Origin of the sequence: Pseudomonas sp. D2002 (assembly GCF_013385735.1) — a bacterium.
Lineage (GTDB): Bacteria > Pseudomonadota > Gammaproteobacteria > Pseudomonadales > Pseudomonadaceae > Aquipseudomonas.
In genome coordinates, this window is sequence record NZ_JACAPL010000002.1 from 260815 (window position 1) to 427159 (window position 166345).

A 166345-nucleotide genomic window follows, 5' to 3' on the forward strand; every position below is an offset into this window, starting at 1 on the left:
GAAGTACTGATCACCGTGAAAGTGCCGGTAGTGGTGCTGCTGGAGATTCGCGGCTACAAGCACTTCGTGGTGATGCAGCGTGCCGACAAGGACTGGGTGTACATCGGTGACCCCGTGCTGGGTAACAAGCGCTATGCCAAAGACGATTTCATCAAAGGCTGGAATGGCATCGTGTTCGCGGTTATCGGCGAGGGCTACGACAAGACCAACGCCTTGCTCACCCCGCCCGCCCCACTGACCGCCAAGAACCAGCTGAACGAGTTCAGCCCGGTACGCGACAGTGAATTGATGGACTTCGGTTTCATCCAGAGCGACTTCTTCTAGAAGCGCAATAAGGAGCAGGACGCTCCAGGAGCAAACGATGAACACTCTCCACTGGCTGACGGTCATGTGCCTGGCAGCCGCAGCACCGGCTTACGCCTCCTCGGCGTTCAAGCCGATCGAACTCAAGGACTCGGAAATGGCTGACCTGCGTGGGCGCTATGTGATGCCCGGGCGGATTGTCAGCTTCGGCATCGTGATGAGCAGCACCTGGACCAACGCCGCCGGTGCGAGCGTCACCGGCACCGCGAATATGCAGGTCAACTCGTCCACCATCACCCCACAGTTCTACGTGCAGATTACCGGCAACGACGGCAGCGGCGTGATCAAGCAGCCTGAAGGCACTGGCACGGTGGTGGGTGGCGCCGGCCTGGGCAGCGGCCAGGGCGTCGTGCAAAGCGTACGCGCCGCCGGTGATGGCAACACCGCCAGCAACGGCGTCGATATTAACGTTAACAAAAACGGCCTGGCACCTGCCAACTACGTGCAATCCGGGCAGGCCTTGATGGCCGGCCAGCCGATTACCGGAGGCACCGCAGCGGGCCAAGTCACGGTCACGGCCAACAATGGCGGGCTGCAAATGGCCCTCCAGGCCAATAACAACCAAGGCAATGTGGTGCAGCAAATCGGCGGTGGCAACGTGCTGCAAGGCACCGTTATTCAGGGCAACAGTAACTTCGTGAACAACTTGACCCAGCTCAATGTGGTGTTGGGCAACAACGGTTTAAACAACATCACGCAGAACCTCAACCTGGATCAACTCAAAGGCCTACGCCCTGCCGGATATTGAACTACGCTGTGCCTCGACACTTACGCATTAGAAAGGGACGGCTTATTTCATGCATCGATCGTTATCGTTACGTGCCGTGGTTTGCTTGAGTACGCTCCTGCCCGCATCCATGTTGTATGCCGCGCCGGATGCCGATATCGAAACGTTGAAGCAGGAACTGCTGGAGCTCAAGCAACGTTATGAAGTGCAGCAAAAAGCACTGGCCGTATTGGAGCAACGCGTACGCCAAGTAGAAGACCAACCTGCCACACCCGCGCCAAAACGCTTGGCCAAATCCCCTGCCGACTTCCAGAAAGGCGGCACCACGGTGGCCGGCAATACCCGTGGCGTCGGCGCCGCTGCAGCCTCCGGCGGCGCAGCGGGTGGCAGTTCATACGGGCAGAGCCTCAAGGACGACTCCGCCCCGGCGCAAAGCGTGAGCAACTTGTACAACGAGGCCAGCGGCTTTTTCGGCAACGGCAAGTTCAGCTTTGAAACCGGCATCACCTATGCGCGCTATGACGCTCGCCAGTTGTCGCTTAACGGTTTTCTGGCGCTGGACTCGATTTTCCTCGGCAATATCAACCTGGACCGAATCAAGTCGGACAGCTGGACCCTGGACCTCACCGGCCGCTACAACCTGGATAACCGTTGGCAGTTCGACTTGAACGTGCCGGTGGTGTACCGCGAATCGACATACCAGTCGGGAGGCGCCGGCGGCAGCTCCAACGCCACATCGGAAGGTACGGTCACCCGTGACCCAACCATCGGCGATGTCAACTTCGGCATTGCGTACAAGTTTCTCGACGAGAGCGCCAACCTGCCGGATGCGGTGGTGTCGGTTCGCGTCAAGGCCCCCACCGGCCAAGACCCTTACGGCATCAAGCTGATCCAGCAACCCGGCAACGATAACCTCGCCGTGCCGGAAAGCCTGCCTACGGGTAACGGTGTGTGGTCGGTGACGCCGGGTATTTCCCTGGTCAAGACCTTCGACCCGGCCGTACTGTTCGGTTCGCTGTCCTATACCCACAACTTCGAGGACTCGTTCAGCGACATCAGCCCCAACGTCAACCAGAAAATCCCCGGCAAAATCAGCCTGGGCGACAGCTTCCAACTCGGTGTGGGCGTAGCTTTTGCCCTCAACGAGAAGATGAGTATGTCGTTTTCCGTGTCTGACCTGGTGCAACGTAAAAGCAAGGTCAAGCAGAGTGGCCAGGATTGGCAGTCGGTGGTGTCCAGCGATGCCAACGCCGGTTACTTCAACGTGGGCATGACGATTGCGGCGTCGGAGAACCTGACGATTGTGCCGAACCTGTCGATTGGGATGACGGATGATGCGCCGGACTTTACGTTTAGTCTGAAGTTTCCGTATTACTTCTAGGGACGGCGGGACGCGGAGCGTCCCTGGCTACATTCCTTTGCTGCGCGTGGGAACGATCATCCCACGCAGAGTGTAGGAACGATCAGCCCCGCAACGATAAGGGTCGTTGCGGGGCTTTTCGGTTTACCCGCCCTAGCGGATCTGGTGTTTGTGCAGCAACCGGTAGAACGTCGGCCGGGAAACCCCCAACACGCGGGCGGCGACACTCAGGTTGTCGCTGTGCCGGTTGAGCACATCGCACAGCGCCTGTCGTTCGGCGCGGTGCTTGTAATCTTCCAGTGTAGCCATCGGCGGCGCGATTGCCTGCTCGCCTTGCAGTCCCAGATCAACGGCTTCAATCTGCCGCCCTTCAGCCAGCACCAGGCCACGCCGCACGCGGTTGGCCAGCTCACGCACATTGCCCGGCCACGGGTGTTGCCCCATGGCCACCAGTGCATCTTCGCTGAAACTGCGCGGGCGCCGGCCGGTTTCCTGGCTGTAGAAACGCGAAAAATGATTGGCCAGCATTGCCACATCGCCATGGCGCTCGCGCAGCGGCGCGGTAATCACCTGCAAAACGTTGAGTCGGTAATACAGGTCTTCGCGAAAGGTGCCCTTGGCCACTGCGGCCTCCAGGTCGACGTGAGTCGCCGCCAGCACGCGCACATCCACCGGGATGGGCTGGCTACCGCCGACGCGCTCGATCTGTTTTTCCTGCAGAAAGCGCAGCAGGTTGGCTTGCAGCTCCATGGGCAAGTCGCCGATTTCATCGAGAAACAGCGTGCCGCCATGGGCCGCCTCGATACGCCCGACTTTGCGCTGGTGCGCGCCGGTAAATGCACCTTTCTCATGGCCAAACAGTTCGGACTGGATCAAGTGTTCCGGAATGGCGCCGCAGTTGATCGCCACAAACGGCTTGGCATGGCGCTGGGATTGGCGATGCAGGGTCTTGGCCACCAGTTCTTTACCGGTGCCGCTGTCGCCGCGAATCAGTACCGGTGATTCCGTGGGCGCGAGCTTGGCCAGCAATTTGCGCAGTTCACGGATCGGCCGGCTATCGCCAAGCAACTCATGTTCGGGCTCGTCGACCAGCGCGTAGCCTTTGCCCCGCAGGCGTGCCATGCCGAACGCACGCCCGAGGGTGACTTGCACGCGCGCCACGTCAAAGGGCAGCGTGTGGAAGTCGAAAAACCACTCACACACAAAATCCCCGACATTTTGCAGGCGCAGCACATCCTGGCTGAGCACGGCGATCCATTCAGTGCCGCTGCGGCTGATCAACTCCTTGACCGCTTCGGGGCGTTCAAGGTGCTCGGGCTGCAAGCGCAGCAAGCCCACATCACAGGAACGATCACCTACGGCGCCCAGCGCACAGCTGTCCACTTCCCACCCGGCCGTGCGCAAGCCGGGTAATAGCGCGTGGCAATCCTCACAGGGATCGACCACGAGCAGGCGACGTTGGACAGGTGTAACAACCATGACTATTCCTTGGCGCCAGAATTATTAAAGTTATTTAGAAACAATGGTTTGTGATGTCTGGCGCTAACACTAGCAAGGTATTGACGCGCGCCTTGTACCGTTTCGCTATAAGTGTTGGCAAAAAGCCACTTCTGCAGTGTTTGGGGTTAAAAACTGAAGACGCATTAACCCCCTCATTCAGCGACCAAAACAGCCGCTTACATGACGTTAATCAGGAAAAGTTGAAATTTCTTGCTCTAACATGTGACCCGTACCCCGCCATCGTGCATCAGTACAAGTAACTCACCGTTTGGCCCGCCCAACCAACGGCACACACTTGATGGGCATTTTAGAGAGAAGACCCACATGAACGCCCCGCTCCGCATCAACGAAGCTCTTTTGATCGCAGACCGTGCTTTCCAACCCTTTCAATGCGTGGCCTGGCACGATGGCAATGGCGCCCTCAGCCTGAGCGTCATCGACCGTACCAATACCCGTATCGGCAGTAAACAGCTGTCTTCGAGCGCCTATACCGACCCTGCGCAACTGGAAGACTTGCTGTTGCAGGCGCGCGCCGAACTCGACAAAGATGGCCATCAGTTGCAGTCGTGGGCAATGCCGAAGTAAGTCGCCCAAGTAAGTCGCCCAAGAAACTTCCGATCATTGCCTGCCAGTAGCAACAATGATCGGAAGTTGGGTGTTAGAGCGTTGGCACTTTAAGTTGGCGTTATTATTTCGCCGCGAGAATAAACCGCTCAATGGCTTGCGCAGCGCCATCCTCGACATTGCTGCCGGTGACGACACTGGCTTGGCGCTTGACCACTTCTTCCGCCTGGCCCATGGCAATCGAAAAACCTGCCACGTGAAACATCGCCGGGTCGTTGCCGCCATCGCCGATGGCCAGCGTTTGCTCAAGCGGCACGCCAAGGTGCGCGGCCAGGGCCTTCAAGGCGTCACCCTTGTTGGCGAGCATGGCCGTCACGTCGAGGTACACCGGCTGTGAGCGCGACACATGCGCCAACCCTTCAACTTTGGGCTGCAGCTGCGCTTCCAGCGCTTTGAGCAACGGCGCGTTGTTACTGGCGGCAACGATCTTGTCGACCCGATCCAGGTAGGGCTCGAAACTCTCCACCACTATCGGCCCGTAACCCAAGCCGGCCGCCTCCCGCGCGACCATCGGGCCAGGCGGGTCACGGCGCAGCCAATCGCCGTCGGCGAACAGCCAGACTTCGACGTCCGGCTCTGCGCTGAACAGCGCCAGCGCCACCAAGGCCGCTTCTGCCGGCAAATGATGCGCCAGCAGGATGCTGCCATCGGGGTTGACCAACGTACCGCCATTAAAGCCCGCCACCGGCACATCGATGCCGAACGTCTCGACCATCTGCATCATGGCCTTGGGCGGGCGCCCGCTGGCCAGGCTGAAGAACACCCCGGCATCGCGCAACGCGCGCACCGTGTCGATGGTGCGCTGACTGGGGGTGTGGTCGGGGCGCAGCAGCGTGCCGTCCATATCACTCAATACAAACCGGATGGGATGGATCGTGGCGTCACTCATCCGAGGCTGTGCCAGGTGCGGCCGTCACGGGCCAGCAAGGCATCGGCCGCTGCCGGGCCATCTTCGCCAGCCTTGTAGGCCTGGATGCCGTCGTCCTCTTTCCAGGCATCCAGGAATGGCTGTACCGCACGCCAGCCGTTTTCGATGTTGTCGGCGCGCTGGAACAGGGTCTGGTCACCGGTCATGCAGTCGTAGATCAGGGTTTCGTAACCCGTCGACGGCTGCATCTCGAAGAAGTCCTTATAGTCAAACCCCAGCTCGATATTGGCCATCTCCAGGGTCGGCCCAGGCTTTTTGGCCAGCAGGTCGAACCACATGCCCTCATTCGGCTGGATCTGGATCTTGAGGTAAGTGGGCTTGAGCTCATCCACGTCGGTATCGCGGAACTGCGCGTAGGGCGCGTGCTTGAAGCAAATCACGATTTCGGTGTCGCGAATGCTCATGCGCTTGCCGGTACGCAGGTAGAACGGCACGCCAACCCAGCGCCAGTTGTCGATCATCACCTTAAGGGCAACGAACGTCTCGGTGCTGCTGTCGGGCGCGACATTGGCTTCTTCGCGGTAACCGGGCAGCTGCTTGCCGGCGATTTCACCGGCAGTGTACTGGCCGCGCACCGAGTTGGCCCGCGCATCTTCCAATGACCAGGGCCGGATGGCACCGACAACCTTGGCTTTCTCGCCCCGCACCGCATCGGCGCCAAACGCCGCCGGCGGTTCCATGGCCACCATCGCCAGCAACTGGAACAGGTGGTTGGGCACCATGTCGCGCAGGGTGCCGGTTTTTTCGAAGAAATTGCCCCGGGTTTCCACACCGACGGTTTCAGCCGCGGTGATTTGCACGTGGTCGATGTAATGGTTGTTCCAGAACGCTTCGAACAGCACGTTGGAGAAACGGCTGATGAGGATGTTCTGCACCGTTTCCTTGCCCAGGTAATGGTCGATGCGGTAAATCTGCTTCTCGCTCATCACCTTGAGCAGGCTCGCGTTCAGGGCTTCGGCAGTGGCCAGGTCGGAGCCGAAGGGCTTCTCGATCACCACACGGCGAAAGCCATCATCGGTTTCATTGAGCAAACCGGCGCTGCCCAGGCGCTGCACCACTTCACTGAAGAAGCGCGGTGCAGTGGCCAAGTAGAACACCGCGTTGGCGGTGCCGCTGTCGGCGATTTTCTTGCCGATGTCCGCGTAGGTGCTGTCGTCGAGGAAGTCGCCCTCGACGTAGCTGATGCCTTTGGCCAACTGCGCCCACAACTCGGGGTCCAAGGCGTTATCGGCATTGCCCTTGACCTTGCTGGCGGCCTCGGTGCGAATGAAATCCTCGAGCTTCTTGGCAAAGTCGGCGTCACTGATGGCGTTGTGATCAACGCCGACAATGCGCAGGCCGTCGCCCAGCAGCCCATCACGGCTCAGGTTGTACAGCGCCGGCATGAGCAGGCGCTTGACCAGGTCGCCATGGGCGCCAAACAGAAACAGCGTGGTCGGTGGAGCGGGTTCGGCCTTGGGTTTCTTGCCGTTGACGGTCATTTTTTGGAAGTCTCCACATGGCCGCCAAAGCCGAAGCGCATGGCAGAAAGCATTTTGTCACCGTAGGTGCTCTGCTGGCGGGAACGGAAACGCGCGAACAACGAGGTAGACAGCACCGGCACCGGCACTGCTTGCTCCATGGCCGCTTCGATGGTCCAGCGGCCTTCGCCACTGTCGGCCACGGAGCCCGAATAACCGTCGAGTTTCGGGTCGGTGGCCAAGGCGTCGGCGGTCAGGTCCAGCAACCACGACGAAACCACGCTGCCACGGCGCCAGACTTCGGCGATGTCGGCGACGTTGAGATCAAAGCGCTGATCTTCCGGCAGGTTGTCCGAGTTCTTGGTTTTGAGGATGTCAAAACCTTCGGCAAAGGCCTGCATCATCCCGTACTCGATGCCGTTGTGAATCATCTTCACAAAATGCCCGGAACCGGCTGGGCCCGCGTGAATGTAGCCATGTTCGGCTCGTGAATCAGCCGAGGCGGAACGGTCCTTGGTGCGCGGGATCGTGCCCAGGCCTGGGGCCAGGCTGGCGAAAATCGGGTCGAGGCGTTGCACGGTCTCGGCGTCGCCACCGATCATCATGCAATAACCGCGCTCCAGGCCCCAGACGCCGCCGGAGGTGCCGACGTCGACATAGTGCAGGCCTTTTTCCGACAGCGCCTTGGCACGGCGCACGTCGTCTTTATAGTTGGTGTTGCCGCCGTCGATGATCACGTCACCGTCTTCCAGCAATTCGCTCAGTTCATTGATGGTGTTTTCAGTCGGGTCGCCTGCAGGCAACATGACCCAAACGGCGCGCGGCTTTTGCAGGCCGGCCACCAGGGCTTTCAAGTCGGCAACGCCGGTGGCGCCCTCTTCGCTCAAGCCTTTGACGAATGCTTCGTTACGGTCGTATACAACGGTGGTATGCCCATTGAGCATCAGGCGCCGCGCAATGTTACCGCCCATGCGGCCTAGTCCGATAATCCCCAGTTGCATGTGCTGATGCTCCTAACTGCTAAATAAATGTGTGACATAGTTTATAGCGCAATGAGGCTAATGAGGGTTAGTCCAGAGCGGATCCGTGTAGTTTCATGACAAAAAGTTGGCCAGCGTTTCAGCATCACCGCGCAAAAAGTCACACGACCATCAAAAATAAAAAAGTTCCCTTGATTCAAAAAAGAATTCAGAATTGCTTCCGACTGGTGTCGAGCCCCTCCCCTAACGCGTTCCGACATCGCGATCTACCGGCTATTTGCGAGGCAAGCAATGAGCACAGCACAGATGACCCGCCCGCCACAGACCCTCTACGTCAGCGTCCGTCGCGATGAATTGCGCCAGTTGAAAGACGAACGCGATCAGTTGCAGCAGGAAGTCCTGCGCTTGCGTTCCTACCTTCAGGCCCAGATCAACCAGGCGTCCGGCACCCAGCCCGCGCTTTGCTGAACGTGAGCTGAACGAACCGTTCAGGAATAACTCACGAAGTTTTCACACCCTCCTCCCGATACTCCCGCCGAATAGGGCCGCCCACCTGGGGTAGCCCTCGTGTTGCGCGCACTTCTGCGCGGTGACTGGCAATTATCGGGTTGGAGCGCTGGATGGCGATGTTCAAACGCAGCACGAAGTCTGCGAAAGGCTTTGATTGGGCCGGCCTTGGCTGGCTGTTCCTGTTTTTCTGGTATTTCTCGGGTATCACCCAACTCCTGATCCAACTGACCGGCACCTCCGGGTTCAGTGGTTTTCGCCAAGCCTTCTTCCTTAGCGCCTTCTGGTTGGCGCCGATGCTGCTGTTCCCGCGCCAGACCCGCATGCTCGCCGCATTGATCGGCGTGGTGCTGTGGGCCTGTTCCATGGCCAGCCTTGGTTACTTCTTCATCTATCAGCAGGAGTTTTCGCAAAGCGTCATCTTCATCATGTTCGAGTCGAACATCTCTGAAGCCGGCGAATACGCGACCCAATACTTCGCCTGGTGGATCGTGCTGGCGTTCATCGCCCATACCGCCTTTGCAGTGTTCCTGTGGACCCGCCTGCGCCCGGTCTACCTGCCGCGCGGCCAGGCGATCCTGGCGGCGACTGCGATTGTACTGGCGGTGGTCGGCTACCCGCTGGTCAAGCAGATTGCAACCAACCCGACCATGGAACTGGCCATCGACGGCTTCGAATCGCGTGTCGAGCCCGCCGTGCCATGGCAGATGATCGTTGCCTACCGCCGTTACACCGAACAACTCAACAGCATGCAAGGCATGCTGACCAGTGCCAGCCAGATCCCGCCCTTGAAGAACCTCAAGGACACCATGGCCGGCCAGCCCTCCACGCTGGTGCTGGTGATCGGCGAGTCCACCAACCGCCAGCGCATGAGCCTCTACGGCTACCCGCGTAACACCACGCCGGAACTGGACAAGCTGCGCGACCAGCTGGCGGTGTTCGACAACGTCATTACCCCGCGCCCCTACACCATTGAAGCGCTGCAACAGGTGCTGACCTTCGCCGACGAAGAGAACCCGGACCTGTACCTCAAGACGCCGTCGATTGTGAGCGTGATGAAACAGGCCGGCTACAAGACCTACTGGATCACCAACCAGCAGACCATGACCAAGCGCAACACCATGCTCACGACCTTTTCCGAACAGGCTGACGAGCAGGTGTACCTCAATAACAACCGCAACCAGAATGCCCGCCAATATGATGGCGACGTACTGGAGCCTTTCGCCAAGGCCATGGCTGACCCTGCTGAACGCAAATTCATCGTGGTGCACCTGCTGGGCACGCACATGAGCTACCAGTATCGCTACCCGCCGACCTTCGACAAATTCACCGATCGCCAGGGCGTACCGCCCGGCATCAGCGATGAACAGCTGCCGGTCTACAACAGCTACGACAACGCGGTGCTGTACAACGACTTCGTGGTGTCGAGCCTGATCAAGGACTACGCCAAGACCGACCCGAACGGCTTCCTGCTGTACCTCTCGGACCACGGCGAGGACGTGTACGACTCGGCCGGCCACAGCACCCTGGGGCGTAACGAAGGCAAGCCCACTGCGCCGATGTACACCATTCCGTTCATGGCGTACGCCTCGCCGAAGTGGCGGGAAACCCACGACTGGAGCTTCGCCAGCAGCCTGCAGCGCCCTTCCAGCAGCTCGCAATTGATCCACACCTGGGCCGACCTCGCCGGGTTGAGCTTCGATGAATGGGACCGCAGCAAGAGCCTGGTCAATGCCAGCTTCAAGCCGCGTCCGCTGATGATTGGCGACCCTTATATCGGCCAGAAAAAAGGCCTGATCGATTTCAGCATGCTCAAGCCGAAGAAGCCGGATGCCGCTGAAGTGGTCATCAAGTAGCCAAGGCCTTGTAACAGAAAGATAACAATCATTCTCGTTTAAACCTAAAGTTCCACGTCTCCTTTCGTCTTTGAGCCATGGCCTTCCCTTTCCGGGGTGGCTTCAAAGACGACAAGGAGTCTGCCGCGATGCTCGCGCCGTTTACCCGTTCCATGACCCTCACCCTTGGCCTGTTCGGTGCTGTTCTGAGCACGGACCTACTGGCCGAAACCGACCCCGAACACCCGCCGACCAACACGCTGGAGCTGGGCGCCACCAGCATCACCGCCGAAGGCCTGGGCGCCACCACCGAGCACACCGGCGCCTACACCACCGGCGCGATGAGCACGGCGACCAAGCTCAACTTGTCCATCAAGGAAACCCCTCAGTCGGTCTCGGTGATCACCCGTCAGCAGATGGATGATTTCAACCTCAACACCCTGACCGAGGTGCTGCGCCAGACAACCGGTGTCAACGTCCAGCACTATGACTCCGACCGCGTCTACTACTCCTCCCGTGGCTACGCCATCACCAATTACCAGATTGACGGGATGCTCAATACCTTCGGGTATATGAAGTCGGACGCTGACACCATCATCTACGACCACATTGAGGTCGTACGTGGCGCCACGGGCTTGACCACCGGCGCAGGTGACCCTTCGGCCACCGTCAACATGGTACGCAAGCGCCCAACCGCGCAATGGCAGGCAAAAACCGGCGTGAGCGGTGGCAGCCACGACAACTACTACAGCTACGTGGACGTGGGCGGCCCGCTGGCCTTTGACGGCCGCTTGCGCGGGCGCAGCGTGCTGGCCTACCGCGATAGCAAGTCGTTCCGTGACAACTACGGGCTGCAGCGCACCGTCGGCTACGGCATTCTGGAAGGCGATCTTTCAGACGACACCGTGCTGGCCGTAGGCTTTGATTACCAGGACAAACACGTGCAAGGCACGTCCTGGGGCACCGTGCCCTACTGGAACAGCCAGGGCGGCAAGGCCGGGCTGTCGCGCTCCACCAACATGGCGGCAGACTGGAGCTCCTGGCCGCTGACGGACAAAACCACCTTCGCGACGCTGGACCATCGGCTGGCGGGTGACTGGCATCTGAAGGCGGCGTATACCCATCGCCAAAGCGATACGGATGGCAAGGTCTACTACGGCGGCGCTGGCTTTCCCAATGATGATCGCAGCGGCATGAAAGCCTGGAACAGCCATATGCTCGGTACGTCCAGAATGGAGGCGATCGACCTCAACCTCGCCGGCACTTATCCGCTGCTAGGCCGCGAGCACAAGCTGATGGTGGGTTATGGCGAAGCCGCACAACGCGACACCTCACCGTTCATGCGCCAGGGCAAGACGCCCGCCGGGTACAACGACATCGACGACTGGAAACACATGGGCGGGATCGCCAAGTTTCCTGACACGGTCACGTCGCTCAAGGGCGAGCACAGCTCTAAAAAACAGAAGGCGGGTTACCTGGCCACTCAACTGAACCTGACGGATCGCCTGCACGCGGTGCTGGGCAGCCGCTATGGCAGTTGGGAGTACGAAAAAGCCGAACCTGACTATGACGCCAATGACCAGTTGAAGAACAGCGGCAAGACGCGTCAGACCCACAATGACATGTGGACGCCTTATGCGGGGCTGCTCTATGACCTGACGCCGGAGTACACGGTCTACGCCAGTTACACCGATATTTTCAGGCCACAGGATTCCGTCGACGTGGGTAAGAAGTATCTGGAGCCCGTTGTGGGCAGCAACTATGAAGTGGGGCTCAAAGGCAGCCTGCTGCAGGAGCGCTTGAATGTGGCCGCGGCTTACTTCTGGAGCACCCAGGACAACGTCGCAGAACTGGACGACTCGGTACCGCCGAACCCAACCACGGGGGAGGAATACTACAAATCCGGCGGCAAGGGTAACAAGGTCAATGGCTTCGAACTCGAGGTTGCCGGTGAAGTCCTGCCCGACTGGAATGTGACCGCAGGCTATACCTACACCCACTCGTTGAATGGCTCGGGCAAACGTAACAATACCCAACAACCACTCAACCTGCTGAAGCTCTCCAGCGCCTACCGGCTGCCGGGCCAATGGCGCAACCTCACGGTGGGTGGCGCGGTGAATTGGCAGAGCGACATGTATGACTTCAGCAACCGGCCTACGGGCGCGCGGGATGACAAGGGCAACCTGATCACTACGCGGGCAAAGATTACCCAACAGGCCTACACCGTGGTCAACCTGATGTCGCGCTACCAGTTCGACGAACATGTTTCGGCATCGGTTAACGTGAACAATCTATTTGATAAAAAATATTACGAACGTGTCGGCTTTTATAATGGCGTGTATTGGGGAGACCCGCGCTCCATCACGCTTGCCTTGGACTGGCAGCTGTAAGCCCTGCCCCGGAAGTTAACAAAAACGTTAACTTCCGGGCGGTTCCACGTTAATTCCCACTTAATAAGACGCCGCCATAGTCGCCCCATGAACCGGATCAAGGAGTGATCGGACACCTTTCACTCTTAATGGGAATACTGCCATGAAACTCTCCACCTTGATGCTCGCCAGCCTGATGACCGTGACCTCCGTTGCCGCCTTTGCAGAAGGCGGTTCAGAGCGCTCCAAGCAGTTCTACAACGACTTCACCTTCATGCAGCAAAAGACACACGGCACGAATGACAAAACAGCGATTGCCGATGGCAAGACTGTAAAGCCTCGCACTACCGAACAACCGGATGCCGAGCAAAAACCGAACAGCTGATTTAATACTTAGTTAATCCGCATTACCCTGTGCCATCCCGCTCCGTTGGTAAAGGTTAACTTGGCGCCATTTAATGGCGCCTTTTTTTGCCCTGCGTTTAATCAGAGCCACTATTAAAGCGGTTTACTCCAGAACAACATGCGCCCGTGAGCCGGGTCAAAGATCGAATCATCAAAACCGAACTTGCGATACGCCGCTTGAGCCACGTCATTGCCTTCAAGCACCTCCAGGGTGATCTTGCAGCAACCTCGCTGGCGCGCGATTTCCTCAACCTTTTGCAACATTTTCTGACTCAACCCCAGGCCACGAAACGGGTTCATCACCACCACGTCGTGAACGTTGACCAGCGGGCGGCAGGCAAACGTCGAGAACCCTTCAAAGCAGTTAACCAAACCTGCCGGCTCGCCACCGACAAACGCCAGTACGCTGAACGCGTGGGGGCGCTTGGCCAACTCGGCCGGCAATTGCTGCAACAGGTCGGCAGGCAAGGTATGACCGCCGCCCATCGGGTCTTCGGCGTAATGGTTAAGCACCAGGCCAATCGCCTCGGCATGCACGGGGTTGGTGTAGCTGGCTTGCAGCACCAGGATGTCAGGGGTGTCCATTTCCTTCCTCAATCACGACAACAAGGGAACAGGCTCCCTTTGAGAGGACGATTGTAAGCGCGGAGTCGGCTCTGGATGAAGGAGATTAACTACAAATGCCTGCCTGAAAGCACGAAGGTTGGGCGCATCAACAAGCGCCTTCAGCCTGGGATTTGTCCTATGCGCCGAAACGCTGAAGTTGCATCTCCTGTAACCGGCTCAGGGTGCGGCGAAATGCAAACTCCAGATAGCCTTCGGTGTAGAGATGTTCCAGCGCCACACGGGCCTCGATAAACAACGGCACTTTGCGGTCGTAGCACTCATCCACCAGCGCGATAAAGCGCCGCACACTGTCATCGTGCACCGACAATTGCGGCAGTTCGCGATCACCGGCCACCACGCGCTGGGCAGCATCTTCAGTGCCCCGAGCGATGCGCGCCGGGCGCTTCTGCGCACTCAGGTTGGGAACCTCACCCAGCAGGATCGCGCTGAAGCGATCACACAACAGCATAAAGTCCATGGCGGCCAGCGGCTGCTCGCACAGATCGCAGTAGCGACACCAAAGCACCGTATCGCTGGACAGCACCGCCGCAATCGAGCGATGGCCGACACTGACCGGCCCGCTGCTCACCGCCTGCCCTTCGCTCAGCTGCTTGAACACCGTGGCGAGTGCCTCCGGCTGATTCACCCAATAACGCTGCAAGCTCGCGCCGGGATGCAAACGGTGATCTTCCTCACCGTCTACCGCCACCACCTGCATATGCTGCTTGATCGCCGCGATGCCCGGCAGGAAGCGTTCGCGGTTGAAGCCATCGGCATACAGCTGGTCAGGAGGCTGGTTCGAGGTGCACACCATCACCACGCCTTCTTCGAACATCACCTGGAACAGGCGGCCGAGAATGATCGCATCACCAATGTCACTCACGAACAGCTCGTCGAAACACAGCACCCGCACTTCCTGGCTGAGCTCACGGGCCAAGGCCTGCAACGGGTCGTGGATGCCGCTGAGCTGGAACAAACGCTGGTGCACCCAGCCCATGAAGTGATGAAAATGCTGACGCCGCGCGGGCACCCGCAGGGTCTGGTAGAACTGGTCCATCAACCAGGTTTTACCGCGGCCCACCGGCCCCCAGAGGTAAACCCCGGTGATCGGTGAATGGCCTTGGTGCAAGGCTTCGTGGCAGTGCTGCAAGGCGTCAACCGCCCGGCGCTGGGCGTCGTCGACGACGAAACCTGGCTGGGCGATGGCATGTTGGTACGCGGCGAGAGGCGAGTCGAAAGTCATGCGTGCCAGTATGACTTACAGGGAGATATCCAGCCGCGAAATCTTGCCCTGCTCGTTCAGGCGAAAGGTGTAGCGCAGCTCAAGCGGGCTACCGGGGAAATTGCCGGACACCCCATTGCTGACCAACACCTTGCCGGTGCGATGCTGCACATTCAGCACCTCGACCCGCGGCTGATAACGGCGCCCGGTGTCTTCCATCCAACGCGCAATGGCGGCTATACCGACTTGATGCTCGCCTTCATCGAACACGTTGGCATCGTCAGCAAAACAATGGGCGATGGCCGAGGTATCGCGGGTATTGGTCGCAGCGATATAGGCGACGATGGCCGGGGCCAACTCAGGCAGGCTCGACATGGCACAGCTCCTTTTTAGTAATGTGTAGCGCCATGCTAAGCCAGGGACGTGTCAGTTTTTGTCAGGAGTAAAGGGCCCGGATTCATTCTGCTCCATCAGCTTGCGCCAAGCCCGCAGCCAGTCGCTGCGCCGCCCTGGATAACGGTCGCCCTGGGCATTCGCGGCGGCCACACGGTCGGTGCGAAAGGTGCGATAGGCACCGCGCAATTCGCACCACGCCACAATCACCCGCACTTCATTCAGAAAGCCCAGCGCCAAGGGCCAGATCAGCCGCTGGCTTTGGGTCTGGCTGGCGTCTGCGTAGTCGATATGCAGCTTGGCCTGGTTGCGAATGGCCTCGCGAAACACGTTGAGCGGCACGCGGTTTTCCGGGTAGCCAAACCCCGGTGGGCCCGGCAACAGCGTTGGGTTACGCAGGGCTTCCTGCGCGGTGGGATCGAGCACGTCGGCAATCTTTGCCAAGGCATTGGCTGCGGCGCGGCTGAGCACGTCATCGCCACGCTGATCCACGTAGCGCAAGCCGAGCACGATGGCCTCGGTTTCCTCGGCGTTAAGCATCAACGGCGGCAGAAACAAGCCACTGCGCAACACATACCCAACCCCCGCCTCGCCGAAAATCGGCGCGCCCAACGCAGTCAATTCAGCAATATCGCGGTACAGCGTGCGCTCCGACACCTCCAACTGCGCGGCCAGCACGGCGGCCGTCACCGGGCGCTTTTTGCCCCGCAGGGCCTGGAGCAAAGTCAGTAGACGAGTGGTACGCGACACGTTGATCCCGCCGAAAAGGAAAAAGTGCCGCAGCTTAGCAGAGCCCCCTGTCAGAAAACGTCAGCAGTAAAAAACCCGCTTGACCGAAAACATTACAAGCATCATATTATTTACATGTTACTGAACATTTAATAAAACCAAACGGTCAGGAGTTTTCCTATGCGCAATAAAGTCTTTGGCCGCCGCAGCGGTCTGCAAGTCTCTGAACTGGCCTTGGGCACCGGAAATTTCGGTACGGGCTGGGGCCATGGCGCCGAGCGCGAAGAAGCCAAGCAGATCTTTGATGGCTACCTGGAAGCCGGTGGCAACTTCCTCGATACCGCCAACGGCTACCAGTTTGGCCAGGCGGAAAAACTGCTGGGCGAATTTATCGCCACTGAGCGCGACAACCTGGTCGTCGCCAGCAAATACAGCCTGCGCACTCAGCCGTCCGATGCCGGTACGATCAAGCTCGGCAACAATCGCAAGAACCTGGTGCGCGCCGTCGAAGAAAGCCTCAAGCGCTTGAACACCGACCGCATCGACCTGCTCTGGGCGCACATGAGCGACAACGTCACGCCCATGGAAGAGATTCTGCGCGGCTTCGATGACCTGGTCCGCGCCGGCAAAATCCACTATGCCGGCCTCTCCAACTTCCCGGCCTGGCGGATTGCCCGCGCTGACCTGCTGGCCGAAGTACGCAGCTTCGCGCCGATTATTGGCGTCCAGGTCGAATACAGCCTGGTCGAACGCAGCGCCGAACGCGAACTACTGCCAATGGCAGAAGCACTCGGCCTGGGCGCTACGTTGTGGTCGCCCCTGGGCGGTGGCTTCCTCACCGGCAAGTACCGCGAAAGCCTCGACGACAACCGCGCCAACAAGCTGGGCATGCTGATCCACTCGGAAACCAGCGCGCGCGAAACCGCCGTGCTCGACACCCTGCTGGCAGTCGCGGCTGAACTCGACGCCAGCCCAACCCACGTCGCCATCGCGTGGATAAGGGCAAAGGCCCGCCGTTCGACCACCGCACTGATCCCGATCCTCGGCTCACGCACCCGCGCGCAGTTTGACGCCACATTGGGCGCATTGGACGTGGAGTTGTCGGCCGAGCACGTTGCGCGCCTGGACACCGCCAGCGCCATACCGTTGGGCGTGCCGCACGGGATCATCGCAGAGCGTTTCCCCATCGATAACGGCTTGGACAGCCCTCGCCCTCCGGTTATTTGAGACGAAAAAAAACGGCCTGAACAGGCCGTTTTTTTTAAACGCAGAACTTACGCAAGGCTCTTGCTGACCACCTCGAACACATCACTCGACAGCTCGCCGGATGCACGAATGCGCTCCAGCTCCGCCTTCATCAGCGCCTGGCGCGCGCTGTCGTATTTACGCCAGCGGGTCAGTGGCGCCAATTGGCGCGAGGCGATCTGCGGGTTGAAGCCGTTCAACTGGATCACCAGGTCGGCGAGGAAACGGTAGCCCGAGCCATCGGCGGCATGGAAGTTGATCAGGTTCTGCCCGGCAAACGCGCCGATCAGCGCCCGCACCTTGTTCGGGTTCTTGATGTTGAACGCCGGGTGTTCCATCAACGCTTTAACCCGTGCCAGCCCGCCCGGCAAAGTGCTGCCGGCCTGAACGCTGAACCATTGGTCCATGACCAGCGGGTTGTCTTTGAAGTTCTCGGCAAACACCGCCAGCGCCTGGGCCTTCTCCGCCTCGAACGGCGAATTCACCAGCACCGCCAGCGCGGTCAGGCGTTCGGTCATGTTGTCGCTGGTGTCGAACTGGTCCAGCGTTGCCGCCAGCACTTCAGGCTTGCCGCTGAGCATCAGATAAGACAGCGCGATGTTCTGCAAGGCGCGACGCGCAAAGTGCTCGGCCGCCGCCACGTAAGGGGTTTGCTTGGACAGCTCGCGGTTGGCCTGGTAACGCAGCCACAGCGATTCGTACAGGTTGTCGGCCAGCTGCTTGCGGGCGAATTCGCGGGCAGCGTGGATGGCATCCACATCCGCCACTTCACTGATTTCCGTCAGGTAGGCTTCGCTTGGCAACGAGAGCATTTCGGCGACCATCGCCTGGTCCAGGCTTTCATCACTGAGCACCGTGCGCAGCGCGTCGATCAGGCGCTGATCGAGCTTCAACGGCTGACCGGCTTGATGCTGACCAATCAACTCCTGCAACACCTGCACCGACAACTGCTGGCCGGCATCCCAACGGTTGAACCCGTCGCTGTCGTGCTGCATCAGGAACATCAGTTGGTCGCGGTTGTACGGGAAGCTCAACTTCACCGGCGCCGAGAAGCCGCGCAGCAGCGAAGGCAACGGCTTTTCAGCGATATCGACGAAGGTGAACGTCTGCTCGGCTTCGGTCACCGAGATCACCCGCGAGGTGGCGCCCGCTGCTGCCTCACCGGCCAGGCGCAAGGCAATGCCGGCGCCCTTCGCGTCCAGCAGGCCCAATTCCACCGGAATCACGAATGGCAGCTTCTCAACCTTGTCCGGGGTTTGCGGGCAGCTCTGGCGGAAGGTCAGGCTGTAGGTCTTGGCGGCGGCGTCGTAGGACTCGCTCACCGCCAGGCGTGGCGTGCCGGCCTGGCTGTACCAGCGCTTGAACTGGGTCAGGTCGGCGCCGTTGGCGTCTTCCATGGCCTTGATGAAATCGTCGCAAGTCACGGCCTGGCCGTCGTGACGCTCGAAATACAGGTCGCTGCCTTTACGGAAGCCTTCGGCGCCGAGCAAGGTGTGGATCATGCCGACCACTTCCGAGCCCTTTTCGTACACGGTCAGGGTGTAGAAGTTGGAGATCTCGATGAAGCTGTCCGGGCGCACCGCGTGGGCCATGGGACCGGCGTCTTCGGCGAACTGGTGCGTGCGCAGGTAGGCCACGTCCTGGATGCGCTTGACGGTGGCCGAGTTCATGTCGGCGGAGAAGCCGGAATCACGGAACACGGTGAAGCCTTCCTTCAGCGACAGCTGGAACCAGTCGCGGCAGGTCACGCGGTTGCCCGACCAGTTGTGGAAGTATTCGTGGGCGACGATGGCCTCGACGCGCTGGTGCGCGGCGTCGGTGGCGGTTTCGGCGCGGGCCAGCACGGCGCTGGAGTTGAAGATATTGAGGCCCTTGTTCTCCATGGCGCCCATGTTGAAGTCATTCACCGCGACGATCATGAAGATGTCGAGGTCATACTCGCGGCCGTAGGTCTCTTCGTCCCAGCGCATGGACTTTTTCAGGCTGTTCATGGCGTGCTGGCACTTGTCGATGTTTTCCGGCTCGACGTAGATGCGCAGCGCCACGGTGCGCTCGGTCATGGTGGTGAAGGTGTCTTCAACGCACCACAAATCACCGGCCACCAGCGCAAACAGGTAAGCGGGTTTCTTGAACGGGTCTTCCCAGGTCGCCCAGTGGCGGCCGTCTTCGCCGGGGCCGCTGGCAATCGGGTTGCCGTTGGACAGCAGCACCGGGTAGCTGTGTTGCTCGGCGATCACCGTGGTGGTGAAGGTGCTCATCACGTCCGGGCGGTCGAGGTAATAGGTGATCTTGCGGAAACCCTCGGCCTCGCACTGGGTGCAGAACATGCCGCTGGATTTGTACAACCCTTCCAGCGCGGTGTTGGTTTCCGGGTGGATGCGCACGCTGGTGTCGACCGTGAAGGTCTCACGGGTCGGGTGCAGGGTCAGGTGGCTGTCGGTCAACTGGTAGTCGGCTTCGCTCAGTTCGCGGTCGCCCAGGTTGACGGTCAGCAGTTCAAGCTGCTGGCCATCAAGCACCAGCGGCGGCAGGCCGGGGCCACGCTCAGGGTTGCGGCGCATCACCAGTTGCGCGTGGACCAGGCTGTGGTCCTCGAACAACTCGAAGGTCAGGTGCGTCTCTTCGATCAGGTAGTCCGGCGCCTGATAGTCCTTCAGGTAAATCATCTTCGGTTGTTCGGTGCGCATGGGTGGCATCCTTCTACTGATGCACGGCGAGCTGATAGGCCGTGTACTTACGAATGTTGATAACGCCGGTGTCGAAGATCAGGTATTGGCCCTTGATCCCCAGCAGCGTGCCTTCGGCAATCGGGTTCTTGTCCAGGTTGAAGCTGACGATCTTGGCGGGATACTGCTCCACCGGGTAGCGGATTTCGAGCGGTTCGAGGTCGGTTACCGGTTGGATGGCCTGTAGGCCAAAGCGTTCCTGCAAACTCAGCAGGCCCTCGGCGCAGGAGGCGAACAGCGCATCACGCACCTGCTTGAGGTCCACCGATTGCGCGTCACCCTTGAGCAACGCGCGCCAGTTGGTCTTGTCGGCCACCTGGCTGCGGAACAGGTCTTCGACGAAGCCGGATTGCTGGCGGGTGGCGACGCGCATGATCGGCAACGCCTGGCTGGCACCCTGGTCCAACCAACGAGTCGGCAACTGGGTGGCACGGGTGATGCCGACCTTGATGCCCGACGAATTGGCCAGGTACACCACGTGGTCGGTCATGCAGAACTGCTCGCCCCAACCCGGATCACGGCAAGTGCCGGCGTCGTAATGGCAACGCTCGGGGCTCATGATGCACAGGTCACACTGGGCCAGTTTGGTCATGCACGGGTAGCAGTAACCCTGGCTGAAACTGGTCTTGGTCTTGCGGCCGCAATGGCTGCAATGGATGGCACCGAGGAACTCCAGGCGCACGTGAGTACCGATCAACGGGTTGACCGGCACCTCGGTATCGCCTAGACGAAACGCGTATTGAACAGTCGGCTCACCGAGTTGCGCCGACATTTTGCTGACTGCACCGCGACCAATTTCAATCAATGGATCGCATCCGACTTGAACAGGATATTCGGCACCGGTGCCGATTTGGACGCGCATTCCTGCGGGCCCATGTAGCCGGTGCGCTGCTCTTCCGGCAGGTTCTGGATTTCCCAGGCAATCACCGCTTGCAGCGACAGCTCGCGCTGCTCGGCGGTGAGCTTGCGGCCATCGGACCACTTGCCGATTTCCACGGCGAGCTTGAGGCTCTCGTAGATGTCCGGGGTGATGTTTTCGATCATTTCAGCAAAAGACGACATGTACACAACCTCTTGATAACGGTCGCTGGTTCAGCGAATACACTTATGACAATTGACGACCGGGCTCGATACCGGCGCGTCAGAATTCCTTGGACAACTTGACCTGCACCAGCTCCTTGTCCAGCAAGCGCTTGAAGATCTGCGGCGCCGCAAAGGTATAGGCGGCGAACGCCAGCCACGCCCAATCAATCATCTGGGCCACTTGCGGGTAACCCTGGGTCGCCAGGGTGATAACCACCACACGATAGACCACGAACATAAACAGCAGCAGGACAATCGCGCGGGTGGCGCTGCGTTCGTTCATCCAGCTGTTGAAGCGCCACCAGGCACCGAGAAACACATTGCTGCGGGCCTTTACCGCCGTCAGCAGGTGCAGCGCCGCGACATTCGTGGCGTTTTCCTGCAAGGCCCAGATCGCATGGTCGCGGGCACCATTGATATCGCCCTCGCGCAGCAGCAAATGCCCCAGCACCACCACCGCACCGGCATTGCTCGGATCGGCCTGCAACGCCTGGCGCGCGAACTGATACGCCTGGTCCCAATGGCCGCTGGCACGGTGGAATTGCGCCATCGCAACCAGGTTGGAGGCGTCGTCGGGGGCCAGTTCCAGGGCTTTCTCCAACGGCTCGCGGCTCTGCGCCAGGCGGCCGGTCAATTGATACAGCTCGGCCAGGCAGCGGTAATTGATCGGGTTGAGCGGTTCCATATCCAGCAGTTGGGTCAGATGCTCCTGGGCCAGGCTGAATTTGCGCAGGGCAATCGCCACCTGGGCGGCCGCGTAGTGGGCCAACGGCATCTGCGCATCGGCCGCCAGGGCCAACTGCACTTCACGCTTGGCCGCGTGCACGCGGCGCATATTCATCAGGCAGATCGCCAGCAACGCGTGGGCTTCGGCCGAATGCGGGTCGCTGGCCAGCAACTGGCGCAACGCGTCGATAGCGCCGTCATTATGGTCAGCCTGCAGGCGCTGATAAGCCAATTGCAGCAGGTAATCGGTATTCATCAGCTCACCACCAGATACCAAAGGGTGCTGGGCACCCAATTGACCACCATGCTCTTGAGCACAAAGCCGCCAATCAACGCCAAGGGAAGACCAAAACGGTTGAGGACGCCGCCGTAGTACTGGTAGATCTCAATGGTCTCGTTCTGCTGGATATACAACAGGTAACCCAGGCTCAACTTCCACACCACCAGCACCAGCAAGGCATATTGGATCTGGGCCTGGCTCTTGATGTAGCCAAAGCCCACCAGTTGCAGCAGGCCGAAGCCGATCACCACGCTGCCCACCAGCGCCACACCGGCCAGCACCCACTCGCGCACGCGCGTCGGGCTGCCCACGGCTATCGAGTTGAACACAAACCATGGCAAGCCAAGCCAGGCACCGCCGAGCATCAGGCCCAGCAATGGCCAGATCGGTGAAACCGCCCATTTGGCCAAGGCGCCCGGGCGCGGTTCATCTTCGATGCGGTAACCACCGTACTGCGCCATCAGCGACCCTTCCCGTGTTTGTCGAGGAAGGCCAAAACCTCGTCATATTGATTGCCTTCATTGGCGTAGCGCGCGTAATTGCGCGCCGTGGTCAGCCACTCCAGGGTGGTCGCGCGCACTTCTTTCAACGCCGCCTTGAAATGCCGGTCGCAAATCGACTGTTCCGCGCCACTCTCGATAGAGGCTTCAATCGCCTCGTCGGCGGCGGTTTCCACCAGCTCGCTGAGGTCGGCACCGGAGAAACCCGAGGTGTTCTTGGCCAGGAACGCGAAGTCGATGTCATCGGCCATCGGCCGCCCTTTCATCATCACCTTGAGCATGCTTTCACGCGCTGCGCGATCCGGTGGCGGCACGAACAGCACCCGGTCAAAGCGGCCAGGGCGGCGGAATGCCGAATCCACCGACCACGGCACGTTGGTCGCGGCGAGGATCAACACCCCGTGGTTGTCATTGGTAAAGCCGTCCATTTCGGACAGGAACTGGCTGACCAGCTTTGACGACGTCGACTCGCGGGTGTTGGAGCGTTTGCCGCCCAGCGCCTCGACTTCATCGAAGAACATCACCGCAGGCGCCTGGGCCCGTGCCTGTTCGAACAGCGCGTGCAACTTGCGCTCGGACTCGCCGATGTACATGTCCAGCACATCGGAGATGGCCACGTTGAAAAACGTCGCCTTGCACTCCCCGGCCGTGGCGCGGGCCAATAAGGTTTTGCCGCAGCCCGGCGGGCCGTACAGCAGCACGCCGCCGCCGACCTTCTTGCGAAAACGTTGGAACAAGCCGGGTTTTTGATACGGCAGGATGATCTTTTTGTGGATGGTCTTTTTCAGCTCATCCAGGCCACCGATATCGTCAAAGGTCAGGGTTTCCTTTTCCGGCACCAGCAGGCGCACCACTTCGCTCTGGTCGGTGTCGTCATTGGAAATCACGCGCAGGCGCGGGCGCCCTTCCGCCGCTGGAAAATCCAGCACCGACACATTCAGGCGGCGCCACAGCGCCATGTCTTCCAGCGCCGGGTTGGCATCGACCGCTGCGCGGTATTCCACCTGGGCTTCCTTGAGACGCTCCAACGCTGCCAGCACACGCGCCTTGAGCAGGCGCGCGGCGGGGTCATCACCTTCAATCAGTTGCAAGGCGCGCGGCGCCTGGCCGGCAGCCAGGCACAGTTGCGCTGCGGCCAGTTTCAGGGCGGCGGCATCGGGCCACTGCTCAAGGTCGGCCGGCAGCAGTTTAAGCCCACGCTCAGGCTCGCCGCGCTCAAGGCTGGCGCCGAGCAGCAGGGTCAGCAGCGCGACATTGCCGGGCGCCGCAGACAGCGCGGCCTCCAGCTGGTCGAACGTCGAATCATCCATGGTGCTTCCTTAAAAGTTCAGTGACGGTACGCGCAGGCTCATGTGATGACCTCCGGCCGTTCAACATCGACCCACACAAACTTGCGCGGGTCCAACTGGGTTTCCTGATCCAGGCGGTACGCCACCAGCTTGCCGTACAGCACGGCGCTGTAGTCCAGGCAAGCCAGGTTCTCGCGAATGGGTGCCGGTTTGCCGCTGCGCCAGTAATGGCCGACGAACAACAACGGTTCGTCGACGCCATAACGCAGCAGGGAATTTTTTTCAGTCGACGACAGCGGCGTACGCGCCACCGGCTCCGGCAGTGCATCGGGCTGGAACACAATGTCGCCGTAGGTTTTCGGGTCGTCTTCCCAGAATTTGGTGCGAAAGAACGAGCGCGTCAGGCCATCGCCACCGGTCAGCGTCAGACCGTCCGGCAGGCGCATGTCGGTGCCGCGCAGCAAACGGTCGAAGGCGTTGCAGGCAAAACTGCCGGGCACGGCGGCGGCCTGCAGGAAGTGCTGGTCGATGCAACCATCCGGGAAGGTGGCGCGCAACGGCGCGATAAACCCGTCATCCCAACACGCATGCACCACACGGAAACGCCCGGCGTCGACAAACAGCGGCATGTCATAGAACCAGCCGAGAAAGTCATGCCAGTCAGCCGGGTGGTGTTCGAACTGGGTCAGGGTTTCGTGGATCAACCGCGCGTGGCGTGGGTTGTGTTCGCGCACGAACTGCTTGCCACTGCCCGGCGGCGCCGGCGTGGTCCAGCCCAGCGCGTTGAACTCATGGTTACCCATGATGCACAGCGCCTGGCCGGCCTCGGCCATGTCGTGGACGATGTGCAGCGCTTCGCGAATGCGCGGGCCGCGGTCGATGATATCGCCGAGGAACACCGCCATTCGCGTCGGATGGCGCCAGGTGCCGCCCTGTTTCTGGTAGCCCAGCCGGTCGAGCAAGTGCTCAAGGGTATGAGCGCAACCGTGCACGTCACCAATCAGGTCGTAGCTACGCGCGGGATCGAGCATCAGTCGCCTCCACCCCCCAAGCGGCTGCCCCAGCCCAACTTGGTGCGGCACACTTCGTAGTAGTTGTGATCCAGCGGGTGGATCAACCGCAACTTCTGCGCCTTTTTGCTCACGGTGATGGTGTCACCGGGGGCGCAGGTGAAATGGTTCTGCCCGTCACAGGAGACTTGCGGGTAAATCTGCATGTCTTTGGACACCACGATTTTCAGCTCACTGTTGCCGTCGACCACAATTGGCCTACTGGACAACATATGGGGGTACATCGGCACGATCACAATGGCATCCAGCTTGGGGTGCATGATCGGGCCGCCCGCCGACAGCGCGTAGGCCGTGGAGCCGGTCGGCGTGGCGACGATCAGGCCGTCGGCCTTCTGGCTGCACACGAACTGGCCGTCGATGTACAGCTCGAACTCGATCATCCGCGTGGACTTGCCGGGGTGCAGCACGACATCGTTGAGTGCATCGCCCTGGCCGATGGCTTCGCCGTGGCGGCGCACTTCGGCCTGCAGCAGGAAGCGGTTTTCCACCAGGTAATGGCCGTCGAGCACCTTGGCCACTTCGACTTCCAGGTCATCGGGGCGGATATCGGTGAGGAACCCCAGGCTGCCCCGGTTGATCCCCAGCACCGGCACGTTGTGCCGCGCCAGGGCCCTGGCCGCACCCAGCAGGCTGCCGTCACCGCCGACCACGATGACCATGTCGCAGACTTCGCCGAGCATCTTGCGCGACGAGGTTTGCAGGCCGTGGCCCGGCAGGATTTCGGCGATGGTGTCTTCGAGGATCACGTGCAGGTGGCGCTCGAGCAGAAACTTTTTCAGTCGGCGGACGGTGTCCAGCACCTGGGTACTGCCCAGGCGACCGATAATGCCGATATTGCGAAATTGCTCCATGGGGCTCCTGCGGGGTTGGGGTGTGGCGAAAAACAACGATTATGGGCGAAAGGCCGCGTCAGGCAAAATCCTTTGTCGCCGTGAACCCTTGATGACAATGGTTCTCAGCCACCTGCACGACGGTTAAAAGGCTATGCTCGGACCATGACTGTGTTCCCGGATTTGCACAACCTGCCCCGCCAACTGCGCCACCCCGAAGTGCGCGACTTGGCGTGGGTGATGCTCGCCCCGCCGATGCTCGCGCAAACGCCCTGGCCGCAGCGCCACCCGCTGGCGGGCAGTGACTGGGTACAGGCACCGCACCGGCTGGAACAATGGTTGCGCGCGCTCGATCAAGACAGCAGCGCCTTGCAGCATTGGCTAAGCCTTGCCCGCACCCGGCGCCTGGGCTTGTATTACGAGCGCCTGTGGCAATTTGCCGTGCAGCACGCACCGGGCGTGGAATTGCTGGCCGCTAACCTGCCGATCCGCCGCGCCGGGCACACTTTGGGCGAGCTGGACATGCTGCTGCGCGACCGCGATGGCGTGCACCACTTGGAACTGGCGATCAAACTCTATCTGGGGCCGCAGGACGGTAACGGTCAGGACGCGGCGCAATGGCTGGGCCCCGGCTGCCATGATCGGCTGGACCGCAAGCTGGCGCACCTGGCCCAGCACCAATTGCCGATCTCGGCACGCGCCGAAAGCCGCGAAGCACTGGCAGCGCTGGATATCCAGCAGTTTGATGCGCATTTGTGGCTTGGCGGGTATTTGCTCTACCCCTGGCCCGGCGAGGCGGAACCACCCCACGGCGCCCATCCCCAGCATTTGCGTGGGCGCTGGCTGCATCAGCGCGATTGGCCGGCGTTCGTCCGTGGCAGCCCGTCAGGGCGCTGGCAACCCCTGCCCCGCCATGCCTGGCTGGCGCCGGCGCATTACGCGCCGGCCGAGGTGTGGAATGAGGAACAGATGCACGGCTGGCTGGCGGAATTGGACCCCATGGCGCCCGCGCAGCTACTGGTGCGGCTGGTTCGCAATGGCGAAGATTGGGAAGAAGCCGAACGCCTGTTCCTGGTGGCGGACCTGTGGCCAAACGTCCCCGGCGTTACTTGACCTTCAAGTGCCGCGCATACCAGGGCCGCCTCGGCACGCGTTTGAACAACGCCTGCAACCCCTCATCTTCAGCAGCAAACGTAATCCGTAGCGCCAGCTTCATGGTCTCCGGGTCCATTTCCATCGACCTGCCCATCTGCAAGCCCGGCGTGGTGCTGCAGCCATGGGTATCCGGCCCCAGCCACGGATCGCCGACTTCCACCCAACGCCCTTGTGCGAACCAGTTCACGCCATTGACCTCAAGCCGGCTGACCTCGCCTGGATTAAAGCGCTCATGGGCACGAAACCAGTCCTCTATACGGTCATCGATCCAGCCGTGGAAGTGCCAGAACACCGGGTTTACGTGGGATGAAAACGGGTCGCCAAGAAAGTCGTTCTCGGCCGCGTACCAGCGCGCGGCAAAGTCCGACGGGTCGCGGGCGAACGGCACCGGTGCGCCGTTGGACGGGTCGCGGGGCACCGAGGCCCAGCGCATGTGCAGCCAGTCGTGCAGGCCCAACTCCATCTCGGAACCGAGTTGCCCAAGCGTCAGTTTGGCCAGGTAACGCGGGTCGCGGTACTGGGCTTCCCAGACCTGGAAGTTGCTGTGATAGGTCTCGGCCGCCTTGATATCGCCGACCCATTGGGTGTAATCGGCGTCATCCGGCGCCGACCAGCTGGGCGGCAGGGCAAAGCCGTCGTGGTTGTCGAAATAACGCACAAAGCCCAGGCGGTCACGCTCCAGGGCCGGCTGCGGCTCTGGGAACTGCGGCCACGAGGGCAAATCTTGCATCGAGCGTGCAGTGCCGAGCATATGGCGGTGCATGAAGAAAAAATCGATCCCCGAACCGTTGCGGTCCTTGCGCTTGCCACGGGCGTCGCGCTCCTGGCCGCGCGGCCCGGGCTGCCAGCCGATGCCGCGCAGGGCGTCGCGTTTTTCTTCCGAGAGCTTGTGCCACTGATCGCGCGTGGCGTGCCAGAGCTGGTGAAACAGGCGGTGTTCGGGCGAAATCAGCCAGGCCAGCAGCGTCGGGTTGAGGCCGATGCGTTGCCGGGCTTCGGGAAACAGCTGTTTGTGGGCGACAAAGCGGTTATCACGTTCGGTCAACGCCAGGGGACGATCGAGGTTGAGGATCTGCCCGCTGAGCGTGCTGCTGCCGGCGTTGGCAAAGTCGGCCCAGACTTCGTCGAGGGTCATCTTGAATTCATAGGCCGGTGCGCCGTTGGCCGCGTCGCGGTCGATCAGGCGCCAGTAGAGCACGGCGCCGTCGCCGGTCAGCAGGTCACCGAGCACGCGGTAGCGCGGCTCACCTTCGCCTCGCAGGTTTTCGGCAGTGTCCAGGTAGCCGCGCAAGCCGCGCCCGCGCGGGGCGATGTCCAGCAGCAATTCCAGGCCGTGCAGCGGCAAGCCTTTCAGGCCGGCATCGCGACCTTCAAGGCGCAGGCTCCACACACCGCGCAGGATATTCGCCAAATGCTGGCCGGCCGTGTCAGCCAGATCCACCGTGGCCTCGCCCGGGGTGATGGGCAATTCTTCTTCACGCGTCAGCTCGCGATGGGCATAAAAGGCCGCGGGCACGGCGGCGCCTGTCAGCGCCAGGCCTGCGATGAACCCACGTCGAGAGATCGTCATTGTCTACCTTAGGAAACGGCTTAATCAGAGCTAGAACGTTGGCGGCTCGAAGAAATTTACCGGCGCGCCGCCCAGGCCTAAATTTCCCCCGCCATGGCTCGTTCTTCCCTGATAGCAAAGGCCTCAACTGACTGAGATGGCAATGACAAAACCACGTTCGAAAAAGGCGCTGTATATCGGCCTGCCACTGGCATTGGCGATCGGCGCCGGGGCGGGCTTCCTGGCCTGGGACCATTGGTTCCGGGGCAATGCGGGTTACCCGCTGGAGGTGATCAAGCAGGCCAATGAAATGCAGGACCGCCTGCTGTCGTTCGACAGCCATATCACCGTGCCGATGGATTTCGGCACCGCCGGCAATGAGGCCGACAAAGATGGCAGCGGCCAATTCGACCTCGCCAAGGCTGCACGCGGGCGCTTGTCGGGGGCGGCGCTGACGATTTTCGGCTGGCCGGAAATCTGGAACGGCCCCAATGCCCCGCACAAACCCACCGAGGGGTTCGTCGAGGAGGCCCGCCACGAGCAGGAGGTGCGCTACAAGATCATCTCCGGCATGGTCCGCGACTTTCCCAACCAGGTCGGCATTGCCTACACCCCGGACGATATGCGCCGCCTGCATGGCGAGGGCAAGTTTGCGGTGTTTATCAGCATGCTCAACGCCTACCCGCTGGGCAACGACCTGAACCAGTTGGACCTGTGGGCGGCGCGCGGCATGCGCATGTTCGGCTTCAGCTATATCGGCAACAACGCCTGGTCTGACTCGTCGCGCCCGCTGCCATTTTTCAATGACAGCACCGACGCCCTCGAAGGGCTGTCGCCCATCGGCCAGCAAGCGGTGCATCGCCTCAATGACCTGGGTGTGATCATCGATGTGTCGCAAATGTCGACCAAGGCGCTGGAACAAGTGGCGCAGTTGAGCCGCACGCCGATGGTGGCCTCGCACTCGGCGCCGCGTGCCTCGGTGGATATCCCGCGCAACCTCAGCGACAAAGAACTGCAACTGATCAAGAACAGCGGCGGCGTGGTACAAGTGGTGGGCTTTCCTGCCTATTTGCGCCCGTTGAGCCAGCCGACCCAGGACAAGCTCAACGCCCTGCGCGCGCGTTTCGATTTGCCGCCGCTGCCCAACCTGGCCATGGCACTGATGCCCGGCGACGCGATTATCGCCGCCTGGTCCGAGCAGAAGTTTGGCCAGTACGCCAGCGCGCTGTACGCCATTCTCGAAGAGGAACCCAAGGCCACCCTCAAGGATTGGGGCGATGCCATCGACTACACCGTGCGCAAGATCGGCATTGATCACGTCGGTATCTCGTCGGACTTCAACGACGGCGGCGGCATCCAGGGCTGGGAGAACGTCGGCGAGGTGCGCAACGTCACTGCCGAGCTGATCCAGCGTGGTTATTCCGAAGCCGATATCGCCAAGCTGTGGGGAGGCAACTTCCTGCGCGTGTGGGACCAGGTACAAAAAGCCGCCAAGCCATTGGCCAACCGCTAATCAAGTAGAAGCAAGTCCATGACCGACCGCCGTACATTTCTCAAGCAGGCCGGCGTATTCGCCGCCAGCCTGCCGCTGGGCGCCGCCCTCCTCCCGCAGGCCTTGGCGGCCAATCCGGCACCTGCTGCGAACGACCCATGGACGGGGTTCAAACAGCTGTTCACCCAGGACCCGAACTACCTGCATTTTTCCAATTTCCTGGTGACCTCACACCCCAAACCGGTGCGCGACGCGATTGACCGCTACCGCCAGCAGATTGACCATAACCCCGGCCTGGCGATGGACTGGGGCCTGGAAGAAACCTGGAAACGTGAAGGCCAGGTGCGCGAATGGGCTGGCCGCTACCTGAAAGCCACGCCACCACAGATCGCGCTGACCGGCAGCACCTCGGAAGGCCTGGCGATGATCTACGGCGGCATCAAGCTGCGGCCCGACCAGGAAATTCTCACTACCGAGCACGAACACTACGCCACGCAGAACGTGCTGGATTTTCGCGTCGCCCGGCAAGGCACGCAGGTGCGTCGCATCCGCTTGTTCGAGCAGGCCAGCCAGGTCTCCAGCGACGAAGTACTGGGCAATATCAAGCGCAACATCCGCCCCAACACTCGCGTGCTGGGCATGACCTGGGTGCAGTCCGGCAGTGGCGTGAAGCTGCCCATCGGTGAAATCGGCAAGCTGGTTGAAGAACTCAACCGCAACCGTGACGAGCAGGACCGCATTCTCTACGTGGTCGACGGCGTGCACGGCTTTGGCGTCGAAAACCTCGACTTCCCGGCCATGCACTGCGACTTCTTCATCGCTGGCACCCACAAATGGATGTTCGGCCCGCGCGGCACTGGCCTTGTCTGCGCCCGCGACAGTGAGAACAAATACGTCACGCCGATGGTGCCGACGTTCTCCGAGGACGCCAATTTCGCCACCACCATGACGCCCGGCGGCTACCACGCCTTCGAGCATCGCTGGGCCGCCGACGAGGCCTTCAAGCTGCACCTGCAGCTGGGCAAGGCGCCGGTGCAGGCGCGTATTCATGCACTTAACACTGAGCTCAAAGACCAACTGCTGGCCCACTCGCAGATCGAACTGGTCACACCGCGCAGCCCCGAGCTGTCGGCAGGTTTTACCTTCTTCCGCGTCAAGGGCCAGGACAGTGAAGCCGTGGTGGCCCACATGCTGAAAAACCGCGTGGTGATTGATGCCGTGGACCGCGACGTCGGCCCAGTGATTCGCACCTCGCCCGGCCTGCTTAACAGCTCAGATGAGATCCAGCGCTTCATGACCTTGCTGAGCCAACGGTTGTGACGGCTATTTTTTCCTTTGAACGAGATGCCCCAATGACTCCATCCCGACTCAAGCCCCTCACCGCCCTGGCGCTGACCGCGCTGTGCGGCGCGCTGTTGCCCGGCCTGGCCCAGGCCGCCACTGTGCAGCCGGGCAAAGTATTCAAGGACTGCAAGGACTGCCCGGAAATGGTGGTGCTGCCTGCCGGCACCTTTACCATGGGCACCCCGGAAGACGAAGTGGGCCGCGAGCCCGATGAAGGCCCGATGCATGAGGTGACCTTCGCCAAGCCGTTTGCCATGAGCCGCTTTCACATCACGGCCGGCGAATGGGACAGCTATGTGCGCCAGACCGGGGTCAAGATCGCCAATGGCGACGACCGCCCAGGCCGCGAATGCATCGCCAGCAAGCCGCGCTACCCGCAAGGCCCACGCCAGCCGGCGGTGTGCATGGACATGGACGACATCAAGAACTACGTGGCCTGGCTGTCGAAAAAGACCGGGCAGAAATACCAGATGGTCAGCGAAGCGCAGCGTGAATATGCCGCCCGCGCCGGCTCGACCGGTCCCTTCCCTTTCCCTTTCGATGAAGGCAAGGGTTACAGCATCGCCGAACATGCCAACACCTACGGCCCGGCCGATGGCTACAGCTACTCATCGCCGGTCGGCAGCTACCCGCCGAATGCGTTTGGCATGTACGACATGCATGGCAATGTTTACGAGCGGGTTGCCGACTGCGAACACCCCAACTACATCGGCGCGCCCACCGACGGCAGCGCCTGGGTGGAGCCCAATTGCGAGAGCTACCAGATTCGCGGCAACGACTGGGGCGAAGCGCCGGTATTTTCACGCTCGGGTAACCGCAACAACATCTACCCGCAGACGCGCGGCGACTGGATTGGCTTTCGGGTAGTGCGCGAGCTCTAAGCCCCCACATTTTGCCTGCGCGCACCGAACAATAACTGAAGCAGACACTTTCCAGTGTGGGAGCTGGCTTGCCTGCGATAGGGGTCGGTCAGGCAAATAATGTCAACCGGCCTGCCGTCATCGCAGGCAAGCCAGCTCCCACATTTGGCTTGCCTATATCAGGTAAAAATTTGCAGCAATGACTGCGGGAATTGAGCTCAAGGTCGTGTGCGAACCCTAAGGCCGGCGCCGCCCAAATGTGGGAGCGGGCTTGCTCGCGAAAGCGGTGTGCCAGTCACCAGCAGTATCGACTGATCCGCTGCCTTCGCGAGCAAGCCCGCTCCCACATTTTGCCTGCGTGCACCGAACAATAACTGAAGCAGACACTCTCCAGTGTGGGAGCTGGCTTGCCCGCGATAGCGGTCGGTCAGGCAAATACTGTCAACCGGCCCGCCGTCATCGCAGGCAAGCCAGCTCCCACATTTGGCTTGCGTGCACCGAACAATAACTGAAGCAGACACTCTCCAGTGTGGGAGCTGGCTTGCCTGCGATAGGGGTCGGTCAGGCAAATAATGTCGGCAGGCCCGCCATCATCGCAGGCAAGCCAGCTCCCACAGTTGACTTGCCTATATCAGGTGGAAATTTGCAGCAATGACTGCGGGAATTGAGCTCAAGGTCGTGTGCAAACCCTAAGGCCAGCACCTTCCAAATGTGGGAGCGGGCTTGCTCGCGAAAGCGGTGTGCCAGTCACCAGCAGAATCGACTGATCCGCCGCCTTCGCGAGCAAGCCCGCTCTCACATTTTGGATCTGTATGAACCAACAAGCCTATGCTCAGGCCTGCTTGGCCAACAGCTCCAACCCTTCATGCAACGCCGGGAACAGGCTGTTGTTGAAGTTGTTCCAGCGCAGTTCGAGGATGGTGTCCTCGGGCGAAATCTCGGTTTTCAGTACGTCGTGGAACACTTCACCAGAGTCGATGCCGTTGTCCACGTAGTGGAACGACGCGCCGGTGAGGTACAGCGGTTCCGACGGCGTGGTGGCCTTGGTCGCCCAATCCACCACGGTTTGCCCACGCGCGCCGTAGAGCGCATTCCAGGTGGCATAGGCCCCACGGCGCTCGTAAGGCGATTCAATGCGGGTAATGCCCGGGTGAATGTTCATGATCCGCCGCGCAAACGGCGCGCCCGGGCGCACCAGCTCATCCAGAATCACCAGCAAACCATCCAGCACCACGATATCGGCCTTCAACTCCACCAGCGTGTCGTGCAGGCGACGCTCGAAGTCCTGCTTGCCGGCGATGTGTTCCGCACTGCCGCGCGGCAGGCGGCGATAAGTGGACGGCACGCTCAACAGCAGGTCGTTGACCAGGCGCCCTTGTACCTTCAGGTCCGCCGGGTATAGCCATTGGCGGCCCGGCTTATAGGCAAAGCCGTAATCGCTGACCAACTGCTGGTCCCGCGGGTTCTGCTCATCATCGTCGTAGACCACGCCGACCAGGTTGTAAGCCTGGCCCAACGGCGTGTCGTTCAGCGACCCCACCAGAAACTCCAGCACCGACTTCATGTAGCGCTCGTGGTCCTTGTAGGCCACCGGCTGCCCGGCCTTGTCGGCGGCGGCATTTCTCAGGGACCACACATACACCAGGTTCTTTTTCGTCATTTTTCGCTCTCGCTGAGTGGGCTGCGCACCGCGTCGATACACGTGCGCCTACAGAACAAGAACGAACCAGCCCCGGCGCAATTTATCCCGCTGCGCTGGCGCCGAGCACGCCGAGCTAAATAGTCGCGCCGACGCTTCGTTTGTCATGGGTAAGGGTCTGTGTGCCCAGCCCCTCTTTTCACTCTCCGGGATGTATTTATGACCGACCCCAAACGCAGCGCCTTCAGGGGCCTGCTCGCCTTGCTCAGGCCCTTCCGTACCATCGTGACGGTCTCCGTCGCCCTCGGCATGGCGGGCGGCCTGGCCATCACCTTGCTGCTGGCCACCATCAACAATGCGCTGCATTCGGCCAACGGCATGACCCAAGGCGTGGTCCTGACGTTTGCGGCGTTGTGCGTGCTGGCGCTGGTCAGCTCGATCATTTCGGACATCGGCACCAACTACGTCGGCCAACGCATCATCGCCGCCTTGCGCAAAGACCTGGGTGAAAAAGTACTGTCGGCGCCCATCGGCCAGATCGAGCGCTACCGCTCGCACCGCCTGATTCCGGTGCTGACCCATGACGTCGACACCATCAGCGATTTTTCCTTCGCCTTCACGCCGTTGGCCATCGCCGCCACGGTCACCCTCGGTTGCCTGGGTTACCTGGCCTACCTGTCGGTGCCGATGTTCCTGATGATGGTGGTGGCGATCATTATCGGCAGCGCCGTGCAGTTCATTGCCGGCGGCAAAGGCATTCAGGGGTTCGACCTGGCGCGCAGCCATGAGGATGAACTGCAGCGCTACTACAACGCGATCGCTTCCGGTGCCAAGGAACTGCGCATGCACCGGCCACGGCGTTTTCGCATGAACACTCATAGAATCCAGGAAACCGCCGACCGCATCAGTGACATTCAGGTGCGCTCGGTGAACATCTACATCCTCGCCAAGACCTTCGGCTCGATGCTGTTCTTCGTGGTGATCGGCCTGGCCCTGGCGATGCAGGCCTACAACCCGAACCCGGACCCTACGGTGATCACCGGCTTCGTGCTGGTGCTGCTGTACATGAAAGGCCCGCTGGAACACCTGCTCGGTTACCTGCCGGTGGTGGGCAAGGCCAAGATTGCGTTTGGCCGGATCAGCGAGCTGTCGGAGCGCTTCTCTTCCCCCGAACCGCATTTGCTGATGGATGACAGCGAAGCACCCAAACCGGTGGTCAACAGCCTGGAATTGCGCGGCGTGAGCTACAGCCCACCGGCGATTGAAGGCAGCGAACCGTTCCACCTGGGGCCGATCAACCTGAGCATCAAGCAAGGCGACATCGTGTTCATCGTCGGCGAGAACGGCAGCGGCAAGACCACCCTGATCAAACTGCTGCTGGGCCTGTATCCGCCACAGGCCGGGGAGATTCGCCTTAACGGCGAGGCCGTCACCGACCCCGAGCGCGATGACTACCGCCAACTGTTCACCACGATTTTTTCCGACTACTACCTGTTCGACGACCTGGTGCAAGGCAGCGCCACCCAGTCACTCGACAGCGCGGCCAAATACCTGGAGCGCCTGGAAATTGCGCACAAGGTCAGCGTCAAGGACGGCGTGTTCAGCACCACCGACCTGTCCACCGGCCAACGCAAACGCCTGGCATTGGTCAACGCCTGGCTCGAAGAACGCCCGGTGCTGGTGTTCGACGAATGGGCCGCCGACCAGGACCCGGCGTTCCGCCGGATTTTCTACACCGAGCTGCTGCCGGACCTCAAGCGCCTGGGCAAAACCATCATCGTGATCAGCCACGACGACCGCTATTTCGATATCGCCGACCAGTTGGTGCGCCTGCGCGCCGGCCAGGTGGTGCACGAAATGGAACCGGCCTGAAATTTATTTTCCGGTTTTTCCAAGTAGGAACGTCTCACTAGTGGTAATGAGAATAATACTCAATAGTCACCTATAACTTGCCCACTTAAACATAGAAGAGAACGCATCCATGCCAGCAAGACTCGGTCTCAGCCCCCTGAGCAAAGCGCTATCCATGCGCCGGGCCCTGAACATCAATCTTCTTCCGAGCGCACTGGCCCTGGCGATATCACTGCCGGTTGCAGGCTATGCGCAGGCACAGGAGATCGAGCTGGATATTCCTGCACAGTCGCTGGGGAGCGCGCTGCAGGAGTTTGGGCGCCAGACCAACGTGCAGGTGCTGTACAGCCCGAGCGATGTGCAGGGCAAGAGCAGCCGCGCAGTCAAAGGCAAACTGGACCCGCAGCGGGCAATCGACACCTTGCTGGGTGGGACCGAGACAACCCACACCCTCAATGGCAACTCGCTGACCGTGACCGCCGTCGGCACCTCCGCCGGGCTGGAATTGAGCCCGACCCAAGTGACCGGCAACGCCTTGGGCAACATCACCGAAGACTCCGGCTCCTACACGCCAGGCACCATTGCCACGGCAACCCGTTTGACCCTGACGCCTCGGCAAACCCCGCAGTCGATCACGGTGATCACCCGCCAGCACATCGAAGACTTCGGCCTCAATAACGTCGACGACGTGATGCGCCACACGCCTGGCATCACCGTGTCGGCCTATGACACCGACCGCACCAACTACTATTCCCGTGGTTTCTCGGTCAACAGCTTCCAGTACGACGGCATTCCGTCCACCGTGCGCAACGTCGGTTATTCGGCGGGCAACACCCTGAGCGACATGGCGATCTATGACCGCGTCGAAATCCTCAAGGGCGCCACCGGCCTGCTTAACGGTGCCGGCTCCCTGGGCGCGACCATCAACCTGATTCGCAAGAAGCCCACCTCGGAATTCAAAGGCCATGTGCAACTGGGCGCGGGTTCCTGGGACAACTATCGCAGCGAAGTCGACGTCAGCGGCCCGCTGACCGACAGCGGCAACGTCCGTGGTCGCGCAGTGGCGGCGTACCAAGACAAAAATTCCTTCATGGACCACTACTCGCGCAAGACCGAAACCTACTACGGCATTACCGAATTCGACCTGTCCCCCGACACCATGCTGACCGTGGGCTTCGACTACCAGGACAGCGTTCCACAAGGTTCCAGCTGGTCCGGTTCCTTCCCGCTGGTGAAATACGACGGCAGCATCAACAAAATGCCGCGCTCCTACAACAACGGCACCACCTGGAGCTCCTGGGAACAAAACACCCGCACCGCCTTTGCCATGCTCGAGCATGACCTGGGCGATGGCTGGGTCACCAAGTTCCAGCTCGACCACAAGATCAACAGCTACCACGCCGACCTTGGCTCGATCCAGTTCGTTGAGCCCCAGTCCGATGGCAGCGCGTCGATCAACGGGCAGAAGTACACCGGCGAAACCAAAAGCACCTCGGCCGACCTGTATGCCACCGGGCCTTTCAGCTTGTTCGGCCGCGACCATGAATTGGTCGTAGGCGGCTCGATCGGCACCTCGCGCTGGCAGGGCAAGGGCTATTGGTCGCCGGAATGGCCAGGCGGCAACAAAGTCGATTTCTACAACTGGAATGGCAAGATCGCCAAGCCTATCTACGGCCCGGTCCAGCAGTACACCGACGACAATATCCGTCAGACCGGCTACTACGTGACCACACGCTTGAACGTAATGGATGACCTGAACGTAATCCTCGGCGGGCGCGTCGCCAACTATCACGTCACCGGTATAAACCCCTCCTACAAGGAAACCGGCCGGTTTATCCCGTATGCGGGTGTGATCTATGACCTGAACGACAATTTCTCGGTGTACACCAGCTATACCGATATTTTCCAACCTCAGGAAAGCACCTATAAAGATCGCAACAAAACGCTGCTCGAGCCGGACGAAGGGCAGAACTACGAGATAGGGTTAAAAGGCGAGTTCTTCGACGGCCGCTTGAACACCAGCCTTGCGTATTTCGAGGTGCATGAGACCAATCGCGCGATCCCGGACGATGCCTACAACAACCAAACCCCGACACCCGACAACTATGCGTTCAAGGGTTCCAAGGCCGTTACCAAAGGCTACGAGGCAGAAATCTCCGGTGAGTTGAGCCCAGGCTGGCAAGTGCAGGGCGGTTACACGCACAAGATCGTGCGCGACGAAGACGGCAAGAAAATCTCCACCTTCGAGCCGGAAAATCAGGTCAACCTGAACACCACCTACAAGCTCAAGGGCGCTCTGGACAAGTTCACCGTCGGTGGCGGTGTGCGCTGGCAGACCAAGGCCTGGAACGAGATCTGGAACCAGCCGTTGAATAAAAACCAGGACATCACCCAGTCGTCCTACACCGTGGTGGACCTGATGACCCGCTACCAGGTCACCAAGAACCTCTCGGCCACCGTCAACCTCAACAACGTCTTCGACACCACCTACTACACCAACGTGGGCTTCTATAACTCGGCCGCCTACGGTGAGCCGCGTAACGTGATGTTCAGCACCCGCTGGGACTTCTGATCGGATGCACTGACCGCCCCAGGCGATCAACCCAACGCCCGATGAAAGCGCCGCTTTCATCGGGCTTTTTTATGCCTGTGTATTAACGCCAGGCTCGGTCAACTGTGGGAGCTGGCTTGCCTGCGATGCAGGCACCTCGAACTATCAGGCACCGAGTCGATGCCATCGCAGGCAAGCCAGCTCCCACACAAAAGCATGTCTGCCCGGGCTGAAATCCAGCACAAAAAAACCCGGATCGATGATCCGGGTTGATTCATGAGACGGCCCCCTTAGTCCATGGCGGCCACCAGGCTGTTGATGAACGCGGCGCTGTCGATAATCCCGTCATGATCCGTGTCGATCATGACCGAACGCTCAATGCGCCCCTGACCAATCACACTTGCCATGTTCTGTTCGATCAGGTCCTTGAACTGCCCCGCGCGGCTCAATGAGGCCCACCAGCAACTGACCGGCGCCTTGATCGGCTTGAAGTCCGCTGCCTCCAGGCGCTCGCTCAACGCCCGGTCTACCTCCCAGGAAATCTGCGCCTCGTTACCACGCAGCAATTCTTCCTTGATGCCGGTAAATGCCTCACCCAAGGTCTGTTCCGCCCAGGCAACAAACGCCTGCCATTGCTCGTCTTCATCCGCAGCCTGACGCTGGCACTGCTGCCACGCGCCTTCAATCTGCTCGGCAAACGCCGGGAACATCACCCCAAGCAACGCCGCACGGCGCTCATTGGCGCAGGCCTCGCGCCCTTGCTCGACGACCACCGCGTCCCAATACGGCGTGAGCCACTGCGGCGGCGCCGAATCGATCCAGCCGACAAACTCCACCTCGCGCCCTGCTTGCTCCAGTGCGTAAGCGACCTCCATCGCCAGGTTGCCGCCCAACGACCAACCCGCCAGGCGATAGGCGCCCTCGGGCTGAGCCGCCAGTAATTGCGCGGCGTAATCGTCAACCATCGCCTGCCACTCAGGCACCGACGCGCCCTCTTCCACCAGCGCACGGCAGATCACCCCATAAACTGGGCGTTGCTCGCGCAGCGCCAAGGCAATCGCGGTATAGCAATGCACCGAGCCAAAGCTTGGGTGGAACATGAACAGCGGCGTACCTTGGGTCTGGCTGTTGAGCTTGACGATCAACTCGCTGCGCGCGCTGCCCTGCAAACAATTGACCTGCCCGCGCACGGTAGGGTTAAGCATCAACTGGCTGACAGACAGGTTGACCCCGCTGACCTGCCGGAGGCGTTCCTTGAGCAACAGCACACGCAAGGAATGCCCACCCAACTCAAAGAAGTTGTCGTTCAGCCCTACCCGCTCAACACCGAGCACCTCGCTCCAGATCGCAGCCACCTGTTGCTCGATCTCGCTGTGGGGCGCCTGGTATTCCCCTGCGCCGTTGGCTTCAGGCTTGGGCAGCGCCTTGCGATCCAGTTTGCCATTTGGGCTCAGCGGCATCTGCTCAAGCACCACCCACTGCGCGGGCACCATGTAGTCCGGCAAGTGCGCAGCCAAGTGCGCGCCGACCAGGGTTTTCCAGTCCTCACTCGGCGCCTGCAATACCACGTAACCCACCAAGTGCGTGCCGTCCACGGCCAGCACGGCTGCTTCACGCACAGCGTCATGCTCCAGCAACCGCGCCTCGATTTCACCCAACTCGATGCGCAGCCCGCGCAGCTTGACCTGATGGTCGATGCGGCCTGCGTACTCGATCACCCCATCGTCGCGATAGCGCGCCAGGTCGCCCGTGCGGTACAGCCGTTCCCCGCTGCCGAATGGGTCAGTCACAAAACGTTCGGCGGTGAGCGCCGGGCGACGGTGATAACCCCGCGCCAGGCCAATACCGCCCAGGTACAACTCGCCCAACACGCCCACCGGCGCCGGTTCCAGGTTGCTGTCCAGCACGTAGCAGCCCAGGTTGGCGATAGGCCGGCCAATCGGCACGGTGTCACTACCTTCGTCAACGCACGTCCAGTGGGTCACATCAATCGCGGCCTCCGTCGGCCCGTACAGGTTGTACAACCGCGCAGCAGGCAACTTGGCAAAGACCTGTTGCTGCGCGTCCACTGGCAAGGCTTCACCGCTGCACACAATGCGTTGCAGGCTGTGGCAGGAACCCACCGCCGCATCCTGCAAGAAGGCTTGCAGCATGGACGGCACAAAGTGCAGCGTGGTGACCTGCTCGGCGTTGATCAAGCTGACCAACCGGGCCGGATCGCGATGATCCCCCGGTGCCGCCACCACCAGGCGTGCGCCGGTCATCAGCGGCCAGAAGAACTCCCACACCGACACGTCAAAACTGAACGGGGTTTTCTGCAGCACCGTATCGCGGCCATCCAGGCCATACGCCTGCTGCATCCAGCAGAGTCGATTGGTCAGTGCCGAATGCCGATTACCGGCGCCCTTGGGCTGCCCGGTAGAACCCGAGGTGTAGATCACATACGCCAGGTTCTCGCCATCCACTGCGACATCAGGGTTGTGCTCGCTGTAACCATCAAGCCAGGCCTCGCCGGTCTCCAGCACCAAGCTCTGCACGCCTGCCGGCAGCGGCAGCTGCGCCAGCACATGAGCCTGGGTCAGCAGCAGATTCACGCCACTGTCTTGCAGCATGTAGATGAGTCGGTCACGCGGGTATTCCGGGTCCAGCGGCACATAGGCGCCACCGGCCTTGAGCACGGCCAGCAGGCCGACGACCATCTCGATGGAGCGCTCCACCGCCAACCCGACCAGCACGTCCGGCCCCACGCCCGCCGCTATCAAGCGATGCGCCAGGCGGTTGGCACGACGGTTCAGCTCGGCGTAACTCAGCTGCTGACCGGCAAAGGCCAGCGCCGGGGCGTCCGGCGTACGCAGCACCTGAGCTTCAATCAACTGATGCACGCCCTGTTGCAGCGGGTAAGTCTGCGCCGTGGCATTCCAGGCCTGCAGCATCTGGCGCTCGGCCTGCGTCACCGACGGCAGCGCGGCCAGGCGCTGGTCGGCATCGACAATCAGCGCGTTCAGCAACTGCTGGAAGTGCTCGGCCAGGCGTTGGATATGGGCGGCACTGAAGGCCTGCCGGTCGTAGTTGAATTCAAGCCCGAGGCTGTCGCCCATGCCCAACAGCACGGTCAGCGGGTAATGCGTCTGCTCCAGGCTGTGCACGGCACCAAAGCGCAGGCCCGACGGCGCGCCCTGCTCCAACGCTTCAGACACCGGGTAGTTCTCGAACACCAGGATGCTGTCGAACAGCGCCTCGCCGCCCAACCCGGCCCAGCGCTGAATCTCGAACAGCGGCGTGTGCTCTTGCTCGCGCAGGCGCACGTTCTGCGCCTGGATCTGCTGCAGCCACTGGCTGACCGACAGCTGCGCCTCAGGCGTGGCCACCACAGGCAGCGTGTTGATAAACAAACCGACTTGCTGCTCGATACCGCGCAGCTCGGCCGGGCGCCCCGCCACGGTGGCGCCGAAGGCCACAGTGGCCTGCCCGGTGTGATGTTGCAGCAGCAATAGCCAGGCGGCTTGCACCAAGGTATTGAGCGTAACCTTGTTGCTTTGCGCGAACGCTTTGAGGCGTTCGGTATGAGCGGCATCAAAGCTCAAACGATGTTCGCCGTTGGCCTCCAGGGCCGCAGGCGCTTCAGTCGAAAGGTCACGCGCCAGACGCGTAGGCGCCTGCAGGTTGGCCAGTTGTTCTTTCCAGAAGGTTTCGCTGACGGCCTTGTCCTGGGCCTGCAGCCAGGCAATGTAGTCGCGATAACGCCCGGTCGGTGCCGCCAGCGGCTCGCCGGCGTAGTGTTGCAGCACCTCGCCAAACAGCTGCGAACCGCTCCAGCCGTCCATCAGGATGTGGTGGTTGGTGTAGATCAGGTGATAACTCGACGCACCCGTGCGGATCACCGACAGGCTCAACAGCGGCGCCTGTTCCAGCACAAAACCCTGGGCGCGTGCCGACTCGGCCAGGCTGTCGAGCGCCGTGAGGCAATCCGCGCGGCCTTGCCAATCAAGCTCGTCCAGTGGCATCCGCCGCTGCTTGTAGACCACCTGCAACGGTTGCTCCACATCGGTCTGCCAGAGGAAGCCGCTGCGCAAAATCTCATGGCGATCCACCGCCGCCTGCCAGGCCTGGCGGAAGCGCGGCACATCAAGGCCGTCCACATCGATGCGCATTTGGTTGATGTAGTCGCCCGAGCCCTCGCCATACAGCGACTGGAACAACATACCCTGCTGCATCGGCGATAACGGGTAGAGGTCTTCAACCTCGGCGACGCTCAGTGGCAGTGCGTCCAGTTGGCCTTGAGACAAGCGCGCCAGCGGGAAGTCCGACGGCGTCACGCCTTGATGGGCCGCCGCGCAGCAATGCTCGATCAGAGCTTTGAGTTCCCGCGCGTAGTCATCCGCCAATTGCTGCACGGTGGCTTGCGCGAACATTTCCTGACTGAAACTCCAGTTCAGTTTCAGCTCACCGCCGTACACCTGGCCATTGATCTCCAGCCAGTTACCCAGCGGCGCATCCAGGCTTTGCTCGGCGCCACTGGCATCACCGGAAGGCGCGAACAGGCCTTCTTGTTCGCCGCCTTCGAAACTGCCGTCGAATTGCCCCAGGTAGTTGAACGTGATGCGCGGTCGCGGCAAGGCGCCCAATGCCTGTTGCGCCTGCGCATTGCCCAGATAACGCAAAGCACCAAAACCGAGGCCTTTGTTCGGGACGGCGCGCAGTTGTTCCTTGATCTGTTTGAGCGAGCCTGCCAGCGAATCGGTCGGCGCCAATTGCAACGGATAGAGGCTGGTAAACCAACCGACGGTGCGGGTCAGGTCGATCTCATCGAACAGGTCTTCGCGGCCGTGGCCTTCCAGGCGGATCAGCATCGAGTCATCACCGGTCCAGCGCACAATCACGCGCGCCAGGGCGGTCAGCAACAGGTCGTTGATCTGGGTTCGATAGGCACTTGGAGCGTCCTGCAGCAGGCGACGGGTAAACCCTTGATCCAAGTGCGTCGTCACGCTCAGGGCGTGACGGTTACTCACGCTGGCCTGCGGGTCGGCGCCCGGCAAACCGGCGCGACTGCCCTGCAACTGGGTCTGCCACCATGCCAACTCCCGCGCCAGCGCTGGGGTGGCTGCGTATGCCTGCAGCCGCGCGGCCCAGGCGCGGGTGGAGCTGGTTTTGGCCGGCAGTACCACGCGGGCGCCTTCGGCCAGTTGGCGGTAGGCGGTTTGCAAGTCTTCCAACAGGATGCGCCAGGACACACCGTCCACCACCAAGTGGTGGATCACCAGCAGCAAGCGCTGCGCGCCATCAGCCATGTCCACCAGCACCGCGCGCAGCGGCGGGCCTTGATTCAAGTCGAGACTGCGCTGAGCTTCATCGCCCAGGGCCTCCAGCTCTTCGACGCTGTTCAGCGTGGTTTGCCACAGCACCTGTTCGGCCTGATGCTGCTGGGCGCCTCGGTACGCCGCGCTCCAGCCGTCTGCGCCTTGGGCAAACGTGGTGCGCAGGGCGTCGTGGTGCACAATCAACGCCTCCAGCGCCGCCACCAGCACTGGCATTTCCAGCCGTTGGTGCGGTTGCAGCACCACGGACTGGTTCCAGTGCTCACGCTGCGGGATGTCATCAGCAAAAAACGCGTGCTGGATCGGCAGCAGCAGCAACTCGCCGGTCAGCGCCGACTGATCCAGCACCACCGCGCCGTCGCCTTCGCGGGCCACGGCTGCCAGGCTCTGCACCGTCTGGTGCTGGAACAGGTCCTTGGGCGTGAAGCGCACACCCGCTTGGCGGGCACGGCTGACCACTTGGATCGAAATGATCGAGTCACCGCCCAGTTCGAAGAAATTGTCATGCAAGCCCACACGCGGCAGGCGCAGCACGTCGGACCAGATCGCGGCGATTTTCTGCTCCAGTTCGCTCTGTGGCGCGACATACACCTGCTGCATCTGGCTCACGTCGGGCAGCGGCAAGCCTTTGCGGTCGAGCTTGCCATTCGGCGTCAGCGGCATGCGCGGCAAGAACATCAGGTGCGTGGGCACCATGTAATCGGGCAGCCGGGTTTTCAAGGCGCGGCGCAGCGCTTCGCGGCCGTTCGATTGGGCCACCGCGTTGTCGATCAATGCCGGGTCCAAAGGCACCACGTAAGCGACCAACTGCTTGCCGGTCGGGCCTTCCTGGGCGACCACCACGGTTTCACCGACGCTGTCCTGCTCACGCAGGCGCGCTTCGATTTCACCCAGCTCAATGCGGAAACCACGGATTTTCACTTGATGGTCGACACGCCCGAGGTAGTCCACCACGCCGTCCGGGCGGCCACGGGTCAAGTCGCCGCTGCGGTACACGCGGCTGCCGGGTTTGCCGAATGGGTCCGGCACGAAGCGTTCGGCGGTCAGTGCCGGGCGCTCCAGGTAACCTCGCGCCACACCCTCGCCGCCCAGGTACAACTCGCCGGCGACGCCGATGGGTTGCAGGTTGAGCTGCGCGTCCAATACATAGCCGCTGCGGTTGCCCAGCAATGTACCAATCGGTGCGTAGACGGCGCCGCATGGGTCGCCTTTGCGCGCCTTCCACAGCAGCGGCGTCACCACGGTTTCAGTGGGGCCGTAACCGTTGAACAGGTAAGTCGGCTTCAGTGCGCGCCACGCCAGGTCATAGCTGGCTTGCGCCACCGCATCACCACCAAAGCAGTAAACCCGCACGGCCGGTGGGTTGCCGTCACGCTCGGCGTGCTCGGCCAGTTGTTGCAGGTACACCGGCGGGAATACGGCCATCGTCACATTGTGGCGGTGCATTTGCGCGTAGGTGTACTCCGGCAGCCACAGGCTGTCATCGCGGATCAGCACACTGGCGCCGTTGATCAGCGGGTGCATCCAGCCTTCGTGTGAGCCGTCGAACGCGAACGACATAAAGTGCAGTTCGCAGTCGGCCGGGCCGGTTTCATAGCGCTCGCCGGTGGCGATGATGTGCGCCACCAACGGGCCGTGGGACACCGCTACGCCCTTCGGCATGCCGGTGGAGCCGGAGGTGTAGATCACGTAGGCGAGGTTGTCACCGTCCAGTGCGACTTGTGGAGCGCTATCGTCAGCGTCGGCCCAGGCTTCGGCCTGATCAACGGCCAGTGCTTCCAGGCCGTCAGGAATCGGCAAGCGCTGCTGCACCGCCGAGTGGGTCAGCAACAGTTTGGCGCGGCTGTCTTGCATCATGTACAGCAGGCGATCGCGCGGGTATTCCACGTCCAGCGGCACGTAAACGCCACCGGATTTCATCACCGCCAGGAACGCCACCATGATCTCGGCACTGCGCGGCATGGCGATGGCCACGCGCACTTCCGGGCCGACACCGCGGGCGATCAGCGCATGCGCCAGGCGATTGGCCTGGCGGTCGAGTTCGCCGTAGGTGAGGGTTTGCGCATCGAATTTCACCGCCACGGCAGTCGGGGTTTCCCGCGCGCGGTCGGCGACCAATTCGTGCACCAGACGTTTGGCCGAGAAGCCCGAGTCGGTGCAGTTCCACAGCTGAAGAATCTGTTGCTGCTCGGCACTGTCCAGCAGCGGCAATTGGCTGAGGCTTTGCTGCGGGTCGGCAACCATGCCCTGCAACAGGTTCTGCCAATGGCGAGCCATGCGCTGCACAGTGGCGGCTTCAAACAGGTCCTGGGCATAACCCAGCGTGGCCCAGATACCCTCGTTGGATTCCTGAATATCCAGGTCCAGATCGAAATGCGCGGTCTTGCTCTCCCAGTCCAACCCTTCTACCCGCAGCTGCGGCAGTTGGTGCTGGACCTGGGCCTGGCCGACATCGGTCTGGTGGTTGAACATCACTTGGAACAACGGGTTGTGGCTGAGGCTACGCTCCGGTTGCAGGGCTTCCACCAGTTGCTCGAACGGCAGGTCCTGATGCGCCTGGGCATCCAGCGCGCGTTGGCGTGTGTGCTGCAATAGCTGCTCGACGCTCATCTGCCCATGCAGGTCAGCCTTGAGCACTTGCGTGTTGACGAAGAAGCCGATCAGGCGCTCGGTCTCGCTGCGATTGCGGTTGGCAATCGGCACGCCGACGCGGATTTCTTCCTGGCCGCTGTAGCGGTGCAGCAAGGTCTGGAACGACGCCAGCAACAGCATGAACAGCGTCACGCCTTGCTGCTGGGCCAAGGCTTTGAGGTCGTGGGCCAGTGTCGGCGCCAGCTCGATAGGCAGGCGCGCGCCACGGTGGCTCTGCACCGCCGGGCGTGGATGGTCGAAGGGCAGCTCCAGCACGCTTTGCTCACCGCCCAGCACCTCGCGCCAATACGCCAGTTGACGCGCCTTCTCCCCCGCGTCCATCCAATTGCGTTGCCACACGGCATAGTCGGCGTACTGAATCGGCAGCGGCGGCAGCTGCACGCCCTGCCCTTGGCTGTAAGCGGCGTAAAGCTGCACCAGTTCTTCCACCACCAACTGCATCGACCAACCATCGGACACGATGTGATGCTGGACCAGCACCAGCACATGCTCGTCATCGGCCAGGCGCAGCAGCGTCACGCGCAGTAACGGCCCTTGTTGCAGGTCGAACGGCTGGGCGATTTCAGCTTCTACACGGGCCTTGAGCTGTGCTTCGTCGACATCGCCCAGGGCGATTTGCACCGACACCAGCGGGTCAATCACCTGCACCGCACCGTCGTGGGTCTGGCGCACACAGGTGCGCAGGCTTTCATGCCGGGCCAGCAACGTGTCGAAACTGCGCTGCAACGCGGCAATGTCCAACTGCCCTTTCAAACGCAAGGCACTCGGCACGTGATACGCCGCGCTTTGCGGCTCCAGTTGCCAGAGGAACCATTGGCGCTCCTGGGCATACGACAACGGCAGCGGTTGGTCACGCCCTACCGGCACCAATGCCGGCGCCTTCGGTGCAGTCGGGGAATGGGCTTCAATGGCGGCGACAAATCCATCCAGGCGCGGCTGCTCGAACAGGGCCTTGAGCGGCACTTCCAGGTTCAGCGCATGACGAATACGCGAGACCACCTGCATCGCCAGCAACGAATGCCCACCCAGCTCGAAAAAGTGCTGGGTCAGGCCTACACGCTCAGTGCCGAGGATATCGGCCCAGATCGCCGCAACCTGCTGTTGCAAGGCGGTGACTGGCGCTTGCCAATCGGCTTGCACCGCGGCGGCATCGGGTTTTGGCAGGGCCTGACGGTCCAGCTTGCCATTGGGGTTCAATGGCATGCGTGGGAGGAAGATCAAGTGCGCAGGCACCATGTAATCCGGCAATAGCTCGCGCAGCGTGGCCTTGAGCTGTTCACCCGCTGCAACCTGCTCGTGCTCGGGCAGCGCGTGAGTGGGTACAACGTAGGCCAGCAGTTGGTTGTCAGCCGCCAGAAGCAGGGCTTCGCGCACGCCTGGCTGGGCCAGCAGCAATGCTTCGATTTCACCCAGCTCAATGCGGAAACCTCGGATTTTGACCTGATGATCGACCCGCCCGACGTACTCGATCACGCCATCGGCGCGACAGCGAGCCAGGTCACCAGTGCGATACAGGCGCGCGCCCGAATGACTGAAAGGGTCGGCGACAAACCGTTCCGCCGTCAGCGCCGGGCGTTGCAGATAGGCACGCGCCAGGCCGCTTTCACTGGCGATATACAGCTCCCCCACGGCACCGACCGGCAGCAGGTTCAAATCCCGGTCGAGCACGTACAACCCACGCCCCGCCAGCGCGCGGCCGATAGGGCTGGCGCTGGCGCCGATGATGCTGGTGTCGGCGCTGCAGTCCAGCACGCTGGACACCACAGTCGCCTCGGTCGGCCCATAAGTATTGAGCAGGCGCACATGCCCAAGCCCCGCACGACGCCACAACGCCGGGCCATCCAGCGGCATGGCTTCGCCGCCGATATGCACCTGGCGCAGTGCGCCGTAAGCACGCGGGCCGGCTGCCAGGCAATCCTGCAAAAAGAGTTTCCAGTAGGCGGTGGGCAAGTCGGCCAAGGTGATGCCCTGAGCAATAACCTGCCGGTACAGCTCGGCACCGTCCCACAGTTGCGGGCCACGCAGCACCACGGTGGCACCGAGGGTCAGGGCCGGGTACAACTGCTCGACGAAACCGTCGAAGTTCAACGTCGCGAACTGCAGCACTCGGTCATTCGCCGTCAGGCACGAATAGTCAGCGGCAATGCTCGCGAACTCACTCAAGGCGGCATGGTTGATGGCGACGCCCTTGGGCTTGCCGGTAGAGCCTGAGGTGTAGATGACGTAGGCCAGGTTGCGCGGTTCGAAGTCGAGCCCTGGATTGTGCTCGGCACAGTGCGCCAGCTGCGCCTCGGCCAAGTCGATGTCCAGGGTCGCCAAGTGCTCAGGCAGCGGCAGGCGCTGACGCAACGAAGATTGCGTGAGCACCAGCCTCACGCCGCTGTCTTCAAGCATGTGCAGCAGGCGCTCACGCGGGTATTGCGGGTCGAGCGGCACGTACGCACCGCCCGCCTTGAGCACCGCCAGCAGGCTCACCACCATGGCAAACGAGCGCTCCACGGCGATGCCGACCAGCACTTCCGGGCCTACGCCCTGGGCGATCAGGTAGTGGGCCAGACGGTTGGCCTGGCGGTTCAACTCGCCATAGCTGATGGCCTGGTCGTCCAGCGCCAAGGCCTGGCGTTCAGGGTGCTGCCGAGCCTGAGCCTCGAACAGTTGATGCACCGCGTGCAGTTCGATGCCGGTAGCCGGCGCGTTCCACTCCTTGAGTAACCCCGTTTGCTCGGCGCCGCCGAGCATCACCACATCACTCAGACGACTCTGTGGTGCGTTCACCACTGCGTGCAGCAGGTTCTGCCAGTGCTGCGCCAAACGCTCGACCGTCGCGGCCTCGAACAGGTCGGTCGCATAGGTCAGCGCCGCCCAGATGCCTTCTGCGGACTCATGGGTGTCCAGGCTCAGATCGAAATGCGTGGTCTGGTTGTCCCAGTCCAGTTCCGAGACGCGCAGGCCGGGTAATTGCTGGCCCTCGCGCCCGCCCTGGGCGTCGGTCTGGTGGTTGAACATCACCTGGAACAATGGGTTGTGGCTCAGGCTGCGCTCGGGCTGCAACGCCACCACCAGCTGTTCGAACGGCAGGTCCTGGTGGGCCTGGGCTTCCAGCGAGCGACGCTTGGTCTGCTGCAGCAGTTCGACGAAGCTCATCTGCCCGTCAAGGTCGGCCTTGAGCACTTGGGTGTTGACGAAAAAGCCGATCAGCCGCTCGGTCTCGACCCGGTTGCGGTTGGCAATCGGCACCCCGACACGGATGTCCGACTGCCCGCTGTAGCGATAGAGCAAGGTCTGGAACGCAGCCAGCAGCAGCATGAACGGGGTCGCGCCCTCTTGCTGCGCAAGGCGCTTGATACCACTGACCAGCTCCGGTGACAGATGCACCTGCAAACTGGCGCCACGATGGCTTTGCTGGGCCGGGCGCGGGTGATCGAGAGGCAATTCCAGCACCGGTTGCTCGCCACCCAGCAGTGCCTGCCAGTACGCCAATTGACGGGCTTTCTCACCCGCTTCCATCCAGCCGCGCTGCCACAGGGCATAGTCAGCGTACTGGATCGGCAGCTCGGGCAATTCCAAGTTGCGGCCCTGGCTGCTGGCGGCATAGAGCTGCACCAGCTCCTCGACCATGACCTGCATCGACCAGCCATCGGAAATGATGTGGTGCTGCACCATCACCAGCACATGTTCATCGTCGGCCAGTTGCAGCAGCGTCACGCGCAGCAGCGGCGCCTGGAGCAGATCGAAAGGTCGCGCAACTTCGGCTTCCACCTCAGCCATCAAGTGCTGTTCGTCCGTGCGCCTGTGCACGATTTCAACCCGGGCCTCAGGCATCACGGCCTGGGTCAGCTGTTCAGCGTCCTGCACCAGGCGGGTACGCAGGCTTTCGTGGCGGGCCAGCAGGCGGTCGAAACTGTGTTGCAGCGCCGCCAGGTCCAACTGGCCCTGCAAGCGCAGCGCGCCAGGAATGTGATAAGTGGCGCTGTCAGGGTCCAACTGCCACAGGAACCACTGGCGCTCCTGGGCGTATGACAAAGGCAGTGCCTCGACACCCTCGCGGGTGGGCGCAATCGGCAATTGCGCGAAGCTCATGCCGCGCGCTTGCAGGCGCTGATAAAACTGCTGGCGTTGTTCAAGCGGCAGGCGAAGAAAGCGCGAGACCAGATCGATATTAGGGTTGGAAAGCATGGTTCAAATCGCCTCTAGTTCGCTCAAAAAGTCACGAAGATCATCAAAATCTTCCGCGCTGCCGGCGCGGAAAGTGGCTGCGGCCTGCACATAGGCGCGCAGCGTTTCGGTCTGGAACACTTCAACCAGGGGCACTTCCAGGCCCAGTTCGGACTGCACCCGCGAGGTGATCTGGATCGCCAGCAAGGAATGGCCGCCAATTTCGAAGAAGTTGTCGTCCAGGCCCACTTGCGGCAGGCGCAGCACTTCGGCCCAGATCGCCGCAATCTGCTGTTCCAGCTCGGTTTCGGGGGCCACATAACGTTGCTGCATCAAGCTCGCATCCGGCGCGGGCAAGCCTTTGCGGTCGAGCTTGCCGTTGGGGGTCAGCGGCATCTGCGCCAGGCACATAAAGTGCGTGGGCACCATGTAGTCCGGCAGGCGGGTCTTGAGCGCACGGCGCAAGGCATCGCGGAACTCGGCCTGATCGATCAGGGCCGGGTCAGCCGGCACTACATACGCCACCAGTTGCTTGCCGGTCGGGCCTTCCTGGGCCACCACCACGGTTTCACCGACGCTGTCCTGCTCGCGCAGGCGCGCTTCGATTTCACCCAGCTCGATACGGAAACCACGGATTTTCACTTGATGGTCGACACGACCGAGGTAGTCCACCACACCGTCCGGGCGGCCACGGGTCAAGTCGCCGCTGCGGTACACGCGGCTGCCGGGTTTGCCGAATGGGTCCGGCACGAAGCGTTCGGCGGTCAGGGCCGGGCGCTCCAGGTAACCCCGCGCCACACCCTCGCCGCCCAGGTACAACTCGCCGGCGACGCCGATGGGTTGCAGGTTGAGCTGCGCGTCCAATACATAGCCGCTGCGGTTGCCCAGCAACGTACCAATCGGTGCGTAGACGGCGCCGCATGGGTCGCCCTTGCGCGCCTTCCACAGCAGCGGCGTCACCACGGTTTCAGTGGGGCCGTAACCGTTGAACAGATAGGTCGGTTTCAGCGCGCGCCAGGCCAAGTCATAGCTGGCTTGCGCCACCGCATCACCACCAAAGCAGTAAACCCGCACGGCCGGTGGGTTGCCGTCACGCTCTGCGTGCTCGGCCAGTTGTTGCAGGTACACCGGCGGGAACACCGCCATCGTCACGTTGTGGCGGTGCATCTGCGCGTAGGTGTATTCCGGCAGCCACAGGCTGTCGTCGCGGATCAGCACACTGGCGCCGTTGATCAGCGGGTGCATCCAGCCTTCGTGGGAACCGTCGAACGCGAACGACATAAAGTGCAGTTCGCAGTCGGCCGGGCCGGTTTCATAGCGCTCGCCGGTGGCGATGATATGCGCCACCAACGGGCCGTGGGACACCGCTACGCCCTTCGGCATGCCGGTGGAACCGGAGGTGTAGATCACGTAGGCGAGGTTGTCGCCATCCAGTGCAACCTGCGGCGCGGCATCGCTGTAGTCGGCCCAGTCTTCGCTGCGATCGATTGCCAAGGTGTTCAACCCTTGCGGGATCGGCAATTGCTGCAAGGCGCGGGTGTGCGTGAGCAGCAATTGGGCGCGACTGTCTTCCATCATGTACAGCAGGCGATCGCGCGGGTACTCAATATCCAGCGGCACGTACACGCCACCGGCTTTGAGCACGGCGAGGAACGCCACCATGATCTCGGCACTGCGCGGCATGGCGATGGCCACGCGCACTTCCGGGCCGACACCGCGGGCGATCAGCGCATGCGCCAGGCGATTAGCCTGGCGGTCGAGTTCGCCGTAGGTGAGGGTTTGCGCATCGAATTTCACCGCCACGGCATCCGGCGTTTCCCGCGCGCGGTCGGCAACCCTTTCGTGCACCAGGCGTGTCGCGGGGAAGCCCGAATCAGTGCAATCCCACAATTGCAGGATGTGCTGTTGCTCATCCGGGTTCAGCAGGTTCAATTGCCCGATGGCCTGCTGTTGGTCGTCAACCATCGCCTGCAAGAGGTTCTGCCAGTGCCCGGCCATACGCTCGATGGTGCCGGGGGCAAACAGATCGGTGGCGTAACTCAGGGACGCACGCAGCGCCTCGCGGGATTCCTCCACATCCAGCGCCAAGTCGAACTGGGCCACGCCTTCATCCCAGCTCAACACGTCGACCTGCAGGCCAGGCAAGTCCTGTAAATGGCGGCCTGCGGAGGTCACGCGGTGGTTGAACAGCACTTGGAACAACGGGCTCAGGCTCATGCTGCGTTCCGGCTGCAGCGCCTCCACCAGTTGCTCGAACGGCAGGTCCTGATGCGCCTGAGCGTCCAGGGAGCGTTGCCGCACCTGATCCAACAGTTGCGCCACGCTCATCTGCCCGTTGATGTCGGCCTTGAGCACTTGGGTGTTGACGAAGAAGCCGATCAGGCCTTCGGTTTCCAGGCGGTTGCGGTTGGCGATCGGCACGCCCACGCGCACATCTTCCTGGCCACTGTAGCGGTGCAGCAAGGCCTGGTAGGCCGCCAGTAGCACCATCGGCAACGTGACGCCGGCCGCGCTCGCCAGGCTGCGCAAGCCGGCCAGCAGTTGCGGCGTTAACTCAACGTCAAGGCGCGCGCCGCGATGGGTCGGCAATGCCGGGCGCTGGTAGTCGAACGGCAACTCCAGTACCGGTTGCTCGCCGCCCAACTGCTCGCGCCAGTAAGTCAGCTGCCGCGCTTTCTCACCCGCTTCCATCCAGTGGCGCTGCCACAGCGCGTAGTCGGCGTACTGGATCGGCAGCGCCGGCAGCTGCGGCGTGTGGCCATCGCTGAAGGCGGCATACAGTTTCACCAGTTCTTCGACCATCAACTGCATCGACCAGCCATCGGAGACGATATGGTGCTGCACCAGTACGACGACGTGATCGTCCTCGGCCAGTTGCAGCAACTTGACCCGCAGCAGCGGCCCGCGCAGCAGATCGAACGGCCGCGCGACCGCCTCGGCCACCTGCGCCTTGAGCCCGGCTTCATCGGTGCTGGCCCGTTCGATGTCGATCAGGCCCAGTTCTTCGATCACTTGCACCGCGCCGCTGGCGTCCTGGCGCAGATGCGTGCGCAGGCTTTCGTGGCGCGCCAACAAGGTGTCGAAACTGCGTTGCAAGGCAGCCACGTCGAGCGCGCCTTTCAAACGCAAGGCGCTGGGGATGTGGTACGCCGCGCTGTGCGGGTCGAGTTGCCAGAGGAACCATTGGCGCTCCTGGGCGTACGACAGTGGCAACGGTTGTGTGCGGTCGGCCTTGAGCAGCGCCGGTGCGGTAACGCCCTGCTCGCCCAATGCACGTACGAAGTCACCGAGCACCGGCTGTTCGAACAGGGTTTTGAGCGGCACTTCCAGCGCCAGCGCCTGGCGCACGCGCGACACGACCCGCGTGGCCAGCAGCGAATGCCCGCCGAGTTCAAAGAAGTGGTCATCGAGCCCCACCTGCGGCACCTCCAGCACGTCGGCCCAAATGGCCGCGACGTGCTGTTCGCGCTGGCTGACGGGCGCCACATGCGCTTTGTGCAGCACGCCGGCATCCGCCTTGGGCAAGGCCTTGCGGTCGAGCTTGCCGTTGGGGGTCAAGGGCAGGCTATCGAGGAATATCAGCTGCGCAGGCACCATGTAGTCCGGCAGGCGCTCGCGCAAATCGGCCTTGTAGCGGTCACGCAGCGCCGCCTGTTGTTCAGGGGCGAAGGTCATCAGGTAGGCGATCAGGCGGTCGTTGTCGGCCAGCACCACGGCTTCACGCACCGCTGCATGTTCACGCAGGCAGGCTTCGATTTCGCCCAGCTCGATACGGAAGCCACGCACCTTGACCTGATGATCCACACGGCCGATGTATTCCACTATGCCATCTGGGCGATAGCGCGCCAGGTCGCCGGTGCGGTACAGGCGCTCGCCGGGGGCGCCATAAGGGTTGGGCACGAAGCGTTCGGCGGTGAGCGATGGCCGCGCGTGATAACCGCGCGCCAGGCCCACCCCGCCGATCAGCAATTCACCGGCCGCGCCCTGCGGGCATGGCGTCAGCCCGGCGTTGAGAATGAACAGCGACGTATTGGCAATCGGTCGACCGACAAAAGGCTCGGCCGCCAATAAACGATGGGCGGCCGACCAGATGGTGGTCTCCGTCGGGCCATAGAGGTTCCACACCGGGCCCTGCAAGTCGAGCAGCCGTTGGGCCAGGTCGACCGGCAACGCTTCGCCGCCACACAGGCACTTGATGCCCTTCAGCAGAGCGGCACGCGGGCTTTCCAGCAGCATGCGCCAGGTCGATGGGGTGGCTTGCAGCACCGTGGCGGATTGGTTGTGCAGCAGATCGAGAATCGCCTCCGGATCGAGCGCCAGCGCCTGATCGCTCAGCAGCACCGTGGCGCCGACGGTCAGCGGCACGTACAGCTCGAGGGCAAAGATGTCGAACGAGAACGTGGTCAGCGACAGCACCCGCGCATCAGCGCCAATTTCCAGCGTATCGGCCATGCCGCAGGTAAAGCTGCACAGTGCCTGATGCCGCACCATCACGCCCTTGGGCTTGCCGGTGGAACCGGAGGTGTAGATCACGTAGGCCAGGTGCTCCGGCGTGACGTTGACCTGCGGGTTGTGTTCGTCGCCGCCCGCGTCATCGACCCACAGCACACGCAGGCCGTGCGGTTGCGCCAGGCGACCGTCCAAGTGTGGCTGGGTCAGCAATACCCGGGCGCGGCTGTCTTCAAGCATGAACGCCAGACGGTCGGCCGGGAATTGCGGGTCGAGCGGCACATACGCGCCACCGGCCTTGAGGGTTGCGAGCAAGCCGACCACCATGTCCAGCGAGCGCTCGACATGCACCGCCACCAGCACGTCCGGGCCGACGCCCGCTGCGATCAGGCGATGGGCGAGGCGGTTGGCGCGGCGGTTGAGTTCGCGGTAAGTCAGGGTGTCGCCATTGAATTGCAGCGCACTCGCCTCCGGGGTCGCCAGTACTTGCGCTTCGAACAGTTGATGCACGCAGCGTGTGTGCGGGAACTCAACCTGGCTGTCGTTCCAGCTGTGCACGGTCTGCTGCCATTGCTGCTCGCTGAGCATCGGCAGCTCATCCAGCGCCTGCGACGCGTCGTTCACCACCGCACGCAGCAGGTTCTGCCAATGCTGCGCGAGGCGCGTCAGCGTCGCGGGCTCGAACAGGTCCGTGGCGTAGGACAGCGAAGCCCACAGGCCTGCGGCGGACTCTTCGGTCTCCAGGCTCAAATCGAATTGGGTGGTGTTGCCTGCCCAATCCAACGGTTGCAAGGCCAGGCCCGGCAGATGCACCGGGCCGGCACGCAAGGTGTCCTGGTGGTTGAACATCACTTGGAACAATGGGTTATGGCTGAGGCTGCGCTCCGGTTGCAGCGCTTCCACCAACTGTTCGAACGGCAGGTCCTGATGGGCCTGGGCTTCGAGGGCGCGCTGCTTGACCTGGGCGAGCAATTGGTCAAAGGCCATCTGCCCGTCAAGGTCGACCTGAATGACTTGGGTGTTGACGAAAAAGCCGATCAGCCGCTCGGTTTCCAGGCGGTTGCGGTTGGCGATTGGCACCCCGACACGCAGCCGGGACTGGCCGCTGTAGCGATGCAGCAAGGTCTGGAACGAGGCCAGCAAGAGCATGAACAGGGTCACGTCTTCGCGCTGGGCCAAGGCTTTCAGGTCGGCCAGCAGCGCAGGCTCGAGTTGAATCTGCTCACGCGCGCCCCGGAAGCTCTGCACTGCCGGGCGCGGGTGGTCCAGCGGCAGTTCCAGCACCGGATGTTCATGGCCCAGGTGCTGTTGCCAGTAATCGAGTTGGCGCTGTTTTTCACCGGCCGCCATCCAGTTGCGCTGCCACACGGCGTAGTCGGCATATTGGATCGGCAACACCGGCAGCGAAGCCTGGCCCTGATACAACGCCACCAACTCATCGACCATCACCTGCATCGACCAACCGTCGGAGATGATGTGGTGTTGAGTAATGACCAGCACATGATGATCGGGCGCGATCACCAGCAGTTTGACGCGCATCAGCGGGCCGTTGCGCAGGTCGAATGGGCGCTGAATCTCTTGCTCCACACAGGCCTGGATCGCCGCGGCCTCCGCCCTCGCCTGCTCGACAGGCATTCTCAGGTCGGGGTGAATCACTTGCCAGGTCTGCTCACCGTCCTCAACAAAGGTGGTGCGCAACGGCTCATGGCGCAGCACCAGCGCCTGGAACGCGCGCTCCAGCGCGGTGATGTCCAGTTGGCCGCGCAGATGCAGCGCCGTGGGTACGTGGTACGCGGCGCTGGTGGGGTCCAGTTGCCACAAAAACCATTGGCGTTCCTGGGCGAAAGACAGCGCCATCGGCTGCCCACGGTCCAGCGCCACCAGCGGCTGAGCGCTGTGTTGCTGCAAGCCCGAACAGGCCGTCGCAAACCCTTGCAGTGTCGGCTGTTCGAAGAGTGCGCGCAGCGGCACTTCCAGTTTCAACTCATGGCGCACACGGGAAATCACCTGGGTCGCCAGCAACGAGTGCCCACCCAGCTCGAAGAAGTGGTCCGTGAGGCCGACCTGCTCCACCTGCAACACCGCTTGCCAGATCGCCGCCAGTTGCACTTGCAGCGGGCTGTGTGGCGCCACATACGCCTGTTGACGCAGGTTCAGGTCTGGCGCGGGCAGCGCGCGGCGGTCGAGCTTGCCGTTGTTGTTCAGTGGCAAGGCATCCAGCACCTGCCAGTGCGCCGGCACCATGTAGTCCGGCAGTGACTGGCGCAGAGTGGCCGCCAGGTTCTGGGCGTCCAGGGTGTGACCGTAGGCTGGCACCACGTAGGCGACCAGTTGCATGCCGACTGCACTTGACTGGGCGATGACTGCCGCTTCACGCACCTGCGGCAAGGCTTGCAGGCACGCCTCGATTTCGCCCATTTCGATGCGGTAGCCACGAATTTTCACCTGATGGTCGATACGCCCGACGTACTCCAGCGCGCCGCTTTCGTTGTAACGCGCCAGGTCGCCGCTGCGGTAGAGCCGTGCACCCGGCACCGCGGAAAACGGGTCCGGCAGGAAGCGCTCTGCGGTCAAGGCCGGGCGGTCGAAATAACGCTGGGCCAGGCCCGCTTCGGCACCGATGCACAGTTCGCCGACGCCGTCGGTAGCCAGCAGTTCGAAACCACTGTCGAGTACATACAACGAACGGCCTGCGATGGCGCGGCCAATCGGCACGCCGAAGGCATCACTGGCATCCGTCAGCTGGCAATCGTGCACGCTGGACACCACCGTCGCCTCGGTCGGCCCGTAGGTGTTGACCAGGCGCACACCGCCCAGCCCCGCCGCGTGCCAGGCGCGCACGCCTTCCACCGACATGGCCTCGCCGCCCACGTGCACTTGGCGCAGGTCGCCCAACGTGCGTGGGTCGGCGGCGCATTCCTTGGCGAGCAAATACCAGTAAGCGGCCGGCAAGTCGGCCAGGGTCACGCCCTGCTCGACGATCTCGCGTGCCAGTTGGCCGGCGTCCCACAGCTCATCGCCGCGCATGATCAAGGCGGCGCCCACGCACAGCGGCGGGTAGCACTGCTCGACAAAACCGTCGAAGCTGAAGGTCGCAAATTGCAGTACGCGGTCGTTTGCACTCAGCCGGCTGTAGACCTCGGCGCTTTCGCAGAACTGGCCAAGGGCAGCGTGGTCGATGGCCACGCCTTTGGGCAGGCCGGTGGAGCCGGAGGTGTAGATCACATACGCCAGGTCGGCCGCCGCCGCTTGGTTGGGTGGGTTGGTCGCCGGGTAGCCGTCCAGTTCTTCACTGGATGTGCTGAAATCCACGCGGGTAAGGCCCTGCGGCAATGGCAAGTCGGCAAGCAACCCGGCTTCGCTGAGCAGCAGGTCCAAACGGCTGTCGGCCAGCATGTAGGCCAGGCGTTCGGCCGGGTAGTTCGGGTCCAGCGGCACGTAGGCGGCGCCGCTTTTGAGCACTGCCAGCAGGCTGACGATCAGCTGCGGGCCACGCCGACTGGCCAGGCCTACGCGTTGGCCCGGCCCCACGCCGAGTGCCAACAGGCGATGCGCCAGGCGGTTGGCCCGCGCGTTGAGCTGGGCGTAGCTCAGGCGCTCACTGCCCGCCTGGACTGCCAGCGCGTCAGGGGTGGCATGGGCCTGAGCAGCGATGCGCTCATGTACCCGCTGAGGACGCTGGGCGGCACCGGCAGATTGGCTGAGGGCAAGTACGTCGTGCTGTGCGGCGGCGTCCAGCAGTTGCAGGTTGCCCAGCGGCGCACTGGCGTCCGCCACCAGTTGCACCAGCAGGTGATGCAAGTTGGCGCCCAGCCGCGTGACCTGTTGCTCGCTGAAATGCGCGCGGTCGTAGCTGAAGTCCAGGCGCAGACCGGCACCCAGCTCGACGCCCAGGGTCAGCGGGTAGTTGGTGCGTTCATGGTTGTGCATGCGGCCGAAGGTCAGGCCTGCGGGTGCGCCCTGCTTCAATGCTTCGGCCACCGGGAAGTTTTCGAATACCAGCAGCGTGTCGAACAACGCGGCACCTTGCTGACCGGCCCACGCCTGGATGTCGTAGAGCGGCACGTGTTCGTGGTCACGCAAGCTCAGGTTCAGGGCTTGCAACTCACCGAGCCAGGCGCCGGCCGATTGCGCAGGCGACGCGGCACTGATCATCGGCAAGGTGTTGATGAACAAGCCCAACTGCTGCTCGATCCCCGGCAGCGGCGCCGAACGCCCGGCGACGGTGGCGCCGAACGCCACGCAATCCTGGCCGCTGTAGCGTTGCAGCAACAGGCTCCAGGCGCCTTGCAGCACGGTGTTGAGCGTGACTTTTTGCTGGCGGGCAAATTCGCCGAGTGCCTGGGTAAAGTCGTTGTCCAACAGCACGTGATGGTCAGCCATCCCCGCGCCATCGACCGGCGCACGCAGTGCTTGCGCCAGCAAGGTTGGCGCTTGCAACGGCGCCAGGGCCTGCTTCCAGAACGCCTCGCCCGAAGGCTGCTGTTGCAGCCAGCCCAGGTAATCGCGGAACTGCCCCAGCGGCGCCGGCAACGCCTGGCCTGCGTAGTGAGCAAGCACTTCGCCGAGCAACTGCGCGTTACTCCAGCCATCCATCAGGATGTGGTGGCTGGTGAACATGAAGTGCCAGGCAGAACCGGCACCGCGCACCAGCATCAGGCGAAACAGCGGTGCGGTATTTAATTCAAAGCCGCGTGAACGCTCGGCATCGGCGAGCGCATCGAGGTCGGCATTCACGTCTTCGATCACTTGTAACTGTACGTCGACCTGACGCTTGATCACCTGGTGGGCGCTGTCCAGGCCCAGCCAGTGGAAGCTGCTGCGCAGGATGTCATGGCGGTCGAGTGCCGCTTGCCAGGCACGGCCGAACCTCAGCAGGTCGAGGCCATCGATGTCCAGGCGCAGTTGGTTGATATAGGCCTGGGCCTCGGGTGCGTACAGGGTGTGGAACAGCATGCCCTGTTGCATCGGCGACAGCGGGTAAAGATCGGCGATGTCGGGCCCGGCCACGGGCAGTGCGTCCAACTGCTGCTGGGTGAGGCGTGCCAGTGGGAAATCCGACGGCGTCACCTGCCCGGCCGGCGTGGCGCAGCAATGCTCGATCAACGCCTTGAGCTCCGTGGCGTAGTCATCCGCCAGGCGCTGGATGGTGGCGGCGTTGAACATCTCGCGACTGAAACCCCATTGCAGCGACAGCTCACGGCCATACACCTGCCCTTCCACGGTCAGCCAATTGGCCAACGGTGCTTCGGCGTCCTGGGCCTGGCCGCTGCTCTCGCTGGCGGGGACAAACAGCGCGGCCTCGTTGAACTGGCGGTCGAACTGGCCCAGGTAGTTGAAGGTGATACGCGGCGCAGCCAGGCCCGCCAGGGTTTCGCGTGATTCGGGGTTACCCAGGTAGCGCAACAGGCCGTAGCCCAGCCCCTTGTCGGGGACGGCGCGCAGTTGCTCTTTGACGGATTTGATCGCGTCCGACGGCTCACCATCGGCCTGCAAACGCACCGGGAACAGGCTGGTGAACCAACCGACCGTGCGGCTCAGGTCGATGCTGTCGAACAGGTCTTCACGACCATGTCCTTCCAGTTGAATCAAGGCCGCGTGGCCGCTCCAGCGGCTGATCACCCGCGCCAGCGCGGTCAGCAGCAGGTCGTTGACCTGGGTGCGATAGGCTGCCGGAGCATCCTGCAAAAGCTGGCGGGTGAGCTCGGCGTCGAGGCGGGTTTCGAGCTTGGTACCCAGGCGGTTTTGCAGGCCGCCGTGAGGGTTGTCGCAGGGCAGTTCGACGTCGCTGGTCTGCGCCCGCCAGAAAGGCAGTTGGTCATCGAGGGTTTGCGCATGGGCCTGCAACTGCTGCGCCCATTGCTGGTAGCTGCTGGTCTTGGCCGGCAAGGTGGCTTCTCGATAAGCCTGTTGCAGGTCTTCCAGCAGGATGCGCCAGGACACGCCGTCGACCGCCAGGTGATGCACCACCAACAACAGGCGCTGGCTGCCATCGGCCATCTGAACCAAGGCCGCGCGCAGCAGCGGGCCTTGCTCCAGGTTCAGGCTGCGCTGGGCTTCATCGCACAGCGCGGCCAATTGTGTGTTATCGCTTGCAGCGGATTGCCACAGCGCCAGCTCAGCGACAGGCGCGCCGTGGGTTTGCTGCCACGTGTCACCCTGCTGCACAAAACGCAGGCGCAGTACGTCGTGATGGTTGATCAGTCGGGTCAGTGCCACTTCCAGGCGCGCAGGCTCCAGCGCCTCACGCGGGGTCAGTAGCAGCGACTGGTTCCAATGCTGCCGCGCCGGGATTGCCTGGGCGAAAAAGTATTGCTGCACCGGGGTCAGGATCACCTCGCCGGTCACCGGGCCTTGATCGATAGCGGCCGCCTGTTCAAAGCTCGCCACCAGCGCCAGGCTGCGCACGCTCTGATATTGGAACAGGTCGCGCGGGCTGAGACGAATGCCGGCCTGACGCGCACGGCTGACCACCTGGATGGAGATGATCGAATCGCCGCCCAGCTCGAAGAAGTTGTCGTCCAGGCCAACCGGCTCGACGCCAAGCACGTCACTCCAAATCGCCGCCAGGGCTTTTTGCAACGCGCTCGAAGGCGCGACAAACGCCTGCTGCGGTGCCACATCCGGCAGCGGCAGCGCCTTACGGTCGAGCTTGCCGTTGGCGGTGACGGGCAGCTTGGCCAGGTGCACGAAATGCGTCGGCACCATGTATTCCGGCAGGCTGCTGAGCAGCCACGCCTTGAGATCGGTCGGCGCTTCGCCCTCAAGCACCCAATAGGCGACCAGTTGTTTGCCGCCCTGCACCAGCACCACCGCTTCACGCACGTTAGGATGTTGCATCAGGCGCGTTTCAATTTCGCCCAGCTCGATACGCAGGCCGCGCAGCTTCACTTGATGGTCGAGGCGGCCGAGGTATTCGATCACGCCATTGGCGCGCTGGCACACGCGGTCGCCGGTGCGATACAGGCGCTCGCCGTGGATAAACGGGCTGGGTACAAATCGCTCGGCGGTCAGCGCCGGGCGGCGGTGGTAGCTGCGCGCCAGGCCGACGCCGCCCAGGTACAGCTCGCCGGACACGCCGGCCGGCACCGGGTTGAGCTGCGCGTCGAGCACGTAGGTGGCGAGGTTGGCGATCGGGCGGCCGATGGGCACGCTGTCGGCGCCTTCATCGACACAGGTCCAGTGGGTCACGTCGATGGCGGCTTCGGTCGGGCCGTAGAGGTTGAACAGTCCGGCCCCCGGCAACTTGGCGAAGACGTGCCGTTGCGCGTCCAATGGCAGCGCTTCACCGCTGCACACAATGCGCTTGAGGCTGGCGCAGGCGTGTACGCCCGGCTCATGGATAAACGCTTGCAGCATCGACGGCACGAAGTGCAACGTGGTGATGGCGTGACGGCCGATGGTGTCGATCAGGCGCGCCGGCTCGCGGTGTTCGCCAGGGGCTGCGACGACCAGGCGGGCGCCGGTCATCAATGGCCAGAAGAATTCCCATACCGAAACGTCAAAGCTGAACGGGGTTTTCTGCAGGACGGCGTCGCTGGCATCCAACCCGTAGGCGTGCTGCATCCAGCACAAGCGGTTGACCAACGCGCGATGGCTATTGCCTGCGCCTTTGGGCTTGCCGGTGGAACCGGAGGTGTAGATCACGTAAGCCAGGTTCAACGCCTGGATCTGCACCGCAGGCGATTGGCTGCTATAACCGTCGAGCCAAGTGGGTGCCTGGTCGAGGGCAATTACCTGGACGCCGTCGGTGGGCAGCAACCCCAACAGACTGTGTTGGCTGAGCAGCAGGTTAATGCCGCTGTCTTCGATCATGTAGGCCAGGCGTTCCTGCGGGTATTCCGGGTCCAGCGGCACGTAGGCGCCGCCCGCCTTGAGAATCGCCAGCAGGCCTACGACCATTTCGACGGAGCGCTCCACGCAGATGCCCACCAACACATCCGCGCCCACGCCCTGCTCGCGCAAGGCGTGCGCCAGTTGATTAGCGCGGGCGTCGAGCTGGGCGTAGGTCAGTGTGGTGTCGCCAAAAATGAGGGCTGGCGCATCCGGCGTGCGCTGCATTTGGTCTTCGATCAGGTGATGGATGCCGCGCTCGGTTGGGTAAACCTCGGCGGTCTGGTTCCAGGCATGCACCAGCACGTGCTGGTCTTGCGCCGCGAGCATCGGCAACTCACCGATACGCTGTTCGCCGTCGGCCACCATGGCCTGCAACAGGCTGATCCAGTGCTCGGCCATGCGCGCGATGGAAGGCGCATCAAACAGGTCGTTGGCGTACGTCAGCGCGGCGTGCAAGGTGCCGGACTTTTCATAGGTGTCGAGGGTCAGGTCGAACTGCGTGGTACGGCCCTGCCACTCCACGAGGGACAGTTCCAGGCCGGAAGCCGTGCTGACCGAGGCAATGTCGGCCACCACCGGCTGATGGTTGTACATGACCTGGAACAGCGGCGTATGGCTGAGGCTGCGCTCGACCTTCAGGGCTTCCACCAGGCGCTCGAACGGTAATTCCTGGTGGGCCTGGGCACCGAGTGCGTGCTCTTTGATGCCTTGCAGCAGCTCGGCAACGCGGGTCTGCCCGGTCAACTCGGTGCGCAATACCTGAGTGTTGACGAAAAAGCCGATCAGCCCTTCGACTTCACTGCGGTTACGGTTGGCGATGGGCACGCCGACGCGGATATCGCCCTGGCCGGTGTAGCGATGCAACAGCACATTGAAGGCGCCCAGCAGCAGCATGAACAGAGTGACGTTGTGCTGCTGCGCACAGCTGCGCAGTTGCGTGGCCAGGCCTGGATCAATCGCAAAATTGTGGCGTGTGCCCTGGTAGCTGGGCATGGCCGGGCGCGAGCGATCCGTCGGCAATTCCAATACCGGATGCTCATCCCCCAGGCGTGTCTGCCAGTATTCAAGCTGTCGCGCTTGCTCGCCGGCTTCCAGCCAGCGGCGCTGCCACAGGGCGTAGTCGCTGTACTGGATCGGCAGCGCCGGCAATTGCGGCGCTTCGTTGCGCGCATGGGCGTCGTAGCAGCGGATGAACTCGTCAATCAGCACGTTCATCGACCAACCGTCGGAGACGATGTGATGCAAGGTCAGCAGCAGTACGTGCTCCTGGGCGTCGAGCTTGAGCAGCTGCACACGCAGCAGCGGGCCGTGCTCCAGGTCGAACGGCAGCAGCGATTGACGCGTCGCCGCTTCGTTGACGGCCTGCTCGCGCTCGGCAGGAGCCAAGGTGCTGAAATCCAGCTGTTCGACGGCAAGCGAAGGCTCTATCGACACTTGCTCCAGGCGCTCATCGGCCTGGCGCTGGAACACTGTGCGCAAGGTTTCATGCCGCGCTACCAGGCTGGCGAATGCTTGCTCCAGTGCGCGCAGGCTGAGCGCACCCTTGAGCCGCACGGCGCCGGGCAAGTTGTAGGCGCCGCTGGCCGGGTCCAATTGCCACAGAAACCACATGCGCTGCTGCGCGTAGGACAGCGCCTGGCGGTCCTCGGCCTCCACCCCTGCCGGAATCGGAAACCGGGAAAAATCCACGCCTTCTTTCTGCAAGGCTTGCAGGAACACGTGGCGTTTTTCCAGGGGCAACCCGATAAACCGGCGAGCAAGTTTCAAGGAGTCTTCAGCATTCATTTCTTGGAGTCCGGAACAATAGGCAGGAAGCACAAAGGCACGTCGTCCCTATAAAACGAACCGGGCGGGGAAAAATTAGCGGGGGATGAAGGGCGTGAGGCGCGGTGTCATCAAGGGTTACATCAATGTCAGGAAAGACAGACGAAGCCGGGCTAGCATTGACGAACACCACTTTTTGCAACTACATTTAGTTACACGCAGGGAACGCCGTGTCCAAAAATGAAAAGCTGCTCGCCAAACTGAGCGCATGGCCTTTACCTGGCCAGAGCTCGAAACGCTACTCAAGCGTCTTGGCTACACACAGATTGAAGGGGCTGGAAGCCGGGTCAAATTCGACATCGGCGACCCCAGTGCAATGATCACCTTGCACAGGCCTCACCCCGGCAACGAACTGAAACACTACATTCGGCGCCAGATCATCGAACAATTGAAATCAGGAGAACTGATTCAGTGAACAATCAACTGAAACACAATGGCTACATCGGCTCTATCGAAGCCAGCCTCGAAGACAACTGCCTATTCGGCAAAGTGCTGTTTATCAAGGCGCTGGTCAGCTATGAAGGCAAAACTGTCGCAGAGCTGGACGTGGCGTTTCGGGAGGCCGTGGAAGACTATCTCGCTACGTGCCACACCCTCGGGCAAACACCGGAGAAACCGTGCAAGGGTTCATTCAACGTGCGGGTCGGCCATGACCTGCATCTGGCAGCAGCCCTGGCAGCGACCCGTAAGAAAGTGACGCTCAATGACCTGACACGCCAGGCGCTGAATGAGTTTTTGCAACATCATTGCGCAGAACCCTTCCCGGCGATCGGCTGATCAGCCCAACCTTCGGTAGCCCAGCAGCGCTGAGCCCAGCACCACCGCACCCGCCACCAGCGCCACCCAAAACCCGCTGGTGGCGCCAAAATGGTCGATCATCCAACCAGAGCTGGCGGCACCAATGGCCACACCGATGCTCAGGCCGGTGATCAACCAGGTCATGCCTTCGGTCAGGCGGCTGGGCGGGACGATTTGCTCCACCAAGGCCATGGACACGATTAGCGTCGGGGCAAAGAACAGGCCGGAGATAAAGATCGCGACGGCCAGCCCGGGAATATTGGTGACCAGCAACAATGGCAAAGTAGTCAACGCCGTCGCCACACCGCAGAACAGAAACTGTCGGGGCAACGGCGCCTTGAGCTTGAGCGTGCCAAAGGCCAAGCCCGCCAGGCACGAGCCGATGGCATACACCGAGAGCACGATGCTCGCCGCCGCCGGTTGGCCCTGCTGTTGGGCAAAGGCGACGCTGACCACATCCACCACGCCGACGATGACGCCCATGGCCAGCAGCAGGGTCATCAGGATCAGTACCGATGGTGAGGCGATCAGCATGCGGCCGTGCTGGCCGTGGTGTTCATGCACCGGCGGCTCAGTCGCGCGTTGCAGCACGAACGTGCTCACGCCCACCGCCAGTAACAGCGCTGCCACCAGAGGCCCGGCTTCCGGAAACAGCACCACGCTCAAGCCAACCGAGATCGGTGGGCCGATGATGAAACACACCTCATCCAGCACCGATTCAAGGGCAAACGCCGTCTGCAATCGGGGCTGACCGCGATACAACTCGGTCCAGCGCGCGCGCACCATGGCAGACATGTTGGGCATGCAACCGGCCAGGGCGGCGAAAAGGAACAAGGTCCAATTCGGCGCCTGCAAGCGCGTGCACAGCAGCAGCAACAACAATGCGCCACCACCGATCAACGCCGCGACGGGCAATACCCTGCCCTGACTGTAACGGTCAACCAAGCGTGAAACCTGCGGCGCGCAAAACGCCGTGGCCAAGGCAAATATCGCCGCCACCGAGCCTGCCAGGCCATAGCCGCCATGCACCTGCGAGAGCATGGTGATCAAGCCGATACCGGTCATCGAGATCGGCATGCGCGCCAGCATACCGGCCAATACAAAAGCCCGGCTGCCTGGGGCCTGGAACAACTCGGCGTAGGGGTTTGCCATCCTGCTCAACCTCTTCCTCAACGCCTTGAAACTTGCTATCTGCAATCACCAAGGCAAAATACATACGGTGCGTATGTGGCAAATCATGCGTAACATACGCAGCGTATGTCAATCATTCAGAACCCATCGTGAGCCTTACCTATGAGTCGAGCCCGTGCTGAACAGATCGAAGACACCCGCGCCCGCCTGATCGCCAGCGCTCGCGAAGCCTTCGCCACGCAGGGGTATGCCCACACGTCGATGGACGACTTTACCGCCCGCGCTGGTTTGACACGGGGCGCGTTGTACCACCACTTTGGTGACAAGAAAGGCCTGTTGGCGGCAGTGGTGGCTCAACTCGACGGCGAGATGGATGCGCACTTGCAACGCATCACCGATGAGGCAACCGACCTCTGGGACGGATTCCGCGAACGCTGCCGTGCCTACCTGCGCATGGCACAGGACGCGGAAATTCAGCGCATTGTTTTACAAGATGCACCTGCGGTTCTAGGCGCCACTGAATCAAGCCATCAGCAACACTGTGTGGATTCCCTGGCCGCCGTGCTGGAACACCTGATGCGTGAGCGTATCATCGAACCGGCTGCCAGCCAGGCGTTGGCGCGCCTGATCAATGGCAGCCTGGTCAGTAGCGCCTTGTGGATCGCTGCCGATGAAGACCCGGACCAGCGACTGGAAGAAAGCCTGCAAGGGCTGGAACTGTTCCTGCGGGGGCTGAAGCAGCCAGCGGCAGCCCTTCCAGGCAAAACCTAAACACTCGAGACAGCCCGCCAGCCCTTTCCCCGGAGCCCATCATGCAGCGCATCGGTTTCATCACCTTTCCCGGCTTCGGCGTCATGAGCTTCGCTGCGCTGTCCGTCTTCGAAAGTTCCAACAGCGCCGTGGGCAAGGCCCATTACGATGTCAAGCTGCTCTCCGAACAGGGCGGGCCGGTACGCAGCTCCCTGGGCGTGGTGGTGCACACCGAACGCTTTGATCAGACCGCGTTCGACACAGTCATCATCGGCGGCGGCAGTGACCGCGAATTCACCGCGCCGCTGCTGGCTTACCTGCGCCACGCCGCCGGCCACACGCGTCGTCTCGCGGCCACCTGCTCCGGTACCTTTTTTCTGGCACAGGCGGGCTTGCTCGACGGCATACGGGCCACCACCCACTGGTTCTTTGCCGACGAATTTCGCGCGCGCTATCCCAAGGTCCAGCTGGAAGAAGAACGGTTGTTTGTGATTGACGGGCCAATCTGGACCAGCGCCGGCATGACCGCCGGCATTGATCAGGCATTGGCGATGGTTGAAGCCGATCTGGGGCCGGCAGTCGCCCGCGCCGTGTCGAAAACCTTCATTCTTCAGAGCCGTCGCGTCGCAGGCCAGCCACAACGCTCGGTGCTGCTGGATATGGAACACAAGACCGACCGCATTCAGGCCGCCATGACGTACATGCGCAATAACCTGCATCGCGCCCTGCCGTTGAGTGAACTGGCAGACGCCGCACACCTGAGCCTGCGCCAGTTCAGCCGCGCGTTTCACGCACAAACCGGGCTTTCACCGGCCAAGGCCGTGGAAAAGCTGCGGATCGAGGTGGCCGTGGCGTTGATCCAGGATGGGCGCCACCCCCTCGACAACATCGCCCGCCAAACCGGGTTTGGCGACAGCGAGCGCATGCGCCGGGCCTTCATTCGCCAATTCGGCGAGCCGCCACGGGTGATACGACGCACGGCGCGAAACCCCGACGATGCGAGCTCAATGTCCAGAAACGAGGGTTAAATGGCCTTTGCCGGTGTTTGAGCTGGCCTAAGCTTGACCTCAGCGACCATCCCCTGAGGAACCCTTATGAAACGTTGTGCACTGGCCGTTGGCGCCCTCTTCTCGTTACTTGCTCTCACCCCTGCTTTCGCGACCCCGCAAGAGGACGAAACCCGGGCGTTCTTCACGCGTTTTGTCGCAGCGCAAAACGCCCATGACCTCACCCGGATAAGGACCATGCTCTGGGATTCACCGAAGATGCTCTGGTTTGCCCGGGGCGAAGCCAACTGGGGCCCGGATGCCGTCGTCAGCAAACTCAAGGAGTACTACAAGGGCACCTGGCAGCTGCAACCCGACATGAGCCACTTCAGTGTGGTGATGCTCAACGACGACGTGGCCCAACTGATGGTGCCGGTCGCCTTTACCCGAGGCCATCCAGGCGAGGCCGCTCAGGTGGATACCTTCCTGATCAGCCAGACGTTATTGAAAGGCAAGGACGGCTGGCATGTCGCAAGCATCATGCCGCTGGCCGATACCCACTTCAAATAATCACACCAACCGCGTGATCTGCTTATGCCGCCACACCAACCGGTAATAAGCAGTCTGCAGCGCCAGCATCGCCAGGTAGGTCACCGGGAATGCCATCCACACGCCTTCCAGGCCGAAGTGCGCATTGAGCACGTATGCCATCGGCAACTCGACACACAGCACGCAGAAAATCGAGATCGCCACCGGCATCAGCACCACGCCACTGGCGCGCATAATGCCGCCGACCACGGCTTGGAAGCCGAACACCAAAATGCTCCACAACATGATGTGCAGCAGGTGTTCGGCATTGGTTCGCGCCGCATCGTCGGTAATGAACAGGCCCAGCAACCAGTGCGACAGCACGTAGCCAAGCACAATCAGGCCGCCCGTCAGGCAGGTGTTGATCAGCAAGCCAGTACGCAGGATCGGCCCGATACGCTCCAGGCGCCCGGCACCAATTGCCTGCGCACCGAGGATCGAGGCGGTGATCGCAATCGACAGCGCGGGGAATTGCACGTAATTGACGATCTGCGTCACCGCGCCATAGGCCGCCGTGGCCTGGGAACCGTGGCTGTTGACCAGCGCGAGAATGACCAATTCCGACAGCGACAGCACCACCATCTGCAAGCCGGTTGGCAGGCCGATGCGCAGGACTTTGCCGAGGATCACGCGGTCCAGGCGCAAAGCGGCGAGCAGCTCACGGTCCGGCGCCATCACATGGTTCTTGTGGCGCAGGCGCAGGATCAGGAACAGCATCGCCGCAGCGTTGCCCACCAGCCCGGCATACACCGCGCTCTGAATGCCCATGGGCGGCAAGCCGATCCAGCCGCGAATCAGTGCGGGGGTCAGCAGCAGGCCAACCAGGGTCGAGACCATCAGCGCCAGCAACGGCGAAATCGTGTCGCTGACGCCGCGCAGCAGCTGGGTATAGAGAATAAAAACCAGCAGCAGCGGCATGATCAGCATCATCATCTGGGCATAGCCAACGGCATCGTCGAGGACATCAATCGGCGTACCCAACGCCTGCAAGGCCGGGCGCGCGAACAGGCTGCCGAGCACGGCCGCGATCAACCCCACCAGCGCGCCCAAGGTCAGGGTCGCGCCCGTAATCACCTTGACCAACCCGGTTTCCTGGGCGCCCCAGGCCTGGCCGATCAGCACCGAAGCACCGGCACCCAAACCGATCACCAAGGCGATAAAGAAGAACACGATGGGAAACATCCCCGACACCGCCGCCAGCGCCTGGGTGCCAAGCATTTGCCCGACATAAATGCCGTTGAGCGTGCCGGAAAAGCTTTGCAGGAAGTTGGACAGCACCATCGGTGCCAGAAAGATCAGGTAGACCTGCCACAACGGCCGTTGCTGGGTGACTTGCATGGTGGTTCGAGTCCCGGAATTATTGTTAGACGGGGAAAGCATTGCGCGACAGCCAGGCCAGGTAAGCCTGCACGTCGATGGGCCAGTGAGCGATCCTGGTTGTAAACGCCGCCGCATCCTCAGCGAACAGCGCGCGCGAGGCCTCTTCAAAACCGGGCAAGTCGCCCCCGATGGCGCTCATGAAACGATAGCTGGCTTCCTTGGCTTGGCGCGCCTGATCACGCGCGGCGCCGGCATTACGCGCTTCATCGACCAAACGGCGCAAGGCCGCCGAGGCACCGCCGCGTTGTTGGCCCAGCCATTCCCAGTGACGCGGCAGCAGCGTGACTTCCCGCGCGACCACGCCCAGCTTGGGGCGACCCACCGAAGGGGTGACAGGCAGTGCTTCCTCGATTGCCGCGTCTGCGGGTTGCTCAGGCGCATAACCGCTTGGCCACGGGTAATCGACCTGGGTGCCAGTGGCGTCGTCAAAGACCAGAAAGGCGCCCGCAGTCAGGTCCTGGCCCGCCAAGGCAGCGGCCACAGCCGAATAGGAACCAGCCGCCACACGCTGGTGACGGACGAAGGCAGTGCACAGCGGCGTGTGTTGCGTAGGCATGACTTATTACCCCGATGTTATTTGTTTTACCCGGATCATATTAGCGGTAATTTCCCAGCATGCAAGGCTATTGTCGTGAAACGTCCAAATGCTCGCCACGCATCGCGACCTGCATGCCCTGCACCGTTGGGTCGCGCAGCACACATTCAGCAATTGCCGGCTCCAGTTCCACCCGCAGGCGTCGGCCCAACGCCCGTGCGCCGAAGCGTGCATCGTGTTGGCGACACAACCACGCCCTCGCCGGCTCATCCACACTCAGCCAGCGTTGCTGCGCCGCCAGGCGTTGATTGAGCTTGCCCAGCTCAACCTCCAGCAACGCCTCCAGCCAGTGGCTATCGATGGGATCGAACAGCAAGATGCGGTCGATGCGATTGAGAAACTCCGGCTCGAAATGACGGTGCAACGCCTCTTCCAACACCGCCGCCTCATCCCGCACAAACACACGCAGCAGCCGGCGCCAGCCGTGGGCAAAGCGTTGGCGATGCCGACGCGCCTGTTGCGCGCCGATATTGCTGGTCATGAAGATCAGGCTGTTGCGAAAGTCCAAGGTGCGCGCGCCACCTGCCAAGGTCAGTTGGCCGTTTTCCAGAATGCCCAGCAGGCTGCGCACCACTTCCTGGCTGGCTTTTTCCAGTTCATCGAACAACACGATGCCGGGGCGACTGTAAGTGCCCTGGATCAACTCGCTATTGAACAGGCTGATGCCCTCTTTGCTGCCCACATACCCCGGCGGCGCGCCGGTCAGCGCGGCGGCGTAATGCTCCTGGGCCAAGGTGTGCATGTCGATACGGCAAAACCCGTCGGCGCGACCATGCAGCGCTTGGGCCAGCAGGCGCACCACTTCGGTCTTGCCCACACCGGTCGGGCCCATGAACAGGTTGACGCTCAGCGGTCGGTCGCGCTCACCGATGTCGGCCTTGACCACGTTGAGCAAGCCTTCCACCTGCGCCAGCGCGGCCTCCTGCCCCACGATTCGGCTACGCAGCAACGCCATCACCTGCGCCGGTTCGAAGGTAAAACGCATGCCCTACTCCACCGTTCTTTCTTTACCGCCATGGGGCAGTTGCCCCACCGGGCACTCGGCGACACCCACGGTGTTGCGGGTGATTTTCTCGACGTTTTCCTGGGCTTTTTGCGCATCCAGCACCCAGGTGCGATAGAACTCAAACGGGCAGTCGGCCACGCCCTTGTCGCCATCACCCGAGGCGTGCATGCCGGTGTAGCCACGGTGCAGCAACTTGAACAGGTGGTTCTGCGACTGGTCATTGGCCCGCGCATCGCGAATCTGCGAAACCGAGAGCTGGGCGTACTGAATGCCCATCTCCTCCTCGCCACACTCGCCCAAGGTGCGCCCGTCGAAACCGATGATCGCCGAGTGGCCGAAGTACGAATACACCCCATCGAAGCCCGCCGCATTCGCCACCGCCACATAGCAGTTATTCGCCCAGGCCATGCTCTTGGACATCTGCACCTGCTGCTCCTTGGCCGGGTACATATAGCCCTGGCAGCGCACGATCAACTCGGCGCCCTTCATCGCGCAGTCGCGCCAGATTTCCGGGTAGTTACCGTCGTCGCAGATGATCAGGCTGATCTTCATGCCCTTGGGCCCTTCACACACATAAGTGCGATCCCCCGGATACCAGCCTTCGATGGGGCACCAGGGAATGCACTTGCGGTAACGCTGCACGATTTCGCCGAGGTTATTGATCAGCACCAACGTGTTGTAAGGCGCCTTGTGCGGGTGCTCCTCATGACGCTCGCCGGTCAGGGAGAACACGCCCCAGGTGTTCGCCTGGCGGCACGCCGCCGAGAAGATTGCGGTCTCGTCGCCGGGAATGCTCGCGGCGGTCGCCATCATCTCGTCGTGGTCGTACATGATGCCCATGGTGCTGTATTCCGGGAACACCACCAGGTCCATGCCGGGCAGGCCCTGCTTCATGCCGAGGATGATCTCGGCGATCTTCTTCGCGTTATCGATGACCTCGGCCTTGCTGTGCAGGCGCGGCATCTTGTAGTTCACCACCGCGACACCGACGGTGTCCGGGCTGCTGGAAATGTCGCCATGACGCATGACAATGCTCCTGGTCTAGTGACTGATCATCCACGGCCGTGGCCCGGTCCTGGTCTTGAGGCCCAAGGGGTTAGCCTTGCTCGGCTCAACTTTCTTGCTGGTGCCGCAGCAGCTGCAACCCGCCGGATGTTTGCGGCTTTGCTGGTATTCGCCGACCGTTTGCGGCGCATGGGCGCTGCGCTCGTTGCCGGCGATGGCCTTGCGCTGGTTGGCCGACAGCGTTTGCAGCGCCGGGGCCGAGACCATCAGCTGCCCGCCCGGCCCTTCGCAGTACGGGCATTGGCTGGGCTCGTTGCGCTGGGCAATCGGGCGCAGCATGGTGAACGTGCCGCAGGTGGCACAGGCGTATTCGTAGGTCGGCATGGCTACAGGTCCGGGGCGATGGGCAGGTCGATACTGCCGTCGAGGAATTTGGTCGGGCCGTTGGCATTGGGGTTGATGTCGAACTCGAAGATTTCCGTCGGCAGCCACAACGTGGCGCACGCATTCGGAATGTCCACCACGCCGCTGATATGCCCCTGCACCGGCGCCGAGCCGAGCAATGCATAACCCTGGGCCGGCGAGTAGCCAAACTTGGTCAGGTAGTTGATCGCATTCAAGCAGGCCTGGCGGTAGGCAACGTTAACGTCCAGGTAGTGCTGCTGGCCCTGCTCGTCCACCGAAATGCCTTCGAAGATCAGGTAGTTCTTGTAATTCGGCGTGATCGGGCTGGGTTTGAACACCGGGTTCTTGATCCCGTACTTGGCCATGCCGCCCTTGATCAGCTCGACTTTCATGTGCACCCAGCCGGCCATTTCGATAGCGCCGCAAAAGGTGATTTCGCCGTCGCCCTGGCTGAAGTGCAGGTCGCCCACCGACAGCCCGGCGCCGTTGACGTAGACCGGGAAGAAAATCTTCGAGCCACGCGACAAATCCTTGATATCGCAATTACCGCCATGCTCACGCGGCGGCACCGTGCGTGCGCCGGTGGCCGCGGCGTCGTCACGGGCCTGGCCCTTGAGCTTGCCCATGTGCGCGGTGGCAGCCAGTGGCGCGTTGGCCAGTGGCGGTACGCGGGTGGGGTTGGTGTCGATCAGTTCCTGCTCGCGGCGGTTCCAGTCGGCGAGCATCACCGGGTCGGGCAGGCAGCCGATCAGGCCGGGGTGGATCAGGCCGGCAAAGTTAACCCCCGGGATGTGCCGCGAGCTGGTGAACATGCCCTTGAAATCCCAGATCGCTTTTTGTGCGCTGGGGAAATGATCGGTGAGAAAGCCGCCGCCGTTCTGCCGCGAAAAGAAGCCGTTGAAGCCCCACTGCGAATCCGCCTTGGCACCGATGTCGAGCAAGTCCACCACCAGCAAATCACCCGGCTCGGCGCCGTGCACACCCACCGGGCCCGACAGGTAATGCACGGTGGACAGGTCGACGTCACGCACATCACTGGCGTCGTCGTTGTTCTTGATCGCGCCGGCGGTCCAGTCGTAGGTTTCCAGGATGAAGTCATCACCGGGCTTCACCCAGCACGCCATGGGGATATCCGGGTGCCAGCGGTTATGGATCTGCTCGTTCTCGGTGACGGGCTGGTTGAGGTCGACTTTGATCAGCGTTTCGGTCATGGACTGGCTCCTGGACGGATGACGGGATGCGTTCAATCCAGTCTCGTGGAGCCAGGTAAAACGGGGAATACGTTGGATGACGTATGAGCGACCGCCAGCGCGGAAAGCAGACAGCACGAGGATCAGCCCGGCAACGGAATCACCCGCAACCGCCGCACCGACTTATACGAAAAACTCGAATAAATCTCCTTGACGCACGGCAACGTCTGCAACACCTCCCGGGCAAACTCGCCAAACGACTCCAGGTCCCTGGCCACTACCTCCAGCAAAAAGTCATAGCGCCCCGATACGTTATGGCACGCCACAATCTCGGGAATCTCCAACAGCCGCTGCTCAAACGCCCGCGCAATCTCCTGGGTATGGCTTTCCATCATGATGCTGACAAAGGCCGTCACCCCATACCCCAACGCCTTGGGTGACAAGATCGCCTGGTAGCCGCTGATCACCCCGCTCTCTTCCAGGCTGCGTACTCGCCGCCAGCACGGCGACGTCGTCAACGAAACTCGATCAGCCAGCTCGGCCACGGTCAGTCGGGCATTGCCTTGCAACGCGTTTAAAAGAGCCTTGTCAGTGCGATCCAAATTGACGGGCATATCTTGCCTCTATTCATTATTTTTATGGATGTTTCGTCCCTTGGCGCGGGATTTGGCAGCAAATTTTGCAAATTTCTACTTGAGTTATGAGCATAGCATTGTAGGAAATAAGGAGCGCCCGACATGAACAATAAACACAATACATTCGGCTTTTCCACCCGCGCCATCCATCACGGCTATGACCCCAAAGACCACCACGGCGCCCTCGTGCCGCCGATCTATTTGTCCGCCACTTTCGCGTTCCCCACAGCCGAATACGGCGCCGCCTGCTTTGCCGGTGAAGCCAGCGGGCACTTCTACACACGTATTTCCAACCCGACCCTGGCCCTGCTCGAATCACGCATGGCCACCCTGGAAAACGGCGAGGCGGCCGTGGCCTTCAGCTCCGGCATGGGCGCCATTGCAGCGACGTTCTGGACCCTGTTGCGCCCAGGCGACGAAGTAATCGTCAGCCAGACCCTCTACGGCTGCACCTTCGCCCTGTTGCACCACGGCATCGGCGAATTCGGCATTAAGGTGCGCCATGTCGACCTCACCGACCTCGCCGCCTTGCGCGCGGCACTGTCGCCCGCCACGCGCATGATCTACTGCGAGACACCGGCCAACCCCAACCTGCGCCTGGTGGACATCGCCGCCGTGGCCCAGCTCGCCCACGCGCAACCCAACATCACCGTGGTGGTCGACAACACCTATTGCACGCCGTACCTGCAACGGCCGCTGGAGCTGGGGGCTGACGTGGTGGTGCATTCGGCCACCAAGTACCTCAGCGGCCATGGCGATATCACCGCGGGTATTGCCGTGAGCAACCACGCCTTGGCGCAACGCATCCGTCTGCAAGGGCTCAAGGACCTCACCGGTGCGGTGATGTCGCCCCAGGATGCATCCTTGCTGATGCGCGGCCTCAAGACCCTGGCCCTGCGCATGGATCGCCATTGCAGCAATGCCCAGGCAGTGGCCGAAGCCTTGCAGGCGCACCCGATGGTGCAATGGGTGACCTACCCTGGCCTGCGTTCTTTCCCACAGTACGAACTGGCGGCGCGGCAGATGAGGCAGTCCGGCGGCATGATCGCCTTTGAGCTCAAGGGCGGGATTGAAACGGGCCGGCGCTTCATGAATGCCCTGAAGCTGTTCACCCGCGCGGTCAGCCTCGGCGATGCCGAATCACTGGCCCAGCACCCGGCCAGCATGACTCACTCCACTTACACCCCAGAGGAGCGCGCGCAGCACGGTATCAGCGAAGGCCTGGTGCGTTTGTCGGTGGGGCTTGAGGACATCGCCGACCTGCTCGCGGATGTGCAGCAGGCGCTGGCCAAATGCGCCCGCGCCGCGCCACGTCAGGCGAGGATAGAAGAGCACGCCGTAAAATAAGGCCTACGCGCCAGGTAATGCTTTCCCACGCAGGATGGTCGGACAGGTCCGACCATCCTTATGCATTTTTAATCTGATTTTTTCCAGATTGGATCCCCCTCATCTCGCGATGCTGTACTAGCATACGTCTCGGCGGGAGCACTATCACTGTAGGTTATTCATACACGTTACCTTCTTAAACCCCGTCGCTATAAGGCTGGATACCTACACTCGAAACTCATGGACGAATTGATGAACTCACACCTGTTCCCACATATAGGCAAGGTCATCGCCAGCACCGGCAGTCGCCACTTCCCACGTATGCTGCACGACCTGATCCTCACCCAACTGGCAGTGGACGCCACCCATATCACCCAATTGCGGGTGAGCGCCGAAGGCCAAACCCGGCGCCTGATCAGCCCGGTCTACACCGATTCGGTGGTGGCTTTAGGTGAAGAGCAACCCGCCGCGCAACTGCACCTCACGCGCCGCAAGGACGACATGCGCTACGTGCTGTCGGTGTACCGCGCGCACCACTCCGAGAGTTTTTCAGCGCAGGAACGCAGCATGCTGCAGGACTTCTCCACGCTGTTGCTGCCCATGGTGGAAAAACACATCACCGCGATCCAGCCGTGCCACCCGAACAGCGAACCGCTGGTGCCGGAAAGCCAAGGCCTCGAAACCCTGCGCCGTCGCATCGAAGAACGCCTGGTGCAATCGGGGCTGACCCTGTCCAAGCGTGAGCTTGAAGTGTGCGTCGGCCTGCTGGCCGGGCGCACTGCGCCGGAGCTGGCGGAGCAACTGGCGTTGAAGGTCAACACCATCGAAAGTTACCTCAAGCGCGCGGCGATCAAGCTGGGGATCAGCGGGCGGCATTCGTTGTTGCGGTGGATGTATGCGACGGATGAAGGCGCAGCCAGCCCCCTGTAAATCACCACAAACCCTGTGGGAGCTGGCTTGCCTGCGATAGCGGTGGGTCAGCTGACACAGCTGTCACTGATAGACCGCTATCGCAGGCAAGCCAGCTCCCACATTTGATAGGTGTTGCCAGGGACAAATCAGTCCCTGGCCAACGCCTCAATCGGGTCCAACCGCGCCGCATTCCTGGCCGGCACAAAACCAAACACAATGCCGATCATCGTCGAGCACGCGAACGCGGTGATGATCGAGCCCAGGGAGAACACCATCTCCCACTCCTTCACAAACAACGAAAACAGATAACCGATTGCGAACGACAGCGAGATCCCGATCATCCCGCCGATCAGACACACCATCACCGCCTCCACCAGGAACTGCTGGCGAATATCCGATTGCCGTGCGCCCACCGCCATGCGAATACCAATTTCGCGGGTACGCTCGGTCACCGACACCAGCATGATATTCATCACGCCAATGCCGCCCACCAGCAACGAAATCACCGCAATCAGCGACAACAGCAGTGCCAGGGAGCGGCTGGTTTTCTGCACCGTCTGCATGATGCTGTCGAGGTTGTTGGTAAAGAAGTCCTTGGTGCCATGGCGTTGCAGCATAAGTTTATTGACGTTGTCTTCCACCACCTTGCTCGGCTGGCCATCCTTGATGCGCACCGTGATGCTGTCCAGATGACGCTGGCCCAGAAGCCGCCCCGCAGCGGTTTCGTAAGGCACCCACACGTTCAGCGCCTTGCTGGCGGCGAACATGTTTTTGTTGTCGGCCGTCACGCCAATCACCGTGCACGGCAAGTTGCCCACCAGGATCACCTGGCCCAACGGGTCGACATTCGGGCCGAACAGGCGATGCCGGGTGTTGTGGTCGATCACCACCACCTGGGCCTGGCGGCGCGCGTCGCTTTCACTGAAGGCGATCCCGGCCTCCAGCTTCAACCCTTTGACCTTGAAGTAGCGGTCGCTGACGCCATTGACCTGCGCATCCAGATCGATATTGCCAAAACGCAGCAACAGGTTACGACCCACCACCGGCGTGGCGCTGTCGACGTAATACAGCTGGTTCAACGCCTCCACATCCGAGGGCATCAACGTCTCGATCGCTGACGCGCGGCTGTCACCAAAGCTGGTGCCGGAAAAGATATCGATGGTGTTGCTGCCGATCGCCTGGATGTCCTTGAGCACATAGCGTTTGGCGCCCTCGCCGATGGCCGAGATCGACACCACCGAGGTGATGCCGATGACAATCCCGAGCATGGTCAGCAAGGTGCGCATGCGATGGGAAATCAGCGCGACCCAGGCCATGTTGAAGGCTTCCTTGAACAACCCCAGGCTCGCCACCAGCCGGCGTGCGCCGCTGCGTCGGGTTTCTATCGGGGCCTCGCCGGGCAGCTCCAGGCCGACGCTGTCGTTGGCCTTGTCGCTGACAATCTCGCCGTCGCACACCTCGACAATACGCTGGGCATTCGCCGCCACCTTGGGGTCGTGGGTGACGATAATCACCGTGTGCCCGGCCGCGTGCAGCTCGGCGAGGATGCGCATCACCTCCTTGCCGCTGTGGGTGTCGAGGGCGCCGGTGGGTTCGTCGGCGAGGATCACTTCACCGCCGTTCATCAACGCACGGGCAATACTCACACGCTGCTGCTGGCCACCGGAAAGCTGGCTCGGCCGATGAGTCGTGTGCCCCGCCAGGCCCAGGCGCGTGAGCAACTCGCGCGCGCGGCTGTGGCGTTGAGTCTCCGGCGTACCGGCATAGATCGCCGGCATTTCGACGTTGTGCAAGGCACTCAGGTGCGCGAGCAAATGGTAGCGCTGGAAGATAAACCCGAAGTAATCGCGGCGCAGTTCCGCCAACTGTTCATCGCCCAGCGAGCGGGTTTCGATGCCATTGATCTTGTAGCTGCCGGCGGTGGCGTAATCCAGGCCGCCGAGGATGTTCATCAGGGTCGATTTACCCGAGCCGGAAGCGCCGATAATCGCGACCATTTCCCCGGCATGAATCGTCAGGTCGATGCCTTTGAGCGCAATGAATTCGCGTTCGCCGGCCATGAAACTGCGGGTGATGCCCTTGAGTTCCAACAGGGGTTGGGTCATGGCTCAACTCCCCGCCACAGCAGGCGTGGCGTCACCGATCACGACTTTATCGCCCTCGGCCAGGCCGTCCAGAATCTGCACTTTGACGTTGTTGTTAATCCCGGTCTTCACAGTGCGCGACACGGCTTTGCCCTTGGCGTCGAGCACGCGCAGCGAATAGCTGCCATCGGCATTGCGCGCGCCAAGTGCCGCCACCGGCACCATCAACGCGGCCTGGGCGGTGTCGAGCACAATACGCACCTGGGCGGTCATGGCGATGCGCAGGCGATGGTCGGGGTTGGGCACGTCGAACAACGCGTTGTAGAACACCGCGGTGTTCTGCTTCGGCGTGCCGGCGGTCTGGGTTTCAAGGAAGTTCTGCGGCGCCGGCTCCGTACCGCGCAGCTTGGCGTAGTAACGCTTGTCGGCCTCGCCGAGGATGGTGAAATACACCTGCTGGCCGGGGCTGATGTGAATCACATCCGCCTCAGACACCTGGGCCTTGACGGTCATGGTGTCCAGGTCCGCCAGCTTGAGCAGCACCGGCGCCAACTGGCTGGCGATCACGGTCTGGCCTTCCTGGGTGACAATGCCGACCACATCGCCGTCGATGGGCGCGACGATGCGCGTATAGGCCAGGTTGACCTTGGCGGTGTCGATCTGGATATGCGCGCTTTTGATTTGCGCGTCCAAGGACAACAAGTTGGCCTGCTGCACCTGAAAGGTGGACTCGGCATCCTCGAAATCCTGACGCGAAACCGACTCGTCAACCTGCAAACCTTTGTAGCGTTCATAGACGGACTTGGCCTGCTTGAGCTGCGCCGCCGTCGCCCGGCGTTGGGCCTGCAGGTTTTCCTCATCCACCTGGGCTTTGCGCAGGGTGTTCTGCAGGATCAGCGGATCGATTTCGGCGAGCCACTGGCCCTTTTTCACCTTGTCGCCGACCTTGACCTTGAGCGACTTCAACTGCCCGGACACCTGGGCGCCGACGTCAACTTGCTTGACACCTTCAAGCAAGCCGGTGGCTAACACCGCGTTTTCAATATCACCGCGTTCAGCCGTGGCGGTGAGGTACTGCGGGGCATCGGCGGGTGCTTGCACCGTGTACACGACAAGACCAATGGCAACCGCCAACACCGCGAGCATTCCGAGTTTGCGAAACTTTGACTTTTCCATAAATGACCATAAAAAGATGAAGAGGGCCTACAGCGGGCAGTGTTAAAAAATGTGGGAGCGGGCTTGCTCGCGAAAGCGGAGTATCAGAGACAAATTGGTTGGCTGACACTCCGTCTTCGCGAGCAAGCCCGCTCCCACATTTGGATCTCCATGCATCAGGAACGGAGTACTCGGCTTTTGATTTGCTGTTGATCTTGATCTTGACCTTGATCTGGCTTTTGATCTCAAGCGCCCCGTTAAACCACGCTGNNAACCCGGCAGGACGCCGGGTTAGCCGCGCTGGGCCAAGGATGGCCCATCGCGGCGGCCCACGCTCCAAAGCCGGAGTGAGGGCACACCGAGCCTAGGCGAGGTGCCGAGTGGTGGGGCGAGGACTTTTTGGTTACTTTTTGGTCCCTCAAAAAGTGACCCGCTGTAAGAGCGGAACCATAAGCCGCCGTTACCGCAGCAACGGATATGTACCCCAGACAGCTGCCACAGCTGAGTCCATCAAAGGCCATCAAGACACCACCTCCCCAATCACCACACCCTCAAGCCACCACCGCGACAACGCCACCACATTCGGCGCCTTGAGCAACGTAAAGTGATTCCCCGGCCCATACCAAACCTCCAACCCACTGCCCTGCCGCCGCCAGCCTTCAATCATCAACCCCTGCTCGCGCTGATTCCCGGCGGCATCCAGGGAAGGATCCTCCGCCAACACCAACCGCACCACACCGTGGTAACGCTGCTGCGGCCGATACACGGTGCGCAACGCCGCCGCATACGTGCGCGCCGGGCCGTCCATCGCGTCAACCGAGGCACGCCCCGGCAACAACCCCACCGCCACCATCCCCGCATGCAAGCCCGTGCGCTGCGCCACCTCATCACGCTCGGCAAAATCCACCAGGTCGATGCCCAGCGACTGCCCAGCCGCCAGCTGCATCGCCTCGATCAGGCGCAACAACGCCGCCGTCGTCGTGTAAGGCCGCCCCGCGCCGCCTGGCGCTTCACTGTCAATCACCGTCAACGACGCCACCTCACGGCCTTGCGCCTGCAACCGCAGCGCCAGCTCCAGCGCGACCCAGCCGCCAAACGAATGCCCTACCAGATGCACCGGCCCCTGGGGGCACTCCTGCGTCAGCGCCGCCAGATAACACTGCGCCGCCGCCTCCACCTGGCTATGGGGCACCGCCTCGCCATCCAGCCCGCGCGGCTGCAAGCCAAACAACGGCCAGTCACGCCCGAGTGCCTCGCTCAAGCCCACATAACCGGTAACGCTGTCCCCGGCCCCTGGCACACAGAACACCGGCGCATAGCCTGCTCGCCCACTCTGAATGCGCAACAGCGGTTGATGCGCCGCCTCGGTAACCGGCACACCCACCGCCAGCGCCTCAGACATCGCACGCCCCAACGCCTGGATATGCGGCGCCTGCATCATGCTCTGGTGATCGCCTGGCACTTCCACTTGGCGCAATTGCCCCGGTGCCAGCGCGTCCTCCCAACCCAGCGAAACACGACGGCGCGACAACTCGGTGGGCCGCTCCTGCGCGCTGAACAAATGCACCGCCACCGGCAGTGGGAACAGGCTGTAATGCGCCAGCGCATGCCCGTGCCCCACTTCACGCTGGATAAAACTCAAGAGGTCCGCGTCCGTCGCCGCCGCCATTTGCGCGTACAGCAGACCTTCATCGCGACAGCGTTGCAGCAAACCTGCAAAGTCCAGCTGTCCAATGCCCGCCTCCAGTTGTTCAAGGCTCGCCAGCTCATCCACACCTCCCTGTGCTTTCCAATACGCCGTGCACTGCAGCAGCAGATGCCGCTTGAGCGCATCCGGCCCGCTCCAGCGCGCCTTGCCCTGGTCGGTCATGCGCGGCACGTAACTGTCGATCAAACCGAGAAACGCCACCGGCTCATCCAGCCCCAGCAATTGCATCGCCACTTCATACGCCAACACCCCGCCAAACGACCAACCCGCCAGCCGGTACGGCCCATGAGGTTGCAGGCCACGAATCAACCCGACCAGGCGCGCTGCCAGGCCTTCCATGGTGTTCAGGTGCGACTCGCCAAGCGCCGCGCCCGGCAGGCCATAGATCGGGTAGTCACCGGGCAGGTGCTGGCCCAGCGCCGGAAAGTACACATCCATGCCGCTGAACTCGTGGACCAGAAACAGCGGCGGCTGCGAACCGCTGCTGCGCACGGTAATCACCGAACTGTCGCGCACCGGCTCATCCGTGCGCTGGTGCAGCATCGCGGCCACGGAGGCCACGCTGGCATGCTGGAACAGCTCCGCCAGCGACACCTGCAACCCCGCCTCTTCCAGCAGGTTGACCAGTCGAATCGCCAGCAACGAATGCCCACCCAGCTCGAAGAAGCTGTCATGCCGCCCGACCTGCTCCAGCTTCAACACCTCGGCCCACAGTTGCGCCAAGGTCTGTTCCAACGCATCGGCCGGCGCTTCGAAATCTCGCCGGTGCAACGCCTCCAGGGCCGGAACCGGTAAGGCTTTGCGGTCGATCTTGCCGTTGGCCGTCAGCGGCAACTGCTCAAGCGCTACATAGGCCGACGGCAGCATGTAATCCGGCAGTTGGCTGTGCAGATGGGCACGCACGCTGTCGACCTCTGCGGGTTCGCCCGCCCAGGTGAAATACGCCACCAGGCGCTTGTCACCCGGCACGTCTTCACGCGCCAGCACCACCACCTCCTGAATCCCCGCACAGGTCGCCAGGCGCGCCTCCACCTCGCCCAGCTCAATGCGGAAACCACGGATCTTGACCTGATCGTCATTGCGCCCGATGCACTCCAGCAAGCCCTGCGCCGTCCAGCGGCCAAGGTCGCCGGTGCGGTACATCAAGGCGCCTGGGTTGAGCGGGTCTTGCACAAATTTCTCGGCCGTCAGCTCGGGCCGGTTCAAATAACCCTTGGCCACGCCGTCGCCGCCGATGCAGATTTCACCGGTCACACCCACCGGCACCGGCTGCAGCTGCGCATCCAGTACATGGATTTGCGTGTTGGAGATCGGCCGCCCCACCGGCACGCTGTCGGCGCCTGCGGCAAGCGTGCGCACTTCATAAGTGGTGGCGTAGGTGGTGGTTTCCGTCGGCCCGTAGCAATGCACCAGACGCAACGCCGGTGCCTGGGCCAGCAGCGTACGGAACGCCGCCGGGTCGGCACGCTCGCCGCCGCACAGCAGGATGCGCAAGCCCGCCAGCGCCTCGGGAATCATCTGCACGTATTGGTTGAACAGCGCCGTGGTCACGAACAGCACCGTCGCGCCTTGCAGCGCAGTGCCAAAGGCGCGCGGGTCGAGCAAAGTCGCGTGGTCGATCACCTGCACCTGGCCGCCGTTGAGCAATGGGCCCCACACATCCATGGTGCTGGCGTCGAACGCCGGGTTGGAGGCGAAGGCCACGCGGTCGGCCGCATTGAAGTCGGCATAACCGTTGTTGAGCACCAGCCGCGTGATACCGCGATGCGGCACCAACACGCCCTTGGGCGTGCCGGTGGAGCCGGAGGTGTACATGATGTACGCCACGCTGTCCGAGGACTGCGACAAATCCGGGTTGTGGCTCGGTTGCGGGTCGAGGGTCAGGGTGTCGAGGGTAAGGGTGTCGAGGTCCAGGCGCTGTGCCGAGTACTCGACGACTGCCTCACTGCGGGTCAACAACAGGGCCGCGCCGCTGTCCTGCAGCATAAAACCCTGACGCTCGGCGGGCGCGTTGATATCCAGCGGCACATACGCCGCCGCGCACTTGAGCACGGCCAGCTGGCTGACCAGTAGATCCATAGAGCGCGGCAGCAGGATCGCCAGCGTGTCGGCGGGCCGCACGCCCAGGCTCAACAGGTGATGGGCCAGACGGTTGGCGCGGGTGTTCAATTCACCGTAGCTCCACGCCTGCTCGCCGTGCAGCACCGCCACGGCGTCAGGGCGCGCCAGCGCCTGGGCTTCAAACAGCCGCTGCACCGTGTGTTCACGGGGGAACGCACGGGCAGTCGCGTTGAACGCCGACAGCTGCTTACGCTCGGCAGCAGGCAGAATCGGCAAGCAACTGATCGCGCTTTCAGTGTTGTGCTCCAGCGCCTCAACCAATTGCTCCACGGCGACTTGCAAGTAGCCACACACACGCCGGGCGCCCTGCCCCGTGGCTTCCAGGCTGAAACCCTCACCGAGGTCATCGACACTCACCGACAACCCGTAATTGGTGTGTTCCTCGGTTTTCAGCAGTTGAATGCCCTGCCATGCCTCGGCCACGCCGCCCTGTTGCGGCGCGCTGTGACGGTAGTTGAACAGCACGTTAAACAACGGCGTGGCCACCGGCACCGCGCTGCAGCGCTGAGCCAGGGCCAGCGGTGCATGCTCATGGCTGAGCAGTTGGGTCAGGCGCGCATGGGTGGCGCGCAATGCGCTACGCACCGACTGCTCACCCAGGTCGACGCGCAACGGCAAGGTGTTGATGAATACGCCCATGGCCCGCTCGGCGCCTTCGCCACCTTGCAGGCGGCCGAGCATCACGGTGCCGAACACCACCTGCTCGCGGCCGCTGACTTTGCCCAACACCTGCGCCCAGGCCAAGTGCATCAGGCTGGCGGCACTCACACCCGCATGGCGCGCCTGGGTGCGCAGGCGCTGGCTCAACTGCGGGTCAATCGGCAGATGCGCCTGTTCATCGACGCCCAGGTTGTCGACAGTGGTCGGCTCGTCAATCTCACCCAGCATTTCGCGGAAGAACGCTTCGTGGTCGTCTGCACCCAAGCGGGTCTGGGCGACGTAATTGCGATACGGCACCGCCGCACCCAACTCACCCTCACGACCGAGCAGGAACGCCTGCATTTCATGCTGCAGGATATCCAGCGCGATGTGGTCCATCACCAGGTGATGGAACAGCAACGTCGCCACCACACGCTGCGGCTCTTGCACATAAACCAGGCGCATCAGCGGCGCTTGAGCCAGGTCTAGACGCTCCGGCAACGGGCCGGTTTCGACGCTCAGCCTGGCCTCCCGCCAAACCACCTGCACCGGCTCTTGCAGGCCATCCCAATGGAACGATGTGCGCAGCACGTCATGGCGCTGGATCACCGCCTGCAATGCACGGGCGAACGCCTCCAGGCGCAACTGGCTGTCGAAGGCAAACTGCGCCTGCAACAGGTACGCATCGCCGGTCGCTACGGCCCGATGGTGATAGAGAATGCCGGCCTGCAACGGCGCCAGCGGGTAGATGTCCTGCACATTCGCCGCGCCGCCAGGGATGCAGGCGACGAGTCGGTCGATGGCCGCCTGGTCCAGTTGAATCAATGGCAGCATGGCCGGCGTGATCTGCGTGCAGTCGGCGGCAATGCCATTGGCCGGCACCGCCACTTCGCGACCGCCGCCCAGTGCCGCCGCCAGGGCCGAGAGTGTCGGCTGGCCAAACAGCACCTTCACATCCGCCGACAACCCGAGCCGACGCATACGCCCCATCAAGCTGACGGCCAGCAACGAGTGCCCGCCCAGCTCGAAGAAGTTGTCGTGACGGCCTACGCGTTCCACATTGAGCAACTCGGCCCAGAGGCTGGCCAAGGCAATTTCCGTGTCGCCCTGGGGCGCTTCGTATTCGCGTACCACCACCGAATCCAGCCCCGGTTCGGGCAAGGCCTTACGGTCGAGTTTGCCGTTGGGGCTCAGCGGCAACGCGTCGAGATGCACGAAGATCGCCGGCACCATAAATTCCGGCAAGTGCTGCAGCAGATGGCTGCGCAGCGCGTCGATGTCGCTGTGTACGCCGGTGTAATACGCCACCAACCGTTGCTCGCGGGCGACCACGGCGGCTTCATTGACCGACGGGAACTCGGTCAGCCGCGCCTGGATTTCCCCCAGTTCAATGCGCAAGCCACGGATCTTCACCTGATCATCATTGCGCCCCAGGTACTCGAGAGTGCCGTCCGGCAAATAGCGCCCGACGTCACCGGTGCGGTACATGCGCCCCTGGGTAAACGGGTCATCGAGGAAACGTTCGGCAGTCAGCTCCGGCCGGTTCAGATACCCGCGCGCCACTTGCACGCCACCAATAAACAGCTCACCGACCACGCCCAGCGGTACCGGCTGCAACTGGCTGTCGAGCACGTACATGCGCGTATTGGCGATGGGCTTGCCGATTGGCGTGTTGTCCGGCACGTCAATGCCTGCGCAATTCCACGCAGTAACGTCGACGGCGGCCTCGGTCGGCCCATACAGGTTATGCAACTCAGTGCCCGGCAACTGCTGCTTGAAGCGCCGCACCAGGCTGCCCGGCAAGGCTTCACCGCTGCACATCACGCGCACCAGCCCGGCTGCCTGGCTCACATCGCCATGGGCGAGGAATACGTCGAGCATCGACGGTACAAAGTGCAGCGTGGTGATCTGTTCGGCCTCGATCACATCGCACAGGTACTCCGGTTCTTTATGCCCGCCCGGGCGCGCCATCACCAGGCGTGCGCCGGTGAACAGCGGCCAGAAGAATTCCCACACCGACACGTCGAAGCTGAACGGGGTTTTCTGCAGCACTGAGTCGTGCGCCGTGAGGCCGTATTCGTCCTGCATCCACAGCAGGCGGTTGACCACGCCACGGTGTTCGTTGATCACACCCTTGGGCTGCCCGGTTGAGCCCGAGGTGTAGATGACATACGCCGCCACGCCCGCTACGTCGGGGTTGTCGACGGGTTGCTGCTGCCAGCAAGGCCCGTCCAGATCGACCACCGGCACCGCGCCAAGCAACTCGCGCGTAGCACCCTGGGCCAGCACCACAACCGGCGCACTGTCCTCCAGCATGTAGGCCAGGCGGTCCAGCGGGTACGCCGGGTCCAGCGGCACATAGGCGGCGCCGGCCTTGAGAATCGCGTACAGCCCGACCACCATCCCAAGGCCACGCTCCACGCAGATCGCCACCCGTGAATCCGCCTGCACGCCCAGCGCCAGCAGGTGATGGGCCAACTGGTTGGCCTGTGCGTTGAGTTCGGCATAGGTCAGTTGCTGCGTGCCCGCCTTGACGGCAATCGCGTCCGGCGTGCGCTGCACCTGCGCTTCGAACATACCGTGCAAGGTCTGGTCGAGGTTGTAGTTCACTTCGGTGGCGTTGAAATCCACCAGCAGGTGCTGGCGCTCACGCTCATCCAGCAGCGGCGCATGCGCAAGCACCGCCTGGTCGTTATCCACCATCGCCTGCAACACGCGGGTGAAATAGCCGACGTAGCGCTGCACGGTCGACTGATCAAACAAGGCCAACGCATATTCGAGCGCGCCGAGAATACTGCCCTGCACTTCGCCGAGGTTCAGCGACAAATCGAATTTGGCAAAGTGGCTGTTCTCGACAATGCCTTCCAAGGCCAGGTCGCCCAACGCCAGGGTCGGCGCGCTGCTGTCCTGCCAGCTCAAGAGGGTCTGGAACAACGGGCTATGGGCCAGGCTGCGCACCGGCCGGGTGATTTCCACCACTTGTTCGAACGGCAGGTCCTGATGGGCCTGGGCTTGCAGCGTCAGCGCCTTGACCCGCGCCAACAGCGCCTCGGTGCTCAACTCGCCCGAGGTGTCGATGCGCACCGCCAGGGTGTTGACGAACAAGCCGATCAGCCCTTCGACTTCGCTGCGCGTGCGGTTGGCCACCGGCGAGCCGATCACCAGGTCCGACTGCCCGGACAGCCGCGCCAGCAATGCGGCCCAGGCCGTCATCAAGGTCATGTACAGCGTGGTGCCATGGCGTTGGCTCAAGGCCTTGAGCCCAGCGGTCAGGCGTTCATCCAGGCGCACTTCGACGCTGCTGCCGGCGTAGTCCTGTTGCGCAGGCCGTGGTCGGTCGGTGGGCAAGGCGAGCAAGGCCGGCGCACCCGCCAGGGCGGTTTGCCAATAGCTGCTCTGGCGCTGCAACACTTCACCGCTGAGCCACAAACGCTGCCACACGGCGAAGTCGCCGTACTGGATCGCCAGCGCCGGCAACGGGTCAGGCAGGCCATGGCTGAAGGCTTGGTACAACGCCATCAGCTCGCGGGTCAGCACGCCCATCGACCAGCCATCGGAGACGATATGGTGCAAGGTCAGCAACAGCACATGGTGATCGTCGGCCATCACCACCAGACGCCCACGCAGCAACGGGCCGCGCTCCAGGTCGAACGGTGCCGAGGCTTCGCCGTGGATCAAGGCGTCCAGCGCCTGCTGCGGTTGCGGGTGGCGGCGCAGGTCCTGCACTTGCAGCGGCAGCACGTCTTCGGCGGGCACGATCAGCACCTTGGCGTCGTCGCCGTGCTGGGCGAAGCGACTGCGCAGGGTTTCGTGACGCGCGACGATACGCGCCAGCGCCCGTTGCAGCGCCTCGACGTGCAACTGCCCACGCAGGCGCAGGCCGATAGGAATGTTGTAGGCGGTATTGGCGCCTTCCATCAGCGCCAGGAACCACAGGCGCTGCTGGGCGAACGACAACGGCACATCGTCCTCACGGTTGGCCGGCAGAATATCCGGCAAGGTGCTGCGCCCGGATTGGGCCAGCACTTCAGCCACGGCCGCCAGCTCGGCATTCGCAAACAGGTCGCCGAGGATCAACTCGACACCCAGGCGCTGGCGCACTTGGGAAACCATGCGCATCGCCAGCAGCGAGTGGCCGCCCAGTTCGAAGAAATGGTCGCGACGCCCGACGCGCGCGACGTGCAGTACATCGGCCCAGATCTGCGCCAATACGCTTTCGATCTCGCACTGGGGCGCTTCGTACTCGCGGGTAAAGACGGCGGCCATGTCCGGCGCCGGCAAGGCCTTGCGGTCGAGCTTGCCATTGGCGGTGAGCGGCAACGCCTCGAGCTTCACGTAGGCAACCGGGACCATATAGTCCGGCAGGTGCGCCACCAGGTGGGCGCGGATATCACCGACCGCCAGCGGGTCGAGCTGCGGGTTTTCAGTGAAGTACGCCACCAGCCGCTCTTCACGCACCAACACCACGGCTTCCTGAATGCCGGGCAACTGGTTGAGCTGGGTTTCGATTTCGCCCAATTCGATGCGCACGCCACGGATCTTCACCTGGTCGTCGTTACGCCCCAAATACTCAATGTTGCCGTCCGGCAGCCAACGCGCGAGGTCGCCGGTGCGGTACATGCGGCCCGCATTGAACGGGTCTTGCAGGAAGCGTTCGGCGGTCAGCTCCGGGCGGTTCAAGTAACCACGGGCCACGCCCTTGCCGCCCACATACAGCTCACCGGCCACACCCAACGGCACCGGCCGCTGCTGCTCATCCAGCAGGTACACCGTGGCATTCGCGATGGGTTTGCCGATGTGCAACGGCTGGCCCGCCTCGACCTTGCCGGAGGTGGCGACCACGGTGGCCTCCGTCGGGCCGTAGTTGTTAATCAGCTCGAAACGCTGGGCGCGCGCGAACTGGCGCAGGCGATCACCGCCGATCAGCAAGGTGCGCAACGTCGGGTGTTCGATCTGTTGGCTGAAAGCGTACTCGGCCACCGGCGTGGGCAAAAAGCACACGTCCAACGGTTGCGCGCACCACCAGGCAAGCAAGGCGTCGATGTCTTCGGCACCGTCGTTGGCCGGTGGCAGGTGCAAGGTCGCGCCCACACACAACGCCGGCCACACTTCCCAGGCCATCGCATCAAAGCCGAACCCGGCGACGCTGGCCGTGTGGCGCCCGGCGCACAGGTCAAAGGCGCGGCAATGCCAGTCGACCAGGTTGGCCACGGTGTGGTGCTCGACCATCACGCCTTTGGGCAGGCCGGTGGAGCCGGAGGTGTAGATCACATAGGCGAGGTTCGAAGGCGTGACATTGACCCTGGGGTTGCTCGCCGAGTGGTGCTGCCAGGTGAAACGGTCCAGGTCTATCACCGGCACGTCCAGCGCGGGCAGGCGCTCCAGCAGCGACTGCTGGGTCAGTACGGCTACCGGCGCGCTGTCGGTCAGCAGGTAATTCAGGCGCTCGGCCGGGTGCGACGGGTCAACCGGCACGTAGCAGGCGCCGGCCTTGAGAATCGCCAGCAGCCCGGCCAGGGTGTCGAGGCCACGGCGGGCGACGATGGCCACGCGGTCGTCGGGCTTCACCCCCAGCGCCAGCAGGTGATGGGCCAGCAGGTTGGCTTGCTGGTTCAGCTCGGCGTAGGTCAGCTGCCGGCCTTGGAAGACGGCGGCGATGGCGCTGGGCGTGCGTGCCGCCTGGGCCTCGATACGCGCGTGCAGCGTGGTGCTCTGGGGGAACTCGGCGTGGGTTGCGTTGAACTGCTCCAGCAGCTGTTGTTGCTCGGCGGCAGGCAGCACCGACACCTGCTTGAGCGCGGTGTTAGGCGCCTGCTCGAGGGCCGTCACCAGGTTTTCCAGGGCGGTTTGCAAATACGCGCAGACGCGCTGCGGGTCCACCTGGGTGGTGGCCAGCAGGCGCAGGATAAAGCCGTCGCCCACGTCATCAACGCTGAGGGTCAGCGGGTAGTTGGTGCGCTCATCGGAGCGCAGCGTCTCAATACCGCGCCAGGCCGCCACCGCTTCGCTGCCGGTGCCGGTGCCGCTGTGGCGATAGTTGAGCAAGGCGCTGAACAGCGGCGTCGGCGCCACCACCCCACTGCAACGTTGCGCCAAAGCCAGGGGCGCATGTTCATGGCGCAACAGGCTGGTCAGGCGCACATGGGTCGCCTTGATGCCGGCGCGCAGGTCTTCGCTGCCCACGTCCACCCGAAACGGCAAGGTGTTGATGAAGATGCCCAAGGCCCGCTCGGTGTCGTGCCCACCCTGCATGCGCCCCATCAGCACGGTGCCGAACACCACCTGGGATTTGCCCGCCAGCACGCTGAGCACCTGGGCCCAGCCGAAGTGGAACAGGCTGGCGACGCTCACGCCCAACAGGCGAGCCTGCACGCGCAGGCGCTGGTTGAGGCTGGCCGCCAGCGGCCAGTCGAGTTCGGTGATATCGCGCCCGTCGCCCTGCACATCCTGCAAGCCAAACGGCAGGGTCGGCTCGACCACATCGCCGAGCATCTGCTGGAAAAACGCCTCGTGCTGCTGCTCGCTGACACCCAGCCGCGCCTGGGCCACGTAATTGCGAAACGGCACCGCGTCCCCCAATTGCGCCGCGTGGCCCTGCAAGAATGCCTGCATTTCATGCCGCACCACTTCCAGGGCACTGTGGTCCAGGGCCATGTGATGAAACAGCAGCATGGCGACGATGCGCTGGCGCGCCGGGTCTTGCGCCCACGCCAGGCGCAGCAACGGCGCCTGGGTTACGTCGAGGCGAAAATGCCGGGCATCGAAACGCTCGTGGAGCTGCGCGGCGATGTCGCCGTCGGCCGGGTCCAGCTCAACCTTCAGCACCGGCAAGCGCGCCGTGCGCCACACCACTTGCGAGGGTTGCTGCAAACCGTCCCAGACCACGCCGGTGCGCAGGATGTCGTGGCGCTCGATCACGCCTTGCAACGCCTGGGCAAACGCCTCGAAGCGCTCGACACAGTCGAAGGCGAACTGCGACTGCATCACGTAAGGGTCACCGTGCTCGGCGCTGACATGGTGAAAGAGAATGCCTTCCTGCAACGGCGCCAGCGGGTAAATATCCTGGATGTTCGCCACACCGCCGTCGACGGTGGCAACGATGCGGTCGATCTCGTCCTGGCTCAGCGTCGACAGCGTCAGCATGCCCGGCGTAATGCTTACGGCGCCCACCGGTATGCCATTGGCCGGTACCTCGACGTTGCCCGCCTTGGTCGCCGAATACTCGCCGGCCTTGATCAACTCGATCAGCGCCGGCTTATGCTCACGCAACGCGGCGAGGATCGCCGGGTCACTCAAGGCTTGTTTGTTACCTTGCACCGACAACTGCTCGCCCTTGAGCGCCAGTTGGATGTCCTCTGTTTTCAGCGTCGCCAACAGCTCAAAAATGCTCACAGGACGATCTCCATTCGTTCAGTTATGGCGGCGTAGCCGGCCAGGGTCGGCTGCTCGAACAGCGCCCGCACATCGCATTCCATGCCTTCCTGGCGCAGGCGCCCGATCAAGCTCACGGCCAGCAGCGAGTGCCCGCCCAGTTCAAAGAAATTATCATCACGACCGACCCGCTCCACCTTGAGCAGTTCGGCCCAGAGCCTGGCCAGGAGGATTTCGGTGTCGCCTTGCGGCGCCACGTATTCACGCACGATCAGCGCTTCCATGCCCGGCGCAGGCAAGGCCTTACGGTCGAGCTTGCCGTTGGGGCTCAGGGGCAGCGCATCGAGGTGCATGAACAGTGCGGGCACCATGAAGTCTGGCAAGTGCCGCAGCAAATGGGCGCGCAAGTGTTCGATGTCGGTGTGCGTGCCGGTGTAATAGGCGATCAGTCGGTCATCGCGGGCCACCACGGCGGCTTCGTTGACCTGCGCATGCTCCAGCAGCCGCGCCTGGATTTCACCCAGCTCGATGCGCAAGCCACGGATCTTCACCTGGTCATCGTTACGGCCCAGGTATTCGATATTGCCGTCGGGCAAATAGCGGCCGATGTCACCGGTGCGGTACATCCGCCCCTGGCTGAACGGGTCATTGAGGAAGCGTTCGGCCGTCAGCTCGGGACGGTTCAGGTAACCCCGCGCCACTTGCACGCCTCCGATAAACAACTCGCCGACCACACCCAAAGGCACCGGTTGCAATTGTGTATCCAGCAGGTACATCCGCGTGTTGGCGATCGGCTTGCCGATCGGCGTGTTGTCCGGCACCTCAGGGCGCGCGCAGTTCCACGCGGTCACATCCACCGCTGCTTCGGTCGGGCCATACAAGTTGTACAGGCCGATCCCTGGCAATTGTTGCTTGAAGCGTCGCACCAGGCTGCCCGGCAGGGCTTCGCCGCTGCACATTACGCGCACCAGCCCGGCCGCCTGGCTCACATCGCCATGGGCCAGGAATACCTCCAGCATCGACGGTACAAAGTGCAGCGTGGTGATGTGCTCGGCTTCGATCACTGCGCACAGGTACGCCGGGTCTTTGTGCCCGCCCGGACGCGCCATCACCAAGCGCGCGCCGGTGAACAGCGGCCAGAAGAACTCCCACACCGACACGTCGAAACTGAACGGGGTTTTCTGCAACACCGCGTCTTGGGCGTTAAGGCCATAGGCGTCCTGCATCCACAGCAAGCGATTGACCACCCCGGCGTGTTCGTTGATCACGCCTTTGGGCTGGCCGGTGGAGCCGGAGGTGTAGATCACGTAGGCCTGATGCTGAGCCGTGAGGCCCGCCACCTGCGGATTGCTTGCGGGCTGGTGCTGCCAGGTGCTGTGATCAAGGTCGATCACCGGCACATTACCCAGCAATGCGCGGGTGGCGGCTTGGGCCAGCACCAGCACGGGCGCACTGTCTTGCAGCATGTAGGCGATGCGATCTTGGGGATAGGCCGGGTCCAGCGGCACATAACCGCCCCCGGCCTTGAGAATGGCAAACAGGCCGACAACCATGTCCACACCGCGCTCGACGCAGATGCCCACGCGCGAATCCGGCAGCACACCGCACTCACGCAGGTGGTGGGCCAGGCGGTTGGCGCTGGCATTAAGCTGGGCGTACGTCAGCTGTTGCTCGCCGGCCGTCACCGCCAGTGCATCCGGCGTGCGCAGTACCTGCGCCTCGAACAGGCCGTGCAGGGTCTGGTCAAGGTCGTAGTCGACTTGCGTGGCATTGAAGTCGACCAGCAGGTGTTGACGCTCCTGCGCCTCCAGCACCGGCAGGCGGTTGACCGGCAGCTGCGGCGCCTGCTCCAGCGCCTCGACCAGGCCTTGCAGCGTCACCTGCATAAAGCCGCAGATGCGCTGCGCACCGATCTGGACCGGCGTCATCGCGGTCAGGCGGAAGCCGTCGCCCTGATCGTCCACGTTCAGCGTCAGCGGGTAGTTGGTGCGCTCCTCGCTGGCCAGGGTCTGGATGCCCTGCCACGCTTCGGACACGGCAGCCTGTTGGCTGTCGCTGTGACGATAGTTGAGCATGGCGCTGAACAACGGCTGCGGCGCGGCGACGCCACTGCACCGCTGGGCCAGGGCCAAGGAGGCGTGTTCATGGCCAAGCAATGCAGTCAGGCGCGCATGGGTGTGCTTGACCGCGGTGCGCACACCGCTCGCGTCGATATCCACCCGCAGCGGCAAGGTGTTGATGAACATGCCCAGCGCGCGGTCGCTGCCTTTGCCGCCTTGCATGCGGCCGAGCAACACGGTGCCGAACACCACGCTTTCCTGGCCGGCGGTGCTCGCCAACACGCGCGCCCAAGCCAGGTGGAACAGGCTGGCGGCACTCACCCCGAGCACGCGCGCCTGGGCCCGCAGGCGCTGGTTGAGGGCCGGCGGCAAGTACTGCTGCACCTCTTCGATAGCCGTGCCGTCGCCGCGCACATCCTGCAGACCAAACGGCAGGGTCGGCTCGCTGATGTCACCGAGCATCTCGCGGAAGAACGCTTCATGGGCCTGTTCGCTGACACCCAAGCGCGCCTGGGCCACGTAGTTGCGGTAAGGCGTGGCCTCACCGGCAAGCGGCGCCTGACCGAGCAAGCTGGCCTGCATTTCAAGGCGCACACCGTCGAGCGCGGTGTGATCCAGGGCAATGTGGTGGAACAACAGGATGGCGACCACCCGGTGTTGCGCCGGGTCCTGGGCATACACCAGGCGTACCAGCGGCGCCTCGGCCATCGACACGCGCAAGTGACGCGGGTCGAAGCGCTGGTGCAATTGCTCGATCACATCGCCTTCAAGCGAGACTTCCTGCACCGCCAGCTGCGCCTGGCGCCACACCACTTGCAGCGGTTGCGCCAGGCCTTCCCAGACCACGCCGGTGCGCAGGATGTCATGCCGGTTGATCACCTGTTGCAACGCCTGGGCAAAAGCGTTCAGGCGCTCGACGCTGTCGAAGGCCAGGTGCGATTGCAGCAGGTACGGGTCGCCGCTTTCGGCGGTGATGTAGTGGTAGAGAATGCCTTCCTGCAGCGGTGCCAGCGGATAGATGTCCTGCACGTTGGCCGCGCCACCGGGCACGCCGGCAACCACTTGATCAATCGTCGACTGGTCGAGATCGACCAAAGGCAACATATCCGGGGTGATGCGCTGGCAGTCGGCGGCGATACGGTTGGCCGGCACTTGCACTTCCAGGCCACTGCCCACGGCGGCGGCCAGGGCAGCCACTGTTGGTTGGCCGAACAGCACGCGCACGTCACAGCTGAGGCCGACCTGGCGCATGCGTTCGATCAGGCTCACGGCCAACAACGAATGGCCGCCCAGCTCGAAGAAGTGGTCATGGCGACCGACCTGCTCAACCTGCAGCACCTCGGCCCAGATCCGCGCCAAGGTGGTTTCCACCTCGCCTTGCGGCGGCGCATAGTCGCGGCTCAGCAACGCAGCTTGATCAGGTTGCGGCAGGGCCTTGCGGTCGAGCTTGCCGTTGGCGGTCAGCGGCAGCGCATTGAGTTTGACGTAGGCCACCGGCACCAGTGCCTCGGGCAATTGTTCTTGCAGTTGTGCACGCAGGGTTTCAATCGCCAGCGGGTATGTTTCAGTGAACCAGGCGACCAGCCGGCCCTCGCGCACCAACACCACGGCTTCAGCGACGCCGTCCAATGCCGCCAGGCGGCTTTCGATTTCGCCGAGTTCGACGCGTACGCCGCGCACTTTGACTTGGTCGTCGTTACGACCGAGGTACTCGATATTGCCGTCGGGCAACCAGCGCACCAGGTCGCCGGTGCGGTACATGCGCCCGCTGTTGAACGGGTCTTGCAGGAAGCGTTCGGCGGTCAAATCGGCGCGGTTCAAATAGCCCCGCGCCACGCCGCTACCGCCCACGTACAGCTCACCGGCAACACCCACCGGCACCGGGCGCAACTGCGCATCCAGCACGTACACACTGGCATTCGCGATAGGCCGGCCGATATGCAGCGCCTGCCCGGCGCGCACGCGGCCAGAGGTGGCAACCACCGTGGCCTCGGTCGGCCCGTAGTTGTTGATCACCGCAAAGCGCCGCTCGTGGGTGAATTGACGCAGGCGATCGCCGCCGATCAGCAGGATGCGCAAGGTCGGATGCTGCAGGTTCTGACTGAACGCGTATTCAGCCACTGGCGTGGGCAGGAAGCTCACGTCCAGTGGCTGCGCCAGCCACCAGGCGAGCAGTTCGTCGATGTTTTCATTGCCGACCTGGGCAGGCGGCAGGTGCAGGATGGCGCCTGCGCAGAGTGCCGGCCAGACTTCCCAGGCCATGGCGTCGAAGCCAAACCCGGCGACGCTGCTGGTGTGGCTGCGCGCATCCAGGCCGAAGGCCTCGCAATGCCAGTGCACCAGGTTTTCCACGGTGCGGTGTTCCACCATCACGCCTTTGGGTTGGCCGGTGGAGCCGGAGGTGTAGATCACATAGGCCAGGTGCGCCGGGGTCAGGCTCGCCAATTGCGGGTTGCCGACAGACGGGTGCAGCAAGCGTGCGTCGAACAGGTCAACGGTGGCCTGCGTACCCAATAGATCACGGGTGCTTGGCTCAGCCAGTACCGCGACCGGCGCGCTGTCCTGCAGCAGGTAGGCGATACGCTCGGCGGGGTAAGCCGGGTCGATGGGCACGTAGCCCGCGCCGGCCTTGAGAATCCCCAGCAGCCCGACCAGCATCTGCGGGCCACGGCGACAGCAGATAGCCACGCGGTCATCCGGCTGCACGCCGAGCGCCAGCAGGTGATGGGCCAACTGGTTGGCGCGCTGATTGAGTTGCTGATAGGTCAGGACTTCGCCGTCCTGTTGCACGGCAATCGCGTGGGGCTGACGTTCGACCTGGGCTTCGAAGGCACCGTGCACGGTGAACCCGGTGGGGAAATCCGCAGCGGTCGCATTGAACTCACGCAACAGGGTTTCGCGTTCTGCCGGAGGCAAAATCGGCAGGTGATTCAGCCCGGTGTTTGTCGAGTTTTCCAATGCCGCGACCAGTTGCTCCACGGCGCTGTGCATGTAGCCACACAGGCGCTGGGCGCCGATCTGCGGCAGCGCCAGCACGCTCAGGCCAAAGCCTGCGCCGCCACAGCCTGCGCCATAGTCGTCGACGCTGAGGGTCAGCGGGTAGTTGCTGCGTTCTTCGCCGCCCAACAGTTGCACGCCCTCCCAGATGCCGTGGCCATCGCGGGCCATTTCGCCGGGGCTGCTGTGGCGGTAATTGAGCAACGCGCTGAACAACGGCACCGTCGTCGGCACCCCGCTGCAACGCTGGGCGAGTGCCAGGGACGCATGCTCGTGACCGAGCAGTGCGCTCAAGCGCGCATGGGTGGCCTTGACCGCGACGGCGGCGCCAGCAGCCACGTCGACACGCAGCGGCAAGGTATTGATGAACATGCCCAACGCGCGGTCGGCGCCCTCACCGGCCTGCATGCGGCCCATGAGTACGGTGCCGAACACCACATCATCACGCCCGGCGACCAGCCCCAACACTTGCGCCCAGGCCAGGTGCATCAGGCTGGCTGCGCTGACGCCCAGCGCCCGCGCCTGTTCACGCACACGCACGGCCAGTGCCGCGTCCAGGTGCAGCTCGGCCTCTTCGATATCGCGGCCATCGCCCTGCACATCCTGCACGCCAAACGGCAAGGTCGGTTCATCGACCTCGGCGAGCATGTCGCGGAAGAACTGCTCATGCTCGGCCACGCTCACACCAAGGCGAGCCTGGGCGACATAGTTGCGGAACGGCGCCGCCTCTGGCAATGCATCCGCCTGGTTGAACAGAAACGCGCGCATCTCCTGGCCGACCACTTCCATGGCGGTGTGGTCCAGCGCCAGGTGATGAAACAACAGGATCGCCGCAACCCGATTATTCGCCGGGTCCTGGGCGTAAACCATGCGCAGCAGCGGCGCCTGGGTGATGTCCAGGCGATAGTGACGGGCATCAAAACGCTCGTGCAGTTGTTCGATAATGCCGCCATCGGCCGGGTCCAGCGTCACCGCCTGTACGACCAGCTGCGCGTCGCGCCAGACCACTTGCACCGGGCTGTCGAGGCCTTCCCAGACCACGCCGGTGCGCAGGATGTCGTGACGCGCCACCACCTGTTGCAGTGCACCCATAAAGGCGTGCAAGCGTTCCAGGCTGTCAAACGCCATGCGCGATTGCAGCAGGTACGGGTCGCCCTGTTCGGCGCTGATATGGTGATAAAGAATGCCTTCCTGCAACGGCGCCAGCGGGTAGATATCCTGCACATTGGCAGCGCCGCCGGGGACGTTGGCGACGATGCGGTCGATAGCCGTCTGGTCGAGCTGCACCAGGGTCAACATCGACGGCGTGATGTGCGTGCAACCCGCTGGAATGCCATTGGCCGGCACCACAATTTCGCGGCCACTGCCGACTGCCGCCGCCAGCGCCGCCAGGCTTGGCTGGTTGAACAACACGCGCACGTCACAGCTCAGGCCGACCTGGCGCATGCGTTCAATCAGGCTGACGGCCAGCAACGAATGCCCGCCCAACTCAAAGAAGTGATCATGACGCCCGACGCGTTCCAGCTTGAGCACGTCCTGCCAGATCTGCGCCAGCAGGGTTTCCACTTCGCCTTCCGGCGCCTCGTAGCCACGGCTGAGCAACGCGCTCTGGTCCGGCACCGGCAGGCCCTTGCGATCGAGCTTGCCGTTGGCGGTCAGCGGCAGCAGCTCCAGCCACACATAGGCCGACGGCACCATGTAGTCCGGCAACTGCCCTTGCAGGTGAGCGCGCAGTGCTTGGATATTCAACGCAGCCTGGGCGGTGTAGTACGTCACCAGGCGCTTGTCGCCCGGCTCGTCTTCGCGGGCCAGCACCACGGCGTCTTTCACGCCAGGGAAGGCGGCCAGGCAGCTTTCGATTTCGCCGGGCTCAATGCGGAAACCGCGAATCTTCACTTGCAGGTCATTGCGTCCCTGGTACAGCAATGTGCCGTCGGCCTGCCAACTGGCCAGGTCGCCGGTGCGGTACAGCAGGCCTTCGCCGAAGGGGTTCGGGATAAACTTTTCAGCGGTCAATTGCGGCTGGTTCAAGTACCCCTTGGCCACACCCGCGCCGCCGATATACAGCTCGCCGACCACGCCCAGCGGCAGCGGTTGCTGACGCGCGTCGAGCACATAGGCCTGGGCATTCGCAATCGGTCGGCCAATCGGAATGCCGCCCTCGCCCAGCGCGGTGATTTCAAAGGTGGTGGAGAACGTGGTGGCTTCGGTCGGCCCGTAGCCATTGAGCAGATGCTGGGGTTTGCCGTGCTTGAGCACGCGGCCGATCACCTGCGGGTCGAGCACGTCGCCGCCGACGATCAGGTAGCGCAGTTGGCGGAACACCGGCAGCAACGCATCGGCGTATTGTTGGAACAGACCCGCCGTCATCCACAACACGCTGACGGCTTGCTCTTGCAACAGCGCGGCAAACGCCGCCTGGGACAGCAACACCGCATGCTCGACCACCACCACACAACCGCCATTGAGCAACGGCGCCCACACGTCGAGGGTGCTGGCATCGAACGCCGGGTTGGAGGCAAAGGCTACGCGGTCGCGGTCGTTGAAATCGGCGTAGCCGTTGTTCAGCACCAGCCGCGAGACGGCGCGGTGCGGTACTTGCACGCCTTTGGGCGCGCCAGTGGAGCCGGAGGTGTACATGATGTACGCCACGCTTTGCGAAGACTGGGCCAAGTCGGGGTTGCGGGGTGACTGCGCGTCCAGGTTCAGGTCGGCCAGGGTATTGAGGACACGATGCGCGCCGCTGTCTTGCACGATAAAGGCTTGGCGCTCGAGCGGGGCATTGACGTCCAGTGGCACATACACTGCTGCGCACTTGAGGATCGCCAGTTGGCACACGAGTAAATCCAGTGAACGTGGCAGTGCAATCGCCACGCTTTCGCCGGGCTGCACACCTTGATTGATCAGGTGATGGGCCAGGCGATTGGCGCGACGATTGAGGTCGCGATAACTCAAGGACAAGGCGCCATGCACCGCCGCCACAGCTTCGGGGCGCGCCAGGGCCTGGGCTTCGAACAGCTGGTGCACGGTGAGCTGCGACGGGTATTCGCGGGCGGTGGCGTTGAAGTCCACCAGCAGTTGGTGGCGCTCGCCTGCCGGCAGAATCGATACCGCCTGCAAGGCCGTGGTCGGCGCTTGCTGCAACGCAGCCACCAGATGGCCCAGCGCGGTGAGCATGTAGCTGCCCACGCGCTGTACATCCACGCTGGCCACGCCTTGCACCGTCAGCGCAAAGCCGCTGCCCAGGTCATCGACGTTGAGCACCAGCGGGTAGTTGCTGCGCTCTTCGGAGCTCAGAATCTCGATACCGGACGCCGCAAACGGGCTGTCGCCCGGCGCCTCACCCGGCGCACTGTGACGGTAATTGAGCAAGGTGCTGAACAACGGCAGCGAACCCGGTACGCCACTGCAACGCTGGGCCAGTGACAGCGAGGCGTGTTCATGCCCAAGCAACTGCGCCAGGCGCGCGTGGGTGGCGCGCACGCCGGCTTGCACGCTGACGGCACCGAGGCTGACGCGCAACGGCAAGGTGTTGATGAACATCCCCAGCGCGCGGTCCGCGCCCTCGCCGCCCTGCATGCGGCCCAGCAACACGGTGCCGAACACCACGTCTTGCTGGCCGGAGACTTGCGCCAACACCTGCGCCCAGGCCAGGTGCACCAGGCTGGCGGTGCTCACGCCCAGTTGCCGCGCTTGTTCACGCAGGCCGTGGCTGAGTGCCGGCTCCAGTGGCAAATGCGCTTCGACGATGCCGCTGCCGTCACCATTCACGTCCTGCAAACCGAACGCCAGCGTCGGCTCATCGATGTCGCCGAGCATGTCGCTGAAAAAGGCTTCGTGTTGTGCCTGCGTGACACCCAGGCGCGCCTGGGCCACGTAATTGCGGTACTGCACCGCGTCCGGCAACTGCGCGCCTGTGCCGGCCAGGCTGGCGCTCATTTCTTCGACCAGCACTTGCAAGGCGGTGTGATCGAGCAGGATATGGTGCAGCAGCAGAATGCCGACATAGCCGCCCGGCTGCGCGGCGTAGCCAAAATGCATCAGCGAGGCGCGCGACAGGTCGAGGCGATAGTGACGCGGGTCGAAGCGTTGTTGCAGCTGCGCCAGCGCGTCAACGCCGTGCACGTCGATGCGCTCGACCGCCAACGGCGCCTGGCGCAACACCACTTGCACCGGCTCATCCAGGCCTTCCCAGAGAATGCTGGTGCGCAGGATGTCATTGCGTTCAATCACGCTGTGCAGCGCGCGGATAAACGCGTCCACCGCCGTCTGGTCGGCGAAGCTGAACTGCACCTGCAGCACGTAGGGATCGCCCTCGGTGGTTGCCAGGTGATGGTAAAGAATGCCCGCCTGCAACGGCGCCAGGCCGTAGATGTCCTGCACATTCGCGATGCCACCGGGCACGCTGTTGACGATATGGTCGATCGCGGCCTGGTCCAGCGTCACCAGCGGCAGCATGTCCGGCGTGATCTGAGCGCTCGTCGCGCTGATCAGGTTGGCCGGCACCTGCACTTCCTGCTGCCCGCCTACCGCCGCCGCAAGCGCAGCCAGTGTAGGCTGGCCGAACAGCACGCGAACATCGGCGCTCAGGTCCACCTGGCGCATGCGCTCGATCAGTTTGACCGCCAGCAGCGAGTGGCCGCCGAGTTCGAAGAAGTTGTCGTCACGGCCGACCTTGTCGAGCTTCAACAGCTCCTGCCAGATAGCCGCGATGGCGGTTTCCACCGCGCCTTGCGGTGCCGCGTAGCCACGTCGGGCCAATGCATCGGCATCCGGTGCGGGCAAGGCCTTGCGGTCGAGTTTGCCGTTGGTGGTGAGCGGGAATGTATCCAGCAGCACGAAGGCGCTGGGCACCATGTACTCGGCCAGGCTCAGCAGCAAGTGGTCGCGCAATTCGGCAGCCCCGAGTTCACGCTCGGCAATCACGTAGGCCACCAGGCGTTTGTCACCCGGTTGGTCTTCACGGGCGATGACCACGGCGTCACGCACGCCATCGGCGGTGGCCAGGCGGGCTTCGATTTCGCCCAGTTCGATACGGAAACCGCGGATCTTCACCTGGTCGTCATTTCGGCCCAGGTACTCGACGCTGCCGTCCGCCAGCAGGCGCCCGAGGTCACCGGTCTTGTACATGCGCAGGCCGGTGGCCGGGTCGGCCAGGAAGCGTTCGGCATTCAGTTCGTCGCGGTTGAGGTAACCACGCGCCACCCCGGCGCCGCCGACGTACAGCTCACCCACCACGCCCATCGGCAGCGGCTCGCGGCGCTCGTCGAGCACGTACAGTTGCAGGTCGGGAATACGCACGCCAATCGGGCTGACGCCCACCAGTTGCGCGTCCGCCGCCTCCAGCGCGCGGTAGGTGACGTGCACGGTGGTTTCGGTGATGCCGTACATGTTGACCAGCTGCGTACCGGCGTTGATGGCGCGGGCGTACCACGGCTTGAGCATGCCGGGCTCAAGGGCTTCGCCGCCAAAAATCACCTGGCGCAACGAATGCGACTGGCTGCTTTGCGCCGCGATCAGTTGGCGGAACGCACTGGGCGTCTGGTTGAGGATGCTCACACCGGCTTCGCAGATCAGCGCGTAACACTCATCCGGCGAACGGCTGACCAGTTGCGGCACGATCAGCAATTGGCCGCCGTGCATCAGCGCGCCCCAGATTTCCCAGACCGAGAAGTCGAACGCAAAAGAATGGAACAGCGCCCACACGTCGTTGCTGTTGAAGCCGAACCAGTGCTGGGTGGCGGTGAACAGCCGCGCAACTTGGCGGTGTTCGATCATTACGCCTTTGGGCAGGCCGGTGGAACCCGAGGTGTAAATCACATAAGCCAGGTTGGCCGGGCTGAGTTGAATGCGAGGGTTGACGATGGACTCGCCGCGCAGGCTGTTGAGGTCGATCTGGGCCAAGTCGCCCACCAAGTGGCGGGTGTTGGCTTGCACCAGTACGGCCAGCGGCTCGCTGTCGGCCAGGGTGTAGGCGATGCGCTCCAGCGGGTACGCCGGGTCAATCGGCACGTAGCCCGCGCCAGCCTTGAGGATACCCAGCAGGCCGATGATCATCTCCGGGCCGCGCTCTACGCAGATGGCCACGCGATCATCCGCGCGCACGCCTTGGGCCAGCAGGCGGTGGGCGACCTGGTTGGCGCGTTCGTTGAGTTGGCGGTAGGTCAGGCGCTGATTGTTGAAGCGCAAGGCAATGGCTTCAGGCTGGGCGGCGGCGTGGGTTTCGACGTGCTGGTGGATCAGTGCGGTGTCGGCGTAGTGCGTGGAGCTTTGGTTGAGGCTGTGCAGCAGGTGGTGGCGCTCGGTGTCAGGCAGGATGGTCAGGCCGCTCAGCGGCTGATCCGGTCGCTGCTCCAGGGCATCGGCCAGGCTGTGCAGCGCGGTCTGCAGGTAGCCGGCGACACGTTGCGCGCCAATGCTCGCGTCGACCATGACGGTCAGCGCGAAGTCTTCGCCCAGGTCGTCGACGTTGACGGTCAGCGGGTAGTTGGTGCGCTCCTCGGCGCCCAGCACCTGAATGCCTTCAGCAACGTCGATGACCGCGGCCATATCGGTGGCGGCGCTGTGACGGTAGTTGAGCATCGCGCTGAACAGCGGCGTCGGCGCGGCCACACCACTGCAACGCTGGGCCAAGGCCAGGGACGCATGTTCGTGGTTGAGCAAGGTGGTAAGGCGTTCATGGGTGGCCTTGACTCCAGCGCGCACGCCCTGTTCGCCCACGTCCACGCGCAGCGGCAAGGTGTTGATGAACATGCCCAAGGCGCGTTCACCGCCCTCGCCTGCGCCCATGCGGCCGAGCATCACGGTGCCGAACACCACGGCGTCACGGCCGGACACCACCCCCAAAACGCGCGCCAGCGCCAGGTGCATCATGCTCGCCACGCTCACGCCGAGGGGGCGTGCCAGGCTGCGCAGACGACGGCTCAAGCGGCTGTCGACGGCGACGCGCGCCTCATCAATGCCCTGCCCGTCGCCTTGCACATCCTGCAAACCGAACGGCAAGGTCGGCTCATCGATATCCGCGAGCATCTCGCGGAAGAATGCCTCGTGGGCCTGCTCACTGACGCCATGGCGCACCTGGGCAATGTAACTGCGGAACGCGACCGGCTCAGCGGCCTGGGCCTGCTCGCCGGCCAGGTACAGCTGGATTTCGTGGCGCACCACGTCGAGGGCGGTGTGGTCGAGGATGGTGTGGTGAAACAGCAGCATCGCCACCACGCGTCTGTTGACCGGGTCGTCGGCAAACACCAGGCGCAGCAGCGGCGCCTGGCCCAGGTCCATGCGGTAAGTGCGCGCGTCGTAGCGCGCCAGCAGCTGGGCGAGCAAGTCGCCGCCGTTGAAGTGCGCCTCGTCGCAGGCCAGCGTCGCCTTGCGCCACACCACTTGCAGCGGCTCGTCGAGGCGTTCCCAGGCCATGGACGTGCGCAGGATATCGTGGCGATCAATCACCCACTGCAGCGCTTGCGCGAAGGCCTCGAAGCGGGTGCGGCTGTCGAACACAAACTGCGCGTGCAGCACGTAAGGGTCGCCCTGCTCCGCCGAAAGATGGTGGTAGAGCATGCCTTCCTGCAGCGGCGCCAGCGGGTAGATGTCCTGCACATTCGCCGCACCGCCGGGGATGGCGGCGACGATGCGGTCGATGGCCGGCTGGTCGAGGTTGACCAGCGCCAGCATGTCCGGGGTGATGCGATACGCCGGGCTCAGCCAGTCACCGCCCTGGGCGGCCACCCATTCAAGCAAGCGCGGCTTGTGCGCGATCAGTTGATCCCACAGCGCGTCGTCCAGCGCTTCATCGTCGCCGAGGATGATCAGGTCGCCTTCTTCCAGTTGCAGACGGATCGCGTGAGTGGAAATCGCTGCCAATAATTCGCTGAACTGCATGGGGTAACCTGCCTGATAAGTCACGGTGGAGGAGAAAATCCGTTTTCAGCTGCCGTTTTGGATCGGGTGTGCTGGGCGCCGCTAAAAAGCAGGCGCAGCCGCAAGCCTGGAGAGGCTTCCGGCAGGCTTGGAAAATTAAGGGATTTGGCAGGCGGGGGGTGACATGGGAAGCGGGGACAAGCGGGAATCAGGCAACGTTCAGTTTTTTTTACGACGACACGCTATCGATATGCCGATAGTCCAGGTTCAGCTCACGCGCCAGTTGGGTGGCGCGCCCGAGTTTGATCGGCCCGCGTTCGATATCCACCAGTAGCCCAGGGCAATCGAGCAGCGGTAAACCGGCGATATCCTTGAGCCGCCCATCGGTAATTACCAGCAGACGCTGTTGCTCGGCGGGATAACGCTGGCGTCGCGCTTGCAGCCACTGCCCGGCCTCGGACAAGGCCGCCAGCAACGGCGTGCCGCCGCCCGCACCGAGCTGGGACAGCCAACCGGTCAGGCCTTTGGCCGCCTTCAAACCCTGCACCTGCCAGGTGGGCGCTTGCCCGCTGGCGGTGAGTAACGCCATGCGTGCGCGTTGCCGATAGGCATCGTCGAACAACTGGGCGAGCAAGCCTTTGGCGTCGGTCAACGCGCCATGGCGCCGGGTGGACGCCGAGGCATCCACAATCACCAGCCACAGCTCATGGGCCGCGCGACTGCGCAGGTGGTAGAGCAAATCCGTGCGGCTGCGCGGCCGACCGCCAAGCAAGGTGCCCGGCCAGTTGATCGCACCGTGTTTGGCGCTGCGCGCCTTGCCGTGCCTGCCGTTGTCCAGTCGCCCCAGCTTGGGCCGGGCATCCGCCCCCGCGTCAGGTCGAGGGCGAATGCCTAGGGCTTTTTTGGCCAGGTGGGTACTTCGCGGCGTGCGCCCGTGGGCAAGGCCGGCGCGGGCATGTCGCCCCACTGGCCCTGGCCGGGTGACGTGTCTGAAGGCTGGGGCGCCTGGCCCTGATTGGGCGGGCTCGACGGTGGGGTTTGCGCTTGGCGGCGATGGCGCAAGGCAAATTCGGCCACCGCTTCGATGTCTTCTTCGGCGATGGCGGCAGCACCGCGCCAGGCCGCATGGGCGCGTGCACCGCGCAACCACACGAGGTCGGCGCGCAAGCCGTCGACGCCAGCGGCGAAACAGCGCTCGGTGATCTGCGCCAAGGCCTGGTCATCCAGCTCAATGCTCTCAAGCCGCGCCCGCGCCTGGGTGCAGCGCTCGCGCAGGGCGGCTTGTTGCTCGGCCCATTGGGTGCAAAACGCGGCCGGGTCAGTGTCGAAATCCAGGCGCCGACGGATGATTTGCCCACGCTCGGCAGGCAGGGTTTGCCCACTCAACGCCACGTTAAAACCGAAGCGGTCGAGCAGTTGCGGGCGTAACTCGCCCTCTTCCGGGTTCATGGTGCCGATCAACACGAAGCGCGCGGAGTGACGATGGGAAATGCCATCGCGCTCGATCAGGTTGGTGCCGCTGGCGGCCACGTCCAGCAGCAGGTCCACCAGGTGATCGGGCAGCAGGTTGACTTCATCGACGTACAGCACGCCGCCATCGGCCTTGGCCAATACGCCGGGCGAGAATTGCGCACGGCCCTCGCCCAGTGCGGCGTCCAGGTCCAGGGTGCCGACCAGGCGTTCTTCGGTGGCGCCCAGCGGCAGGGTGACGAACTGACCGCTGGCGGGCAGATCCGCCAGGCCTCGCGCCAGGGTGGACTTGGCCATGCCGCGCGGGCCTTCGATCAGCACGCCGCCGATTTTGGGGTCGATGGCGGTCAGGCATAGCGCGAGTTTTAACTCGTCGGCGCCGACCACGGCGGACAGCGGGAAATGTGGAATGTCGGTCATATTCAACTCTAAATGGATCGTTCCCACGCTCCCGCGTGGGAACGCCTTACTGGACGCTCTGCGTCCACTCTTGTGACGCAGAGCGTCACGGGCTGCATTCCCACGCAGAGCGTGGGAACGATCGGTCAGCTGTCTTCTTCTATGTCCATTAACAGGTTTTCCAATGCCTCGCGGTACGCACCCGGTTCCTGCCACAGGCCGCGTTGCTGGGCTTCGAGCATGCGCTCGGTCATGTCGCGCAGCGCCGCGGGGTTGTGCTGCTGCACAAAGGCGCGGGTGTCGGGGTCGAGCAGGTAAGCGTCGGCGAGCAAGGCATATTGGTGATCGTCGATCAGCGCGGTGGTGGCGTCGAAGGCGAACAGGTTGTCCACGGTCGCCGCCATCTCGAACGCGCCTTTATAGCCGTGACGCTTCACGCCGTCGATCCACTTGGGGTTGGCGGCGCGGGAACGGATCACCCGGTTCAGCTCTTCCTTCAAGGTGCGGATCTTCGGCAGGTCCGGCTGGCTATGGTCGCCATGGTAGCTGGCGGCCTTGTCGCCGCTCAGGGTTTCCACGGCGGCGAGCATGCCGCCCTGGAATTGATAGTAGTCGTTGGAGTCGAGCAGGTCGTGCTCGCGATTGTCCTGGTTCTGCAACACGGCCTGCACCTGGCTCAAGCGCTGGGCAAACTGGTCACGGGCGGCAGTGCCTTCATCCGAGCCGCCATAGGCGTAGCCGCCCCAGTTCAGATAGACCTCGGCCAAATCCTCGCGGCTCTGCCACAGGCGCCCGTCGATTGCGCCCTGCACGCCCGCGCCATACGCCCCCGGTTTGGCGCCGAAAATACGCCAGCCGGCCTGTTTGGCGGCGGCGTCTTCGTCCAGGCCCGACAGGCGCAGGGCTTCGCGCTCGCTGCGCACCTTGGCGGCCAGCGGGTTCATGTCATCCGGCTCATCCAGGGCCGCCACCGCCTGCACCGCCGCGTCGAACAGGCGGATCAGGTTGGCGAAGGCATCACGGAAGAACCCGGACACCCGCAGCGTCACATCCACACGCGGCCGGTCCAGCAAGCTGATCGGCAGGATCTCGAAGTCATCCACCCGCTGGCTGCCCGTGGCCCACACCGGGCGCACGCCCATCAGCGCCATGGCCTGGGCGATATCGTCGCCGCCGGTGCGCATGGTCGCGGTGCCCCACACCGACAGGCCGAGCTGACGCAGGTGATCGCCATGGTCCTGCAAGTGCCGCTCAAGAATCAGGCTGGCGGATTGAAAGCCGATGCGCCAGGCCGTGGTGGTGGGTAAATTGCGCACATCCACGCTGAAGAAATTGCGCCCGGTCGGCAGCACATCCAGACGACCACGGCTCGGCGCACCGCTGGGGCCAGCCGGTACGAAGCGACCGCTCAAGGCATCCAGCAACCCGCGCATTTCCGCCGGCCCACAGGCGTCCAGGCGCGGCGCGACGACAATGCGCAGGCTCTCGATCACCGACTTCACGTCGTGCCAGCCCGGCTCTTCCAGCTGTTCAATCGGCCCTTCCAGCGCCTGCTCGATCAAGCGCGCGGCATACAACTCCAGGCGCTCGCGAGTATCGCCGGCCGTGCGCCAGAGCTGCGCATCGATGTTCTGCAACACCTGCGGGCGGCGCCCGGTCCAGGGCTCGGCCAGGGCGCAGTCGAGTGGGTCGAAGCCCAGCTCGAAGGCCTTGGCCAACACCCGCAGCAAGCTCGATTGCGGGCCACGGCCATCGCCGCGCGGAATGCGCAGCAAGGCCAGCAAGGTGTCGATGCGCAAGCGGCCTTCGGGCGACTCACCAAAAATATGCAGGCCGTCGCGGATCTGCGACTCCTTCAAGTCGCACAGGTAAGTGTCCAGGCGCGGCAACCACACGGCGGCGTCGGCGTCGTTGTCCAGCTCAAGCTCCTGGTCGATACGGGTTTCGCGCACCAACTTGAGAATGTCTTTTTGCAATTCAAGGGCGCGGCGCGGGTCGAGCAGTTGCGCCTCGTAATACTCGTCCGCCAACAGCTCCAGGTTACGCAACGGGCCGTAGGTTTCGGCGCGGGTCAGCGGCGGCATCAAGTGATCGATGATCACCGCCTGGGTGCGGCGTTTGGCCTGGGCGCCCTCGCCCGGGTCGTTGACGATAAACGGGTAGATATTCGGCAGCGGCCCCAGCAGTGCATCGGGCCAGCAGTTTTCCGACAGGCCCACGCCTTTGCCCGGCAGCCATTCAAGGTTGCCGTGTTTGCCCACGTGGATCACACCGTGGGCGCCATAGGTGTGGCGCAGCCAGAAGTAAAACGCCAGGTAGCCGTGGGGCGGCACCAGGTCCGGGTCGTGGTACACCGCACTGTGGTCGACCTGATAACCGCGTGCCGGCTGGATGCCGACGAAGGTCAGGCCCAGGCGCAGGCCGGCAATCATCATGCGGCCATCGCGATACATCGGGTCGGTGTGCGGGCGGCCCCAGCGCGCCAACACGGCTTGGCGATTGGCTTCGGGCAGGCGCTGGAACATCGCCTCGTAGTCGTCCAGGCCAAGGCTTTGATGGCAGGGGCGCAGGTCAAGGCTGTCGAGGTCGTTGGTCACGCCGCCGAGTAGCTCATGGATCAAGGCGGTGCCGCTGTCGGGCAACTCCGTGGGCACCGGGTAACCTTCAGCGTGCAGCGCACGCAGGATATTCAGCGCTGCGGCCGGCGTGTCCAGGCCCACGCCGTTGCCGATACGGCCGTCGCGGATCGGGTAGTTGGCGAGGATCAGTGCGATGCGTTTTTGCGCATTCGGCACCCGCGCCAGTTCGACCCAGCGCCGCGCCAGCTCGGCAACGAAATCCATGCGCTCGGGCGCGGCGCGGTAGCACACCACGTCGGATTGGCTGCGTTCACTGCGCCAGGCCAGGTCCTTGAAGCTGATCGGGCGGCTGATAATGCGCCCATCCAACTCCGGCAAGGCAATGTGCATCGCCAAGTCGCGCGGGCCGAGGCCTTGTTCGCTGGCTTCCCAGCCGGGCTGGTTATCCTGGGCGCAAATCGCCTGGATCACCGGGATATTGCGGCGAAACGGGCGCAAATGCGGCGCTTCAGGGCTGGATTGGGCAAAGCCGGTGGTGTTCAGGATCACCGCCGCCTGCACGTCATCCAACAGGTCCTCGACCACCGCGAGGCAGCCGGGCTCTTTCAAACTGGCCACCGCCATCGGCAACGGGTTAAGGCCCGCCGCCTGCAAGCGCTGGCAGAACACGTCGATAAAACCGGTATTGGCCGCCTGCAAGTGCGAGCGGTAGAACAGCACCGCTGCCACGGGCCAGTCGGCATTCCAGTCCGCCTGCCAATCGTTCAGTCGAGCGTTGGCGTTGTGCGGGTGGTAAATCGCGGTGCGCGGCAGGGTTTGCGGCTCGGCCCAGGCGTAATCGCGGCCCAGGCAGGTGCTGGCCAGGCAGCGATAAAAATCCAGTGCGTTGCCCAGGCCGCCTTGGCGCAGGAAGTGCCAGAGGCGGTCGCGCGCGTCCTCGCCCACGGTACTCAGACGGCTGAGTTCCGGGTCCGGGCGGTCATCGCCGGGCACCAGGATCAGTTGCACGCCGCGCTCGGCCAACTCCACCAGGCGCTCGATGCCGTAGCGCCAATAACCGATGCCGCCGTGCAGCGAAATCAGGATGACCTTGGCGTGGCGCAATACCTCATCGACGTACAGGTCGACCGAGGCATGGTTTTGCACCTGCATCGGGTTGGCCAGGCGAAAACTTGGGTAATCGTCGGGCAGCTGTTGGGCCGCCTCGGCGAGCAGCGCCAGGCTGGAATCGCCGCTGCACAGGATCACCAGTTCAGCGGGGGTTTGGCCTAAGTCGGCAATATTGTCGTCGGAGACAAAACCACCGGGCTGGGTCCTGAGCAGGTGCATGGGTTAAACGCTGAGGGCGGCGCGCAGTTGCGCTTCGAGGCCCGCCGCATCCAGCTCCTGGCCGATCAGCACCAGGCGCGTGATGCGCGCTTCGTCGGCGCCCCAGGCACGGTCGAAGTGCTTGTCGAACCGCGTGCCCACGCCCTGGATCAGCAGACGCATCGGCTTGTTCGGGATAGCGGCGAAACCTTTGACGCGCAGGATGCTGTGCTGCACCACCAGTTGAGTCAGGGCGTCGAGCAGCAGCGCTTCGTCAGCTTGAGGCAGGTCGATGGAGATGGAGTCGAAGGCATCGTGATCGTGATCATCGTCGTCACCGTCATGGTGATGATCGTGATGGCTGTGGCGGCCGTCGATGTGCTCTTCGGAGCCGGCGCCCAGGCCGATCAGCACGTCCAGTGGCAGGCGACCGCTGCTGGCTTCGATGATCTTCACCGCTGGCGGCAGTTCTTCGGCGACTTCCAGGCGCACACGGGCCAGGTCTTCAGGGCTGATCAGGTCGGATTTGTTGAGGATCACCAGGTCGGCGCTGGCCAGTTGGTCGGCGAACAGCTCGTGCAGCGGCGACTCGTGGTCCAGGTTCGGGTCGAGTTTGCGCTGGGCATCGACCTGGTCCGGGAAGGCGGCGAAGGTGCCGGCGGCCACAGCCGGGCTGTCGACCACGGTGATGACCGCGTCCACGGTGCAGGCGCTGCGGATTTCCGGCCACTGGAAGGCTTGAACCAGCGGTTTAGGCAGGGCCAGGCCGGAGGTTTCGATGAGGATATGGTCAAGGTCACCGCGACGGGCAACCAGTTCGCGCATTACCGGGAAGAACTCTTCCTGCACGGTGCAGCACAGGCAGCCGTTGGCCAGTTCGTAGACGCGGCCGTTGGCTTCTTCTTCGGTGCAACCGATGGAGCACTGCTTGAGGATTTCACCGTCGATGCCCAGCTCGCCGAATTCGTTGACGATCACGGCAATGCGACGGCCCTGGGCGTTGTCGAGCATATGGCGCAGCAAGGTGGTTTTGCCCGAGCCGAGAAAGCCGGTAACGATGGTGACGGGGAGTTTGGCCAGTGTTTTCATCGGATGCCCTTTGGGGCGGGCATACGGGACGATAGGCCCTGCGGCGGCGCGCAGAAGCGGATTTCGTCACCGGATCACCCCGCCCGGTTGAATTGGAAAATCGGTTGCGAGGCAGGTCTCCTGGCTTGGGGCTTGCGGGTCTTGCGACCGGCGCTGGCTGCGCCTTCCCGCCGTATTGGCAGTGGCGTGGCAGTCAGTTGAACCCTTCACAGTTGCGGGGGCAGCCGCGGCTTGGACCGCGTTCCCTTCTTAGCTTCGGCGTGGGCCGAAGAACCTCGAAGGTGCAAGGCTACGCAGTGCGGGGAAACGGGTCAATGTTGATTGATACACGGACCGGGACGCTCGCCGCCAGGCGGGTTGAAACACTTCCAAATCTTTTTAACGGAATGCGCCGGGAACGCAATCAACGCAGTGGGCACATAGAAGCGACACCCACCCTAAAATGGAAATAATCATGTCGCTCTCGATCTCCCCCTCTGTCAATTCACACTTGCCCGTCTCGCCCCTCACCCAACAAGCAGCGCCAACGACTGCAATTTGGAGAGAGCCTATTAGCCAACTCCAGCCCCGGGAACTGGCGCAAGCGCTCCAAACCTATTTTGATGCCATGATCGACCCGCGCTTCGGCGAGACTATTACCAAAGAGTCCCTCCAGCGAGTGGCAGATGGACTACCGCTGAACGGGGTGCCCCCAACACAAACGCAGATCGAGATCGCTCAGGAAGTATTGAAGCGCAAAGACCTGTTCCAGCAGTTGGACTTCACCAGCGGCAAGGACGGTAAAGTCAGTCGAGACGATCTCGCAACTGAAACAGGTGACTTCCAATACCTGAGCGATCGAGCACTGATCACCCTGGTTGGCAAAAACTTCAATGAGTACGGCGGCGGCGACACATATGTGAACTTTACCGAGTTGCGAGAAGCCGCCGGTGAACTGCCAAGCACCCAAAAATTCAGTCCGCAGGCGCGGGGGGTCGCTCAGGAACTGCTCAAGCGCATAGAGTTGCTGGACCGGTTGGATATCGGCGTAGGCTTTTTGGGGTTCGCAGGCAAACAAGATCAGCGCTTCGATCTGCGCAACGTTGAGTACACACGCACTCACAGCTCTCCCCAATCCCGTTACCCAGACTGATTGATTCACCCCGTTGGCCGACAGCGGCTCTCGAATGTCGAGAGCCGCAAACCTCTATTTGACGCCTATCCCCCACCCATGCTCTCCTACACATCTTGTTTCGGGTGCCCTTCACAGGGTGAAACGGGAAACCGGTGAGTCATCGCGTTATGACGAGTCCGGTGCTGCCCCCGCAACGGTAAGCGAGTGAAACGTCAGATCCACTGTGCCTTTTACGGCATGGGAAGGCGATGTTTTCAAGACCCAGCGTCCCTCGCAAGCCCGGAGACCGGCCCGAAAAATCAGATAACAAACCCGCGGTGGGCGGGCGCTGTTCAGAACCCTGTGTGCCTGGCTCGCGGGGTTTTCATGCGCTCGTTTCACCCTGACACCCTGAAGGGACGCGCCATGTCGATCATCAGCAGCACCTCGCACGCCACCAGCAGCACCGCCACCTTGAGCCAACGCCTGACCGCCGCCATCGGCGCGTCGATCCTCGGCGCGTGCCTGGTGTATTTCGCCGGGTTCTCGCACATCGAGGCCGTGCACAACGCCGCCCACGATACCCGCCACAGCGCCGCGTTCCCGTGCCACTGAGACCTGCCGACATGATCAAGCGTATCGCTCAAACCGCAGGCTTCACCGGCTTGCTGGCCGCCCTGCTGTTGACTCTGCTGCAAAGCTTCTGGGTCGCCCCGCTGATTTTGCAGGCGGAAACCTATGAGAATGCCCCCGCCGCTGCCGAAGTCGTGCCCCATGTACACGCTGAAGGCGCCGCTGCGCACACCCACGATGCCCAAGCCTGGGAACCTGAAGACGGCTGGCAGCGGGTGCTGTCCACCACCGGCGGTAACCTGGTGGTGGCGGTCGGTTTCGCCCTGATGCTGGCCGGCCTCTACACCTTGCGCGCGCCAACCCGCACGGCTCAAGGGTTGCTGTGGGGCCTGGCCGGTTACGCGACGTTTGTACTGGCGCCGACCCTGGGCCTGCCACCGGAACTGCCGGGCACCGCCGCCGCCGACCTGGCACAGCGGCAGATCTGGTGGATCGGCACCGCAGGCTCCACGGCTGCCGGTATTGCGCTGTTGGTGTTTGGTCGCAACTGGCTGCTGAAAATCCTCGGCGTGGCGATCCTGGCCGTGCCCCATGTGATTGGCGCGCCGCAGCCTGAAGTGCATTCGATGCTGGCCCCGCAAGCCTTGGAAGCGCAATTCAAAATCGCCTCGCAACTGACCAACGTCGCCTTCTGGCTGGCCTTGGGCCTGATCAGCGCCTGGCTGTTCCGCCGCAACCGCGACGCTCACTACTCGGCATGACCTTGGTGGTCGGCATGGGCTGCCAGCGCGGCTGTGATGTTCACACCCTGCTCGGCCTGTTTGACGCTGCCCTCGCCGAGGGCGGCATCGAGCGCCAGCGCATTACTGCGCTGGCCAGTATCGACCGCAAGAGAGATGAACCGGGGCTGCTCGCCCTGGCGCAGGTGTTGAACTTGCCATTGCAGTGTTTCAGCGCCACGCAATTGGCCGTGTTTGAACCGCGCCTCAGCCACAAATCCGAGCTCGCGTTTGCTCACACCGGCTGTTATGGCGTCGCCGAAAGCGCCGCACTGGCCCTGGCGGAACAGCTCTGCCATGGCCCTGCCCGCCTGCTGATCACGTGCAAAAAAGTCGCCCAGGCCACCTTTGCATTAGCCTGCGCCGACTAAAAACCCGATAATCGCCCTGCTCGATCATGAGCAATTTTCATGCTCGCCCGTTTTTCAACAGGAATTCCCCATGACCGTCTACTTCATCGGCGCAGGCCCCGGCGACCCGGAATTGATCACCGTCAAAGGTCAGCGGCTGATCCGCAGTTGCCCGGTGATCATCTACGCCGGCTCCTTGGTGCCGGCTGCAGTGTTGGAAGGTCATCAGGCGGAACAGGTGGTCAACAGCGCCGAATTGCACCTGGAACAGATCATTGAGCTGATCAAGGCCGCCCACGCCAAGGGCCAGGACGTGGCGCGCGTGCACTCCGGTGACCCAAGCCTGTATGGCGCGATTGGCGAGCAGATTCGTTATTTACGCGCGTTGGGCATACCGTTCCAGATCATCCCGGGCGTCACGGCCGTGGCGGCGTGTGCGGCGTTGCTGGAGACGGAGCTGACCCTGCCTGATATCGCGCAAAGCGTGATCCTGACCCGCTATGCCGATAAAACCAGCATGCCTGCCGGTGAAGACTTCGACAGCCTGGCGCGCCACGGCACGACCATGGCGATTCACTTGGGGGTCAACCACCTGGCCAGGATCGTCGCCGAGCTGCTGCCGCATTACGGCGCAGACTGCCCGATTGCCGTGGTGCACCGGGCGACGTGGCCGGATCAGGAATGGGTGGTGGGTACGCTGAGTGATATAGCCGAGAAAGTGGCGGCTAAAGGTTTTCGGCGTACGGCGCTGATTGTGGTCGGGCGCGTGCTGGCGAATGATAGTTTCAGTGAGTCCTCGCTGTACCGTGCAGGCCACGCGCACCTCTATCGCCCCTGAAGAAATGCAGTCAAAAAATGTGGGAGCGGGCTTGCTCGCGAATGCGGTGTATCAGTCAGTACATCTGCAACTGACCCACCGTCTTCGCGAGCAAGCCCGCTCCCACAGTTAATCCTATTTGGCAGGAATACCGCGCAAAACAATGAATTTAAAGCATAAAAAACGGCGCTCACGGGGCGCCGTTTTTATGTTCGCAGCGAACACCTTACTCAGTAGTAGGCGTTTTCTTTCTGCGTGTGGTCAGTCACGTCACGTACGCCCTTGAGCTCGGGAATGCGCTCGAGCAGGGTGCGCTCGATGCCTTCGCGCAGGGTCACGTCCGCCTGGCCGCAGCCTTGGCAGCCGCCGCCGAACTTGAGGACGGCGATACCGTCTTCGACCACGTCGATCAGGCTGACCTGGCCGCCGTGGCTGGCCAACCCAGGGTTGATCTCGGTTTGCAGGTAGTAGTTGATGCGCTCGTTGACCGGGCTGTCGGCGTTGACGTTCGGCACCTTGGCGTTGGGCGCCTTGATGGTCAACTGGCCGCCCATGCGGTCGGTGGCGTAGTCGACCACGGCGTCGTCGAGGAAGGCTTCGCTGAAGTTGTCGATGTACGCGGTGAAGCTTTTCAGCCCCAGGGCGGTGTCTTCAGGCTTCTCTTCCCCGGGCTTGCAGTAGGCGATGCAAGTCTCGGCGTATTGGGTGCCGGGCTGGGTGATAAAGACGCGGATGCCAATACCCGGGGTGTTCTGCTTGGACAGCAGATCAGCCAGGTAATCGTGGGCGGCGTCGGTAATGGTTATGGCAGTCATGGAAACTCCTCACAGGCTTGCCGCCAGTTTACGCCAAATTATTACCCAGATACAAAGTCCTAGTATTTTTGTCGGGATAAATTCGACCGTTCGTCGCCATCAAACCACCCTTTAAGCAGACGATAACTGCCCTGCTCAAGCCATCGGTAGCTGCCCAGGGTGCCGAGGCCGATGATGACCACGCACATGGCCAGTACCGCGTACGGGTTCAGGCCGTAGCGTTGGGCAACATAGCCACCGGCCGACAGGACCAGCACGTGCAGCAAATACACGGAATACGAGCAGTCCCCCAGCACTTTGAGCAACCGGTTGTTCGCGAAGAACCGCTCCAGCGCCATGCACGCAACCACCAGCACCGCGCTGGGCAAGCCCCAGGTCAAGGCGCGCGGCGATGCCGGCCAATGATAGATCGCGAGCAGTGCAGCGGCGATGCCGAGTAGCGGCAACCACAAGCCCGGCCGGATCCAACCTTTGCGATACAGCATGCCAATGCCGATGCCCAGCAGGAATTCAACGACGATGTCCGAGCGATAGAACGTGCTGATCCAGCCAAACGAGGTCCAGGCCTCGCACACGGCGAACAGCAGCGCCGCGACCACCAGCAGTCGCCACTGCCGACGAAACAACAGCGCCCAGGCAAACAGCAGGTAGAAGAGCATCTCGTAGTTCAGTGTCCAGCCGACATTAAGGGTCGGGTACACACCATAGCCACCGGGATTTTCAGAGGGAATAAACAACAGCGACATCAGCACATGGGCGGCATCGACGCTCTGGTCCGGCAACATTGGCCGGGCGACCACCACCAGCAACGCCATCAACAGCGTGTAGAACCAGTACGCGGGCACGATGCGCAGCAGGCGGTACAACAGGAAGCGCCAGGGTGGCAGGTCCTTGTCCTGGGTAGACAGGAAGATCACCAGGCCGCTGATGACGAAAAACACATCCACGCCCGCAGCACCCTTTTCCACAAATAATCTTCCCAAGGCGGTGTCCGCCTTGAAACCGAAGAAAATCTGCATGAAGTGGTGCCCTACCACTGTCCAGGCCGCCAAAGCGCGCAGTGCCTGTACCGAGATCAACATCGTCCGCCACCCTTCCCAACTCATCGACATGAAGTTGGGACCGTGGCGGACGGTCAAAGGTCGATCAAAGATTCTCGTAGCGGTTCATGTCCAGCACGCCTTCTTCCAGTGGCGTGGTTTCACGGATGTACTGCGACAAGTCATGGAAATATTGCCAGAACAACGGATGACTGCGCCGTACGCCCCATCGGTCGACGATTTTTTCAAAGCGCTTGGCGTCCTTGGCATTTTCCATCGCCGCAACAAACGCCGGCACTTGCTGCGCCGGAATGTTGAACATGAAGTTCGGATAACTGCTCAGCACGCCAGGGTAAATAGTCAGCGTGTCCAGCCCCGGTTGATAGCGATAAGCCTCACCCAACAAAAACGCCACGTTACTGTGGGCACGGTTGCGCAACAGGCTGTAAACCACCCGCTTGCCACTGGCGGTCTCAACTCGCAGCATGGTGACCTCGGGTAACTGGTCGATCACCTTGAGGCCCGCCGCCGGGCGCGAGGTCAGGCGACTCAACGCCTGCTCCGCATCCTGCAACGCCGGCTCGATCCCATCGCGCGAGCAATAGGCGCCGGTGCAACGGTTGATCGGGTCCGGGCTGGCGTTGAGGTCGCCATAACGCGTCAATAACTGATTGGCAAAATCACGCTTCGGGTCTTTTTCATCCAAATGCAGCCCAGTCGGCTTGTCATCATCGATCGCTTCATAATCCAGCCACAGCTTGAGCTTGCCGCTGTTCTGATACCAATCATCCATAAAGTCATCGCGGGTATCGGCGGGCATCAAGCGTAGAAAGTTCTGCTCGGCACCATTGCGAATCAAATCGAAGTACAACCGCGTCTGGGCCTGGTGCGAGACGTTGCCGAACACATCGAAGTTCACCGCCAACTGATAATAGGTGCGCTCCAGCAACGGGTAATCGAACAGCCACATGGTTTGCGGCACCTCGCCGATCAGGCCTTTGGTCACCGAAGCGCTGTCGAAATGGCGGAATATGCTCAACAGGGCATTGTCATTACCAGCCCACAAGGTCGACCAACTCGGCGGCGGCACATCCGCGTAGCTGTCACGGCGCAAGGCCTCGTACTGATTGCGTTTGTCACGATAGGCCAGCCACAGGCTCAGCACGCTGCCCACATCATCGTTCTGCCCCGGCATCGCCAGCAACGGCGTGGCCTGGCCACGGTAACGCGCGTCGGTGATGTACAGGTCGTGGTCCGGGTCCTGGAACAGGGTCCAGAAGTTGTCACGGATCACGTCCGTCGCGATTTGCCCACGGCACACCGGCCCGCGAATAAAGGTGCGCACGAAGTATTCGGCGTTATCGAGCATGAACTGGTAACGCGCCTTGGCCGGAATGGCCTCAAAGGTTTCGAACGGGTTGGCGCGGCGCCCCGGGCCGTAGCCCGGCAAGGCATTCACCTGCCAGTCGCCGGCGTAGAACAGCTGCTTGATCCGCGCCATTTTCGCGGCGCTGAACGGGTACGTGATGTGGGTTTTATGCACGATCACGCCCTGCACCGGCCACAGGCGGTAATAGACTTGGGTGCCGGGGTCATCGTTGGGGCGACGGGTGGCGATCAGGTCAATCGGCTGGCCGCTCGGCGTGCGCGAGCGCACCCACTGGAAGAAATGCCCCGGCTCGCCATTTTCAAAGTAGATGTGCGCCAGGAATAAATGCTCATACAGCCAGCGTGCCACCAGGCTTTCGCGAGCGCCCGGCTGGTTGAACAGGTTTTCCCATTGCTGCACCTGCAAGGCTTCCTTGGCGCTGGGTGCCAGGCCTTGCTCATCAATCGGGGCGCCGGATGCCAGCCAGCGCTGCAGCGTCTGGTATTGCTGGTCGGTCAGGCCGGTCACCGCCAGCGGCATGCCTTCCTTGGGATGGGCGCCGGCGTAGGCATTGAATTCGCCGGGCATGGCGCACATGTTCTGGCGGTTCAGGCCCAGCACGATGTCGTCGGGCAATTTGGCGTTCGGCTCAAGCGGCGCGTTATGCCCCAACTCCAGCATGCGCGCCATCAAGGCCGCCTGGCTGCCTTGGGCGTCGAGCACCGAATAGAAGCCCTTCTGCTGCCAGGCCTGCTTGCCGAAGGCGTCATAGAACAAACGGGTGGTCGGCGTGGCCTGGCTGCGTTCGCCGTCGTAGACGGGCACCTTGGTCGCGCCACGGGCCGCGCCCTCGGCACTGCCCAGGTTAAGTTGGCACGCGGAGTCGTAGCAGGCATGGCAGGCCACGCACTTTTCGGTGAAGATCGGTTGAATGTCGCGAGTGTAGGAAATTGCCGGTGCGGGACTGTTTACCGATAAAACGTCTGCCTGGGCAGTACTGGCGATCAAGGCCAGGACGGCGCTGATGATGAGGCGAAGTGACATGTATCCGGTCCCGATTCTATGCGTGCGATCTATAAGTGCCGGCAAGTCTACCGGGCCATGACAGCCCCCAACATGAACGATATTCATGCAAAACCTGTACATGCTCTAAATCGGCACAGGTTTGTTATGATTCACGCCCTCCGAAATGCCTGACCAGAGTAGTCCCATGTCCGATCGTAGCGCTCGTCTGCAAGCCCTTCACCAAGCCCTCAAGGAACGTATCCTGATCCTCGACGGCGGTATGGGCACGATGATCCAGAGCTACAAGCTTGAGGAAAACGACTACCGTGGCAAACGCTTCGCCGACTGGCCGAGTGACGTCAAGGGTAACAACGACCTGTTGGTGATCACCCGTCCGGACGTGATCGGCGGCATCGAAAAGGCCTACCTGGATGCCGGCGCCGACATTCTGGAAACCAACACCTTCAACGCCACGCGCATTTCCATGGCCGACTACGGCATGGAAGAACTGGCCTACGAATTAAACGTAGAAGGCGCGCGACTGGCGCGCAAGATCGCCGACGCCAAGACCCTGGAAAACCCGGCCAAGCCGCGCTTTGTCGCCGGCGTGCTCGGCCCGACCAGCCGCACCTGCTCGTTGTCACCGGACGTGAACAACCCCGGCTACCGCAACGTGACCTTTGATGAACTGGTGGAAAACTACACCGAAGCCACCAAAGGCCTGATCGAGGGCGGCGCCGACCTGATCCTGATCGAAACCATCTTCGACACCCTCAACGCCAAGGCGGCGATCTTCGCCGTGCAAGGCGTGTTCGAAGAGTTGAACGTCGAACTGCCGATCATGATTTCCGGCACCATCACCGACGCCTCCGGCCGCACCCTCTCGGGCCAGACCACCGAAGCGTTCTGGAACTCGGTCGCCCATGCCAAACCGCTGTCCGTAGGCCTGAACTGCGCCTTGGGCGCCAGCGAGCTGCGCCCGTACCTGGAAGAGTTGTCGAACAAGGCCAACACTCACGTTTCCGCACACCCGAACGCCGGCCTGCCGAACGAATTCGGCGAGTACGACGAGCTGCCGTCGCAAACCGCCAAGGTCATCGAAGAGTTCGCCCAGAGCGGCTTCCTCAACATCGTCGGCGGCTGCTGCGGTACCACGCCAGGCCACATTGAAGCCATCGCCAAGGCCGTGGCCGGCTACGCACCACGCCCGATTCCGGATATTCCCAAGGCCTGCCGCCTGTCGGGCCTGGAGCCGTTCACGATTGATCGCAGCTCGTTGTTCGTCAACGTCGGCGAGCGCACCAACATCACCGGTTCCGCGCGCTTCGCCCGTTTGATTCGTGAAGACAACTACACCGAAGCCCTGGAAGTCGCCTTGCAGCAGGTGGAAGCCGGCGCCCAGGTGATCGACATCAACATGGACGAGGGCATGCTCGATTCGAAGAAGGCCATGGTGACCTTCCTCAACCTGATTGCCGGCGAGCCGGACATCTCCCGCGTACCGATCATGATCGACTCCTCCAAGTGGGAAGTGATCGAAGCCGGCCTCAAATGCATCCAGGGCAAGGGCATCGTCAACTCCATCAGCATGAAGGAAGGCGTCGAGCAGTTCATTCACCACGCCAAGCTGTGCAAGCGCTACGGCGCCGCCGTGGTGGTGATGGCCTTCGACGAAGCTGGCCAGGCCGACACCGAAGCGCGCAAGAAAGAAATCTGCAAACGCTCCTATGACATCCTGGTGAACGAAGTCGGCTTCCCACCGGAAGACATCATCTTCGACCCGAACATCTTCGCGGTCGCCACCGGTATCGAGGAACACAACAACTACGCCGTCGACTTCATCAACGCCTGTGCCTACATCCGCGACGAGCTGCCGTATGCGCTGACCTCCGGTGGCGTGTCCAACGTGTCGTTCTCGTTCCGTGGCAACAACCCGGTGCGTGAGGCGATTCACTCGGTGTTCCTGCTGTATGCGATCCGCAACGGCCTGACCATGGGTATCGTCAACGCCGGCCAGCTGGAGATCTACGACCAGATCCCGGCCGAGCTGCGCGACGCGGTGGAAGACGTGGTGCTCAACCGCACGCCGGAAGGCACCGACGCCCTGCTCGCCATCGCCGACAAGTTCAAGGGCGACGGCAGCGTCAAAGAAGCCGAGACCGAAGAATGGCGCGGCTGGCCGGTGAACAAGCGCCTGGAACACGCGCTGGTCAAGGGCATCACCACGCACATCGTGGAAGACACCGAAGAATCACGCCAGTCGTTTGCGCGCCCGATCGAAGTGATCGAAGGCCCGCTGATGTCCGGCATGAACATCGTCGGCGACCTGTTCGGCGCCGGTAAGATGTTCCTGCCGCAAGTGGTGAAGTCTGCGCGGGTGATGAAGCAGGCCGTGGCCCACTTGATCCCGTTTATCGAGCTGGAAAAAGGCGACAAGCCGGAAGCCAAGGGCAAAATCCTGATGGCCACGGTAAAAGGCGACGTGCACGACATCGGCAAGAACATTGTCGGCGTGGTGCTGGGTTGCAACGGCTATGACATTGTCGACCTCGGCGTGATGGTGCCTGCAGAGAAAATCCTGCAGGTGGCCAAGGAGCAGAAGTGCGACATCATCGGCCTGTCCGGCCTGATCACGCCGTCGCTGGACGAGATGGTCCACGTGGCCCGCGAGATGCAGCGCCAGGATTTCCACCTGCCGCTGATGATCGGTGGCGCGACCACGTCCAAAGCGCACACGGCGGTGAAGATCGAGCCCAAATACAGCAATGATGCAGTGATCTACGTTACCGACGCCTCCCGCGCCGTGGGCGTGGCCACGCAGTTGCTGTCCAAGGAACTCAAGGCCGGTTTTGTCGAGAAAACCCGCCTGGAATACATCGACGTGCGCGAGCGTACGTCCAACCGCAGCGCGCGCACCGAGCGCCTGAGCTACCCGGCCGCGATTGCCAAGAAGCCGCAGTTCGACTGGAGCACGTACACCCCGGTGAAGCCGACGTTTACCGGCGCCAAGGTGCTGGACAATATCGACCTCAAGGTGCTGGCCGAGTACATCGACTGGACGCCGTTCTTTATTTCCTGGGACCTGGCCGGCAAATTCCCGCGCATCCTCGAAGACGAAGTGGTGGGTGAAGCCGCCACGGCGCTCTACGCCGATGCCCAGGAAATGCTCAAGAAGCTGATCGACGAAAAACTCATCAGCGCCCGCGCCGTATTTGGCTTCTGGCCGACCAACCAGGTGCAGGACGATGACCTGGAAGTCTACGGCGACGACGGTCAGCCGATTGCCAGGCTGCACCACTTGCGCCAGCAGATCATCAAGACCGACGGCAAGCCGAACTTCTCCCTGGCCGACTTCGTCGCGCCCAAAGACAGCGGCGTGACCGACTACATCGGTGGCTTCATCACCACCGCCGGCATTGGCGCCGAAGAAGTCGCCAAGGCCTATCAGGATGCGGGTGACGACTACAACTCGATCATGGTCAAGGCCCTGGCCGACCGCCTGGCCGAGGCCTGCGCCGAATGGCTGCACCAGCAGGTGCGTAAAGAGCATTGGGGTTACGCCAAGGACGAGCAGCTGGATAACGAGGCGCTGATCAAGGAGCAATACAGCGGCATCCGCCCTGCCCCGGGCTACCCGGCGTGCCCGGATCACACCGAGAAAGCCCAGCTGTTCCAACTGCTCGACCCCGAGGCCCGCGAGATGCATGCCGGGCGCAGCGGTGTGTTCCTCACCGAACACTATGCGATGTTCCCGGCAGCGGCAGTCAGCGGTTGGTATTTCGCCCACCCACAGGCGCAGTACTTTGCCGTGGGCAAGATCGACAAGGACCAGGTGACAAGCTACACCGCGCGCAAGGCTCAGGACCTGAGCGTCACCGAGCGCTGGCTGGCACCCAACCTGGGGTATGACAACTAAACACGCGTTGCGGTATCCCAATGCCGCCTGCGTCACCGCAAAATCCGTTTTTCTGTGCCGGGCCGATCATTCGGTCCGCTGGCCCGGCAGCTCACCCAACACCGGGGTGTACACAGAAAAAAGGATTTTGCCATGCCCGATCTACCCATCGCCCTGAGCGCATTACCCGCCCAGGCCATCCATGCCCATTTCGCTACCCGCCCGGCCTTGTTTTCAGTGGTGTTCAAGGCACTGCTCGGCGGTATTCGCGAGCGTTATCCGCACCTGAAGCTGGACCTGCTCACGCTCAAACTGGCCAGCCCCACGCCCGCCGGCGGCTACACATTCCCACTACTGATCAGTGTGGCGGTGGCCCACGTCCTGAACCCGCGCCTGCTTGACCTGCGCCCCCAGAACGACCTGCCGTACTATCTGTCACCCATTAGCGGCGGCCGCCTGGCCGATATCGACATGCAGGTGATTGCGCACATCATCGACGAGCTGCCAGGCTCGCTTTACCTGCATTTCCAAGCGGACCTGGCCGCCTACTGGAGCGAGACCGACAGCCTGGGCAGCAGCCGCTGGCAATGGCTGGGCGAGTGGCTCAATGGCCAGATGACCGCAGCGGCAGCCGGTCGCCAGGGCCTGAGCGACACCCACAGGGACATGCTGGCCACCACCGCCGCCTGGCCGTCACGCGTGGAACGCCTGCCCCGCTCCACACCGACCACGTACGCGTATTTCATCGAAACCACACTGTCTAAAGCCGGCAAGGAGGTGTGCCTGCTGACGCCGGACCTGCTGCTGGTGCGCGACAGACAGGTGCTGTTGTGCAGCGTGGCAGGCGTTGTCGAGCCGTTTGGCTCCCTGGACGCCTTTGGCGAAGCCTGGGGCGCGCGGATGCAGGCGCAGTTTCAGTTCGACAGCCTGACCTGGCGGCGCAATGAGCCAGACGGCAACGTGTTTGAACAACAGGCCGGGCTTATCCTCAATCAGCAACTGGAAGACCTGGAAACGCTGGCCTATCAAGGGCAAAGCGAAGCGGCACTCGACCGCACCCTGGAAACGCTCACGGACCCGGCCCTGCTGTTTACCCAAACCGCCGTGCCAGCCCCTGCGCACCTGCAGAAGGTCGACGAAAAACTCCCGGCGTGGCTCAAGCAAGCAAGCGCCAATGAGCGCTTTGCCTACCACCGCCACCTGCAGGACATGGCCCAGGTGCTGCGCCTCAATCAGGGGCGTTCATTCAATGAGGGCGTGGAAAATATCCATGCTTTCAGCCGCAATGCGTTGCGCAAGCAGATGCAGGCCGACCACGGCGACCAGGACCCCGACGATGTACTGCTGGACTTCGCCGTCGCGGCTGGCTACCCAGGTGGCGCCGGCATTATCGAGCATGTGCAGCTGTCGCTGACGGAGCTGGCGGTGAAGAACCTGGCCGGCAAGCCTAAGGGCACGCTGACGCTACGGTCCAAAACCGCCGGCGCGCTGCCGGGCTGGCTGAACGAAGATTACCTGCTGGGCAGCCAGGGCCTGATCCAGCGTGTCGACATCGGAACGGCCTACCCACAGAAGATCAAAGACCTGTTGCTGTCGGACACCGCCGACGCGCGCCGCCGGGAAAAACTCTTCACCCGTGAACTCAAGGTGCAGCTGCCGATGCGCGCCCTGGAATACGCGATTCGGCAACAGCACGGGGTCACCGCCACCGGCTATCGCTATGTGAAAGCGATGATGGGCGAGACACCCGCAGACCGAGTCGTCGACGGTCAGGAAATCGTCCTGCGCCCACTGGCCCTGTGCCGCAAAGCCGGGGCAGCGCCCGATGCCGTCAATAACTTCTTTGTGATCGAACCCCGCGACGCTGGCGTTGGCCCGCACGTGCTGTACCGACCGCTGTACACCGAGGCCCTGTCTCAATATCCGACACGCCAGGCTATGCTCGAGGCGCTTGCCAGCCCCGGCGAACTGCAAAGCAGTGTGCTGACCTGGCTGAGCGACACGGCTCGGCCGATTTATGACAACGGCGGGATCCAACAGCCGCACATCATTCGCTTCCTGCCAGGGGATGAGTTCGCGCCGCCTGAAGACCCTGCACCGGCGACGCTGGCCGTCGATGAAGGCGCCGAGGAATGGCTGCAGTCACAGATCAACGGCCAACTGCTGAGCCACTTGTTCGGCAGCACCGCGCGGGCGATGGTCGACCTGGCGGACCGCGAGTCGGTGTCCAACCACGAAAGCCGCTGGGCCATTGTGATGGAAGGCGCATGGCTGCTGTTCAATACCCTGTTATTGCCGTTGGTACGCGGCCCGGCCATGCTGGCCGGCTGGTTCCTGGTGTTGGTCAGCAGCCTGGAGCAGGACCTGGCCGGCCTGGACAGCAGCGACCCGACCACGAGTGAACTGGCGCTGATTGACCTGCTGCTCAATACCGCCATGCTGTTGTTGCACGCCACCAGCGCCTCCCCTCGAAGCCGCCAGCCCTTGGCGCGCCCCGCGCCCGAAGAGAGTGTCTTGCGCCTGGCCACCTGGCGCCATCCGGCGGGCCAAGCGCCTCAGCCCGGCCCCTCGCTGATTCGCCACGGCGCCGTGACGCTGCCCGGCGAACCCCCGGCAAGCGGCCGCACCGCCCTGGATTTCAGCCGCTCGCTGGCCAGCCCGCAGGCAAGTGCGAAGTTGCTCAAGGCGCTGCTCGACGTCCACGTGCCCTGGCCTGAAACTTTACCGCCACCAGAGGCCAGCGGCCCGCTCATGGGGCTGTACCGCATTGGCCAAACCTGGCACGCCAGCGTCGGCGGGCTGTTGTTTCAGGTCAGCGTGGTGCCGGGGTTTGGTGAGGTTTACCTGGTGGACCCACAACGCCCACTGCACCCTGGTTTCAAGCTGGTCAGCGACAATCAGGGGCATTGGCGCCTTGAGCGCAAGGCGCGTCTTGAAGGCGGCATGCCCAAGAAAAAACTGGATGCACAGTTGCGCAAACAACGCGATCGAATCGCAGCGCTCAAGCGCGACCTGAGTGCACTCGAGAATAGATTCTTGCCGGTGGCGATAAAATCGGTCGAGCTTAAAGTCGCACTGGACGACGCCCGCGACCGGCTGGTGAAAGAGCGAATAGACCTGCGCGCAGATTGGTCAAGGCTCGCCAACACGGCTGCGATTCCAGCGTTGCACGCCAGAATGACTCAACGCCATGAGCAACGGCGCCTTTCCACGGCACGGGCCAAGGTCGAGTGGGAGATCGCCGTTGAGCGATACCTGAAACACGGTCACGAGTCAGTTTCCATGCTGCTGGGAATGGAAAACCTCGCCGGTGAACTGATGGCAGCCGACAGGACCGATCCGAAACATGTAAAACGTCGCAACAGCAACACCAAGGCCCTGTTTGATTATTGGGTAGCGGTCTATGAGGTCATGTCGCAAAAACTCTTGGACACGCTTCAAACCGAGCGCGGCGAAACGGAAGATGAAGTGCAGGCCCGTGCCAATACACAGTTACCCAACGGCGTTACAGACGCCTACGAGGAATTCAGGCACATCAGGAGGCAGCAATTTGACGTACTCAAACAGAAGATCGAGCCTGCCCAACACGTCGAGAATATCCTCCAGCAAGCGGACCCTGCCTTGCGCCAATTGCTATTGCAGGACAGCCCCACCGATCAAAACATCTCCTCAAGCACGCTCAACCAGCATGCACTGATCTTCCTGACTGAACTGGTACTGGATCGCACTCACCCAACCCGGGAACTCGCCGAGTTTCCTTACCTCATGGTGCTCACCGACGCCAAAACCGTCACCAGTGTGTTGGCGCATGCGGAAATGCGCACCAACCGTGGCTACTCGACGCTTGAGCAAATTGACGTACTCAAGGACGTCCTTGAGCGCTATGAACGGCTGGAGAACGCGGTCAGGTCGCTGGCTGAAATGGGCTCCGGCTTTGTGCGCGAGGAATATCGAGCAACCTTCCTCGATGAGATCAGCAGCGCCCGTACCGACCTTGAAGCCGAACTGGCCGACCTGATTCTTTCAGAGGAAGGGTTCGCTCACCGCCCCAGAACAACGGCTCCCATCCGTGAGAAACCCGCCACCCGCCGAGTCATCAGGACGCGCAACCAACGCACGCTGGTGGGTGACCTGCGCCCGCCTCAGTCAGACATCCCGGGCAACTTTGTCGATATCACCGACCCGCACACCAAGAAGATTGTCGCCAGCTACCACGAACACGCCGCTGAAGGCGTATGGACTGAGGTTGTCCAAGCGGCGCCGGTCGTACCAACGAGCGCACCGGTAAAGCGCTCGTTGAACACGATTAAACGCAGTGCAGAATCCGTATTTACCGAAAGGGCAAGAATTGAGCGCACGATACGCGACCAACAGCGCAAACTACTCGATCCCACCCGACGTGAAACCCTGCGCCCGGTGGAATGGGAAGACATGTTGACCCAGCATGCGAGCAAAATCGAAGCCTTGGCCAATGAGATCAAAGAAGACCATGCCACCCACGCCGAGGCTGACGACTTGATCAAGGCCTACGGTGACAGGGCGCGGGCCGCTCGCATCCTGGCTCACGAGGTGCGCGCGCAGGGTTACATGCAGCAGCTCCCCAAAGCTGAAAACATCGACTACCTGCACAAAAAAGGCTTCATCGATATCAACCTGGTCAAAAGCCGAAAACTACTGGCAGCCGGTGATTTTCTGACCGAATACTCAGTGAAGGACAAACAAACGCTCAAGGTGTTGTGGTATGCGCACTTCCATTACCCCACGGCGCTAACGCCGGCAGCGCAACACAGCTTCGCCCACTTGAAACTCCCGGAGCAGCAATCATTGACGCGCCGGCAGGTGATCGAACAAGCCGCGGCAGATAACCGCACTGCCGTGCTGATGGATAAAGCCTTGATCAGACCGCCCCTGGATCAGAAATTGTTCCTGATACTGGAACCGCCGCTGCAAGCGTAACCTGCCAACCAATGGCCCCCATACCCGCGCCTGCGGGTATGGGGGCTTGAAAAACTACTGCCTCCAGGACGGACCGGGTTGCGGCGACGCCGGTCTCGGCGGTGAGGTCTCAACCGTGCCGGTCGATAGCTCCAGCACCTCCTTTCTCGACAGCTCAAGCAGCTTCTGCGCCCGCGCACTGCCCAACTCGATCTCCAACAGGTTCAACGCCTCGTCATAGCGCTGCTGGCTCTCAGTGCCCGGTTCCCTGGCGCTGTGTTCGTCCTCCACAGCGTTCTGGCGCCTGAGCGCGTTTTGCTCCAAGGCATCGAACGCGTCGGGATAGCGCTCGCGCAAGTAGTTGAGCCAATAATCCCGGGCAATCAGGCTTTCATAAAACCCATCGGACTCCTCCGCCGCGAGCACCAGCGCACGCGCGCTATTCAAGGCCTGCCCGCTGAGCGGCGTAGCGAACGCCATGTAGGTGGGTTGCCCTGGCAGGTCGAGGCCGTCTGGCCAACCGCGGGTCATGCCGATGCGGTACTGCAAGCGTACCTCCGCGCGGTCCAGCCCCTGGGCATTGCGTTCGGCCAAGGTGTCGACCTGGTCGAGTCGGAACAGTTGCCGGGACAGGTCCAACAACCGTTGGCCGCGCAGCCTCACGTTGTGGACCGGAACGTCACGCAACACTCGCTCCTCGAACACCAGCACCTCCATTGCACTGAACGTCAGGGTGCGCCCATCGATACAGGTGTTGTGGGTTTGCGATGCCGCGAATAACGTCTCGCGCTGTTGCGCATTGCTGGCGGCCGCTTCGATCACCTCCCAGACCCGCCGAGTGAGATCAGTGCGGGTGAACCTGAACTCGTGGGTATCACGCAGTTGCGAAAGCAAATGAAAGAAGGGGGCGTGGCCGGGCTCCTGGGTCAGTTGCAGCCACAGTTGCTGCCTGGATGCGGCCAGGGCCGACGGCGTGTTCATCAGCCAGGACGCCAGCGCCGCTTCACCCGCCTCACCCGCCGGGTCAAGCATGATTTCCAGGGGTTCATAGGCCGCCCCGGCGTCATTATCATCGTCGGAGTCACCGTCCGAATCAGCGCCGGAGTCGCTTCCAAAGCCGATGTCGGAGTCGCTTTCAAGCGCGGCAATCCTGAGGTTGATATCCTCGCGGGTCAGGCCCATGACGCCCTGCCCCTGGTGGGCATCGCTGTAGTGCCTGAGCTGTTCCAGCGTGTTGAGCGACAGCTGATGATTGTCGGCCAGGTTCGTTCCGGTCACCAATTGGTCGTGACTGCCACCCAGCAAGCGGTCCGGAAATGTCGTCAGGGCATTACCGCTGAGGTTCAGCGTACGCAGGTCGCTGGCCTCCAATGCGCCGTCGGGCCATTGGGCAATATCGTTGTAGCCGAGGTCGAGGGCTTCCAGGCGGCTGAAGGCGCTGATGCTGAACTCGCTCAGGTTGTTGTGGCTGAGGTCCAGACGGCGCAAGCGTTCACCGCCCAATTGGCGGTACAGGGGCTCGGGGTCACTGAAAGCGTTGGCGGCCAATTCCAGTTGTTCCAGCTGGCCCATGTGTTGCACCGCCTCGGGCAACGCCGTCAGCTCGTTGCCGCTCAGAACCAGCTTGCGCAAGGCCGGGAAGCTGTTGAGAAAACCATCGGCGCCTTGCCCCGAGAAGCGCACACCGGTCAAGTCCAGGCCGCGCACATGCTCAAACCGCAGGTCCACTTCAGGCAGATGGTCGATTTGCAGGCCGTGCAGGCTCAGCTCGGCCTGTGCATCACCAGACACGCCGCGCCGCCAGCATTCACTGATTCTGTGCACTGCCAGTTGCCGTTCCACGGCCAGGACACTCACGTCTGCGGCCTGCAGTTCGCGGGTATACAGCCAGCCATTGAGCTGGCGCGTCAGGGACTCGCACTCCCGTAGCCATGCGCTCAGTTGCGTGTCTATCTGTGGGTCGCTCAACCCTCTGTCACGCAGTTGCTCCAGCCGTTGCAGCGCCTGATCCTCGGTCAGCGCCGGGTTCAACTGTTGCAAGCGCTTGGCAAAGCCCGCAACACCTTCCAGGCTCGCGATAGGGTAAGGCAATGGCAATAAATAACGTGCCATCGACAAGCCGGTTTCTTCCGGTGGAAAAGCGCCTGGCAGAGCTTGCTGTTCAAACCGGCTCAGTGCGCCTTCGGGCAAACCTCGAGCGGTTTCAACCCTCTGGCGTGCCGCCTTGAGCGCAACCTCACCGTCCGGAATGAAGCGGTTGCCTGCCAGGTTGACCTTCATCATCAACGCGTCGTTCGCCAGCACGGATGACGGCAAAGTGGGCAGTTGATTATCGCGCAAATCGAGCCACGCCAGCTGCGGCAAACCCTCGGCCCCGGTTGGCCAGGCCTGCAACTCGCTCGCTCGCGCATTCAGCGCCTTGAGATGCGTCAGCTCACTGACATCCAACGCGTTCAGTGGGTTATCACTTAGATTCAATTGCTCCAGAGTGCTCAGACCATTGAGTTGCGCCTGGACCGCTGGCGTGACCACCAGGCTGTTGTTGGACAGGTCGAGTCGGCTTAAGGCGGGCAGGTCGCCTGGGCCGATGGGTAATTCGGTCAAACCATGGCCGCGCAGTTCAAGGGTTTGCGCGCCGCTGAACGCGCGAATAAAACCACGGGTCTGCTCAATCGACTCTCCCACCCAGCCCAGCCGCAACTCGCGCACATGGGAAAAGGTGGCCGCCGGCAGTTGCGGCAGTTCAACGGTGCTCACCGGCAAGGAGCCGGCGTCCGCTCGAAACTCCGGCGTCGGCAACTCAAGCACCGATACGTTGGCTGTCAATTCATAACGCTGGGCTATCGCCCCGCGCCAGCTGGTTTCGAGGGCATTGATAACGTGTGCGTTGGCACCCGTTTGCCAGGGTATTGAACGTAACCTGAGGCGCGACGCCGGCGTGGCCGGGTGATAGAACCGCGCAAAAAGCCCGTTGTACTCTGCCCCCAGGGCTTCGATAGCAGCAAACCGGGTGACTGGGGTATTCCAGGTGGTCATGATTTTTTCATGCAAGGCGGCCGTCAGCGGCGAAGGGCCCAGCAACGACTGCAACTCACCCCTGGCGTACTCGCGGACCATCTGGTGCAGGTCAGCCAGGTGCACCCGTTCGCCGCGATAGTCTTTCACGTACTTATACGCGGGCGTGAAGGCCTCGCGGGTGAAGTTTGACCAGTCCAGCGACAGGCCCGCCCACAGGTCTTCATGCCCGGTATACAGGCTCTCAGGCAATGCGCGAATGCTGGTGTTGGCCAGGTCCAGACGCTCCAGCTGAGCCAGGTTTTCAGCATAAGCCGGCCACTGCGAGAGCGCGTGAGGTGCATCGAACTTCAGCTGTTTCAACTGCACAAGCGCGGACAGATCCAGGTTGTTGAGTGCCGCCGGAGAAAACCCGCTGCACTCGATATGCAACGCCTGCAGCGAAGTGAGCGCATTGAGTTTCGAGGCGAAATCCGACGCCAGCGACGACGCATCTGCCTTGAACGTCAGGTGCTTGAGCTGAGTCATCTTGCTCACCGCCTGGGGCACCGTCGTCAGCGGCGATATGCCGAAGGTAGCCGGGTCCCACACGCGACCGCTTTCGCCAATAGACAGACTGTTCACATTGGGAAACCGCGCCAGAAAGGCATCCGCGTTGGCGTCGCTCAAACCGCGCCCACCCACCGACAGCTCGCGGATATGCGCAAAGTCAGCCGTCAGCGGCGGCAACGGCTCATTGATCACAATCGACAGCCGTTCGGCACCCGGTACTTCCTCCGCCAGCGGTGCGCGCCGCCACTGCGCCTTGAGCAATCGGGCGACTTGGGTTCTATGCAGGTACGCAGAGTTGTCCGGCGCGGCGCTGAACGGGTCCAGCGCCACCGGAGGCCGGCCCACCCACTGGTCAAGGGTTGTTGCCAACTCTTCATATTCGCGCCTGCGGTTTTCCAGGAGATTGAAGATTGCCTTGTCGCTCCTGCCCGGCTGTTGCAACCGGCGAATATAAGCACTGGCCTGGGCGTCGCTCAGTTCCGGGTAGATCACCCTCGCCCGCGCCGCAAGATTTGCCCTCACGTCGACCTCACGTCCGCTGGCGTAGTACCCCACCCGTGCGTCGTTGACCCGCACGGGCGGCTTGGGAGGCTGGCTTTGCGATGCCAGCAGTGACGCTGTTTCACTGCGATAACGGTCGGCAAACTCAATGATTTTTTCCTGCAACTCGGCGCTCTGGCCGACCTGAGGCACGCCCAGCCCGCGCCGTGCTTCATCGGGCAACGCGTGCATCAGCGAGGCATAAAAATTGTCACCCTGTTTGGGCAGGCTGTTGAGTTCTTCACCGCGCTCATTGAAGGCCTGAAACCGTGAGTTTTTTCTCACCAGGTACTTCTTGTCGCGTGCCGACTCGCTGCCAATGCTGTACAGCAGCGTGCCGCTGTCACTGTCTGCGCGCACCTCCAGGCGCAGCGTGTCCGGCCAGCCCGGTAGTTTTTCCAGGCAATGCAGCGCCAGGCGTCGGCTGTCCGCCGAGGCCATGTTTTCGCTGCGCAAACCGGCATAGGCGCGGGTTTGGCGACCCTGGCGCGCATACCAGCGGGCCTCTTCCAGCAAGGTTAAGGGCACCCGGTGTGCGGCCTCCAGTTGGTTGAGGTCATCAGGCCGCGCGTGCGCCAAGGCTTCCTCGGCGCCCGCTTCGCTTAGCCCGGGACATAGGCGCTGCAACCGCCGGACCTGGCTCGACACCGGCTCCGTGCCGGCGTAAAGGCTGTCGAAAATCGCCGGTTTGCGGGTCAGGGCGTAATCAGTGAGTTGCTTGCCAAACTCTTGCGGCCGCAGCTCCACCACCCGTGCGCCCTGCGCGCCCAGCAGGCCGACGACTTCCTGCTCATCAAGCACCGCCAGAATGTGCGCTGGCAGTTGGCCGTCGAGGATATCGGCACGGCTGATCTTGATCGGCGCCTTCGCAGTCGCGCCGCGTGGCAGGCGCTCGGAGCCGTACTTGACCGACGCGCCCGATAAACCCGGTGCCTCGAATACCTCAAGCACCCGCGTTTTCGGCCAACCGGGCATTTCCGCCACCAGCGGCAGCGCGTACAGATAGCGGTCATCAATCGGCTGGGTGCCGCGCAATTGCTCGATCACCTGGCCGGTGTCGGCGTCGGCCTTGAACAGGCGCATCGCATCCGTCAGCTCGGGCGGCGGCGGCGCGAGGTCCATGTGCATTTTGCGCAGGGCGTTATCGCTGACACCGCTGACATCCGCCACCTTGATCAGCTCGGTATCGGAAAACGCCTCGGTGGTATGGCCCATGCGCCGCAGCAGGGTCAGGCGGTCCCATTCCAGTGGCCGCTCCAGGGTATGGCGCCAGGCGCCACGGCCGTTGCTGTGCAGAATCGGCTGGTAGGCAGCGGGGTCGCTCGGGTGCTTGATGCGCCACTGCTGCTTCGGCTCCTCGAAGAATTGCTCGTAAACCTCATTGCCCTGGCGGATATAGGTCTTGCCCTGCAGCTGATACTGCCCCAGCGCATTCGGCCCTGATCCGGCATCCAGCGCGACCGGGCTTTCATAGCCACTCAAATCAGGCTTCCACAGGCGGGTTTCGCCGTTGGGCAACGTCACGGGGCTAAGGTGTTCAATCACCGGTTCCGGCTTGACTGCCCTGAATCTACTCACCACTGCGCCCACGCCAGCCATAACAGCCAGCTGCGCGAGGTTCTCGGCCACGTCGACCAGGTGCGCCTTGGCTGCGCGCTTGTCGCCCTCGGCCCATTCGATCGAGCCCTCCAGGGTTTCGTACAGCAACTGCCCGGCCATCACCGTCAACATGATTTCGCCCAGGACCGGGACGAACATGGAGACCATGTTCAGCCCCAGCAAGCCGATTTCCAGCAGATGGGCGAGTTTTGCTTCGCGCGCCTTGATATCGACTTCGGCGGTGGGCACCGCATGGCTGCGGGCATCGGCATACACCTTGTCGCGGTTTTGCTCAAACAGGTAGTCCCACAGGTCTACATTGTCCGCCCACGGCCCGCGCCCCTTGCGGGTGACATAAGAGGGCGCGATATACGGATCGGGTGCCGGTTCCATTTTTGCCGGACGCGCCGGTGGCAACTCCTTGATATGGGTGGCGGGCGACAGCTCACTGACCGTCTCGATGATCGTGCGCCACGGCGACGTCAAAGGGCCGCCGGGGGAATCGGCAGCCGCCTGGGTGAATTGGCTGAAGTAATACCCGCGCTGCGCATACGGCACGAACTGGCTGAAAAACCGCTGGTACGCCGTGGGGCTGGCATCGTTGGCCTGCATGCCGTCCCTGGCGGTGAACAGGCGCTTGAATTCCTCGCGCATCTGCGCGGCGGTATAGCGCTTGAGCGGATGCTCCGGGTCCTGGGGAATGTAGAGAATCACTTCGTCGTTGTAGCGGTACTTCTTGCCGATCACGAAGGCCACGCAGCCGGTCATGCGTTTTTTCATCAGGCCCATGTCGTTGAACCAGACTTGCTTGTCACCCATCCACGGGTGCACTTCGCCGTTGATCACCGAGACGATCATCTTGTGGTCCGCAGGCTCGATGTCCCGGGTCAATAACGCCTGGTCAGCGGCAGCGCGCATCGCGGCTTTCTGGCTGGCGATAAACCGTTGGCGCAGGGTCGCCTGGGCCGTGGCATCGGCAGGCTCGAAGAACGTCTTCAGGTAGGCCTGGTAGTTGGCGCCCACATCCAGGCCACGGCAGAGCGTCAGGAACTGGCTGACCGTCAGGTTCAGCGTGGTGGCTTCGAAGGTGTCAGGGCTGGCCGCCTGCACCACAAAGCCGGAGCTTTCATGGTAGGCAGCGCTTTTGCACTCCCAGGCTTCGAAGTTATGCAGTGCAGCTTGCAGCATCGACAACTTGAGGAATTCGAACGACGACACTTCCAGCTCCAGCACCGTCACCGCCAGCGGGCGGCGCAGGCACAGCAGGGTCTTGTCGACGTCAACGTCCACCTGGAACTGGTCTTTCAGGGCTTTGAGCAGTAAGGGCCGGGCGAAGGTGTCGACGTCCTGGAACGTGGCCATGCTTTTGTCGAGTTGGGTCTGGGCCAGGGTGCTGGCCTTGATGCTGGCAACAACGGTCTTGCGCTGTTCGGGCGAGGCGTTTTTGTACCAATCCGGCAACACCGCCGTACTTTGTTTAAGCGCCAGGCGCCGGGCCGGTGTCGCGTCGATCAGCCATTGCGGCACAGCCTTTTCGAGGAAGTCACCGTGAATACTTAAGGTTGCCGCCGGCGGTTTTGCGGTGGCGGCACCAGGGGATAAATCGGACATGCTGTCACTCCTGTGAAATGAAGTGACAGCACATCACCGTTCAGCCCAAGGCCGGTGGTGTATAGATACGGGGCGTCTATGCTGTGTTGGAGAGTCTTCGTGACGAGGGTTTTATGGACGATCCACTCGACAACAAGCCGCCGACCTTCTGGCAAATGCTGCACAGCGTGATGGCGGCCGCCTTTGGCGTGCAGAGCGGAAAAAATCGTGCGCGCGACTTTACCCATGGCAAACCCAGTCATTTTGTCGTGCTGGGCATCCTGTTCACGGCCGTGTTTGCGCTGACGCTGTTCGGCATCGTCCAGCTGGTGCTGCACCTGGCCGGGGTTTAACGCAGCAGCAGTTGCAGGCTGAACGGGTAACGGTAGGACGCCGGCTTGCCGACCGCCGAGAGCGCACGAAAATCTACCGGCGGCATCGGCCCCAGCAAGCGCTTGGCCTGGTCGCTATCGATCAACTGGAATAAGGCTTGCTGGCGGTCGCGACCGCCGTAGGCGCTGATGTCGACGCCCTTGGCATCATCGTTGACCAGCACCATCGCCCACCCGCCCAGGGTGAAATGCCCGGCAACCAAGGTGGTCAGCCGCCCGTCCAGGCGTGCCTGCAATATGTCCGGCGAACTGTTGACCGCACTGAACAACACGTCCTTGCCGGGCACTCGCCCGCTGTCTTGCAAGGCCTGCATCGCGCCCAGTGCCATCTCATCATTGGCCGACCACACCAGCGCTGTTTGCGGGTGGCGCCTGAACAACTGCGTGGCTTGCTCGAAGGCGCGCTGGCGGCTCCATTCCCCGTAGACCAACTGGCGCAGGCGCACCTCGGGATGTTCGGCCAGCGCGCGGCGCAGGCCTTGCTCGCGTCGCTGTGCAACGGGCGTGTTCTTGGCGCCGGAAAACGCCAGCACGTCGAGGGTTGCACCCGGCGCGACGGGGCCATGCTGGCGCAACAGGTCGGTGAGCATCAGGTAACCGGCCTGCTCGTCGTCGGCCACCAGGCTGCCGATCCACTGCGCGTCTGTACGCGCATCGAGCAATTGCACCTGATCGGCGGTCAGTGCGTTATGGACGATCAGCAACTTCACCCCACTGCCTCGGGCCATGCGCAGAATTTGCGGGGCGACGTACTGCTCGTTCACCAGCACCAGGTAATCGGGCCGTTCGGCACCCTGCAACGCTTCGCGGGCCTGGGCCAGGGTGTTATCGGCATTGCGCTCGGAATAACGCACGCGCAAATCCAGGCCGAGGTCCTTGGCGGCGGCCTGCATGAATTGCGCGTAGCTGACCCAGAAGGTTTCGGTGGACGTGCCGGGGTTAAGAAATACCACTGACGCCGCATGGGCTGTCGCCCCGTACGCCGCCCCCAGTAACCACACACACGCAATCAGAACCTTCAACATGGTTGTTTGTGCCTCGAATGTTGATCGCCATCATAGTGGCAATGCGACAGTCAATCGAGGCGCAAGCACCCTTCTTTTACTGGTGGCTAACCCAGAATACGGCGGTTCCGACCACCAGGATAATCAGGAACAGAATCGCCCAGGCATCCACGGTACTGTCGGGTTTACGGGCTTTGGTTGAATTGCTCATCGCATCGCCTCTTATCGGTTTTATAGGTGATTGCACTCAAACACGCTCACAGTAAAGTCGACGATTGCCCGCATGACAAATGTGGGTATCGCGATAACGGTTCTCATTAGTCAATTTGGTTATTTACATATACTCAAACATCACTTTTGCGCATAAACGCAAACTGGTATCGTGCGCCGGCTCCGTTGGGAGTGCGCGGCCGTGCGCGCAGATTTGCCGAGAACAGGACCTATATGTACGTATACGACGAATACGATCAGCGCATCATCGAGGACCGCGTCAAGCAGTTCCGTGATCAGACCCGACGCTACCTAGCAGGTGAACTGAGCGAAGAAGAGTTCCGCCCTCTGCGCCTGCAAAATGGCCTTTATGTTCAGCGCTTTGCGCCGATGCTGCGGGTGGCTGTGCCTTATGGCCAACTGACCTCACGCCAGACGCGCATGATGGCCAAGATCGCCCGCGACTTCGACAAGGGCTACGCCCACATCAGTACCCGCCAGAACGTACAGTTCAACTGGCCGGCGCTGGAAGACGTGCCGGACATCCTGGCTGAGCTGGCCACCGTGCAGATGCACGCCATTCAGACCAGCGGTAACTGCCTGCGCAACGTGACCACCGATCAATTTGCCGGCGTCGCTGCCGACGAGCTGATCGACCCACGGCCATGGTGTGAAATCGTCCGTCAGTGGACCACCTTCCACCCTGAATTCGCTTACCTGCCACGTAAGTTCAAGATCGCCATCAATGGCTCGACCTCGGACCGTGCAGCCATCGAAGTGCACGACATCGGCCTGGAGCCGGTGCACAACGCAGCCGGCGAGCTGGGTTTCCGTGTACTGGTCGGTGGCGGCCTCGGCCGTACGCCGGTGGTGGGCGCGTTCATCAACGAGTTCCTGCCGTGGCAGGACCTGTTGAGCTACCTCGACGCGATCCTGCGGGTCTACAACCGCTACGGCCGTCGTGACAACAAGTACAAGGCCCGGATCAAGATCCTGGTCAAAGCGCTGACCCCTGAGGTATTCGCCCAGAAAGTCGACGCTGAAATGGAACACCTGCGCGGCGGCCAGACCACTCTGACCGAAGCCGAAGTACAGCGCGTGGCCAAGCACTTCGTCGACCCCGAGTACAAAGCCCTGAGCAATCAGGACGCCGAGCTCGCAGCCCTCGACCAGCAACACCCAGGTTTCGCCCGCTGGCGTACCCGCAACACCCTGGCACACAAAAAGCCGGGCTATGTCGCCGTGACCCTGTCGCTCAAACCTACCGGCGTGGCGCCGGGCGACATCACCGACAAGCAGCTGGACGCCGTTGCCGACCTGGCCGAGCGCTACAGCTTCGGCCAACTGCGCACCTCCCACGAGCAAAACATCATTCTTGCCGACGTTGAGCAGAGCCAACTGTTCACCCTGTGGGGCGAGCTGCGCGAAGGCGGTTTCGCCACGCCGAACATCGGCTTGCTGACCGACATCATCTGCTGCCCGGGCGGCGATTTCTGCTCCCTGGCCAACGCCAAATCGATCCCGATTGCCGAATCGATCCAGCGCCGTTTCGACGACCTGGACTACCTGTTCGACATCGGCGAGCTGGACCTGAACATCTCCGGTTGCATGAACGCCTGTGGTCACCACCACGTCGGCCACATCGGCATCCTGGGCGTGGACAAGAAAGGCGAAGAATTCTACCAAGTGTCCCTGGGTGGCAGCGCCAGCCGCGATGCGAGCCTGGGCAAGATCCTCGGCCCGTCCTTCGCCCAGGAAGCCATGCCCGAGGTGATCGGCAAGCTGATCGATGTGTACATTGAGCAGCGCACCGAAGATGAGCGTTTCATCGACACCTACCAGCGCATCGGCATCGACCTGTTCAAGGAGCGCGTCTATGCAGCGAATCATTAAGAACAACGAAGTCCTCGACGAAACCTGGCACCTGCTGCCCAAGGACGCGAGCTTCGACGGTATTTCCAACTGCGACGACCTGATCGTGCCGCTGGCCCTGTGGCGCGAACACGGCCACGCCCTCAAGGCCCGCGACGGCGGCCTGGGTGTGTGGCTGGACGCCGATGAAGAAGCCGAAGAAATCGGCGATGACGTGCAGCACTTCCAGGTCATCGCCCTGAACTTCCCGGCCTTCACCGACGGCCGCAACTACTCCAACGCGCGCCTGCTGCGTGACCGTTACGGTTACAAGGGCGAGCTACGGGCGATTGGCGACGTGCTGCGTGACCAGCTGTTCTACCTGCGCCGCTGCGGGTTCGATGCCTTCGCCTTGCGCGCCGACAAAGACCCTTACGAAGCCCTGGAAAGCCTCAAGGACTTCTCGGTGACGTACCAGGCCGCCACGGATGAGCCGTTGCCGCTGTTCCGTCGTCGCTAAACGTTAGCGCAGTGATCGCTCCCACGCTCTGCGTGGGAGTGCATCCCCGTGACGCTCCGCGTCACTCTTCAGCGGGACGCAGAGCGTCAGAGGCGGCATTCCCACGCAGAGCGTGGGAACGATCATGCGTGATCGACGCCAGCACCTGCTTTTGCCCCATGGAACACGGCACATCTGCCGGGTGCGCCCGCACCGCCTCGATCACGCCCAATAACTGAGCTTTGCTATGGGCCAGCTGCGCCTGCATCGTTTCGATTTGCGCCACCTTGCGCTCCAGAGCCTCAATCAATTCGTCGCGCTTGCTCTCGCCCGGCGCCGGCATCAGCGCTTTAAGCTCCTGCAAGGTGAACCCGGCCTGCTGCGCACTTTGAATCAGCTGCAGGGTTTGCAGCGCTTCGGCTGAATAACGCCGATAGCCATTGGCCTGGCGCCCCACCTGGCTGATCAGCCCTTCGGCCTCATAAAAGCGAATGCGCGACGCCGCCAACCCGCTCCTCTTTGCCAGCTCACCAATATTCATCGCCACACCCTGCTTGACATTAAAGTTAACTTTAAGCTTAGCCTGAGGCCTCCCCCGCTCAGGAGTCAACGCATGTCACCTTTCGAAGCCTTGCAGCTGCCCAACGGCCAGGTCCTCGCCAACCGCATCGCCAAGGCGGCGATGGAAGAGAACATGGCCGACGCCAAACAGGCCCCGTCGCGCGAACTAAAACAGCTCTACACGGCGTGGGTAGACGGCGCGCCCGGCTTGCTGTTGACCGGCAACGTGATGATCGACCGCCGCGCCATGACCGGCCCGGGCGGTGTCGCGCTGGAAGATGAACAGCACCTGGACAGCTTTCGCGAATGGGCCGAGGTGGCCCGCGCCAAGGGCGTGCACTTCTGGGTGCAGCTCAGCCATCCGGGGCGCCAGACCATGGCCAACCTGGGCCAGCAAGCCATGGCGCCGTCTGCCGTAGCGCTCGACCTCGGCGGTTTTTCGAAGATGTTCGCCAAGCCCAAGGCGATGACCGAAGCCGAGATTCAAGACGTAATCAAACGCTTCGCCACCAGCGCACGCCTGGCCGAGAAAGCCGGGTTCACCGGGGTGCAGATCCACGGCGCGCATGGCTACTTGATCAGCCAGTTTCTCTCGCCGCTCAGCAACCAGCGCACCGACCGCTGGGGCGGCTCGCTGGAGAACCGCGCGCGCTTGCTGCTGGAGGTGATCAACGCGGTTCGCGCCACGGTCAGCCCGACCTTTTGCGTGGCGGTAAAACTCAATTCCGCCGACTTCCAGCGCGGCGGTTTCGCCGAGGCGGATGCACGCGCGGTGGTCGAGATGCTCAACCCGCTGCCCATCGACCTGCTGGAATTGTCCGGCGGCAGCTACGAAGCGCCGGCCATGCAGGGCGACGCGCGGGACGGGCGCACCTTGGCCCGTGAAGCGTACTTCCTGGAATTTGCCAAGGACGTAGCGACCATCGCCACCATGCCGCTGATGGTCACCGGTGGCATTCGCCGCTTGCCCATCGTGCAGCAAGTGCTGGACAGCGGCATCGCCATGGCCGGCATCGCCACGGCGCTGACACTGGAGCCGCAATTGATCCAACACTGGCGCGAAGGCCGTGACCCCAACCCGCAACTCAAGCCCATTGACTGGAAGCGCAAACCCCTGGCCTCCCTCGCCACGCTTGCCGTGGTGCGGTATCAGATGCGCCGGCTCAGCCGCGGCCATCTGCCCAAGGCCAGCGTCGCGCCGTGCATGGCGTTGGTGCGCGATCAGTGGTTTATCGCCCGCCGTACACGCCAATACCGCGCGGCCATGACGCAATCTTCACACTAAAGGGTGAACATCCGCCGTGATCGAACTGTCCCCTATTGATCAGCAGCTTTTAACCTCACTGACGATTGGAGTTTTTCATGGCGAAAATCAACCTGGCCCAGCAATTGGCGACCACCCTTGAACAGGCGGGCATCAAGCGCATCTGGGGCCTGACCGGCGATAGCCTCAACGGCCTGACCGACGCCCTGCGCACCATGGACAGCATCGAGTGGATGCACGTGCGCCACGAAGAGGTGGCCGCGTTCGCCGCCGGTGCCGAAGCGGCTGCCACCGGCGAGCTGACGGTATGCGCCGGCAGCTGCGGGCCCGGCAACCTGCACTTGATCAATGGCCTGTTCGACTGCCATCGCAACCATGTGCCGGTGCTGGCCATCGCGGCGCAAATCCCCTCCTCCGAGATCGGCCTGAACTACTTTCAGGAAACCCATCCCCAGGAACTGTTCAAGGAGTGCAGCCACTTTATCGAGCTGGTGACCAACCCCGAGCAAATGCCCCAGGTGCTGCACCGCGCCATGCGCTCGGCGATTCTCAATCGTGGCGTGGCAGTGGTGGTGATTCCAGGCGATGTGTCACTGCTGGAAGTCGAAGACAAGCTCAAGCCGTGGCCGGCCCTGCACGCACCGCGCACCTTGCCGGCGGAACAGGACCTGCAACGCTTGACCGACATTCTGCAGAGCAGCGAAAAAGTCACCCTGCTGTGCGGCAGCGGCTGCGCCGGTGCCCACGATCAAGTGGTCGCCCTGGCCGATGCCTTGGGCGCGCCGGTGGTGCACGCCTTGCGCGGTAAAGAACATGTGGAGTGGGACAACCCGTTCGACGTAGGCATGACGGGCCTGATCGGCTTCAGTTCGGGTTACCACGCCATGCTCAACTGCGACACGCTGATCATGCTCGGCACGGATTTCCCCTACCGCCAGTTTTACCCCACCGACGCAAAAATCATCCAGGTCGACCGCAACCCGCAAGCGTTAGGACGCCGGGCCACATTGGACCTGGGCATCGCGGCGGATGTCAGCGAAACCATCGACGCGCTGCTGCCGCGCCTGACCCGCAAGACTGATCGCCGCTTTCTCGAGACCTCGTTGAAGCACTACGAGAAAGCTCGCCAAGGCCTGGATGACCTGGCAGAACCTTCCAAGGCCGACCGGCCGATCCACCCGCAATACGTTGCGCGCTTGCTCAGCGAGCTGGCCGATGACGACGCCATCTTCACCGCCGACGTCGGCTCACCGACCGTGTGGGCGGCGCGCTACTTGAAGATGAACGGCAAACGCCGCCTGATCGGCTCGTTCAACCATGGCTCGATGGCCAATGCCATGCCGCAGGCCATCGGCGCCCAGGCGGCGTTTCCTGGGCGACAGGTGATTTCGATGTCCGGCGATGGCGGCTTCGCGATGTTGATGGGCGATTTCATCTCGTTGGCGCAGCTGAAACTGCCGGTAAAAGTCATCGTGTTCGATAACTCATCACTGGGTTTCGTCGCCATGGAAATGAAAGCCGCCGGCTACCTGGACACCGGCACCGAGCTGAAAAACCCGGACTTCGCGGCCATGTCCAACGCCATGGGCATCCTCGGCATTCGCGTGGAGCAATCCGAAGACCTGGAACCGGCGCTGCGCCGCGCCCTGGCCCACGACGGCCCGGTGCTGGTGGATGTGGTTACGGCGACACAGGAACTGGTCATGCCGCCAAGCATCAAGCTGGAACAGGCCAAGGGCTTCAGCCTGTACATGCTCAAGGCGGTGATGAGCGGGCGTGGTGACGAAGTGATCGAGCTGGCGCGTACCAACTGGTTGCGCTGAGTTTCAGTGGCGTCGGGCAGCGCGGGTAGACCAGCGTTCTAGGTCAAATGTGGGAGCTGGCTTGCCTGCGCTGGCATCAACGGTGTGACACTGCACCACCGAGGCGCCTGCATCGCAGGCACGCCAGCTCCCACACCCGCCTTAGCCCGACTGCTTCTCGACCCACTTGCCATAGGCATCGATAAACGCCTGCAAGAACGGCCTGCTCTTCTCAGACACCTTGCCGGCCTCATCGAACACACTGCCCGCACCACCCAGGTATGCTTCTGGCTGCTGCATGCACGGCACATCGAGAAACACCAGCGACTGACGCAGATGGTGGTTGGCGCCGAACCCACCAATCGCCCCCGGCGACACACTGATAATCGCCCCCGGCTTGCCGCTGTAGACGCTTTGCCCATAAGGGCGCGACCCCACATCGATGGCATTCTTCAGCGGTGCAGGCACGGAACGGTTGTATTCGGGGGTTACGAACAACACCGCGTCGGATGAGCTCACCTGTTTACGGAAAGTACTGTAGGCTGCGGGCGGTGATGCTCCGTCGATGTCCTCGTTGTAGAGCGGCAAATCGCCAATTTCAACAATGTTCAACTGGAGATTGGCGGGTGCCAGTTCGGCCAAGGCCAGGGCGACCTTGCGGTTGATCGACTCTTTTCTAAGGCTGCCAACCAGGACGGCAATCGTGTAGACCTTGCTCATTGAGGTTTTCCCGACGTCTGACTAAAGGAGCTAATAGTTATAGAGTCTTCGCGGCGGGTTCACCAGGGGTTTTGCGCTGCCCAACACCGTTTGCTACGCCCCACCCGCGTAGGAAGCGTCTGAAAACATCAAAGAATAGTATTTTTTTCCCATAGGTAAACTACCCCGCTCCATGACGGTCTACAGAACCGCAAATCGAGTGTTTATCTCCAGAGGTTCTAAACAGATGGCTGCAGTACTTGTCGGACAGTTTCATGCCAGAGACGCGGAAGGACGCGTGTATTCGGTGCATGAGTTCCAGGAATCCAACCCGGCGCAAAGCGACCTGGCTGGCTCGGCGCCCTCCACTACCTACAAGCTGGCCATTGGCGATCGAGTAGAGAAACTGGATGGCGAAGAGTTCAGACTGATCCAGTCGGGGACCATTATCACCCGCGAATCGCCTACGGTCCTCGCGTCGTAATAGCTCGCCTCATCTACCAGCTCAGTCCTGGCCATTGACGGCATTGACTGGGCCGGGCGATCACGGCCGCTGCAACTGCGTCACCTCGACGCCCTGCTCGCCGTCCACTTGCTTGAGCGTCACCAGCAACCGCCCCCGCTCCCCTTCCACGGCATACAGCGAACGCTTGTAGCCCGGCGTGCCGTACGCGGGATACGCCACCACCTGCCTGACCAGCGCAACCTCCAGCACCGCGCCTACTTGCTCGCCCACCTGTTCCTGAGAACGGATAAACGCCTCGAGCGCGAAGTTTTCCGGTGTGTGTTCATCATGATTATTGAAGAGATAAGCAGCCACGCAGCCGGCGGTCGCCAAGACCAGCAGTTGTTTGGCCGTTACCCCGAGGAATGTCGAGGGTAGAGGCATATGAGACCAGACCTGTTTTTGTTTTATGTACCGGCTAGCCGGCATTGGTCGTTGATGATCAGAGCAGCCATTCTAATCAGGTGGTCGGGTTTTGCCAGATGAATCAGTTGTCGCCGTAGGTAATATCCTTGTTATCCCCTACACCACCCAGGGTGCGGTCCTTGCCGAATGAGAACAGGTCAAAAGGTGTTTGGGTTTGAGTGGGCGGATAGTGATACTGATAGGCAACCCCCCAAGGGTCCGTCAACAAGTCTTCATTGACGTAAGGCCCTTTCCATTTCGCCTCACCGGCAGGTTGCGTGATCAATACCTCCAGGCCTTCTTCATCGAGAGGGTAGCGACCGGTGTCCTGATGAAACCGCTCGAGCGCCTTGCCCAATTCGCTCACCTGGGCCTTTGCCTGGGCAATTTCCGCCTGCGTCACATTGCCGAACAGCCGTGGCCCTACCGCCAGGGCCAGCAGCCCGATAATGACCAACACCACCAGCACCGCCCAACGCGTAAAGCCGCGCTGGGTGTGCACGCTACCAATGACTGCGGTTTTGCCGGACATCGCAAGGCTCCCTGATGGTTTGTCGGTTATTACACGCTTTGTATGACCTGCAGGTTGCAGTCGCGAGCACGCTTAACGGTAGCCGACCCGCGCTGTTTTTTCCCCAGCCATTGAAACCCCACCGCACTGAACATAGACTCCGGCGATGCGTTTACGTCATATCGAAGTGATTCAGGCCATCTTGCAGACCGGACACCTCGGCACGGCCGCCGAATGGTTGCAACTCCCCGTGGGCGATGTAGACGCCATGCTCAAGGATGCCGAGCAGCAATTGGGCTTCATGCTGTTTGCCAGTGTGCGCGGGCGTTTGCAAGCGACACGTGAGACGCTTGAGCTGCAGGCCGCAATCGGCCACCTCTATGAGGCGCTGGAGCCGGTGCAACGCCTGGCCAGCCGCCTCAAGCACCATCACGCGCCAACCCTGCGCGCCCTGTGCACGCCACCGCTGGCCAATCAATTGCTACCGCAAAGCATCGCCGCGCTGCGCCGGCGCTTCCAGGACACACCGTGCAACCTGTCGAGCCAGCCGACCAAGGAGATCGTCAGGAGCCTGCTGCTGCACGAGGCCGATGTGGGCCTGAGCCTGCATGACCCGGAACATCCGCAAATCCAAAGCAGCGTATTGGCTCAGGGCAAGCTGCAATTGCTCGCGCCCCATGGCTGGCTCAAGCCCAAGCAAAAATACATTGCACTGCAAGACCTCGCCGGGCAGTCGATGATCGGGCTCGAAGGGCATGACCCGTTGAGCCGCCTGCTGGACGCCAAGCTGCAAGCGCTGCGCCCGCTGCCGGTGGTGCAGACACGGGTGCAGACCTACCAGATGATGCGCAGCATGGTCGAAGCCGGCGAAGGCTTGGCGATTGTCGACCCGCTCACCGCTTCCGGCGCGCGGGAAGCCGGGCTGGATACCTGCCCGTTATCGCCGCCCATCCCGGTCATCCTTTACGCATTGATTTTGAAAGACGCTGAACCCACGCCGGCACTGAATGCGCTGCTGGAGATAATCACACTCAAAGCCGAGGCCCTGCTGGGCGGCGCCTCGAACACCCCACCAGGGCCTTAGCCGCGCCCCCGGCGCCCGTTAGCGCAACATGCCCTGACAATCACCTTGGAACCCCCTCCGAAGTTTTTCACACCCATTCGCTGGAAAGTGCCAACGGCGCTTTCTATCGGACGAATCTGAAACTAAGGAGCGGTTCCCTATGAATGCCATCCACCCTGCGGCTGCAAAGCTGTCTCCCACCGGTGTGGCCAAACAAAACCCAACACCCGCCACCCATGGGACGAACGCCCTCCAGGCCTCGTCGCCGAGGGTCGCGGCCAACGACACAAGCCCTGACGCACTCGACAACCCGGCAGCCCTGAAAAAAGCCTACGCGGAACACTGCAACTGGACGGAACTGGCAGCAAAACTGCGACCGATGCTCGAAGAACTGACCAAGGCCTTTCCCGGTGAGTTGTCCAGCGAACAGCAAAACCGGCTTGAGACACAACTGGCAGCCCAGCTGAACAGCCTTTCATTGCCGGTCTGTGAACTCTCCACCTACTACCGGAAACACAACCTGACGCCCACGACCGTCGTCACGCTACACACCTATCTCAGCGGCAGTGGCTTGAACATACCGAAGACCCTGGACGCGTTGCTCGCGCTCTACCAGCGCGCTATCCAGCAGGTGCACACCCATCCCCTGGGCAACTTCAGCGGGGCACTGTCCTGGCCAATCCCGCTGGCAACGCAGCACCAACAACGCCTCATCGACCTGCTCAGCGCCCCCGATTCGACCGTGCCCGGGCTGCCATTGGCCGACAAACAAAAAGGTGTGCTGGGCTATCTGTTGTCAGCCGCCAACCTGTCGAGCGATGACTTCAAATACCCCGGCTCGGCGATGGAAACGCTGCTGGGCTCGGCCAAGGCCCAGGCATTGGGGCAAGCTATCCAGACCGAGTTGGGCGGCATCGCCACAGATGCCAGCAGCAATGACTACTTGTTGGCGGCCATCCACCTGGGCCTGGACCCGGAAGCCCTGAACAGCCCGGCGCGTAACAGCGTCGCCGGCTTTGACCTCGGGCAGCGCCAGTATTGGAACAAGCCTGCCACAGCGGTGATCGACGGCCTGAGCCGCCATCTGGTGGCGCAAGGGCGAGCCACCGCCCAATCGGCCGACTTCGCCGCGCGCCTGTTACTGGCACGCGTCGCGCCTGAATACCGGGTCAAGGACATCCCGCCCAATGTGACCTACGGCAGTATCCCCTGGGCCCAGTTGGCAATCGCGGTGGCCAAGCTGGAGGCCCAGTCGCCAGGGCGCGCACTCACCATGAGCTACAGCGACGTGCTCGCCGCCGCCGAGGGCCTCGACGTCGACGCCGCGCTCTCCCAGCGCATCCAGCACGAAGCCTTGCGTAATTGGGGAGTCGTGCATGGCCTGCTGAGTGCCGGCGACACCACGCCCACACAGACTGAAATGCAGGCCGTACAAACCGCGTTCAATACCCAGCAAAGTGCCTTGCAAGCCACCTCCACAGCGCTGGCAACGGCTATCCCCAGCCGGGAAGCGATGGGCCTGGCGCTGCTCAGAAAAGAGTTCCCGGGGGTTGCGGACAGTGTCTTCAAGGCCCGCAACATCCTCAAAGCCCATTTGAATCCGGGGCGGCCCGGCCGCTTGTCCGGGGCGCTGTCAATGCTGGATATCGTCACGCAGGGCGACAAGGTCAAACATGAGGACAAGGAACATTGGGTCACCGATGACAAGCGGATACCCATCACGGCGTTTTGCGAAAAATCCGCAAGCGGCGCACTCACCGTCGCCGACGAATTTGCCACACGCTACGCCTCGGCTATCGAGGCACAGAAAAAGGGTCACACAGGCCTGACCAAATACCTGACGTCGAACTTATCACCCGAAGACAAGCTGAACTTCGCGTATGGCCAGCTCGAGTTTTTCCATACCAATGAATACACAATAGCCACCGACTTCTGGACAAAGACGCTGAGCAAACGAGGCCATACGCTGGATGTAAAAACCACGCGAGACGGGCAAGTCAACGTGTATTGCATCAATACCAGCGACGGCACGATTACCAAAAAAAACTTCCTGGCAGACACGTACTCTGCGCCCTACGACAAACTCGAAAGAAGAGATGGCAACAAGCTGTATCGAACGGTCCGGTTCAACCCATTCGAGACCGAGCACGCCAAACTGGGCACGGAAAAACCGACAACTTCGCAAAATCCTCAAGTGTTTGACTCCGCCCGCACCGACTACATCGCCAGGGTGTTCACGCATTCCCTCGACTTGAACAATGACGACCTGCTCGACTATGCAAAGGGCATGAACGCCTACGACAAAAGCGCGGCGGCCGACGATGCCATCGGCAATTTTTTCCTCAACCTGATTCCCTTCAGGTCAGCGATTGTCAATTTCAGCCAAGGCAAAATCGCCGATGGCTTGTTTGATCTTGGTCTTGACGTGGTCGGCCTGGTGACATTGGGCGTGGGCAAGGCTGCCCAGGCAGGCAAGGTATTTGCCAAGGGCGTGACCAGTCTCAACGCCGCCTCGAAAGCCGCAAGGTTCCTCGGCGGTGCCGTGATCGAAGCACTCAACCCGCTGGGTGGCGCCGGCGACCTGCTCGGAGGCGCCAGCCGCTTCATCTGGTCCAGGGGGCGCTCAGCGGTCAATACTCTAAAGGGCGCCAGCGGCAGCTACGACGTGCTCAAAGAGGCGGGCAAACAGCACGGCTTGGTTGCCGTCGGCACCTACAAAGCGCTGGATCGCATCGAGGAAACCGGCGCCGCATTTCGCAACGGCACCTGGTACGACTATGACGTGGCCAAGGGGTCGTCCTATGGGTCGCTGCTAACCGAATTCAAGCCACACGTAGTGGCGAACGCCGATGGACTCAAAGTGCTCAACCCGCCCGCACTGCGGGACTACGCGGTCGATCTCTCGCCTGACCTGCTACAGGTGAAAGGCTTGGAGGCCAATGTTTACGTGGGCCCGGGCAACAAAAACTATATAAAAATCGACGGCAGGCTCTATCAGTCCACACTCAAGGATGGCCAGCGTGTCATCCAACACCCCAATGCAAAACAACCCGACCTTGCCGTCAGAGACCTGGGCAGCCATGGTTGGGAGCTTTCAGCCACTGCCCACCGTTTAATCGGGGGCGGCGCTCCGCCTGCCTGGAAGCTCGACGACAGTACCTACGTGCTGCCGGTAGATGACGTACAACTCAGGCCGGGCTCTTCTTACCCCTATTGCATTAACTACAGAGGCGAAAACCATATCGCCAAATTCGATACGCAAGTGGGTGAGTGGAGCTACGAAGCCCGCAACAAATTGTATTTCTGGAGAAGTGCGAAGAACACATGGCAGATGGGGACGCTGGATGAGTTGAGAAAAGCAAAAAAAATTGATGCGCACGAATTCCGCTTCGTTGAAGTCACCGCCCCGGCCATATTGACCAAACCCAAAAATGTCCGGCCACTGCCAAAAGACATTCATTATTTCTGGGCAGGCGGCGAGATACCGGACAAGCTGGTAAGCAATATCAGCAAAAACGCCGAGAAAATGCCGGGGTTCAGATCCATTGTGCACGTCGACGCAGACACGCCGGAGCTGTTCCGAACCATTAAGCTCAAGCTGGAAAAAGACGCCCCCGGCGTGACGGTCAGGAACCTGCACGAAGACAGCTTTTTCCAGTCTTTGAACACCACCGAGATGTATTCATATTTCCGCAGGGGTCAGGGCCAGAACCTCGCCGCCGCCTCTGACGTGGCACGCTACCCATTGATGAATAAATACGGCGGCATCTACCTCGACACCGATGACGTGATCACGGGATCTGTCGGCGCGGCAGGCCTGAACGCCGGCGACTCGGACATCCTGATCGGCCATCCGGTCCGCCATAAAGTCACCGGCAACAAACCTTTTTTCAATACAAGCAACTTCGCAACCCAGGCGGACAACCCGGTCGTCACTCAAATGATCGCCGAACAAAATCGCCGTTTCGCCGAAAAAAGACCCTACTTTGAGGCTAATCGACCAACCATCGCTCGAGACGAAAACGGCGCGCTCAAATACGACGATGACTTTTTGACCTATGAAGGCGAGATTTTTGAAGCGGTAGGCCCGACCATGTTTAACGACGTATTAAAAGCCAGGCGACCTGAGATTTACGAGGCAGGCTTCGAAGGGCTCAGCATAGAAGGCAGTTTTGGCGGTGAGCGCTACAACGTGGAAAAAAACGCTCGCAAGTATTATTCGGACAAGGGCGTAACGGAGCCCGCCGGGCTCCCAGAGACGGTGCGGGAGAACAAAACGCACTACCGCCAGTTCAATGAACAGCTAAAAGTCCACGTCGGCGCGGAACACTCCTGGGCCGTTACATAAACTCACTGGCAGCCTCCCGGCGCGGCTTGAAACGTTGCCCATGCGCCGCGTTCAGGCCGCACTCAGCTCGGTTTTGAACAACCGATACCAGAAGATCGCCACTTCGCGGGTTTGCGGGTCAATACCGCGATACCGCAAGTGGTCGATCCCGCCCATCACATAACCGCAGCGCTCATATAGCCGGCAGGCACCGAGGTTGTTGTTCTGGGTTTCGAGCATCATGCCCGGCAAATTTTTCTTGCGGCTCCAGAACTGCGCTACATCCAGCAATGCCTTGGCCACACCATGGCGCCGCGCAGGCAAGGCCACCGCCAGTTCATCAACGTGGGCAAAACCGTTCCAATTGGTGCTGACCACAATGTGCCCCACCGCACGGTCATCCAGGTATGCCATGAAGATTGCGCTGTCGGCTGCATCGCGAAAACTCGCGAACTCTTCCGGGTCGATGCCATAACACTTGCGGTACGGCACGATGCGCTCGACTACCCACTGGTCGACGCGCTTGCCCATCTCCGGCACGCCGTAGGCACTGACCTCAAAGCTGAAATCATTGCCCCACACGTAGGCATCAAAACCTTCGTCGGCGACCCGCACACTGAGCCCCGGGTACTTCGGGTTCATTACAGCTTGCATAAACATCCTTTACCCTTTGATGCAATCGACGGTGTAACAACGACCATTGCCGTCATCTTCGTGTTGCAACCCATGAACATCGGCGACAAAACCGGGAAAACTGCTATCGAACGTCCGGGCAAAGGCCAGGTAATCGATGATCGAACGCGTTGACTCGGTAAAGCGCTCGCCCGGCATGATCAACGGAATGCCGGGCGGATAAGGCACCAGCATCACGGCGGCGACGCGCCCTGGCAAAGCATCGATTGAGACGGCCTCGACTTCGCCCCTCACCAGTTGGTCATAGGCGTCGGCCGGCTTCATCGCGATTTCCGGCAACACCGTGTACATCCGTTTGAGGTGTTTGGCGGTGGCGTTGCTACGGTAACAGCTATGCAACTGATCGCACAGGTCGCGCAAACCCAGGCCTTGATAACGCGTCGGGCCTTGCTTGAACACCGAGGGCAAGCAACTGGCCAGGCTCACATTGGCGTCGTAGTTGCGTTTGAACTCCAGCAATTCGGTGAGCAAGGTACTCCATTTGCCCTTGGTAATGCCCATGGAAAACAACACGAGGAAGGAATACAGCCCGGTCTTTTCCACCACCAGCCCCCGCTCCCAAAGGAATTTACTGACCACCGCAGCGGGAATCCCGCAATCGCTCAACGCCCCTCCGGCGTTAAGGCCGGGCATTACCAGCGTGACTTTGATCGGGTCGAGCAGCACGTAGTCTTCGGCCACTTCGCCAAAGCCGTGCCAGTCATCTTGCGGATGCAGCAACCAGTCCGCCGTGGCCACTCGGTCGATGCCGGCCACCGTAGGCGGTTGCCAGATAGTGAACCACCAATCCTCAGCGGCAATGTGCTGGCGCAAATTCGCCAGCGCCCGGCGAAAGCTCAAGGCCTCGTCAAACATCTCCTGCAACAACGAGCGCCCGGCCGGGCCTTCCATCATCGCCGAGGCCACGTCCAGTGACGCGATGATGCTGTATTGCGGCGAGGTGGAGATATGCATCATGAACGCTTCGTTGAAACGGTCACGGTCCAGTTGCCGCGCACCGCCGTCCTGCACATGAATCATCGAGGCCTGGCTGAAGGCCGCCAGCAGTTTGTGAGTCGAGTGCGTGGTGAACACCAGCGGGCTGTCGGGGGTACGCGAGGTGCCCATGCCATAACGCCCGGCGAAGAACTCGTGAAAGGCCGCGTAGGCGTACCAGGCTTCGTCGAAGTGCAACACCTCGACACTGTTGCCCAGTTGCTGCTTGATCAGCTCGGCGTTGTAGCACAGGCCGTCGTAGGTGGAGTTGGTGACCACCGCCATCTTTACTTTGGGTGGCCGGCCACGGGTCAATGGGCTCGCTTCGATCTTGGCGTGGATGGATTCGGGGCTGAATTCACTCAGGGGAATCGGGCCGATTATTCCCAGTTCGTTGCGCTCCGGGCACAGGTACAACGGGATCGCGCCGGTCATGATGATCGAGTGCAACACCGACTTGTGGCAGTTGCGGTCCACCAGCACCAGGTCGTCACGGCCGACCATGGAATGCCAGACGATTTTATTCGCAGTCGAGGTGCCGTTGATCACGAAGAACGTGTGATCAGCGCCAAAGTTGCGCGCGGCGCGGGCCTCGGCTTCCGCCAAGGGCCCGGTGTGATCAAGCAGCGAGCCGAGTTCCGGCACTGAAACGGACAAATCCGAACGCAGCGTGTTTTCACCGAAGAACTGATGAAACGCCTGCCCTACCGGACTTTTTCGATAAGCCACGCCGCCGCCATGGCCGGGCGTGTGCCAGGAGTAATTGGAGTCGGCGGTGTGTTGCACCAAGGCCTTGAAGAATGGCGGCAACAAGCCATCCAGGTAGCTGCGCGCCGCGCGCGCGACTTGTCGGGCCAGGAACGGCACGGTGTCTTCGAACAGGTACAGAATGCCACGCAGTTGGTTGAGCTCGCTCATGGCATCGGCCGGTGCATTTTCCAGGGTGACCTGCTCACCCAGGGCAAAGATCGGCAGGTTGGGCGCCCTCACCCGCGCCAGTCGAATCAGCTCGACCATGTTTTGCAGCAAGTGGGTGTTTTCGCCGGCGCCTTCGGCGGCGATCAGCATGCACGCCAGGCCGTGATGGGTAGAAGCCACCAGCCGGCCTTCGGCGTAGTCCACGGCGGAAAAAATACTGAAGCCCTCTTGTTCCAGCTCTTGGGCGATGCCTCGAACCCGGTCACCGGCAACGGTGTCGGCCTTGATGTCGCGATGTACGATCAGAACAGGGAACTTCAGGTCTTTGTACATGAGCGCTCGAACTCTGGAGGGCTATGCACTCAGGGTAGAAGCTGGGAGCGGATGTGGCGAATGAAGATTTTACCGGCAACGGAGATCAACTGTGGGAGCTGGAGTAGGCTTTTGGGGGGGCTTCGCCCCCCAGCGGGAGCAAGCGCCCTCGCCACAGCAAGCCCGCTCCCACATTTTTTAATCGTGTTCGACCGAGGTTATTGCTGCGTCAGCTGCGACCACAACGCCGGTGCACCCGCCGACTTGGCAATCGCTTCCAACCGCGCCGCATGCTCAGCCAGGTCCTGCTCACTGGCGCGGATGATCGGGGTGGGCTTGCGGTCAGCCGGCAAGCGGCGGATTTCCGAAGGGCGATTGCCCGAGCCTTCTGCCGAACCGGTGCCGTCGGAGGCGTTACCAGCCAGGGACAGGCTGGTTTGCCCGCCGGTCATGGTCAGGTAAACGTCGGCCAGAATCTCGGAGTCGAGCAACGCGCCGTGGAGTTCACGGCCGGAGTTGTCGACGCCGTAGCGTTTGCACAACGCATCGAGGCTGTTGCGTTGGCCCGGGTGCCGCTCACGGGCCATCATCAAGGTGTCGAGGATCGAGCAGTGCTGGGAGATATCCGCACGCTCGGTCTGCCCCATCAGGGCAAATTCGTTATTGATGAAGCCGACGTCGAACGCCGCGTTGTGGATGATCAGCTGGGCGCCGTTGATGAACTCGAAAAACTCATCCGCCACTTCGGCAAAGCGCGGCTTGCCTTTGAGGAACTCGTCGGTGATGCCGTGGACGCCGATCGCACCTTCGTCACTGTCGCGGTCGGGTTGCAGGTAGACGTGAAAGTGACGGCCGGTGAGGCGACGACCCATCAGTTCGACACAGCCGATTTCGATGATCCGGTGACCATCGGTCACCGGCATGCCGGTGGTTTCGGTATCGAGTACAACAGATCGGATGGCCATCAGGGTTCAGCTCTCAACGGTGGTAGGCAGTGGTGTGAATCAAAGGGCGCGATGTTAACACGTCAGCGGACTCAGCTTTGTTTGTAGCCCCGCACTTCGTCCACACCGCGATTGGCCAACTGGTCGGCACGCTCGTTGCCTGGGTGACCAATGTGGCCGCGCACCCATTTCCAGGTGATGTTATGGCGGTTGCATTGCTCATCGAGCAGTTGCCACAGGTCGGCATTTTTCACCGGTTCCTTGGCCGCGGTTTTCCAGCCGCGCTTTTTCCAGTTGACCATCCACTCGTTGATGCCCTTCATCACGTATTGCGAGTCGGTCACCAACAGCACGTCACAGCGGCGCTTGAGTTCCTCGAGGCCACGAATGGCGCCCATCAGCTCCATGCGGTTGTTGGTGGTGTTGGCTTCGCCGCCCCACAACTCCTTCTCCACGCCCTTGCACACCAGCAAGGCGCCCCAGCCGCCGGGGCCAGGGTTGCCCTTGCAGGCGCCATCGGTGAAGAGTTCTACGCTATCGGTCATCGGTTACATCCATCAAAACGGGCTGGCGGCAATGGGCCGACAGAATCCCTGGGCCGAAAGACTCGGCCGGTAATCAAAAAGAGGTTTTACGGTTCGCTTTGCTTGCGATTGACCTTGGCCATCGGCATCGGCACCAGCTTGCCCATCGGCTGGCGCAGCACCTGACGCACCGGCCGCAGCCCGACCACGATCTTGCGCGCCACCAATAAATAGAAGCCACCACCCGACAGTTGCCAAGCGCCCGCACGGCGTTCCCAGCCAGCCAGGCGGCCTTGCCACTTGGTCGACGCAAGCGGCGGACGATAGCACCCGAAGCGGCGTTTCTCCAGCGCAAAGCCCAGCAGGTTCAGCCAGTCGCCCACCCGCGAGGGCGAGATGCAGCGCGCCTGGCGCAGGCCGTCATGGGCGAACACATGCCGCAGGCCCCAGCTGCTCCAGGGGTTGATGCCGATAATCAGCAAATGGCCACCAGGGCGCACACTGCTGGCGGCTTCGCGCAGTAACCCGTGGGGCGACAGGCAAAAATCCAGGCCATGCTGCAACACCACCACGTCGGCGGCGTGCTCGCTCAACGGCCAGGCCTGCTCCTCGCAGACAATCTCGACGCCCGGCAACGGCGCGCCCAGGCGCACGTTACGCTGTACCTGCGGCGCGGACGGCGGCGTCTGCGCCGAGGGGCCGTAATGCACCAGGTAGCCGCCAAAGAACCGGCCCAGCTCGTCTTCGAGCATGCGGCGTTCTTCATCCAGCAGGAATTGCCCGATCGGCCCGGACAGCCATTCACGGGCTGCGCCGATCAGGGCCAGCCACTCAGGATCGGCCTGGGCGAACGCTTTATCAGTCATTGCATTCTCCAACTCGCCTAGACGTTCTAAGATGCACCAATGTGTTCAGCTTGGCGAATCGAAGAATGATACAGATCACTGCCCTACCCGCCTTCACCGACAACTACATCTGGTTGTTGCAGGACCCGCACACCCAACGCTGCGCCGTGGTCGATCCCGGCGATGCCGCGCCGGTGCTGGCCTGGCTCAAGCAGAACCCGCAGTGGGCCCTCAGCGACATCCTGGTCACCCACCATCACCATGATCATGTCGGCGGCGTCGAGCAACTGAAAAGTGTGACAAATGCCAAGGTCTACGGCCCGGCGAATGAAAATATCCCGGCGCGTGACGTGGCCCTGCACGATAACGACCGCATCAGCGTGCTGGGCTGGGACTTCGACGTTTATAGCGTACCCGGCCATACCCTCGGCCACATCGCCTTTTATCACCAGGGCGTGCTGTTGTGTGGTGACACCCTGTTCGCCGCCGGTTGCGGCCGCTTGTTCGAGGGCACGCCGGAACAGATGCACACCTCGCTGGAACGCCTCGCCGCCCTGCCGGCCGAGACCTTGGTGTACTGCACTCACGAGTACACACAAAGTAACCTCAAATTTGCCCAGGCCGTGGAGCCGGATAACGCCGATATCGCCGAACGCGTCGAGCACGTCAAGCAACTGCGCGCCCGTGGCGAGATGACGCTGCCGTCCAACCTGGCCCTGGAAAAACGTACTAACCCTTTTCTACGCACCGCCGAAACATCCGTTAAACAAAAAGCGGACGAACGGAATGGGCGCGATAACCGCTCTGGGGCCGAGGTGTTTGCTAGCTTGAGGGCGTGGAAAGATAAGTTCTAAGCCGATGCAATCTGATACGGATTTTCTGAATGGTTGACCGCAACCAAAGCGCTTTCTAGAATCGCCCGACATTTTTGCCCGGAACTTACTTCCAGCCAATGTCGTCATCTATTCGTAAATCCATCTCTTCAGACGCATTGACCCGCCTGGCTCAAGCCGTGGCGGTGGCTGTGTCCGCTACTCTGGCGGGCTGCCAATCGACTCATTTCGCTGCACAATCCACCGTGCAACCAAAACCCAATCTTGCCGCCAAGATCAAGCAAAAACCTATTTGGCTCTCAGAGAAGCCCAGCCCCGAAGTCCCCCAGGATGTCTGGGAACGCATGCGACGGGGCTTTCAATTGCAGGACGGCCTGGGCGTCAACCCGCGCATCGAGCAACAGCGTTTGTGGTTCGCCAGCAACCCGTCCTTTCTGGAGAACGCCGGAGAACGCGGCAGCCTCTACATTCATTACATCGTCGAACGCCTTGAAGAACGCAACATGCCCCTGGAGCTGGCGCTGCTGCCAGTGATTGAAAGTGCCTACAACCCAATGGCCTATTCGCGCAGCGATGCGGTCGGCTTGTGGCAGTTCATTCCCTCCACCGGGCGCTACTTCAACCTGCGCCAGACCCGCGCCTACGACGGCCGCCGCGATATCACCGCCTCCACCACCGCCGCCCTGGACTACCTGACGCGTCTGCATGACATGTTCAACGGCGACTGGCTGCTGGCCCTGGCGGCCTACAACGCCGGCGAAGGCACGGTCAGCCGGGCCATCGAGCGTAACGAGAAGCTCGGCCTGCCCACCGACTACTGGAACCTGCCGCTGCCCCAGGAAACCAAGGACTACGTGCCCAAGTTCCTGGCGCTGTCCCAGGTGGTACTGGCCCCCGAGGCCTACGGCGTCAACCTGAGCCCGATTGCCAACACGCCGTACTTCGAAGTGGTTGAAGTCAAGCAAAGCATGGACCTGTCACGGGTTGCCGCGCTGGCTGAAATCGATGAAGACGAACTGTTCCAGCTCAACCCGGCCCTGAAACAACGCACCACCCTCGACGGCCCCCAGCATTTGCTGGTGCCGAGTTCCAAGGCGCAGTTGCTCACCAGCACCCTTTCGACGATGAAGCCGGAAGAATTGCTGGCGATGCGCCCGAAAAAGCAGGTGTTCGACGAAGTCGAGACCGCGCGAGTGGCTGGGCGTACGCGCAATTACAAGGTGCGTACGGGCGACAACCTCACGCTGATCGCCAAGGCGAACAAGGTCGACGTGCATGACCTGCAGCGCTGGAACAAGCTCAACGGCCAGGCGCTCAAGGTTGGCCAGACCCTGGTGATGCAGGACACGCGCAAGCTGGTGGCCAAGGCCGACAGCAAGAAGCCGGTGCAATACAAGGTCAAGAAAGGCGACTCGCTGTACATCGTCGCCAAGCGTTTCAACGTTGAGATGCAACATCTCAAGCGCTGGAACCCGCGCACTGGCCAGGCACTCAAGCCAGGGCAGATGCTGGTGGTTTCCGGGCCGCGCTAAACAAAACCTGAGGAAACAGCGGGCTTATTGTGGCGAGGGAGCTTGCTCCCGCTGGAGTGCGAAGCGCTCCCAAACCAGCGTGTCAACCAGATACATCCTGGCTGACGGGTTTGGGGCTGCTACGCAGCCCAGCGGGAGCAAGCTCCCTCGCCACAAACAAGCCCGCTCCCACATTGGGTCCCCAGTGTTTTCAGCGACCTTTTTCCAACCGGAACAAGCTGTTACTGTACCGATCATAAAGCCCAAGCCGCCTGGATCGGATCTCTGACTTGAAGCGTCCCCTCCTTCTACTAATAAGTCTGGCCTTGAGCTTTGCAGCGAACGCGACGATTACCGAGAGCCACGGTTATACGCAGTTCGGCAGGCTCAAGTACCCGGCAAAATTCACCCACTTTGATTGGGTAAACCCTGCAGCGCCAAAAGGCGGGACATTGCGGGTCATGGCCTTTGGCACCTTCGACACGCTCAACCCCTACACCTTCAAGGGCTCCAGCCCGGTTTCCACCCCCAATTTCCTGCAATACGGCGTCAACGAGCTGAACGAGCCGTTGATGGTCGGCACCGGCCAGTACGCGCCGTCCGGCGATGAGCCCACCTCCAGCTACGGGCTGATTGCTCAGTCGGTGGAATACAGCGAGGATCGCAGCTGGGTGGTGTTCAACCTGCGCCCCGAAGCGCGTTTCCACGATGGCAAGCCGATCACTGCCTATGACGTGGCGTTCTCCTATCGCACCCTGCTGACCGAAGGCCACCCGCAGTACCGCACCAACCTGCAGGAAGTGGCGCGGGTCGACATCCTCAACCGCCACCGTATCCGCTTTGTGTTCAAGCGCGCCGGCAACCCGTTGCTGATCCTGCGCCTGGGCGAGCTGCCGGTATTGCCCCAGCATTACTGGAAAAACCGCGACTTCAAGGCCACCACCTTCGAACCCCCTTTGGGCAGCGGGCCGTATCGCATTACCAAGGTCACGCCTGGCCGGCAACTGGTGTTCGAACGGGTCAAGGATTACTGGGGCAAGGACCTGCCGGTCAACCAGGGTTTCTATAACTACGACAAGGTCGAAGTGGAGTTCTACCGCGACAGCGACGTGGCCTTCGAAGCCTTCAAGGCCGGCGAATTCGACATCTACATCGAGCACCAGGCCAAGAACTGGGCCACCGGTTATAACTTCCCGGCGGTCAACCGTGGCGATGTCATCAAGGCGCAGATCGCCCACCAGATCCCGACTCAGAGCCAGGGCCTGTTCATGAACACGCGGCGACCGACCTTCGCCCAGACCAAGGTGCGCGAAGCACTGGGGTTGATGTTCGACTTTGAATGGACCAACCGCACCCTGTTCAGCAGCGCCTATAAACGCACCTTGAGTTATTACCCCAACAGCGAGTTTTCGGCGACGGGCGTGCCGGTAGGCCATGAATGGCTGATGCTCTCGCCGTACCGCGACCAGTTGCCGGCCAACCTGTTCACCCAGCCGTTCAGCCTGCCGCAGACCGACGGTCGCGGCATCCCGCGCGACACCATGCGCCGCGCCCTGGCGTTGCTGGGCGAAGCCGGCTGGAAGCTGTCGGGGCAGCGCCTGCTCAACAGTGACGGGCAACCGCTGCGATTCGAAATTCTGCTGGTCAACCCGAACCTGGAGCGCATCCTGCAGCCGTATGTGGAGAACCTGATCAGCATCGGCATCGACGCGCGCCTGCGCACGGTTGATCGCGCGCAATACAAGCAGCGCCTGGATCAGTTCGACTTCGACATGATCCTGATCACCCTCAACCAAACCTTGAGCCCAGGCCTTGAACAGTGGCAGTACTTCCACTCAAGCCAGGCCAGCATCAAGGGCAGCAAGAACTACGCCGGCATCGCCAACCCGGTGGTCGACCGCCTGCTGGACCAACTGCTGGCGGCGCAAACCCGCGAAGAACAACTGGCCGCCGGCCGCGCCCTCGACCGCGTGTTGCTGTGGCAGCACTACAGTATTCCCAACTGGTACCTCAACTATCATCGCTTGGCGTACCGCAACCGGTTCGCCTTTGTCACCACGCCGCCCTACAGCCTGGGCCTGAGCGCGTGGTGGCTGAAAGCTTCGGAGAAAGCCCAATGATGTATTTGCGCTACGCGTTACTGAGCAGCCTGTTGCTGTGCAGCGCGGCCAACGCCGCGCCGCAACATGCGCTGACCCTGTACAACGAGCCACCCAAGTACCCCGCCGACTTCAAGCACTTCGACTACGTAAACCCCGACGCGCCCAAGGGCGGCACCTTCCGCGAATCCAGCATGGGCGGCTTCGACAGCCTCAACCCGTACATCAGCAAGGGCGTGCCGGCAGACAATCTGCCGCTGATCTACGACACCCTGGCCATGCAAAGCCTGGACGAGCCCATCACCGAATACGGCCTGGTGGCCGGCAAGATCGAAAAAGCCCCGGACAACAGCTGGGTGCGTTTCTACCTGCGCCCCGAAGCGCGTTTTCACGATGGCCACCCGATCCGCGCCGAAGACGTGGTGTTCACCTTCCAGGCACTGATCAAGGACGGCTCGCCGCTGTATCGCACCTACTACGCCGACGTCGACGAAGTGGTGGCCGAAGACCCGCTGCGGGTGCTGTTCAAGTTCAAGCGCACCAACAACCGCGAATTACCGCTGATCCTCGGCCAACTGCCGGTATTGCCCAAGCATTGGTGGGCCACCCGCGACTTCGCCAAGGGCAACCTGGAAATACCGCTGGGCAGCGGGCCGTACAAGGTCGCCGAGGTCAAGCCTGGGCGCATGGTGCGCTATGAGCGGGTCAAGGATTACTGGGCCAAGGACCTGCCGGTCACCCAAGGCTTCTACAATTTCGACAACCGCATCACCGACTACTACCGCGACAGCACGGTGTCGCTGGAAGCGCTGAAGGCCGGGCAATTCGACTACTGGCTGGAGTTCAGCGCGAAGAACTGGGCCAACGCCTACAACATCCCGGCGGTCGCCCAGGGCCGGTTGATCAAGGAAGAAATCCCCAACGGCAACCCCACCGGCATGCAGGGCTTTGTGTTCAATACGCGCAAGCCGATGTTCCAGGACGTACGCGTGCGCAAGGCCATCAGCCTGTTGCTGGATTTCGAGTGGAGCAACAAACAGCTGTTCAACGGCGCCTACACGCGCACCCGCAGTTACTTTGAAAACTCGGAAATGGCCGCCACCGGCCTGCCCGGCCCCGACGAACTAGCGATTCTGGAGCCGTTTCGAGACAAGATCCCGGCCGAAGTCTTCACCCAGGCCTTTGAACCCGCCAAGACCGACGGCAGCGGCATGATCCGCACCCAGCAGCGCGAGGCCTACCAATTGCTGCAAGCCGCCGGCTGGAAGATCGTCGATGACAAGATGGTCGACACCACCGGCAAACCGGTGACCATCGAGTTCCTACTGGCCCAGACCGAATTCGAACGCATCCTGCTGCCGTTCAAGCGTAACCTGGCGGACCTGGGCATCAACCTGGTGATCCGCCGCGTTGACGTGTCGCAGTACATCAACCGCCTGCGCTCGCGTGATTTCGACATGCTGGTGGGCAGCTTCCCGCAATCCACCTCGCCGGGTAACGAACAACGCGAATTCTGGGCGTCGTCCAGCGCCGACAAACCCGGCAGCCGCAACTACATGGGGCTTAAGGACCCGGCGGTCGATCAATTGGTTGAAGAGTTGATCGACGCCAACTCGCGTAAAAGCCTGATCGCCCACGCCAAGGCCCTGGATCGTGTGCTGCAGTTCGGCTATTACGTGATCCCCAACTGGCACATCAAGACCTTCCGCGTGGCGTATTGGGACCATCTCGGCCATCCGAAAGTCTCGCCGCTGTACGACGTCGGCACCTCCACCTGGTGGGCCAAGCCCGATGTAAAACCTGCCGTCACCCTGGACACGAGCGCCGATCCGGCGAGCGGAGGCGATTAAATGCTGGCTTATATTGTTCGCCGCCTGTTGCTGATAATCCCCACGCTGTTCGGGATTCTGCTGATCAACTTCATCATCATCCAGGCCGCCCCCGGTGGCCCGGTGGAACAGATGATCGCCAAGCTCGAAGGCTTTGACGGCGCCACCAGTCGCATCGCCGGTGGCGGTGCCGAGGTCTCGGTGGCCGGCTCCAGCTACCGGGGCGCCCAAGGCCTGGACCCGGCCTTGATCAAGGAAATCGAGAAGATGTACGGCTTCGACAAATCGGCGCCGGAACGCTTGTGGATCATGGTCAAGAACTACGCCCGCCTGGATTTCGGCGACAGTTTCTTTCGCGACGCCAAGGTCATCGACCTGATCAAGGAAAAAATGCCGGTATCCATCTCCCTCGGGTTATGGAGCACGCTGATCATGTACCTGGTGTCGATCCCGCTGGGCATCGCCAAGGCCACACGCCACGGCAGCCACTTCGACGTGTGGACCAGCTCGGCAATCATCGTCGGCTACGCGATCCCGGCGTTCCTGTTTGCGATCCTGCTGATCGTGGTATTTGCCGGCGGCAGTTACCTCGACTGGTTCCCCTTGCGCGGACTCACCTCAAACAACTTCGATGAGCTGAGCTGGAGCGGCAAGATCCTCGATTACTTCTGGCACCTCGCGCTTCCCGTCACTGCGCTGGTGATCGGCAACTTCGCGACCATGACGCTGCTGACCAAAAACAGTTTTCTCGACGAGATCAACAAACAATACGTGGTCACCGCCAAAGCCAAGGGCCTGACCAACCACCGCGTGCTCTACGGCCATGTGTTCCGCAACGCGATGCTGTTGGTGATCGCCGGCTTCCCCTCGGCGTTTATCGGGATTTTCTTCACCGGTTCGTTGCTGGTGGAAGTGATCTTCTCCCTCGACGGCCTGGGCCTGATGAGCTTTGAAGCGGCGATCAACCGTGATTACCCGGTGGTGTTCGGCACGCTGTTTATCTTCACCCTGCTGGGGCTGATCGTGAAACTGATCGGCGACCTCACCTACACCCTGGTCGATCCGCGTATCGACTTTGCCAGCCGGGAGCATTGAGATGAACCTGTCCCCCCTCAATCGCCGTCGGTTCGAGCGCTTCAAGGCCAACAAGCGTGGCTGGTGGTCGCTGTGGCTGTTCCTGATCCTGTTCGTGCTCAGCCTGGGCGCGGAGTTGATCGCCAACGACAAACCGCTGGCCGTGCACTTCGACGGCGACTGGTATTTCCCGGCACTCAAGCGCTACCCGGAAACCGCCTTTGGCGGCGAATTTCCGCTGGAGGCCAACTACAAGAGCCCGTATATCCAGGAACTGCTCAAGGCCAAGGACGCCTGGACGCTGTGGGCGCCGATCCCGTTCAGCTACCAGAGCATCAACTACGACCTGAAAGTACCCGCCCCCGCACCGCCTTCGAGCGTCAACCTGCTGGGCACCGATGACCAGGGCCGCGATGTATTGGCGCGGGTGATCTACGGCTTCCGTGTGTCGGTGCTGTTCGCCCTGACCCTCACCGTGCTCAGCTCGATCATCGGCGTGATCGCCGGTGCGCTGCAGGGCTTTTATGGCGGCTGGGTCGACCTCGCCGGGCAACGTTTCCTGGAAATCTGGTCCGGCTTGCCGGTGTTGTACCTGCTGATCATCCTCGCCAGTTTTGTGCAACCCAACTTCTGGTGGCTGCTGGGGATCATGTTGCTGTTTTCGTGGATGAGCCTGGTCGACGTGGTGCGCGCCGAGTTCCTGCGCGGGCGCAACCTTGAATACGTGCGCGCGGCCCGTGCGCTGGGCATGCAGAACGGCGCGATCATGTTCCGGCACATCCTGCCCAATGCCATGGTGTCGACCATGACCTTCATGCCGTTCATTCTCACCGGCGCCATCGGCACCCTCACCGCCCTGGATTTTCTCGGCTTCGGCTTGCCGGCCGGCTCACCGTCACTCGGTGAATTGGTGGCACAGGGCAAATCCAACCTGCAAGCGCCGTGGCTGGGCATGAGTGCCTTTGCCGTGTTGGCGATCATGTTGAGTTTGCTGGTGTTTATCGGCGAGTCCGCTCGCGATGCCTTCGACCCGAGGAAATGAGATGAATCAGGACAATCTGATCGAAGTCCGCGACCTCTGCGTCGAGTTCGTCACCGGCGAGCACCACCACCGCGTGGTCAACAACGTCAGCTTCGACATCAAGCGCGGCGAAACCCTGGCCCTGGTCGGCGAAAGCGGCTCGGGTAAATCCGTCACCGCCCACTCGATCCTGCGCCTGCTGCCCTACCCGCTGGCACGCCACCCGGCGGGCACCATCAGCTATGCCGGGCAAGACCTGCTGACCCTTAAAGAAAAAACCCTCCGGCATATTCGCGGCAACCGCATTGCGATGATCTTCCAGGAGCCGATGACCTCGCTGAACCCGCTGCACACCATCGAAAAGCAGATCAACGAAGTACTCGGCCTGCACAAAGGGCTGACCGGCAAGGTCGCGACCCGGCGCACCCTGGAACTGCTCGAACTGGTCGGTATTCCCGAGCCGCACAAACGCCTCAAGGCCTTGCCCCACGAACTCTCCGGTGGCCAGCGCCAACGGGTGATGATCGCCATGGCCCTGGCCAACGAGCCGGAACTGTTGATCGCGGATGAGCCGACCACGGCCCTCGACGTCACGGTGCAGTTGAAGATTCTGGAATTGCTCAAGGAATTGCAGGCGCGGCTGGGCATGGCGTTGCTGCTGATCAGCCATGACTTGAACCTGGTGCGGCGCATCGCCCATCGCGTGTGCGTGATGCAGAAGGGTTGCATCGTCGAGCAGGCGGCGTGCGAGACGCTGTTCCAGGCGCCGCAGCATCCTTATACCCAGGAGCTGCTGGCGGCGGAACCCAGCGGTGGGCCGGCGAGCAACGAGGTGGGGCCGCCGTTGCTGGAAGTGGATGATTTGAAGGTGTGGTTTCCGATCAAGAAAGGCTTTTTGCGTAACACCGTGGATTACGTCAAGGCGGTGGATGGCATTAATTTCAGCCTGCCCCAGGGGCAGACGCTGGGCATCGTTGGTGAGAGTGGCTCAGGTAAATCGACGCTGGGCCTGGCGATTTTGCGGTTGATTGCCAGCAAGGGCGGGATTCGTTTTGAGGGCCAGCAGTTGGACCGACTGACTCAGCAGCAAGTGCGGCCGTTGCGGCGGGAAATGCAGGTGGTGTTTCAGGACCCGTTTGGCAGTTTGAGCCCGCGGATGAGTGTCAGTGAGATTGTTGGCGAGGGGTTGCGGATTCACAAGATGGGCACGCCTGTTGAGCAGGAGGCCGCGATTATTGCGGCGCTGCGTGAGGTGGGGCTGGATCCGGAGTCGCGACATCGTTACCCGCATGAGTTTTCCGGGGGGCAGCGCCAGCGCATCGCCATCGCCCGGGCGTTGGTGCTCAAGCCACGTTTGATTTTGCTCGATGAGCCGACGTCGGCGCTGGACCGTACGGTGCAGCGGCAGGTGGTGGAGTTGTTGCGCAGTTTGCAGGCCAAGTACAACCTGACCTATTTGTTTATCAGCCATGATTTGGCGGTGGTGAAGGCGTTGAGTCACCAGTTGATGGTGGTCAAGCATGGGCAGGTGGTGGAACAGGGGGAGGCTTCGGCGATTTTTGCTGAGCCGCGGCATGCTTATACGCGGCAGTTGTTGGAGGCGGCGTTTTTGGTGCCTGCTGGTGTTGGGGGTTGATGTTGTACATATCCGTTATTTAGGTAACGGCTGATATGGGTTCCGCCCTTACGGCGGGTCACTTTTGGAAAAGGGCCCCAAAAGTAACCAAAAGG

Annotated in this window: 93 protein-coding genes, 1 pseudogene and 2 riboswitches (1 of these 96 cut by a window edge); of the genes and pseudogenes, 44 read left to right on the top strand and 50 right to left on the bottom strand. The window is 62.2% G+C overall.

Going from position 1 to position 166345, the window contains the following annotated elements; all coding sequences use genetic code 11:
• The 3 genes in view from HX783_RS01500 to HX783_RS01510 are tightly spaced (at most 49 nt apart) and all read left to right on the top strand, a layout consistent with a single transcriptional unit that may run on beyond the window.
• Positions 1 to 324: the final stretch of a C39 family peptidase gene (locus HX783_RS01500; protein WP_159955945.1), read on the top strand. The gene continues 354 nt to the left of window position 1, outside the view; the window shows 324 of its 678 coding nt (coding positions 355-678); its start codon lies off the left edge, out of view; its stop codon occupies positions 322 to 324.
• A gap of 37 nt (positions 325 to 361) precedes the next feature.
• Positions 362 to 1111 (top strand): hypothetical protein, encoded by a 750-nt coding sequence (locus tag HX783_RS01505; protein WP_177015688.1) that lies wholly within the window; start codon positions 362 to 364, stop codon positions 1109 to 1111.
• Between the two features lie 49 nt (positions 1112 to 1160).
• Positions 1161 to 2471 carry a hypothetical protein gene (locus tag HX783_RS01510; protein WP_159955941.1) on the top strand — a complete coding sequence of 437 codons (1311 nt, stop codon included), beginning with the start codon at positions 1161 to 1163 and terminating at the stop codon, positions 2469 to 2471.
• 132 nt (positions 2472 to 2603) lie between these two features.
• On the opposite strand, the gene HX783_RS01515 is transcribed toward HX783_RS01510, so the two are convergent.
• Positions 2604 to 3929 carry a sigma-54 dependent transcriptional regulator gene (locus HX783_RS01515; protein ID WP_159955939.1) on the bottom strand — a complete coding sequence of 442 codons (1326 nt, stop codon included), beginning with the start codon at positions 3927 to 3929 and terminating at the stop codon, positions 2604 to 2606.
• A gap of 345 nt (positions 3930 to 4274) precedes the next feature.
• Here HX783_RS01515 and HX783_RS01520 point away from each other — a divergent pair, with 345 nt between their 5' ends.
• Positions 4275 to 4535 carry a hypothetical protein gene (locus HX783_RS01520; RefSeq protein WP_083358686.1) on the top strand — a complete coding sequence of 87 codons (261 nt, stop codon included), beginning with the start codon at positions 4275 to 4277 and terminating at the stop codon, positions 4533 to 4535.
• Positions 4536 to 4638: 103 nt separating this feature from the next.
• On the opposite strand, the gene HX783_RS01525 is transcribed toward HX783_RS01520, so the two are convergent.
• The 3 genes from HX783_RS01525 to gnd are packed head-to-tail and all read right to left on the bottom strand — an operon-like array spanning position 4639 to position 7963.
• Positions 4639 to 5463, bottom strand: a complete 825-nt coding sequence (locus HX783_RS01525) for a Cof-type HAD-IIB family hydrolase (protein ID WP_177015689.1) — start codon at positions 5461 to 5463, stop codon at positions 4639 to 4641.
• Positions 5460 to 6983 (bottom strand): glucose-6-phosphate dehydrogenase, encoded by a 1524-nt coding sequence (zwf, locus tag HX783_RS01530; RefSeq protein WP_177015690.1) that lies wholly within the window; start codon positions 6981 to 6983, stop codon positions 5460 to 5462. The genes HX783_RS01525 and zwf overlap by 4 nt, the downstream gene beginning before the upstream one ends.
• Complete coding sequence (gene gnd, locus HX783_RS01535; RefSeq protein ID WP_177015691.1) at positions 6980 to 7963, bottom strand: phosphogluconate dehydrogenase (NAD(+)-dependent, decarboxylating); 984 nt, start codon at positions 7961 to 7963, stop codon at positions 6980 to 6982. The genes zwf and gnd overlap by 4 nt, the downstream gene beginning before the upstream one ends.
• A gap of 270 nt (positions 7964 to 8233) precedes the next feature.
• Here gnd and HX783_RS01540 point away from each other — a divergent pair, with 270 nt between their 5' ends.
• The 4 genes from HX783_RS01540 (at position 8234) to HX783_RS01555 (ending at position 13038) form a co-directional block, all read left to right on the top strand.
• Complete coding sequence (locus tag HX783_RS01540) at positions 8234 to 8410, top strand: DUF6026 family protein (protein ID WP_159955931.1); 177 nt, start codon at positions 8234 to 8236, stop codon at positions 8408 to 8410.
• Between the two features lie 152 nt (positions 8411 to 8562).
• Positions 8563 to 10305: a phosphoethanolamine transferase CptA gene (locus HX783_RS01545; protein WP_159955929.1), complete on the top strand. Its 1743-nt coding sequence runs from the start codon at positions 8563 to 8565 to the stop codon at positions 10303 to 10305.
• A 128-nt stretch (positions 10306 to 10433) separates the two neighbouring features.
• Positions 10434 to 12674 carry a TonB-dependent siderophore receptor gene (locus HX783_RS01550; protein ID WP_177015692.1) on the top strand — a complete coding sequence of 747 codons (2241 nt, stop codon included), beginning with the start codon at positions 10434 to 10436 and terminating at the stop codon, positions 12672 to 12674.
• A 142-nt stretch (positions 12675 to 12816) separates the two neighbouring features.
• The gene (locus tag HX783_RS01555) at positions 12817 to 13038 is read left to right on the top strand and encodes a hypothetical protein (protein ID WP_177015693.1); all 222 of its coding nucleotides are present in this window, start codon (positions 12817 to 12819) and stop codon (positions 13036 to 13038) included.
• Positions 13039 to 13151: 113 nt separating this feature from the next.
• Here HX783_RS01555 and HX783_RS01560 read toward each other — a convergent pair whose 3' ends face one another.
• From HX783_RS01560 to HX783_RS01575, 4 genes are all read right to left on the bottom strand, one after another.
• Positions 13152 to 13643 carry a GNAT family N-acetyltransferase gene (locus tag HX783_RS01560; RefSeq protein ID WP_177015694.1) on the bottom strand — a complete coding sequence of 164 codons (492 nt, stop codon included), beginning with the start codon at positions 13641 to 13643 and terminating at the stop codon, positions 13152 to 13154.
• Positions 13644 to 13800: 157 nt separating this feature from the next.
• Positions 13801 to 14907 carry a cell division protein ZapE gene (gene zapE / locus HX783_RS01565; protein ID WP_177015695.1) on the bottom strand — a complete coding sequence of 369 codons (1107 nt, stop codon included), beginning with the start codon at positions 14905 to 14907 and terminating at the stop codon, positions 13801 to 13803.
• Positions 14908 to 14922: 15 nt separating this feature from the next.
• On the bottom strand, positions 14923 to 15261 hold the full coding sequence (locus HX783_RS01570; protein WP_177015696.1) for a nuclear transport factor 2 family protein: 339 nt from the start codon (positions 15259 to 15261) through the stop codon (positions 14923 to 14925).
• Positions 15262 to 15312: 51 nt separating this feature from the next.
• Positions 15313 to 16029: a YafY family protein gene (locus tag HX783_RS01575; RefSeq protein ID WP_177015697.1), complete on the bottom strand. Its 717-nt coding sequence runs from the start codon at positions 16027 to 16029 to the stop codon at positions 15313 to 15315.
• 159 nt (positions 16030 to 16188) lie between these two features.
• Between HX783_RS01575 and HX783_RS01580 the strand changes: the two genes are divergently transcribed.
• Positions 16189 to 17235 (top strand): aldo/keto reductase, encoded by a 1047-nt coding sequence (locus HX783_RS01580; RefSeq protein ID WP_177015698.1) that lies wholly within the window; start codon positions 16189 to 16191, stop codon positions 17233 to 17235.
• A 47-nt stretch (positions 17236 to 17282) separates the two neighbouring features.
• Here the strand turns inward: HX783_RS01580 and pepN are convergent, their stop codons facing one another.
• The 8 genes from pepN to HX783_RS01620 all read right to left on the bottom strand — a co-directional run bounded on the left by pepN (position 17283) and on the right by HX783_RS01620 (position 25778).
• Positions 17283 to 19940, bottom strand: a complete 2658-nt coding sequence (gene pepN, locus HX783_RS01585) for an aminopeptidase N (protein WP_177015699.1) — start codon at positions 19938 to 19940, stop codon at positions 17283 to 17285.
• Positions 19941 to 19953: 13 nt separating this feature from the next.
• Positions 19954 to 20784, bottom strand: coding sequence for a DUF2797 domain-containing protein (locus HX783_RS01590; RefSeq protein WP_177015700.1), 831 nt, complete (start codon positions 20782 to 20784; stop codon positions 19954 to 19956).
• Positions 20781 to 21041, bottom strand: a complete 261-nt coding sequence (locus tag HX783_RS01595; RefSeq protein ID WP_017138108.1) for a YeaC family protein — start codon at positions 21039 to 21041, stop codon at positions 20781 to 20783. The genes HX783_RS01590 and HX783_RS01595 overlap by 4 nt, the downstream gene beginning before the upstream one ends.
• Before the next feature lie 79 nt (positions 21042 to 21120).
• Positions 21121 to 22044 (bottom strand): lipopolysaccharide assembly protein LapB, encoded by a 924-nt coding sequence (locus HX783_RS01600; RefSeq protein WP_177015701.1) that lies wholly within the window; start codon positions 22042 to 22044, stop codon positions 21121 to 21123.
• Positions 22044 to 22529: a hypothetical protein gene (locus tag HX783_RS01605; protein ID WP_159955909.1), complete on the bottom strand. Its 486-nt coding sequence runs from the start codon at positions 22527 to 22529 to the stop codon at positions 22044 to 22046. The genes HX783_RS01600 and HX783_RS01605 overlap by 1 nt, the downstream gene beginning before the upstream one ends.
• Entirely contained in the window at positions 22529 to 23878 is a 1350-nt protein-coding gene (locus tag HX783_RS01610; protein WP_177015702.1) for an ATP-binding protein, read from the bottom strand. Before HX783_RS01610 ends, HX783_RS01605 begins: the two co-directional genes overlap by 1 nt.
• Positions 23879 to 23916: 38 nt before the next feature.
• Positions 23917 to 24891, bottom strand: coding sequence for a metallophosphoesterase (locus HX783_RS01615; protein ID WP_371317654.1), 975 nt, complete (start codon positions 24889 to 24891; stop codon positions 23917 to 23919).
• Positions 24888 to 25778, bottom strand: a complete 891-nt coding sequence (locus HX783_RS01620; RefSeq protein ID WP_010210870.1) for an NAD(+) kinase — start codon at positions 25776 to 25778, stop codon at positions 24888 to 24890. Before HX783_RS01620 ends, HX783_RS01615 begins: the two co-directional genes overlap by 4 nt.
• Before the next feature lie 144 nt (positions 25779 to 25922).
• Here HX783_RS01620 and HX783_RS01625 point away from each other — a divergent pair, with 144 nt between their 5' ends.
• Positions 25923 to 26870, top strand: a complete 948-nt coding sequence (locus HX783_RS01625; protein WP_177015704.1) for a DUF1853 family protein — start codon at positions 25923 to 25925, stop codon at positions 26868 to 26870.
• Here the strand turns inward: HX783_RS01625 and HX783_RS01630 are convergent.
• Positions 26863 to 28482, bottom strand: coding sequence for a PvdJ/PvdD/PvdP-like protein (locus HX783_RS01630; protein WP_177015705.1), 1620 nt, complete (start codon positions 28480 to 28482; stop codon positions 26863 to 26865). The two genes, HX783_RS01625 and HX783_RS01630, sit on opposite strands and share 8 nt — an antisense overlap.
• A 142-nt stretch (positions 28483 to 28624) precedes the next feature.
• On the opposite strand from HX783_RS01630, the gene pvdM reads away from it, so the two are divergent.
• From pvdM to HX783_RS01645, 3 genes are read left to right on the top strand one after another with little or no spacing between them, the layout of a single operon-like run.
• Positions 28625 to 29974, top strand: coding sequence for a pyoverdine-tailoring dipeptidase-like protein PvdM (gene pvdM / locus HX783_RS01635; protein WP_177015706.1), 1350 nt, complete (start codon positions 28625 to 28627; stop codon positions 29972 to 29974).
• A gap of 18 nt (positions 29975 to 29992) precedes the next feature.
• Complete coding sequence (locus tag HX783_RS01640) at positions 29993 to 31273, top strand: aminotransferase class V-fold PLP-dependent enzyme (protein ID WP_177015707.1); 1281 nt, start codon at positions 29993 to 29995, stop codon at positions 31271 to 31273.
• 32 nt (positions 31274 to 31305) lie between these two features.
• Positions 31306 to 32178 (top strand): formylglycine-generating enzyme family protein, encoded by an 873-nt coding sequence (locus HX783_RS01645; RefSeq protein WP_177015708.1) that lies wholly within the window; start codon positions 31306 to 31308, stop codon positions 32176 to 32178.
• Between the two features lie 811 nt (positions 32179 to 32989).
• On the opposite strand, the gene HX783_RS01650 is transcribed toward HX783_RS01645, so the two are convergent.
• Entirely contained in the window at positions 32990 to 33817 is an 828-nt protein-coding gene (locus HX783_RS01650) for a N(5)-hydroxyornithine transformylase PvdF (RefSeq protein WP_159955893.1), read from the bottom strand.
• A gap of 198 nt (positions 33818 to 34015) precedes the next feature.
• Here HX783_RS01650 and HX783_RS01655 point away from each other — a divergent pair, with 198 nt between their 5' ends.
• Together HX783_RS01655 and HX783_RS01660 are read left to right on the top strand one after the other, a co-directional pair.
• Positions 34016 to 35668, top strand: coding sequence for a cyclic peptide export ABC transporter (locus HX783_RS01655; RefSeq protein WP_177015709.1), 1653 nt, complete (start codon positions 34016 to 34018; stop codon positions 35666 to 35668).
• 154 nt (positions 35669 to 35822) lie between these two features.
• Positions 35823 to 38219 (top strand): TonB-dependent siderophore receptor, encoded by a 2397-nt coding sequence (locus HX783_RS01660; protein WP_305729324.1) that lies wholly within the window; start codon positions 35823 to 35825, stop codon positions 38217 to 38219.
• Positions 38220 to 38488: 269 nt separating this feature from the next.
• Here the strand turns inward: HX783_RS01660 and HX783_RS01665 are convergent, their stop codons facing one another.
• Together HX783_RS01665 and HX783_RS01670 are read right to left on the bottom strand one after the other, a co-directional pair.
• On the bottom strand, positions 38489 to 50245 hold the full coding sequence (locus HX783_RS01665) for a non-ribosomal peptide synthase/polyketide synthase (RefSeq protein WP_371317655.1): 11757 nt from the start codon (positions 50243 to 50245) through the stop codon (positions 38489 to 38491).
• 99 nt (positions 50246 to 50344) lie between these two features.
• Complete coding sequence (locus tag HX783_RS01670; protein ID WP_177015712.1) at positions 50345 to 64390, bottom strand: non-ribosomal peptide synthase/polyketide synthase; 14046 nt, start codon at positions 64388 to 64390, stop codon at positions 50345 to 50347.
• 209 nt (positions 64391 to 64599) lie between these two features.
• Between HX783_RS01670 and HX783_RS01675 the strand changes: the two are divergent.
• Positions 64600 to 64844, top strand: a pseudogene (locus HX783_RS01675) (type II toxin-antitoxin system HicA family toxin).
• Entirely contained in the window at positions 64841 to 65206 is a 366-nt protein-coding gene (locus HX783_RS01680; protein WP_177015713.1) for a type II toxin-antitoxin system HicB family antitoxin, read from the top strand. The pseudogene HX783_RS01675 and the gene HX783_RS01680 overlap by 4 nt, the downstream one beginning before the upstream one ends.
• Here HX783_RS01680 and HX783_RS01685 read toward each other — a convergent pair whose 3' ends face one another.
• Complete coding sequence (locus HX783_RS01685; protein WP_177015714.1) at positions 65207 to 66379, bottom strand: MFS transporter; 1173 nt, start codon at positions 66377 to 66379, stop codon at positions 65207 to 65209. It lies immediately after the preceding gene.
• A 141-nt stretch (positions 66380 to 66520) separates the two neighbouring features.
• On the opposite strand from HX783_RS01685, the gene HX783_RS01690 reads away from it, so the two are divergent.
• From HX783_RS01690 to HX783_RS01700, 3 genes are all read left to right on the top strand, one after another.
• Complete coding sequence (locus HX783_RS01690) at positions 66521 to 67129, top strand: TetR/AcrR family transcriptional regulator (RefSeq protein WP_177015715.1); 609 nt, start codon at positions 66521 to 66523, stop codon at positions 67127 to 67129.
• Between the two features lie 41 nt (positions 67130 to 67170).
• Positions 67171 to 68136 (top strand): GlxA family transcriptional regulator, encoded by a 966-nt coding sequence (locus HX783_RS01695; RefSeq protein ID WP_177015716.1) that lies wholly within the window; start codon positions 67171 to 67173, stop codon positions 68134 to 68136.
• A gap of 66 nt (positions 68137 to 68202) precedes the next feature.
• Positions 68203 to 68664: a DUF3225 domain-containing protein gene (locus HX783_RS01700; protein WP_177015717.1), complete on the top strand. Its 462-nt coding sequence runs from the start codon at positions 68203 to 68205 to the stop codon at positions 68662 to 68664.
• Here the strand turns inward: HX783_RS01700 and HX783_RS01705 are convergent, their stop codons facing one another.
• The 7 genes from HX783_RS01705 to HX783_RS01735 form a co-directional block, all read right to left on the bottom strand.
• Complete coding sequence (locus HX783_RS01705; protein WP_177015718.1) at positions 68665 to 70020, bottom strand: MATE family efflux transporter; 1356 nt, start codon at positions 70018 to 70020, stop codon at positions 68665 to 68667.
• Positions 70021 to 70045: 25 nt separating this feature from the next.
• Complete coding sequence (locus tag HX783_RS01710) at positions 70046 to 70618, bottom strand: DUF2239 family protein (RefSeq protein ID WP_177015719.1); 573 nt, start codon at positions 70616 to 70618, stop codon at positions 70046 to 70048.
• Positions 70619 to 70685: 67 nt separating this feature from the next.
• Positions 70686 to 71642 carry an AAA family ATPase gene (locus tag HX783_RS01715; protein ID WP_177015720.1) on the bottom strand — a complete coding sequence of 319 codons (957 nt, stop codon included), beginning with the start codon at positions 71640 to 71642 and terminating at the stop codon, positions 70686 to 70688.
• 3 nt (positions 71643 to 71645) lie between these two features.
• Positions 71646 to 72689: an aliphatic amidase gene (locus HX783_RS01720; protein ID WP_177015721.1), complete on the bottom strand. Its 1044-nt coding sequence runs from the start codon at positions 72687 to 72689 to the stop codon at positions 71646 to 71648.
• A gap of 15 nt (positions 72690 to 72704) precedes the next feature.
• Positions 72705 to 73052 (bottom strand): FmdB family zinc ribbon protein, encoded by a 348-nt coding sequence (locus HX783_RS01725; RefSeq protein WP_177015722.1) that lies wholly within the window; start codon positions 73050 to 73052, stop codon positions 72705 to 72707.
• A 2-nt stretch (positions 73053 to 73054) separates the two neighbouring features.
• Positions 73055 to 74284 (bottom strand): formamidase, encoded by a 1230-nt coding sequence (gene fmdA, locus HX783_RS01730; protein WP_138815133.1) that lies wholly within the window; start codon positions 74282 to 74284, stop codon positions 73055 to 73057.
• A 122-nt stretch (positions 74285 to 74406) separates the two neighbouring features.
• A complete protein-coding gene (locus HX783_RS01735; RefSeq protein WP_177015723.1) occupies positions 74407 to 74877 on the bottom strand; it encodes an Lrp/AsnC family transcriptional regulator in 471 nt (156 codons plus the stop codon).
• A gap of 123 nt (positions 74878 to 75000) precedes the next feature.
• Here HX783_RS01735 and HX783_RS01740 point away from each other — a divergent pair, with 123 nt between their 5' ends.
• Positions 75001 to 76245 carry a methionine gamma-lyase gene (locus HX783_RS01740; RefSeq protein ID WP_159955860.1) on the top strand — a complete coding sequence of 415 codons (1245 nt, stop codon included), beginning with the start codon at positions 75001 to 75003 and terminating at the stop codon, positions 76243 to 76245.
• A gap of 231 nt (positions 76246 to 76476) precedes the next feature.
• Positions 76477 to 77154 carry a helix-turn-helix transcriptional regulator gene (locus HX783_RS01745; protein ID WP_177015724.1) on the top strand — a complete coding sequence of 226 codons (678 nt, stop codon included), beginning with the start codon at positions 76477 to 76479 and terminating at the stop codon, positions 77152 to 77154.
• A 128-nt stretch (positions 77155 to 77282) separates the two neighbouring features.
• On the opposite strand, the gene HX783_RS01750 is transcribed toward HX783_RS01745, so the two are convergent.
• From HX783_RS01750 to cobW, 8 genes are all read right to left on the bottom strand, one after another.
• Positions 77283 to 79241: a MacB family efflux pump subunit gene (locus HX783_RS01750; RefSeq protein WP_177015725.1), complete on the bottom strand. Its 1959-nt coding sequence runs from the start codon at positions 79239 to 79241 to the stop codon at positions 77283 to 77285.
• 3 nt (positions 79242 to 79244) lie between these two features.
• Positions 79245 to 80396: a macrolide transporter subunit MacA gene (gene macA / locus HX783_RS01755; protein ID WP_177015726.1), complete on the bottom strand. Its 1152-nt coding sequence runs from the start codon at positions 80394 to 80396 to the stop codon at positions 79245 to 79247.
• 499 nt (positions 80397 to 80895) lie between these two features.
• Positions 80896 to 92235, bottom strand: a complete 11340-nt coding sequence (locus HX783_RS01760) for a non-ribosomal peptide synthetase (protein WP_177015727.1) — start codon at positions 92233 to 92235, stop codon at positions 80896 to 80898.
• Positions 92232 to 105152: a non-ribosomal peptide synthetase gene (locus tag HX783_RS01765; protein ID WP_177015728.1), complete on the bottom strand. Its 12921-nt coding sequence runs from the start codon at positions 105150 to 105152 to the stop codon at positions 92232 to 92234. Before HX783_RS01765 ends, HX783_RS01760 begins: the two co-directional genes overlap by 4 nt.
• Before the next feature lie 208 nt (positions 105153 to 105360).
• Complete coding sequence (locus HX783_RS01770) at positions 105361 to 105969, bottom strand: VWA domain-containing protein (protein ID WP_218175106.1); 609 nt, start codon at positions 105967 to 105969, stop codon at positions 105361 to 105363.
• Positions 105970 to 106022: 53 nt separating this feature from the next.
• A complete protein-coding gene (locus HX783_RS01775; RefSeq protein ID WP_177015730.1) occupies positions 106023 to 107021 on the bottom strand; it encodes an ATP-binding protein in 999 nt (332 codons plus the stop codon).
• 125 nt (positions 107022 to 107146) lie between these two features.
• Positions 107147 to 110908: a cobaltochelatase subunit CobN gene (gene cobN, locus HX783_RS01780; protein WP_177015731.1), complete on the bottom strand. Its 3762-nt coding sequence runs from the start codon at positions 110906 to 110908 to the stop codon at positions 107147 to 107149.
• A 3-nt stretch (positions 110909 to 110911) separates the two neighbouring features.
• Entirely contained in the window at positions 110912 to 111976 is a 1065-nt protein-coding gene (cobW, locus tag HX783_RS01785) for a cobalamin biosynthesis protein CobW (RefSeq protein ID WP_177015732.1), read from the bottom strand.
• Between the two features lie 92 nt (positions 111977 to 112068).
• A riboswitch (cobalamin riboswitch) is annotated at positions 112069 to 112269 on the bottom strand.
• Positions 112270 to 112430: 161 nt separating this feature from the next.
• Here cobW and HX783_RS01790 point away from each other — a divergent pair.
• The 5 genes from HX783_RS01790 (at position 112431) to cobM (ending at position 115609) form a co-directional block, all read left to right on the top strand.
• Positions 112431 to 113108 carry a hypothetical protein gene (locus HX783_RS01790; protein WP_177015733.1) on the top strand — a complete coding sequence of 226 codons (678 nt, stop codon included), beginning with the start codon at positions 112431 to 112433 and terminating at the stop codon, positions 113106 to 113108.
• An 85-nt stretch (positions 113109 to 113193) separates the two neighbouring features.
• Positions 113194 to 113400: riboswitch (cobalamin riboswitch) on the top strand.
• Between the two features lie 95 nt (positions 113401 to 113495).
• A complete protein-coding gene (locus tag HX783_RS01795) occupies positions 113496 to 113684 on the top strand; it encodes a CbtB-domain containing protein (protein ID WP_177015734.1) in 189 nt (62 codons plus the stop codon).
• Between the two features lie 11 nt (positions 113685 to 113695).
• Positions 113696 to 114403 (top strand): CbtA family protein, encoded by a 708-nt coding sequence (locus HX783_RS01800; protein ID WP_177015735.1) that lies wholly within the window; start codon positions 113696 to 113698, stop codon positions 114401 to 114403.
• Entirely contained in the window at positions 114400 to 114792 is a 393-nt protein-coding gene (locus tag HX783_RS01805; protein WP_177015736.1) for a cobalamin biosynthesis protein, read from the top strand. Before HX783_RS01800 ends, HX783_RS01805 begins: the two co-directional genes overlap by 4 nt.
• A 70-nt stretch (positions 114793 to 114862) precedes the next feature.
• Entirely contained in the window at positions 114863 to 115609 is a 747-nt protein-coding gene (gene cobM / locus HX783_RS01810; protein WP_177015737.1) for a precorrin-4 C(11)-methyltransferase, read from the top strand.
• Between the two features lie 209 nt (positions 115610 to 115818).
• Here cobM and nfuA read toward each other — a convergent pair whose 3' ends face one another.
• The 3 genes from nfuA to HX783_RS01825 all read right to left on the bottom strand — a co-directional run bounded on the left by nfuA (position 115819) and on the right by HX783_RS01825 (position 119856).
• Positions 115819 to 116403 carry a Fe-S biogenesis protein NfuA gene (gene nfuA / locus HX783_RS01815; protein ID WP_017136914.1) on the bottom strand — a complete coding sequence of 195 codons (585 nt, stop codon included), beginning with the start codon at positions 116401 to 116403 and terminating at the stop codon, positions 115819 to 115821.
• A gap of 59 nt (positions 116404 to 116462) precedes the next feature.
• Positions 116463 to 117485, bottom strand: coding sequence for an acyltransferase (locus HX783_RS01820; protein WP_177015738.1), 1023 nt, complete (start codon positions 117483 to 117485; stop codon positions 116463 to 116465).
• Between the two features lie 64 nt (positions 117486 to 117549).
• Positions 117550 to 119856: a fatty acid cis/trans isomerase gene (locus HX783_RS01825; protein WP_177015739.1), complete on the bottom strand. Its 2307-nt coding sequence runs from the start codon at positions 119854 to 119856 to the stop codon at positions 117550 to 117552.
• 166 nt (positions 119857 to 120022) lie between these two features.
• On the opposite strand from HX783_RS01825, the gene metH reads away from it, so the two are divergent.
• Both metH and HX783_RS01835 read left to right on the top strand, forming a co-directional pair.
• Positions 120023 to 123733, top strand: a complete 3711-nt coding sequence (metH, locus tag HX783_RS01830; protein WP_177015740.1) for a methionine synthase — start codon at positions 120023 to 120025, stop codon at positions 123731 to 123733.
• A 132-nt stretch (positions 123734 to 123865) separates the two neighbouring features.
• A complete protein-coding gene (locus tag HX783_RS01835; protein ID WP_177015741.1) occupies positions 123866 to 128668 on the top strand; it encodes a dermonecrotic toxin domain-containing protein in 4803 nt (1600 codons plus the stop codon).
• A gap of 54 nt (positions 128669 to 128722) precedes the next feature.
• Here HX783_RS01835 and HX783_RS01840 read toward each other — a convergent pair whose 3' ends face one another.
• Entirely contained in the window at positions 128723 to 135964 is a 7242-nt protein-coding gene (locus HX783_RS01840) for an NEL-type E3 ubiquitin ligase domain-containing protein (RefSeq protein ID WP_177015742.1), read from the bottom strand.
• Between the two features lie 113 nt (positions 135965 to 136077).
• On the opposite strand from HX783_RS01840, the gene HX783_RS01845 reads away from it, so the two are divergent.
• Positions 136078 to 136296: a DUF2970 domain-containing protein gene (locus HX783_RS01845; protein ID WP_159955826.1), complete on the top strand. Its 219-nt coding sequence runs from the start codon at positions 136078 to 136080 to the stop codon at positions 136294 to 136296.
• Here the strand turns inward: HX783_RS01845 and HX783_RS01850 are convergent.
• Entirely contained in the window at positions 136293 to 137360 is a 1068-nt protein-coding gene (locus tag HX783_RS01850; protein WP_177015743.1) for an ABC transporter substrate-binding protein, read from the bottom strand. The two genes, HX783_RS01845 and HX783_RS01850, sit on opposite strands and share 4 nt — an antisense overlap.
• Before the next feature lie 423 nt (positions 137361 to 137783).
• On the opposite strand from HX783_RS01850, the gene HX783_RS01855 reads away from it, so the two are divergent.
• Both HX783_RS01855 and HX783_RS01860 read left to right on the top strand, forming a co-directional pair.
• Positions 137784 to 139442, top strand: coding sequence for a nitrite/sulfite reductase (locus HX783_RS01855; protein WP_159955822.1), 1659 nt, complete (start codon positions 137784 to 137786; stop codon positions 139440 to 139442).
• Positions 139426 to 139920, top strand: coding sequence for a DUF934 domain-containing protein (locus HX783_RS01860; RefSeq protein WP_017136920.1), 495 nt, complete (start codon positions 139426 to 139428; stop codon positions 139918 to 139920). Before HX783_RS01855 ends, HX783_RS01860 begins: the two co-directional genes overlap by 17 nt.
• A gap of 61 nt (positions 139921 to 139981) precedes the next feature.
• On the opposite strand, the gene HX783_RS01865 is transcribed toward HX783_RS01860, so the two are convergent.
• Positions 139982 to 140440: a MerR family transcriptional regulator gene (locus tag HX783_RS01865; protein ID WP_177015744.1), complete on the bottom strand. Its 459-nt coding sequence runs from the start codon at positions 140438 to 140440 to the stop codon at positions 139982 to 139984.
• A gap of 72 nt (positions 140441 to 140512) precedes the next feature.
• Here HX783_RS01865 and HX783_RS01870 point away from each other — a divergent pair, with 72 nt between their 5' ends.
• Positions 140513 to 141745 carry an NADH:flavin oxidoreductase/NADH oxidase family protein gene (locus HX783_RS01870; protein ID WP_177015745.1) on the top strand — a complete coding sequence of 411 codons (1233 nt, stop codon included), beginning with the start codon at positions 140513 to 140515 and terminating at the stop codon, positions 141743 to 141745.
• 77 nt (positions 141746 to 141822) lie between these two features.
• A complete protein-coding gene (gene poxB, locus HX783_RS01875) occupies positions 141823 to 143547 on the top strand; it encodes a ubiquinone-dependent pyruvate dehydrogenase (RefSeq protein ID WP_159955816.1) in 1725 nt (574 codons plus the stop codon).
• Positions 143548 to 143688: 141 nt separating this feature from the next.
• Here the strand turns inward: poxB and HX783_RS01880 are convergent, their stop codons facing one another.
• On the bottom strand, positions 143689 to 144246 hold the full coding sequence (locus HX783_RS01880) for an NADPH-dependent FMN reductase (RefSeq protein WP_177015746.1): 558 nt from the start codon (positions 144244 to 144246) through the stop codon (positions 143689 to 143691).
• A 226-nt stretch (positions 144247 to 144472) separates the two neighbouring features.
• On the opposite strand from HX783_RS01880, the gene HX783_RS01885 reads away from it, so the two are divergent.
• Positions 144473 to 144709 (top strand): hypothetical protein, encoded by a 237-nt coding sequence (locus HX783_RS01885; RefSeq protein ID WP_177015747.1) that lies wholly within the window; start codon positions 144473 to 144475, stop codon positions 144707 to 144709.
• Between the two features lie 60 nt (positions 144710 to 144769).
• Here the strand turns inward: HX783_RS01885 and HX783_RS01890 are convergent, their stop codons facing one another.
• Together HX783_RS01890 and gspG are read right to left on the bottom strand one after the other, a co-directional pair.
• On the bottom strand, positions 144770 to 145114 hold the full coding sequence (locus HX783_RS01890) for a hypothetical protein (protein WP_177015748.1): 345 nt from the start codon (positions 145112 to 145114) through the stop codon (positions 144770 to 144772).
• A gap of 103 nt (positions 145115 to 145217) precedes the next feature.
• A complete protein-coding gene (gspG, locus tag HX783_RS01895; RefSeq protein ID WP_177015749.1) occupies positions 145218 to 145667 on the bottom strand; it encodes a type II secretion system major pseudopilin GspG in 450 nt (149 codons plus the stop codon).
• A 145-nt stretch (positions 145668 to 145812) separates the two neighbouring features.
• Between gspG and HX783_RS01900 the strand changes: the two genes are divergently transcribed.
• The gene (locus HX783_RS01900; protein ID WP_177015750.1) at positions 145813 to 146730 is read left to right on the top strand and encodes a LysR substrate-binding domain-containing protein; all 918 of its coding nucleotides are present in this window, start codon (positions 145813 to 145815) and stop codon (positions 146728 to 146730) included.
• A gap of 139 nt (positions 146731 to 146869) precedes the next feature.
• On the top strand, positions 146870 to 151057 hold the full coding sequence (locus HX783_RS01905; RefSeq protein ID WP_177015751.1) for a glycosyltransferase: 4188 nt from the start codon (positions 146870 to 146872) through the stop codon (positions 151055 to 151057).
• A gap of 51 nt (positions 151058 to 151108) precedes the next feature.
• On the opposite strand, the gene HX783_RS01910 is transcribed toward HX783_RS01905, so the two are convergent.
• The 5 genes from HX783_RS01910 to HX783_RS01930 form a co-directional block, all read right to left on the bottom strand.
• Positions 151109 to 151690: a GNAT family N-acetyltransferase gene (locus HX783_RS01910; protein ID WP_159955801.1), complete on the bottom strand. Its 582-nt coding sequence runs from the start codon at positions 151688 to 151690 to the stop codon at positions 151109 to 151111.
• Between the two features lie 9 nt (positions 151691 to 151699).
• Positions 151700 to 153955 carry an Orn/Lys/Arg decarboxylase N-terminal domain-containing protein gene (locus HX783_RS01915; protein WP_159955799.1) on the bottom strand — a complete coding sequence of 752 codons (2256 nt, stop codon included), beginning with the start codon at positions 153953 to 153955 and terminating at the stop codon, positions 151700 to 151702.
• A 197-nt stretch (positions 153956 to 154152) separates the two neighbouring features.
• Entirely contained in the window at positions 154153 to 154893 is a 741-nt protein-coding gene (dnaQ, locus tag HX783_RS01920; RefSeq protein ID WP_174245672.1) for a DNA polymerase III subunit epsilon, read from the bottom strand.
• A 77-nt stretch (positions 154894 to 154970) separates the two neighbouring features.
• The gene (rnhA, locus tag HX783_RS01925) at positions 154971 to 155423 is read right to left on the bottom strand and encodes a ribonuclease HI (protein WP_029291380.1); all 453 of its coding nucleotides are present in this window, start codon (positions 155421 to 155423) and stop codon (positions 154971 to 154973) included.
• 86 nt (positions 155424 to 155509) lie between these two features.
• Positions 155510 to 156268 (bottom strand): class I SAM-dependent methyltransferase, encoded by a 759-nt coding sequence (locus HX783_RS01930; RefSeq protein WP_177015752.1) that lies wholly within the window; start codon positions 156266 to 156268, stop codon positions 155510 to 155512.
• A 65-nt stretch (positions 156269 to 156333) separates the two neighbouring features.
• Here HX783_RS01930 and gloB point away from each other — a divergent pair, with 65 nt between their 5' ends.
• From gloB to HX783_RS01965, 7 genes are all read left to right on the top strand, one after another.
• Positions 156334 to 157101: a hydroxyacylglutathione hydrolase gene (gene gloB, locus HX783_RS01935; RefSeq protein WP_177015753.1), complete on the top strand. Its 768-nt coding sequence runs from the start codon at positions 156334 to 156336 to the stop codon at positions 157099 to 157101.
• Between the two features lie 98 nt (positions 157102 to 157199).
• Positions 157200 to 158612, top strand: coding sequence for a transglycosylase SLT domain-containing protein (locus tag HX783_RS01940; RefSeq protein ID WP_177015754.1), 1413 nt, complete (start codon positions 157200 to 157202; stop codon positions 158610 to 158612).
• A 269-nt stretch (positions 158613 to 158881) separates the two neighbouring features.
• Positions 158882 to 160711 carry an extracellular solute-binding protein gene (locus HX783_RS01945; RefSeq protein ID WP_177015755.1) on the top strand — a complete coding sequence of 610 codons (1830 nt, stop codon included), beginning with the start codon at positions 158882 to 158884 and terminating at the stop codon, positions 160709 to 160711.
• Positions 160708 to 162540 (top strand): extracellular solute-binding protein, encoded by a 1833-nt coding sequence (locus HX783_RS01950; RefSeq protein WP_177015756.1) that lies wholly within the window; start codon positions 160708 to 160710, stop codon positions 162538 to 162540. Before HX783_RS01945 ends, HX783_RS01950 begins: the two co-directional genes overlap by 4 nt.
• Positions 162541 to 163614 (top strand): microcin C ABC transporter permease YejB, encoded by a 1074-nt coding sequence (locus HX783_RS01955; protein ID WP_159955785.1) that lies wholly within the window; start codon positions 162541 to 162543, stop codon positions 163612 to 163614.
• A 1-nt stretch (position 163615) separates the two neighbouring features.
• Positions 163616 to 164635: an ABC transporter permease gene (locus tag HX783_RS01960; protein WP_159955783.1), complete on the top strand. Its 1020-nt coding sequence runs from the start codon at positions 163616 to 163618 to the stop codon at positions 164633 to 164635.
• A gap of 1 nt (position 164636) precedes the next feature.
• Positions 164637 to 166250 (top strand): ABC transporter ATP-binding protein, encoded by a 1614-nt coding sequence (locus HX783_RS01965; RefSeq protein WP_177015757.1) that lies wholly within the window; start codon positions 164637 to 164639, stop codon positions 166248 to 166250.
• Positions 166251 to 166345 lie beyond the last annotated feature (95 nt).

Bases quoted from the DNA above. Each gene is read 5' to 3' on its own strand.
- nfuA (WP_017136914.1), bottom strand. From the start codon at position 116,403: ATGACTGCCATAACCATTACCGACGCCGCCCACGATTACCTGGCTGAT.
- HX783_RS01710 (WP_177015719.1), bottom strand. From the start codon at position 70,618: ATGCCTACGCAACACACGCCGCTGTGCACTGCCTTCGTCCGTCACCAG.
- HX783_RS01600 (WP_177015701.1), bottom strand. From the start codon at position 22,044: ATGAATACCGATTACCTGCTGCAATTGGCTTATCAGCGCCTGCAGGCT.
- HX783_RS01670 (WP_177015712.1), bottom strand. From the start codon at position 64,390: ATGAATGCTGAAGACTCCTTGAAACTTGCTCGCCGGTTTATCGGGTTG.
- HX783_RS01715 (WP_177015720.1), bottom strand. From the start codon at position 71,642: ATGCGTTTTACCTTCGAACCGGCGCAGGTGATGGCGTTGCTGCGTAGC.
- HX783_RS01765 (WP_177015728.1), bottom strand. From the start codon at position 105,152: ATGCAGTTCAGCGAATTATTGGCAGCGATTTCCACTCACGCGATCCGT.
- HX783_RS01525 (WP_177015689.1), bottom strand. From the start codon at position 5,463: ATGAGTGACGCCACGATCCATCCCATCCGGTTTGTATTGAGTGATATG.
- HX783_RS01690 (WP_177015715.1), top strand. From the start codon at position 66,521: ATGAGTCGAGCCCGTGCTGAACAGATCGAAGACACCCGCGCCCGCCTG.
- pepN (WP_177015699.1), bottom strand. From the start codon at position 19,940: ATGCGCACCGAACAACCGAAGATGATTTACCTGAAGGACTATCAGGCG.
- HX783_RS01880 (WP_177015746.1), bottom strand. From the start codon at position 144,246: ATGAGCAAGGTCTACACGATTGCCGTCCTGGTTGGCAGCCTTAGAAAA.
- gloB (WP_177015753.1), top strand. From the start codon at position 156,334: ATGATACAGATCACTGCCCTACCCGCCTTCACCGACAACTACATCTGG.
- HX783_RS01910 (WP_159955801.1), bottom strand. From the start codon at position 151,690: ATGCAAGCTGTAATGAACCCGAAGTACCCGGGGCTCAGTGTGCGGGTC.
- HX783_RS01865 (WP_177015744.1), bottom strand. From the start codon at position 140,440: ATGAATATTGGTGAGCTGGCAAAGAGGAGCGGGTTGGCGGCGTCGCGC.
- gnd (WP_177015691.1), bottom strand. From the start codon at position 7,963: ATGCAACTGGGGATTATCGGACTAGGCCGCATGGGCGGTAACATTGCG.
- HX783_RS01645 (WP_177015708.1), top strand. From the start codon at position 31,306: ATGACTCCATCCCGACTCAAGCCCCTCACCGCCCTGGCGCTGACCGCG.
- HX783_RS01625 (WP_177015704.1), top strand. From the start codon at position 25,923: ATGACTGTGTTCCCGGATTTGCACAACCTGCCCCGCCAACTGCGCCAC.
- HX783_RS01650 (WP_159955893.1), bottom strand. From the start codon at position 33,817: ATGACGAAAAAGAACCTGGTGTATGTGTGGTCCCTGAGAAATGCCGCC.
- HX783_RS01640 (WP_177015707.1), top strand. From the start codon at position 29,993: ATGACCGACCGCCGTACATTTCTCAAGCAGGCCGGCGTATTCGCCGCC.
- cobN (WP_177015731.1), bottom strand. From the start codon at position 110,908: ATGCACCTGCTCAGGACCCAGCCCGGTGGTTTTGTCTCCGACGACAAT.
- poxB (WP_159955816.1), top strand. From the start codon at position 141,823: ATGGCGAAAATCAACCTGGCCCAGCAATTGGCGACCACCCTTGAACAG.
- HX783_RS01930 (WP_177015752.1), bottom strand. From the start codon at position 156,268: ATGACTGATAAAGCGTTCGCCCAGGCCGATCCTGAGTGGCTGGCCCTG.
- zwf (WP_177015690.1), bottom strand. From the start codon at position 6,983: ATGACCGTCAACGGCAAGAAACCCAAGGCCGAACCCGCTCCACCGACC.
- HX783_RS01845 (WP_159955826.1), top strand. From the start codon at position 136,078: ATGGACGATCCACTCGACAACAAGCCGCCGACCTTCTGGCAAATGCTG.
- HX783_RS01840 (WP_177015742.1), bottom strand. From the start codon at position 135,964: ATGTCCGATTTATCCCCTGGTGCCGCCACCGCAAAACCGCCGGCGGCA.
- HX783_RS01555 (WP_177015693.1), top strand. From the start codon at position 12,817: ATGAAACTCTCCACCTTGATGCTCGCCAGCCTGATGACCGTGACCTCC.
- HX783_RS01965 (WP_177015757.1), top strand. From the start codon at position 164,637: ATGAATCAGGACAATCTGATCGAAGTCCGCGACCTCTGCGTCGAGTTC.
- HX783_RS01915 (WP_159955799.1), bottom strand. From the start codon at position 153,955: ATGTACAAAGACCTGAAGTTCCCTGTTCTGATCGTACATCGCGACATC.
- HX783_RS01720 (WP_177015721.1), bottom strand. From the start codon at position 72,689: ATGCGTCATGGCGACATTTCCAGCAGCCCGGACACCGTCGGTGTCGCG.
- macA (WP_177015726.1), bottom strand. From the start codon at position 80,396: ATGGAAAAGTCAAAGTTTCGCAAACTCGGAATGCTCGCGGTGTTGGCG.
- HX783_RS01890 (WP_177015748.1), bottom strand. From the start codon at position 145,114: ATGCCTCTACCCTCGACATTCCTCGGGGTAACGGCCAAACAACTGCTG.
- pvdM (WP_177015706.1), top strand. From the start codon at position 28,625: ATGACAAAACCACGTTCGAAAAAGGCGCTGTATATCGGCCTGCCACTG.
- HX783_RS01825 (WP_177015739.1), bottom strand. From the start codon at position 119,856: ATGTCACTTCGCCTCATCATCAGCGCCGTCCTGGCCTTGATCGCCAGT.
- HX783_RS01800 (WP_177015735.1), top strand. From the start codon at position 113,696: ATGATCAAGCGTATCGCTCAAACCGCAGGCTTCACCGGCTTGCTGGCC.
- HX783_RS01570 (WP_177015696.1), bottom strand. From the start codon at position 15,261: ATGTCGAGCCTGCCTGAGTTGGCCCCGGCCATCGTCGCCTATATCGCT.
- HX783_RS01745 (WP_177015724.1), top strand. From the start codon at position 76,477: ATGAACTCACACCTGTTCCCACATATAGGCAAGGTCATCGCCAGCACC.
- HX783_RS01605 (WP_159955909.1), bottom strand. From the start codon at position 22,529: ATGGCGCAGTACGGTGGTTACCGCATCGAAGATGAACCGCGCCCGGGC.
- HX783_RS01705 (WP_177015718.1), bottom strand. From the start codon at position 70,020: ATGCAAGTCACCCAGCAACGGCCGTTGTGGCAGGTCTACCTGATCTTT.
- cobM (WP_177015737.1), top strand. From the start codon at position 114,863: ATGACCGTCTACTTCATCGGCGCAGGCCCCGGCGACCCGGAATTGATC.
- HX783_RS01515 (WP_159955939.1), bottom strand. From the start codon at position 3,929: ATGGTTGTTACACCTGTCCAACGTCGCCTGCTCGTGGTCGATCCCTGT.
- HX783_RS01855 (WP_159955822.1), top strand. From the start codon at position 137,784: ATGTACGTATACGACGAATACGATCAGCGCATCATCGAGGACCGCGTC.
- HX783_RS01950 (WP_177015756.1), top strand. From the start codon at position 160,708: ATGATGTATTTGCGCTACGCGTTACTGAGCAGCCTGTTGCTGTGCAGC.
- HX783_RS01545 (WP_159955929.1), top strand. From the start codon at position 8,563: ATGGCGATGTTCAAACGCAGCACGAAGTCTGCGAAAGGCTTTGATTGG.
- HX783_RS01740 (WP_159955860.1), top strand. From the start codon at position 75,001: ATGAACAATAAACACAATACATTCGGCTTTTCCACCCGCGCCATCCAT.
- HX783_RS01885 (WP_177015747.1), top strand. From the start codon at position 144,473: ATGGCTGCAGTACTTGTCGGACAGTTTCATGCCAGAGACGCGGAAGGA.
- HX783_RS01700 (WP_177015717.1), top strand. From the start codon at position 68,203: ATGAAACGTTGTGCACTGGCCGTTGGCGCCCTCTTCTCGTTACTTGCT.
- HX783_RS01540 (WP_159955931.1), top strand. From the start codon at position 8,234: ATGAGCACAGCACAGATGACCCGCCCGCCACAGACCCTCTACGTCAGC.
- HX783_RS01620 (WP_010210870.1), bottom strand. From the start codon at position 25,778: ATGGAGCAATTTCGCAATATCGGCATTATCGGTCGCCTGGGCAGTACC.
- HX783_RS01655 (WP_177015709.1), top strand. From the start codon at position 34,016: ATGACCGACCCCAAACGCAGCGCCTTCAGGGGCCTGCTCGCCTTGCTC.
- fmdA (WP_138815133.1), bottom strand. From the start codon at position 74,284: ATGACCGAAACGCTGATCAAAGTCGACCTCAACCAGCCCGTCACCGAG.
- HX783_RS01960 (WP_159955783.1), top strand. From the start codon at position 163,616: ATGAACCTGTCCCCCCTCAATCGCCGTCGGTTCGAGCGCTTCAAGGCC.
- HX783_RS01795 (WP_177015734.1), top strand. From the start codon at position 113,496: ATGTCGATCATCAGCAGCACCTCGCACGCCACCAGCAGCACCGCCACC.
- HX783_RS01775 (WP_177015730.1), bottom strand. From the start codon at position 107,021: ATGACCGACATTCCACATTTCCCGCTGTCCGCCGTGGTCGGCGCCGAC.
- HX783_RS01725 (WP_177015722.1), bottom strand. From the start codon at position 73,052: ATGCCGACCTACGAATACGCCTGTGCCACCTGCGGCACGTTCACCATG.
- HX783_RS01505 (WP_177015688.1), top strand. From the start codon at position 362: ATGAACACTCTCCACTGGCTGACGGTCATGTGCCTGGCAGCCGCAGCA.
- HX783_RS01665 (WP_371317655.1), bottom strand. From the start codon at position 50,245: ATGAGCTTCGCGCAATTGCCGATTGCGCCCACCCGCGAGGGTGTCGAG.
- rnhA (WP_029291380.1), bottom strand. From the start codon at position 155,423: ATGACCGATAGCGTAGAACTCTTCACCGATGGCGCCTGCAAGGGCAAC.
- HX783_RS01955 (WP_159955785.1), top strand. From the start codon at position 162,541: ATGCTGGCTTATATTGTTCGCCGCCTGTTGCTGATAATCCCCACGCTG.
- HX783_RS01860 (WP_017136920.1), top strand. From the start codon at position 139,426: ATGCAGCGAATCATTAAGAACAACGAAGTCCTCGACGAAACCTGGCAC.
- gspG (WP_177015749.1), bottom strand. From the start codon at position 145,667: ATGTCCGGCAAAACCGCAGTCATTGGTAGCGTGCACACCCAGCGCGGC.
- HX783_RS01630 (WP_177015705.1), bottom strand. From the start codon at position 28,482: ATGACGATCTCTCGACGTGGGTTCATCGCAGGCCTGGCGCTGACAGGC.
- HX783_RS01905 (WP_177015751.1), top strand. From the start codon at position 146,870: ATGAATGCCATCCACCCTGCGGCTGCAAAGCTGTCTCCCACCGGTGTG.
- HX783_RS01550 (WP_177015692.1), top strand. From the start codon at position 10,434: ATGCTCGCGCCGTTTACCCGTTCCATGACCCTCACCCTTGGCCTGTTC.
- HX783_RS01735 (WP_177015723.1), bottom strand. From the start codon at position 74,877: ATGCCCGTCAATTTGGATCGCACTGACAAGGCTCTTTTAAACGCGTTG.
- HX783_RS01820 (WP_177015738.1), bottom strand. From the start codon at position 117,485: ATGTTGATCTCGGTACAGGCACTGCGCGCTTTGGCGGCCTGGACAGTG.
- HX783_RS01610 (WP_177015702.1), bottom strand. From the start codon at position 23,878: ATGGATGATTCGACGTTCGACCAGCTGGAGGCCGCGCTGTCTGCGGCG.
- HX783_RS01595 (WP_017138108.1), bottom strand. From the start codon at position 21,041: ATGTCGTCTTTTGCTGAAATGATCGAAAACATCACCCCGGACATCTAC.
- HX783_RS01835 (WP_177015741.1), top strand. From the start codon at position 123,866: ATGCCCGATCTACCCATCGCCCTGAGCGCATTACCCGCCCAGGCCATC.
- HX783_RS01510 (WP_159955941.1), top strand. From the start codon at position 1,161: ATGCATCGATCGTTATCGTTACGTGCCGTGGTTTGCTTGAGTACGCTC.
- HX783_RS01685 (WP_177015714.1), bottom strand. From the start codon at position 66,379: ATGGCAAACCCCTACGCCGAGTTGTTCCAGGCCCCAGGCAGCCGGGCT.
- HX783_RS01560 (WP_177015694.1), bottom strand. From the start codon at position 13,643: ATGGACACCCCTGACATCCTGGTGCTGCAAGCCAGCTACACCAACCCC.
- cobW (WP_177015732.1), bottom strand. From the start codon at position 111,976: ATGAAAACACTGGCCAAACTCCCCGTCACCATCGTTACCGGCTTTCTC.
- HX783_RS01870 (WP_177015745.1), top strand. From the start codon at position 140,513: ATGTCACCTTTCGAAGCCTTGCAGCTGCCCAACGGCCAGGTCCTCGCC.
- HX783_RS01900 (WP_177015750.1), top strand. From the start codon at position 145,813: ATGCGTTTACGTCATATCGAAGTGATTCAGGCCATCTTGCAGACCGGA.
- HX783_RS01750 (WP_177015725.1), bottom strand. From the start codon at position 79,241: ATGACCCAACCCCTGTTGGAACTCAAGGGCATCACCCGCAGTTTCATG.
- HX783_RS01850 (WP_177015743.1), bottom strand. From the start codon at position 137,360: ATGTTGAAGGTTCTGATTGCGTGTGTGTGGTTACTGGGGGCGGCGTAC.
- HX783_RS01580 (WP_177015698.1), top strand. From the start codon at position 16,189: ATGCGCAATAAAGTCTTTGGCCGCCGCAGCGGTCTGCAAGTCTCTGAA.
- HX783_RS01940 (WP_177015754.1), top strand. From the start codon at position 157,200: ATGTCGTCATCTATTCGTAAATCCATCTCTTCAGACGCATTGACCCGC.
- HX783_RS01520 (WP_083358686.1), top strand. From the start codon at position 4,275: ATGAACGCCCCGCTCCGCATCAACGAAGCTCTTTTGATCGCAGACCGT.
- HX783_RS01660 (WP_305729324.1), top strand. From the start codon at position 35,823: ATGCGCCGGGCCCTGAACATCAATCTTCTTCCGAGCGCACTGGCCCTG.
- HX783_RS01790 (WP_177015733.1), top strand. From the start codon at position 112,431: ATGTCGCTCTCGATCTCCCCCTCTGTCAATTCACACTTGCCCGTCTCG.
- metH (WP_177015740.1), top strand. From the start codon at position 120,023: ATGTCCGATCGTAGCGCTCGTCTGCAAGCCCTTCACCAAGCCCTCAAG.
- HX783_RS01805 (WP_177015736.1), top strand. From the start codon at position 114,400: ATGACCTTGGTGGTCGGCATGGGCTGCCAGCGCGGCTGTGATGTTCAC.
- HX783_RS01695 (WP_177015716.1), top strand. From the start codon at position 67,171: ATGCAGCGCATCGGTTTCATCACCTTTCCCGGCTTCGGCGTCATGAGC.
- zapE (WP_177015695.1), bottom strand. From the start codon at position 14,907: ATGACTTTCGACTCGCCTCTCGCCGCGTACCAACATGCCATCGCCCAG.